Origin of the sequence: Azospira oryzae, from assembly GCF_004217225.1 — a bacterium.
GTDB lineage: Bacteria > Pseudomonadota > Gammaproteobacteria > Burkholderiales > Rhodocyclaceae > Azospira > Azospira oryzae.
The window spans coordinates 222,275-451,087 of record NZ_SHKM01000001.1; the positions used below are offsets into that span (position 1 = coordinate 222,275).

Genomic DNA, 228,813 nt, shown 5'->3' on the forward strand with positions numbered 1-228,813 from the left:
TTCTTCTTACGTTTTCAGTCGGGGTTGTTTTGATCGTAGGGAATGGGGTAGCTGACTCGTTCAAGCGCTTCCTTCTTCACGGCCAGAGTTGCTCCACCTGAATACAGCCCGTAGGTAATCCTGGGCTTTTCATGCCCAACGATGTCGGCGGCGAGGTTCTCGCTAATCCCAGCGTTCTCAAACAGGGTAATCAAGGTGGAGCGCAGGGAGTGGAAAGTGTAGGCGTCGGAAAATCCAAGAGATTCCTTCAGTCGCCCAAATCGTTTACCGATGGCGTTTGACCTATCACCGTACTTGTTGAAGGTCAGACCGGAGAGCAGGTAACCATCACTCGAATCTTTCACCAATCGCCGAACGACAGGCAGCAAGGCCGAATGGATGGGAACCTCTCGGTGCCCTGCCTCTGTCTTGGAATCGGTGATCCTGAACGAGTCTTCCGCAACTTCGGATACCTTCAACGAGCAGAGTTCTTCAATTCTCGCGCCAGTGTAAGCGCCCAGCATGATCAGGTCGGCTAATTGGGCATCGAATGGGGCGTTTTTGGCTCTGCCGACTTTCCGCTGTTTGGCTGCCTCCCAGAGTTTCACTACCTCTGCCGGGGAATAGGGAAGATTCGAGGCTTTTACCCTATTGTTTCCGTTCTTGCCCTTGCTGAGGGTGAGTACGCCGTGGAAGGGGTCAAGGTCGGAAGGTACGGCGTCATGTGACTGAAGGTGCTTCCAGTAGTTGCGGCAGAAACTGAGGATACGCTTTTGGGAGGCAATGCCCTTTCCTGACTTGGCGATGTCATCCATCCACTTTCTGATGCCAGACTTGGTGACTTCCTCCAAGGTTGCAAACCGCTTGGTCAATAGCTGGACATCCTTGATCGCCTGATCCTTGGATTTGGCCGCAAGGGTAAGCTGCGCTTGCCATTCGGGGAATAGCTCAGAAGTGAGACGGGCTTTGCCAGTGGCAATGCCGTAGAAACGGCTGGCTGCTTCCTCACCCACTTCGTTTTCAAGTGCGATTGCCCGCTCTCGTAGTTGATCGCGTAACACCTCAATGCCGGTCACGTACAAGCTTTCGCCGGATTGAGCCGACGTTTCCTGCATCGAAAGGTGGCGCTGCCAACGCTTCGCCTCTTCGGTCAGTGCGTCTTTCTCGCCCCTCGCTTCGGCAATCATGGCTTTCCACTTGGCAATTAGAGGGAGCTTTTCTTGGTCGGCCTTGCGTTTGTCGGGTGTGCCAAGAGATTGAACAAAGCGGATTTTTCCCAGTGCGTCACGAGCATCTTCTGGGATGGTCAGTACGGCGTACCAGAGGTTTCGGCGTCGTTCGAGGTAAGACATGGTTCATGTTGCTTCGTATGGATTTACCACACATTTTTACCACACGCCTACTTGCTTTTAAAGCCTATTTATAAGGAATTCATAGGGTTGAATTGATCGCGGCGGAATGTCCCCAACTCTCCGCCACGGATTACTGCAAAAAGGCCCTCGTTGATCGAGGGCCTTTTTCTTTTTCACCTTCCCCTTTTTGTCCCGCCCTCAGAGCGTGCATTCGGCCCGGTTCTGTTGTTCCAGCATGTCGCGCAGGGTCAGGGTGTCGGGGTGGGTGGGGAAGCTGCATTGGGGGCTGCTTTCCCGTTGGCCGCCGAGGAGGGGGCAGGTGCCGAAGAGGTCGGCGACCCAGTCCACGAAGGCGCGGACCTTGGGCGACAGGTGGCGGTTCTGCAGGTAGGCCACCGAGATGGGCATGGGGCTGGGGGTGAGGTGGGGCAGCACTTCCTTGAGGGCGCCGGATTCCAGGTGGGGCAGGGCCATCAGCAGGGGCAGCTGGATCAGGCCGAAGCCCTGCAGGGCGCAGTCCAGGTAGGCTTCGGCGTCATTGACCGAGACCTTGCCGGCCATTTTCACCGGGGTGAAGACCCCGTCCACGATGAAGTCCCAGTCGATGGTGCGGCCGGTGCGGGTGGAGAAGTAATGTACCGCCTGGTGCTGCTGCAGGTCGTCGATGCTGTGGGGCGTGCCGTAGCGTTCCAGGTAGTCGGGGGCGCCGCAGGTGATGGACTGGAAGGTACCGATGCGCCGCGCCACCAGGCTCGAATCCTGCAATTCACCGACCCGGATGACGCAATCCACCGCTTCCCGCACCAGGTCCACGGCCCGGTCCCCCATGCCGATCACCAGCTCCACGTCCGGATAGCGGCTGCTGAAGTCGCACAGGTGGGGAATGAGGATGAGGCGGCCGATGGGCGGCGGCACGTCGATGCGCAGGCGCCCCTTGGGGCCCCGGGCGGCGTCGCGGAAGGAGGCCTCGGTCTCCTCCACCTCCGCCAGGATGCGGGCGCAATGCTCGTAGTAGGCGGCCCCGTCCGGGGTCAGGCTGATGCGGCGGGTGGTGCGGTTGAGCAGGCGCACCTGCAGCAGGGCCTCCAGGTTCTGGATGATGGTGGTGACGGTGGCCCGGGGCAGGCCCAGGGTTTCCGCCGCCCGGGTGAAGCTGTTGGCGTCCACCACCCGGGTGAAGACCTGCATGGCTTGAAAGCGGTCCATGGTGCCGACTCCTCGATTGTTTGCCGATGATGAATAGTATTGTCGAAATATACATGTTTATCCGGTTGTAGATAACACAGAGAATCGCCCCATTGCCAATTCCGGCAGCCTTGGCTGCCCCCGTGCCATGGATGCGATACCCGGCGCTCCGGCGACCCTCGCCGAAGACTTCACCATTCCCGGTCCCCAAGGGGCCATTCCCGCGCGCCTGTACCGCCCCAGGACAGGCGGCCGGCCCCTGCCCGTCGTGCTCTATTTCCACGGCGGCGGCTTTGTCGGCGGCTGCCTGGACGATGCGGACGTGCCGGCCCGCTTCCTCGCCGCCCGGGTACCGGCCCTGGTGCTGGCGGTCGGTTATGCCCTGGCGCCCGCCCGGCCCTTCCCGGCGGCGCCGGAAGATGCCCATGCCGCGGCCCTGTGGCTGGCGCAGCAGGCCGCGGCCCTGGGCGGCGATGCCTCGCGCCTGGCGGTGGCGGGGGACGATGCGGGGGGCAATCTGGCTGCCTGCCTCACCCTCATGGCCCGGGACCGCAACGCTCCGGCCATTGCCGCCCAGGTGCTGGTGGGGCCCATGCTGGACCCGAGCATGACCCGCCTGGGGGATGGCCAGCGCCTCAATTCCGACCTCAGCGCCGCCGACTGCGCCGCCTGCTACCGCCAGTACCTGCCCCAGCCGCGTCAGCGGCTCCATCCCTATGCCTCGCCCCTGGCCTCGGTGCGCCAGGCCGGCCTGCCGCCGGCCCTGGTGCTGACCGCCGAGTGCGACGTGCTGCACCAGGAGGCGGAGCAGTACGCCGCCGCCCTGATCGAGGCCGGCGTACCTACCCAGGTGGCCCGTTTCCCCGGCGTCACCCATGCCGCCCTGGCCCGCCATCCGCCGGCCCTGGCCGAGATCGCCCACTTCCTCGGCCACCGCCTTGGTGCCGGGATGGCGGTCGCCCCCAACCAATAAAACCATCCCTTTTCGAGAGGAACTGTCATGCCCCAACTCAAGAAGCGTCTCATCATCGCCGCCGCCCTGGCCGGGCTGGCGGGCCTCGGCGGCACTGCCGCCGTCTTCTATGCCCATGCCGGTGGCGCCCCGGCCATGGCGGCCCCGGCCGCCGCCAGCGTCGAGGTGGCGGAGGTGGCCAGCCGCCCCGTCACCGACTGGCAGTCCTACTCGGGCCGCCTGGAGGCGGTGGAAAGGGTGGAACTGCGGCCCCAGGTGTCCGGCGTGCTGACAGCGGTGCATTTCAAGGACGGCAGCCTGGTGAAGAAGGGCGACCTGCTCTTCAGCATCGACCCCCGGCCCTTCGCTGCCGAGGTGGCCCGGGCCCAGGCCCAGCTGGCCGGTGCCGAGGCGCGGGCCGCCTACACCGGCGCCGACCTGGCCCGGGGCGAACGCCTCCTGGCCGAGAACGCCGTCTCCCGCCGCGACTTCGAGGAAAAGCAGAACGCCGCCCGGGAAGCCGCGGCGGCCCTCAAGGCGGCCCAGGCGGCCCTCAAGGTGGCCGAGCTGAACCTGGAATACACCCGCATCACCGCCCCCATCAGCGGTCGCATGTCCCGGGCCGAGGTGACGGTGGGCAACCTGGTGGCGCCGGGCAATGCGGCGCCCCTCACCACCCTGGTCTCCGCCGACAGCATCTACGCCGCCTTCGACGTGGACGAGCAGAGCTATCTGAAATACGTCAGCGGCAGCCAGGGCAAGGGCCTGCCCATCCGCATGGGCCTGGCCGACGAGAGCGGCCACGGCCGGGAAGGGCGCCTGAGTTCCGTGGACAACCGCCTCGACAGCACCTCCGGCACCATCCGCCTGCGGGCCGTCTTCGACAATCCGGACGGGCGCCTGGTGCCCGGCCTCTACGCCCGGGTGCGCCTGGGCAGCGAGGCGCCGCGGGAAGCGGTGCTGGTGGACGAGAAGGCCGTCGGCACCGACCAGGACAAGCGCTTCGTGCTGGTGGTGGACGGCAAGAACCGCACCGCCTATCGGGAAGTGCGCCTGGGAGCGGTGCAGGAAGGCCTGCGGGTGGTGGAGAGCGGCCTCAAGGCCGGCGAGCGCATCGTCGTGAATGGCTTGCAGCGGGTCCGTCCGGGCGACGAAGTGGCGCCCCAGATGGTCTCCATGGGCGGTCGCGAGACGGCCGGCGTGGCCCGGGCGGCGAGCCCGGCGGACAAGGGTTGAGGCGGCGCCATGAACATCTCCAAGTTTTTCATCGACCGCCCCATCTTCGCCGGGGTGCTGTCCATCCTCATTCTCCTGGCCGGGGTGCTGTCCGTCTTCCAGCTGCCCATTTCCGAATACCCGGAAGTGGTGCCTCCCTCGGTGGTGGTGCGGGCCCAGTATCCGGGCGCCAACCCCAAGGTGATCGCCGAGACGGTGGCGGCGCCCCTGGAGGAATCCATCAACGGCGTCGAGAACATGCTGTACATGCAGTCCCAGGCCAATAGCGACGGCAACCTGGCGGTGACGGTGTATTTCAAGCTCGGCATCGACCCGGACAAGGCCCAGCAGCTGGTGCAGAACCGGGTCTCCCAGGCCCTGCCGCGGCTGCCGGAGGACGTGCAGCGCCTGGGCGTGACCACGGTGAAGAGTTCTCCGACCCTGACCCTGGTGGTGCACCTGCTCTCCCCGGACGACCGCTACGACGCCACCTACCTGCGCAACTACGCCGTGCTCAACGTCAAGGACCGGCTGGCCCGGCTCAACGGCGTCGGCGAGGTTTCCATCTGGGGCGCCGGCAACTACGCCATGCGGGTCTGGCTCGATCCCCAGAAGGTGGCCCAGCGTGGCCTCACCGCCGGCGACGTGGTGCGCGCCATCCGCGAGCAGAACGTGCAGGTGGCGGCCGGCGTCATCGGCGCTTCGCCCAATGCGGGGAACGTGCCCCTGCAGTTTTCCGTGAACGCCCAGGGCCGCCTGCAGACGGAGGAGGAATTCCGCGACATCGTGCTCAAGAGCAGCGGCGAGGGCGGTGTCACCCGCCTCGGCGACGTGGCCAGGGTGCAGCTGGATGCGGCCGAATACGGTCTGCGCTCCCTGCTCGACAACAAGCCGGCCATCGGCATGGGCATCATGCAGTCCCCCGGCGCCAACGCCCTGGAAGTCTCCTCCCAGGTACGCGAGGCCATGGCCGAACTGGCCAAGGATTTCCCCGCCTCGGTGGAATACCGCATCGAATACGACCCCACCCAGTTCGTCCGCGCCAGCATCAAGGCCGTGGTGCATACCCTGGTGGAGGCCATCGCCCTGGTGGTGCTGGTGGTCATCGTCTTCCTGCAGACCTGGCGCGCCTCCATCATCCCGTTGCTGGCGGTGCCGGTGTCCATCGTCGGCACCTTCTCCCTGATGCTGGGCTTCGGCTATTCCATCAATGCCCTGTCCCTGTTCGGCATGGTGCTGGCCATCGGCATCGTGGTGGACGACGCCATCGTCGTGGTGGAGAACGTGGAGCGCAACATCGAGGCCGGGCTGACGCCGCGGGAGGCCACCTACCGAGCCATGCGCGAGGTCAGCGGCCCCATCATCGCCATCGCCCTGACCCTGGTGGCGGTGTTCGTGCCCCTGGCCTTCATGACCGGCCTCACCGGCCAGTTCTACAAGCAGTTCGCCATGACCATCGCCATCTCCACGGTGATCTCGGCCTTCAACTCCCTGACCCTGTCCCCGGCCCTGGCGGCCATGCTGCTCAAGGGCCACGGCAGCGAGCCGGACTGGCTGACGCGGCAGATGAACCGCTACCTGGGGGGCTTCTTCGCCGGCTTCAACCGCTTCTTCCGCCGCGCCTCGGACAACTACGGCCGCGGCGTCACCGGGGTGCTGGCGCGCAAGGCCTCGGCCATGGGCGTCTATGCGGTGCTGCTGGGCCTCACCGTGGGCCTCTCCTATCTGGTGCCCGGGGGCTTCGTGCCGGCCCAGGACAAGCAGTACCTGATCGGCTTCGCCCAGCTGCCCAACGGCGCCTCCCTCGACCGCACCGAGGCGGTGATCCGCCAGATGGGGGAGATCGCCCTGGCCCAGCCCGGGGTGCAGAGCGCCATCGCCTTCCCCGGCCTTTCCATCAACGGCTTCACCAACAGCTCCAGCGCCGGCATCGTCTTCGCCACCCTGAAGCCCTTCGACGAGCGGCGCGGCAAGGAGCTGTCGGCGGAAGCCATCGCCGGCGCCCTCAACCAGAAGTACGCCGCCATCCAGGAAGCCTTCATCGCCGTCTTCCCGCCGCCGCCGGTGATGGGCCTGGGCACCCTGGGCGGCTTCAAGCTGCAGATCGAGGACCGGGGCGCCCTCGGCTACGCCGAGCTGGACCGGGCGGCCAAGGCCTTCATGGCAGCCGCGTCCAAGGCGCCGGAGCTGGGCCCCATGTTCTCCAGCTACCAGATCAACGTGCCCCAGCTGGACGTGGACCTGGACCGCACCAAGGCCAAGCAGCAGGGCGTCTCCGTCACCGATGTCTTCGACACCATGCAGATCTACCTGGGCTCCCTCTACGTGAACGACTTCAACCGCTTCGGCCGCGTGTATCAGGTGCGGGCCCAGGCCGACGCGCCGTTCCGCTCCCGGCCGGAGGACATCCTGCAACTGAAGACGCGCAACAACCAGGGCGAGATGGTGCCCCTTTCCTCCCTGGTTAAAGTGAGCACCGGCTTCGGTCCGGAAATGGTGGTGCGCTACAACGGCTACACCGCGGCCGACATCAACGGCGGCCCGGCTCCCGGCTTCTCCTCGGCCCAGGCCGAGGCGGCGGTGGAGCGGGTGGCCGCCGAGACCCTGCCCCGGGGCGTCAAGTTCGAATGGACCGACCTCACCTACCAGAAGATCCTGGCGGGCAACGCCGGCATCTGGGTCTTCCCCATCAGCCTCCTGCTGGTGTTCCTGGTGCTGGCGGCCCAGTACGAAAGCCTGACCCTGCCCCTGGCGGTGATCCTGATTGTGCCCATGAGCATCCTGGCGGCTCTCACCGGCGTCTGGCTCACCGGCGGCGACAACAACATCTTTACCCAGATCGGCCTGATGGTGCTGGTGGGGCTGGCCTGCAAGAACGCCATCCTCATCGTCGAGTTCGCCCGGGAGCTGGAACTGCAGGGCAGCACGCCCCTGCGGGCGGCCATCGACGCCAGCCGGCTGCGGCTGCGGCCCATCCTCATGACCTCCATCGCCTTCGTCATGGGCGTGGTGCCCCTGGTGCTGTCCAGCGGCGCCGGTTCCGAGATGCGCCACGCCATGGGCATTGCCGTGTTCTTCGGCATGCTCGGCGTCACCTTCTTCGGCCTCTTCCTGACGCCGGCCTTCTACGTCCTGCTGCGCACCCTGGACAAGCGCCACAAGCTCCATTCCGCGGCCCACCACGAGGCCCCCATCACCGCCGTGCCGTCCCTGGAACAGCCCCGTTGAGACGGCAGGAGAGAACCATGACCCCAAACACAATGCGAATCCCCAGCTTCAAGCCGGCGTTGCCGCTCCTGCTGCTGGCCCTGGCCGGCTGCGCCGTGACGCCTCCCTATCAGCGTCCGGTGGTGGAAACGCCCGCCGCCTTCAAGGAAGCCCCGGCGGAGGGCCAGTGGAAAACCGCCGAGCCGGCGGAGGCCCAGCCCCGGGGCGAGTGGTGGAAGGTCTTCGCCGATCCGGTGCTGGACACCCTGGAAGCCCAGGCCGCCGTCGCCAACCAGGACCTCAAGGCTGGCCTGGCCCGCCTGGCCCAGGCCCGGGCCCTGCAGCAGAACGCCCGCTCGGCCCTCTTTCCCCAGGTCGGGATCGGCTTCGGCCCCACCCGCCAGCGTCCTTCGCCGGCTTCCCAGGGCCTGCCGGCGGAGGCCGAGACCAGCCCGGCCACCCTGTGGCGGGCCCAGGCCAGCGTCTCCTATGAGGCCGACCTGTTCGGCCGGGTCAGCAGCGGGGTGGCGGCGGCCGGCGCCGATGCGGCCCAGCGCCAGGCCCTGTTCCATTCCCTGCAACTGGCCATCCAGGCCGACGTGGCCCAGGCCTATTTCTCCCTGCGGGAGCTGGACGCCCTGGCGGCCCTCTACGCCGACACCGTGGCCCTGCGCCAGCAGACCCTGCAACTGTTCCAGCGCCGCTTCGACGCCGGCGACGTGGGCGAGCTGGAACTGGCCCGGGCCCGCACCGAGCTGGCAGGGGCCGAGGCCGAAGCGGTGGGCGTGGAACGCCAGCGGGCCGTGGCTGAACACGCCCTGGCGGTGCTGCTGGGCCAGGCCCCGGCCGCCTTCAGCCTGCCGCCGGCGCCCCTGGGGCGGATAACGGTGCGGGTGCCCGCCGGCCTGCCGTCGGCCCTGCTGGAACGGCGGCCCGACATCGCCGCCGCCGAGCAGGCCATGGTGGCGGCCAACGCCCGCATCGGCAGCGCCCGGGCCGCCTTCTTCCCGCGCCTCAGCCTGACCGGCGCCCTGGGCTACGAATCGTCGGAGCTGGGGGACCTCTTCAAGTGGTCCAGCCGCGCCTTTGTCCTCGGCCCCCTGGTAGGCACCATGCTGTCCCTGCCCATTTTCGACGGCGGCGCCCGCCAGGCCGGGGTGGACCAGGCCACCGCGGTGTTTGACGAGGAGGCGGCCAAGTACCGCCAGAGCGTGCTGCAGGCCTTCAAGGAGGTGGAGGACAACCTGGCCCACCTGCGCCTGCTGGACCGGCAGTCCGCCTCCCAGGACCAGGCGGTGCAGTCCGCCGCCCGGGCCGCCCGGCTGTCCCAGCTGCAATACCGGGAGGGGGCCCTGAGCTACCTCGGCGTTCTCGATGCGGACCGCAGCGTGCTGCAGCAGCGGCGGGCGGCGGTGCAGCTGGACGGCGACCGGGCCCGGGCCACGGTGGCCCTGATCCGGGCCATCGGCGGCAGTTGGGGCGAGGGCGGGAAAGACGGCGTAGAGGATGCCGGAAAGGGGGGCGAGGCCGCGCCGGCCCCGTCACTCCCGGCGCCGGCGGAGGCGCCCCTGGCCCGTGTGGAAGGGATGGCGCCGGCGCCTTGAGGCATGGCCGGGAGGCCCGCCGGTGGCGGGTCTCCGGATGCCCATGCCTGGGAGTCAGATGGGGTGCGGCTCCTGGCAGAGGGGCCGCGGTAATGCCCGCTCAGTCGCGCGTGGCGGGCAGGGCGGCGGCGTAGGCCCGTTTGGCCGCCGCCGTCAGGCGCTTGATGCGGTATTCGGCCTTGGAGGCCGTGGAGCGGTCCGGGTGGGCTTCCCAGCCCAGCAGCCGGGCCGGCGGATGGGCCCGGGTGTAGCGGGCGCCCTTGCCCCCGGCGTGGGCGGCGTAACGGGTCGCCACATCGGTAGTGATGCCGGTGTAGATGCTGCCGTCGGCGCATTCGATGAGATAGAGGAACCAGGGCCGGCCGGCGGCCGGTGCCTCTGCGGGTTCTTCCGGAAAAGCATCAGGCAACGTATCCGGCAACGTATCCGGCAACGTATCCGGCAACGCTGTCGGCGGCCGTTCCGCCCTTTCCTTTCCCGCTGCCTGCGTTGCCTTTTTACGCGGCTTTTCCACTGCTGCTGCCGTCGCTGCCTTGACCATTTCCACCACGGCTTTCCGGGCGGCGTTCACGGCTGAAGCATCGCCCGGGCCGCGGCGGCGGCGATGGCGTCGGCGATGACGGGGGCCAGGGCGGCGGGGAAGTCGTGGCCCATGCCCGGCACCAGGCGCAGTTCGGCGCCGGGGATGTGGGCCGCCACGTCTTCGCCGCAGGCCGGCGGAATGAGGGGGTCGGCGGCGCCGTGCAGCACCACCGTGGGCGCCCGGATGCCGGCCAGCAGGGGACGCCGGTCGCCGTGGGCGAGGATGGCGGCCATCTGCCGGGCCACGCCCCTGGGGTCGAAGCTGCGCTCGTATTCGGCGGCGAACATGGCCTGCAGCTGTTGCGGGTCTTCCGGGTAGGCCGGGCTGGCGATGGCCTGGTAGCGCTGCAGGGCGTCGGCGACGATGGCGTCCCGCTGCCGTTCCCGGGGCAGGGGGGCGAACAGGGCGGCGGCCGCGGCGGGCGTGGGCGGCGGCAGGGAAGGGTGGCCGCTGCTGGACATGATGCTGGTGAGGGACAGTACCCGCTGCGGGTAGCGGGCGGCGACGATCTGGGCGATGGCGCCGCCCATGGAGGCGCCGGCGATGTGGGCCCGGGGAATGGCCAGGGCGTCGAGCAGGCCGACGCAGTCGGCTGCCATGTCATCCAGCGTATACGCGGGTTCCAGGGGCATGCCCCGGAGCGCCGCGCCCAGATTGGGCACCGGGGCATGGTCCAGGTGGGTGGACAGCCCCGCATCCCGGTTGTCGAAACGGATCAGGCGGAAGCCCCGTTGCAGCAGGGCCTCGCACAGGGCCCGGGGCCAGCGGGTGAGGGGCACGCCCAGGCCCATGATGAGCAGCAGGGGCGGCGCCTCGGCCGGGCCTTCGAGCAGCACTTCCAGTTCGATTCCATTGACGGCGAGACGGGGCATGGCGGGCAGGGGCTGGGGATCGGGACGGGGCATACCTTAGCAGATATGCCCCGCCACGGTCCGCTCCAGGTGCGGCTTCTGGCGTGCTTGCCGGCGTGTTTCCCGGCGTGTTTCCCGGCGAGCATGCCGCGCCGGGTCAGGTGGCGGCCGGAGTCAGCCAGTCGGCGTGGGCCCCGTCTTCGCCCCGGACGCAGGCGAAGTAGCGCTGCTGCAGCAGGCGCGTCACCGGGCCGGGCTGGCCTGTGCCGATGCTGCGGCGGTCCACCTCCACCACCGGTGTCACCTCGGCGGCAGTGCCGGTGAGGAAGACCTCGTCGGCGCAATAGACCTCGTCCCGGGTGATGCGCTTGGCCCGCAGCGCGAGGCCTGCCTCCCGGGCCAGGACGTGGATGCTGCGGCGGGTGATGCCGTCCAGGGCCGAGGTGGTTTCCGGCTCCAGCAGCTCCCCGTCCCGCACCAGGAACAGGTTTTCCCCCGAGCCTTCGGCCACGTAGCCTTCCGTGTCCAGCAGCAGGGCCTCGTCGTAGCCGTCGCGGCGGGCTTCCCGTACCGCCAGGATGGAGTTGCTGTAGGTGGAGATGGCCTTGGCCCGGCACATCTGCACATTGGGGTGGTGCCGGGCGTAGGAGGAGATGCGCACCCGGATGCCCTGCTCCAGGGCGTCGCCGCCCAGGTAGGCACCCCAGGGCCAGGCCGCCACCATGACGTGGGTTTGGGCCCCGGCCGGGTCCACGCCCACCTTCTCCGGCCCGAGGAAGACCAGGGGGCGGATGTAGGCGCTGTCGAGGCCGTTGCGGCTGACCGCCTCGCGGCAGACCTGGGCCAGCTCTGCCCGCGACCAGGGCAGGTCGATGGCCAGGATGTGGGCCGAATCGGTAAGGCGGCGCAGGTGTTCTTCCAGGCGGAAGATGGCCGGCCCCCGGGGCGTGGCGTAGGCCCGGATGCCTTCGAAGCAGCCGTAACCGTAGTGCAGGGTGTGGCTGAGGACGTGCACTTTGGCGTCGCGCCAGGGCAGCCAGTGGCCGTCGAGCCAGATGAAACCGTCGCGGTTTTCCATGGACATGGGAGTTCCTCCAATACGTCGTGTGGGCAGAGCGTGGGCAAAAACAGCCCCTGCCGGCGGCAGGGGCGGCAAAGCCCGCCCGGGGGTGGGGGCGGCGCGGGTGTCCGGACGTGGATGGAACGGCGGGGCGCTGGCCCGCCGCTGCCCGGTGGGGCGGCGGTGGCACAGCGGATACAGCGGTAGGGCAAGGATGGGGGAGGGCCGGACCCGGCTCAAACGAAACGAGGCAGGTTGGGATGAATTTATTTCATCTGGATTGAGCGCCGGGGGCGGCGACTTCCGTGGGCCGGGTGAGGGCGGTGCGGGCGGCATGGCGCGGCACCACGGCCGACCGTGGCGCCGGCGCTGGCCTGGCAGCAGCGCTGGTCATGGCAATGGTGGGCACGAAAGGAGAGGCAGAAAGGGCGGCGCCCGTGGCTACGCCCTGGGCCTCAGGCTGCGCCGACCCGCTCCAGGAAGCCTTGGGGCACCCGGGTCACCTTGCGCGGGCCGTAGTCGAAGAAGACGATGCCGGTCTTGCCCCGGGCCACTTCCCGGCCGCTTTCCTTGTCGCTCATGCGCCACAGCAGGTCGCAGCCGTACTTGTTGAAATCCGCCGGCGCCATTTCCACCACCATGGTCTCGCCGTGGAAGGCTTCGGCCTTGTACTGCAGGGCCGCGTCCACCACCACGATGCCCACGCCTTCCACGTCCAGCTCGGTGTAGCCGAGGGACTTGAAGAAGCGCACCCGGGCTTCCGACACCAGGGTCAGCAGCAGGGCGTTGTCCAGGTGGCCGCCGTAATTGATGTGGCCGATGTAGAGGGGAATCTCGGTGGCAAAGGCAAAGCGTTCGGGCAGTTCGATCTGGATGCGGGCCATGGTCGGGGTCGGGAGTGAGTGGCTGACTGCCGGATGCTAACCCAAGGCGGCGGCGGGACAAATCGCCGCAGGTCCGGATGGCTGCCAAGCCCGCGCCATTTGTTTGCTACCATCCCGTACGTGATCATCTGCATGGCGTACGCATGTCAGCCAAACGGCCCAAGCTTTACCTCGTCTTCTTCATCCTGGCCGTCCTCGGCACGGTGGTGCCCGCCGCCTTCCTGCTCGGCTCGGCCTATTACAGCGAACACCGCCAGGCCGCCCAGGATGCGCGCAATGTCTCCGGCGTGCTGGAGGCCCGGCTCGAGGCCACCCTGCGCCGCATCGAATCCAACCTGGGGGAACTGGTGGCCGACCTGCCGCGCCAGGCCCTGCATCCCAAGGCCTTTTCCCGCTACGGCGAAGCCATGCAGCGGCAGTTGGCCATGCGGGCCAGCCATTTTCCGGAGATCGTCGGCCTGCGCATCATCGATGCGGAAGGCAATGTGCTCTATGCCTCGGATGTCACCCGGCCCCGGGTGAATGTGGCGGACCGCAGCTACTTCCAGGCCCTGCGCCGGGAGCCCCAGACCCGCCTGTTTTTCTCCGAAGTGGCGGTGGGGCGCATTTCCGGCCGTACCCAGCTGGTGGTGGCCATGCCCATCCGCCGGGCCGACGGCAGCTTCGCCGGGGTAGCGATGGCGCCCCTGGAAATGCGCTATTTCCAGCAACTCTTCGACGCCATCGACCTGGGGCCCCGGGGGGTGATCACCTTCCGCCGCTCCGACGACGGCCGTCTGGTGCTGCGCCGGCCTGAGCGGCCGGGCACGGTGAACCAGACCCTGAGCAACAATCCCATGCACCTGCGGGTGGAGGCCGGCGAGCGGGAGGGCGTCATCAGCTACCGGGCGGCCCTCGACCAGATGGAGCGGGTATACGCCTTCAAGCGCATCGGCGACTTTCCCTTCTACGTGGCGGTGGGCATCGCCGCCAAGGATTTCCTGGCGCCCTGGTACCTGACCCTGGGCATTACCAGTGGCGTCGAGCTGATTTTCCTCGCCGGCCTGGGGCTGCTACTGTGGCGCCTGGACCGGGCGGAGCGGCGCCGGGCCGCGGCCAGCCAGGCCCTGGCCAGCAGCGAGCGGCGTTTCCAGCAACTGCTCGATTCCGCCGGCGAGGGCATCTGCGGCCTGGACCGGCAAGGCCGGCTGACCTTCGCCAACCCAGCGGCCCGGCGCCTGCTGGGCTACGGGGAGGAACTGCCCCGGGGCGATTTCCTGCAGCAGGTGCACGCCGACGATGCGGGTGCCGCCCTGCGCACCTGCCTGGAGGAGGACCGCTCGGTGCACAGCGACGACGCGCTGTTCGCCCGGGCCGACGGCAGCCGTTTCCCGGTGCAGTACGACCTCTATCCCCTGGCCCAGGAAGCGGGCGTGGCCCAGGGCGCGGTGCTGCTCTTTGCCGACATCGCCGAGCGCAAGCGCCACGCCGACCAGATCGAATACCTGGCCCACCACGACGCCCTCACCGGTCTGCCCAACCGGCTCCTGGCCGAGGACCGCTTCAACCAGGCCCTCGCCGCCGCCAGCCGCCGCGGCGAACAGGTGGCCCTGCTTTTCCTCGACCTGGACGGCTTCAAGACCATCAACGACTCCCTCGGCCACGAGGTGGGGGACAAGGTGCTGCGGGCCGTGGCCGACCGCCTGCGCAGCCACCTGCGGGAGAGCGACACGGTGAGCCGCTTCGGCGGCGACGAGTTCCTGGTGATCATGCCCGGGCTGCAGCAGGTGGAAGTGATCTACCCGGTGATCGGCAAGCTGCTGGCCTGTCTGGAACAACCCCTGGCCCTGGAGCACTACCAGCTGTCCACTTCCGTTTCCATCGGTGTCGCCGTCTTCCCTCACGACGGACGGGACTTCACCACCCTGATGCAGAAGGCCGACACGGCCATGTACCACGCCAAGGACGCGGGCCGGAACACCTACCGCCTCTTCGACGAGGCCATGAACCTGCACGCCCAGGAGACCCTGCGCCTGCGCAACAACTTCCAGCGCGGCCTGGACGGCGATGAATTCGTGCTGCACCTGCAACCCCAGGTGGACCTGGCCAGCGGCCAGGTGGTGGGGGCCGAGGCCCTGGTGCGCTGGCAGGACGGCAGCCGGCTGATTGCCCCGGCCCATTTCATCCCGGTGGCCGAGAGCAGCGGCTTCATCGTGCCCCTGGGCCAGTGGGTGCTGCGGGAATCCTGTCGCCTGGCGGCCCGCTGGCAGCGGGAGCTGGGACGGGAGGTGACCATCGCCGTGAACATCTCCGCCATCCAGTTCAAGCGCGGCGACCTGGAGCGCACCGTGGCCGAGGCCCTGGCCGAGAGCGGCCTGCCGCCCCATCTGCTGGAGCTGGAGCTGACCGAGAGCACTCTGCTCAACCAGACCGAATCCGTGCTGTCCACCCTGCGCACCCTGCGGGACCAGGGGGTGCGCCTGTCCATCGACGACTTCGGCACCGGCTATTCCAGCCTGGCCTACCTGAAGCGCCTGGCGGTGAACAAGCTGAAGATCGACCAGTCCTTCGTGCGCAACCTGGACGGCGATGCGGAGGATGCGGCCATCGTCCGCGCCATCATCGAAATGGCCCACCGCCTCAACCTGCGCACCGTGGCCGAAGGGGTGGAAACGGTGGAGGTGCTGCAGAGCCTCCGCCGCTTCGCCTGCGACGAGGCCCAGGGCTACTACTTCGCCCGGCCCCTGCCGGTGGATGAGTTCGAGCGCTTCCTGGCCAGCTGGCCGGGGCTGCTGCCGGGGCGCATGGCCTACTGAGGCGGGCGGGAGTTTGCCGCCGGCGAGTCGGCCTTGCTGTTGGGGTACGGCGGACGGCCGCCCGCTGCCCTCCGGCGATCTGACCTAGGCGGCCTTGGCGGAGCGCACCAGCCAGCGGATGAAGTCCATGGCGCCCCGCTTCTCCTGCACTGCCGGCGGCGCCACCACGTAAAAGCTGCGGTCCGGGCAGTCTGCCGCGAAGGGGCGGCTGAGGCGGCCCTCGGCCAGGTAGGGGGCTGCCAGGGTCTCCGCCATGAGGGCCACGCCGTGGCCCGCCACTGCCGCTTCCAGCATCAGCAGGGCATCCTCGTAGAGTGGGCCCTCCGTGGGCTCGGCATGCTTGACCCCGGCGGCGGCAAACCAGCGCTGCCAGGAGAGCAGGGGGTGGCGTAGCAGGCGGACGTGGCCCAGGTCCAGGTCCGCCGGGGTGTGCAGCTGGGCCGCCAGGGCCGGGCTGCAGACGGGGAAGACCCGCTCCTCGAACAGCTTCCAGGCCAGCAGCCCGGGCCATTCCTCCTCGCCGTAGCGCAGGCCGATGTCCGCCTCGCCGGCCAGCAGGGGAGCCAGGCTGGTGGCGGTGCCCAGGCTGAATTCCGTTTCCGGGTGCTGCTGCTGCCAGGCCGCCACCCGGCTCACCAGCCACTTGCTGCCCAGGGCCGGGGCGGCGGAAATGCGCAGGCGGGTTTTCTCCGGCGCCCGCAGTTCGGCGCTGGCCTCGTCCAGGCGCAGCAGGGTGTCCCGCACCACGGCCAGGTAGCGGCGGCCGGCGGCGGTGAGGGCGATGGCCCGGTGCCGCCGCTCGAACAGACTCTGGCCCAGGTGTTCTTCCAGCAGGCGGATGCGGTGGCTCACCGCCGAGGGCGTCAGGTGCAGGGCTTCGGCGGCGGCGAGGAAACTGCCCAGGCGGGCGGCAGCCTCGAAGGCGGGCAGGGTGTGCAGGGGCGGCAGGTCGTGCATGGCGGCGGCGGGTCGGAATCCAGTCTGCATTGTGACCCGGCAGCCGGCGGTGAAGCCAGTTTGCCGGGATACATTGAGCAATTACGGTCAGGATTTGTTGCGCCCCTTCGTCCATAGTGCGTGCTGCGAACAGGAGGAAATGATGAACGACGACCGAATCAGCCGCTACGCGGCGCGCTTCGACAAGGTGCTGGCCTATATCGAGGCCCACCTGGACGAGCCGTTGACGGCGGAGCGCCTGAGCCGGGTCGCCCATTTCTCCCGTTTCCATTTCGATCGGCAATTCGCCGATTTTCTCGGCACCAGTGCGACCCGCTATCTCCTGCTGCTGCGGCTGCGACGGGCTTCCTTCAAGCTCGCCTTCCAGCCCCGGATCCGGATCATCGACATCGCCCTGGAGGCCGGCTTTGAAAACCCGGAATCTTTTTCCCGCGCTTTCCGCCACATCTTCGGCCAGTCGCCCAGCCAGTTCCGGCGGCAGCCCGACTGGCAAGGCTGGAGCGAGCGCTACCGGTTCCGGCTACCCGAAAGGAATGCCACCGTGCAGGTTGAAATTGTAGAATTTGAAAGCACCCTGATTGCCGCCCTGGAACACCTGGGCCCCGCCGAGAAGGTCAACGACTCGGTTGCCCGCTTCATCGACTGGCGCAAGTCCACCGGCCTCTCGCCCAAGGACAGCAGCCGCACCTTCGGCATCGCCTACGACAACCCGGACACCACCGAGCCGTCCCGCTTCCGCTTCGACATCGCCGGCGAAGTCTCGGCCCAGGTGCCGCCCAATGCCCAGGGCGTCGTCACCAAGGAAATCCCCGGCGGCCGCTGCGCCCGGGTGCGCCACCTGGGCTCCCACATGCGCATCGGCGAGAGCATCTATCCCCTCTACCGCAACTGGCTGCCGGGCAGCGGCGAGGAACTGCGGGACTTCCCCCTGTTCTTCCACTACCTCAACCTGTTGCCGGATACGCCGGAGAATGAACTGGTGACGGATATCTATCTGCCGCTGAAGTAAGTCGTCCGGTCTGACAGGAACGGGCGGTCAGTTGCCGGAAGGCGACTGACCGCCCGTTTCCGTACTGGCATTTCCGTCGCTGTTACCGAGTTCAATCAGCCACTCGGCAAAGGCCTCCACCTCCGGCCGCTTGGACGAGGGGCTGCGCAGCAGGTAGTAGGCGCGTCGGTTTGGGGTGGGTTGGGGCGGGGCCAGGGGGATCAGGCGGCCGGCTTCCAGGTGGTCCCGGATCAGGGGTAGACGGCCCAGGGCTGCGCCCTGGCCGGCCAGGGCGGCGTAGATGCACTGGTCGTAGTGGTTGAACTGCAACAGGGCCTTGGCGGCGGGCGGGGTCGGGGCCAGTTGGCTGAGCCAGCCTTCCCAGCGCAGCCAGGGATAGTCCCGGCCGTCCTCGAAAGAGAGCAGGGTGAGGTGGGCCAGGTTGGCGGCGGAAAGCCGGGGGCCGTCGGGCAGGGCCGCAGCCAGGGTCGGCGCCACGACGGGGGCCAGGGTTTCGTCGAAGAGCTTGAGACTGCCGGTGGGGGCCGCTTCCGGGGTGCCGTAGCGCAGGGCCACGTCCACTTCCTCCGCTTCCAGATCCACCGCCCGGTTGTCGGCGGAGACCCGGATGCCGATATCAGGATGGCGGGCCTGGAAGCCGGAAAGCCGGGGCACCAGCCACAGGGCGGCGACGCCGATGGAGGCGGAGATGGTGACCCGGGGTTGGCGTCGGGATGCGGTGATGTCCTCCACCGTGCTGCCCAGGCGGGCCAGCACTTCGCTGGCGGTGCGGAACAGGCGTTCGCCCTCCGGCGTCAGGTGCAGGGCCCGGGTGCTGCGCTGGAACAGGGCCACGCCCAGTTGTTCCTCCAGGGTCTGGACCTGGCGGCTGATGGCCGACTGGCTCAGGTGCAGCTCTTCCCCCGCCTTGGTGAAGGAGAGGTGGCGGGCGGCGGCGACGAAACCCTTGAGGGGGTCCAGGGGTGGCAGGCGGTGCAGGGGCAGGCTCATGGCGGGGTTGTTTATCTATGCGTTTATTGCATCAATTGAATGCAGATTTCCCGTTTGTGTGTTGTGCATTGGCTTTCCATACTTCATTCATGGCGTGGCTGTACTGATACGGCCATATCAAAAGCGCATGAATGGAGGATAGGAAAATGCAAGCGATCCGGCAAGGCCAGGCAGCGGGCCAGACAACGCAGTGGCTGCATCTGGAACTGGAACGGCGGGAAATGCTGGTGCTGGCCGATGCCCGGGGCCAGACCTTGGAGTGCCGCACGGGCGAGCTGTGGCTGACGGAGGATGGCGGGGGCGACCGGATTCTCCGGCCCGGCGAAGCCCACGTGGTGGCCGGCAACGGCTGTCTGGTGGTTTCGGCCTGCCAGGATGCCCGCTTTGTCCTCGGCGGTGGGGGGCACGATCCGGCCACAGTTTCCCTGCAGCCGGTACGGGGCTTTCTCGCCAGCCTGCTGCCCCACGAGCTGTCCGGCCTGGGCGGTCGCGGCCTGGCCTGAGGTCGGGAATCAATAGGCCCCGCCGCCGGTCCCATTCTGCAACCAGACCTTGCCGTCGAGTCTTCCCATGGATCGCTTTACCCCACCGGCCCCGACCGTCAGCGCCAGCCCCTTGAGTCTCACCGCCGCCGACGGCTATCTCCTGGCCGCCCACCACTGGCAGCCGGAGGGCGTGCCCCGGGCGGTGGTGGTAATCAACCCGGCCACCGCAGTGAAGGCCGCCTACTACCACCGCTACGCCCGCTTCCTGGCGGAAAACGGCTTTGCCGTGCTGACCTACGATTACAGGGGTATCGGCGCCTCCCGCCAGGGCAGCCTGCGCCGCTGGTGCCATGTCTCCAAGCTGGACTGGGGCCGTTACGACTGTGAAACGGCCCTGGCCTGGGCGCGGCAGACCTATCCCGATTTGCCCCTGCATCTGGTGGCCCACAGCATCGGCGGCCTGCTGCTGGGCCTGGCCCCCTCCGGAGCGGCGGTGCAGCGGGCCTTCACCGTGGGCAGTCAGTACGCCTACTGGCCCGACTACGGCCCGGGCAAGCCCCTCATGTGGCTGCGCTGGCATGTGCTGATGCCGCTGCTGACCGCCGTGCTCGGCTACTTCCCGGCCCGGCGCCTGGGCTGGCATGAGGACCTGCCCGCCGGAGCCGCCTACGAATGGGCCTTCCGCCCGGCCTCCCTGGAGAAGTCCTATCGACGCCATGTGCGGGGCGGGGCCGATCCCCTGGCCCATTTCGACGGCTTCCGCGGCGAGATGCTGGCGGTGAGCATTACGGACGACCCTTTCGGCACCCCGGCGGCCATCCGCCGCCTGCTGGTCTACTACCGGGGCGCCCGGCGCCATCATGTGCACCTGTCGCCGGCTGCGGCGGGGGTGGAAGCCATCGGCCACTTCGCCTGGTTCCACGAACGTTTCCGCCCCACCCTGTGGCAGGACTCCCTGGCCTGGTTGCAGGACGGCAGCCTGACCCGCGCGCCCCGGGAAACCCTGGTGCCCGAAACTGGTGCCGGGGCTTAGGGAATCAGCCGATCTTGGGGCGTTCCTTGGCCGAGTAGTTGCTGAAGTGGCCCTCCTTGGCCGCCTGGGCCCGGCCGGCGGCCACCAGGCCGGCTGTCTTGCCCTGGGGGGCGGGCAGGGAGACCAGTTTTTCCAGCTGCCCGCTGCCACATTTCGGGCAGGCCGGCACGGTACTGGCCCGCACAAGCAGTTCAAAGGTGTGCTGGCAGGCCTGGCACTGGTAGTCGTAGAGGGGCATGGGGCACTCCTGTCGCAATGACGACAATCGAAGGGGAATGCCCGAGAAATGCAAGAAGGGTGCCGGGGAAAATGCAATGGCCACAGAGGGCACAGAGATCACAGAGGGAGTCAGCCCCGCCGGTAACGGTCGGCAGTCTGCGATACAAGCAATTTCTTCCCGTGGGCGTTGCACCCCGGGGTTCTCAACTCTGTGCCCTCTGTGTCCTCTGTGGCTATGCAGCCTTTCAGGTCGTCGCCTTGGCCAACGCCTGGTCGATGTCCCAGAGGATGTCGTCCAGGGTCTCCAGGCCCACGGAGAGGCGGATCAGGTCCGGCGGCACGCCGGCGGCGGTCTGCTGTTCCGGGGTCATCTGGCGGTGGGTGGTGGAGGCCGGGTGGATCACCAGGGTCTTGGCGTCGCCGATGTTGGCCAGGTGGGAAAGGAATTCCACGCTGTCGATGAACTTCTGCCCGGCGGCCGCCCCGCCCTTGATGCCGAAAGTGAGCACGGCACCGGCGCCCTTGGGCAGGTATTTCTTGGCCAGATCGTGGTACTTGCTGGAGGGTAGGCCCGGGTAATTGACCCATTCCACCTGGGGATGGGCTTCCAGATGCCGGGCAATGGCCAGGGCGTTGCTGCAATGGCGATCCATGCGCAGGGACAGGGTCTCCACCCCTTGCAGCAGCAGGAAGGCATTGAAGGGGGAGAGGGCCGGGCCGAAGGTGCGCAGGCCTTCCATGCGGCACTTGGCGGTGAAGCCGAAGTTGCCGAAGGTCTCGTAGAACTTCACCCCGTGGTAGCCCGGGCTGGGCTCGGTCATGGTGGCGAACTTGCCGTTGTCCCAGGGGAACTTGCCCGATTCGACGATGATGCCGCCCAGGGTGGTGCCGTGGCCGCCGATGAACTTGGTGGCCGAGTGCACCACGATGGCGGCGCCCCATTCGAAGGGCCGGCACAGGTAGGGGCTGGCGAAGGTGTTGTCCACGAACAGGGGCAGGCCGGCGGCGTTGGCGATCTTGGCCACGGCCTCGATGTCCAGCACGTTGAGGCCCGGGTTGCCCATGGTCTCGGCGTAGACCACCTTGGTCTTGGGGGTGATGGCCTTGGCGAAATTCTCCGGATCGTCGCTGTCCACGAAAATGGTGTTGATGCCCAGCTTGCGGAAGTTCACGTCCAGCTGGGTGTGGGTGCCGCCGTAGAGGGTGCGGGCGGCGACGATCTCGTCCCCGGCCTCGCACAGGTTGAGCAGGGCCACCATCTGGGCGGCCATGCCGGAGGCCACGGCGACCGCGGCCTTGCCTCCTTCCAGGGCGGCGATGCGCTCTTCCAGCACGGCCACGGTGGGGTTGGAGAGGCGGGAATAGACGTTGCCGAAGGTCTGCAGGTTGAACAGGCTGGCGGCGTGTTCCGGCGAATCGAAGACGTAGGCGGCAGTCTGGTAGATGGGGGTGGCCCGGCTGCCGGTAGCGGCGTCGGGCACCTGCCCGGCGTGGAGGGAAAGGGTGTCGAACCCGAACTGGTGGTCGGCCATGGTGTGCTTTCGGGAAATCGGACGGATCAGAGGGGGCGGCGGGAAGAAACGATGCCCGTATTCACGCCCATGAAATTGAGGCCGCCGAAGAGGCGGGCGTATTCGATCTTGACGCAGCGGTCCTCGATCACGGTGAGGCCGGCGGCCTCGGCGATGTGGCGGGCTTCCTCATTGATTACGCCCAACTGCATCCAGAAGACCTTGGCGCCGATGGCCACCGCTTCCCGGGCAATGGGGGCACAGTCTTCCGGCTTGCGGAAGACGTCCACGATATCCACCTTCTCGGGAATGGATTTCAAGTCCGGGTAGCACTTCTCCCCCAGGATCTCCGGGTACTTGGGATTCACCGGGATGATGCGGTAGCCCCGTTCCTGCATGTACTTGGCGGCGAAGTAGCTGGGGCGGTTCCAGTCGGCGGAGAGGCCGACCACGGCGATGGCGCGGTTTTCTTTCAGGACCTGGCGCAGGGTGGCAAGTTCGCTCATGCAAGTGTTCCGTGTGAGGGGTGGGGCGGGCAGCCCCGGGTTCCCCTCGGGTCTGCCGCGTTAGCCGTGGCACCAGGTGGGGTGGCGCTTGTCGATGAAGGCATCGATGCCTTCCCGGGCGTCCCTGGCCTGGAGATTGTGCACCATCACCCCCTTGGCGTAGGCGTAGGCCTCATCCAGGGGCAGTTCGGCCTGGCGGTAGTAGGCGGCTTTGCCCACGGCCAGGGTGTGGCGCGACTTGCTGGCGATTTTAACCGCCAATGCTTCCACCGCGACATCCAGTTGTTCCCCGGACACGTGCTCGTTGATGAGGCCGAAACGCAGGGCCGTGGGGGCATCGATGAGGTCGCCGGTGAGCAGCATCTGCAGGGCGTGCTTGTGGGAGACGTTGCGCGACAGGGCCACCATGGGGGTGGAGCAGAAGAGGCCGATATTGACGCCGGGCGTGGCGAAGCGGGCGTCGTCCGTGGCGATGGCCAGGTCGGCGCTGGCCACCAGCTGGGCCCCGGCGGCGGTGGCGATGCCATGCACCCGGGCGATCACCGGCTGGGGCAGGCTGACGATGCGCTGCATGAGCCGGGCGCAGGCTTCGAAAAGGTCTTCGGCATAGCTTGCGCCGTAATCGGCGCTGCGCATTTCCTTCAGGTCGTGGCCGGCGCAGAAGGCCGGGCCGTTGCCGGCCAGGATCACCACGCCGATGCTCGGGTCGGCGGCGATGCGGTCGAACTCGGCCTGCAGGGCGGCGATCATGGGCCGGGAGAGGGCGTTGCGGGCGGCGGGGCGGTTGAGGGTGAGGCGGGCGATGCCGTCCTTGTCCTGCCGCAGTACCAGGGCTTCTTCGCTCATGTGCTGTTCTCCTTTTGTTATTACTTGAGGGCCTGTTCCAGGTCGGCCAGCAGGTCTTCCACGTCTTCCACGCCGACGGAAAGGCGTACCAGGCCGTCGTCGATGCCGATGCGGCGGCGCTGCTCAGGGGGGACCGAAGCATGCGTCATCAGGGCCGGCAGTTCGATCAGGCTTTCCACCCCGCCCAGGCTTTCGGCCAGGACGAAGATTTTGGTGTTTTCCAGCAGCTTCTTCGCCGCCGGCAGGCCGCCCTTGACCACGGCGGAGACCATGCCGCCGAAGCCGCGCATCTGGCGCTTGGCCAGTTCATGCTGGGGGTGGCTTGCGAGGCCGGGGTAATGGACCTTCTCGATGGCCGGGTGGTTGGCTAGCCAGCGGGCGATGGCCTCGGCGTTGGCGCAGTGGCGTTCCATGCGCAGGGCCAGGGTCTTCAAACCGCGCAGGGCGAGGAAGGCATCGAAAGGCCCCAGCACGGCGCCGGCGGCGTTCTGCAGGAAGGCCAGGCGCTCGGCCAGTTCCGGATTGGCGGTGACGGCCACGCCGGCGATCACGTCGGAATGGCCGTTCAAGTACTTGGTGGCCGAATGCACCACGATGTCGAAACCGTGTTCCAGGGGCCGCTGGATCCAGGGGCTGGCGAAGGTGTTGTCGGCCACGGTGAGGAGGCCCCGGTTCTTGCCGATGGCGGCCACCAGGTCCAGATCCACCAGCTTCAAGAGCGGATTGCTCGGGGTTTCCACCCATAGCAGCTTGGTTTCCGGGGTGATGGCGGCCTCGATGCTCTCTCTGGAGGAGAAGTCGGCATAGGTCACCTTGAGGTCGGCGGAATTGCTGCGCACCCGGTTGAAGAGGCGCACGGAGCCGCCGTAGAGGTCGTCGGAGGCCACCACATGGCTGCCGGCGGGCAGCAGTTCCAGCACCGTGGCGCTGGCGGCCAGGCCCGAGGCGAAGGCGAAGCCGTGGCTGGCCCCTTCCAGATCGGCGATGCAGCGCTCCAGGGCCAGACGGGTGGGGTTGGCGCTGCGGGCGTAGTCGAAGGTGGCCCCGGCGTACTGCTTCGGCTCGTTGAGGGCCGGCTGGACGTAGGTGGAGGTGGCGTAGATGGGGATGGAGACGGCGCCGGTGGTGGGGTCCGGCTCCTGGCCGGCATGGATGGCGCGGGTGGCAAAACCTTGTTTATGGGTCATGGGGGGCTCGAAAAAAATCCAAAAACGGAGCCACAGAGGACACAGAGAGCACAGAGGGGAAAACCATCGGCGCCAGAAATGCCGGGGGCGCTTTTCCTGCACCCCGGCAAGCTAACGGTCCTTTGGGTTTTACTCTGTGTTCTCTGTGCTCTCTGTGGCAAAAGATTCAGGTCTTAGCTCTTCAGCTTGCGCCGCAGGTGGTTGAGCAGGTCGATGCGGGTCACCAGGCCGAGGAAGCGGTCGCCGTCCACCACGATGGGCACCAGGCCCTGGTCGAAGAGGGGCAGCAGGTCGCTGATGGGGGCCGTGGGGGGCAGGGTGGTGAGGCGGCTGGTCATGAATTTCTTCACCGGCTGGCGGAAGTTGGCCTCGTCCTTGGTGATGGCCAGCAGCAGGTCCGATTCGTCGATGAGGCCGACGATCCGGCCTTCGTCGTTGGTCACCGGCAGCTGGGAGACGTCGTAGAGCTTGAAGCGGCCGTAGGCGGTGAGGACCGTATCCGTTGGCGCCACGGTGACCACGGCGCCCTCGTCGGCGCGGCGGCCGATGATGTCCCGCAGGTCGCCCCGCACGTCCTTGGGCAGGAAGCCCTGATCCGCCATCCAGAAGTCGTTGTACATCTTGGAGAGATAGCGGTTGCCGTGGTCGCAGACGAAGGTGACCACGTGTTCCGGCTTGGTGCGGGTGCGGCAGTAGCGCAGGGCCGCGGCCAGCAGAGTGCCGGTGGAGGAACCGCCCATGATGCCTTCCTTGCGTAGCAGTTCCCGGGCGGCGGCGAAGCTCTCGGCGTCGGGCACGGTGTAGGCCTCGCGCACCCCGGTGAGGTCGCAGATGGGGGGAATGAAATCCTCGCCGATGCCTTCCACTAGCCAGGAGCCGGCCTCCTTGATGTAGCCGTGGGCCACGTAGTCGGCCAGCACGGAGCCGGCCGGATCGGCCAGCACCATCTTCACCCGGGGCGATTTCTGGCGGAAGAAGCGGGTCAGGCCGGTGAGGGTGCCGCCGCTGCCGACGCCGCAGACCACGGCGTCGATGCGGCCCTTCAGCTGGGACCACAGTTCCGGCCCGGTGCCGGTCTCGTGGGCCTTGGGATTGTTGGGGTTGCCGAACTGGTTCACATACCAGGCGCCGGGAATCTCGCTGGCCAGGCGCTGGGCCATGTCCTGGTAGTACTCGGGATGGCCGACGCCCACGTCGGAGCGGGTCATCACCACCCGGGCCCCCAGGGCCTTCAGGGCAAATATCTTTTCCTGGCTCATCTTGTCCGGCACCACCAGCACCACCTTGTAGCCGCGCTGGGCACCCACCAGGGTGAGGGCCAGGCCGGTGTTGCCGGCGGTGGCCTCCACCAGGGTGGAGCCGGGCTTGATCAGGCCTTCCTTCTCGGCGGCGTCGATCATGGAACGGGCCACCCGGTCCTTGATGGAGCCGCCCGGATTCTGGCTTTCCAGCTTGAGGAAGAGACGGCAGGGGCCGGTGTCGAAGTGGGTCACTTCCACCAGGGGGGTGGCCCCGATCAGGTCCAGGCTGGAGCGGGGCAGGGTGGCGGAAGGAGCGAGGGTGGCGGCGGTATCGGTCATGGAATCTCGGTTCGGCTGGAAGACGAAGGGGGCCGGCGGGGACAGGTGGAGATGGGGGCCGGCCCGGGAAGGGGCGCCGTGGCCGGTTGCGGCAGTCATGGCGCTCCTGGGATGTCGCCCACTGTAATTCCAAGCCGATTTTTACAAAAAGAATAAAAGCGAATTATTTGATATCTGTTGGTTATAGCTATTTTGCCCCTGGCGGCATCATCGGCCCCTTTTCCGGCTCTCCCGGGGATGGCGCCAGGGCCAGCATTGACTGGGTTTTCGACCTTTCGGGAATAAGGGAATAAAAAAATGGAACTTCAGTGCATGAAGAGCCCTGGCTAGAGTGCAGCCATTCCCACGCCATGAGGTTGTCATGCCCCTGTATCTGGTCCAAGGCCATCCCGCCGCTGCGCGTTGCGCCGACCTGGGCGAGCGGCTGGCCCGCATCCACCGGGGCCGGCCCGGCGCCCTGCTCGATCTCCGGGCCGACATGGCCGTCCCCAGGCTGGAGGCGCTGATCGAGGCCCAGGACGGCATCGACGCCCGGGCCGTGCTGGCCCTGGGAAGTCTGGCCAGCTACGGCGTGCATGAACTGCCGTCCGGCCCGGGAAGCGGGCCCGGTGCCCAGGTCTTGCCGGGGCCGCCCGTCGGGGCGGCGAACACGGTATCGATGCAGGGAGGGAAAAATGGAGAGGAAAGCACCATGGAAGATGAACTGATCCTGGCCCGGGCCCATGCCCGGGGAGTGGCGGAACGGCTGGCCTACGCCGGCGCCCTGACGCCGGAAGAGGCCTGGCTGCTGCTCAAGCTGCGTTCCGATGCCTGCCTACTGGACGTGCGCAGCGAGGCCGAGCGGGAACTGGTGGGCGCCATTCCCGGGGCCCGGGAGGTGGAATTCATGCGCTATCCGGACTGGGAGGAGAACCCGGACTTCGTCGCTCAGGTGCGCCGGGAGGTGGCGACGCAGGCGCTGGTGCTGCTCATCTGCCGCTCCGGCCAGCGTTCCCACCGGGCGGCGGAACTGCTGCGGCAGGCGGGCTACCGGCAGGTGTACAACGTGCTGGAAGGCTTCGAAGGGGCGAAGGACGCCCAGGGGCGGCGCACCCTCAACGGCTGGCGGCAGCGGGGCCTGCCCTGGCAGCAATGAGTTTTGTTATTCCATAACGAAATAAAAACATCAACAATAAGTATTGGATGGTCTATTTGCGAAAAGGCAATCTGCTTTTGCCGCAACGGCATTCTTAATGCCCAGGGGCCTTCCTTCTCGAGGGCCGGCGGATCAGGATAGGAGATCGCAATGTCACTGCTCATCGTCGGCGCCGACAACGTGCGCACCATCGAAAACGAAGTGGCCCGCCTGGCGCCGGCCCTGCTCGATGCCCCCACCGAGCACTGGAGCGGCCGCAAGGCCGGCGATTCGCGCCGGGTCATTCCCTCCCGCACCCGGCTGGTGGTGGTGGTCTGCGCCCGGGTGAACCACGAACTGCTGCGCCACGTGCGCCGCCAGGCGGAGAAGAGCGACGTGCCCCTGATCTACTGCCGCCATTCGGCCCTGGAGGTACGGGAAAAATTGGCAGCCTTCGTCGGGTAGGGCAGCAACGCGGACTGAATCACTCCTCTTCAGAAGATGTTCTTCTGTCGATTGAAATGCCGCTTATTGAACGCTATCGGAGCCAAGCCGCCGACCTAGGCATGGCGGCGCTTTGGGTTGTTGAAGCGTTTGATGTAATCAGAGATGCCCCGACGGGCTTCTTCCCAGTCGCGATAGATTTTTCGATGAATCCGCTTTGGTTGTAGCGGTATTGAGCGCCAAGTATGTTCCCATGCGTGACTGTGTCGACCCACCGACGCATTGTCGCGAAAGAGGTTTGCATCGGCGAGCCGTACTGCTTAATCCAGGCGTAAAGGCTGTGCGAAGAATTACGATGAATTGGAAAGCAGGGTGTGCGAGGCACCATGATGAAAATGCAGAACCGCCCCGGCCGGGAAAAACTACTTCAGTAACCAGAAAACACAATATGCTGCCCGGTATTAAATAAAACAAACATATTGAATTGTAATATCAATGGGTGTAAGTTGTTATTTGTTTTAGGGGTGTGGAGGGTTGTAGTGCTTGAAAAAAAATATGATTCTGATGCTTGTTGTTTGTTTGATAAGCATTTTATTGTTAGGAGATTTTTTATCTCAGTTGGGGTTTTTTTATTTTGCATTGCTATTTTAGGGCATCTGTTCTCTAGTTTTTTGTTTATTTTTAGGGGTGGGAGTGCAGATGTCTTTGCGTTCCCGGTGATTGTTTTTTTTATCTCCTATCTATTTTTTTTCTTGTCATTTTTGCTCCTTGATTTGAATGTTTCTGTAGATGGCAGTGAATTCTTTTCCGAATTTGACCGGATTGTTTTTTGGCGCTTCGGGTTTGTTAGTCCATTTAAAGGATGGCTTACGAAACCGTTGGTTGGAGTTCGGGATAAAATTTCTTCAATTATATTGCGCCATTATTGTGGAGACGAGATTGTTGCTGTTTTTTTTGTTACGCTATATTTTGTTTTAAGCTTCTTCTTTGATTTTGATAAAATGGTTAAAAGATATTCGGCAGGGGGTGGAGTGTTTTTATGCTCTTTGTTGTTGATGATGGTTTATTGTGCAGCATCATCTGGTTTGGTTTTTTTGTTGCGACTTTATTGTAGGATTGTTGGTGTAAAGTCTAAACAGTAATTTCAAAACGGGATTGTAAAATAATGCAGCTCATTTTCTTAAAATTGAGATTGTTGTTGCGAACAATTCCGACTGTTTCTGCTGCATAGATCAAGTCGGCAAGTCATGCAAGCTTAGAACTGCGGCGCCACGTACGCCGCCAGGCGGAGACAAGCGAGGTGTCCCTGATCTACAGCCGCTATCGGCCCTAGAGGTATGGGAAAAGTTGAAATTATTTTGGCAGAGTCGGAAATTATTCGTGGTGATGGCGATTACATTACTGGCTCATTTGGGTGTCTGTGTCGATTCAATCTTAGGCTTCGTGGCTGAGAATGGAGTGATGCCGGGTTTTCTAAGGCGCTGATGACATGTTGTTTTTGAAGTTTGCCTTGCTTTTTATTGGTTTACATTTTCTATGTGTATTTGTTTTTTGTATTTATTCAAAAATCACTAACAAAAATCAGAAAGTAGTCGATATTTTGAACCTAGTCGACAATGATTGCCGGGCAGGGCGCGCGCGTGGGGTTCAACGTTTTTTATGGAGAGGCGTAGTTCTTTCGAAGTGGGCCTCCTTCGTCTCGTTGGTCTTGTATCTATTTGTTTTGATTTTGTTTTCATTACGAGCGTGAGTTGTTGAAGAAGCTTGGGGCTAAAGTTTATTTGTGCAGCAGCGCAAAAATAAAATTTTTCGATGACGGCAGTGTGCATCCTCATCTAGTCCGAGGCTTTCAGCCTCCCGGCGCCAGGCCCTCGTCGTAGATGCGGTAGCCGTTGCGACCGGCCTGCTTGGCGGCGTACATGGCTAGGTCCGCATGTTTCATCAGGGTCTGGCTGTCGCTGCCATGGGCGGGGAAGAGGGCGATGCCGACGCTAGCGGTGATGACGTCCACCCGGATGCGGGCCTGGCCCAGCTCATAGGGTGCCGCCAGGCTGGCGATGATGGTTTCGGCCGCCCGGATGACCCCTGCCGGCGCTCCCACCTCGGCCAGCACCACGATGAACTCGTCGCCCCCCTGGCGCGCCACGGTGTCGCCCTGGCGCACGCAGCGGGTGAGGCGCCGGGCGGCGGCGCTGAGCAGCTCGTCGCCCACTTCGTGGCCATGCACGTCATTTACCTGCTTGAAATGGTCTAGGTCGAGGAACAGCACGCCCACCTGCTGCTGGTGGCGCCGGGCCCGCAGCAGGGCCTGTTCCAGCCGGTCCTGCAGCAGGCGCCGGTTGGGCAGGCCGGTGAGGGCGTCGAAATAGGCCAGCTGGCGGATCTTCTCTTGGTCCCGGCGGCGTTCGCTGATGTCCTTCACCTGGACGTCGAAGCACTGGGCCACGCCCTGGGTGCTGCGCAGCACGGCGGCCGTCAGCTCCACCCACACCGGGCTGCCGTCGCTGCGCAGGTAGCGCTTCTCCGCCTGCCACACCGGCATTTCGCCCTGGCGCAGGCGGCGCCACATGGCCAGGTCGGCGGCCAGGTCCTCGTCCGGGGTCAGGTCCTCGAAACTGAGGCGCTCCAGGGCTTCCCGGGAGTAGCCGAGAATCTGGCAGAGGGCCTGGTTCACCTTGCCCAGGCGGCCGTCCAGATTGACGATGGCCATGCCCACCGGGGCGAATTCCATGAAATCCCGAAAGCGCTTTTCGCTTTCGAGGAGGGCGATTTCCCTTCCCTTGCGTTCGGTGATGTCGGCGCACAGGCCCACCACCTGGACCAGCCGCCGGTTGCCGTCGCACACCGGCGACAGGGTCAGGGCGGCGGGGAAGACCTGGCCGTCCCGGCGCTGCAGCCACAGTTCGCCGCGCCAGTGGCCGCCATCGGCCAGTTCCTGCATGAATTCCGGCGTCGGCCGTCCCGGCTGGGGCAGCAGCAGGCAGTGGTGGTCCTGGCCGACGATGTCGGCCTCGCTGTAGCCGGTGATGGCGCAGAAGGCGCCATTGACCGTTTCGAAGCGTCCCTCCCGGTCGAGGATGAAAATGCCTTCGCTGGTGTTCTCGAAAATCTGGGAAAACTGGGCGCCGCGGCGCACCAGGGCGTGATGGGCGAAGGCCTGGGCGGTGACCGCCCGCAGTTCCTCCCCGTCCCAGGGCTTGTTGAGGAACTTGTAGATGTTGCCCTGGTTGATGGCGGCGATGACGGCGCCGATGTCCGCATAGCCGGAAAGGACCATGCGCACGGCGTCGGGGCGCAGGGCCCGGGCCTGGGCCAGGAATTCGACGCCGCTCATGCCGGGCATGCGGTAGTCGGAGAGGATGACCTGGACGTCGCGGTCGGCCAGTACCGCCAGGGCCTCCTCGCCGCTGGTGGCGGTCAGCACCTCATAGGGGGCGCTGCGGAATTCCCGCTTGAGGGCGTTGAGCAGGGCCGGTTCGTCGTCCACCAGCAGCAGGGTGCGGAATCCGGGGGGAGGGGCGAGGGTCATACCGACAGGGCTCCGAAGGGATGCCAATGGATTGTACGTCGCCAGCCTCCCGGCGGCCCATGCTGGCGTGGCTTCATCCATGGGCTGCGGGTCCTGGGCCGGCACACGGCAGCAGATTAAATAGTATCGTCACGGCAGCGCCGTAACCTTGACCCACGTTCCTTGCCCATGACCGAACCCATGTCCGCCCCACCCGCAACAAGTCAGCCTGCCGAGGGCGCCGCTCCTCCTGCCGTCTCCCTGGGCCAGGCCTTCCGCTACTGGTTCAAACTGGGCTGCATTAGCTTCGGCGGGCCGGCGGGGCAGATCGCCATCATGCATAGCGATCTGGTGGAGAAGAAGCGCTGGATTTCCGAGCGGCGCTTTCTCCACGCCCTCAACTACTGCATGGTGCTGCCCGGCCCCGAGGCCCAGCAGCTGGCCACCTACATCGGCTGGATGATGCATCGCACCCTGGGCGGCCTCATGGCCGGCGGCCTGTTCGTGCTGCCTTCCCTGTTGCTGCTGATCGGCCTGGCCTGGGTGTACCTGGCCTTCGGCCAGGTGCCGGCGGTGGCCGGGGTGCTCTACGGCATCAAGCCGGCGGTGACGGCCATCGTCGCCCTGGCCGCCTGGCGCATCGGTTCCCGGGTGCTGCGTAACAGGGCTCTGGTGGCCATCGCCGCCGCCGCCTTCCTCGCCATCTTCGCCCTGGGGCTGCCGTTCCCCGCCATCGTTCTGGGGGCCGGTCTGCTCGGGGCTCTGGGCGGGCGTTGGCGGCCGGCCTGGTTTCAGGCCGGGGGCGGCCACGGAGTGGCGAAGCAGCATTTCGGCCCGGCCCTCATCGACGACGAGACGCCGCCGCCGGCCCATGCCCGTTTCACCTGGGGCCGCTTTGCCCGGGTGCTGCTGCTGGGCCTGGGCCTGTGGGCCGGGGCCATGGCTGGGCTGGTGGGGCTGTTCGGCTGGGATGGTGCCCTGAGCCAGATGGGCTGGTTCTTCACCAAGGCGGCCCTGCTCACCTTCGGCGGCGCCTATGCGGTGCTGCCCTATGTCTTCCAGGGGGCGGTGGAGCATTACCAGTGGCTGTCGCCGGCCCAGATGATCGACGCCCTGGCCCTGGGGGAAACCACGCCGGGGCCCCTGATCATGGTGGTGACCTTCGTCGGCTTCGTCGGCGGCTGGAACCAGGCCCTGTTCGGTGCCGACCATCTCTTCCTGGCCGGGGCGGCGGCGGCCCTGGCGGTGACCTTCTTCACCTTCCTGCCGTCTTTCGTCTTCATCCAGCTGGGCGGGCCCTTGGTGGAATCCACCCACGGCCAGTTGAAATTCACCGCCCCCCTCACCGGCATCACGGCGGCGGTGGTGGGGGTGATCCTCAACCTGGCGCTGTTCTTTTCCTGGCATGTGCTGTGGCCGGCGGGCTGGGGTGGGGCCTTCGAGTGGCCGGCCCTGGTGCTGGGCCTGGGGGCGGGGCTGGCTCTGTTCCGCTACCAGCTGGGGGTGATCCCGGTGATCCTGGGCTGCGGCGCCGCGGGCCTGCTGCTGGCCTGGATACCGCCGCTGCTGTAGCGGGGTGCTGAAACGAAAACGCCACCTTTGCGGTGGCGTTTTTTGTCTGGGACCGGGGTGCTCTTCAGGCGTCGACCTGGCGGCGGGAGGCGCTGGCCGCTTCCCGGGCGCGGCGGGCTTCGTCCAGCAGGTAGCGCTGGTAGTCGTCCAGGTCGCCGTCGTAGGGACCCACGGCGCCGTCGGCCACCAGCCAGAATTCGTCGCACACCGAGCGCAGCAGGGCCCGGTCGTGGCTGACCAGCATCACCGTGCCTTCGAATTCGTTCAGCGCCACGCTCAGGGCCTCCCGGGTGGAGAGGTCCAGGTGGTTGGTGGGTTCGTCCAGCAGCAAGAGGTTGGGGCGCTGCCAGACGATCATGCACAGCACCAGCCGGGCCTTTTCACCGCCGCTCATGGTGCCCACCGGTTGCTTGACCATGTCGCCGCTGAAATTGAAGGTGCCGAGGAAGTTGCGCAGGTCCTGTTCCTTGCCCGCCACGTAGCCGCTGCGGCCGGCGGCGATGACTTCCTTGGCCAGGCGGATCATGTGTTCCAGGGGCGTGTCCTCAGGCCGCAGCACGTCCAGCTCCTGCTGGGCGAAGTAGCCGATGTTGAGGCCCTTGCCCTCGGTCAGGTCGCCGGCGATGGGCGCCAGGTCCCGGGCGATGGTCTTGACCAGGGTGGACTTGCCCTGGCCGTTGGCCCCCAGGATGCCGATGCGCTGGCCCGCATGCACCGAGCGGTTGATGCCGCGCACGATGACCGTGGGCGGTGTGCCGGGCGCCGCATCCTCCGCCGGCGGGTAGCCGATGTCGGCGCCGAGCAGGGAGAGCATGGGGTTGGGCAGGTTGAGCGGCTCTTTGAATTCGAAGGTGAATTCGGCGTCGGCCAGCACCGGGGCGATCTTCTCCATGCGCTCCAGGGCCTTGACCCGGCTCTGGGCCTGCTTGGCCTTGCTGGCCTTGGCCTTGAAGCGGTCGATAAACTTCTGCAGGTGGGCGATCTTTTCCTGCTGCTTGGCCAGGGTGGCCTGTTGCAGCAGCATCTGCTCGGCCCGCATGTCCTCGAAGGTGCTGTAGTTGCCGCCGTAGCGCACCAGCTTGGCGTTGTCGATGTGCAGGGTGACGTTGGTGATGGCGTCGAGGAATTCCCGGTCGTGGCTGATCATCACCAGGGTGCCGGTGTAGCGCTTGAGCCAGGCTTCGAGCCAGACCAGGGCGTCCAGATCCAGGTGGTTGGTGGGCTCGTCCAGCAGCAGCAGGTCGGAAGGACACATCAGGGCCCGGGCCAGCTGCAGGCGCATGCGCCAGCCGCCGGAGAAGCTGTTCACCGGCTGGGTCAGTTCATCGACGTGGAAGCCGAGGCCCAGGATCAGGGCCTGGGCCCGGGCCGGGGCATCGTGGGCGCCGGCGTCGTAGAGGGCGGTGTAGGCATGGGCCATGCGCATGCCGTCGTCGCTGGCCTCGGCGGCGGCCACCTCCTGCTGGGCGGCCAGCAGCACGGTGTCGCCCTCGATGACGAAGTCGGTGGCGCTCTGCTCGGTCTCCGGCATGTCCTGGGCCACCTGGGCCATGCGCCACTGGCTGGGGATGGAAACGTCGCCGCCGTCTTCGTGCAGGTTGCCGTTGAGCAGGGCGAAGAGGGAGGACTTGCCGGCGCCGTTGCGCCCCACCAGGCCGACTTTTTCGCCGGGGTTGATGGTGACGGAAGCGCGGTCCAGCACCACCTTGGTACCGCGGCGCAGGACGATGTTCTTGAGGGTAATCATGGGGAAAGCCAGCCAGAGGGTCGGCCATGATAGCCACTTGGGCCGCCCGCACCAAGGAAAATCGGGGCGGCGGGGTGGAAGGCCATGGCTATTTTGTCGCCGGGAAAACTTGATATTTGAATGGCATCAAGTCAGGATTCGGGATGAGGCGCGCCAGGCTTCGCTGCGAGAGGATTGCCCCATCCCGCGATCGAGCGAAGTTTTTCCGCCTCATTCCAACAAAACGCAGTCTTTCAGGGAGTATCCAATGCGTCGTCCAGTTTTTGCCGTTCTGCTTGTTCTGTCCGCCATCATGCTCAGTGGCTGTTCCATGATGGCTCCCCAGTATTCCGCTTCCATCGAAAATGTGCAGATGCTCAAGGATGGCGGCGAACTGGGGGCCAAAGTGGGTAAGTTCCAATCCAAGCCTTCTGCGGAAAACGCCAATCCCATTTCCCTGCGCGGTTCTTCCCTGAACTCGCCCTATGAAAATTCCTACGCCGCCTACCTGGCCGAGGCGATCAAGCAGGAACTGTCGCTGGCCGGAAAACTGAAGGCCGGAACGGATGTGGAGATTTCCGGCGATCTGCTGAAAAACGATATCGACGCGACGGGCTTCAGCGTTGCTACGGGAGACGTGGGGGCGAGGTTCGTGGTGAAGAAGGGCGACCAGGTCCGTTACGACAAGGTGAAAACCATCCATCACCAGTGGGATTCCTCTTTCGTCGGTGCCATCGCCATTCCCCGTGCCCAGCAAGCCTACCCCGGTCTGGTGCAGCGCCTGTTGGCGGCTCTTTATGCCGATGCCGAATTCATTCAGGCCCTTAAGTGATCCGGGAAAGGCGACTCAAAATGCGTTTGCTCAAATGCCTGATGGCGCTTGCCGCAGTGGCAGTATTGGCCGGCTGTGCCCATCCCTTGACCATCGGTCCGGATTTGTCCAAGGTCGAGCGTGATGCAACGGAGCGTCCCATCCCGCGCAATGTGGGTTACTACATCCCGGCCGACGTTCTCGAGCGTGCGGTGACCACGGAAGGTGGTGGTGGCGATTCCGTCACCTACAAGCCATACAAGGACATGGAAATAGCCTTCTACAAGATGCTGGGCAATGTCTTCAAGAACGTTACCCGGCTTAAATCCGCGAACGACGCCGAGGTGCTGGCCAAGGGCGACATCGCCTATGTGATCACGCCGGAGATCAGCACCAATTCCTCCTCTCCCAGTCCCTTTACCTGGCCGCCGACCCGCTTTGCCGTCAATCTCTCCTGCCGTATTACCGATGCCTCCGGCAAGTTTGTCGGGCGGGCCGGGGTCACCGGCAACGGTCAGGCGGAATATGACGAGTTCAAGGCCGACTTTTCCCTTTCCGGACGTCGGGCGGCACTGGATGCCGTGCTGAAAATGCAGGCCGAATTGCTGAAGATGTCGGCTCTGCGGGCGGAATAGCACTTCTGCCTGTCAGGTTCTGCCAAAGCCCCCGGAAGACCTGTCGGCACCGGGGGCTTTTTATTGCCTGCAGTTCGCCTCACTGCATGAAGCGATAACTCTCGGCCCGGTGGCGTTGCCACTGGCCGTTGCCGGTGAGTTCCAGCACCTGGCGGTGGTATTTGAGGATGGTGGTGCGGTGGCCGACGCTGATCAGGGTGGTGTCGGTGGTGGCCAGGGTGCGGTAGAGGCTTTCCTCGTTGGCGATGTCCAGGGCGCTGGTGGCCTCGTCCAGCATGGCGTAGCGGGGCTTGCTCAGGAGCACCCGGGCGAAGGCCAGGCGCTGCTGTTCGCCGACGGAGAGGACCTTGCCCCAGTCCCGCTCCACATGCAGGCCGCCGACCCGGCCGGCCAGGTCGGGCAGGTTCACCCGCTCCAGCAGGTGCAGCAGTTCGGCGTCGCTGATGTGCTGTTCCCGCTTGGGGTAGAGCAGCTGGCTGCGCAGGGTGCCGAGCAGCATGTAGGGCTGCTGGGGCAGGAACAGGATGTCCTCGCTGGGCGGGCAGGTGATGCTGCCGCTGCCGACCGACCACAGGCCGGCGATGGCTCGTAGCAGGGAGCTCTTGCCGCTGCCGCTTTCGCCGACGATGAGCAGCCCTTCCCCCGGGGTGATCTGGAGGGACAGGTCCCGCACCAGCACCCGTCCGTCGTCCGGGGTCTGCAGGGTGACCCGCTCCAGGGACAGGCGCGGCTCCTCCAGCAGTTCGATGTGGCCGGCGCTGCGGTGCTGCTCCGGCAGCTGGCCGGACATGATGCGGGCGAAGGCGTCCAGCCGGTCCACCCCGGCGGCGAAGCGGCTCAGGCCCTCGAAGTTTTCCACGATCACGGAAATGGCCCCGAGCACGGCGGCAAAGGCGCCGGCGGCCTGGATGGCGCGGCCCACCTCCAGTTCCCCCGACAGCACCCGGGAGGAAATGATGGCGGCGGGCAGCACCATGGTGAGCAGGGTGTAGGCGTACTGGAAGAGGTTGAGGCTGAGTTGCTTGCGGATCAGCTTGTTGAAGTTGTTAAAGGCCTTGGCGAAGCGCTGCTTCACCTGGTGGGCTTCCTGGGCCTCGCCCCGGTAGAAGGCGATGGACTCGGCGTTCTCCCGTACCCGCACCAGGCTGAAGCGGAAATCCGCCTCCTTGCGCAGCTGGTGGAAATTGAGGCCGATGAGGGGCTTGCCGAAGACGAAGATGGTGATGAGGGTGCCGGCCAGCGCATAGACCACCAGGAAATACACCAGGTCCCGGGAGATGGACCACAGCACGTGGCTGAAGGCCGCCAGCTGCAGCACGGCGCCGATGAAGATGAGGAGGAAGAAGAGGGAGCGCTGGGTGAAGGTGTTGATGTCTTCGGCGATGCGCTGGTCCGGGTTGTCGATGGCCGTCTCGGCGTTGAGCTCGTAGAAGTGCCGGTGGCTGAAATAGTTGTCGAGGAAGCGGTGGGTCAGCCAGCGCCGCCAGTGCAGGCCCAGCTTGTCGCGCACGTAGTAGTAGAAGCCGTAGATGGGCACGGCCACCGCCAGCAGGACCAGGCAGAGCTGGATGGCGTCCCAGAAACGGGGCTCGTCCCGGGCCGCCAGGGCCGAGGTGAATTCCCCGGTCTGCTCGTTGAAGAGCACGGCGAAGCGGGTCTGACCCAGGAGCAGCACCACCAGCAGCACCAGCAGTCCCCAGGCCTTCCATTTCTCCTCGCTGCGCCAGTAGGGCGCGGCAATGCCGGTGAATCGTTGCCACAGGTGTCGGTCGACGGATTTCATGGTTGTTCTTGTCGTTGCGGGCGAAGCGCCCGGGGGCTGGCCCCGGGCAGGGGGGCGGCTCAGGGCGCCGGTTCGCTGTCGAGCAGGCGCTCACATTCGGCCATGAGGGTCTGGGCCATGTCGGAATGATAGTTCGGATCGAGGGACTCGAGCATTTCGTGGGCCGTGTACAGGCCCGCCTCCCGGGACAGGGAGGCGGCGATGTCCCGGGCCAGGCGGTCGCTGAGGCCGGCCAGATGGCGGCGCTCGGCCAGGGCCATGGTCTGCTTGGAGCGGGCCAGCCAGTCGGCGGCCAGGGTGGCGCCCTGGGCGTCGGTGAGCCACTGGCCGTGTTCGTAATAGAGGGACAGGCGTTCGGCCGCCAGGGCGAAGATGAGGGCGGCCCGCAGGCCGCGTTCCGAGGTGAAGGTCTGCGGGGTGTTCTCCCAGGCCATGGGCGGGGCTCCGTGTTGAGTGCAGGGCGGAACATAGCACTCCCGGGCCCGGCGGCCCAGCGCCCTGTGGAGAAGGCCGTCCCTGTTGGCTTCCGGGGCAGCTGCCAGGCCCGGCGGACGGCCCTTGCAGCGGCCTCGTCCCGGGCGCGGGGATGCAAGAATATCCGACTACTGTACATTTATACAGTAGTCGGATATTCTTGCATCCAAGGACGGCATTTCGAACCGTACCGAACCTTGCAATCCATCCGACATCGAGGAGCCAGTCGCCATGAACCGCCTTCAGAAATGGTTTGAACACATCGCCGGCGTCACCCAGGAAGAACGGGAGCGCCGGGCTTTCGCCCAGGCCCTGTTCGGCAGCAAGCCGGTGGATACGCTGGCCCTGCAGACGCCCGCCTGCTGGCGGCGCAAGGCCCGCCACAGCGGCATCCGCCGCTAGGCCCGGGGGGCGCTCTTGGCCAGGAAGTACTGGCACTCCAGGCCCGAAGCGTCCTGCACCTCCAGGATCGGCGGGCGCCGGCTCTTGAAGTCCAGGGCCCGGCAGCCGTAGGGAAAGCTCACGTCGTGGGTGATGTAGTAGTGGGCGCAGCGGGTGCACAGGGGCGCCTGGGGGCGTGCCGGTCGGGAATCCATGAAACGGGTGTCTGGCTGGTGAAGGAGGAGGGCCGGTCCCAGAGGCCGGCGGGATCAGGAAAGTCCTGGGGAAAAGCGGGGCGGCCGGGCCGGTGCGGACCTGGGCCCCGGCTGTCACTGTTGATGCCGCAGCGGGCCTAGTCCGAACCTTCGCCCTTGCCCAGCAGGGCCTTCAGGTTGGCGAAGGGCGAATGGCTGGCGCCGCCGCCAAAGCCGTTGGTGGCCCGGTTGCCCTGGTCGAACTCGATCTGCTTCTGGTGTTCGTTGTCGTGGCAGTAGAGGCACAGCAACTCCCAGTTGCTGCCGTCCACGGGATTATGGTCGTGGTTGTGGTCCCGGTGGTGCACCGTCAGTTCCCGCAGGTTGCTGTGGGTGAATTCCCGGCCACAGCGGCCGCAGATCCACGGATAAATCTTCAGGGCCCGTTCCCGGTAACCCTTTTCCCGTTCGTCCCGGGCCTGGCGGGCTGCCAGCACCACCTGGTCCAGGCGCTGGTGGTCGATGCTCTTCTTGCTCATGGCGCAGGCTCCGTTGCTTATTTGGTGAGGGCGGCGTTGCGGCCGGAGAACTGGTCGGAGAGGCGCAGGATGGCGTCGCCGAAATTCCCGGTAGGCTTTTCGCTGCAATAGCGATTGACGTAGTTCTCGATGGTGCCGCTGGAAATGGCGGAAACCTGCTGGCTCTGCCGGGCGTAGTTGTGGCCGCTGAGGACGCCGCGCATCCAGGCCAGATAGAGGGCCCGCTGCTCCGCCTCGTCCCGGGAGCGGACCCAGGCCTGGCAGCTCATGTCGTCGAAACCGAGCACCTTCAGCGGTGCCGCCGTAGCCGGCGCCACCGGGGCGGCCAGGCAGGCGGCGAGGGACAGCAGGACGAGGGCCAGACGGGCGGGGTGTTTCCGGGGCGGCATGCCAGACTCCAGGTGAAGGTCGCAGCCGCCATTCTAGGGCTTTCCCCCCGGCGGCCACCATGCCCCGACCATAACCGCTGATGCGGCCCCTGGGCAAATCCCTGACGTGGCTGCCGCGACCAGTATTGGCTTGTGCTCTGCCGGGAGGCTAATGGCGTCGGTCGCTTGCGTGTTGCACGTCGGTACAGGCGCCCCGGCGCCCCCCCGTATAATTCAACGAATGCTAAATATATGGAAACTGTGCGCCTTGGCCCTGCTGGCGGCAGGCGGGGCGCCGGCTCTGGCGACCGAGCACCTGTGCGGGGCGGAAGAGAAGGTTCTTTTCGCCTGCAACGAGGGGCCGCGCCTGGTCTCGGTGTGCGCCTCCGCCGACCTCTCGAAGACGGCGGGCTATGTGCAGCTGCGCTACGGTGTGCTCGGCAGTGGCGAGATCATCGCCGGGCTCGAGGCCAGCTACCCGCGCCGCCATGTGAGCAAGGGCAATGTGCTGTACCAGGGCCGCATCGGCATCTATTTCCGCTTCCAGATGGAGCGGACCGGCTTTGTCGTTTTCAACGTGCGCGACGTTGCCAGCGGCCTGGTCATTTCCCGGGGGGCGAAAATCCTGAAGAAGCGGCTATGCCAGCAGACCACGGTGGTGGACTGGGCCGAGGCGCCGGTGCCGGTGGCCGACGCTTACGCCGTCACCGGCATCGGGTCACGCTAGGGCTGAAATGCCCGGCGGCTAGAGGCGCTCGGCGATGAGGCTGGTGTAGCCGATGTGGCCGAAGAACTGATGGGCCTCCGCCCGGCGCCGGGCTTCGGCCTTGAGGGCCTCCGCCAGGGGGCGGCCGATGCGGCCTTCATCCGCCAGGGCGTCGGCGCCCCGGTCCACCACCGTGTAGAGATAGCTGGGGGCGCTGCTCTCGGTGTAGCCGTGGCTGTGGAAAGCATCCACCCGGAAGCCGGCCTGCCGCGCCAGCAGGGGCGTGCGGCGGGCGATCCAGCTGTCGTCGATGAAATGCTCGCGGAAAGCGTGGGCGCAGATTTCCAGGGGGTCCAGGTCGCCGGTGCCGAAGGTGGTGGAGGCGTAATCGCCGTCGAACACCGCCAGGCGGCCGCCGGGACGCAATACCCGGTGGGCTTCCTGCAGCGCGTCCAGGGGCTGGGAGAGGTGGCACAGGGTGGTGTGGAAGATGACCACGTCGAAGTGGCCGTCGGCAAAGGGCAGGCCGTGGGCGCCGCCTTCGCGGAAGGAAAGGTGGGGCAGGTGGGCGCCCAGTTCCCGGGCCTTGGCGAGGAAGATGGGGGAAGGGTCCAGGCCCACCACTTCCACCACCCCGGGCCAGGCGGCCAGACGGCGGGCGACGGCGCCGGTGCCGCAGCCCACTTCCAGGACCCGGGCATCGGCAGGGAAGGGAATCTCCGCCAGATAGGTTTCCAGCATGCGTCTCTGCTGGGGCTCGGCGGCACGGATTTCCAGCACCTCGGCGATGCGGGCGGTAACCTCGGCGGCGGCTTCGGTGATGGTGTTGTAGATGTCGGGCATGGTCGGCTCACGGTGATCGTTGTGCCGGCCACTGTAGGGCCCGCCCGGCCCCGGGCGGAAATAGCCGTTTTGTCTTTTCTTATGCGCCGGGCAGCGCATGCCCACGAATGCAGCCATTCCGGTGCATCGGGAGGCTGCTACCCAGTAAAATTCCACCTTGCCACTCAGTGACTCGAGGACAGCCCGCGGAGTCTTAGCCGGGTCATTGGTTGCCGTGGTGTACCCAATGAAAAATGGCCGGTTCTGCTTGCAGACCGGCCATTGCTTTACGGCGGCTTCCGATTCGAAGTGGCGGTTGCCAGTTAGGGAAAGTAGACGTTTAACCGTGAAAGTGAACGACTTGTAGGGCTTTTCCTGTAGGTCTGCTCTTCTGTCAGGTTAGCTTGAACGCTTCGACTTGAGCACAATAGCGTGCTCATAGATTTCCGCCATTTTCTCCATCCATTGGGCAGTTCCCATCATTCTCACGGCTACGAGGTATAGGAATGCAAATGCAGCAAATACCCAGTCGATGTCGCTAAACGGTTGCAAGCCATCCTTCTGGGTTTTGAGAAATGCAAAGTAGCCAGTAGTTGCAAGTGGGATCAAGCCCACTTTTTCCAGAGCACCCACCAGTATGCCAATGCGCTCTCGGAGTTGCTTTGCCATCAAAACAAAGTTGGCTTTCGCAAAGCTCAAATGGTGAATTTCGCACGTTTGGGATAGGTCGTGAATGAGATCAAGGTCGTTGTTGAACTCAGCTAAGAAGGGCGTTGCCACTTCTTTTTCGACGTTACGAAATTTCGCTAGTTCGGGAATGAGAGATGCAATCTGATACCCCATTGCAAAGAGTGAGGAGGCGAGTACGAAGAGCAAGGCCGTGAAAACGAGGTATTCGTTCTTCCAGAGGTGTGTGCTCAGCGCCAGCAGAAAGCCGATGCAAAGACTACCGATCGAGAAGCCAAGGAGCCATTTCTGTGCTGTAGTTTCGTATGGTTGAAACTTGGCCTCCTTTGTCTTCTTGCGCAGAACCATTTCTACAGCGTTCTTGGGTGTGATGAGTTCCATGGTGCGAAAGTTAGCGTTTGAATTCAACGGCCAGAGCGGTTTTTGACGTAGGTTCAGTGGAATGATGGTTGGGCATTTCATACAGCGCCAAATGCAGTTGGCTTAAGCATTGCCTCATGCGATTTGTGCAGCAGACGGACTTTCGGCAAGTTGTTGAGCAATGAAAACTCCTCAACAAGTGCAGTGAAGTTGCCGCCGTTCTTGGATATGCAGTTGTAAAACAACAAGAGCAACTCTTGATCTGATAGTTGCGCTCGAATTAGCCGAAGGTAGGGGCCACAAACGTAGTCTGCCTCCTTGACGAAGCGCACGATGTTGTAGAGGTAGCGGTAATAGTGACCGAGTTCAGTTTGGTGATCCTTCCAGAAGAGGTCATATGACAACCGGACAATAGCTTCTTCACTGTACTTACCACTGGCCTTAGTCTCGTTTTCCCTATAAATTTTATTGAAGCGGGTGTAGAAGGCGTTAAAGCAATCGCGCCCCCTAGTCACGGTTCCATCTTTCTCAAGGTCAATCGAATTAACTATCCCGTTGTGGATGGTCAGCATCTGAAAGAATGTTGATTCAAAATTCTGCTTCTTAAGGCTATCACTTTGCTCTCGGAGTGCGTCCGCCGAACGCTTTAGCTCAACGCGAGATTCGCGTAGTTCAGTTTGCTGAATAACGATCGTCACCAGCAAGCCCATGAACGTTAAAAAGGTCAGGAGCGGGTTGAGTACGCCACCAAAGAAGTCCCCCCATTCACCAAAGTTGCTTTTACCAATAGCGAATAGATTGACTAGGAATACCAACAAGACAGCGACGACAGCGGCTTGAAATAGGCGATAGAGGGACCGGACAGAAGTTTTGTTGCGCGGCGAGATTAGCCTCGCAAAGCGCCTGAAGAGTTTTTGATTTGCGTTCATGTGAAACAAAGGTGAGATGCCTCAACGTGAGGTGACTGGCAAAACTGCCGTATAAACTGGTGAAATACCGTACAAGCAAGAAAGCCCGGCAGCCTCGGATGTTCCCCAATAGGGGCTTTCGCTAGATTGGCGGCAATATTTGCGGGGATCGATGGCGGTCATGCGTGGCATGCGTGACTGGTTCAATGTGACGCTGATTTTGCCAGTCGGTCAGCCAAATGTCATGTCTTCGGTTTTTTGCGCACGGCTGCATCGGGACTATTCCCACCACATCCGTTCCTGGCGGAAAGCCGGTGCAACCCGAGCTTCGATAACCCCGGAGGAACAACATGGCCGCCTGCTACGCCGGCAGGTGGCAGTTTTGCGTTGCCCCTGGGCGGCAGCTTTGATGGGAAGGCTCTGGGGCCCGTCACCGCACAGATAGGGCCGCTGAAATGCAGAAGGGACGCCATTTCTGGCCCGGTGTGCCGGGAGAATGGCGTCCCTTCTTGTTTGTGGGGCAGTGGCCTGTCGGCCACTCCCGCTCGGGTGTGTCAGCCGCCCAGGTAGGCTTCTTCCACCTTGGGGTTGGCCAGCAGGTTGGCGCCGGAATCGGCCAGCACGATCTTGCCGGTCTCGATGACGTAGCCGTGCTTGGCGATCTTCAGGGCCTGGCGCACGTTCTGCTCCACCAGCAGGATGGTGAGGCCGCGGCGGTTGATTTCCACCAGGATGCGGAAGATTTCCTGCACCACGATGGGGGCCAGGCCCATGGAGGGCTCGTCCAGCAGCAGGAGTTTGGGCTTGGCCATGAGGGCCCGGCCGATGGCCAGCATCTGCTGCTCGCCGCCGGAGAGGTTGCCGGCGAACTGCTGGGAGCGTTCCTTGAGGCGGGGGAAGAGCTGGTACACCTCTTCCATGGAGGCGGGGATGCCCTCCTTGTCCTGCCGGGTGTAGGCGCCCAGCTGCAGGTTTTCCTCCACCGTCAGGGTGGTGAGGATGGCCCGGCCTTCGGCCACCTGCACCAGGCCCCGCTCGACGATCTGGTGGGCGGGCAGGCGGGAGATGTCTTCGCCCTGGAATTCGATCTTGCCCCGGGTGGGCTTGATGAGGCCGGAGAGGGCCAGCAGGGTGGTGCTCTTGCCGGCGCCGTTGGCCCCCACCAGGGCGGTGATCTCGCCCTCGTTGAGGTGGAAGTCCAGGCCCTTGACGGCCTCGATGTGGCCGTAGGCCACGGCCAGGTCGTGTACGCGCAGAAGTACGCTCATTACTCGTCCTCCTTGCCCAGGTAGGCCTCGATCACGTCCGGGTTGTTGCGCACTTCGTCCGGCGTGCCTTCGGCGATGATGCGGCCGAAGTTGAGCACGGCGATGCGGTCGCACAGGCCCATGACGAAGCGCATGTCGTGCTCGATCATGAAGACGCCGTAGCCCCGGTTGCGGATGTTGTTGATCTCTTCCATGAGGATGGTCTTTTCCGACGGGTTCATGCCGGCCACCGGCTCGTCCAGCAGCAGCAGCTTGGGTTCCGTCGCCAGGGCCCGGGCGAATTCCAGCTTGCGCTGGTCGCCGTAGGAAAGGTTGTCGGCCAGCATGTCGGCCTTGTGATCCAGACCCACCCAGGAGAGCAGCTCCAGGGCCCGTTCCCGGGCCTTCTTCTCGGCAGCGCGGCAGGCCGGGCTGTTGAGGAAGATGCCGAAGCCGCCGTAGTTGAGGTGGTCGTGCATGCCCACCATGACGTTTTCCAGCAGGTCCATTTCCTTGAAGATGCGGATGTTCTGGAAGGTGCGGGCGATGCCCTGGTGGGTGATGCGGTGGGGCTCCAGGCCGATCAGGGTCTGGCCCTGGAAGTCGATCTGGCCGGCGCTGGGGGTGAGCAGGCCGGTGATGAGGTTGAACACCGTGGTCTTGCCGGCGCCGTTGGGGCCGATGAGGCCGTAGATGCTGCCGGCGGGCACTTCGAAGCTGACGTCCTGCAGCACGTGCAGGCCGCCGAAATGCTTGCCGACGTTACGGATGGAGAGCAGATTGGGTTGCTGGGGGGCGTTCATGCCTGACCTCCCTTGAGACGCTTGAAGAAGGCACGGATGCGGCGGGATTCCCACAGGCCCTTGGGCAGGAACAGCACCACCAGCACCAGCACGGCGCCGTTCACCAGGGAACGGAAGTCCTGCAGGGAGCGCAGCAGTTCCGGCAGCAGGGTCAGGATGGAGGAGCCGAGCATGGGGCCGATGAGGCTGGAGGTACCGCCCAGTACCGCCATGGTGAGGATGTCCACGGCGTTCTCGAAGCCGTATTCCCGGGGGCTGATGAAGAAGGTGAAGTGGGCGTTGAGGGCCCCGGCCACGCCGGCGATGAAGGCGCCGAGGGAGAAGGCCAGCAGCTTGTAGCGGTCCACGTTGATGCCCATCAGGCGGGCGGCCACCTCGTCTTCCTTGATGGCCTCGAAGGCGCGGCCCACCTTGGAGCGGCGCAGCCGGGCCAGGCCATAGACGGTGACGGCCAGGATCAGGGCGATGTGCCAGCCTTCGGTGGCCAGGGGAATGCCGTTGAGGCCTTCGGGGCCGCCGGTGATCTCCAGGTTGAGCACGGTGATGCGCACCACCTCGCCGAAGGCCAGGGTGGCCATGGCCAGGTAGACGCCGGAGAGCCGCAGCACCGGGGCGCCGATGATCAGGGCCACCAGGGTCGGGGCAATGCCGCCGGCCAGCAGCACGCTGCCGAAGGACCACTCCAGGTGCAGGGTGAGCAGGGCCGAGACGTAGGCGCCGACGCCCATGAAGGCGGCGTTGGCCAGGGACAGGAGGCCGCAGGAAAGGGTCAGCCAGATGGAGAGGGCCAACAGGGCGTGGACGCCCACCGAGAACACCAGGGTGCTGTAGGTGGACCAGAAGTCATTGAACCATTCCATCACGCTTTCCTTTCCAGCTTGCGCCCGAACAGCCCGGAAGGCCGCACCAGCAGGATCAGGAAGAGCAGGCCGAAGGCCACCGCGTCGCCCATCTGGCTCGACAGGTAGGCCTTGCTGATGACCTCGGCGAAGCCCAGGAAGAGGCCGCCGATGAGGGCGCCGCGGATGTCGCCCATGCCGCCGAGGATGATCACGGCGATGCCCTTGTGCAGCATGGGCTGGCCCATGAAGGGGGTGATGGCGTTGAAGTTGAGGCCGATCAGCACCCCGGCGATGCCGCCCAGGGCGGCGGCGACGAAGGAGGTGATGTGGAACAGGCCTTCCACGTTGATGCCCAGCAGATAGGCGGCCTTGGGGGATTCGGCGATGGCCCGCAGGGCGCGGCCCAGCTGGGTTCGCTTCAAGATGGTGAACAGCACGGCCATGAGCAGGAAGGCGATGGCGACGATGGCGATTTCCAGGGCCCGCACATGCACGTCGCCAACCATGAATTCGCCGGCCGGCATGACGTCCTCGGGGAAGCGCAGCACCTCGGCACCGAACAGGCCCTGGGCGGCGCTGGTGAGCATGATGCCGACACCGATGGTGGCGATCATGGGAATCAGGTGGGGGGCGTTGCGGGCGCGCAGGGGTTTCAGCACCAGCACGTCCACCAGGAGGCCGATGGTACCGCTGACCACCATGGCGCCGAGCATGGCCACCCACAAGGGGGCGTTGAGGTGGCTGACCATGGCCAGGGCGGCGTAGCTGCCGACCATGAACACCGCTCCGTGGGAGAGGTTGATCACCGCCAGCACGCCGAACACCAGGGTGAAACCCAGGGCGAACAGCGCGTAGACGCTGCCGAGCGTCAGGGCGTTGAGGAGTTGTTGTTCAAGCATGGGGAAATTCCAGTTGCAAATGCAATGCGGGGCAGACTTTCATCGGCCCCGCATTGGTGGGTAAGACAGGCTTACGCGGACAGTCGCTTACTTGCCGTCGAAGGCGGTGAACTTGCCACCCTTGACCACGTAGATGAAGGGCTTCTGATCCGCATCCCAGCCGCCCGGCTTGCCGGACTTGGTGACAGCGGGACGGAACTTGAAGGGGCCGGTGGCGCCGTTGATGGTGGCCTTGGGCAGGGCGTTCTTCAGGGCTTCCCGGTCGGCGGCGATGTCGCCGGAGAGCTTCACTTCCTGCAGGGCGGCGGCGGCCACGTGCAGGGCGTCGAAGGCCTGGGCGGCGAACTGGTTGGGCTCGGCGTTGTACTTCTTCACGTAGGCGGCGACGAAGGCCTTGTTGGCGGGCGCCGGGTTGGTGTTGGACCAGGGGCTGCCGACGAAGGTGCCTTCACCGGCCAGCTTGGAGATCTCGAACAGCTTGGGGGAATTGAAGCCGTTGCCGCCGATGAAGGGCACCTTGATGCCCAGGCCCCGGGCCTGCAGCATGATGTTGGCGGCTTCTTCGGCCAGACAGGAACAGATCACCGCATCCGGGTTGGAGGCCTTGATCTTGGTCAGCTGGGCCTTGAAGTCCACGTCGCCCTTGACGTAGGTCTCGGTGGTGGTGACGGGCAGCTTCTGGTCTTCCAGCACCTTCTTGAAGACGTCGTAGCCGCTCTTGGTGAAGGCGTCGTCGTTACCGTAGATGACGGCAACCTGCTTCAGCTTGTAGTGCTTGGTGGCGGTGGCCACGGTCACCGGCAGCACGTCCGATTCCATGACGGAGTTGCGGAAGACATAGGGGCCGATGTCGGTGATGCCGTTGGCAGTGACGGAGGTGCCGAAGACCACGGTCTTGGCGCCGTTGGCCACGGGGCCGGCGGCGAACATGGAGTTGGACAGGGTGGGGCCGAAGACCATCAGCACCTTGTCCTGGAAAATCAGCTTCTTGAAGACGTTGATGCCTTCTTCCTTCTTGCCCTGCTCGTCCTCGACGACCAGCTGGATCTTGTTGCCGTTCACACCGCCCTTGGCGTTGATTTCATCGGCAGCCAGCTGGAAGCCGTTGCGGATGGCGACGCCGTACTGGGCGGCACCGCCGGTGAGGGCGGCGGCCACGCCGATCTTGATGTCGGCGGCCTGGGCCAGGCCGGCGGCGGCGAGGGCGCCAACCAGAACGAGGGATTTGGGCAGGAAGCGCATAGTTTCTCCAGTGAATTCTGTTTTTGATTCGTACCAATGCGTCGGGCCGGGCCGGTGGGCCCTGGCGGAACGCCTGTCGATATCGGCGCCGGTGCGGCAATGCCCGCCTTTTGGGCGCGGCGCTTGCCTGGCCGGCACAGGTTTCTCGTAACCTGCGCCCAGGCCCGGGCTGGGAAGCTTGTGGTTCCAGCCTGTCCTGGTTTGACCGGGTTCCCCGTTGGGCGGGCGGCGGCGGGACGAATCCCGGGCAGCCCATGCGAAATGGGGAGGAAACCGTCAATTATACCGGCTCCGGGCCCTCCGGCGTCAGTACGTGGAAACCCGCAGGGGCGAACGGTGCCGGAATCCGCAAGTGCCCGGCTCATGGCCGAGTGCTCCGGACTGGCGCCGCATGGCGGCTGGCGGCCTATAATCGAGCGCTGCATACCGTTTCCGGCCCCGCCCGAGTGCTGCTCGGCCGGCCCGGCATGCATTCGGTCTTTCGCTCAAACTGATGGAGAAATCATGCAACTGTGGCAAAAACTCATGCTGACCGCCGTGGCGGCCCTGGCTGCCGCCGGCGTCCAGGCGGGCGCCCCGGAAAAGACCCCTTCCGGCCTGGTCTATGAATCCCTCAAGGACGGCAGCGGCGAAAAAGCCGCCCCCGAGCTGACGGTGCAGGTGCACTACCGGGGCACCCTGGCCAACGGCAGCGAGTTCGACAGCTCCTACAAGCGGGGCCAGCCCGCCACCTTCCCCCTCAACCGGGTCATTCCCTGCTGGACCGAAGGCGTCTCCAAGATGCGCGAAGGCGGCAAGGCCCGCCTCACCTGCCCGCCGGAAATCGCCTATGGCTCCCGCGGCGCCGGCGGCGCCGTGCCGCCCAACGCCACCCTGACCTTCGAGGTGGAACTGCTCAAGGTGATCCGCTAATCCTTGGCGGATGTGGGACCCGGGCGCCACACAGCGCGCCCCGGCCCGGGGCGTCCGCCCCGTGCGGACTTTCCCTGTTTCCCCCTTTTTCCTACTCGCTGACCCGGCCCCGCTGCAGCTTCACCAGGCCCCGCTTGACCTTGCTGTCCACCCGCTTGCGCTGGGAGCTGCGACTGGGTTTGGTGGGACGGCGCTGGACGGGGACGAAGGCCGCGGCGGCGATCATTTCCCGCAGCCGCACCAGGGCGTCTTCCCGGTTGCGCTCCAGACTGCGGTGCTTCTGGGCCTTGATGACGATGATGCCGTCGCTGCTGAGGCGCTGGTCGCGCCGGGCCAGCAGCCTGGCCTTGATCTCTTCCGGCAGGGACGAGGCGCCCACGTCGAAGCGCAGGTGCACCGCGTTGGAGACCTTGTTCACATTCTGGCCGCCGGCGCCCTGGGCACGGATGGCGACGATTTCCACTTCGCTTTCGTTGAGGGTGATGCTCACGGCTGAATCCTTGGGGCGGGGGCAGGTCGGCATTTTCCCCCATTCTGCGCCAATCCGCCGCCAGCCCGTTGCCGGGCCGCCATGAAAAAGGGCCACCCCGGGGTGGCCCTTTGCTTTGGCGCGGGGCGCCGGTCTCACTGCAGGTAGGCGGGGCGGGCGTAGCCCTGGAAGTGCTTGTCCAGCACGGCCTTGTATTCGGGGGACTTGAAGGCGGCGACGATGTCCTGGGTCCAGGGCTTGTGCTGGTCTTCCGTCTTCACCGCCACCACGTTGAGATAGTGGTCCGGCGTCTTTTCCAGGGCGATGGCTTCGCTCAGCTTGAGGCCGGAGGCGATGGCGAAGTTGCCGTTGATGACGACGAAGGCGGCATCGTCCAGGGTGCGGGGCAGCTGGGCGGCCTCGATGGGGGTCAGCTGCAGCTTGTGGGGGTTCTCCGCCACGTCCTTCTCGGTGGCCTTGAGGGGATCGGTGCCCGGCTTCACCTTGAGCAGGCCGTTCTGTTCCAGGAACACCAGGGCCCGGGCCAGGTTGGAAGGATCGTTGGGCAGGGTGATGCGGTCGCCGTCCTTCAGTTCCTTGAGACTGGCGCGCTTCTTGGAATAGAGGCCGAGGGGGGCGATCGGGGCCTTGATCACGTCCACCAGGTTGAGGCCCTTGTCGGCGGCGAATTTCTTCAGGTAGATGACGTGCTGGAACAGGTTGGCATCCAGGGAGCCCTGGGCCAGGGCCAGGTTGGGCTGCACGTAGTCGTTGAATTCCACCAGCTTCACGCTGTAGCCCTTCTTTTCCAGGATGGGCTTGATGCCCAGCTTCAGCTGGTCGAAGTTGGGGCCGGCGGTGGCGCCGAGGGTCAGGTTTTTCTTCTCCTGGGCCAGGGCGCCCGGGGCGGCGGCGGCCAGGCCCAGGGAGAGGGCGGCGGCCAGCAGGGTGTGGATGATTTTCATGGCAATGGCTCCGGTGGGGATGGTTGGGGTTGTTTTCTACGTTGGCTCAGTGGCTGTCGGTGCCGGCCTGCAGCAGGCCCAGCAGGGCGGGGTCGGCCTGGCGCCCGGTGTAGTCGGCGACCCACTGCTTCTCCCGGGAAAAGAGGCGCAGGGCCTTGAGCCCAGGGTCGGGGCCGAGGGCGAACCAGTGTTCGGTGCCGGCGGGGACTTCCAGGTAATCGCCGGGGCCCGCTTCCAGCAGCACCTGGCTGCCATCCGCCCGGACTACGCCGAAGTAGCCGGTGCCGGCCAGGATGTAGCGCACCTCGTGGTCCGTATGGGTATGGACCTGGGCGAACTGTTGGCGCAGGCGGGGTAGCTCGGGCAGGTCGGCGTGAAAGGCCACCAGGTCCCGGCCGGCCCCGGCGGGGGCCTGCACGGCCTGGCCCAGGCTGGCGTCGAGGTGTTGCAGCAGCTGGGCCTGTTGCGCCGGGTCCAGTTCGGGCCGGGCCAGCAGGGCGGCGGTGTGCGGGTCCTGGGGCAGGGGCAGGTGGCGCAGGGTCAGGCCCAGGCTGCGGGCGAGGGCGTTGACGGTGGCCGGGTCGGCTTCGTACTTGCCATCGGGGGTGAACAGGCGTGCCATGCAGGGGCTCCAGTGGTTGCGGGCGGGGGCCGATCGCTGCGATCGGGCCCCACGCCGGAAGTGAGGATGAGAGCCACTTTAGGGAATCGCCGGCGCCGGCGGAAATACCGATTGGTGGGGTCGATATGCGGCGGCGGAATATGGGGCAGGGGACGCGCCCGGCCAGAGGGGCGGCGGATGGTGCCGGCCAAGAAAAAGGCCGCCCGGAGGCGGCCTGTGGCGGGGCGGTTAGGCCGGCTTGGGGCCGGCTGTCCGCTTACTGCCAGTAGTTGGGGCGGGCGTAGCCCTGGAAGTGCTTGTCCAGCACGGCCTTGAATTCGGCGGACTTGAAGGCGGCGACGATGTCCTGGGCCCAGGCCTTGTTCTGGTCTTCGGTCTTCACCGCCACCACGTTGAGGTAGTGGTCCGGGGTCTTTTCCAGGGAGATGGCTTCGCTCAGCTTGAGGCCGGAGGCGATGGCGAAGTTGCCGGGCACCACCACCAGGCCGGCGTCGTCCAGGGTGCGGGGCAGCTGGGCGGCTTCGATGGGGGTCAGCTGCAGCTTGCGCGGGTTCTCCGCCACGTCCTTCTCGGTGGCCTTGAGGGCGTCGATGCCGGCCTTGACCTTGATCAGGCCGTTCTGCTCCAGGAAGTGCAGGGCCCGGGCCAGGTTGGAGGGATCGTTGGGCAGGGTGACGCGGTCGCCGTCCTTGACGTCCTTGAGGCTCTTGGCCTTCTTGGAGTAGAGGCCCATGGGGGCCACCGGCACCTTGACCACGTCGGTCAGGTTGAGGCCCTTGTCGGCGGAAAACTTCTTCAGGTAGATGACGTGCTGGAAGACGTTGGCGTCCAGGGAACCCTGGGCCAGGGCCAGGTTGGGCTGCACGTAGTCGTTGAATTCCACCAGCTTCACGCTGTAGCCCTTCTTTTCCAGGATGGGCTTGATGCCCAGCTTGACCTGGTCGAAGTTGGGGCCGGCGGTGGCGCCGATGGTCAGGTTCTTCTTCTCCTGCGCGAAGGCGGGAGCCGCCGCCAGGCCCAGGGCCAGACCGGCAACGAGGAGGGAACGGATCAGTTTCATGTGTTTGGACTCCGTAGTTGGGGGTGAATCAAAAGCGTTGGCCACAGAGGGCACAGAGATCACAGAGGGGGTTCATTCTCCGTGGGGTAGGGCGAGGGGCCTGGAAGGGCCGGTGCCCTGGCAGCCAATAGAGACGGACTTCTCAGCCGTGCCATCGTGGAAAATGGCGTCCCTATTGCCTCCCGGGCCTATTGCCTTTCGCTTTTTTCTCTGTGCTCTCTGTGTCCTCTGTGGCTAAAAAGGTTTCCTACTCAGCTCAGCGCTTGTCCACACGCCGCGCCAGCCATTGGCCGAAGAACTGGATGCCCTGCACCAGCACCACCAGCAGGACGATGGTGATCAGCATCACATCGGTCTGGAAGCGGTAGTAGCCGTAGCGGATGGCCAGGTCGCCGATGCCGCCGCCGCCCACCACGCCGGCCACGGCGGAGTAGGAGAGGAAGCTGACGGCGGTGATGGTGACCGCCAGGATCAGGCCGGAACGGGCTTCCACCAGCAGCACCTGGGTGACGATCTGCAGGGGCGAGGCGCCCATGGCCTCGGCCGCCTCGATGACGCCCCGGGGCACGTCGCGCAGGGTCTGCTCGATGATGCGGGCGAAATAGAAGATGGCGGCCAGGGATAAAGGCACGCTGGCCGCCAGGGGGCCGATGGAGGTGCCGACGATGTGCCGGGTGAAGGGCGACACCGCCACCAGCAGGATGATGAAGGGGAAGGAGCGGAAGACGTTGATGAAGCCGTTGGCCACCAGGTTGAAGCGGCGGTAACGGCCCAGCACCTGGCCGGGGGAGGTGAGGAAGACCAGGATGCCGAGGGCGCCGCCGACGATGACGGCGGCGGTGAGGCAGATCAGCATCATCAGGCCGGTCTCGCCGGCGGCCTTGCCGATTTCCGGCAGCAGTTCGATGAAGGTGTCGAGGATGGTGGGCACGGGGGCCAGGGTTTCATCAGCCATGGGCGGCCTCGCTCAGCAGGTGTTGGGGGGCGGGCTCGGCGGCGGCTTCCTCGGCGTCGCCTTCGGCATCGCCGTATTCGCGCAGCCACTGGGCCAGCTGGGAATCCGGCGGGATGCGGCCGTTGGCGATGGTCAGGCGCTCGACGATGGAGCCTCCTTCCATCACCGAGACCCGGTGGCAGAGGCGACGGATGACGCCCATCTCGTGGCTCACCAGCAGGATGGTGACGCCCAGGCGGCGGTTCACGTCGGCCAGCACTTCCAGCAGGGACTGGGTGGTGCGGGGGTCCAGGGCCGAGGTGGGCTCGTCCGCCAGCAGCACGTGGGGCTCCGGGGCCAGGGCCCGGGCGATGGCGACGCGCTGCTTCTGGCCGCCGGAAAGCTGGGCCGGATAGACCCCGGCCTTTTCGGAGAGGCCGACGAATTCCAGGCAGGTCTTCACCCGCTCGTTGATGCGGGCCTCGTCGGCCCCGGCGATGCGCAGGGGGAAGGCCACGTTGTCGGCCACGGTGCGGTTATGCAGCAGGTTGAAGTGCTGGAAGATCATGCCGATGCGCTGGCGGGCGGTGCGCAGGTCGGCGGGGGAGAGGGTCATCAGGTCCTGGCCGTGCACCACCACCTGGCCGGCGTCGGGGCGTTCCAGCAGGTTGGCCAGGCGCAGCAGGGTGGACTTGCCGGCGCCGGAGAAACCGATGATGCCGTGGATTTCGCCCGGGGCCACGTCCAGGTCGGTGGGGTGCACGCCCACCTGCTGGCCGTCCGGGGTGCGGAAGCTTTTGCTGACTCCCCGTAGCGCCAGGGCGGGGGAATCGGTGTTTTGAGTTGTCATTATGGGAAAACGCTGTTCTGGATGGTTCGGGTCGTCGTCGGGCACCTTGGGACAGTCAGGCTCGCCGAAAGTGCCGCGGGCGCCGGCTGGCGGGGACTTGCGCCGGGCCGGGGGCCGGGCGGGAAGCGCGGCGCCAGGGAGGGGAAAACCGCAAAGGCGGAACTTTAGCCCTCGAACCGGGGGCTGACAAGCCGCTGAATGCTATGGATTTCCCGTAGCTGCCGTGTTTTTTCCCCTTTTCCGGTGCCGGGTTCCGGGGGGAAAGGCGCCATGCCCATCCCCGCCGGCCCCCACTTACCCCGCCTGGCGCAGCAGGTGCTTCTGGATCTTGCCGCTGGTGGTCTTGGGCAGGGCCTCGATGAAGTGGTAGCGCCGGGGCCGCTTGTAGTGGGCCAGCCGGTCTCCCTCCAGGAGGAAGTGGTCCAGGGCCTCCCGGGTCAGGGTGGCGCCGGGCTTGGCCACCACGTGGGCGGCCACCACCTGGCCCCAGGTGTCGTCCGGCTCGCCCACCACCGCCACTTCCAGCACCCCGGGGTGTTCCACCAGGGCGTCTTCCACTTCCCGCGGATACACGTTTTCCGCCCCGGAATTGATCATGTGGTCGATGCGGTCGCGGATCCACAGGTAGCCGTTGGCATCCAGGCTGCCCAGGTCGCCGGTGTGGTACCAGCCGAAGGCCAGGGCCCGGGCGTTGGCCTCCGGGCGGTTGAGGTAGCCGCCCATCATGCAGGGGCCCCGCACCAGGATTTCGCCCACCTCGTCCGGAGCCGCCAGGTCGGCGGGGTCCGAAGGACTGCCGTCGGCCTTGACCCGGGCCACCAGCAGATCGTGGTTGAGGGAGGGCAGGCCGGCGGAACCGGCGTGGGAGAGCTGTTCGTGGGGGTAGAGCACGGACATGCAGGGCCCCATTTCCGTGGTGCCGTAGATCTGCACCAGGCCGGCGCCCACCTTCTTGTCCCATTCCCGGATCAGGTGGGGCGCCATGGAGGCGCCGCCGTATTCCACCAGGCGCAGGCTGGAAAGGTCCCGGCTGGCCACGTCCGGGTGATGCAGGAGCAGGGTGACCATGGTGGGGGCGGCGAAGAAATGGGTCACCTTCTCCACCTCGGTCAGGCGCCAGGCCTCGCCGGCGTCGAAGCGGCGCAGCAGCACCTGGGTGGCCCCCAGCTGCAGGCGGGGCAGGAAGCTGGTGTGCAGCTCGGCGGTGTGGTTCAGGGGCGCCACCGCCAGGCCCACGTCCTCCCGGGAGAGGGTCATGGCCTGGTGCATCATGGCGTTGTGGGCCAGCTTGCTGCGGTGGGTGTGCAGCACGCCCTTGGGCCGGCCGGTGGTGCCGCTGGTGTACATGAGGATGCAGTTGTCGTTTTCCTCCACGATCACCGGCGGCAGGGTGGCGGGCTGGTGCCGCACCAGCTGGTCCAGCCTGGCGGTGGCGAAGGCGGGGGCTGCGTCAGAGTCGGCGTAGATCCAGTGGGCCGTGGGCACGCCATGCTCTCGCGCCTTTTCCACCACCTCGCTGCCTTCCTTCTCGAACAGCAGCACCTTGGCCTGGCCGTCCTCCAGGATGAAGGCCAGCTCCTGGGCCGCCAGGCGGTAGTTGATGGGATTGAAGACGGCCCCGACCCGGGCGGCGGCCAGCAGGGAAAAGACGAAGGCCGGGGTGTTGTAGAGGAAGGCGGCGACCACGTCGCCCTTCTGCACGCCCAGGGCGAGGAGGGCGTGGGCATGGCGGTTCACCTCGGCGTTGAGCTGGGCGTAGGTCCACACCCGGCGCTGGGTCGGCGTGTGGTGATCGCCGCCCTCCCAGGCAATGAGGGCGGGCTTGTCGGGGAAGTAGCGGGCGGGCCAGGAAAGGGTGTCGCCCAGGGTCAGGCCGCGGCTCATGGGCGGACTCCGGCGGGGCGGTGGGACTTGGTGTGCATGGCGATGGGGCCCGGGAGGGGCGCGGCGGCATTGAACAGGCTGCCACTGTAGGGCCCGGCCCGCAGGGCTGTGAAATACCGCTTGTGTCTTTCTATATTCCGCCGCGGCCCGGGATCGGGTTATCCGGCACGTCCAGGGTCAGTCGCAGCATGTCGATGAAGGCGGCGGTGCGGGTGGGCAGCAGGCGCCGCCCCGGGGTGACGCACCAGACGGTGACGCAGGGCAGCTCCCATGCGGGCAGCAGGCGCTGCAGCTGGCCACTTTCCACATAGGGGCGGGCGAAGCGGTGGGCCAGGCCGACGATACCCATGCCGTGGGCCGCCAAGGTGCGCTGCATGCCCACCGAGTTGGCCGTCAGGGGGCCCGTGGGCAGGCCCTCCCAGCGCTCGTTGCCGCAGGAGAGGCGCCAGGGCTGGGCCTCGCCGTTGCTGGTGATGAGGCGCAGGCAGATGTGCTGCATCAGCTCGGCCGGGGCCCGGGGGGCGCCGTGGCGCTCCACGTAGGCCGGGCTGGCGTAGAGGCCGGAATGGAACCGGGTCAGGGGCCGGGCCACCAGGCTGGTGTCGTCCGGCAGCTGGCTGGCGACCCGCACCGCCAGGTCGAAGCGTTCCGCCAGCAGGTCCACCCGGCGCGGCGAGAGGTCCAGTTCCAGGCGCACCGCCGGGTAGTGGGCGGCGAAGTCGATGAGGGCCGGGGCCAGGTCCAGCTCGCCGAAGTCCGGCGGCATGGAGACCCGCAGCACGCCCTGGGGTGTGGCCTGGCGGTGCAGGGCCAGGGCGGCGGTGGCTTCGGTTTCCTCCAGCAGGCGGCGGGCGTGGTCCAGGATGCCTTCGCCGAATTCGGTGATGGCCAGGCGCCGGGTGCTGCGGGTCAGCAGCCGTTCCCCCAGGGTGCTCTCCAGGGCGGTGATGCGGCGGGAGAGGGTGGACTTGGGCAGGCCCACCCGCTCGGCGGCCTTGGAAAAACTTCCCGCTTCCATGATGCGGGCGAAGAGCACCAGGTCGTTGGCGTCCAGCTTGAGGTCGGGGGTCATGGCGGGCTCCGGGCGTAAAGGGTCTGTCGTTGCATTGATGGAACAATGATATCCATTCGAATGGCTTCCGGTGCGTTATTGCGGGTAATAAAGTGCACTCAACGGTTCGCCGGAGCAGCATCCGCCAGCCCGGCCCCGCACCCCAACCCCACGGAGAAGCCATCATGAAAATCCTGCAGATCAACGCCAGCGCCCGTTCCGCCGGTGCCAATTCCACCCGCGTCGCCGATTCCATCACCGCCCGCCTGCAGGCCGCCCATCCCGGCGCCCTGGTGGAAGTGCGGGACCTGGCCGCCAATCCCCATCCGGTGCTGGACGAGCCGGCCCTCTCCGCCCTGTTCACCCCCGCCGAGCAGCGCAGCCCCGAGCAGGCCGCCCGGGTGGCCCTGGACGACGCCCTCATCGCCCAGGTGCAGTCCGCCGACGCCATCGTGCTGGGCGTGCCCATGTACAACTTCGGCGTGCCGGTGCAGCTGAAGGCCTGGATCGACGCCATCGCCCGTGCCGGCGTCACCTTCCGCTACACCGAGAACGGTCCCCAGGGCCTGATTACCGGCAAGAAGGTGTACGTGGCCCTGGCCCGGGGCGGCCTCTACCGCAACACCCCGGCCGATTCCCAGGTGCCCTACCTGAAGAGCGTGCTGGCCTTCCTCGGCATGACCGACGTGGAATTCATCTACGCCGAGGGCCTGGCCATGGGGCCGGATGCCGCCGCCAAGGGCTTCGCCGAAGCCCAGGCCCAGATCGACGCCATCGCCGCCTGAGCCTGACGCTGCCGGTCCGCTCCCCTGCCTGCGGGCATCGGGCCTGGGCCGGCGCTGTCCACCGTTTAACCTGGGAGGCCCGTCCTCCCCGCCGCCGTCCCGCCCGGGACGCGGCTTCATCAGGAGTCCATGCCATGACCACTCTCCACCGCACTGCGCCGCCGGCCGCACCGGCTGCCGCCAACGCTGCCAATGCCGCCTCCCGGGCCGTGGAACGCCTGGTGCGGGGCATGGCCACTTCCGACGGGGCCGGCGTGCGCCTGACCCGGGTGCTGACCCAGAACCTGCAGCGCCGCCTCGATCCCTTCCTCATGCTCGACGCCTTCCGCAACGAAAACGCGGAGGACTACATCGGCGGCTTTCCCGACCATCCCCACCGGGGCTTCGAGACCGTCACCTACATGATCGCCGGCCGCATGCGCCACCACGACAGCGTCGGCAACGAGGGCCTGCTGGGCCCCGGCGGCGCCCAGTGGATGACCGCCGGCAGCGGCCTCATCCACTCCGAACTGCCGGAGCAGGAGGAGGGCCTGATGGAAGGCTTCCAGCTGTGGCTCAACCTGCCGGCCAGGAACAAGATGGTGGCGCCCTACTACCGGGACATTCCGCCCGCCGCCATTCCCGAATACACCACCGCCGCGGGCGTGCGGGTGCGCATCATCGCCGGCGCCAGCCAGGGCGTGGCCGGGGCCGTGCAGCGCCCGGACACTGAGCCCCTCTACCTGGACATCCACCTGCCTGCCGGCAGCGCCCTGTTTCATGAGATTGCCGCCGGCCACAACGCCTTCACCTACACCTACCGGGGCAGCGTGGAGGTGGGCGGCAATGTGGTGCCCGACCGGCACATGGCCATCCTGGCCAACGACGGCGCCCCCGGCGTGCACCTGGCAGCGGCGGAGGATTCCCGCCTGCTGCTGGTGGCGGGCCGGCCCCTGGGCGAGCCCATCGCCCAGTACGGCCCCTTCGTCATGAACACGGCGGAGGAAATCCAGCAGGCCATGCGCGACTACAGCGCCGGCCATTTCGCCGCCGCCCCGGTGCGGGCCCTGTAGCTTTTCTCCTTCTCCCCTGGCAACGCCGCCGGCCTTTCGCCGGCGGCGTTTTTCTTTGGCACTGCCATCTCCGGCGGGGCATGAAAAAGGCGCCGAAGGGGCGCAAAATTAGGGGGTGCGGGGCCGCCCGGCCCCGGCGGAAGGGAGAACGACATGAAACGATGCGCCCTCTTGCTGCTGCCCCTGCTGCTGGCCGCCTGCGGCGGTCCCGGCAGCTATGCGGAACGGGAGGATTTCCAGTCCGACCCGCGCCATCGCCGGGATTTCCCCACGGCGGCGGCGCCCCTGTGCGATGCGGCCCGGCGGGTCCTGCTGGGGGACGGCTACGTGGTGCTGCCCGGGCGCGATGCCCTGACCTTCAGCGGCGCCAAGGAATTCCGGGTGGACGACAAGGGCCACGCCCAGCTGCGCCTGCACCTGGCCTGCAGCGAGGCGCGTGGCGGTGCCACCCTGTTCGTCACCGCCACGGAAGAGCATTTCGACGTCAAGACCACCCGCCAGAGCACCAGCGTCGGTGTGCCCCTGGTGGCCCCCATTTCCTTCAGCAGCAGCACCGAGGGCGACAACCAGGTCAAGACCCGGGGCGAGACCGTGGCCGCCCGGGATTTCTACGAGCGCTTCTACCGGGCGGTGCAGCGGGAACTGGGCGGCCGCGAGTAAAGACGGGCAGGGAAGGGGGAAGGAAAGGGGGAAGGAAAGGGGGAAGGAAAGGGGCAGGAGCGCCCGGTCCCATTCCCAGTGCGGGGCAGGGCAGGGGCGGAGGCCGCAGCGGGTGTCGCGGCCTGGAGCGGGGGCGCCAAAACAAAAGGCCGAATCTCCAGGAGATCCGGCCGTCCTCATGGTCGAGCAAGCGCCGGGCGAGGCCGGCGGGTCCCCCTATTTTTTATTATTTGATCGGCTTGCCCAGGCGGGTGACGGCGGCCACGGCGTGTTCCACCGTGGCGGCGACCTGCTGACCCATGTCGGTGACCTGCTGCTGCACCCGGGCCTTGTGTTCCTGCTGGCTCATGGTGACGATCTGCTGGGCGTTCTGCAGGTAGGCCAGGGTCTGGCCCAGGACCGGCTGGGTGGCCTTGGTCTGCAGTTCCAGCACTTCCTGGGCCGACTTGGCGCCCATGACGCAGCGGATGTGCTCGATGCCGTGTTCCAGCAGGGCGCGGGCGGTGTTGAGGTTGAGGTTGGCGAGACGCTCGATGCTGGCGAAGCTGCCGTGGGCCAGGTCCAGGGTGTTTTCCATATTGGTCCTGGTGACGGCCAGCAGATGGTTGTGCAGATTGATCATGTTATTACCCCTAGCGTTGTCTTATAAGTATCGGTGTCGATGTATCGAGCGGCGCCATCATAGCCACGGCAACCCTGCCTGGGACCCGGGTCGAGTCCCGGGAATGACCCTGGGGTCTCGCCTAGGTGAGAAGCCGGCGGGGATGTGTTAGCCCGGTGCCGCCCGTGCCTGCGGACGGTCCCGGCGCCGGTCGTCGCCCTCTGCGGCAGAGGGCGGGCGGGCCTGGCGGCGGAACCCTTTACCCCCGATGACAAAAGGGGTAAATGCATCTTACGCCCACTCTGGAAGCCAATGAATACGCCACTCTCCAGAGGTCATATGCCAAGAGTCCTACTGTAAGTGGCTTTCCGGGGAGGTGGTCTGTTAATGCCCATGGAATAAGCGCTGCCCGGCAGGTCCGATGAAATCAGGCATCTCCTTGGCGCTATTGATGCGCTGCGACATGGGAACGGTGGCAGAGGCAAGGTGGCAGATGAAAGGCGACGTGGGACGGGCGGCGCGCCGGCAGGCCGGGGCAGCCTCTTAACGCCCCGGCCGATGTACTGTATATTTATACAGCCATGAAGGATGAGCCCTGCCAACTCCCTGACGATTCCCGTGCCCCGGTCCCGCCCGCCGACCTGCCCGCTGCCGCGGCGGCGCCCGAACGGCGCATCGCCCACCTGGACATGGACGCCTTCTTCGCCTCGGTGGAACTGCTGCACTACCCGGAGCTGCGGGGCCGGCCGGTGGTGGTGGGCGGCCGTGCCGTGGACCGGCCCCGGCGCCAGGCCGACGGCAGCCTGCACTTCGCCCGCCTGCGGGACTACGTGGGGCGCGGCGTCATCACCACCTCCACCTACGAGGCCCGGGCCCTGGGCGTCTTTTCCGGCATGGGACTGATGAAGGCGGCCCAGCTGGCGCCCGACGCCATCCTGCTGCCGGCCAACTTCGACGCCTACCGGGACTATTCGCGCCGCTTCAAGGCCGCCGTGGCGGCCATCGCACCCTGTATCGAGGACCGGGGCATCGACGAAATCTACATCGACCTCAGCCACATCGAGGAGGCCACGCTGCCCCTGGCCCGGCGCCTGAAGGCGGCGGTGCTGGCGGCCACCGGCCTCACCTGCTCCATCGGTATCACGCCCAACAAGCTGCTGTCCAAGATATGCTCCGACCTGGACAAGCCGGACGGCATCACCGTGCTCGGCATGGAGGAGGTGCCGGCGCGCATCTGGCCCCTGGCGGCGAAGAAGATCAACGGCATCGGCCCCAAGGCCAACGAACGCCTGGGCCAGCTGGGCATCCACAGCATCGGCGACCTGGCGGCGGCGCCGCCGGAAATGCTGGTGCAGCACTTCGGCCGCAGCACCGGCGCCTGGCTGCACCGGGCCGCCCACGGCATCGACGAGCGGCCCTTGAGCACCTCCCGGGAGCCCAAGTCCATCAGCCGGGAAAGCACCTTCTCCCGGGACCTGCACGCCCGCCACGACCGGGCCGAGCTGTCGGAAATCTTCACCGGCATGTGCCTGCGGGTGGCCGACGACCTGGCGCGCCAGGGCTACGTGGCCCGCACCATCGGCATCAAGCTGCGCTATGCGGACTTCCAGTCGGTGACCCGGGACCTCACCCTGGCCGTGCCCACCGCCGACGGGGCGGCGATCCGCAAGGCTGCCGGCGAATGCCTGAAGCGGGTGCCCCTGCAGCAGCGCCTCCGTCTGCTCGGAGTGCGGGCCAGTTCCCTGCTGCCGGCGGCGGCAGCGGCGGCCCTGCCATCACCCCTGGTCCAGGCCGAACTGCCCCTCTAGGGCCGGGGCGGCGTCCCCGTTTTTCGGGGGGTGGCGATGGCCTTTTTTCGCGTCGCCGGGACCATGCCGGCGGGACAACCTTGACGCGCGTCAAGCCTGCACGGGGCGCGGAACCCAGCTGCCACCGTGACGCCCGATTCTATTGACCCTGATCAAAGTACGTTTTCTGCCGCTGAAGAAATTGGGGCCTCCTCACTCAATTTTTTCAGGAACAGGGAGCCATGAAAACGAAGCGTTTCAACCTACTCAGGCTGGCGGCCATTCCGGCCCTGGCCTTTGCCGTGCAGTTCGCCTTTGCCGGCACGCCGGAATCCCACGGCGACGCCACCATGCGCGATTACCAGGCCGGCGGCGGCTCGCCCCTGGCCAGCGTGCCCATGCACCAGGACATCAATCCCCTGGCGCCGAAGATGACCGAGGCCGAGTTCGAAAAGGCCAAGCGCATCTTCTTCGAGCGCTGCGCCGGCTGCCACGGCGTGCTGCGCAAGGGCGCCACCGGCAAGGCCCTGACGCCGGACCTGACCATCGCCAAGGGCCTGGAATACCTGAAGGTCTTCATCAAGTACGGCTCTGCCGGCGGCATGCCCAACTGGGGCACTTCCGGCGTTCTCAGTGACGACGAGGTGGACCTCATGGCCCGCTACATCCAGCAGACCCCGCCGGCCCCGCCCGAGTACGGCCTGAAGGAAATGGAAGCCAGCTGGAAGGTGATCGTGCCGGTGGAAAAGCGGCCGAAGAAGAAGCTCAACAACCTTAACCTGGACAACCTCTTCTCCGTCACCCTGCGCGATGCGGGCGAGATCGCCCTGATCGACGGCGACAGCAAGAAGATCGTCAGCATCCTCAACACCGGCTACGCGGTGCACATCTCCCGCATGTCCGCCTCCGGCCGCTACCTGTTCGTCATCGGCCGCGACGCCAAGATCAACCTCATCGACCTGTGGATGGAAAAGCCGGACACCGTGGCCGAGATCAAGGTGGGCATGGAAGCCCGCTCGGTGGAAAGCTCCAAGGCCAAGGGTTTCGAGGACAAGTACGCCATCGCCGGCACCTACTGGCCGCCCCAGTTCGTCATCATGGACGGCGACACCCTCAAGCCGCGCAAGATCGTCTCCACCCGGGGCATGACCGTGGGCACCCAGGACTACCATCCGGAACCCCGGGTGGCGGCCATCGTCTCCTCCCACTTCAATCCGGAATTTTTCGTGAACGTGAAGGAAACCGGGATGGTCTATTCCGTGGATTACCGTGATCTCAGCAACCTGAAGATCAAGATGATCGAGGCGGCCCCCTTCCTCCATGACGGCGGTTTCGAATCCACCCACCGCTACTTCATGGATGCGGCCAACGCCTCCAACAAGATCGCCGTCATCGACACCAAGGACGGCAAGCTGGCCAAGCTGGTGGACGTGGGCAAGACGCCCCACCCGGGCCGGGGCGCCAACTTCGTCGATCCCAAGTTCGGTCCCGTGTGGGCCACCGGCCACCTGGGCGACGATTCCATCTCCCTCATCGGCACCGACCCGGTGAAGCACGGCGACAACGCCTGGAAGGTGGTGCGCACCCTGAAGGGCCTGGGCGGCGGTTCCCTGTTCCTGAAGACCCATCCCAAGTCCAAGAACCTGTGGGTGGACACCACCCTCAATCCGGAAGCCAACATCAGCCAGTCCGTGGCGGTGTGGGACGTGAACAACCTGGACAAGGGTTACGAGCTGCTGCCCATCGGCGACTGGTCCGGCATCAAGGAAGGCCCCAAGCGCATCGTCCAGCCCGAGTACAACAAGGCCGGCGACGAAGTGTGGTTCTCCGTGTGGAACGGCAAGGACCAGGAATCGGCCATCGTCGTGGTGGACGACAAGACCCGCAAGCTGAAGGCCGTCATCAAGGACCCCAAGCTGGTGACGCCGACCGGCAAGTTCAACGTTTACAACACCCAGCACGATGTGTACTAATTGGGTCTAGCCTCTCCTGAAGCGGCATCCCAGCAAGACGAGAGAAGGTGCGCCTTCTCTCGTCTTTTCATTGGTCACCCCTAGCCGGAATCGCCCATGTTCAGTCCCAAGGAAAGCCGACGCTGCAGCCGGGAGCTGCTGTCGGACATCCCCCTCTTCAACGGCCTGGCCGACAGCGTGACGGACCAGCTGCTGGCCGCCAGCCGGGTCGTCTCCATTCCCGCCCACACCCAGATCTTCTCCGTGCAGAGCCCGGTCAAGGAAGCCTTCGTCCTGGTGCGCGGCACCCTGCGCCGCAGCACCCGCCTGGCCGGCGAGGTGGAGAAGACCCTGGAACTGATCCAGAGCCCCCAGCTCCTGGCCCCCGGCGAAGTGTTCGGCGCCGAGCGCTACACCTCCCAGTGCGAGAGCCTGGGCAGCAGCCTGATCCTGGTCATCGACGCCTGGCGCCTGCGCGCCATCGTGCAGCAGGACCTGCCCCTCAGCGACCGTCTCATCCAGCTCCTGGCCCTGCGCCTGCGCAGCACGGAATGCGACGTCACCAGTTACCACTACGGCCTCTCCGCCACCCAGCGGGTCCTCGACTACCTGCTGGCCCAGGGCGGCGAAGCCCTCAAGTCCGCTGGCGAAACGCCGGTGACCCTGCGCCCGAGCAAGAAAATGATCGCCGCCCGCCTGGGCATCACCCCCGAGTCCTTCTCCCGCTGCCTGCGGGAGCTGATCGACCTGGGCCTGATCGTGGTGGACGGGCGCGTCCTCTACATCCAGAACGCCGCCCTGCGGGATTACGAGAACGGCAACCCGGAGCGGCGCATGAGCTTTTCCCGGCGCGAGCGGGCCGAGATCATCCGTCCCCGCAAGAAGCTGTCCGCCGGCGCCCTGGTCAATCTCTGCGGCCGCCTGCGGGTCCTCTCCCAGCGCCTGGCCACCTCCTGGGCCATGATCGCCACCGGCCTGCCGCCGGCCAAGTACCAGGTGCGCCTGCGGGCCCTGGTGGGGGATTTCGAGCGGGTGGACAAGCGCCTCGACGGCCTGGCGCTGGCGCCCCAGGTGGGCGAGCGGCTGCAGGCGGTGCAGGCCATCTGGCCCGCCTACCGGGAAGCCCTGCTGGGCAGCGCCACCCCGGCCGAGGCCGCCGCCGTGCTGGGGCTCAGCGAAAAGATGCTGGAGGCCACCGACGCCATGACCAAGGCCGCCGAACTGTGCGGCGAAACCCCGGACGCCCACTACGTGAACACGGCCGGGCGCAACCGCATGATCTCCCAGCGGGTGTGCAAGCTCTTCCTCTTCTGGGACTGGCCCGGCTGCGAAGACCTGGGGGAGCCGGCCCTGACCGAATCGGTGCGGGAATTCGCGCGCAACCTGACCGAGCTGCAGCAGAACAGCCACGGCGTGGCCGAGCTGGCGCTGCAGCTGAAGGAGGTGGACGCCCAGTGGCAGGTCTTCATCGCCTCCCTGCTGCCCGACCTGTCCCGGGCCCGGCGCACCCACCACGCCCGGGTGGTGTTCACCGAAGGCGAGCGCCTGCTGCGCCTGATGGATACCACGGTGAAGCTCTACGAGCGGCTAGGCAAATGAGGCCCGCCCGCCGTTCTTGACCGGGATCAAGCCTGCACTTCGCCAACTGACTGGTAATAAAGGATTATTTCCAGGCCGCCGGCCGCAGCGCGAAAAACTTGCCCGGGTCGGCACAGTGCCGCTTTCCAACCACTACACCGAAGGAAGCGTGCCATGAAATCCGCCCACCTCTCCCTGCTGGCCCTCGGCGGCCTGCTCCTGCTGGGCAACGCCCAGGCCGACGAAGCCCTGGCCAAGGCCAAGAACTGCATGTCCTGCCACCAGGTGGCGGTGAAGGTGCTGGGCCCCGCCTACAAGGATGTGGCCGCCAAGTACAAGGGCGACGCCGGCGCCGTCGACAAGCTGGCCGCCAAGATCAAGGCCGGCGGCAAGGGCGTTTGGGGCGAAGTGCCCATGCCCCCCAACAATGTCACCCCCGACGAAGCCAAGAAGCTGGCGACCTGGGTCCTCTCCCTGAAGTAAGCCCTCGGCCTTGTCCGGCGGACCTCGGCGCCCTCCCGTCGCCCGGTCCGCCTTCCCGCCTGCCTGTCCGGCAGGTCTGGTCCAAGCCCGGCCCTGGACGCCCCTTCGGCGCCTGCCCCGGCTACAATCCGGGCCATGCCTGCCTGCCGCCGTACCCCTTTCTCCGCTTTTCTTCCCGCCTCCCTCGCGCCGGCCCTGGGCCGCTGCGGCGCGCTCCTGCTGCTGGGCCTGTGGGCCGCTGCCGCCGGCGCTGCGGACATCCGCCTCGGGGTGCTGGCCTGGCTCGGCTCGGAAGAGGCCGAGGTGCAGTGGAAGCCCCTGGTACAGGAACTGGAGCGGCGCCTGCCGGGCCACCGCATCCAGTTGCGCCAGTACGACCTGGATGAACTGTCCCAAGCCCTGCAGGGCGGGGAGGTGGAATTCGTCGTCACCAACCCGGGCCACTACGTCGCCCTGGAGGCGGAGCACGGCATCAGCCGCATCGCCACCCAGGTTTCCGCCCCCTCCCAGGACCCGGCCCACGTGGTCGGCTCCGCCGTGGTGGTGCTGGAGCGGCGGCGCGACCTGCGCCGCCTGGAAGACCTGCGCGGCGCCACCCTGGCGGCGGTGGCGGAGGATGCCTTCGGCGGCTACCAGCTGATCTGGGCCGAACTGCTCCGCCACGGCCTGGACCCGGAGCAGGGCCAGCCCCGACCCCTGTTCACCGGCTTCCCCATGCCCCGGGTGGTGGAGGCGGTGCTGCGCGGCGAGGCCGACGCCGGCGTGCTGCGGGCCTGCCTGCTGGAGCGCCTGGAGAGGGAAGGGACGGTGCCGCCCGGCCGCCTGCGGGTGCTCTCGCCCCGGGCCGACGTGGGCCATTGCGGCGTCACCTCCACCCTCTACCCGGGCTGGGCCTTCGCCGCCGCCCGGGGCACCGACCCGGCCCTGTCCCGGGCCGTGCTGCTGGCCCTGCTCTCCCTGCCGGCGGACGAGGGCGGCCAGACCTGGAGCGTGCCCGCCGACTACCATCCGGTGCACGAGCTGTTCCGCGAATTGAAAATCGGCCCCTACGCCTTCCTGCGGGAGACCGGCTGGGATGCCCTGTGGCACCGCTACTGGCCCTGGGCGGCGGGGCTGGCGCTGCTCCTGCTGGGCGGCGGCCTGTACACCCTGCGGGTGGAGCATCTGGTGCAGCGGCGCACCCGGGAACTGAGCTCGGCCCTGGCCGAGCGGCACCGGCTGGAGGCCACCCTGCGCTCCGGCCAGGAGCAGATGGACCATCTCTCCCGCCTCTCCATCCTGGGGGAACTGGCCGGCACCCTGGCCCATGAACTGAACCAGCCCCTGGCCGCCATCGGCAACTACGCCCGCAGCCTGCTGCGCCGCCAGCAGGCCGGCAACCTGACGCCCGAGGCCCTGCAGCAGGCGGCGGCGGAGATCGCCAGCGAATCGGAGCGGGCCGCCGGCATCCTGGGCGGCATCCGGGCCTTCGCCCGCAAGCGCAGCCGGGTGCGGCAGCCCTGCGACCTGGCCCAGCTGGTGCGGGAGAGCGCCGACCTGCTGCGGGGCATCCAGGCCAAGGCCCCGGCCATCGCCCTGGAAGACGCCCTGCCGCCCGGCGGACGCCAGGTGCTGGCGGACCCGCTGCAACTGCAGCAGGTGCTGCTCAACCTCTTCAAGAACGCCTGGGACGCCCAGGAGGCCGTCGGCAGCGACGCCCCCATCGCCGTCAGCCTCAGCGCCGGGGAAGGGCGCTGCCGCGTCGCCGTGCGGGACCACGGCGGCGGCCTCAGCCCCGAACTGCAGCAGCGCCTGTTCGAACCCTTCTTCACCACCAAGCCCGACGGCCTGGGCCTGGGGCTCTCCATCTGCAAGACCATCATCGAGGCCCACGGCGGCGAACTGGCGGCCGCCGCGCCTGCCGACGGCCCCGGCCTGGTTCTGCACTTTTCCCTGCCCCTGGCCGCTGACGGCGAAAGCACGCCCCCATGAACACCACTGCCACGCCCCCGGTCATCCACGTTGTGGATGACGAAGCCCCCTTCCGCCGCTCTCTCCTGTTCCTGCTCGAATCCGTGGGCTGGCAGGCGGTGGGCCACGAATCGGCGGAAGCCTTCCTCACCGCCGCCCCCGCCTTTCCCGCCGGCGGCGGCTGCCTGGTGCTGGACATCCGCATGCCCCGGGTCAGCGGCCTGGAGCTGCAGCGGCGCCTCAAGGCCGGCGATCCGGCCGCCAATCCCTTCCCCATCATTTTCATGACCGGCCACGGCGACGTGGAACTGGCGGTGCAGGCCATGAAGGAGGGGGCCGTGGATTTCCTGCAGAAGCCCTTCAAGGACCAGCAGTTCCTCGACACCGTGGAGCGGGCCGTGCAGCTGAGTCTGGAACGCCACGCCGCCAGCCGCCGCCACCAGGAGGCCCGGGAATGCCTGGAGCGCCTCTCGGCCCGGGAGCGGGAAGTGGCGCGGCTGCTGGCCCTGGGCCAGGCCAACAAGGAAGTGGCGCGGGCCCTGGGCATCAGCGAAAACACGGTGCACGTGCACCGTCAGCACGTCATGGAAAAGACCGGCACCGGCAGTGCCGCCGAACTGGCCCGGCTCATCCTGCGGGCCGACCCGGCCGGGCTGGACTGAGAGTCGTCAGACGCCGGCGACTGCCTGGCCCCTGTTGCCGGCCGCTGCCGCGTTGAAGGATTCCAGCACCGGCGCCATGGTGGCCACGCCGCGCCGGATCGCCGCCTCGTTGCAGGCAGAGAACCCCATCACCAGCCCCGGCGGCGCCGGCTGGCCCATGCCGTAGAAAGAGATGGGGCGGGCTTCCACGCCCCAGGCGCCGAGGGCCGCGGCCACCGCCCGGTCGTCGCTGCCCCGGGGCAGGAGCGCGGTGGCGTCCAGGCCGGTGGTGATGGGCAGCACCGTCAGCAGGCCGTCGAGCTGGGTGGCGCACTCGTGCTGGAAGCAGGCGGCCCGCTCGCCGTAGAGGCGGCGCATCTGGCGCAGGTGGCGGGCGAAATGGCCTTCGCCGATGAAGGCGGCCAGCACCGCCTGGGGCAGGATCGGGGCGTGGCGCACGGTGAGGGAAATGGCCGAGGCGAAGGGTTCCGCCAGCCATTCGGGCACCACCGCGTAGGCCAGGCGCAGGGCGGGAAAGAGCAGCTTGCTGAAGGTGCCCAGGTAGATCACCCGGTCGTGGCGATCCAGGCTTTTCAGGGCCGGCAGGGGCGCTCCGTCGAAGCGGTACTCGCCGTCGTAGTCGTCCTCGATGATGATCCGCCGGCCCGCTTCGGCCCAGGCCAGCAGGGCCAGGCGCCGCTCCAGGGGCAGGGTGCCGCCCAGGGGCGACTGGTGGGCGGCGGTGACGTAGGCCAGTCGGGCCTCCTCTGCCGTCGGCAGGGCGTCGGTGCACAGGCCCAGCCGATCCACCGGCACGCCCTGCACCCGGGCGCCGCCCAGCTCGAACAGGCGAGCCGCTCCGGGATAGCCCGGGTCTTCCACCAGGGCCGTATCGCCCGGGTCCAGCAGCAGGCGGGCGCACAGATCCAGGGCCTGCTGGGCGCTGGACAGGATCATCACCTGGCCCGCATGGCAGTCGATCCGCTGGGAATAGCGCAGGTGCTCGGCGATGGCGCGGCGCAGGGGCTGGTGGCCGGCACCGTCGCCGTAGCCCATGTCGTCGGGCCGCAGGCCGCGCCCCTGCTGGTGCGTGAGGCGCTGCCAGAGGGCGTGGGGAAAGGCCCCCAGGTCCGGCTGGTTGGGGCTGAAGGGCCGCCCCAGGACCATGCCCTCCCGGGAGAGGAAAGGGCTGTTCGCCAGCAGTTGTCCCTGGCGCGACAGCCGGGGGCGCTTAGTTGCAGCATCGTCCGTCCCTGCCGTGTCGGCGGCGGCAGCACGGGCAATGCCCGGGGCGGCGCTGGTCCGGGGCTGCGCCGTGCCGGCCGCGGCGATGGGCAGGGCCGCAGCCACGGTGGTGCCGCTGCCGGTGGCGCCGCTGAGATAGCCTTCGGCGATCAGTTGGTCGTAGACGGCCACCACGGTGCCCCGGGAGATGGCCTGCTGGCGGGCGAAATCCCGGGTGGAAGGCAGGCGGCACCCCGGCGCCAGGCGCCCGGCCAGGATCGCGGCCCGCAACTCCCCGCACAGCCAGCGTTGCAGGGTCACGCCCTCGGCCCGGGGAGCCAGGGCCAGCTCCAGTTCTGCGGCACGTTTCATGGAAAGTGGACCAATCGAATGGTCGATAAATGGACGTATGCATCGTACCACCGGCCCATTAGGATGGCCTCATCCTGCAGCGCGGGATTCCCCCAACTCTCCCAAGGATGGAAACCATGGAACAACGCTTCGATATCGGCAAACTGATCCCCGACGGCTACAAGGCCATGTTCGGCGTGCACACCTACGTCCAGGGCGCCGGCCTGGACCTGGGCCTGCTCGAACTGGTGCGCCTGCGCGTCTCCCAGATCAACGGCTGCGCCTTCTGCGTCGCCATGCACGTGCCCCTGGCCCGCAAGTACGGCCTCAGCGAAAACCAGATCAACCTGGCCGCCACCTGGAAGGAAGCCCCAGTCTTCGACCCCCGCCAGCGCGCCGCCCTGGCCTGGGCCGAAGCCGTCACCGCCCTCAGCGGCCAGGAAGTGCCGGACGCCATCTACGAAGAGGTCAAAGCCCACTTCAGCCCGGTGGAAATCGCCAACCTGACCCTGTGCGTAGTCGAAATCAACGGCTGGAACCGCCTCATGGTCGCTTCGCGTACGCCGCCGTTGCTGTAGGCCGGAGCCGGAAAGCAAAAAAGCCAACCCTGGGGTTGGCTTTTTTGTTGGGGCTGATTGCCGCTAGGCACTGGCGTGGTTTTAGGGCTGCTACTCTCAAACATAGAAGAGAGCATCGCATTCTCGGTATTCCCACGAGCAAGGCGATTCCATTCGCGGAGCGACTGAGCGTCATGTTAGAGCGCATTAAGCCGCCAGCTTTGAATGCGCAAGTCAAGGTGCGATCTTTCTTTTTAGGTTTGTGATTACCACTTGAACCGAATGGTTCTTGCGATCTACACGCGCTGAACTGATAACGATTGTATCTTTGGGATTGTCCGCTGCCACGTACAACTCAAAGATTCTGTCATCGCCATCGAAGACCGTTCCAAGTGTGAGATTGGCCTCCCATTCCTTGGGGGGCGACTCGTATTCCTCCAGCGCTTTGTGCGAGGCAACCCGGGCGAGCTCCTGAAGTTTGTCTAGCTCCTTCGGGACAGCGTCTGTACGATTGGCGGGCGGCATGGGTGTGCGCTTGACCGAAGGATTAGCTATTTTCTTTAACGTTAATCAAAGCAGATTGAACTAAGGCGGAACGCAATTCGGTTAGTTCTTCAGTGCCAAGAACTTGCCGCAAACCTCGAATGACCGTAGATATTGCGAGATCTGCTGATAATGGTTGTCCTTGCCATTCTGGTCCCATGTTTTCTTGCCCAAGAACATCTGCAAGGGTTTTGTACATTTCTTCGATTTTCTGTTGCCGATCTTCGGCACGTTCAGCGTTACGTAGATACCAATCGCTTGCGCCAATCTTCCGTAGAGCACCCTCAAATTTTTGAAGGTCTGAATCGAGATCATTGGTTAGCCAGACGGCGTGTTTATTTCGAATTTGAAATAGCGTTGAGGCGTGCGGCAAAACATTTTCTGTTGGTCCTTCGCGAAACAAGGTGCCAAGCGTAGCAAACACCTCTTGAACGTACTCTTCACAAAAGATCACATGTTTATCAAAGGCAACATCCGCCATGTGGGAGCTGGCCCCAATAGCAAACTGATGCTCGGAAGCTTGAAGAATCAATTGACGTTCGTGTGCAGCTTGATCCCGTAAAGTCTGAACCAATGCAGCAACGAGTGAGCCAACGAGAGGAACGGCGGCAAGCTGCTGGATAAGCTCCCCATGTGGCAGCAACACATAAGCCGCAGCCGATCCCAAGAATACGACAGTAAGTACAGCGTAGAGGGGCTTTGGGGCTAACGTTTGATGTGAGGGGTCGCCGCATCGGCGAAGCCGGGAAGGGAGGCCACAAGCGTAGCTTGCGGCCTCCCTTTTGACGGAATTGTTAGCGAATTTCACGGTAGATTAGAAAGAACAATTTTTTGAAGAGTCGCTAGTTTTTTTGACGGATCCTTGCCTGATAACGGTGAAATAGAGACGTTTGGCAAGGGTGAAAAATAAGACGATATTTCAGGAAGCTGGAGTCGAGCGTGCTCACACCATTTGTACTCAATAGGAATCACGATCACATTGTCTCTTGCGTACAAATTATTAATTATTTTCGCGGATAAGTTTTGTGGTTCTTTTGTGGGGCAAAAGGCAGAAAAAATATACTTTGGCTCGATTCCATTTTTACCCAGCTCTTCTATTCTCTTTTCATAGGCATCTTCATAGCCATCTTTTCCAAGGTCATCATTTGATTGTGGAAGAACAAGAAAGTCATGGTCTCCAAAAGAATATGTGCTGCCTTTGTGGAATCGACTTCTCGAAAACAACTGCTTAATCAAATAAGTTTTGCCCCAGTTTTGAAAACCCGTGAGTAAGAAAACTTTGCGCATGACTATCCTATTCGCTAACGTGAAGTGATGGCATAACTGCCATATAAGCCGGCGGAATGCCGTATAAGCAGAAAATAGTGGCAGCCTGGGAGGCTTTCATATGCAGAATTTCGTTAGATTGGCAGCAATGCCGCGAGGATAGATGGCAGCCATAAGTGGCACCTGTTCAACGTCGCGATGATTTTGCCAGTCGGTCAGCTAAATGTCATTTTTATGAGCTTTCCCAACGACTTCATGGGGACGCTTTTCCCCACGTCTCCTTCGGTTTCGTTCAATCCCATCTGTGGCCCGCCAACTCAGCCCCCATCCCCCAGCGGCTTCTCCTCCCGCTTCAACTCATGGGGCCTGGCTCCCAGGTCGTTCCACGGGGTGCCGTGGCTGCGGGCCTGGGTGAACCAGCGGAGTTTGGCGGCCAGGCGGAACAGCCAGGCGGGGAGGAGGGGGCGGGCCATGGAGGCACTGGCTTCGGGGGGGATGCCGCGGCCGGCGGCCAGGGCCGGGGCGGCTTGGCGGAGGGCGGCGATCTGCTTGCGGAACATGAAGCCCATGCTGGCCAGGGGCTTGCCGTGCAGCACTTCGCCGGCGCCCATGGCCAGGCCGCCGGCCCAGCCGAGTCCGGCGTTGTGGGCGAAGCGGCGCAGCTGGGCCATGGCGGAGCGGTTGTGGGCTGCTTCCGGGTAGCCGCTGTTGAGCAGGCCTGCGACCCGCTGCAGGCGGCCGGGCTGGGCGGCGATCTGTTCCAGGGCCTTGAGGACCAGGCCCGGCAGGCCGTCCACGTAGAGGGGGGCGGACACCACCAGCAGCTCGGCTTCGCCCAGGGCGGCCAGGGCGGCGTCGGCGCGGCGGCCGGGCTTGATGAAGTCGATGACGTGCACCAGGGTGACGGCGACGCCCTGCCGTTCCAGGTTTTCCGCCAGGCTCCGGGCCAGGGATTCGGAGGTGCTTTCGCCCTTGGGCCGGGCACTGCCCACCAGCAGGGCGGCGCGCTGCACCGGCGCCGGCGGCAGGGCCGGGTCCGGCGCGCAGGCCCGGGCCAGGGCGTCCGCCGGCGGGTGGTGGGGGAAGGGTTCGCCGTCGCTGCCGGCCAGGGCCTGGGCGAAGCGGGCGGCCAGGGCTTCCTCCCAGGGGGCGGTGGCGGGGGCCAGCACCAGGGTGTGGAAACGGGGGGCCATGAGGTTGATGGCGTTGCCGCCGGCGAAGGCGGCGAACAGTTCCCGGGCCGCCGCATCGGGCGCGGCTTCCAGGCCGACGAAGAGCATGGCCGGGTAGCGCTCGTAGCGGGGCTGGTGGCGGGTGACGCCGACCGATTCGTGGAAGAAGGGGTGGATCACGCCCAGCAGCCGGTCCAGGGCGCCCTTGAGGGAGGGCCGGTAGCCGCCGTGGAAGAGGGGCGTCACCATCACCGCCAGGTCGGCCTGCTGGAAGGCCTTGGCGATGGCGTTGGCGTCATCCTGGGTGCGGCACAGGCCGGGGGTCTTGGTCCAGCATTCGAAGTCGCCCAGGCAGGGGGCCAGGCGCACCTCTTCCAGGCGGAAGCGGCTGATCAGGGCGCCGCTGTCGGTGGCCAGGGCGGCCAGCCGGTCGGCCACCCGGCGGTCGGGGCCGTCGTCGTCGGGGGTGGCGTCGAGGATCAGGATGCGGCGGTCGGCGGCGGGTGTGGTGGGCGGCTGCATGGGCGGACGGGGGAATGGAATTGGCATGATGTTGCCATGATCCCGAGGCCGGGGAAATGGCGATGTGCAGCAGGGAGGGCAGGTCGGGGCGCCCAGGACAAGCGGTTTAGGCAGCCGCCGGCAATAGTGACTTTCGGTTATGGCCCTAACCGGATATCCGAATAGGCGCGGTGGGGCGCCCTCCCTAGACTTGACCCCAAACAAACCAAGTACAGGGAGTACAGCCATGACCCATGTCCCATCCGTGCCTGCAGGGGCGCCGGCCGGCGCCTTGACGCGCCTGTGGCGCAGCGCCGCAGCCACCTTCCTCCTCTCCGCCCTGGCCGCCGCCGGCCTGGGCCGGGCCGAAGCCGCCGATGCCGGCCAGATCGCCCGGGGCGAATACCTGGCCCGCCTGGGCGACTGCGTTGCCTGCCATACCGCCGAAGGCGGCAAGTCCATGGCCGGCGGCCGGGAACTGGCCACGCCCTTCGGCGTGCTCTTCTCTACCAACATCACGCCGGACAAGGAAACGGGCATCGGCAACTACACCTTCGCCCAGTTCGACCGGGCCATGCGCAAGGGCGTGGCGGCGGACGGCCACAACCTCTACCCGGCCATGCCCTATCCCTCCTACGCCAAGATGACCGGCGAGGACATGCAGGCCCTCTACGCCTACCTGATGCAGGGCCTGGCGCCGGTGAAGCAGGCCAACAAGCCCACCGCCATGCGCTGGCCCTTCAACCAGCGCTGGGGCCTTTCCCTGTGGAACTGGGCCTTCCTCGACGCCACGCCTTTCCAGCCCGACGCCGGCAAGGACGCCACCTGGAACCGGGGCGCCTACCTGGTCCAGGGTCTGGGCCACTGCGGCGCCTGTCACACGCCCCGGGGCATCGCCTTCCAGGAGAAGGCCATGAGCGACGCCGGCAGCAAGGGCAAGCACTTCCTCGCCGGGGAGACCGTGGAATCCTGGCGCGCCCTGAGCCTGCGCGGCCTGTGGACGGTGGAGGACACCGCCCTGTTCCTCAAGACCGGGCAGAACCGCTTCGCCACCGCCTCCGGCAACATGGCCGAGGTCATCCACCACAGCACCCAGCACGTGAAGGACGAGGACCTGGTGGCCATCGCCACCTATCTCAAGTCCCTGCCCCCGGGCGAGCATGAGCTGCCGGCCCCCAGCGTGCCCCGCAGCGAGGTGGCGGGCAAGGTGCCGGGCAATCTCTTCAACTCCCGCGGCGGCCTGGCCTACGTGCAGTTCTGCGGCGACTGCCACCGCCAGGACGGCAACGGCGTCAGCAAGATCTTCCCGCCCCTGGCCGGCAACCCGGCGGTGACGGCGAAGGACCCGGCCACCCTGCTGCACATCACCCTCACCGGCTGGAAGACCGCCTCTACGGCGGCCCATCCCCGGGTATTCACCATGCCCGGCTTTGCCCGCCTCAACGACCAGGAACTGGCCGAGCTGATCACCTTCGTCCGCAGCAGCTGGGGCAACGGCGGCGAAGCCGTGACCGCCTCCCAGGTGAAGAAGATGCGGGCCGAAGTGGTGAAGCAGGACCCCAAGGCCATCGACAACAGCAAGTTCGAGACGCCGCGTCTGGCCGACATGCTGGCCAAGCCCAACGCCGAACAGCTGGTGCGCGGCATGCGTCTGCACCTGGAAACCAAGGACCTGCTGCCCAACCATGTGGGTGACCAGCTCAACTGCACCAGCTGCCACCTCAATGCCGGCACCGTGGCCGACGGCTCGCCCTTCGTCGGCGTCTCCGCCTTCTTCCCCAGCTACGCGCCCCGGGCCGGCCGCATCATCACCCTGGAGGACCGCATCAATGGTTGTTTCAAGCGCTCCATGAACGGCAAGCCCCTGCCCGTGGAGTCGGCGGACATGAAGGCCATGGTCGCCTACTTCGACTGGATGAAGGGCGCCACCAAGCCGGAAGACAAGGTGCCGGGGCGCGGCATCGGCAAGATCGACCGTTCCCTGAAGCCCAACAGCGACAACGGCAAGAAGATCTACGCCGAGCAGTGCGCCGTGTGCCACGGCGAGAACGGCGAAGGCCTCAAGTCCGCCGACGGCAAGATGGTCTATCCGCCGCTGTGGGGCGACGAGTCCTTCAACATCGGCGCCGGCATGGCCCGCACCTATACCGCCGCCGCCTTCGTCAAACGCAACATGCCCATCGGCTTCCACGGCAAGTTCCCCCTGGGCCAGGGCGGCCTCTCCGACCAGGAGGCCCTGGACGTGGCCGAGTACTTCAGCCACCAGCCCCGCCCGGACTTCCCCGAAAAGGTGAAGGACTGGCCCAATGGCAAGAAGCCGGAGGACGCCCGCTACTGAGGCCCCCCCTTCATCCAGCTTTCCGACCCGCCTTGAGCCTGAGGCTGCCGCCCCCTCCCGGGGCGGCTTTTTTCCGGGGGGCGGATCGAGATTGACGTAGCCGAGGAGAAACCCGACTCCCAGCCATCTGCATATGCATTCAGAATAGAGAGCGCCCGACCGCTCCGTCACTCATTCCCGAACTTCGAGAGGAGATACCCCATGAGAAAACTGATTACCCCGCTGCTCTCCGGCCTCCTGTTGCTGCCGGCGCTGCTGCCCCTGTCGGCCCAGGCTGTCGACGGCAGCGACATCATGCAGAAGGGCGGCGCCAATCCGGCGGCCATGCCCTGCATCACCTGTCACGGCACCGACGGCAAGGGCATGGCCGCCGCCGGCTTTCCGCGCCTGGCGGGCCTGCCCGAGGCCTACATCGCCAAGCAGCTGGCCGATTTCAAGGCCGGCCGCCGGGAGAATGCGGTGATGCAGCCCATCGCCCAGTCCCTCACGCCTGAGGAAGTGGCGGCCGTGGCCAAGGCCTACGCCGAGCTGCCCAAGGTCAATATCAAGCCCGGCCCGGTGGAGCGGCCCCAGCCCGGCAGCGGCGCCTGGATCGCCCTGCGCGGCGCCTGGGAGCGCAACATCCCCGAATGCACCCTGTGTCATGGTCCCGCCGGCGTCGGCGTGGGCGACACCTTCCCGCCCCTGGCAGGCCAGTCCGCTCTCTACATCGAGAACCAGCTGAAAGCCTGGCGCGGCACCAAGGCCGTGGCCGCGACCCGCAAAACCAAGGCGGTGGCCGCCGTGCCGCCCAGCCGCCGCAACGACCCCAACGGGCTCATGGCTCACATCGCCGTGGATCTGAGCGAAGCCGAGATCAAGGCCGTGTCCGACTATTTCGCCGGCCTGGGGGAATCCAAGGAAGCCTTCGACGAAAGCCAGCATCGCCTGCGCTGAGACGAACGTTCCCCCTACATCGAAAGGATTCCCGCCATGAAAAACGCCAAGATTCTTGCCGCCCTGCTGGGCAGCATCTGCCTGTTCGCCGGTATCGCCCAGGCAGCCGACACCGCCAACACTCTCCGTAATTCCCGCCTGGACGACCAGACCCAGCTGCCCAAGGCCCCGGCCAAGCCGGTGAGCCAGCAGTACTTCCAGCCCCCGGCCGACACCGACATTCCCAACAACGCCTTCGGCGAGTTGGTGCGCCGGGGCCAGGACCTGTTCATGAACACCAAGGCCCTGGCGCCCGAATACGTGGGCAACGAGATGAACTGCGTGAACTGCCACATCGACCGGGGCCGCAAGGCCAACTCGGCGCCCCTGTGGGCGGCCTATCCCATGTATCCGGCCTACCGCAAGAAAAACAACAAGGTGAATACCTATGTGGAGCGCATGCAGGGCTGCTTCCAGTTCAGCATGAACGGCAAGCCGCCGGCGGCCGACAGCGAAATCCTCACCGCCCTCACCACCTACGCCTACTGGCTGTCCACCGGCGCCCCCACGGGCAAGGCCCTGCCGGGACGGGGCTTCGACGAGCCGCCGCCGCCCAAGGGCGGCTACGACATCGCCCGGGGCAAGGCGGTCTATGAGAAGCAGTGCCAGCTGTGCCACGGCGAAAACGGCGAGGGCAAGAAGGTGGGCGTCACCTCCGTCTTCCCCGCCCTGTGGGGCAAGGACTCCTACAACTGGGGCGCCGGCATGCACCGCATCAACACCGCCGCCGGCTTCATCCAGCACAACATGCCCCTGGGCCGGGGCGAGACCCTCTCGGACCAGGAGGCCTGGGACGTGGCCGCCTACATCAATTCCCACGAGCGGCCCCAGGACCCGCGCCTGGTGAACGGCAGCATCGACGAGACACGCAAGCGCTACCACGCCGACGACGGTGTCAATCTCTACGGCGTGGTGGTGAACGGCAAGAAGCTGGGGCAGGGCGTGCAGTAGGCCCGGCCGTTTCCCTTATCCCCAACCCCCGGAAAGGGGCCATGACAGCCCCCTTTCCTTTTCGCAGCCGTACCGCTCCAGGGACGGCTGTTTTTTTGGCTCAGAGGAACATGCCGCCGGAAGCCTCGATGCGCTGGGCGGTGATCCAGCCCGTCTCCTCCGACAGCAGGGCGGCCACGGCATGGCCGATGTCGTCCGGCTGGCCGACCCGGCCCAGGGCGGTCTGGGCGGCGATGAAGGCGTTGAGCTGGGCGTTGTCGCGCACGGCGCCGCCGCCGAAGTCGGTCTCGATGGCGCCGGGGGCCAGCACATTGACGGCGATGCCCCGGGGCCCGAGTTCCTTGGCCAGGTAGCGGGTCAACACCTCGATGCCGCCCTTCATGCTGGCGTAGGCGGCGTAGCCGGGCAGGGCGAAGCGGGCCAGGCCGGTGGAGACGTTGAGGATGCGCCCGCCGTCGTTGAGCAGGGGCAGCAGGGCCTGGGTGAGGAAGAAGGGCCCTTTCAGGTGGGTGTTCATGAGCAGGTCGAACTGGGCCTCCGTGGTCTCGGCGAAAGCGGCGTTGATGCCCATGCCGGCGTTGTTCACCAGGAAGTCGAAACGCTCCCGCCGCCAGGTCCCGGCCAGGGCCTGGCGCACCGCCTCGGCGAAGGCGGGGAAGCCGGCGGCTTCATCTACCGCCAGGGGCAGGGCCATGGCGCGGCGGCCCAGGGCCTCGATCTGGGCGACGACGGCAGCTGCCTCGTCGGCCCGGCTGCGGTAGGTGAGGATGATGTCCACGCCGCGGGCGGCGAGCTTGAGGGCGGCGTTGCGGCCCAGGCCCCGGCTGCCGCCGGTGATGAGTGCGATCTTGGTCATGTCTGGCTCCTTGAAGATGGGGGAGGGCCGGCCCTGGGGCCGACCGTGGAAGCCAGTCTATTGATCGAAAAGTTCCGGATAAATACGCTTGATTTGTTTAGACTGTTCGTCATTCATAGACAATGAGGGCGCCATGGACCAGCTCGACGCCATGCAAATCTTCCTGCGGGTGGCTGAACTGGCCAGCTTCACCCAGGCCGCCGACAGCCTGGGCCTGCCCAAGGCCAGCATTTCCGCCGCCGTGCAACGGCTGGAGAGCCAGCTCGGCGCCCGCCTCCTGCACCGCACCACCCGCCGGGTGCAGCTGACCCAGGACGGCCAGGCCTACTACGAGCGCAGCCGGGACCTGCTGGCGGACATGGAGGAACTGCAGACCATGTTCCGCCGCGACGAAGCCCAGCTCAGCGGCCGCCTGCGGGTGGACATGCCGGCCGGGACGGCGCGCCACGCGGTCATGCCCCGGCTGCCGGAGTTTCTCGAACGGCACCCGGGGCTGGAGGTGGAAGTGAGCAGCACCGACCGCCGCGTGGACCTGGTGCGGGAAGGCTTCGACTGCGTGCTGCGGGTCGGCGCCCTGGGGGATTCCTCCCTGGTGGCCCGACCCCTGGGCCAGCTGCGCCAGCTCAACCTGGCCAGCCCGGCCTACCTGGAACGGCACGGCACGCCCCATTACCTGGAAGACCTGGCCGCCCACCGGCTGATCCATTACGTCCCCATCCTGGGGGGCAAGTCCCCCGGCTTCGAATACGTGGACGGGGCCGGGGAGCTGCGCCGCATCCCCATGGCCGGGGCGGTGACGGTGAACAATTCGGACGCCTACACCGCCGCCTGCCTGGCCGGCCTGGGCCTCATCCAGGTGCCGCTGGCGGGCATGCAGGCCCTGCTGCAGGCTGGTCTGCTAGTGCCGGTGCTGCCCGGGTTCAACGCCCCGCCCATGCCGGTGCATCTCCTCTATGCCAACCGCCGCCACCTGCCGCGCCGGGTGCGGGTCTTTATGGACTGGCTGGTGGAGGTGATGGCGGACTATGCCGGCGGCGAGGCGGCGGGATGAGGGCGGTGCTGGGGCAGGAAGCGGTGATGCAGGAGGCGGTGATGCAGGAAGCGGTGATGCAGGAAGCGGTGATGCAGGAAGCGGTGATGCAGGAAGCGGTGATGCAGGAAGGAGCGGGCCACCTGAGCCGCCCCGGCCGCCTTCAGGGCCGGGCGAAGTCGATCCGTTCCACCGTGTAGCCCTTCTTCTGCATCAGGGCGGGCAGGCCGGTGGGGCCGAACAGGTGCAGGCTGCCGACGCCGGCGAAGACCCGGCTGCCCTGGCGGTGCAGCTGGTCGATGCGTTTGGCCATGTCCGGGTTGCGCTCGTTGAGCAGGCGCTGCATGGCCTTGCGTTCCACCGGCGTTTCCATGCACTCGCACCAGGCGGGATAGTCCGCCATGGTGGCGTAATCCCCTTCCTCCCAGGCCTTGGCCAGGCGCCTGAGGGCGCCCAGGGCCTTCTCCGACTCCAGGGAATTGAGGCTGGCCTCGACGAAGGCCTGGGTCTCCCGGGGCGTCTTCATGTGCAGGGCTTTCATCTGCAGTTCCGGCTCCTCCAGGGAAACCACCGGGCGCTTGGTGCCGTGGCCGAAGCCGGCCAGCATCACGTCCAGGGCGTAGGCCGGGTCCAGCCCTTCCTTCTTCGCCAGCATCACCGTCAGGGTCACCACCTGCAGTTCCGGCGACAGGGCGGCGATGGCGGCGTAGGGCAGGCAGGAGGCCTCTGCCTGGCGACGGATCCGCTCCTGCAGTCCGGCCGGCAGCTTGGGCCCCTTGCGGAACAGCATCAGCTGCTGGATGCGGGCGGCGATGGCCGGGTCGAGCACGTCCATCTCCAGGGCCACCGTGTCCGTCTCCGCCATGGCCCGGCGCATCAGGGGGCCCGGGTAGAGCCATTCCTGCTTGCCCACGTGGACCGTGCCGTAGAGGTAGGAGGCCCGCCCGTCCTTCTCGATGCGCCAGAGAAAGCCATGGTCCCGGGCGTTCTTCAGGTATTCCCGGGTCTCCTCCGCCGAGGGCGGCGCGTGCTGGGTGGCGGGGCAGTCCGGCGGCGTCTGGGCCAGGCCCTGGAAGGAGAGGAGCAGGGCGACGGCAAACAGCAGGGCCCGGCAGCGGGCGCGAGGCGACAGGCGTGAGGTATGAGACATGGCGGGAAACATGGCGGGCGTGGCGGTGTTGGCAGATTGCGGCAAAGGGGAATCGGCATTGTCCCCCGACCGGGGGCGTTGGCAAGTGCGGCTGGGGGGCTGGCAGCCGGCCTCAGGGCAGGGGCTTGCCGTTGCTCCTGGGGCCGAGGGGAAATTCCGGTGTCTGGCGCGGATCGGGCCAGCCCTGGCCGTGGCTGGCCTCGGGCACCAGCTTCAGGTTTTCCTGCCGCGGCCCCAGCAGGGCCGCCGGCCAGCGGCGGGCCAGTTCCGCCGGCATCACCGTGTCCCGCCCGCCGATCCAGTGGATCTGGGAGATGGCGGCAAGCCGCTGTGCCCGGTCGGCCGGGTTGAGGGAAGTATCGAGGGGCGTCAGCCGGTGGAAGGTGGTCCATGCCCGGTGGTCCAGATTGCCGGCGATGGTCACTAGGCGGATCACGTCGCTGCGGCGGGCCGCCAGCAGGGCGGCAACGGCGCCGCCACCCGAGTAGCCCACCAGCACCAGGGTGCGGGCCTCCTGGTGTGCCTTCAGCTGGTCTAGGGCCCGGTCCATGGCGTCGATCACCTCCGGCGCGAAGCGGCCGTCGGTCCAGTAGCGCTGCGCGCAGGGGGCAGCACCGGACTCGGCGTACTGGCAGGGCCGGGCCAGGTAGGCCGCCTTGCCTTCCCGCTGGGCCAGGGCCAGTTGCAGCAGCAGGGGCGAGACCGGGGTGGGGTCGGCCGAGGGCTGGCTGGGATTGAGCCAGGCCAGGCCGTCGCCCTCGATATACACCGCCAGGGTGTCCCCCTGGCGGGGCGTCACGGGTTCGTAGGTGCGCAGGGTGAAGGGCGCTGCCGTGAGCGTGCCTTTCTGCCATTGCCTGGCGGCCGCCAGGTTGTCGGCATGGTCCTGCCGTTCGCGGGGCGAGGGCAGGGCGGTGCAGGCGCCCAGGGCCAGGCTGAGGAGGACGAGCACGAATCGGTATTTCACGGACATGGGTATCGGTGCGGAGTGGTCAGGCGAAAGCCCGATGATGGCATGAAAATGTCATCGTGGCGGAGCCATCTGGCGTAATCGGGGCGCATAAGGCGCGTCTTTACAAAAAAATAACAGGAAATGACAGCTTCAAGCTTCTGACATTTGTTTACAATCGCGACGACATAACGCAATGGCATTGTCTGGCGGCGTGGGGATTCGCGCCGGGCCGCAGTCGGTAGCCGCCGCCGTTGCGCCAGGTCCCTCGTGTGCGCCGAGTTGCCGGCCCGCATTTTTCTTGCCCGTTCTCGTTTCAGGTCCATTGATGATGAATAAGTACCTTCCGGTGAAGCTGGCCCGGTGCGGCCCCCTGTGTGCCTTCGTTCCCGAGCGGCGCAAGACACTGGCTGCCGCCATCCAGGCCTGCTTCGGTGTCGACTCGCGGCGCTGGCTGGCGACCCTGTGCCTGTCCCTCGGCATGCCCGCGGCCCAGGCCGTCAACGGCAACTGGAACGGCAGCGTCAGTTCCGACTGGGCGACGGCGGGCAACTGGGCCTGGTCCGGCGCTGTACCCACCGCCGGTGACGACGCCCTGGTCAGCGTGGCTACCGGCAATACCCCGATCATCGGCTCCGCCACCGCCGCCCATGCCAACACCGTGGTGGTGGGCGGCGGCAGCAACGGCGTCCTGACCATCCTGGGGACCCTCAATTCCGCATCCGGCCTGCTCGGCAACAACCTGGGCACGCCCACCACCTCCGGCAGCGTCACCGTCTCCGGGAGCGGCGCCAACTGGAGCAACAGCGGCGATCTCCATATCGGCAACTACGGCGTCGGCGTGCTCAATGTGCAGGGCGGCGCCAGCCTTTCGGCGGGCAACTTTTACCTGGGTTCCACCAGCGGTACCAACGGCAGCCTGATCCTGAGCGGCAACGGTTCCACCGCCACCAGCGGCGGCTACGCCTTCATCGGCAACTCGGGAACGGGCACCCTCAACGTGGGCAGCGGCACCACCCTGACCAGCGCTTCCGGCGGCGTTCTCGGCCTGTATGGCGGCAGCAGCGGCACGGCCACCATCAACGGTACCTGGAACATGGGTAGCGGCAATCTGGTGGTGGGCAGCGGCGGCCAGGGCAACCTGACCATTTCGGCCGGCGGCGACGTCAGCAACGCGGTCGGCAGTATCGGCAGCGCCAGCAACGGCCTGACCAGCAGCGTCACCGTGATCGGCGCCGGCAGCTCCTGGACCAACAGCGACCGTCTTTTCGTCGGCGTCTACGGCAAGGGCCAACTCGACATTCTCTCCGGCGCCACAGTCAGTAGCGGCGATACGGCCCTGGCCCGCTACGCCGGCTCCACCGGCACCGTCAACGTCAGCGGCGCAGGTTCCTCCTGGGGGATCGGCGGTTCCCTGCGGGTGGGCGGCGACATCACCGATGCCGCCAATCCGGGCGGCACCGGCACCCTCAATATCTCGAGCGGCGGCCTGGTGACCAGCTCCGCCGGCAGCATCGGCGACAGCCAGAATGCCGTCGGTAGCGTCACCATCGACAACGCCGCCTGGAACATTTCCGGCCGCCTGGGCGTGGGCAACTTCGGCAAGGGCACCCTGACGGTGCAGAACGGCGGCACCCTGACCTCCACCGGCGGTCTGGTGGGCTGGCAGAGCAGCAGCACCAACAACTCGGTGCTGGTGACGGGCACCGGCTCCACCTGGACCATGAGCGGCCACCTCTACGTGGGCAACGAAGGCCAGGGCACCATGACCATCAGTGCCGGCGGCAAAGTGACTAATGTGGACGGCTTCATCGGCACTGTCGGCAACGGCGTCAGCGAAGTGACCGTCACCGGCAGCGGCTCCCAGTGGGAGAACCAGGGCGACCTCTTTGTGGGTCAGAGCAGTGGCGGCAAGGGCAAGCTCGCCATCGGCAATGGCGCTACGGTGACCTCGGTGCAGGCCATCCTGGGCGACCTGGCCGGCACCACCGGCACGGCGGTGATCACCGGCAGCGGCTCTTCCCTCACCGCCAGCGGCGACTTCAACGTGGGCCGTTTCGGCACCGGCTCCCTGACTCTCGGCAGCGGCGGCACCCTCAGCAGCGACCGGGGCTATGTGGCCAACGAGGCCGGCTCCACCGGCACCGTGCTCATCAGCGGCAGCGGTAGCGGCTGGACCACCACCGGCACCCTGCATGTCGGTTCCCGGGGTGATGGCAGCCTGGTGCTCAGCGACGGCGGCGACATCACCGCCGGCAGCCTGGTCATCGCCCACAGCGCCGGCAGCACCGGCACCCTCAGCATCGGCGCCGAGGAGGGCAGCGCCGCGGCGGCGGCCGGCACCATCCACAGCGGCAGCATCACCCTGGGCGCCGGCGACGGCACCCTGGTGCTCAACCATACCGACAGCAACTACCTGCTCTCCTCCGTCATCGCCGGCACCGGCGATATCAAGGTGCTGGGCGGCACCACCGTGCTGACGGCGGTTAACACCTTTACCGGCAGCACCAGCATCGCCTCCGGCGCCGGCCTCTCCCTGGCCGACAGCGCCGCCCTGGGCGGCAATGTGACGGTGGCCCACGGCGGCACCCTGACTGTCGGCCAGAGCAATGTGGGCGGCAACATCAGCAATTCCGGCACCCTCTCGGTGCCCGAACAAAGCGGCAGCTACAAAACTCTCAGCGTCGGCGGCAACTACACCCAGGCTGGCAACGGCACCCTGCGCCTGGGCGTCAATGGCACCGGCGCCGGCCAGTACAGCCAGCTTTCCGTCACCGGCAGCGCCAGCCTCAACGGCACCCTGGCGGTGGACGTGGCCAGCGGCAGCCCCCTTACCCTGGGGGACCGCCTCAACTCCGTGATCACCGCCACCGGCGGCGTTTCCGGCCAGTTCTCCAGCATCACCGACAACAGCACCCTGTTCAACCTGAGGGCGGTGTACGGCAGCAACGATGTGGACCTGCTTCTGGTGGCCGCCAGCAACAACGCCGTCAGCAGCGCCCTGCAGAGCACCGGCAACAGCCAGGGCGGCGGCGCCGGCGCCGTGCTCGATGCCCTCATCGCCCAGAACCCCACCAGCCAGCTGAGTCTGATGTTCGCGCCCCTGACCTCCGCCAGCGAAGTCTCCCGGGCCGTTTCCCAGAGCCTGCCCCTGCTCACCGGCAACAACGTGCTGGCCTCCCAGAGCGTCATCGCCAACGTGGGCCAGCTGATCAACAACCGGGTGGCCGCCGTCACCGGCATGGCCTCCGGCGACAGCCAGTTCGCCGACCGCCAGTTCTGGATCAAGCCCTTCGGCTCCCGCGCCACCCAGGCCGACAGCAACGGCTCCGCCGGCTACCACGCCAGCACCGCCGGCATGGTCTTCGGCCTGGACGGTCAGGTGTCCGACGCCGACCGCCTGGGCGTCGCCCTGGCCTATGCCGACGCCAGCGTGGACAGCCGCTCCGCCGTCGCCCCCCACAACGCCAGCGTCAAGCTCTACCAGCTGATCGGCTACGGCAGCCGCAACCTGGCGCCCGGCACCGAACTGAGCTGGCAGGTGGACGGGGGCTACAACAGCAACCGGGGCACCCGCGACATCCGCTTCGCCGGCGTCTCCGCCCATTCCAAGTTCGACACCTACACCGCCCACGCCGGCCTGCGCCTGACCCGCAACCTGACGCTCTCCGAGCGCACCGTGGTGGCGCCCTCCGTGGGCCTGGACTACGCCTGGATGCGCAACGCCAGCTACCAGGAAAGCGGTGCCGGCGCCCTCAACCTGCAGGTCAAGCGCCAGGACGTGGAGCAGATTCTCCTCTCCGCCGACGCCCGGCTCTCCCACCGCCTGGACAACGGCATCAACCTTCTCGCCAACCTGGGCGCCGCCTACGACCTGCGCAACCAGCAGGCCGCCGTCACCGCTGCCTATGCCGGCGCCCCGGGCTCCTACTTCATCACCAACGGCGTCGAGTCCGACCCCTGGATCGTCCGTGCCGGCCTGGGCCTCTCCAAGCTCACCGCCGGCGGCCTGGAGATCATCGGCCGGGTGGACGGCGAACACCGCCAGGGCTTCAACAACCGCAGCGCCTCCGTCAATCTGCGCTGGGCCTTCTAAGGCCGGCGCAGGGGATTGGCGCTTTTGCTTTCACCGTCAAAAGGCTGAGGGGCGGTATGGGATAATTCGCCCATGCAACCCGCACCCCATGCTGCCTTTCAGACTCCCGACGCGGTAGACAAGTACGCCGAAGGGCCCCGGCGCAACGTTCCCGGCTATCTCAGCCTGCTGCCGATGACCCGCCTCCTCATTGAGGAGCGGGTGGCCGGGCAGGGGCGGATTCTTGTGGTGGGTGCCGGCGGCGGGCTGGAACTGGAAGACTATGCCCGAGCCCATCCCGGCTGGCAGTTTGACGGGGTCGATCCCAGTGGGCCCATGCTGGAACTGGCGGCCCAACGGCTCAGCCCGTTTTCTTCCCGGATCGCGCTACACCAGGGCTATGTTCAGGATGCGCCGCAAGGCCCCTTCGATGCCGCCACCTGCCTGCTGACCTGCCACTTCGTACCCCGAGAGCAGCGCCTGCCGATGCTGCGGGAGATTCGCTGCCGCTTGAAACCCGGGGCCCCGTTTGTCGTTGCCCATCTCAGTGCCGAGGCCGAGCAGAAACGGCGGGATATCTGGATGTCCCGCTATGCTGCCTTTCTGACCGCATCTGGCAGCAGTCCGGAACAGGCCCAGGCCACCCGGGAAAAGGTGGAGCGCGAGCTGACCATTCTCAGTCCCGAGGAGGACGAAGGAATCCTGCGCGAGGCCGGTTTCCACGATGTGCAGCTGTTTTACGTCGGCTTTGCCTTCCGTGGCTGGGTGGCCTATGCCTGAACGCCAACACCGCCAGGGCCGCCACTACCGCAGCGCCGCCTTCAATCTGCGCTGGGCCTTCTAGGCAACGCCAGGACCAGGCCGGCCGGTGCCCCCAGGGTGCCGGCCGGCCTTTTTCTTTACCGACCCAGGGTGATTACTAGGTTGGTGCAAATAAGCGGCTTCGTCAGCTTGGCATCAGGTATGTCGGGAATTGAACGGACATAATGCACGCGAGTCATAGGGCTTATGACTTAGGTCATAAACCAAACTCCAATGCCAACCCGCTCTCCCGAAAGGAGCCGTCATGACGATCGCCAAGCGCCTCGCCATCCTTATTCTCATCGCCGTGGCCGGACTGGTCGTGGTCGGCGCCTTCGGCCTGCGCCAGATGGGCGCCATCAACGCCAACCTCGAGTTCGCCAACGAAAACTCCATCCCCAGCATCCGCATGGTGGCCAACATGGAGTCCTCCTTCTTCCGCCTGCGCACCTTCATGCTCACCTACATCATGAGCCCCGATGCCGAGCGGCCGTCCCTGGCCCAGCAGGTGATGAACAACCGGGAGCGGCTGCAGGGCTACGTCAAGGGCTATGAGCCCCTGGTCAGCGACGACAAGGACAAGGAATACCTGGAAAACTCCAAGCGCATGCTGGCCGAGTACTTTTCCCTGATCGACCGGCAGATGGCCTCCATCCGCGCCGGCCAGGTGGACAAGGCGAAGGAGGATGCGGTCCTGGCCGGGGCCCTGGGCCGCCGCATCGCCGACAACGTGGAAGCCCACATCAAGTACAACGAGGAACTGGCCACCCAGGAAGTGCGCAAGGCAGCCGAGGCCTACAGCAGCGGCAAGGTGGTCTCCATGATCGTCATGGTGCTGGCCACCCTGGGCGTGGCCGGCCTGGGCTTTCTGGTCTACCGCCATGTGGAGCAGTCCCTGGGCAATATGGTGACCATGTTCAAGCGCATCGAGCACGACCTGGATTTCACCGGCCGCCTCGAGGTGCGGGGCACCGACGAAGTGGCCCAGGCCTCCACCGCCTTCAACCGCCTGCTGGACCGCCTGCAGGCCAGCTTCCGGGAAATCAGCAGCCACACCGAGGCCGTCAATACTGCCGCCAACCGGGTGGCCAATGCCTCCCATGAAATGTCCATCGCCTCCGGCCATCAGAGCGAAGCCGCTTCCAGCATGGCCGCCACGGTGGAGGAGATGACCGTCAGCATCAACCACGTGGCCGACCGGGCCGGCGAAGCCAACCAGCTTTCCACCGCCTCCGGCGAGCTGGCCCACAAGGGCGAGGGCATCATCGGCGACACCGTGGCCGGCATCAACAGCATCGCCGAAACGGTGCGTCACGCCTCCGAGCAGATCAGCCGGCTGGAGCAGCAAAGCGAGCGCATCAACAACGTGGTCTCGGTGATCAAGGAAGTGGCGGACCAGACCAACCTGCTGGCCCTCAACGCTGCCATCGAGGCCGCCCGGGCCGGCGAACAGGGCCGGGGATTTGCCGTGGTGGCCGACGAAGTGCGCAAGCTGGCCGAGCGCACCACCCAGTCCACCCAGGAAATCGCCAGCACCATTCTGGAAATGCAGGCCGGCGCCCAGGCCGCTGTGCAGGGCATCCATGCCGTGGTGGAGCGGGTGGATACCGGCGTCTCCCGGGCCGAGCAGGCCAACCAGGCGATCCAGGAGATCGGCGACGGCTCCCGCCGCACCGTGGATATGGTGGGCGACATTTCCGACGCCATCCGGGAGCAGAGCGTCGCCAGCACCGCCATCGCCCAGCAGGTGGAAAAGATCGCCCAGATGTCCGAAGAGAACAGCGCCGCGGCCCAATCCACCTCCGACACCGCCGGCGAACTGGCCCACCTGGCCCAGGAGATGCAGCAGGTGGTGGCCCAGTACCGGGTGTGAGCGCCAAGGGGTGGGGCCCGAGCCTCACCGCGGCGTAACCAGCACCCGAAGCAGCAAGGAAAAAGGCGCCCATGGGCGCCTTTTTCTCGCAGCGGGGCCGGGCCGAATAGCCGGGACCAGCGCGGTTTCTTAAGCCCGCACCAGCCGCAGCACGGTGATTTCAGAGGGAGCGCCGAGGCGCTTGGGCGGGCCCCAGTAGCCGGTGCCGCGGCTGGTGTAGACCGTCAGCCGGCCCAGCCGGTGTAGGCCGGCGGTGAAGGGCTGTTGCAGGGGCACGAAGAAATTCCAGGGCCAGAACTGGCCGCCGTGGGTGTGGCCGGAAAGCTGCAGGTCGAAGCCGGCGGCAGCGGCAGCCGGCGCCGAGCGGGGCTGGTGGGCGAGCAGGATGCGGGTTAGCCCCGGCGGGCTGCCGGCCAGGGCTGCCGCCGGGTCGCTGGCCTGGGCCGTATCGAAGGCGCCGGCCGAATAGTCCGTCACCCCGGCCAGCACCAGGCGGGAGCCATGGTGGGCGATGACGGTGTGGCCGTTGTGCAAGCCCTTGAGGCCGATGCGCTCGAACTCCGCCATCCAGGCCCCAGCGCCCGAATAGTATTCATGGTTGCCGGTGACGAAATAGCTGCCGTGGCGGCTGCGCAGCTGGCCCAGGGGCGCGGTGTGTTCCCGTAGATGCTCCACGCTGCCATCTACCACGTCGCCGGTGATGGCCACCAGATCGGCCTCCAGCCCATTGACCCGGTCCACGATGGCCTGCACGTAGTCCCGCTTGATGGTGGGCCCCACGTGGATGTCGCTGAGCTGGACGATGGTGAAGCCCTCCAGTGCCGGCGGCAGGTCGGCCAGGGGCACCTCCACCCGGACGATGCGGGCCACCCGCCGCGCATTGACGTAGCCGAACAGGGTGAACAGGCCGGCAACAGCCACCACTGCCAGGGCCGTGGGCTGCGCCAGGGAAGGCGCGCCGGCCAGCAGCAGGCCCGCATCCCGCAGCAGGGTCAGCACCAGCACCGAAGAGAAGAGGCCCATGGCTAGGCTGCCCAGCCAGCTGAGCCGGTCCGCCAGGGTTTGGTTGTCGGTGACGAAGCGGCCCAGCAGGCCCAGGGGCACCAGGCAGGCGGAAAGGGCCAGCCCGGCAATGGCCAGGGCCAGGGCGGCGGGATGCAGATCCAGCGACGGCAGCAGGCGCCAGCCGATGTAGGTATGGAGGCCGCCCATGAGCGGCAGCACGCGCCACAGGGCCCGGCGCAGGCGGCCGGGCAGGGCGGGCTGGGCCGCAGCAGCGGGCGGTGTGGCCGGCGGCCCCGGGGCGGCACGAGGCGCGCCCGGGGCCCGGGGAGGTTTCAGACCATCAAGCCTGGTCGGCCGGTTTATCCGCGGCCTTGGCCTGGGGCTCGGCGCCTTCCGCCTGGGGCGTGCAGCAGCGGCTCCAGCGGCTGTGGAAGCGGCCCTTGAGCTGTTGCCGCTCTTCTTCCGTCAGGCTTTCCCACTGGGCCCGGCGCTCGCGCCAGTGGTGGAAGCCGCCGCCGCGCATGCCGCCGAAGAGGATGCGGCTCAGCACCAGCACGCCCAGGGCCTGCCAGTAGCTGATGGGGGAGACCCCGGCAAAGAGGTCCGGCAGCAGGCAGTTCCACAACTGCATCACCACCCAGGTAAGGGCGCCGATGCCGACCACGACCATCAGGCCGATCTTGAGGCAGCGCGAGGCGCAGCCGGATTTTCCAGTTCTGCATTTCATGGTTTGTTTCCTGTTCAGGGTTGGGGTTCGTAAAGGGGACGCAGCCGCTGGCGCAGGTGTAGCACCGCCTGCCGCTTCCAGCCGAGCAAGGTGTTCATGGGCACGCCGCTCTCCGCCGCCATCTCCTTGAAGCTGCGGCCGTCGATCTCGTGGGCGATGAAGGTTTCCCGCGGCCCCGGCGCCAGTTCCTCCAGGGCCGTGGCGATGGCATCGAGCCACAGGCGGCGCAGATAGGCCGCCTCCGGCCCGCCGTCATCTGCCGGCAGGGCGGCTTCCAGCCAATGCTCCTCGTCGCCGTCTTCTTGCACGGCCACGGGCAGGGGTTCCTCCCGGCGCTTGCGGAAGCGATCCACGATGCGGTGGCGGGCCACCCGGAACAGCCAGGCCCCCACCTGCTCGATGGGCTCCGGCAGGCGCCAGGCCTCCACCAGCTCGAAGAACACGTCCTGCAGAATGTCCTCCGCCTCGCCCGGGTCGGGCACGCGCCGGCGAATGAAACTCCCCAGCCGCCCGCTCTCCCGGGCAATGGCTTCAGTCAGGCGTCGGTTCTGCTCGGCCATCAGGCGGGTCTCGTCGCGGGGCAGGGAAAGGGAGAACGATGTGTCCATGCCTGGGTAGACGAACGAAGGGCATGGATATTGTGGGTAGGTGAAAAAATAGTTGGTGGTAACGGGCAGAGGTTGCCGGGCTTGGCCCGGGGAACTGCCGGAGGCATCGCCCCATTATCGGCCAGAGTGCCGCCGGTTTGTCGGCGGCTCAGCCGCAAGCCTCAAGGCTACGCCAGTTCCGGCCATGGCAAAAACAAAGCCGCCCGGTTTTCCTGGCGGCTTTCTTGAGCGGCGACGACTATGGTCAGGAGGGCAGGGCCAGGGGATGCAATCCCGGCCCGCTTCCATGCCTTCAGGCAGCAGGATCGGCGGGCACTGCCGGCGGCTTGGCCGCCAGGGGCTGGAAATGGCTGCAATGGCGCAACCGGTGCATGCTTTGCAGGCTCAGATGCACGGCGCAACTGGCCTCGTCGGCAAAGGTCAGGCTGGGCACGTGGTGGCGACAGTCGGCGCATTTCACTTCCTTGTCACCGGCCAGGGGGACGCCGTTGAGTACGGCCAGGGCTACCTCCCGCATCCGTTGCAGCGTCGCCATGGTATCCAGCGAAGCCACCTGGATCAGCCGCGCCCTTTCCCGCAGGGAAAGGCTGCAACCTTGGACGAAGCCGCCATCGCCCATGGCGTGCAGGCGGGATTGGGCTTGCAGGATCAGCCGGTTCAACTCCGCTTCGTGGGGTGTGATGGTGCGCTTATCCATTGCCTCAGTCCTCCGCTGCCCCGCTCGGATTAGCCGTGTCGTGGCTTTCATCCAGGCACAGGTGATTGAGCTTGGCCAGATTGATGAAGCGGTGCTTGCCGAAACAGATGGAGGGAATATGGTCCCGGTCGCACAGGCCCCGCAGCACGCCTTCCTCAATGCCCACCACTTCCGCGAATTTCTTCCAGTGCATGATCGGCACCAGCGCCGGCTGGTTGATTCTTTCTGCGACTGTCATAATCACTTTGCTCCACAATGAAGCACACATAATCACAATAAGAATTATATGTGCGAATAAGCAAAATATTTACTAGTGAATATATGACAGAGAGTTACGCGGGTCAAGGGGAAACGTCGGCGATCAGGGCTAGGGTGGCGGCTGTGGTGACAGCCAAGACCGAGCCTCACCGCAAGTTCAAGCACATGGAAGAGCTGACGGGCGTCAAGGCCGCGTCATGGAAGGCGGTGTGCGAAGGACGGCAGCGGGCGAATGAAGAGCACTTTGAGGCGATTGGAGTGGCTTGGCCCGAGTACTCGCTTTGGCTGCTGACGGGGAAGTCTCAGCCTGAGGCTGGGCAGACTAGTCCTGAACTGGAGCAGCTTAAAACCCTTCAGCAGAATCTGGCGAAGGGTTATTTGGACCAAAGCTAAAGTCCCGTGGTAGTAGCCGATATGGCTCCAGTCCATTGCCACCTCGGCAAAAACGTCCGTTGTTGAGACTCTGTCTATAGACTTGCAAGCCTACCGTGCCAGTTCGTACTAATTCTGTTTGCAGAGGGTGCGATGCGACTAAAGAACAACACAGGGAGTACCTAGAATGGCTGCCAAGGAAGCCAAGGCCCGTATCAAGATCAATAAGCTGTTAGAGGAGTCTGGTTGGCGCTTCTTCGATGATCTAGCGGGTAAGGCCAACATCGTTCTTGAACCAAAAGTCAAACTGACCAAGGATGCTGTAGATGCCCTTGGTGACAATTTCGAGCAATCAAGCAATGGATTCATTGACTTCCTCTTGCTCGACGATGCAGGTTTTCCTCTCCTTGTTCTTGAAGCCAAGTCGGAAGACAAGAATCCCCTGGTTGGCAAAGAACAAGCGCGCAAATACGCCAAGTCACAAAACTGCCGCTTCGTCATTCTCTCCAACGGCAACCTCCATTATTTCTGGGATCTGGAGCAGGGTAACCCCCACATCATTACCCGTTTCCCCTCACCTGATTCGATCAAGGGCTATCACCGCTTCCAGCCCAATCCGCAGCGCTTGATCACCGAGCCGGTTAGCAAGGACTACATCGCGCTGACGCAGATGCCAGGCTATGCCACCGAGGCGGGCTGGAACAATGCCGGTGAGCGCGATGCCTTCATCCAGAAGAATCGTCTGCGTTTCCTACGCGACTATCAGAAGCGCGCCGTGCAGGCGATTCAGGATGCCGTTGCCGAAGGTCACAGCCGCTTTTTGTTCGAGATGGCCACCGGCACTGGCAAGACGTTGACCGCCGCCTCCGTCATCAAGCTCTTCCTGCGTACCGGCAACGCACGCCGCGTGCTCTTCCTCGTTGACCGGCTGGAACTTGAAGACCAGGCCAACAAGGCGTTCGTCGCCTATCTGAAAAACGATTACACCTCGGTGATCTACAAAGAGCGCCGTGATGAATGGCGCAAGGCCGAGATTGTCGTCACTACCGTGCAATCCCTGCTTTTCAACGACAAATACCGCCGACTGTTCTCGCCCACTGATTTTGACTTGGTTATTTCTGACGAAGCGCATCGCTCAATCGGGGGCAACGCACGTGCCGTGTTCGAGTATTTCGTCGGTTACAAGTTGGGCCTGACTGCGACGCCGCGGGACTACCTGAAGAAATTCGACGCGTCCAAGCCCAGTACCCGTGACCCGCGGGAAGCCGAACGTCGGCTGCTACTCGATACTTACCGTACTTTCGGCTGCGAGTCCGGTCAGCCGACTTTCCGGTATTCCCTGCTAGACGGCGTGCGCGAAGGTTTCTTGATCAACCCCGTGGTTGTTGATGCGCGGACCGACATCACTACGCAATTGCTGTCGGATAAAGGTTATGCCGTCGCCAATGGGGGGGAGGGCGGGGAAGAAGGCAGTGAAGACAGCTTTTTCCAGAAGGACTTCGAGAAGAAATTTTTCTCCGAATCTACCAACCGCATTTTCTGCCAGACCGTTCTCAATAATGGCTTGCGCGATCCGATCAGCCACGAGTTTGGTAAGTCCATCGTTTTTGCGGTCAGCCAGAACCACGCGGCCAAGCTGACCCAACTCCTCAATGAGCTGGCCGATGTCATCTGGCCGGACAAGTACCAATCCGATTTTGCGGTGCAGGTCACCTCGTTGATCCCCGATGCCCAGCAGTACACCATCAACTTCACCAACAACAACCTGCTCGGCTCCGCCAACTTTCTAGAGGCCTACAAAACCAGCAAGGCCCGGGTTTGTGTCACCGTTGGCATGATGACCACCGGTTATGACTGCCCGGATATTCTCAATCTCGCCCTGATGCGGCCGGTGTTCTCCCCGTCTGATTTCGTTCAAATCAAGGGCCGCGGCACACGTAAGCATGGCTTCCTCGAGCAGTTATTCGACAAACAGCTCAAGGCGCAGATCGGCAGGCAGGAGAAAAGTCAGTTCAAGTTCTTCGATTTTTTTGCCAACTGCGAGTACTTCGAGGAGAAGTTTGATTACGACCAGGTGCTCAAGCTGCCGAGACTGGGCACTGGCGAAGGCAACGGTGAGGTTGGCGGCACGACCATTGGCCCGAACGGCGAATACATCCACGGCGGTCCCGACAATATCCATCAGGTCCGGGAGGAAGCCGTTGGCCCCCAGGGCATGAAGATCGACCGCATGTTCTTCGAAGGCTTCGAAAACGTGGTCAAGGCTGATCCGATCCTGCAGCGCCAGGTAGATAACGAACAGTGGGACCAGGCCATCGACTACGTCACCACCCACCTGCTCGACAAGCCGGCCGAGTACTACACCCTCGACAAACTGCGTCGCGCCGCCGGCGTGGATCGGCGGCTGACCCTGCGCGAGATTCTGGAAAAAATCTTCGGCCTCATCCCCTATTTCAAGGGCAAGGACGAACTCCTTGAGGACGAATTCCAGAAGTTCCTGCTCGACCAGCCCCCCGAAGCCCTGAGCCAACATGCCGAGGCCGTTGTTGCCATGAAGTATTTCTTCAAGGCCTACGCTACTGACGGGCACTTGCGGGACATTCTCGAAAAGAAGCGGCTGACCGACCTTAACGTCAACCCAGCCTTCAGCATGGCCGACTTCAAGGCCGTGCCCCAGGAATGGCGTGAGCGCATTCCCGAGTACGTGAAGGATTACGTCTCCCTCAACCAGTTCATGTGAATCGCCAAAACGAAGCAACATCGACTACAATCGAAGCTTTAATGACTACATTGGCATTCCCGTGCTGCTTGATCTTCTATTTGGCACCTACCGGCAGCGAGCGCTGGCCCAGTTGCTCTTGCATCCCGAGAGCAGCTACCACGTCCGCGAACTGGCCCGCCTGACCGGAACCACGCCGGGCACCCTGCACAAGGAATTGGCCCGGCTGGCCGAAGTCGGCCTGTTACAACGGGAAAAGCAGGGCAATCAGGTGCGCTACCAGGCCAACCGGGAGTGCCCGGTTTTCGCCGAACTGGCGGGCCTGTTCCGCAAGACCAGCGGCCTGGTCGGCGTGCTGGCCGAGGCCCTGAGGCAGCTCCAGCCCCCGCCGCAACTGGCCATGGTCTTCGGTTCCTTAGCCCGGGGCGATGAAAACGCCCGCAGCGACGTCGATCTGCTGCTGATCGCCGACTGCAGTTTTGGCGACGCCATCAAAGCCTTGCACCCCGCCCAGTCCATCCTGCAACGGGAGATCAACCCGGTGCTCTATACCGCCGCCGAGTTTGCCCAGCGCGTCGCAGCCAAGGATGGCTTCGTCTGGAACATTCTCGCCAACCCCAAACTCTTCGTGATCGGCACCGTCCATGACCTTGGAAAATTTGCTGGCGATTCATCGCCTGCAGGCGTTTGAAGCGACGCCGGACGGCGTCCTGCGCCTGCTGGCATCGGCCGAGCGCAACCTGGCCGATGCCCGCCTGAGCAAACTCAGCAACGACAACCGCTTCGACGCCGCCTACAAGACCATCATGCAATGCGCCATGGTCGGCCTGTGGGCCAATGGCTATCGCACCGCCACCAGCCAGCCCGGCCACCATCAGACCGCCCTGCAAGCCCTGCCCAAGACCCTGGGCACGGCTGCAGATACGGTCATCGTTCTCGATGCCCTGCGCAAGCAGCGCAACCTTAACGACTACGAAGGCGACCCCGTCACCGACGCCGCCGTCCGGGAATGCCTAGCCCAGGCCGAAGCACTGCTCACCCACACCCGGCAATGGCTGCAACGCCATCGCGCCGACCTGCTTAGCGAAAACGAATAAACCCCATGCTCGACAGCGACACCAAACGCCGTATCGATTCCTGCCGCGACATTCTCGTCGGCAAAGTGCCGGACCCCAAATCCCAGGTCGAACAGATCACCATCGCGTTGATCTACAAGTTCATGGACGACATGGACGCCGAGGCCGAAGAACTGGGCGGCAAGCGCAGCTTCTTTGCCGGCGAATACGCCAAGTACGGCTGGGCCCGACTGATGGCCCCCAATATGGGCGGTTTCGACGTGCTGGCCCTCTATTCCGAAGCCATCGGCAAGATGAACGAGAACCCCGGCATCCCGGCCCTGTTCCGTGACATCTTCAAGAACGCCTATCTGCCTTACCGGGACCCGGAAACCCTGCGCGCCTTCCTCAAGGAAATCGACGGTTTCACCTACGACCATTCCGAACGTCTGGGCGACGCCTTCGAATACCTGCTCTCCGTGCTTGGCAGCCAGGGCGATGCCGGCCAGTTCCGCACCCCGCGCCACATCATCGACTTCATGGTCGAGATCATCGACCCCAAGAAAAACGAAAGCGTCCTCGACCCCGCCTGCGGCACCGCCGGTTTCCTCATTTCGGCGTGGAAGCACATCCTCCGGCAGAACACCAAAACCCGTACCGGCGACCTGCTGACGCCGGAAGAGCGGGCCACCCTGGTGGCCAACATCCACGGCTACGACATCTCCCCCGACATGGTGCGCCTGTCCCTGGTCAATCTGTACCTGCACGGCTTCACCGACCCCCACATCGTCGAATACGACACCCTGACCAGCGAAGAACGCTGGAACGAGACGGCCGACATCATCCTGGCCAACCCGCCCTTCATGTCGCCCAAGGGCGGCATCAAGCCCCACAAGCGCTTTTCGGTGCAGGCCACCCGCTCGGAAGTGCTGTTCGTGGACTACATCGCCGAGCACCTCAGCCCCCAGGGCCGGGCCGCCATCGTCGTGCCCGAGGGCATCATTTTCCAGAGCGGCACCGCCTACAAGAAGCTGCGCGAAATGCTGGTCAAGACCTCCCTGGTGGCCGTGGTATCGCTGCCGGCGGGGGTCTTCAATCCCTATTCGGGGGTCAAGACCTCGATCCTGATCCTCGACAAGCGCCTGGCCAAAAACTGCGATTCGGTGCTGTTCGTCAAGGTGGAGAACGATGGCTTTAATCTCGGGGCGCAACGGCGGGCAATTACCGGGAGCGACCTGCCAGATGCTGTGAAGCAACTAAGGAAATTCTTTGCCGATGCTGCAGGATTCGATAGTGCTCAGATGGCACACAAGGTGGCGCGGGTGCAGATCGGTGCGAGCGGTGAATGGAACCTAAGTGCTGATCGCTATCGGAACAGTCCTGACATACAAGCCGCCTATGAAATCGTGCAAATTGGCGACGTTGTTAGCACGATTACGCCTCCCCTCAAACTACAAAAGGAATCGTATTCCGCTGCCGGTCGCTACCCGATAATTGACCAATCTCAACAAGAAATCGCAGGCTGGACTAACGACGAGTTCGCCGTTATCCGCCCGGCCAAACCCTTGGTCATTTTTGGTGATCACACTTGTGCGGTGAAACTGATAAAACAGCCCTTCGCACAAGGTGCTGACGGGATAAAAATCCTAGAGACAAATAACCAACTGCTTCCAGAGTTTCTGTATTACTCCTTGAAAGCAAATCCTCTCGCAACGGATGGTTACAAAAGGCACTTCACGGACCTAAAGAGAAAACTGCTTCCACTCCCGCCCCTCGCCATCCAGCAGGAAATCGTCGCGGAAATCGAGGGCTACCAGAAGATCATCGACGGCGCTCGGCAGGTGGTGGAGAACTACCGGCCCCGAATCAATGTGCAGCCGGATTGGCCGGTTGTAGCGCTAGGCGAGATCATTGAAGGTAAGCCGAAGAATGGCTATTCCGGAAAACCTGTTGATTACGAAACCTCAACTAAGGTTTTGTCATTGAGTGCGACTACAAGCGGAGTATTGGATATATCCCGGACCAAGTATCTGGACGAAGATATTCCCAATGATGCAGCGTGCAGGTGTCGCCAGGGTGATATCTATCTTCAGCGTGGAAATACCGCGGAGTTGGTTGGCACGGCGGCAATCTTTGACGTCAATGAAGTGAATTATATATACCCTGACCTCATGATCAGAGTGAGGGCGGACGAAACAAAAATTCTGAGCCATTACCTCCTGCACCAATTGCAGAGCCCAAGCGTACGCAACTATATAACTCGAAACGCTGTGGGTGCGGCAGGGAGTATGCCGAAGATAAATCAAGGGATCGTGGAAAGAATTCCCATCCCTCTTCCCGACCTCGAAACCCAACGCGCCATCGTTGCCGAAATCCAAGCCGAGCAAGCCCTGGTCAATGCCAACAAGGAACTGATTGGGTGCTTCGAAGCAAAGATCAAGGCCACTATCAACCGGGTCTGGGGCAGCAGCGAGTAGTCACTGATACGGCGCTGGGTGGACCTGTGCGCGACTGACTGCGCCGCAACTCGATTATTGGCCCATGCCGCCCCCGGGGTGTTTTGCCGGTTCCCCCATGAAAACGCCGCCCAGGGAATTGGGGCGGCGTTTTTGTTTGCAGCGGCGCTTGAGCTTCACCCCAACACCGTCGTACTCCTCCCTCCCTTTAGCCGCTTCAACGTCGCCACCAGGTGATCCACTTCCTGGCAGGTGTTGTAGAAGGCTAGCGACGGACGCACCGTGGCTTCCAGGCCGAAGCGGCGCAGGATGGGTTGGGCGCAGTGGTGTCCGGAGCGCACGGCGATGCCTTCCTGGTTGAGGGCCTTGCCCACTTCCTCGGTCTTGAAGCCTTCCAGCACGAAGGAGGCGACGCTGGCCTTGTCCCTTGCCGTGCCGATGATGCGCAGGCCGGGCACGGTGCGTAGCCCATGGGTGGCGTATTCCAGCAGGGCGTGCTCGTAGCGGGCGATGTTTTCCAGGCCGATGCGTTCCACGTAGTCCAGGGCGGCGCCCAGGCCTACGGCGTCGGCGATGTTGCCGGTGCCGGCTTCGAACTTGTTGGGTGCCGGTTGGTACAGGGTCCGCTCGAAGGTGACGTCGGCAATCATGTTGCCGCCGCCCTGCCAGGGCTGGGTGGCTTCCAGGATGGCGGCCTTGCCATAGACCGCGCCGATGCCCGTGGGGGCGAAGACCTTGTGGCCGGAAAAGACGAACCAGTCCGCATCCAGGGCCTGCACATTGACCCGCAGGTGGGAGACGGATTGGGCCCCGTCCACCAGCACCTTGGCGCCGGCCCGGTGGGCCAGGTCCACGATTTCCTTGACCGGGGTGATGGTGCCCAGGGCGTTGGAAACCTGGGTGATGGCCACCAGCTTGGTCTTCTCGTTGAGCAGTTTCTGGTACTCGTCGAGGCGGATCTGGCCGTCGTCGTCCACCGGAATGACGCGAATCTTGGCGCCCTTCTCGGCCGCCAGCTGCTGCCAGGGGACGATGTTGGCGTGGTGCTCGAGAATCGAGACCACGATTTCATCGCCGGCGCCGATGTTCTGGCGCCCCCAGCTCTGGGCCACCAGGTTGATGGCCTCGGTGGCGCCGCGCACGAAAATGATTTCGTTGGCAGAGCCGGCGCCGATGAAGCGCGCCACCTTGTTCCGCGCCGACTCGTAGGCATCCGTGGCCCTTGCCGCCAGTTCGTGGGCGGCGCGGTGGATGTTGGAGTTTTCGTGGGCGTAGAACCAGGCCAGCCGGTCGATCACCGCCTGGGGCTTGTGGGTGGTGGCGGCGTTGTCGAACCACACCAGGGGCTTGCCGTTCACCCGTTCCGCCAGGATCGGGAAGTCGCGGCGGATGGCGTTGACGTCCAGGGGCGGGTGGGCCAGGGGCTGCACCGGGGGCTCGGCCTGGGCCGCATCGGCCCCCACCGGGTCGAGGAAGTAGAAGGAGGAACTGCGGCTGGGCACGGCGGCGGGAATGCTGCCTTTACTTTCCCGGGGCGCCTTGTTGTCAGCCAGCAGGGCCTTCAGCTCTTCCGCGCCGGGCAGGCCGAAGGACTGGGCCGTGACGCGGTCGTCCCGCGGCACCACGATCTCGTTCTCCTTGGGCAGGTGGGCAGGGTAAGCGCTGCCTTCGCCCAGGAAGTAATAGGGCGTGGCGGGCGCGAATACCGGCGCTGCGGAGGAGGCGGACTGGGGCAGGGCGGGGGCATAGGCCTGGGGCACGCCCAGGGCGGCGCTCCCAGGCTTGCCTGCCCCGGGAATGGCTTCCACAGCCGAGTCTGGCGCACCGTTCTGGCTGCTTGCCGCCGGCGCCAGGGAAGGCGCCCGCTGGCCCAGGGCGATCACCGGCTCATGGGACTGGGGAGCCACGTTGCCGACCGGCGCCGGTGTTTCCACCGGCCCCGGATTGCCCGGCAGGGCGGCGAAGAACTCGCTCGCCAGCCGGGCCAGGGTGGCCTCGTTGGGCAAGCCCGCCGGCAGCAGCCCGGCCAGGCCTTCCGGCGGGTTACTTGTAGGTGTCGGGGTAGTCATGGTACTTGCCGATCTCCACGTCATCGAGCACGGCCAGGGCATCTTCGGTCAGCACGGCCAGGGAGCAATAGAGCGAAATCAGGTAGGAGGCGATGGCGTTGCGGTTGATGCCCATGAAGCGCACCGACAGCCCCGGGCTCTGTTCGCCGGCCAGGCCGGGCTGGAACAGGCCGACCACGCCCTGGCGCTTTTCGCCGGTGCGCAGCAGGATGATCTTGGTCTTGCCGTCCTCGATGGGCACCTTGTCGGAAGGGATCAGGGGAATGCCGCGCCAGGTGAGGAACTGGGAGCCGAAGAGGGAAACGGTGGGGGGCGGCACGCCGCGGCGGGTGCACTCGCGGCCGAAGGCGGCGATGGCCAGGGGGTGGGTGAGGAAGAAGGCGGGTTCCTTCCACACGCGGGTCAAGAGATCGTCCAGATCGTCCGGAGTGGGGGCGCCGGTGAGGGTGGAGATGCGCTGGGCGTCGTCCACATTGGCCAGCAGGCCGTAGTCCGGGTTGTTGATGAGTTCGGATTCCTGACGTTCCTTGATGGTCTCGATGGTCAGGCGCAGCTGTTCCTTGATCTGGTCGTGGGGGCTGCTGTAGAGGTCGGAAACCCGGGTGTGCACATCCAGGATGGTGGTGACGGCGTTGAGGAAGTATTCCCGGGGCTGGGCGTCGTAATCGACGAAGGTCTGGGGCAGTTCGGATTCATCCCGCTGGGAGCAGGCGACGCGCACGTCCCGGGGGTTGATGACCTTGTTGAGGCGGTAGATGCCGGCTTCCACAGGCAGCCACTGCAGCAGGTGCACCAGCCAGCGCGGGGTGATGGTGGATAGCTGGGGTACGGTCTTGGTGGCATTCGCCAGTTGCCGCGCGGCATTGTCGCCGAGGGCCTGGGCGCCTTCCGGATGGACGACTTCGGTCATGGATGACTCTCCTTGCTTGAGTTGTGATGGAGCGGTGGTTTGAAAAAAGGAATCAGGCTGCGGCGGCCTTGAGCGGGGTCGGCGGCGGCAGGGAGTGCTGCGAATGCTGGGAGTGTTGAGAGTCGGCCTGGGTCACGTGGCTGCCCGGGGGCACGCTGTGGGTGAGCCAGACGTTGCCGCCGATGCTGCTGCCCTTGCCGATGGTGATGCGGCCCAGGATGGTGGCGCCGGCGTAGATCACCACGTCGTCCTCGACGATGGGGTGGCGCGGCTGCCCCTTCTCCAGGTTGCCCGCCTCGTCCGTGGCGAAGCGCTTGGCGCCCAGGGTCACGGCCTGATACAGGCGCACCCGCTGGCCGATGACGGCGGTCTCGCCGATGACCACCCCGGTGCCGTGGTCGATGAAGAAGCCGGCGCCGATGGCGGCCCCCGGGTGGATGTCGATGCCCGTTTCGGCGTGGGCCAGCTCGGCGACGATGCGGGCCAGCAGGGGCACGCCCAGGCGATAGAGCTGGTGGGCCAGGCGGTGGTGGATCATGGCCACCACGCCCGGGTAGCAGAGCAGCACCTCATCGACGCTGCGGGCCGCCGGGTCGCCGCTGTAGGCCGCTTCCACGTCGGTGTCGAGCAGGGCGCGGACCTGGGGCAGGGCTTCGGCAAAGCTGCGCACGATATGCACGGCCCGCTCTTCCACGGCGCCGTCGGCGGCCGGCTGGTGGCGGGCGGCGTAGCACAGCTCCAGCCGCACCTGCCCGAGCAGGGCTTCCAGGGCCGCGTCCAGGGTGTAGCCGATGTAGTAGTCCTCGGTTTCCTGGTGCAGCTGGGCCGGGCCCAGGCGCATGGGGAAGAGGGCGCCCTGCAGCTGGGTGACGATCTCCTGCAGCACCTCCCGGGAGGGCAGCTCCCGGCCGCCCACGTCCTTGTGGCGCTGCTGGCGTTCGCGCCAGCGCTCCCGCTCGGCCCGCAGTTCGGCGACGATGCGGCCCAGGTCCCACTTGGCGCCCGGGCGCTGGCCCTGGGGGCCCTGGGACTGGCCGCAGCCGTAGGTGGGGGCGGCCATGTTCAGTCCTGCACCCAGGGCAGGGCGGCGTGGCGCCAGCCGCCCAGGGCGCCGCGCTGCTGCTGCTCGTCCAGGTCGCCCTCGAAGCCTTCGAGGATGTTGTAGACCTGGGTGAAGCCCGCCTTGGCGGCGGCCTCGGCGGCCAGGGCCGAGCGCTTGCCGCTGCGACAGAGCAGCAGCACCGGCTGGTCCTTTTTCACCTTGGCTTCCAGCTCCTTGACGAAGCGGGGGTTGCGGTTCAGCGCCGTGCCGGTGGCCCAGGCCACGTGCAGGGTATCGGGCACATGGCCGACGAACTTGCGCTCTTCGGCGGTGCGCACATCCACCAGGGCCGCGGCGCCGCTGGAGAACAGCTCCCAGGCTTCCTTGGGCGTGACGCCGCCGGCGTAGGGCGTACCCTGGGCCTGGGCGGTGGCCCGGGCCCGTTCGAGAATGGGGTGGCTGGTGGTGGCGCTGGGGGCGGGGGCGGATGACGCCTGGGCGCCGGCGTGACGGGATGGGGCGGCACCGTTGGCGAAGGCGGTGCTGAGGGCTTGAACTGGCATGGCGCTTTTCCTCCTGGGTGGATGTCCGGCAGACGGCGGGGCGTCGTTGCGGGCGATGGAGGCAAGCCTAGTGGGGGAGTGTTTATTATGAAAAATACTATTTTGAAATGCCTATATTGCTAATTTGAATATATGCAATTGTGCTGACCGGCGGGCGGGTGGCGGCCCCGGGGATGTGTCGCTGATGACAGGTAAAGCTCGGCGGGCGCCGCGCAAGGGCGCAGAAAGGGCTGCAGAAAGGGCCGCTCCAGCCCAGTGAGGCGGCTGGGCTGATTTCGCCTACTGTGCTGCCGCCGCCGCCCGGGCCAGTTCCTCCCGGCTCAGCACGAACTCCCGGCTGTTGGCCAGCCGTTCCACCGCCAGGTCGATGAAGCGCCGCACCCGGGCCGGCTGGGCCCGGCGGCTGCCGTAGTAGATGAACATCTGGTAGCTGTCGGTCATGTGTTCCGGCAGCAGGGGCACCAGGCGTCCGCTGCGGATCAGGGCGGCGCCGGTGGGCACGGCGATCTGGGCGATGATCTCGCCGGCCAGCACGGCGTGCAGTTCCAGTTGTTCGTCGTTGGTGCAGAAGGCCGGGCGCACCGGGTGGTCCTGCTCTCCATCGCCCACCTTGACCCGCCAGGGGATGATGCGGCCGTCTTCGGAGTGGCGGAAGACGCTGCAGCGGTGGGCCTCCAGATCGTTGAGGCTGCGCGGCACACCGTGCCGCTGCAGGTAGCTGGGGGCGGCGCAGATCACCATCTGCATGGGGAAGAGGGGCCGGGCGATGAGGCCTTCCTCCGGTGCCGCGCCCAGGCGAAAGCCCACGTCCACCCGTTCCTCCACCCAGTTGCTGCGCCGGTCGTCGAGCTGGATGTCCGGCTGCACCTCCGGGTAGAGGCGGCAGTATTCCTCGATCACCGGGCCGATGACCGACACGGAAACCGAGCGGGGGCCGACGATGCGCAGGGGCCCGGCCAGGTCTTCCCGGGTCTGCCGGGCGCCGCTCAGGGCCTGTTGCAGGCCCAGCAGGGAGGGCCGGGCCGCCTCGAAGAAGCGCTGCCCTTCTTCCGTCAGGGACATGCTGCGGGTGGTGCGGTGAAAGAGCCGCACCCCCAGGTGCTGCTCCAGCTGGCCCAGGGCCTTGCTGGCGGCCTGGGGGGATATCTGCTGGGCCGCCGCGGCCTTGCTCAGGCTGCCCAGTTCCACGGTGTGGATGAAGGTGGCGATGGAGCGCAGTTCGTTGACGGCCATGGGGCTTTCCGTGGTTATTTACATCGAATGGTTGTAAATAATACAAACTATTTGGCGGTAGTTGGATGTTTGTTGCCCCGCTACAGTTCGTCCATCGCGCTTTCTGACACTTTCTGGCGCTTCCCCCCCATTCCCTTCAGGAGGATTTGCAAATGGACAACTTCACTTTCTTCAATCCCACCCAAGTCGAATTCGGCAAGGACAAGGAACAGGCCATCGGTCGCCATCTGGCCGAGCACGGCATCAAGAAGGTGCTGCTCTGCTACGGCAGCGAGCGCATCAAGCGGGACGGCCTCTTCTCCGTGGTCAGCAAGAGCCTGGCGGAGCAGGGCATCGCCATCGTCGAATGCGGCGGCATCGTCAGCAACCCGGTGATTTCCAAGGTGCGGGAGGCCATCGCCCTGGCCCGCGACCATCAGGTGGAGGCCATCCTCAGCGTCGGCGGCGGTTCCGTGCTGGACAGCTCCAAGGCCATTGCCGCCGGCGTGCCCTACGCCGGCGACGTGTGGGATCTCTTCATCGGCAAGGGGCATATCGAATCCGCCCTGCCGGTGTTCGATATCCTCACCCTGGCCGCCACCGGCAGCGAGATGAACAACGGTGCCGTGGTCACCAACGAGGCCACCCAGGAAAAGTTCGCCATCACCTCCGTGCATACCTATCCCAAGGTCTCCATCGTCAATCCGGCCCTGATGAAGACCGTCTCCCGGGACTACCTGGTGTATTCGGCGGCGGACGTCATTGCCCACGCCATCGAGGGTTACTTCACCGCCAAGGACGAGCCCCGCTTCCAGTCCCGCCTGGTGGAGGCCATCATCAACACGGTGATCGAAACCACCGAAACCCTGCTGGCCGACCCGGAAAACTACGAAGCCCGAGCCGAGTTCGCCTGGGCCGCCACCCAGGCCCTGAACGGCCTGCTCTATGCAGGCATCTCCGGCTACAGCTACCCCAACCACATGATCGAGCACTCCCTCTCGGCCCTTTTCAACGTGCCCCACGGCGCCGGCCTCTCCGTGGTCATGCCGGCCTGGATGAAGTGGTACCACAGCCGCAACCCGGTCCAGTTCCAGCGCTTCGCCAAGTACGTGTTCGGCGTGGAAACCGTCGAGCAGGGCATCGCCGCCCTGGAAAAGTGGTTCGACAAGATCGGCACCCCCACCCGCCTTTCCCAGCTGGGCATCAGCGAGGCCGACCTGCCCAAGACCATCGACAACGTGCTGGGCAACGCGGTCCATTTCGGTGTGGCCGAGACCTATCCCCGGGACGTGGTTGCCACCATTCTCAAGAGCGCCCTGTAAGCCTGGGCAGCCCGCCGGGCCTGGTTAGGGGTTGCTGAGCCGGGGCCCTGAGTCCTGGCGCGGCAGTAATGAAAAGGCGCTGATTTCCGCGTGGAATCAGCGCCTTTTTTTGTTTCATGATGACTCCAGTACCGCAATTCTCTGGACTGCGCCAAGGCTCGATACATCATGTTTATCAATCAGTTAGGCGAGTTCAACATATGCCGGTGCTTTCCGAAACTTGGCCCGGCTTTCCCTCGCGTGGCTCCCATGCGGCTCTTGGAAACCGGGCTTTCCGAGGAGTCATCATGGCGAAAAGATCGACGTTCCCCCGTTTTCAGTAGCAGAGGGCTTTAGAGTCCGGGGGTAATTTACCCGATTTCTGGGTGAGTGATTTGGCATAAGCCGCAGGCGTCAAACCGCCCAGAGATTTTTTCGGTTGCTCCTCGTTGTATTCACGGCGCCAGCCTTCGATGACGGCCTGGGCATTGCGCAGGCTGGTGAACCAGTGCTCATGCAGACATTCATCCCGGAAACTGCCATTGAACGATTCGATATAGGCGTTCTGATTCGGTTTGCCAGGCTCGATGAGGAAGAGCTGAACGCCGCGAGCATGCGCCCAGGTCAGCGTGGCCCGACTACAGAACTCCTTGCCGTTATCCGTCCTGATTGCTTTGGGCAGGCCGCGTGTCTTGGCCAACTGATCAAGGGCCCGGGCGAGTTGCATGCCACCGATCGCGCGCTCCGAAACAATCGCGACCGCCTCGTGCGTCGCATCATCGACCACGGTCAGGCTTTTGATGACTCGTCCTTCCGCCGTCCGGTCAAACACGAAATCCATTGACCAGACCTGATTGGCGGCCGAAGGGCGCTCTAACGGGGGACGCTCCGACACCGGGATCTTTTTCCGCTTTCGCCTTCTCACTTGCAGGCCAGCCTCGGCGTAAAGCCGGTCCACCCGCTTGTGATTCACCACCATGCCGGCCTGCCGCAGCTTCAAGTAGATCATCCCGGCCCCATAGCGCCGATGGCGTTGGGCGAGCGTGACGATCTGCTCCTTCAAAGCCGCATTGTGATCCGTTGCCGGCCGGTAACGGAATGAACTCGGACTCGTACCAGTGAAGCGAAGTGACCTCCGCTCGCTAAGCCCCTTGTCGATCAGGTAGCGCACCAGATCACGTCGTGACGGTGCGCTCACCACTTTTTTCGCAGGGCTTCCTTGGCAATCTCGTTTTCCAGCATCGTTTCGGCCAGCAGCTTCTTCAAGCGCGTATTTTCCGTTTCGAGCTCCTTGAGCCGCTTGGCGTCCGACACACTCATGCCACCGAACTTGCTGCGCCAGAGGTGGTAACTCGCTTCCGAGAAGGCGTGCTTGCGGCACAACTCAGCTATCGGCATTCCGGCTTCCGCTTCCCGCTGGAAACCAATGATCTGTTCTTCGGTGAATCGCTTCTTCATGTCCAATCTCCTTATCGTGAATGATTGGACTCTAAAGTCAGGCGATACTCAATTCTGGGGGGGCGTCGGGGAATACAAAAAATCCATAAAGCGAGACAGATAAAAAAAGCGCGCCGTATTACTACGGCGCGCTAGCTAAAGGATATGGGAAACATCAATGGTGAGAAGCCCCTGTCAGAACTATCACGCAACGAGCCTGAGCCTGGGCCTCGCCCGGCGCTGACTTACAGCAGCTTCTGCATGCTCAAAAGCTTCGCGTGCAGCATTGCGTGCAATCCTATCAACGATTTCATCCATCCCTCCTGCTGCTGCAATACGGACACTCCGTGCAGCACCACCGCTAACGACTGTTCCAGTCTTTGCCCGAACAGGGCGACACCATGAGTCCATTTGGATCTCCATAAAAGTTAAAAAGGACGACGGAATCTATCGAGCCAAGCATTCAGAACCTTTGCACTCCAGCGAGGACTACGTCCCAACACGATAGTTGGTTCTGGAAATGGAGGAAGACCCGAAAACTCATCTGCTGACATCACACTGCGCCTAGACAACAAAGAATTGCTCGACTGGTGCCGTCGGAGGCGCTCCAGAGTAGACCTTGAAATGCACAACTTTTGGCACACCTCGTCTATGCCAAGCAAAACATCAGTAGATGCGAAATCGAAATCACCCATGAGAAGCCCAATAAAATCGTCAGGACGCATTATGACGCATCTTGACGCGTCAGTAAAGTGACGAGGGTCATGTTTCTGATAGGTATAGACGGCTCACGGTCTTCAGAGCAACAGCGGCAGCAACACTGTGTGGCGACCTGACCCTGCAAAGTTGCTGTAGGAGCGTCTCGTCCTATCGTTCAGTGACATAGCCAGCTTGGGAATTAGCTATGATTGCCGAGGTCACTAGGCCATCTTTCTTCGGCTGCCGTCCTAAGCTATAGCGCGCCGTGACTCGATTTCTCAAGGCTCTTATGTGGCTCCCAACCCACAGCGCTACATCCCCTAGAAGCGGGATGAAATAGAGCTAACCTATTGCTCCGTATATGGTTTCAGGCCTCGCGTGATCTGCGCTAAGGGCTTGACACCGGCCCATTTTTGTTTCCAGCCCCTTGCCTGCCGGGGGGCTTTGGTTTGCCGCTATGGGCCTACTTCTCCCGCCGCAGCATCCCCGTCACATCCACCCGCCGCAGCGCTTCGACCTCGGCCACGGTGGGCGGGGCGATCATGCGGGCGTGGCGGAAGACTTTCAGGTCCCAGCCGGTCTGGGCCCGCACTTCGTCCACGCTGGAGAAGGGGTAGTAGGCGTCGAGCCAGAATTCCTTGGTTTCCGGATGGGGCCGCAGGATGCCCAGGGTGGTGACGATGGCGGAGGGGCCGCCGCCGACGAAGCCGTAGCGGGCCCGGGCGTCGCCGCCTTCGAGATAGCCGGGGGAGGAGATGTAATCCACCTTGTCGACGAAGCGCTTGGCCTCGTGGGTGACCATGATGACCGTTCGCTTGGCGCCGCTGGCGATGTCGTTGGCGCCGCCGGCGCCGGTGAGGCGGGTCTTGGGCGGGGTGTAGGTGTCGCCGAGGCCGTTGCCCTTGCTGCGGTCCCAGATGCCCGTCGTATTGACGTTGCCGAACTTGTCCACCTGGGCGGCGCCGATGAGGCCCACGTCCACCCGGCCGGAGGCGACGAGGAAGCCCAGGGCGTCGAGGCCGCCGGTGAAGCTGGTGGCGTTGGCCGAGAGCCGGTTGCATTCGATGCCCCAGGGCAGGCCGCCGATGGGAGTGGCGCCGTAGATGCCGCCTTCGGTCATGGAGCGGATGTTGGGGCCGTGGTGTTCCTGGGCGAAGTAGCCGGCCAGTAGCGACAGGCCGACGCCGAAGATGGCCAGTTCGCCGTCCTTGATTTCCCGGCCGGCGGCGATGGCCATCATTTCCTGGCGGGAGTAGCGTAGGGGCCCCTTGCGTTCGGCGGTCTCCGGGGCGGAGTCGGTGCGGGTGGCGGTTGCGGTGCTCATCAGGCGGCCCTCTCAGTCAGGGGAGTGGTATGCAAAGGGAAGTGGCGTCGTGGGCTGGCCGCCCTCGCGTGGCTCGCAGCTACGCAGGCTCGGTGGCTCATGCGGCCCTCTTCAGAATGTGATTTTCAGCTTGCAGCTGTTCCACCTTGGCCCGGTCCAGGATCCACTGGCGGAACGGGTCCAGGAGGAAGCGGGTGGGGCTGTCTTCCAGCTTGGAGATGACGTCCTGGCCGATGAGGTTGAGGTAGGCATCCACGGTCTGGTAGGAAAAGATGTAGCGGTCAATGTAGCGGAAGGTGCCTTCTTCCGTGGCCAGCCATTCGTTCATCAGCTTCATGTGGGCTTCGTCCACGTCATGCACGCCGGGGGAGGCGGCGGGCCAGGCGGAGAAGGGCCACCACACCACGGCGTCCACGATCAGGCCGGGGATGCGCACCAGGTTGGGGTACTGGCGCATGCAGTCCGTGTCCACGATGTGGTCGGCCACCAGCACCAGGCGCTTGGCAGCCCGGGAGAGTTCGAAGCGGCTCCACTCGGAGCCGATCATGATGGCGTTGCCCTCCGGGTCGGCCAGGGTGACGTGGATCACCGCCAGGTCCGGCTTCAGGGGCGAGTAGGCGCCCAGGGTGCGGCCGGAGAAGGGGTCGGCGATCTCGGGAATCTTGCCCGTGGCCGGGTATTCCTCGGGGGCGAAGGCACTGCGCTGCTGGATGTCGGAGCCGATACAGGTGGTGGCGGGGACGAAGGGCCAGTTGAGGGCGCCGCCGAGAAAGCGCAGGGCCATGGCCAGGTTGGAGTAGTCCTCCAGGGCCAGCTTGCCTTCTTCGACGACACGGCGCAGGCCGTTGGCGAAGCCGAAGCCCTCCAGGCCGGAGAAGCCCACCTCGGCCTTGTCCACCGTGCCGGCGGCGGCCAGCAGGTTGAGCTGCTGGGTGTTGCAGTGGAACAGGGCGTGCAGGTTGCGCCGGCCCTGGCGCACCAGTTCGCGGCCGAAGGCAATTGCGTCGGCGCCCACCGGCAGGCCGGCGCCGCTGGCGTACTGGATGCCGTCGCCGGCGTAGCGCTGGGCGGCTTCGGCCAGGGGCAGGAGTTTGTTAATGGACATGGCGGGGATTCCCTTGCGTGAGGTGCTGATCGGTGGCGACCTGAATGGTTTTGTCGCTGTGCTTGGGCTCGGCGGCAAGCAGGCCCAGGTCGGCGGCGAGGGCGCCGACCGGCTGGCCGTAGGGCGAGAGGCCGCGCAGGACGCCGGCCTTGTCGAAGAGGAAGACGCCGGCGGTGTGGTCCAGGGTGTAGCCCATGCTCTCGGAGGGCTGGCGTTCGGCCACCAGCTGCAGTTCCCGGATCAGGTCGGCGGTGGCGCTGTCGCCGCCCCACAGGCCGAGGAAGGGGCGGCCGCCCTGGGGAGCGAAGGCGGCCACGTATTCCCGGAGCAGGGCGGCGTGGTCCCGCTCCGGGTCCAGGGTGACGAAGAGCACCTGCACCTGGCGGCGCCGGGCGGCGGGCAGGGCTTCCACCGCGGCCTTCAGTTCGGCCAGGGTGGTGGGGCAGACATCGGGGCACTGGCTGTAGCCCACCGCCAGGGCCACGGCCCGGCCGCGGAAATCGGCCAGGCGGCGCACCTTGCCGGCGGTGTCGGCGAGGCGGAATTCGGGGCGGCGGGGCAGGCCGGCAGCAGGCGCATCGGCCTGCAGCCGGGGCGCGTTGGCCGCCTGGGCGGCCCTGGCGCCGGCGAAGGGGTATTGCTCGTATTCGGCCTTGACCACGTACTGGCCGAGGCGGCTGAAATCGGCGGCGGCCAGGGTGCCGGTATGGCGGTAGAGGAATTCGCCCCGGCCGTCGAAGAAGGCGAAGGAAGGGGTGGCGAAAGCGCCGAGCTGCCGTGCGAAGTCGCCCGCCGAGCCGCGCCGGCCGGCGAGATCGAGGATGGGTTCGCTGCGGGCCAGGTCCACCTTGACGCTGCGGTAATGCCGGCTGAAGCGGGCCGTCACGCCTGGGTCCTGGAAGACCGTGCGTTCCATCTCCCGACAGCCGGGGCAGTCGGGCAGGGTGAAGGCGACGGCCAGCTTCCTGCCCTCGGCCCGGGCGGCCCGGGCCTCGGCCTGCAGGTCCGTGGCTTCCCGGGTGAAGAGTGGGGAGAAGCGGGCTTCCCCGGCGCCCGCCGCAGCGGAGGCCAGGGCAGCGAGGAGGGCCAGCAGGCCCAGGATGCGTGACGGTGACGGCATGGCGGACTTTCTCAGCGCACCCAGAAGAGGGCCTTGTGGCGCAGCTTGTCCAGGCCGGTCATGGCCAGCCAGGTGACGAGGCCGGTGTAGAGGATGCCGGCCACCATGCGCGGGTAGTCGGCGAAGTCGGCGTAGTACTGCACGAAGCGGCCCAGGCCGGCGTTGGCGCCGAACAGCTCGGCCACGGTGAGCAGGATGAAGGAGAAGCCCAGGCCCACGGCGGCGCCGGAGAAGATGTGGGGCAGGCTGGCGGGAAAGACCACCTTCACCAGGGTTTCCAGGCGGGAGAAGCCCAGCACCCGGGCGTTGTCCCGGTGCCGGCCTTCCACCGCCAGGGCGCCGGCGGCGGAGTTCTGGAAGACGGGCCAGAAGGCGCCGATGAAGACGACGAAGGTGGCGGAGAGGTGGAAGGTGGGCAGCACGGCGATGGCGTAGGGGATGTACACCGTGGGCGGGATGGGCGCCGCCACCTTGGCGAAGGGGAACAGGCCGCGGCCGACCCCCGGCACGATGCCGGCCACCAGGCCGAGGGCGATCCCGGCGGCGACGGCCAGCAGGTAGCCCGGCGCCAGGATGAAGAAGGAGGAAACGGTGCCCTTCCACAGTTCCGGCAGGGATTCCCACAGGGCCTCGGCGACGATGCGGGGGCCGGGCAACAGGGGGTTGGCGCTCTGGTCGATGAAATAGGTGGAACCCTGCCAGGCCAGGAACAGCACGGCCCACAGGGCCACGGCTTCCCAGGCGGGGAGGCGGGAGAGGAGGGCCGGGAAAAGGCCGGAGTGGGGGGCAGAGCGGCCCTGCCGGGGCGTCTTGTCCACCAGGGGCGAGGCCAGGGCCTCGCCTTCCAGGGCTAGGGATTCGGACATGGATTTCTCCTTCACATCAGTTCAGTACGTTGGCCTTACGCCGCCGCCAGGCCGGACAGCACGTCCGCGTCCAGGCGTTCGGCGATGTCCTCGCGCAGGGCGTGGAAGGCCGGGGAGGCGAAGAGGCGGGCCCGGTTGCGGGGACGCTCGAAGGGCACCTCGATCTGGGCCAGGACCCGGCCGGGGGAAGCCCCCAGCACCGCCACCCGGTCTCCCAGGTAGAGGGCCTCGTCCACGTCGTGGGTGACGAAGACGATGGTGCGGCGCGGGCTGGTGCTCTGCCACACTTCCAGCAGCAGGTCCTGCAGCTTGCCCCGGTTGATCGGGTCGAGGGCGCCGAAGGGTTCGTCCATCAGCAGCACCGGCGCTTCCAGGGCCAGGGCCCGGGCGATGGCGGCGCGCTGCTGCATGCCGCCGGAAAGCTGGAAGGGGTACTTGCCGGCGGCGTCCGCCAGGCCCACCCGGCCCAGATAGTCCCGGGCCTTCTCGCGGCGTTCGGCGCGGGAGAGCTTGGGATGGGCCTTGGCCACGGCCAGGGCCACGTTGTCTTCCACCTTCAGCCAGGGGAAGAGGGAGTAGTTCTGGAAGACCACGGCCCGGTCGATGCCGGGGCCGGTGATGGTGGCGCCCTGCCAGGCCAGACGCCCGTCGGTGGGGGCTTCCAGGCCGGCGATGAGGCGCAGCAGGGTGGATTTGCCGGAGCCGGAAGGCCCCAGCAGGGTGAGGAACTGCCCCTCGGGCACTTCCAGGGCGACCCGGCGGAGGATGGTGTCTCCCTCGCCGTAGGCGAAGGAGACGTTATCCACCGCCAGACCGGTGGCGCTGGTCTGGGCGGCGTTGCTCACAGGGTGTCCCTTTCCTTGAATTCCTTGAGGCGGGCCTGGTAGAAGGCGTCCTTGGGATTTTCCCTGGCCAGGGATTCCAGGGCCTTCTGGTAGATGGAGAGTTCGAAGATGGGGGCCAGGGGGCGCTTGCCCTCGATGAACTCGGAACCGATCATGGACAGCCAGAACTTCTCCACGCCCTTGACGTTGGGGTCGCTGCGCTGTTCCAGGTTGGGGGAGTAGTAGCCCTTCTCCAGGATGGCCCGATCCAGCTTGATGTACTTGGCGATGGCGTCGATGGTTTCCTTGCGGTGCTCGGCGGCGTACTTCTCGGCCTGCAGCACGGCGCGCAGGAAGCGTTCCAGGGTGGCGGCGTCCTTCAGCTTGTTGCCGGAGACGATGACGCGGCAGCAGGGATGGCCGGGGGAGAGGTCGCCGGAGCGCACCACCACCTTGAGGCCCTGCTGTTCGGCGCGCAGGTCATGGGGACCCCACACCAGGCCCGCATCCACCTGGCCGGACTTGACGGCCTCGATGACGGCGGGCGGGTTCTTCAATTCGAAGATCTGCAGGTCGCTTTTCCAGTTGATCTTGGCGTCCTTGAGGGCGCCGCGCAGCACGGCGTCGCCGGAGGCCAGGCGCACCGTGGCGACCTTCTTGCCCTTGAGGTCGGCGAGGCTGCGGATGGTGCCGGCCAGCTCGGGCTTGACCACCAGGGCCGCGTCCTGGCCCATGATGCCGCCGATGATCTTGATGTCAGAGCCCTTGGAGTAGAACAGCAGGGGCGCGGTGGTGCCGAAGGTGCCCACATCCAGCTTGCCGGCGATGACGGCGCTGATGCCGTCGGCGGAGTTCTGGAATTCCACCAGTTCCACCTCCAGGCCTTCCTTCTTGAAGAAGCCCTGTTCCTGGGCGACGAAGTACTTGGCATGGCCGGTGACGGGCAGGTGGCCCACCTTGAGGGTCTCGGCCTGGGCGCCGGCTGCAGCGGCAGCCACCGCCAGGGCCGCCAGCAGACGCTGGGGCAGGCGCTTGAGGAAGCGGGAGGTACGGGTGTTTTTCATGGAAGCTCCTGGCTCGATTCGTGAATGGACGGTGCCACTATAGGAAAGCTGGCTAATAACCGAAAAATAATGAATTAAGATTTAAATAGTTCGTTTGGCTATATATTGGACAAGCCGACACTCGAGGGGCAGCGTTCAGGCGGCCTGCCGCTGATGTTCCGGCAACGGGTCGAAGCCCGCGTGGGGGCCGGGAGCTGCAGGGGGGCTGCCAGCGGCGGCCGGGAAGGGCGTGGCGATGCCGGTGTCGAGCAGGGCATGGCGGGCGGGCAGGCATTCCCGGGCCGGGCGGGCCAGGTAGTAGCCCTGCAGCTGGTCGGCGCCGGCGTCGATGGCGATGGCCAGCTGGTCCGCCGTCTCGATGCCCTCGAAGACCACCCGGGCCTCCAGGTCGTGCACGATTTCCACCAGGCGGGGCAGCACGCGCCGGGCCTTGGGATTGGTGCCGGCCTCGACGATGAGGCTGCGGTCCAGCTTGACCACGTCCGGCTCCAGTTGCCACAGGCGGTCGAAGTTGGAATGGTGGCGGCCGAAGTCGTCGATGGCGATGCGGTAGCCCCGGGAACGGTAGTTGGCCACCGCCTCCTTGATGCGGCCGGAGTCGTCGATGGCGCTTTCCAGGATTTCCAGCACCACCCGCTCCGGGGTCAGGCCCAGGCGTTTGAGGATGGCTTCGAAGACCAGGCCGTGGTCGCCGGAAATGGCCAGCAGGTGCCGCGGATGGATGTTCAGGTAGAGGTCGCCGCCGCTGCTTTTGGTCTGCAGCAGGTAGTTGAGGGCGTGCACGGTGCGGGCCAGGCGGTCGAGGAAAACGATTTCCTCCCCGTCCGTGGGCAAAACGAAGACGGCTTCGGGGGCGAGGGGGCTGCCGTCGGCAGCGGTGGCGCGGAGCAGGGCTTCGTGGCCGGAAACCTGGCCGCTGCGGGCGTCGGTGATGGGCTGGAAGGCGCTGTCCAGGGTGAGGCCGGCAAAGCGGCCGGTGACCCGGTTGTGGGCGAGGCTGAGGGAGTCGCCGGGGCTCAGGTGGGGGCCGTACTGGCTGCGGTTACGGTCGTTCAGGTAATGGACGAGGTCGGTCAGGGGCATGGTGTTCTCCGGAATCTGGTGATGTGCTTGATGAGCTGCGCCATGGGCGGACGCTGGGTCTGGCGGATGGTGTCGGGCACATTCGACAAGGCGGGCAGGCGTTCCGGCGGGTCATGGTGTTCTCCTTGGTTGGGAGCGGATGGCCGAACTTTAGGCCATCTGCTTAAGCGTTAAAAAGACTTAATAGTCTTTTGTTTATTCTGTGTGGGAATAACAAGTGGACGGAGCAGTTTTTAGCCTGGATCAAATGCACGGGGGTATAACTGAGTAAAATGCTCAACTATTAAATCCCGACAAATTTTGTCGGATATTCTCAGGAGAGCATCATGTTGTGGGGCAGAAAGCAGCGGCGGCTGGCGCAATTGGAGCAGGAAGTGCGGCAGTGGGCGGCCCGGGACGAGCAGGCCCGGGCAGAAATCCAACGCCTTGAGGCCGAGGCCGGACAGTGGCGGCAGCAGGCGGAAAACCTGGAGCAGGAACGCCAGAGCCTGGGCCGGGTGTTCGGCAGCCTGGATGCCTTCGGCGCCTCCCTGGCCGGGGTCAGCCAGTCCTTCGTCGGCCTCGCCGGCCACCTCAACCAGGACAAGCTCTCCGCCGCCGAGGCCGCGGGCCAGGCCCTGCACAACCGGGAGTCCTTCGCCCGCATCGCCAGCAACCTGACTTCCCTGGTGGAGCACCTGGGCCACTCCTCCCGGCGGGTGGAAGACCTGGCCCGGCGGGCCGGGGAGATCGGCGGCATCGTCCAGCTGATCAAGGAAATTGCCGACCAGACCAATCTGCTGGCCCTCAACGCTGCCATCGAGGCGGCACGGGCTGGCGAGGCGGGCCGGGGCTTCGCCGTGGTGGCCGACGAGGTGCGCAAGCTGGCAGAGCGCACCACCCGGGCCACGGTGGATATCGGCACTCTGGTCACCACCATCCAGACGGAAACCGGCGCCGCCCACGACGCCATGCAGGCCGGTGCCGGCAATGCGGCCCGCTTCGCCGCCGACAGCGAGGCGGCCATGCGCAGCATGGAAGCCCTGCAGGGCCTTTCCGCCGCCATGGAGGCCAGCGTGGACGGGGCCGCCCTGCTGGCCAATGTGGAACTGGCCAATCTGGAGGAACTGAGCCTCAAGCTGGAGGTGTACAAGGTCTTTCTCGGCATCTCCGGCCTGCGCCCGGAGCAGGTGCCGGACGAGACCGAATGCCGCCTGGGGCGCTGGTATTACGATGCGGAGGTGAAGGCCCGTTTTGCCCGCCTGCCCGGCTACAGCGCCCTGGAATCGCCCCACCGGGCGGTGCACCAGCGGGCCCGCCAGGCCCTGGAGCTGCACTACGCCGGCCGCACCGAGGAATCCCTGCAGGCCCTGGCGGCCATGGAATTGGCCAACCAGACCGTGATGGCAGGCATGGGCCCCATGCTGGGCCACGCCCTCTCCGGCCGCTGAGCTGCCGTGCCGGCGCCTTAGCCGGGGGCCGCTGGGGGCGACGGGGCTGGCGGGGCCGGCTCGTTTTCCGGCAGGGGCAGGGTGAAGCAGAAGCTGGCGCCGTGGCCGGCTTCGCCCCGGGCCTCGATGCTGCCGCCGTGGCGATGCACCACCCGCTGCACCGTGGCCAGGCCGATGCCGATGCCGGGGAATTCGTCCTGCCGGTGCAGCCGCTGGAAAGGCTGGAACAGCTTGCCCACCTGGGCCATGTCGAAGCCGGCGCCGTTGTCCGCGATACAGAACTGGATCTGCTTTTCCTGGCGCCGGGCATGCACCCGGATCAGGGGCGCCGCAGTGCGGGCCGTGTACTTCCAGGCGTTGCCCAGCAGGTTGCGCAGTACCACCTCGATCATGCGGATGTCGCCCCGGGCGACCAGGCCGTCTTCCACCTGCCAGGCCACCCGGTGCCCGGGCTCGCTGCGCGCCAGTTCCTCCAGAATGCGCCGGGCCAGGGCGGAGAGGTCGATGTCGTCCCGCCGCAGTTCTTCCCGGCTGCTGCGGGAGAGGGTCAGCAGACCCTCGATCAGGGCGCCCATCTGCTGGCCCGAGGCGATGATGTGGTCGAGGAATTCCCGGGCCTCCGCCGGCAGGGCGGTGCCGTGGTCCTCGATGATGGCCCGGCTGAAGCCGGTGATGGCCCGCAGGGGCGCCCGCAGGTCGTGGGAAACGGCGTGGGCAAAGCTGTCCAGTTCCCGGTTGGCGGCCCGCAGCTCGGCGGTGCGCTCTTCCACCCGCCGCTCCAGGTCGGCGTTGAGACGGTGGATTTCCCCTTCCGCCTCCTTGCGCCGCTGGATGTCCTCCACGGCGGCGATGAAGTACTCCGGGCTGCCGTCCGCCGCCCGCACCAGGGAGACGGTAAGGTTGATCCACACCAGGTGGCCGTCCCGGTGACGGTAGCGCTTTTCCATGGCGTAGCTGTCGATCTCGCCGGCCAGCAGCCGATGCATCTGCTCCAGGTCGCTGTAGAGGTCGTCCGGGTGGGTGATTTCCTGGAAGGTGCGGCCCAGCAGTTCTTCCCGGGGGTAGCCGATAATGTCGCAGAGGCGCTGGTTTACCAGCAGCCAGCGCCCGTCCGGCGCCACATGGGCCATGCCCACGGCGGCCTGGGAAAAGGTGGCGCGGAAGCGCTTTTCGCTCTGCCGCAGCAGGTCCGCCGCCTGCAGCCGTTCGGCGAGGAGGCTGCCCACCCGGGCCAGCAGTTCCTCCACCGAGAAGGGCTTGTTGAGGAAGTCCTGCACGCTGTCCTGCAACAGGCGGATGCGCAGGTCCTCGTCGGCCTTGGCGGTCAGGATCACCACCGGCACCCCGGCCAGGGCCGGCTCCTGGCGCAGGGCCTGGACCATGCGGTCGCCGCTGAGGCGGGGCATCATGACGTCGCTGACGATCAGGTCCGGCGTCTGGCGACAGGCCATTTCCAGGCCTTCCTGGCCGTCCCGGGCGGAGGCGACGCGGTAGTGCCGGCCCAGGGCCTCGCAGATGAAGGCGTTCATGTCCGGGTTGTCTTCCACCACCAGCACCAGGGGCAGGGCCGCATCTGCCCGGCCCTGGCGGTGTTCCGGTAGTGCCGGGGGCGGCTGCAGTTCTTCCAGGGCCTGGCGGCTGAGGTCGCCGGGAAGGGCTTCGCCCTGGGCCTGCAACTGGGTGCCGGGAGGCGCCAGCAGGGGCAGTTCCAGGATGAACAGGGCGCCGCCGGAGGGGGCAGCATCGATTCGGACGCTGCCGCCATGGAGCTGGGCCAGTTCCCGCACGATGGCCAGGCCCAGGCCGGTGCCGCCGTGGTGGCGGCTGCTGCCGCCCTCCACCTGGCGGAAGGGCTCGAACACCTGCTCCCGCATGGCTTCGGGAATGCCCGGGCCGTTGTCCTCCACCTCGATCCGGGCCTGCCCGCCGGCCGCCGTCAGGCGCAGCTGGATGGCGCCGCCGTCGCCGGCGAACTTGAAGGCGTTGGAAAGAAGGTTGAGCAGGATGCGCTGGTACTTTTCCGCATCCACCTGGGCCGTCAGGGTCGGCGGCGTGGTCACGACGTAGCGGATGCAGCGGCCTTCGGCCAGGGAATCGAAGTGGGAGGCGATGACCCGGGTCAGGTGCGCCAGGTCGCCCTCCGTGTAGTGCATGACCATGCGCCCGGCTTCCAGCTTGGCCACGTCCAGCAGGTCGCTGACGTGCCGGTAGAGCATGCGGGCGTTGCGTTCCACCACCTCCAGGTCCCGCCGCAGGGCGGGCGCCAGGTCCGGGTCGGCCAGGTGCTTGCCGACGGGGCCCAGGATCAGGGTCAGGGGGGTGCGCAGTTCGTGGCTGATGTTGGCGAAGAACTGGGTCTTCAGTTCATCCAGTTCCCGGGTCTTCTCGTAGAGCCGGGCCAGCTCGGCGTTGGCCTGGTGCAGGCGCAGGTTGTTTTCGGCGATGGTCTTGGAGCGGGCGTAGATGTCCGCCTCCATCTTTTCCGCCTGCTGCCGGAGGGAGTCGGTGATGCGGCTCTGCTCCAGCTTCTGTTCCCGCAGCATGACGAACTCGGTGACGTCCTCGGCCTTGTGGATGATGTAGCGCAGCCGTCCCTCGGCATCGAGCACCGGGGTGTTGATGGGCGTCCAGTAACGCACCTCGAAGCCGCCGCCCTGTTCCGGCGGGCGCCGGATATCGTATTTCTGCACCGGCATCAGGTCGGGCTGCCCGGTCTGCAGCACCCGTTCCAGGGAGGCCCGCAGGTTGTGCACGCCGTCGGCGGCAGGATCGTCCGGGTTGTCCGGGAAGATGTCGAACATGTCCCGCCCCAGCATGTCCTCCCGCCGGGTCAAGGTGGCCTCGGTATAGGCGCTGCTGACGGCGATGACCCGCAGTTCCGGGTCCAGGGCCAGGCAGGGGGTGGGGATGCATTCGAAGAGGGCCTGGAAATCAGGGGGGGCAAAGGAGTGCTCCCGGGGCGTCCGGGATGTGGCGCTGCCTGCCTCGGTTGGACTGCTCATGCCGCTACCTCCAGGGGCCCGGTATGCGGGGCCGGGGGCGCCGCCGCACGCTACAGCTCGGGGAGTGATCCGCCGGTTCGGATGGCTTGCATCGCACCGGAGTTGATGGGTTTGACTTTCTCCTTTTCGAGGGGGCGGATCAAGGGCTAGTTCCCCGGGGCTATGACCAGGGTCATAGCCCCTTGGTGAGGGCCGGGCTCAACCCGGATTGCCCTGCAGGGCGGCGGCCACCGCCCCGTGCACGATGCGGCCGGCGTTGACGTTGAGGCCGGCGGCCAGGTGGGGATCGTCCGCCGTGGCCTGCCGCCAGCCCTTGTCGGCCAGGGCCAGGACGAAGGGACGGGTGGCGTTGTTGAGGGCCTGGGCCGAGGTGCGGGGCACGGCTCCGGGCATGTTGGCGACGCCGTAGTGGATGACCCCGTCCACGACGTAGGTGGGGTCCGCATGGGTGGTGGGGCGGGAAGTCTCGACGCAGCCGCCCTGGTCGATGGCCACGTCCACGATGACGCTGCCCGCCTTCATCTTGCCGACCAGGTCCCGGTCTACCAGACGCGGCGCGGCGGCGCCGGGCACCAGCACGGCGCCCACCAGGAGGTCGGCGCGGACGGCGTAGGCTTCGATGGTCTCCCGGGTGGCGGCGACGGTGCGCACCCGGCCCGGGTACTCCCGGTCCAGGGCCTCCAGCTTGGACAGGGACAGGTCGAGCACCGTCACTTCGGCCCCCAGGCCCACGGCGACGCGGGTGGCGTGGCTGCCGACGACGCCGGCACCGAGCACCACCACGTGGGCCGCCGGTACCCCGGGCACGCCGCCGAGCAGCACGCCGCGGCCGCCCTGGGCCTTTTCCAGCCAGTGGGCGCCGACCTGTACCGCCATGCGCCCGGCCACCGCCGACATGGGCGCCAGCAGGGGCAGGCCGCCGACGGCGTCGGTAACCGTCTCGTAGGCCAGGGCGGTGCAGCCGGAATCCACCAGGGCCTGGGCCTGGCGCGGGTCCGGGGCCAGGTGCAGGTAGGTGAAGAGGGTCAGTTCCGGGCGCAGGTAGGGGAATTCGGCCGGCTGGGGCTCCTTCACCTTGACCACCAGATCGGCACGCCAGGCAGAAGCCGCATCGGGCACGATGGTGGCACCGGCGGCGGCATAGGCGCCGTCGTCGTAGCCGACACCCTGGCCGGCCCCCTGTTCCACCAGCACCTGATGGCCCCGGGCGGTGAGTTCGCGGACGGTGGCCGGCACCAGGCCGACCCGGTATTCGTGGACCTTGATTTCCTTGGGTACGCCGACCTGCATGGAAGTCTCCTTGGGCAAAGGGCTGCCGTTCAGTGTGCCATAGCCGCCGTGACGACGGCATGACCGCCTAGAAGGAATTTTCCAGGGCCACCTGACCCGGCTGGCCCCGCTTGGAGAGGCGGCAGTCCTTGGCCTCCAGGGCCAGGCGGGTGTCCTCCACCATGGCCGGATTGCCGCACACCATGAGGCGGCTGTGGCCCGGGTCGATCTCCAGGCCGAGGGCCGCTTCCAGGCTGCCGTCGGCCAGCAGGGCCGGGATGCGCCGGCTCAGGGTGCCGGGCGGGGCAGCCCCATCCCGGGTCACCACCGGCTGGTAGCGCAGGCGGCCGGCCAGCTCTCCCACCAGGGGGTGGCCGGGCAGGGCGGCGAGCCAGTCCCGGTAGGTCAGTTCGGCGCCGTCGCGCACGCTGTGCACCAGGGCGATGTGCTGGTACTGCTGCCACACCGCCGGGTCGTTGAGGATGGAGAGGAAGGGCGCCAGGCCTGTGCCGGTGGCCAGCAGCCACAGGTCCCGGCCGTCCTGGAAGCGGTCCGTGGTCAGGTGGCCCCAGGCCTGGCGGTCCACCGCCACCCGGTCGCCGACCCCGAGGCGGGCCAGGCGGGAGGTGAATTCGCCGTCGGGCACGGCGATGGAATAGAACTCCAGATGCTCGTCGTAGGCGGCGGAAACCATGGAGTAGGGGCGCCAGGCCAGGGGTCTGTCGGGGGCCGTGGTGAGGGGCAGGCCGAGGCGCACGAACTGGCCGGGGACGAAACGGAAGGACGGCTGGCGGGTCAGACGGAAGGAGAAGAGCTTGTCCGTCCAGCGTTTGAACCAGGTGATGCGTTCCACCGAATACTTGTCGCCGGCGTCCATGGACGGCCTCCCTTGAGTAGGTTTATTTCCTAGTAAATTAGTCGGGAATTTGGCCGGGCAGTTCCCGGACGTGACCAAGGTCGTACCGGATTTCCCATTCGTCGTAATAAACTGGCGTCACACCATAAGAAAAGAGCATTGCCATGACTGCCTCCGCACCCCGACAGAACAACGATCTCTCCACCCGGCTCCAGGCCGGCCTGCAACACCTGCAACCCCGCCTGCAAGCCTTCGCCCGCCACCGGCGGGTGCGCCAGGGCGCCTGGGGCCTGGGCATCTTCCTGGTGCTGTTCGGCCTCCTCGGCTATTTCTGGCTGCCGGGCTTCGCCAAGGCCAAGCTGGAATCCCTGCTGGCCGAGGAATTCGAGCGGCCGGTGCGCATCGAGCGCATCCAGGTTTCCCCCTACACCCTGTCGGCCACCATCAGCGGCTTTGCCGTGGGGCAGCGCGGTGCCGATGCCGGCGTGCCGGCGGAACAGCGCCTGCTGGGCTTCGACAGCCTGCATGTGAATGTCTCCTCCATGAGCCTGGCCCGGGGCATCCCGGTGGTGAGCGAAGTCAAGCTGGTGGGGCCCTATGTGCATCTGGTGCGGGAGGAGGGCAACCGCTACAACATCTCGGACCTGATCGAGAAATGGACGGAAAAGCCCTCCGAGGGGCCGCCACCGAAATTCTCCGTGGCCAACATCGCCGTCGAGGGCGGCCGCATCGACTTCGACGACCGGCCGGTGAAGGTCAGCCACCACATCACCGACCTGGCCCTGGGCATTCCTTTCCTGGCCAACACGCCGGGCACCGTGGAATCCTTCGTCGAACCCCATTTCGCCGCCAAGCTCAACGGCGCACCCCTGTCCCTCGGCGGCAAGCTGCGTCCCTTCGCCCCGGGCAAGGATGCGGTGGTGGATGTGGAAATCCGGGACTTCGACCTGGCCGGGGTGGATGCCTACATTCCCGCCAACATTCCCCTGACCGTCACGGCCGCCAAGCTGGAAGGCGATCTGGCGGTGACCTTCAGCCAGGCCGAGGGCCAGGCCCCCAGCGTCGGCGTCAGCGGCGGCCTGGGCATCAAGGGCGTCGCCGCCAAGGGCAACAAGGTGGGGCTGCAGGTGGGAGCCATCCAGCTGGGCATCCAGCGGGCCACCCTGGACGATGCCAAGGGCGTGGACCTGAAGCTGGCAGTGCGGGATCTGGCCTTCTCCCGGGACGGCGAGAAGCAGCCCTTCCTCGGCTTTTCCGCCCTGACCCTGGATGGGGTGTCGGTCAATCTGGTCAGCCGTCAGGCCAAGGTGGCCGGCATCACCCTGGAAAATCCCCAGGCCGGGGTACGTCGCCTCAAGGGCGGCGAGGTGGATCTGCTGCAGTCCCTGGCCGCCCTGGCGCCCACGCCGGCGGCCCCGGCCAAGGCGGCTCCCGCCAAAGTCCCGGCCAAGACAGGTGGTACGGCCGGGGCCGCCAAGGTGCCGGCGCCCTGGGGCTGGCAGGTGGCCCAGCTGCGGGTCGGCGGCGGCAAGCTGCGCTACACGGACGACAATCTGGAGAAGGTGCCGCCCCTCAGCGTGGACGGCCTGGACCTCCATGTGGCCGGCCTTTCCTCCGCCGCCGGCAGTCGCAGCCAGATCGGCATCGAGGCCCGCATCAACGAACAGGGACGCTTCAAGGTGGAGGGGGCGGTCGCCCTCGCGCCCCTGGCCGCCGATCTGCAGCTGGATCTGGAACAGGTCAATCTGGTGGCCCTGCAGGGCCTGGCGGCAGAGCAGCTGAACGCCCTGCTGACCAAGGGCGACCTGACAGTGAAGGGCAAGCTTAAGGTGGCGGCTGGGGCCGCTGGAGCCGCTCCCGGCGTGGCCTTCGACGGCGACGTCAATCTCACCGACTTCAACGTGCTGGACAAGCTCAACGCCACCGACCTGTTGCGCTGGCGCAGCCTGCGCCTGACCGGGGTCGAGGCCGGCAGCGTGCCGCCCCGCTTTGCCGTGGGCGAGATCGCCATCACCAGCTTCTACGCCCGGGCCATCCTGTCGCCCGAAGGCCGCCTCAACCTGCAGGACATCGTGCGCCAGGACGAAGGCGCCAAGCCGGCCGCCGCTGCGCCTGCCGCTTCCGCCGCCGCCGTGCCGGCGACGCCGGCTGCAGCTCCTGCCCCCGTCGCTGCCCCGGCCAAGCCCGCCGGGCCGGCGCCCCAGATCCGCATCGGCAAGGTGGTGCTGGCCGGTGGCAACATCAACTTCACCGACCGTTTCATCAAGCCCAACTACAGCGCCAACCTGACCGACCTGTCGGGCCGCATCGGCACCCTGGCGGCGGGCAAGCCGGCGGAGCTGCTGATCCGGGGCAAGGTGGACCGCACCGCGCCCCTGGATATCTCCGGCAAGATCGATCCCCTGGGCTCGCCCATCGCCCTGGATGTGCAGGCCAAGGCCCGGGGCATCGAGATGTCCTCCTTCACGCCCTATTCGGGCCGTTACCTGGGCTACACCATCGAGAAGGGCAAGCTCTCGGTGGATGTGCAGTACAAGGTGGAGAAGGGCGAGCTGCAGGCCCAGAACAAGATCTTCATCGACCAGCTGACCTTCGGCGACAAGGTGGAAAGTCCCAACGCCCTGGGCATTCCCATCGGCCTGGTGGTGGCGCTGCTGAAAAACTCCCGGGGCGAGATCGACCTCAACCTGCCGGTGCAGGGCTCCCTCAACGATCCCCAGTTTTCCATCGGCGGCATCGTCGGCAAGATGATCCTCAACCTGCTGACCAAGGCGGTGACTTCGCCCTTCACTCTGCTGTCCTCCCTCTTCGGCGGCGGCGAGGAACTCTCTTACGTGGCTTTCGATGCTGGCCATGCCCGCATCACCCCGGAGGTGGAAAAGCGCCTGGAAACCATTGCCAAGGCCCTGCGCGAACGTCCGGCCCTGGAACTGGAAATCACCGGCACGGCCGATCCGGCGGCGGAGCAGGAAGGCCTCAAGCGCGCCATCCTGGAGCGCAAGGTGCGGGCCCAGAAGCTGGCCGAGCAGGCCAAGGGCGGCAAGGCCTCCGGCAGCATCGCCGCGGTCACGGTGAGCGCCGAGGAATATCCGCGCTACCTGGAAAAGGCCTACAAGGAGGAATCCTTCAAGAAGCCCCGCAATTTCATCGGCCTCACCAAGAGCCTGCCGGTGGCGGAGATGGAGGCCCTGATGATCGCCAATATCCCCGCCGAAGAGGAAGAGATGCGCCAGCTGGCCCAGCGCCGTGGTACGGCAGTGCAGACCTGGCTGGTGGAGAAGGGCGGCATTGCGGCCGAGCGCCTGTTCCTGCTCTCGCCCAAGGTGGGCGGCGAAGCACCCAAGGGGGCGCCGGTGGGCGGGCGCGTGGACTTCAGCCTGCAGTAGGGGCTGGCCAGGGGCCGTCGCTGCCGGCCCCGGCCAAACAAAAAGGCCGCCCTTGGGCGGCCTTTTCTTTCCGGAGAAGAAGGATTACTTCTTCTTGGGAGCGACGGCAGCCTTGAAGGCGGCGCCGGCGGAGAACTTGGGGCTGGTGGAAGCCGGGATCTGGATGGTGGCACCGGTCTTGGGGTTCTTGCCGGTACGGGCAGCGCGCTTGACGGCCTTGAAGGAACCGAAACCGACCAGGGTCACGCTGTCGCCGGTGGCGACGGCCTTGGTGATGGCTTCGATGGCTGCGTCCAGGGCACGGCCGGCAGCAGCTTTGCTCAGGTCGGCACCAGCCGCCATAGCGTCAATCAGATCGCTCTTGTTCATTCAGAAATCTCCTTGGTTTCGAAGGTGACGCGGGATTCCGCGCTCGGCAGGGATTCTGGCATAACGGGACGAAGCTGCCTAGCCTGATTTGCTGGAAATTCAGCAGGGATGGGGCTTTCCCCCGGATTGGGATGACTGCGGGATGGACTTTTCCTGCCCCGATCTGGTGCAAAAAAACGGGGGCGGAGGCACCGTGCCGGCGGCGGGAAGCGGACCCCGGCCCTTGCCGGCAGTCCAGAGGCTTCCCGCTTGACCAATACGATCAATGACTTAGGTCGATCGCCGGGCTGCGGGCCGCGTCAGAACTTGATCTCCAGCCGGGCCGAGAAGATGCGGTAGGTGCGGGTGCTGCTCTGCACCGACTGCTCCGTGCTGCCGCTCAGGTAGGTGGCGCCGGTGTCGTAATCCGCCTGCAGCAGGTTGGCGGCGGAAAAGCGGATGCGGGTGTCCGGCTGCACCTGCCACAGGGCATAGACGTCGTAAACCCGCTTCAGCTGCTGGGTGTAGGTCTGGGTGTTGCTCTGCTGCACGGTGTAGGCGGGGGTCCAGTTGAGGTTGCCGCCGATGGTGAGGGGCAGGCTGCGCAGGCGGTAGTCGGCCCCCAGGTTGGCACTGTAGGTGGGTTGCTGGTCGAGCCGGTTGTTGGGGCCGGCGATGCCCTCCACCTCGGACCAGAAGCGGCTGAGGTTGGCCCGGATGTCCACGGGCGGGGCCTCGGCCAGCAGTTCCGGCAGGCGGAACTTGGCTTCCAGCTCGATGCCCCGGGTGGTGGCGCTGCCGATGTTCTGGGGCGTGGTGACCCAGCGCTGCACCGGGGACCAGCTGACGCTCTGCAGGGAGGTGACGTTGCGGATGAGGTTGTCGATGTTGCGCTGGAACAGGCTGGCGCTGAGGATGCCGCCTTCCGCCAGGTAATGCTCGAAGGCCAGGTCCAGGCCCCAGGCCAGTTCCGGCTTGAGGTTGGGGTTGCCGGCGCTGTCCGCCTTGTCCACCGTGTTGGCGCCGCTGGTGGGATAGGTGCTGGAGAGGCTGGGCCGGGGCACCAGCTGGTTCAGGGTCGGCGCCTTGTAGCTGCGGGTCAGGCCCAGGCGGATCTGGTCCTTGCTCTCCTCGGTGAAGCGCCAGACGCTGTGGAAGAGGGGGCTGGCCACGCTGCTGTCGTTGCTGGCGGAGCTGGCGGCCCACTCGCTGCGGGTGCGGATGGTTTCCCAGCGCAGGCCGCCGTAGAGGGACCACAGGGGCGAGACTTCCCACTCGTCCTGGCCGAAGGCCGCTAGGCGGCTGGTGCTGGCCTGCAGGTCACTGCCAAACTGGGCCAGTTGCAGGGCGCCGTCCTGCACGGTGGTGGCGCTCTCCTTGCGCTGGCCCCGTTCCAGTTCCCAGCCGAAGGCCAGGTTGTGCTCCCGGTTGAGGGGATGGGAGAGCTTGCCGGCGGTGCTGAAGCTGCTGTCGCGGATGCTGGTGCTGTTCCAGTGGGTGTGGGCCACGGCGCCGCCGGCATCGTATTCGCGCCGGTCGGTGGTGCTGTCGCTGTTGGCCAGGCCGCCGTTGAAGCGGATGTCGAGCTTGCTGCCGCCGTCCAGGCGATGCTTCCAGTTGCCCATGAGGCGCAGCATGGTGCTCTCGTTCTCGGTGCGCCAGCTGGCATTGGCATAGGGGGCCGCACCGACGCTCTGGGTGAGTTGGGTGTTACCGGTGGTGGCGCTCTGGTTCTGGGCCAGGAAGGGATTGAGGCTCAGGCTGTCGCCGCCGTCCAGCTTCCAGTTGAGGCGGGAGGAGAGGTGCAGTCCGTCGGCCACGGTATGGCTGCGGCTTTCCTCCAGGCGCTGCAGGATGGGGATGCCGGTGGCCAGGTTGCGGGCGCTGGTGGTGGTGGCCACTTCGCTGTCCTGGTCCCGGTGCATCAGGTTGGCATTGATGTTGTAGCCGAAGTTGCCGATGGCGTCGCTGCGCTGCAGGGAGACGAAGGGCTGCAAGCGGCCGTTCTCCAGGTTGAGGCTGGGACGGAAGTCGTTCTGCTTGCGGGCGAAGTCCTCCCGCAGGACGATGTTGATGGTGCCGGCGATGGCCCGGGCGCTGTGCTCCGCCACCGGGGCCCGCATCACCTCGATGCGCTCCACCTGTTCGGGCGGGATGCTGTCCAGGGAAAAGCCCCGGGGCGCGGGCTCGCCGTTGAGCAGGATCATGGTGTAGCCGTTGCCCAGGCCCCGCATGCGGATGTCGCCGCCCCGGCCCGGGGTGCCGGACATGGTGACGCCCGGCAGACGCTTCAGGACGTCGCCCACGGACGAGTCGCCGTAGCGGTCCAGTTCCTCCCGGCCGAAAACCATCTTGGCGGCCGTGGCGAAACGGCGTTGCTCGGTGTCGTCGAGGCGGGTGGAGGAAACCACGATTTCCCCCAGGGTGCGGCCATCCTTCTGACTGCTGGCGGGTTTGGTTGTGGGGGCCTCTGCTTCCGCAGCTGCGGCGGCCAGAGGCAGGGCGGCGAGCAGGAGCGGCAGGAGGGGGCGCAGGCGGGGCAAGGGCAGGGCGTTAGGTGACAGCACCATGGCGGCAGGACTCTCGATGGGGAAAGTGAAGGCCGATGCATCGGCCGAGTCTTGTTATGGGCTGGGGGGCTGGGATGGCGGAAATCCTGGCTACCTGGCGGGCGAAGTATACGGAGCCTGGCGCCGCCCTGCAGGAGCACTTTGTAAGGAAATATTTCGCCTGACGACGGTGGTGCGGGAGGGCCTGTGATCGCCGCAGTCGGCGGCTTGGCTGCGGCAGCGGAGCCCGCTCCGCCGGGCAGGGCGGTGATTGCATCGCCGGTCATGCAGAAGTGGCGCCGGGGGCGCCCGGAAAAGCAAAAGGGCCCAGACGCGCTGACGTCTGAACCCTTGGCTTTCCTGCTTATCTGAATGGCGCGCCCGGAGCGATTCGAACGCCCGACCCCTTGGTTCGTAGCCAAGTACTCTATCCAGCTGAGCTACGGGCGCGCAACAGAAGGTGCGCATTATACGGATTCGGAACAAAAACGCCAGGGGTTCCGGGCGATTTTTTTCAGCTTCGGCGGGAAGGGGGGGAAGGGAAAAACGGGGTCTGAAAAAGCAAAAGGCCAATCCTAAGATTGGCCTGAATGCTTGATGGCGCGCCCGGAGCGATTCGAACGCCCGACCCCTTGGTTCGTAGCCAAGTACTCTATCCAGCTGAGCTACGGGCGCGCTGTCTTGCAACTTTTTACTACTTTCTTTGCTGCTTTCCGCAAAGAAGCGAGATTGTATAAAAACACGCTTCGTTTGCCAAGCCTTTTTTACTGCAGGAAAGGCTGGCGGAGACGGAGGGATTCGAACCCTCGATACGAGTTTTAGCCCGTATGCTCCCTTAGCAGGGGAGTGCCTTCGACCTCTCGGCCACGTCTCCGGAAGGCCGGCATATTAACGGGTTAGCCGGCCCGGGTCAAACTACTTTGCAGCCGGGGCTGCAAATAACTGGGCGGCGCCGTTTACGCCTGGTCCAGACCGAAGGTCTTGTGCAGGATGCGCACGGCCAGTTCCAGATACTTCTCGTCGATGACGACGGAAATCTTGATCTCGGAGGTGGAGATCATCTGGATGTTGATGCCTTCCTCGGCCAGGGTGCGGAACATCTGGCTGGCCACGCCCGGGTGGGAGCGCATGCCGACGCCGACGGCGGAAACCTTGCAGGTCTTGTTGTCGCCGACGATCTCGCGGGCGCCGACGTGCTGCTTGACCTGCTCCAGCACGGCCATGGCCTTGGTGTATTCGCTGCGATTGACGGTGAAGGAGAAGTCGGTGGTGCCGTCCACGCCGACGTTCTGGATGATCATGTCCACGTCGATGTTGGCGTCGGCGATGGGGCCGAGGATCTGGTAGGCGATGCCGGGACGGTCAGGCACGCCCAGCACGGTCAGCTTGGCTTCGTCGCGATTGAAGGCGATGCCGGAAATGATCGGTTGTTCCATGTTCTTGTCATCCTCAACAGTGATCAGCGTACCTTCCCCTTCATCCTGGAAGCTGGAGAGGACGCGCAGTTTTACCTTGTACTTGCCGGCGAACTCGACGGAGCGGATCTGCAGCACCTTGGAGCCGAGGCTGGCCATTTCCAGCATTTCCTCGAAGGTGATGGTGTCCAGCTTGCGGGCTTCCGGCACGACGCGGGGGTCGGTGGTGTACACGCCGTCCACGTCGGTATAGATCTGGCATTCGTCGGCCTTGAGGGCGGCGGCCAGGGCGACGGCGGAAGTATCGGAGCCGCCGCGGCCCAGGGTGGTGATGTTGCCGTTTTCATCGGCGCCCTGGAAACCGGCGACCACGACCACGTTGCCTTCGGCCAGATCCTTGCGCATGCGCTCGTCGTCGATCTGCAGGATGCGGGCCTTGGTGAAGGTGCTGTCGGTCAGCACGCGCACCTGGGAGCCGGTGTAGCTCTTGGCCTTGAGGCCTTCTTCCTGGATGGCCATGGCCAGCAGGCCGATGGTCACCTGTTCGCCGGTGGAGGCGATCACATCCAGTTCCCGGGGGGAGGGGGTGGCGGAGATTTCCTTGGCCAGGCCGATCAGGCGATTGGTTTCGCCGGACATGGCCGAGGGCACCACCACCACATCGTGGCCCATTGCCTTCCAGCGGGCCACGCGCTTGGCCACATTCTTGATGCGCTCCGTCGAGCCCACCGACGTGCCGCCGTACTTCTGAACTATCAGCGCCATTCGTTATCCAATTGAGCGGAGTAAGAAAACCCGTGATTCTATCTGAACCGCGTGCCTAACAGTAGGGTGTTCGGTTAGGCCAACTAAGTGAAATCCCTTAGTGATTTTTTGATTCATGCCACTTGCAAATATATGTGAATGGCCTATACTTACGTACTATGACTTTGGTGATATGTTTTGGGTGTCCCAGAACATGGCCTTCGGCAAGCGGTTTGGCGCCGAAACGGCTCTGCCAGAGCAGATTGACACCCCAATATTCGAGAGGAACACACCATGAGTAATGTCAAACTGGTTGAAAAGATCGACCCCCGCGAAATCCGCCGCAAGCTGGGCCTGAACCAGCAGCAATTCTGGTCCAAGATCGGCGTCACCCAGAGCGGCGGTTCCCGCTACGAGAGCGGCCGCAACATGCCCAAGCCCGTGCGCGAACTGCTGCGCCTGGTGCACGTGGAGCAGGTGGACATCCAGCGCATCAAGCGCGAGGACATCGAAGTGGTCGAGTACCTGAAGGCTTTCGAACCCGAAACCCTGAAGAACCTGAAGAAGGCCGCCAAGGCCAAGCAGAAGAAGGCCGCCTGATTCATATCGGTCCCCTGCTGTAAAAAAAGCCCCTGCTTGCAGGGGCTTTTTCTTTTGGGGTCTGCCGTGCTGCTTTTCAGGGACTGACCGTGACCGGCAGGCCCAGGGCGCGGATGCGCTCGGCCACCGCCTCCAGTTCCGCCGGGCTGAGGCGCTCGAGACGCTCGGCCCCGGGTTGCAGGGACGGGCGGGCCAGGCCGTAGAGATGGACCCCGCGTACCCGTTCCCCGGCCTGGGCCAGCAGCTCCAGGTAGGCCGTCAGTTCGGCCTCCGCTGGTGCGGCGCCGTCGCGGCGGAAGAGGCAGGTCTGGACCCAGGTGGGGGCCAGTTCGCCGCAGCGGCGCAGATTGGCCAGGACCTTGCCCGGATCGCCCCGGGTACCGTTGACCTCCTCCATGCCCGGCGCCGTGGCCCGGTCCACCTTGAACCAGACCTCGCCGCCGGCTTCGCCCAGGCGGCCGATGCCGGCCTGGACCTCGGGCCGGTGCAGCAGGCTGCCGTTGGTGATCAGGCGCAGGGCGATGCGGCCCTGTAGCTGGTGCCGTTCGACCTGGCGCCGCACTGCTTCCACCGCCGCCGGGAATTCGGGGGCGCTGGTGGGTTCGCCGTTGCCGGAAAAGGCGATGTCCATCAGCCGGCGCGCTTCCGGCGGCACGGCCCGCAGCATGAAATCGCCCTGCAGGAGGTCCGTCAGCATGGCGTCCAGTTCCCGCTCCAGTTGGGCCAGGTCGATGGGTGGCGGGCCGCCCCGGGTGAGATCCGGCACCTGGCAATAGACGCAGGCCCAGTTGCAGGCGTTGTTCGGATTGAGGTTGATGCCGACGGAAACGCCACCCGCCCGGCGCGATACCACCGGATAGACGTAGGTCAGACCGGCGCTGTCGCGGCGATGGTCGGTGACGCTGAGGGGCTGGGCAGGGGATTCCATGGGCGGTCGGACAGTGGCTGAAGAATGGCCGGAGCGGGGCTGGGGCCGGGCCGGAGAGGCGCCCGGCAGCGGCGGCGGGGCGGGCTGGTGGCCAATGATATAATCAGCGGCTTACAAAAACACCTCCCCAGCATGCTAATCACCCGCCGCCTGGAATTCGATGCCGGCCATCGCATTCCCGATCACCGCAGCCAGTGCCGCCATCTGCACGGGCACCGCTACGTCCTGGAAATCACCCTGGCCGGCGACATCATCAGCAAGGACGGCGATCCGGCCAACGGCATGGTGATGGACTTCTCCGACGTCAAGGCCCTGGCCAAGGCCCATGTGGTGGATGTGTGGGACCACGCCTTCCTGGTCTATGCCGGGGACAAGGCGGTGGTGGAATTCCTGCAGACCCTGCCGGACCACAAGACCGTGGTGCTGGACTGCATTCCCACGGCGGAAAACCTGTCGGAAACGGCTTTCCGCATTCTCGATGCGGTCTATCAGGACAGCTACGGCAACCATCTGCGCCTGCAGCAGGTGCGCCTCTACGAAACGCCCAACTGCTGGGCCGACGCGGTGCGCCGGGACTGACCCGGCGTCCCCGTTTTCTTTCCCGCCGTGTGCCCGTGAACGACGCCCCGATCCAGATCGATACCGGTTCCGCGCCGACCTTCGCCCTCATCTGGCTGCACGGCCTGGGTGCCGACGGCAGCGATTTTGTCCCCGTCATCCCCGAACTGGGGCTGCCGCCCGAGCTGCCCGGCCGCTTCATCTTTCCCCACGCGCCCTACATGCCCGTCACCTGCAACGGCGGTTACGAGATGCGGGCCTGGTACGACATCCTGTCCCTGGCCCCGGGCAGCCGGGAGGTGGATGAGGCCAGCCTCCAGCGCTCCCGGGAAACGGTGCGGCAGCTGATCGACGAACAGGTGGCGGCGGGCATTCCCAGCCGGCGCATTTTCCTTGCCGGCTTTTCCCAGGGCGGCGCCGTGGCCTACACCACGGCCCTGACCCAGGCCGAGCCCCTGGGCGGACTGATCGCCCTGTCCACCTACCTGCCGGCGCCGGAACTGGTGCGCCGGGAGCTGAGCCCGGCCAACCGGGAACTGCCGGTGTTCGCCGCCCACGGCAGCGACGACGGCGTGGTGGCGCCGGCCCTGGGCCTGCAAGCTCGAGACTGGCTGGAACAATGGGGTCTGGCGCCGGAATGGCGCCTCTATCCCATGGAACATTCCGTCTGCCTGGAAGAGGTGGCGGACATCGGCGCCTGGCTTGTCCGGCGCCTGGCGGCCTAGGGGCGCCGCCGGCAACTTGGTGGATCGAGGAAGGGCCGGGCCCCCGGCGGGCACCGCTTCCGGCAATCCGTTGGTACAACCCATCGCCGTAGTGAAGACGTATTTGTCGCGTACCAATTTCAACAGTTCACGGCTCGTGCGCCTGCTCGCCGATTTCAACGCCGGGGAGCGGGGCGATGCCAGGGCGGAGAGCCGTGGCAAGCCGTCCTTCGCCGAACGGCTGGGGCAGTGGCTGGACCTCAACCACGCCATCGCCCTTTCCGGCGCCCTCCATCCTTCCCTGCGCCAGGGACCGGGGGGGACGGCGGCGGGGGCGGCTGGGGCGGCGGACCAGGTGGCTGCCCTGGTGGCCCGGGTCCAGGCGGCCCTGCGCGATGCCATCACCCAGGAGGGCGGCGGCAAGGCCCGCATCAAGCTGCCCGTGCCGGAAGCCGGCGCCACCCTGGAAAGCGGCGGCAAGTACCTGCCTTACCGGCGTTACTACCTGGCCCAGCAACGGGAGATGGAGGCGGCCCTGGTGCAGCTGCGGGCCCAGGTGCGGGAGGCGCTCAAGGGCGGCTCCCCGTCCCTGCGCCAGCTGGCGGGCCTGGACGGGGTCCTGGAAAAGGCCCTGGCGGAACGGGAGCGCAACCTGTTCCTCAACGTGCCCCTGTTGCTGGAAAAACGCTTCGAACAACTGCGCGACGCCTACACCTCGGCCCTGGAGGCTTCCTCCCAGGCCGACGGGGTGGCGCGCTGGATGCAGCCGGGAGGCTGGCTGGCGGTGTTCTGCAAGGATCTGCAGAGCGTGCTGCTGGCGGAACTGGATCTTCGCCTGCAACCGGTCCTGGGACTGGTGGAGGCTTTTGGCAATGAGGTAAGCAAGTCGCAATGAACCGAAATTTCTGCTTGGCCGCCTTTGCGGTGGGACTGATCGCCGTCTGCTGGGTGGGGGTGGGCTATATGGCCTCCCATCCCCTGGCATTCAGCATGACCCTGATCATCGGCGTGGTGTACTGCGCCGGCGCCCTGGAACTGCTGCGCTTCCACCAGGCCACGGAGAGCCTGGCCCGGGCCCTGGAGCGCATTCCCGAAAACCTGGAACACCTGGCGGACTGGCTGGTGCAGGTCCATCCCTCCCTGCAGAGCGCCGTGCGCCTGCGCATCGAGGGTGAGCGGCCCGGCCTGCCCGGCCCCACGGTGACGCCCTATCTGGTTGGCCTCCTGGTCATGCTCGGCATGCTCGGCACCTTCCTCGGCATGGTGGTTACCCTCAACGGCGCCGTCCTGGCCCTGGAGAGCACCACCGACCTGCAGACCATCCGCGCCTCCCTGGCGGCGCCGGTGAAGGGCCTGGGCCTGGCCTTCGGCACCTCCGTCGCCGGCGTTGCCGCCTCCGCCATGCTGGGCCTCATCTCCTCCCTGTGCCGGCGCCAGCGCCTGCTCACCGCCCAGGGGCTGGACAGCCGCATCGCCACCAGCCTGCGCGGCTTTTCCCTGGTGCACCAGCGCCAGGAAACCTTCAAGGCCCTGCAGGCCCAGTCCCAGTCCCTGCCCGAGGTGGCCGACAAGCTGCAGGCCATGATGGCCCAGATGGAGCGCCACAGCCTGGAACTGCACCAGCGTCTGGCCGCCAGCCAGGAAGCCTTCCACCGGGACGTGCGGGAGGTCTATGGCAATCTGGCCCAGTCCGTCGATGCCTCCCTCAAAGCCAGCCTCAGCGACAGCGCCCGGGCCGCCGGCGCCGCCATCCAGCCGGTGGTGGGAGCCACCATGGCCGGCATCGCCCGGGAAACCACCTCCCTGCACGAGCGGGTGGCCGCCGGCGTCACCTCCCAGGTGGCCGCCCTGGCAGCTGCCTTCGAACAGGGAACGGCGACCCTGCTGTCCGGCGTCCATGCGGACAACGCCAGCCTGCAGGCCGATCTGGCGGCCCGGGAAGCCCAGCGCCAGGCGGCGCTGCAGCAGTCCCTGGAAGGCATGGCCGCCAGCCTGCAGCAGGAATGGCGTCAGGCGGGCGAACGCAGCCTGGAACAGCAGCAGCAGATCTGCCGGACCCTGGAGGCCAGCGCCCAAAGCCTCAACGCCAATGCGGAAGAACACGCCCGCCGCACCATCGACGAAGTGGCCCGGCTAATGCAGGCCGCGGCGGAGACGCCCCGGGTGGTGACCCAGGTGATCGGCGAACTGCGCAGTCTGCAGGCCGATCTGGCGGCCCAGGATGCCCAGCGGCAGCAGGCCCTGGCCCAGTCCCTGCAGGCCATGGCCGCCTCCCTCCAGGGCGAGTGGCAGCAAGCCGGGGCCCGGACCCTGGCCCAGCAGCAGCAGATCTGCGCCACCCTGGAGCAGACCGCCCGGCAGATCGGCGAAAACGCCCAGGCCCACGCCAGCGACACCATCAACGAAATCGCCCGGCTCATGCAGACCGCCGCCGAGGCGCCCCGGGTGGCCGCCGAGGTCATCGGCGAACTGCGCCAGCAACTCTCCGGCAGCATGGTGCGGGACAACGAACTGCTGGAAGAGCGCCGCCGTCTCATGGAAACCCTCAACGGCCTGCTCGACGCCATCAACCATGCCTCGGTGGAACAGCGCAGCGCCATCGACGCCCTGGTTTCCTCCTCCGCCGCCATGCTGGAGCGGGTCGGCGCCGAATTCACCGACAAGGTGGGGGGCGAGTCGGCCCGGATGATCGACGTGGCCTCCCAGATGACCACCAGCGCCGTGGAAGTGGCCAGCCTCGGCGAGGCCTTCGGCCATGCCGTGCAGTGCTTCGCCGAATCCAACGACAAGCTGGTGGCCAACCTGCAGCGCCTCGAAGGCTCCCTCGACAAGAGCATGGCCCGCAGCGACGAGCAGCTGGCCTACTACGTGGCTCAGGCCCGGGAAATCATCGACCTCAGCATCATGTCCCAGAAGCGCATCGTCGATGACCTGCAGGGCCTCTCCGCCCGGCCGGCCGCCGTCGCCGGCGAGGTGGGCTGATGGAGGAGGTGGACGCCAGCGTCGAACAGACGGCCCCCGTGTGGGCCGTTTTCGGCGATCTCATGGCCGGTCTGCTGGGCGCCTTCGTGCTGATCCTGGTGGGGGTGCTGGGCGTCCAGTTGGAACTGGTCAGCACCCTGGAGGCCGAGGTGAAAAAGCGCCAGGTCGAGGAACAGCGGCGCATGGCCCTGGAAAAGGCCCTGGCCATTCCCCTGGCCTCGGGCCGGGTGACCCTCAACAACGGGCGCATCGGCATCAGCGGCAGCGTGCTGTTCTCCCTCAACTCTGACCAGCTGCAGCCCGAGGGGCGGCAGGTGCTGAAAAGCCTGGCCGCGCCCCTGGCCGCCTACCTGGGGGCGAGGGAAGAGATGCTCATGGTCAGCGGCTTCACCGACGACATGCCGGTCAAGGGCAGCAACCGCCAGTTCGACGACAACTGGGAGCTGTCGGCCCAGCGCGCCCTGACCGTGACCCGGGCCCTGATCGACGAAGGCGTGCCCTCGTCCGCCGTTTTCGCCGCCGCCTTCGGCTCCGAGCAGCCGGTGGTGCCCAATGTGGACGCCAAGAACCGGGCCCGCAACCGGCGTGTCGAAATGGCGCCGGTGCCCAGGACCACCAATGGCGGCAGCAAGCCCCATGACTGAGGCTGCCCCGGGCGCGCCGGCCGGCACCGTGCCGTTGCCGCCCACGGCCGGCGACGCGGCCCTGGAAGACCTGCGGCAGCAGGGCGCCGCCGGCTTCGACCCGGTCGGCCTGCGCTACCTGGAAGCCCTGGCCCGCCGCAGCCGGACGTATCGGGGGGGCGTTGCCGAAGGGCTGGCCTCCCGGCTGCAGGCGGCCATGGACGCCTACGGCCGGCGCCTTGCCGCCGCCCGCCAGTCCGCCGCCGAGGCCCTGGCTCAGGCCGCGGCGCGGCATCCTCAGGCTGCCGACGAGTTGCAGGCCCTGTTCGTCGCCGGCGACCTGGCCGGCCTTACTCGCCACATCGCCGCCCTGGATGCCTGCACCGGGCCGGGCCCCCTGGCTGGCCTGCTGGCGTACATGGCCGGCCTGGGGGATGGGGCAGGGCAGGGAGGCGCGGCGGAACCGCCGCCTGCGGCTCCCGATGGGACGCCGGCAACTCCTGTCGCCGCACCGGCCGTGGCGACCGGCACTGGCGAGACCCCTTCCGGCACGGTCTCCCCGGCCCGGGAACTCAAGTCCCTGCGCTATTTCCGCAGCACCTGGTCCCGCCTCAGCGCCGAGCAGCAGCTGGCCCAGGCCCTGGCCCAGGCGCCGGAAAACGCCGGCCCCCTCAATTCCCACCTGCTGGTGCTGCGGGCCCTGCAACTGATGCAGGAGGTGTCACCGGACTATCTGCAGCGCTTCATGTCCTACGCGGACACCCTGCTCTGGCTGGAGCAGGTGGACGACCTCAGCGGCGCCGTCAAACGGCGCAACGAGACGGCCGCCCCCGCTGGCAGGAAGGGCGCCCGTTCCGGCAGCAGCGACTAGCCCGGACCCGCCGGGCCGTCGCCCTGTGGCCGGGAGCGGATACGCGGCGACGGTTTTTTCGCTGGGACTGGCGCGCTCCGCATTGCACCGCTTGCCCCGGCGCAGGCGCGTACGGAGCGGCCGCTGGTTCCGAGTTGGGGTGAACGGGTAATCTGGCAGGGGTAATCTGGCAGGGGTAATCTGGCAGGGGTAATCTGGCAGGGGTAATCTGGCAGGGGTAATCTGGCAGCGGTGCGGATTTCTCTTGGGAGATGGGCAGTGACAGGCAGCGTGGCGGGCCGGCTGGTGCCGGCAATGATGATTCTCCTGGCCTCCCCCGGGGCCCTGGCCGGCGCCTCGGCCTATGCGGTTGGCAGCGGCGAGGCCAGTGGCTGGGCCACCCGCGACAGCCAACTGGAAGCCAATCTGGCGGCCCTGGAGTTGTGCAACCGCCAGGCCCCCCGTCGCGATTGCGTGCTGGATACCACCAAGGCCGTGGTGCGGGCGGAGAACCAGGTGCAGGCTGCCTTCTCCCGCAGCAGCGCCGGCCTGCCGGACGCCCGCAGGCGGGCCCTGGCCAACTGCGGCGCCGCCAACTGCCAGGTGACGCTGGCCGTGACCCAGGCCGGCTTCTATGTCCTGGCCCGCTCCGAGCCGGATCACGCCGGCGACCGGCGTTCCTTCCTCACCTTCGGTTTCGCCGACCTCAACGAGGCCCAGCGCCAGGCGGTTCGCCATTGCGAAGAGGCGTCGGAGCGGCGCTGCAGCGTCGTCTGGAGCGGCGCCATCGCCGGCCTGCAGGCAGTCCGTTCCGCGCCCTGAGTCTGCTCGTTCCCGCCTTCACGGTGTGCGGGGTGGCAGGGAAAATTTGGGGCAGATTTGGGGCAGATTTGGGGCAGATTTGGGGCAGATTTGGGGTCGGCTTGGTCGGTAGAGCGTCTGGCGGGATGTTGCTGCTTGATTGATGCAATGACGTCGTCCGAGCCCTTTTTGCGCGGGCTGCTGGATCGTGACGGCAGGGGGAAGAAAAAGTGGCGGAGGCTGTGAGATTCGAACTCACGGATGGTTGCCCATCGGCAGTTTTCAAGACTGCTGGTTTAAACCACTCACCCAAGCCTCCGCAGTCGCCGGGAGCCTGCAGGACAGCGGGCCGGAGGGCGATGTGGGGCGCCATCATAGCACAGGCCGGCGGCCCTTTTGGCGGCGCCGGCGTGACCGCCCGGAATGCCTTTCTGTAACGGTGTGTAAGGGGGGCTCCCAGGTTTGCAACTTTGCCGGGGCCCGGTTAGTCTTAGCCGTTAACAAAAACCAACTCGTTCTTTTGGAGGACTCCATGCTTCCCCAGTATCAAATGACCGGTGCCGGCACCCAGGCCGGCCTTGCCACCCAGAACAAGGTGCTGCGCAACACTTACCTGTTGCTGGCCCTCTCCATGATCCCCACCGTCATCGGGGCCATGGTCGGCGTGCAGATAGGCTTCTCCTTCTTCGCCGGCAGCCCGATGATTTCCTTCCTGCTGTTCCTCGGCATCGCCTTCGGCTTCATGTGGGGCATCGAGCGCACCAAGAACAGCGGCATGGGCGTGGTCCTGCTACTGGGCTTCACCTTCTTCATGGGCCTGATGCTGTCCCGCATCCTGCAGGTGGCCCTGGGCTTCTCCAATGGCGGTTCCCTGATCGCCATGGCGGCCGGCGGCACCGGTGCCATCTTCTTCACCCTGGCCACCGTGGCCACCGTGACGAAGAAGGACTTTTCCTTCATGGGCAAGTTCCTCTTCATCGGCATGGTGGTGATCCTGCTGGCGGCCGTGGCCAACATCTTCTTCCAGATCCCGGCCCTGGCCCTGACCATCTCCGCTGCCGCGGTGATGCTCTTCTCCGCCTACATCCTCTACGACATCAGCCGCATCGTCACCGGCGGCGAGACCAACTACATCGTCGCCACCCTGTCGGTGTACCTGGACATCTACAACGTCTTCGTCAGCCTGCTGAACCTGCTGATGGCCTTCACCGGCGAGCGCGACTGAACGTTGCGCTAGCAGCATGCAAAAGGGGCGGCCCGTGGGCCGCCCCTTTTTTTATGGTCTGTCTCGAGTGTTATGGGTGTGTGGATCGGTGTGGCGGGGTGCTGCGGTGTTTCAGGCGGCCTGGCGCAGGCGCTGATCCCGGGCGGCCGCTTCGGCGGCTTCCTGGACCCGTTCCCGCAGTTCCTTGCCGGCCTTGAAGTGGGGCACGTGCTTGGCCGGGACTTCCACCTGTTCACCGGTCTTGGGATTGCGGCCCTGGCGGGCCGGGCGGTAGTTGAGGGAGAAACTGCCGAAACCGCGGATTTCCACCCGGTCGCCCCGGGTCAGCGCTTCGGCAATGGCGTCGAGCATCAGATTGACGGCAAAGTCCACATCCCGGGTGGTCAGATGGGGAAGCTTGCCCGTCAGATCGGCAACGAGTTCGGATTTGGTCATAGGGGGCGATTCTAACCCGACAGGCCCCCTCCTTTTCAAGGGGGCCGTTGAATTCAATGACTTATTGCAGGGGCTGCTCGCCGCCCAGGGCCTCCACGATGGCCGGCAGCAGGCGGGAGAATTCGCCGCTCATCAGGGCCAGGTCGGCCTCGAACTGCTCGGCGGCGTTCTCGGCCTGCTTTTCCGCCTCTTCCTTGACCACGTCGAGGAAGGCGACCCGCTTCACTTCCAGCTTCTCGGTGAGGATCAGGGAAATGCGGTCGTTCCAGGTCAGGGCCAGGCGGGTGGGCAGCTTGCCGGCGGCGATGTGCTGGCGCACGTCGTCCCCTTCCAGGGTGTGGCGCACGTAGCGCACGGCGGCCTTTTCCTCCACCGGAGATTTCAGTTCGCAGTCCCGGTCGATGGTGAAGGCGCCGGGGGCGTCGCCGCCGGCCAGCCAGTCGGTCATGGCCGCCACCGGGGACATGGCGGTGTTGAGGCGGGTGAGGGGGAATTCGTCGAGGGACTTGCCCAGCATCTCCAGCACTTCCTCGGCCTTGGAGGCGTTGCTGGCGTCCACCACCAGCCAGCCGCCGGCGGTGTCGATCCAGACGCTGGTGCGGCGGCGGCGGGTGAAGGCCCGGGGCATCAGTTCGTCGCGCACCCGTTCGCGCAGTTCCTTGAGCTGCTTGCGGCCCACCGGGTAGCCCTGCTGCACGGCCAGTTCCTCGGCCCGTTCCTGGGCGGTCTGGTTGACCACGGAGGAGGGCAGGAGCTTGTGTTCAACGGCCAGGGAGAGCAGCAGGTAGGGGCCCTGGGCGTGGGCCAGGGCGGGCTCGTCGGTGGGGGGCAGCCAGCCCTTGGTTTGCGGGTCCATGGGACCGCAGGGGTTGAAACGGTTGCGGCCCAGCTGGGTTTCCAGGGCTTCGGGGCTGGGTTTCCAGCCTGCGGGCAGACGGTAGATTTGCAGGTTCTTGAACCACATGGGCAATGGGATGGGTCTGAAAATGGACCCGCCATTCTACGCGCAATCCGCCCACAAACGCCCCGGCTTGGGGCTTTGATTTCGTCCATGGCGGGACGTCGCGGAAAGCGGTGCGCCACCAACGACCTGCCTGAAACCCAGCAGGGACGGTCGTTTCCGGCATGGGGTGGCGCCCAGGTCCGTCCTGCCTGCCTCCCGGGGCAGGTGCCGCTGCGGCGTCCTCAGTCGTTCGCGGGCGTGGCGCTGCGGTGGCGGCCCAGGAGGGCGGTGATCTCGTCCGCCGGCATGGGCCGGGCCCGGAGGAAACCCTGCATCTGGGCGCAGCCCCGCTCGGCGAGGAAGGACCATTGCTGTTCCGTCTCCACCCCTTCGGCCAGGGTTTCCAGGCCCAGGTCCCGGGCCATGCCGATGATGGCGGTGGTGATGGCGGCGTCCTCCGCATCCTGGGGCAGGTCGCGGATGAAGGAGCGGTCGATCTTCAGCTTGTCCAGGGAGAAGCGCTTCAGGTAGGCCAGGCTGGAATAGCCGGTGCCGAAGTCGTCCAGGGCCAGGCGGATGCCCATGGCCTTGAGCTGGGCCAGGGTCTGGGTGTGGCGCTCGCCGTCTTCCATGAGCATGGATTCGGTCAGCTCCAGTTCCAGCCAGCAGGGCGACAGGCCGCTGGCGGCCAGGGCTTCCTGCACCAGGGCGGCCAGGTTGGCCTGGCGGAACTGCACGGCGGAAATGTTCACCGCCACCACCAGGGGCGGCAGGCCCGCGTCCTGCCAGGCCTGGGCCTGGCGGCAGGCTTCCCGCAGCACCCACTGGCCGATGGGCAGGATCAGGCCCGTCTCCTCCGCCACCGGGATGAAGCGGTCCGGCGGGATCAGGCCCTGCTCCGGCTGCCGCCAGCGCAGCAGGGCCTCGCAGCCCACCAGGGTGCCGCTGTGCAGGTCGTACTGGGGCTGGTAGTGCAGGGCCAGTTCCTGGCGCGCCAGGGCCTGGCGCAGGTTGTTTTCCAGCAGCAGCCGCTGGGACACCCGGGCGTTCATGGCCGCGGTGAAGTACTGGTAGTTGTTGCGCCCGCTTTCCTTGGCCACGTACATGGCGGCGTCGGCGTTCTTCAGCAGGGTGTCGCCGTCCTCGCCATCCTCGGGGAAGACGGCGATGCCGATGCTGGGCGTCACCGCCAGCTCGTAGTCGTCGATGGCCAGGGGCGTGGCCAGGGTGTGCAGCAGCTTTTCCGCCACGCTGGCGGCCTGGGCCGGGCTTTCCAGCTGGGGCAGCAGCAGCACGAATTCGTCGCCGCCCAGGCGGCTCACCGTGTCGCTGGCCCGCACCGCCGTCAGCAGCCGCTCGCCCACCTGGCACAGCACCTGGTCGCCGACGGTGTGGCCGAGGGAGTCGTTGATGTTCTTGAAGCGGTCCAGGTCGAGGAAGAGCAGGGCCAGGCAGCTGCCGGCCCGCCGCGCGGCGGCGATGGCCTGGCCCAGGCGGTCCTGCAGCAGCACCCGGTTGGGCAGGTTGGTGAGGGCGTCGTACTCCGCCAGGTGGCGCACCTGGGCCTCGGCCGCCTTGCGCTCGGTGATGTCGGAGAAGGCGGCGATGTAGTGGCTGGCCTGGCCGCCCTCGTCCCGTACGCTGCTGATGTTGAGCCACTCCGGGTAGAGGGAGCCGTCCTTGCGCCGGTTCCAGATCTCGCCGGACCAGGCGCCGGTGTCCCGCAGCTGGTGCCACATCTGCCGGTAGAAGTCGGCGTCGTGGCGGCCGGAGGAGAAGATGGCCGGGTTCTGCCCCACCACCTCTTCCGGCCGGTAGCCGGTGATGCGGGTGAAGGCCTGGTTCACGGTGATGATGCGGTTGTCGCCGTCGGTAATGACCATGCCCTCGTTGCCGCTCTCGAACACCTGGGCCGCCAGCTTCAGTTCCCGGGCGTTCTCCAGCAATTGGGCGTTGCGGCTGTCCAGGTCCTCCCGGTACTGGCGGAAGAGGCGGGCCAGCCAGCCGGAGAAGAAGAAGGAGAAGAGCAGGGTGGCGCCGGCGGCGACGGCCAGCACCAGGGCCGTGGTGCTGATGTGCTGGCGCACCCCCGATTCCAGGGAGCTGCGGCGGCGCGCCAGGTCTTCCTGCAGGTCGTCCAGGTAGACCCCGGCGATCAGCACCCAGCCCCAGGATTCCACCGGCCGCACCACGGAGAGCTTGGGCGACAGTTTGCCGGTGGCCGGGTTGATCCAGTCGTAGCGGATGGGGCCGCCGCCCTGCCGCGCCAGGTCGAGAATGCGGGCGATGGTGCGCTGCTCGTCGCTGCCCCCCAGGCTGTCCAGGCGGCGCCCTTCGATGCCCGGGTTGGCGGGGGTGATGAGGATGTTGCCGTTCTCGTGCAGCACCGCCAGGTAGCCGTCGTGGGCGAAGCGCACCGAACGCAGGCGCTCCAGGGCCTCCCGCTGCAGGTCCGCCTCCATCTGGTAGAGGTAGTCGCCGGCGCCGATGAGCCAGCCGAAGGGCTCGAAGCGGCGCACGTAGGCGATCTTGTCGGCCATTTCCTTCTCGTTGCCGGGGGCGTACCAGCGGTAGCGGGAATAGCCGTCGCCCCGGGTGCCCGCCTCGATCAGGCCGCGCATGATGTAGTGGCCGCTGTCGTCCCGGTTGTCGAGCAGGGAGCTGCCTTCCCGGCCCGGGGCCGTGGGCAGCAGGACGCAGTTGCCGGCCAGGTCGTCGATGAAGAAATAGCCTCGGCCGTCGAAGAAACGCAAGGGGCGCAGGGCCTCCACCACCAGGCGGCGGATTTCCTTTTCCGGGCGCTTGCCCTTTTCCTGGGCATAGATGGCCTCGGCCAGGCGCAGGGCCTGGTCCACCTGGACCTTGAGGCTGGTCTTGAGCACCGATTCGGTACGGGAGCGGACGAACTCCAGGTAGTTGCGCTTGGAATCCACCTCGGCCTCCAGCAGAGACTGCTGCTGGGCCAGGGTTTCCGCCTCCAGGGCCGCCAGGCTGGCCTCGAAATCCCGCTCGTGCTGCAGGGTGAAGTGGATGCCCAGGCCCAGGGTGAATACCAGGACCAGGGTCAGCATGCCGATGAGCTGCAGGCGGGGGAGGGATTTTTCGTTGATGACCAGAGACACGGGGAACGGCGGCGGAATTTCGAGCGCGAATATTACTATAGTTATATGCGGCAGTCGTGGGGAAACCCGGACGGCGCCGGCCTCCGGCGCTCCGCCCGGCAGCCCGGGGAGCAAGGCCTGCGCCGGGTGCGGCCCTGCGGCCGGCGCAGGCGGCGGGCCGGCTTTCTGGTAGCATTGGCACCCTGTTTCGGTCCCGCCTCCATGCTCGCCTCTCCCCATCTCGTCGCTGATACCGCCGCCGTTTTCGAGCCGGGCGGCCCCCTGTCCGCCAACATCCCCGGCTACCGCACCCGCAGTCAGCAGGTGGAGATGGCCGAGAAGATCGCCGCCGCCATCGCCGACAACCGCATGCTGGTGGCCGAGGCCGGCACCGGCACCGGCAAGACCTACGCCTACCTGGTGCCGGCCCTGCTTTCCGGCGGCAAGGTGATCGTCTCCACCGGCACCAAGACCCTGCAGGACCAGCTCTTCAACAAGGACATCCCCACCGTCCGCGCCGCCCTCAAGGCCCCGGTGAAGGTGGCCCTGCTCAAGGGCCGGGCCAACTACGTCTGCCCCTACCACCTGGACCGCTCCCTGCTCGACGGCCGCTTCCAGAACCGGGAGGACGTGGCCTACATCCAGAAGATCGCCCGCTTCGCCAAGGAAACCCGTAGCGGCGACAAGGCCGAGTGCCTGGACGTGCCGGAAAACGCCACGGCCTGGATCATGGCCACCTCCACCCGGGAGAACTGCCTGGGCCAGGAGTGCCCCCACCACAAGGAATGCTTCGTCCTGCAGGCGCGCAAGGAAGCCCTTTCGGCGGACGTGGTGGTGGTGAACCACCACCTATTCTTCGCCGACGTCATGCTCAAGGACGAAGGCATGGCCGAACTGCTGCCGGCCTGCAACGCGGTGATCTTCGACGAGGCGCACCAGCTGCCGGAAACCGCCAGCCTCTTCTTCGGCGACAGCTTCTCCACCTCCCAGGTCCTGGACCTGGCCCGGGACGCCCGCAGCGAGGGCCTGGCCAGCGCCCGGGACTGCCTCGACCTGCAGGAGGCCACCCGCATCGTGGACAAGGCCGCCAAGGACCTGCGCCTCACCGTCGCCGTGGAGCCGGCCCGCTATGCCTGGGGCCAGCTCGAGGGCAACGCCCAGTTCCTCGACGGCCTTGCCAACCTGGAAAAGGAACTGGAGCTGCTCAACGCCATCCTGGAAAACCAGGCCGAGCGCAGCGAGGGCCTGGAGAACTGCTGGCGGCGCAACGGCGAACTGCTGCAGCGCCTCGTCCAGTGGCGCCAGGAGCAGCCCGGGGTGGTGCGCTGGGGCGAGGCCTTCAACCATTCCCTGCAGCTCAACGCCACGCCCCTGGATGTGGCCCGCCTCTTCCGCAAGCAGCTGGACGGCCATCCCCGGGCCTGGATCTTCACCTCCGCCACCCTGGCGGTGCAGGCCGACTTCTCCCACTACTGCAACGAGCTGGGCCTGTGGGACGCCGAATCGGCCCGCTGGGAAAGCCCCTTCGACTACGGCCAGCAGGCCGTGCTCTACGCCCCCCGGGACATTCCCGATCCCAACCTGCCCGGCTTCACCGAAGCCGTGGTGGAGGCCGCCTGGCCCGCCCTCAAGGCCTGCGGCGGCGGCGCCTTCTTCCTGTGCACCTCGCTCAGGGCCATGCGCCGCACCCACGAACTGCTGGCCGCCAAGCTGGAGGACGAGGGCCTGGAAATGCCCCTGCTGCTCCAGGGCGAAGGCAGCAAGACCGAGCTGCTGGAACGCTTCCGCCGCCTCGGCAACGCCGTCCTGGTGGGCAGCCAGAGCTTCTGGGAGGGCGTGGACGTGCGCGGCGAGGCCCTTTCCCTGGTGGTCATCGACAAGCTGCCCTTCGCCCCGCCGGACGACCCGGTGCTCAAAGCCCGGGTGGAACAGATGGAAAAGGAAGGCCGCAGCGCCTTCATGGAATACCAGCTGCCCCGGGCCGTGATCAACGTCAAGCAGGGCGCCGGCCGCCTCATCCGCGACGAGACGGACCGGGGCGTGCTGATGATCTGCGACCCCCGGCTCATCACCAAACCCTACGGCAAGCGCGTCTGGCGCAGCCTGCCGCCCATGAAGCGGACCCGGGATTTGATCGAAGTCCTGGATTTCTATGCCGCCCTCCAGCCCAATTGACCCCATGACGGCCGCCATCCTGCCTCCCGTTCCCCGCCTCGACGAGCTTTCCCCGGATTGCCGGGAGGCCGCCGCCCACCTCAACCGGGACTGCGCCTGCCTGGCCCTGGACCACGCCGCCCTGGAGGCCCAGCTGGAAGGGGAGGGGGGCAACGGCGATTTCTACCGGGCGCTGCGCGAGAGCCGGCCCCACCTCTTTTCCGACACCATGGTCTTCGTCGGCGAGGCCCACCTGGAAGCCATGGCCGAGCTGGCCGCGGCGGTGGACGAGGTGGCGCACCTGCCGGCCTACCAGGCAGCGGTGCTGGCCTGGGCACCCCAAAGCGCCCGCTTCGCCCCGCCCAACGCCGGCGTCTTCCTCGGCTACGACTTCCACCTCACCGTGGACGGTCCCCGCCTCATCGAGATCAACACCAACGCCGGCGGCGGCCTGCTCAACGCCAAGCTGGCCCGGGCCCAGCGCGCCTGCTGCGCCACCGTCAGCCACTTCCTGCCGGAGGCCGGCGGGGTGGAAGCCGCCTTCCTCGCCATGTTCCGCGAGGAATGGTGCCTGGCCCGGGGCGATGCGCCCCTGCGCCGCATCGCCATCGTCGATACGGCGCCGGCGGAGCAGTACCTGGCCCCCGAATTCGAACTGTTCCGCCGTCTCTTCGAAGCCGCCGGCATCGCCGCCGTGGTGGCCGACCCCGGCGAATTCACCTACCGGGACGGTGTGCTGTGGCACGGCGGCCAGCCGGTGGACCTGGTCTATAACCGCCTCACCGACTTCGCCCTGGAAGAGCCGGCCAGCGCGCCGTTGCAAGAGGCCTACCTGGCCGGTGCCGCCGTGGTCACGCCCCATCCCCGGGCCCACGCCCTCTTTGCCGACAAGCGCAATCTGGTGCTGCTCTCCGACCCGCAGCGGCTGGCCGAGTTGGGCGTGCCCGAGGCTTGCCGCCGCATCTTCGCCGCCACCATTCCTCCCACCCGCCTGGTGCGGGCGGCGGAGGGGGAACAGTGGTGGAGCCAGCGCAAGCAGTGGTTCTTCAAGCCCGCCGCCGGTTTTGGCAGCCGCGCCGCCTACCGGGGCGACAAGCTGACCAAGCGGGTGTTCGAGGAAATCCTCGCCGCCGGCCAGGACGACGGCACCGCCTACGTGGCCCAGGCCCTGGTGCCCCCCTCGGAGCGCCGCGTCTTCTCCGGCCCCGCCGCCGGCGACAGTCACGCCCACCTGAAGCTGGACATCCGCGCCTACGCCTACCAGGGCCAGGTGCAGCTGGCCGCGGCCCGCCTCTACCAGGGCCAGACCACCAATTTCCGCACTGCCGGCGGCGGTTTTGCCGCCGTCTTCGCCGTGCCCTGCCGGGAGGAAAAGTGATGGCGGAGGAAGTGCGTCCCCCTCGGGTTTTCGGCTTCACCGGCACCAGCGGCTCCGGCAAGACCACCCTGGTGGAGCAGGTCATTCCCCGGCTCATCGCCCGGGGCTGGAAAGTCTCCCTGATCAAGCATGCCCACCACGGTTTCGACCTGGACACCCCGGGCAAGGATTCCTACCGCCACCGGCAGGCCGGCTGCGGCGAAGTGATGGTCACCTGCGGCAGCCGCTGGGCCCTCATGCACGAACTGCGGGAAGAGGCGGAGCCGACCCTGGCCCAACACCTGGCCCGCTTCGCCCCCTGCGACCTGGTGCTGGTGGAAGGCTTCAAGCAGGAAGCGATACCGAAAATCGAGGTGTATCGGGCCGCCAACGGCAAGGCGCCCCTGTATCCTGAAAATCACCACATCGTCGCCGTGGCTACCGACAGCCCGGTGCACACCGCATTGCCGGTACTCGACGTGAACGATGCGGAAGCGGTGGCCGCTTTCGTCATGGACTATTTCAAGCACCCACAGCGATGATGTAAAGCCAAGACTCCAAGGATGACGCCCATGCTCAGTTTTGAAGACGCCCTGGCCCAGTTGCTGGCCGCTGCCAAGCCCGTCAGCGAAGTTCGCTGGCTGCCCACCCAGGCCGCCGCCGGCCGGGTGCTGGCCCAGGACCTGACCTCCACGGTCAATGTGCCGCCCCTGGATAACTCCGCCATGGACGGCTACGCCGTGCGCGCCGCCGACATTCCCGTGCCCGGCACCGTGCTGCCGGTCTCCCAACGCATTCCCGCCGGTTCCGTCGGCACCACCCTGGAACCGGGCACCGCCGCCCGCATCTTCACCGGCGCCCCGGTGCCTCCCGGCGCCGACGCCGTCATCATGCAGGAACGCTGCGAGCATGCCGGCGAAGGCCGGGTCAATTTCCAGCACGTGCCCAAGGCCGGGGAGAACATCCGCCGGGCCGGGGAAGACGTGGCCAAGGACGCCCGCATCCTCGCCGCCGGCACCCGCCTGGGGCCGGCCCAGCTGGCCTTCGCCGCCTCCGTCGGCCTGGCCGAAGTGCCCGTGTATCGCCGCCTGCGGGTGGCCACCTTCTTCACCGGCGACGAGCTGGTGATGCCGGGCCAGCCCCTGCCGGCAGGGGCCATCTACAACTCCAACCGCTACGCCATCGTCGCCCTGCTGGAACGCCTGGGTTGCGAAGTGAAAGACCTGGGCCAGGTGCCCGACAGCCTGGAAGCCACCCGGGCTGCCCTGCGCGAAGCCGCCGACGCCGCCGATCTGGTGGTGACCTGCGGCGGCGTCTCCGTGGGCGAGGAAGATCACGTCAAGCCCGCCGTGGAAGCCGAAGGCAGCCTCAACCTGTGGAGTATCGCCATCAAGCCGGGCAAGCCCCTGGCCTTCGGCGAAGTGCGCCGCAGCGAAGGCGAAAGCGCGGGGCAGGGCAGCGCCGCCTTCATCGGCCTGCCGGGCAATCCGGTCTCCGCCTTCGTCACTTTCCTCATGCTGGTGCGGCCCTTCATCCTGCGCAGCCAGGGCGCTACCGAGGTGGCCCCCCGGGCCTACTCCCTTCCGGCCGCTGGCGAGTGGAAGAAGGCCGACAAACGCCGCGAATTCCTCCGTGCCAGCCTCACCGCCGAAGGCTCCGTGGCCCTCTACCGCCATCAGGGCGCCGGGGTCATGGCCTCCCTGGTGGAAGCCACGGGCCTCATCGACAATCCTCCGGGGCAGGTGATCCAGGCCGGCGACACCGTGCGCTTCCTCTCCTTCTCCGAACTCCTGGGCTAAGGTTCCGTCATGATCAAGGTGCTCTATTTCGCCGGCCTGCGGGAAGCCCTGGGCACGGCCGCCGAGGAAGTCTCGCCGCCGCTCGACCTGCTCGACGTGGGCGCCCTGCGGGCCCACCTGGCGGCCCGGGGCGGCGACTGGGAAAAACTGCTGACCACCAAGAACCTGCGCTTCGCGGTGAACCAGGACATGGCCCGGGCCGACACCCCGGTGCACGACGGCGACGAAGTGGCCTTCTTCCCGCCGGTCACCGGCGGCTGATGCGGCTGATTCCCTGAAGGAGCGAACATGAGCGTCCGCGTGCAGCAAGAGGATTTCGACCTGTCCGCCGAAGTCGCGGCCCTGCGCGCCGGCCAGCCCGGCGTCGGCGCCGTGGCCGCCTTCGTCGGCCTGGTGCGGGACATGAACGAGGGCAGCGGCGTCTCCGAGATGGCCCTGGAGCACTATCCGGGCATGACGGAAAAGGCCCTGGAGGCCATCGTCGCCGAGGCCAGGGCACGCTGGGACATCCTCGGCGCCCGCATCATCCACCGGGTCGGCACCCTGCAGCCCTGCGACCAGATCGTCCTGGTGGCGGTGAGCAGCGCCCACCGGGGCGAGGCCTTCGCCGCCTGCGAGTTCATCATGGACTACCTGAAGACCCGGGCCCCGTTCTGGAAGCGGGAAGTGACCCCCGCCGGCGCCCGCTGGGTGGACGCCCGGGAAACGGACGACTCCGCCGCCGCCCGCTGGGAGAAGGGCGGCAAATAAGCCACTCCAGGAGATAGGCAGGACGCCGCTCTCCGGCATGCCATGCCCAGGATGCCCGTCCCGTCTTCCTTTCCAGGGAGTGACGAAATCTGCAGCGGCTTTTTTTTGTTCACGGCCACCAGCCCGGGTTTCGTTGTTGCCTGGGGTGGCGTCGCCGGGGTCCGGCAAGTCCGTTTGTTCCCGAATTGTGCAAATGTCATGAGTTGATATGATGCCCGGGTCCAATTGTTCTGCCGCCGCTTTCGCTGCCGCGGCCACCCCGCCATGAACCGCTTTTCTCTTACCGCTTCCTGTATCGCCTTCGCCGTTACCTTCAGCCAGCCTGCCGCTGCGGGCCTGTTCGGTCCCGCCAGCCAACCTCTGCAGGGTGACGCCCTGCTGGAAAAATTGCATTCAGCTCCGGTGGTATTCAAGGTCCAGGGAAATCTGCTCCATATCCGCTCCAAGGGAGCCGAGGTCGGCGGTTTTCTGCTCGGCTTGGTGGCCGGTAGTGCCATGGCCTCGGGCACAACCAACCCGGGTGCGAGTGCCCAGCAGATGCAGGCCAATATGCAGATAGCCACCACTTTCAGCCAGAACGTGAATAGTGCTGTCATCAGTGCCGCCGAGGCCCAGGCGGCCAAGCCTCGGGCTCAGGTGGCGAAGGAGGGGCCGGTCCTGGCTGTCAGCCAAGAACTCCTGGCCAGTTTGTCCCAGGTGCCGCAGTTGAATATCGCCACCGCCGGCGCTGAGCGCAGTGCTTCTGCCGCCGACCTGCAACTGACGGTTTCCCAGCCCCAGTGGCAACTCGACTATTCCATGCTGTCTAGCGACTACACCCTGCGCTACAACGTCAGCGTGCAGCTCTACCAGAAGGAAAGCGACACGATCTACTTCAAGGAGTCCTGCCAGGGCGAATACGGGGAGAAGATGCCCCAGGAAGAATGGGAACGGGATGAGTTCGGCGCCCTGCAGAATGCTTCCCGGGAGATCGCCAAGCGTTGTGCGGCCGAGTTGCAGGGCAAGCTGGGATTGGCAACCGGGGCGGTTGCAATGGCGGAGGAACCCACCGATACGGTACCAGCTGTGGTGTCGTCGGCCCCCTCCGAGGCCGGGGCACCTGCCGTTGCTGGAGAGCCTGCTGCAGATACTGGCCAATAACGCTCGGGCGGCTGATGGTCGTCACAGGGATTGATCAAGCCGCCGTCAGGCGGCTTTTTCATGGGGGATTGCCGGTCTCCGGCCGACGCCGGACGACCATGGCAGGTACGGGGTGCGGTGGTGCTTCAGTCATTGGGAGTCTTTGGCCTGCCCCATGAAAAAGGCCGCCCGCAGGCGGCCTTGGCGTGGTCGGCGGTGACGCCTCAGTGGGTCTTGAAGCGGCTCACCGAGCCGTGCAGTTCCAGGGACAGTTCCTGCAGGTGGCGCGCCGCCTCGGCCGTGTGGGCGATGGCGTTGGCGCTGTCCTCGGACATGCGGGCGATGCGCTCGATGCTCTGGGCCATGTCGCTGGAAGTGGTGCTCTGTTCCTTGATGGAATTGGTGATGTCGTTTACCACCTGGGTCACCCGCTGGGCGCCGTCCCGGATGTTGTTGATGGATTCGCCGGCCTCGTTGGCCAGTTCCACCCCCTTGTCCACCTGATTCACGCCCAGTTCCATGCTGGCCACGGCGTTGCGGGTGCCCGCCTGGATCTTGCTGATGGTGTCGGCGATTTCCTGGGTGGACAGGCTGGTGCGTTCGGCCAGCTTGCGCACCTCGTCGGCCACCACGGCAAAGCCCCGGCCCTGTTCCCCGGCCCGGGCCGCCTCGATGGCGGCGTTCAAGGCCAGCAGGTTGGTCTGGTCGGCGATTTCCTTGATGGTGTTGACGATGGAGGTGATCTGGTCGGACTGGCGGCCCAGCTCTTCGATGATGGAGGAGGAGGCCTGCACCGCTTCGGCGATCTGGCGCATTTCCTGGGCGGCGTTGTGGATGACCACGGTGCCCTGCTGGGAATAGTCGCCGGACTGGGTGCTGATGGCGTGGGCTTCCCGGGCGTTTTCCGCCACCTGGTCGATACTCACGGTCATCTCCTGCATGGCGGCGGCCATGGAGGCGGCGGATTCGCTCTGCTCCCGGGCCGAACCGGTAACTTCCTCGGAGGCCCGCATCAGCTGGGCGGCAGCGGTGGACAGCTGTTCGGCGCCGCCGACGATGCTGCCGATCATGCTGCGCAGGGTTTCCTGCATTTCCTTCATGCTGGCGATGAGACTGGTGGAATCGCCGGCCTCGGTGCGGATGTCCACCGTCAGGTCGCCGGCGGCGATGCGCTTGGTGATGACCGTGGCCTCGTGGGGTTCGCCGCCCAGGATGCGCAGCAGGCTGCGCCGCACCAGGAACAGGGAGACGCTGATGAGGCCGCCGATGGCCAGGCCCCAGATGAGGAACTTGATGGCTTCCTGCTTGAAGATGGCGTTCACGTCGTCGGTGTAGATGCCGCTGCCGATGACCCAGCCCCAGGGCTCATAGCCCTTGACGTAGGAGATCTTCGGCACCGGGTCCTCGAAGCCGGGCTTGGGCCACAGGTAGTCGACGAAGCCGGCGCCCTGTTTCTTCACCGTCTCGTTGAATTCGCGGAAGAGGTACTTGCCGGCCTTGTCCTTCAGCTGGTCCAGCTTCTTGCCGTCCATCTCCGGCTTGATGGGGTGCATCACCATCAGGTCGTTGAGGTCGTTGATCCAGAAATACTCGATCTTGTCGTAGCGCAGGTCCTTGATGGCGGCGATGGCGGCCTGCTGGGCTTCTTCCTTGCTCAGTTTGCCCGCCTGGACCTGCTTGTCGTAGTGGGCCACCAGGCCGTGGGCCACTTCCACCAGGTTGCGCACCTTTTCCTGGCGATCCTGCATGAGCAGGGATTTTTCCGTGGCCAGCACCACGGCGAACAGCACCACCAGGCTCAGGACCGTGATGCCGGTGAGCCAGAGGAACTTGGTACGAATGGAAACGGGTTTTCCGGTAGTCATGGTGTCTTCCTCCACAGGCGCCGGACGGCATGCCTGCTCGTTGTTTTTTTAAGGCAGAGCAAATCTGCTGCGGAGATTCTAGCCGAAACTGGGCCCGTCCCGACAAACGCCGCTGTCCGGAAACGACGATTAGGCGCCTGTCCTACGCCGATGTTCTAAAAACCGGATGCCGTGGGAATAGGGGCGCGAAAGCTGGGGATGTAGTGAAAAGCGCCATATACAATAACGATTTTCGCTACACACAAATGAATCGGCTCCTGATAGGTGGGCCAGGTCCGGCGCCCTAAAATGGTGAGTTTGGTCGGTAGGTCCAGGGCCGATGCTGCCTCGACGTTCTGCCTCAATCCGGTCCGGATGGGTTGCAGCGTACGGATGGAAGCTCCTGTGGTCCCCAGCAAGGCGTGGGGGAGGGGAACAGGACGTAGCGCAATACATCGTTTGTTCACAACAAGAATACACCGGCCTTTTTCTGGGCTCAGTTCCATTGCCGCCGAATCTCAGCCTATCTCCGGGAGGAGCGGTCGGGGCGGGCGGCAAGGGGGGCGCCATTAGCGACTAGGACATGCTGGAGGAAGGAATCATGGGAGGAATCTGGCCGGACTTCCTGACTGCGCTGATTCTGGTCGGCATCGGGTGGTCCTGCAGCCTGCTGCTGCTCGACCGGGAAACCATTCCCCGCCTGCTGTCCTCCCTCAACCTGGGGCGGCTGCTGCACCTCTCCCTCGAATCGTCGGACCTGGGCATCTGGTGCTACGAGCATCAGCAGGACCGCATCTTCCTCGACGGCCGCGCCAGCCTGCTGCTGGGCCTGCCGACCCGGGCGGCGCGTCTGGCCGAATTCCTCGAATGCGTGGTGCCGGAAGACCGGGAGCGCATCCGTCGCATCTGGCTGCATCCGCCGACGACGGCAGCGCCGGGGACGGTGGAATTCCGCGTTGGCGACTCGCACCGGGGCCTGCGCCATCTCTCCCTCTCCTCGGGTCTGCCCGGCCGTGGCGGCAAGCGCCGGCGCCGGAGCGGGGCCATGGCCATGGGCACCCTGCAGGATGTGACCGAGCGCAAGAAGGTGGAAATCGCCCTGCGCGAGAGCGAGGCCCGCTTCTCCACCATCTTCCGCACCTGCCCGGCGGGCATCGCCCTCTGCCGGGTGGCCGACGGCTCCCTGGTGGATGTGAATCCCGCCTTTCTCCATATCTACGGCCTGGAGCGGCAGGAGGTCATCGGCATGACGTCCTTCGCCCTGCATCTGTGGGGCTCGCCCCAGCAGCGGGAGGTGGCCCTGGCCTCCATTCTCATCGACGGACGGGGCTACCAGAGCGAGCGTTCCATCCGTCGCCCGGACGGCCAGGTGCGCCACCTGCTGATCTCGGTGGACCTGGTCTTTCTCGACAGCGAGCGCTACCTGCAGTGGACCCTGCTGGACGTGACGGAGAACCGGCGCAGCCAGGCCCTGGCCAGCCGCAACGAGATTCTCACCAACGCCATCATGAATTCCCTCGACGTGGCCGTGGCGGTGCTGGACCGGGAGGGCAACATCCTGCGCACCAATCGCAAATGGTCCGAGTTCGCTCTCGGCAACGGCGCCGGCGAGGAGCTGGCGGCAGGGGTGGGGCTCAACTATTTCGAGGTCTGCCGCCGCTCCTTTCCCGAGGCTTCGGCGACGGAAGCCCTGGCCGGCATGCAGGCGGTGCTGGAGGAAAGGCTGCCGGTGGCCAGCATCGAGTATCCCTGCCATGGTCCTGCCGGCGAGCGCTGGTATCTGTTGCAGGCGACGCCCCTGGGTTCGGGCCTGCAGGGCCTGGTCACCATCCACATGGACATCACCGCCCGGCGCCAGGCGGAAGAGGGCCTGCGGCAGCGCCTCATGCTGCAGGACAAGCTGGCCCGGGTGGCGGCTTCGGTGCCCGGGGTCATCTATTCGATCAAGCTGCGGCCCGACGGCACTTTCTGCATTCCCTACGCCATGCAGGGCTCGGTGGACATCTTCGGCCTGCGGCCGGAGGACCTGACGGAGGACCTGGGGCCGGTCCTCAGCCGCATCCACGGCGCCGACCAGGAACGGGTGCTGGCGGTGGTGCTGGAGTCGGCCCGGACCATGGCCCCCTGGCACTGCGAGTTCCGCGTGCATCATCCCCAGGGGGGCGTGCGCTGGGTGGAGAGCAAGGCGGTGCCGCGGCTGGAGGACGACGGTTGCGTCATCTGGCACGGCTATATCCACGACGTCAGCGCCCGCAAGCAGGCCGACGCCGAACTGATGCGCTCCCGGGACCAGCTGCGGGCCCTCAACGAAGGCCTGCAGCGGGTGCGGGAGGAGGAGCGTTCCCGCATCTCCCTGGAAATCCACGACCAGCTGGGGCAGAGCCTGACCGTGCTGAAGCTGGAGATGGCCTGGCTGCGGGCCCGCCTGCTGGGCGGACAGGCGGAGGAAAAGACCCGGCTGCAGGAGGTCGGCCGCCTCATCGACGACACCCTGCGCGCCGTGCGCACCATTTCCTGGGATTTGCGCCCCGGCATCCTCGACACCCTGGGCCTGGGGGCCGGCGTCGAGTGGCTGGTGGACGATTTCCGCCGCCGCCTGGGCATCCGCTGCAACGTGGTGGTGCCCCGGGAGCGCCTGGAGCTGCCGGATGTCCTGGCCACCCATCTGTTCCGCATCTGCCAGGAACTGCTGACCAATGTGGCGCGCCATGCCCAGGCCAACCGCATCGATGTGAGCCTGGGCCTGGCCGACGGCCGGGTCCTGCTGGAGGTGCGGGACAACGGCAGGGGGATGCCGATGCTGCCCGCCCACGGCCATTCCCTGGGCTTGCTGGGCATCAAGGAGCGGGCGGCCCAATGCGGCGGCGAGGTGCACATCGCCACCCGCCCGGAAATCGAGGGCACCCGGGTGCGGGTTCTCGTTCCACTTATAACAAGGGAGACGGATATTGGAAATATTGGTCATTGACGACCATCCCGTCGTCAGCCGGGGCATCAGCCAGATCCTCGACCAGGAACACGACATGCGAGTGGCGGCCCAGGCCGGCACCATCGACGAGGCCCTGCTGCTGCTGCGACAGCGCAGCTTCGACGTGCTGGTGCTGGATGTGAACCTGCCGGGCCGCAACGGCCTGGAGGCCCTGCCGGAAATCCACCGCATCGCGTCGGCCATGCCCATTCTCATTTTCAGCATCCACTCGGAGGAGCACCTGGCCATGCGCGCCCTGAAGAACGGTGCCAGCGGCTTTCTCAACAAGGAAAACGCACCGGAGGAACTGGTGCGGGCAGTGCGCAAGCTGGCCGCCGGCGGCACCTATGTCAGCGCCCGCCTGGCGGAGTGGCTGGCCCTGGAGGTGAGCGGCCGGCGCCAGTGCCTGCCCCACGAGAACCTCTCCGACCGGGAGTACCAGGTGATGTGCCTGCTGGCGGCCGGACGCTCCGTCTCCCAGATCGCCGAAACCCTGCACCGCAGCCCCAACACCATCAGCACCTACCGGGCCCGCATCCTGGCCAAGATGGGCATCCGCAACAATGCCGAACTGACCCTCTACGCCATCAACAACCGCCTCATCGCCAGCCCGCCGGCCCCCTTCTAGGGCCATTCCGTACGGCTCGAGCTTTCCCCGGCAGGCTGTAGTTGCAACGACGACAAACCTCCGGCAGGAAGGTGATAGGGGAATCAGGTCCCGGGTGATACCGGGGCGAATCAAAGCGTCATAAATTCGTCCTGGTTGGAATCGGTGGCGGCCGGCAGGGCTGCCGGCCATGTTTGTGGCAGCCGCAAACCACCCCATCCCGGCGCGCAACTCCAGGAACCATCACCACGACCGTGGATGCGGGACAACAACAGCTCCCTGGAGGAATCATTGGAAGCATCACGCCTCTTCAAGCGCGGCATCCTGGCCTTTTTGTCCATCGCCGCCGCCACGGGGGCCGCCGTTTATGGCGGCCATGAAGCCTTTCACCGCTTTGCCGAAAATTCCCTGGGCCTGTCGGACCGGGTGGTGGATACCCTGGGTTCGATGTGCATCGTGGTCGTTGCCTTCTGCGTCCATTACGCCATCTCCCGCCTGTTCTACCGGGACTTCCTGCTCGGCTCCCGGGTGGCGGCCGAGCATCTGCAGCAGCGCTCCCGGGAGCGCCTGGCCTGCGCCGCCGAACTGGCCGGCCGGGTGCGGGAAGTGGGGCGGGTCGGCGAGCTGACGCGGGAGCAGCTGGGCCAGCTGGTGCAGATCACCGAAGGGGCGGCGCGGGACATCATCGTCCAGTGCGAGAACCTGGACGCCACCATGGGCGACCTCAAGCAGATGGTGTCCCAGGCCGACGAGCTGAGCGCCCGCCTGACGGAAGACACGGAGGCCCGCATGGCCCACAACCGCACCGTCATCTCCCGTCTCGAACAGTACATCGAAGAGCGGGTCAGCGAATCGGCGGAGGACCAGCAGCGCACCAGCCGGGTCATCGGCGAAACCCGGGCCCTGGGCGGCCTGGTGGAGGTGATCCGGCACATTTCCGGCCAGACCAACCTGCTGGCCCTGAATGCCGCCATCGAGGCGGCCCGGGCCGGGGAGGCGGGGCGCGGCTTCGCTGTGGTGGCCACCGAGGTGCGCAAGCTGTCGGGCGAGGTGGACCAGGCCGCCACCCAGATCCATGCCGGCATCTCGGCCATGGCCCAGAGCATCCAGTCCCAGTTCGAACACAAGCTGGCCGGCACCCACGTGGACGCGGAACGTACTTCCCTGCAGGCCATCACCGCCCAGCTGGAAGGGCTGGCCGAGGGCATCCAGCAGGCCATCAGCGGCGAGGCCAATTCGGTGCGCCTCATCTGCGACGGCGCCGCCATGCTGGACCAGGCCATTCTCCAGGTGATGAGCAGCATCCAGTTCCAGGACATCACCCGGCAGCAGATCGAACGCATCCAGGAGGGCATGCTGCGCATGGAGGACTACGTTCAGTCCCTGGTACTCCAGCTCGAATCCCTGGAGTCCCTGGAGGCCTGCCACCCCCGGGAGGAACCCCTGGACCAGCTGGTGCAGGGCCTCTATGCCAGCATCACCGGCGGCAGCAAGGCGCCGGCCGGCGGCCTGGTGGAACTCTTTTGAGCCCGGCGCCGAAATCCTCGGCGCCGGCCTGCTGCGCCAATCCCCTGCTGCGCCCCGGGCACCGCCAGGCCTGGCCCCTGGTGCTGCTCTACCTGTGTGCCGGCGGCGCCTTGCTGGCCCTGCTGCAGGGCGCGGCCGGCCTCTCCGACGGCGGTGCCGCCGTGCTGGTGCTGGGGAGTAGCGCCGCCGTGCTCTACCTGCTGCTCTACCGCAGCGGCACTCCCCGGGGGCTGGCGGCCTGCCGGGATTACGTGCATCGCCTCAACCTGGCCTCCGCCGTCTTCTCCGCCGCCCGGGAGGGCATCGTGGTGACCGACCTGGAGGGCCGGGTGGAAGCGGTGAATCCGGCCTTCTGCCAGATCACCGGCTACGGCGAGGCGGAACTGCAGGGCTTCAACCTGCGCCTGCTCAAGTCGGGCCGCCAGGACGGCGCCTTCTATCGCCAGCTGTGGCGCGACCTGCTGGAGAGCGGCCACTGGCAGGGGGAAATCTGGAACCGGCGCAAAAACGGCGAAACCTATCCCCAATGGCTGACCATCAGCACGGTGCGCGACGAGGCGCACCAGCCGGTCAGCTATGTGGGCGTGTTTCTCGACCTGTCGCCGATCCGGCGCTCCGAGCAGAAGCTGCTGCACCTGGCCCACCACGATCCCCTGACCGACCTGCCCAACCGCACCCTGTTCCTGGCCCGCCTGGAGCATGCCCTCAGCCTCTCGGCCCGGGAAGGCGGCAGCGGTGCCGTGCTCTTCCTCGACCTGGACCGCTTCAAGGACGTCAATGACAGCCTCGGCCATCCGACCGGGGACCGCCTGCTCTGTGCCGTGGCCGAGCGCTTGCGGCCCTGCCTGCGGGAGAGCGACACCCTGGCCCGTCTGGGCGGCGACGAATTCCTGCTCCTGCTGGAAACCGCGGCCACCCCGGAACGGGCCGCCGTGGTGGCGGAAAAGCTCCTGGAGCAACTGGCGGCACCGTTCCGTCTCGACGACAGGAGCGAGGTCTACGTCGGCGCCAGCATCGGCATCTGCCTTTATCCGGCGGACGGGGACAACGCCACCACCCTGATCCAGCATGCCGATTCCGCCCTCTACCAGGCCAAGGCGGCGGGGCGCCACACCTTCCGTTTCTACAGCGAAGCCCAGACCCGGCAGGCGGATGCGCGCCTGGCCCTGGAGGCGGCCCTGCGCCGGGGCCTGGAGAAGGAGGAGTTCCTGCTTTACTACCAGCCCCAGGTGGATCTTCGCACCGCCAGCCTGGAGGGGGTGGAGGCCCTGGTGCGCTGGAGCCTTCCCGGTGGCGAACTGGTGCCGCCGGCCCGCTTCATTCCCCTGGCGGAAGAAACCGGCCTGATCCTGCCCCTGGGGGAATGGGTGCTGCGCCAGGCCTGCCGCCAGATGCAGCAGTGGGTGGCGCGGGGCCTGCCGATCCGCCGGGTGGCGGTGAATCTCTCTTCCCGCCAGTTCCGCCAGGCCGACCTGCTGCAGCGCATCAACGCCATCCTGGCGGAGACGGGCCTGGCGCCCCGCTACCTGGAGCTGGAAATCACCGAAAGCCTGCTCATGGACAATTCGGCCCAGGTGGACGCCAAGCTGGAAGCCCTGGAGGCCATGGGCATCCGGCTTGCCATCGACGATTTCGGCACCGGCTATTCCTCCCTTTCCTACCTCAAGCGCTTCCCCCTGCACACCCTGAAGCTGGACCGCAGCTTCATCCGGGACATTGCCGACGACCCGGTCAGTTCCAACATCGTTGCCTCCATCATCGAGCTGGGTCAGCACCTCGATATGGACATCCTGGCAGAAGGGGTGGAGACCGACCAGCAGCGTGGCATCCTGCTGCAAAACGGCTGCCGCACCTGCCAGGGCTATCTGTTTTCCCATCCCCTGCCGGCCGAGGAACTGGAGGCCCGCTGGCTGCGGGCTGCCGCCGGCCATGAAGCGCGGCCCTGCAATTAGGGCGGCCAGGTAGTTGAAATCAAAGGGAGTGCCCCCATCTTCCGGTCAATCCATCGGAAAGGAGCTCCCATGCGCTTCGACAAATTCACCACCAAATTCCAGCAGGCCCTGGCCGACGCCCAGAGCCTGGCCATCGGCGCCGACAACCAGTTCATCGACCCGGCCCACCTGCTGCTGGCCCTGCTCAACCAGGACGACGGCGGCACTGCCTCCCTGCTGGCCCGGGCCGGCGTCAACGTGCCGCCCCTGCGCACCGCCCTGGAACAGGCCATCGCCCGCCTGCCCAAGGTGGAAGGCCACGGCGGCGACGTCACCGTCGGCCGCGACCTGACCAACCTGCTCAACCTCACCGACAAGGAAGCCCAGAAGCGGGGCGACCAGTTCATCGCCTCCGAGATGTTCCTGGTGGCCCTGACCGGCGACAAGGGTGAAACCTCCCGCATCGCCAAGCAATACGGTCTGGAGAAGAAACCCCTGGAAGCCGCCATCGACGCCGTGCGCGGCGGCCAGGGCGTGGACAGCCAGGAGGCCGAAGGCCAGCGCGAATCCCTGAAGAAATACTGCGTGGACCTCACCGAGCGGGCCGCCCAGGGCAAGCTGGACCCGGTGATCGGCCGGGACGACGAAATCCGTCGCGCCATTCAAATTTTGCAGCGCCGTACCAAGAACAACCCGGTGCTGATCGGCGAGCCCGGCGTCGGCAAGACCGCCATCGTCGAGGGCCTGGCCCAGCGCATCGTCAATGACGAGGTGCCGGAAACCCTGAAGGGCAAGAAGGTGCTGGTGCTGGACATGGCCGGCCTGCTGGCCGGCGCCAAGTACCGGGGCGAGTTCGAGGAGCGCCTCAAGGCCGTGCTCAACGACATCGCCAAGGATGAAGGCCGCATCATTCTCTTCATCGACGAAATCCACACCATGGTCGGCGCCGGCAAGGCCGAGGGCGCCATCGACGCCGGCAACATGCTGAAACCCGCCCTGGCCCGGGGCGAGTTGCACTGCATCGGCGCCACCACCCTGGACGAATACCGCAAGTACATCGAGAAGGATGCCGCCCTGGAGCGCCGCTTCCAGAAGGTGCTGGTGGACGAGCCTTCCGTGGAGGCCACCATCGCCATCCTGCGCGGCCTGCAGGAGAAGTACGAGCTGCACCACGGCGTGGACATCACCGACCCGGCCATCGTTGCCGCGGCAGAACTCTCCCACCGCTACATCACCGACCGCTTCCTGCCGGACAAGGCCATCGACCTCATCGACGAGGCCGCCGCCCGCATCAAGATGGAAATCGACTCCAAGCCGGAAGTGATGGACAAGCTGGACCGCCGCATCATCCAGCTGAAGATCGAGCGGGAAGCGGTGAAGAAGGAGAAGGACGAAGCCTCGAAGAAGCGCTTCGGCCTGATTGAGGACGAAATCGCCAAGCTGCAGAAGGAATATTCCGACCTGGAGGAAGTGTGGAAGGCCGAGAAGGCCCAGGTCCACGGCGCCGCCCACGTCAAGGAAGAGATCGACAAGATCAAGGCCGAGATCGCCAAGCTGCAGCGCGAAGGCAAGCTGGAAAAGGTGGCCGAGCTGCAATACGGCAAACTGCCCCAGCTCGAAGCCCAGCTCAAGGTGGCCGAGAAGGCCAGCGAAGGCGGACAGCAGCAGAACAAGCTGCTGCGTACCCAGGTGGGCGCCGAGGAAATCGCCGAAGTGGTGAGCCGGGCCACCGGCATTCCCGTTTCCAAGATGATGCAGGGCGAGCGGGACAAGCTCTTGAAAATGGAAGACCGCCTGCACCAGCGGGTGGTGGGCCAGGACGAGGCCGTGCGCCTGGTGTCCGACGCCATCCGCCGCTCTCGCGCCGGCCTCTCCGATCCCAACCGGCCCTACGGCTCCTTCCTCTTCCTCGGCCCCACCGGCGTCGGCAAGACCGAGCTGTGCAAGGCCCTGGCCGAGTTCCTCTTCGATTCGGAAGAGCACCTGATCCGCATCGACATGAGCGAGTTCATGGAGAAGCATTCCGTGGCCCGCCTCATCGGCGCGCCTCCGGGCTACGTCGGCTACGAGGAAGGCGGCACCCTGACCGAAGCGGTGCGACGCAAGCCCTATAGCGTGATCCTGCTGGACGAGGTGGAAAAGGCCCACCCGGACGTCTTCAACGTGCTCCTGCAGGTGCTGGACGACGGCCGCATGACCGACGGCCAGGGCCGCACGGTGGACTTCAAGAACACCGTGATCGTCATGACCTCCAACCTGGGCAGCCAGATGATCCAGCAGATGGCCGGCGACGATTACCAGCTGATCAAGCTGGCGGTGATGGGCGAGGTGAAGAGCTACTTCCGCCCCGAGTTCATCAACCGCATCGACGAGGCCGTGGTCTTCCACAGCCTGGACGAGAAAAACATCCGCAACATCGCCCGCATCCAGCTCGGCTATCTGGAAAAGCGCGTGGCCCAGCTGGAAATGCGCCTGGAGGTGGCCGATTCCGCCCTGGACGAACTGGCCAAGGCCGGCTTCGACCCCATCTTCGGCGCCCGCCCGCTGAAGCGGGCCATCCAGCAGCACATCGAGAACCCGCTGGCCAAGCAGATTCTCGAAGGCAACTTCGGCCCCAAGGACACCATCCTGGTCAGTTGCGACGAGGGCGGGGTGATGCGCTTTGCCAAGGGCTGAGCTCCGGCATTGACCTTGGTTGCAAAGAAAAAGGCGGCACCGGGCAATCCGGTGCCGCCTTTTTTTCGGGGAAGGTTCAGTTGCTGCGGATCGCGAATTCCCGTCCTTCGTAGGCGCCCTGCATGTTGTGGATACGCCTGCCGGTGGTTCGCAGCACGGCCATGGATAACTCCTCGTACTGTGTTCCGGTCGGTTCGTAGGCGTGGTGGGTACCCAGGGACATGATGCGGGCATCGCCCGTGCCCTGAACAGTTGATGATTTGTAGCCGCTGAGCAGTACGGCAACGATCTTTACGCCGGCGTCCGCCTGTACCTGCCACGTCACCGATTCGTAGGAACTCAGCACCAGTACCAGGGGGCGTCCGGTGTTGTGCACCCGGACCGGGATGGCCGGCACTTCACCCGCTCTTTGCCGGGGGGAGCGGATGCCCTGGTAGACGCCAATGGCTTCGATTCTGGCGTTGCCCGGCAGACCGGCCAACACTGGCGCCGAGCCGGCGGATGGCGGAGCAGGAGGCTGGGGCCGGGAGAGAGACAAAGTGCCAGATTCAGGTGGGAGAGGATATTGCATGGAATCCATCTGGCGCTGTATCTGGGCCATGCGCCGGTCGGCAGCGAATTGGTCCACCCCAATGGGGTCGCCAGCCGCCACGGCTTCGTAGCGCGTGATCCGGTCGTTGTTGAATACCAACAGGGCCTTGAGTGCCGGCACGTAGGTCAGATCACCGCTGGCCGGGCTTTCCAGGGGGGTCAGGTTTCCAGCCGAGAGGGTGTAGAGATAGTCCCGGTAAGGGCTGGAGGTGGCGGAGGCGGGAGTGATGAGCCGCAGCATGACCTTGTCCGCGTCTTCAGTGGCGACAACCATCTGGACCGAACTTCCCGGTCCCAGGTCCACTGCTTTGGTGCTCATGCTTTCCGTATCCAGTACCGTCAGCCCGGCCTGCGCGGGAGCAACGAGGAATCTGCCGTCCGCGGTCTGGGCGGGGGACTCCCGGCCCCAGCTGTTGTATGCAGCCTTGCCCTCACTGACCAGGGTGGCCGTGGTGTTGCCGTCCCGGCTGACAATTTCCACCTTGGACATACCCTTGTCCGTGTAAAGAATGAACTGTCCGGGTGCGTCTGGCACGTTGTAGGCCGCCATGACCCTGGAGAAGGGCAGTTCCGTTTCCCGGCCGTCGCGGAAGTTCACCAGCAGGGCCCGCAGCCGGTTATTGACCTGGCGGGAATAGATGGCTTGTTCCCGGTCCAGCCAGATCAGGATGCCGTTGAGAACCCCCGACAACTGGCCGATCTCCTCGCCGCTTTCGGCGTTGCGGAAACGCATCTGCTGGCTGGCTTCGCTAGTTGTTACTACCCGGCCGTTGAAGGAGATCCGGACTTTGGCGTTATCGTTGATCTTGTCCTTGCGAATCAGCTGACCCGATCCCACATCCACCACCTGCAAGGCTCCGGCCGTCCCGGTCAGAGCCACCACGCCGGCCTCCCGGGCGAAGGCGCCACCGCTCAGCCTGTCTTCGCTGACGATGAAGCGGGGCGCTGCAGCGGGAACGGGACGCAGGGCCGGCTTTGCCAGTTCGAGGCCCACCCGCAGCAGAACCAGCCACTGGCCGATGGATTCATCCTGCTCGCGAAAGCAGGTCAGATCGTTGAGTTTGCTCCGTACCTCATCGAGGGAGGCATACCAGGCCGGTGCGTAATCCTTGCTGCAGGTCAGAGCCCGCAGGGTCAGACGTCGTTCCCATTCCTGCTCGAAGCGCTTCTTGGCACCGCTGCCCAGTTGCTCCTCCAGCACCCCTCGCGCTTTCAACACTTCACCCGGTAGGGTGAATGCCGCATTCACCTTGCCCTGGGCGTTGAAGGGATAGCGGCCGCAGCCGGGCAGGCAGGCCAGCAGGAGCAGGGCGGCGGCACCGATGCCGAAACGTTGCAGGAATTTCATGTCTTACCCCAAAGGATGTGGCGATGACCAGGCTGGAGCAGATTCGCTCTGGCTGTGGCAGGTATCTAATTTGGATATTGTAATGGCATACGAACGGGGGTGGGAGTGGGGCGGATACCGGCGACGATGCACCAATGCAGGTGGTGCCGCGCCTGACGTAGACATCGCCGTCTTGCTGCCTGCGGGCCGGCCCCGAGTGTCGTGATGTGGCGGATGTGTCGGGGGGCTTATCAAGGGCGCCGAGTTTTTTTAAACTGCCCGTCCCCGGCCCTCCTGTCCGGTTGCCAACCCACGGTGGGCAACGGAGGTGGTGCGGCGGGGGCCATTTCCATCCATCTTTTGCTTGTGCCGGCCCGGGCGGGCCGGGAGAACGACATGCCCCAGATCAGCATTCGCACCGAGGACGACCGGGTTTTCTACGACATGGCGGGGAACGACCATCCCTGCGTCGGCTGCGGCTGTTGCTGCAAGTTCTTTCGCGTTTCCTTCTACCACGGGGAGCTGGATACCCAGCCCGGCGGCTATGTGCCGGAAGCCCTGACGTCGTCCCTGACGCCCTTCCGCGCCTGCATGAAGGGCACGGAGTCGGGGGAGGGGCGCTGCATCGCCCTGCAGGCGGACAATCGCTGCGGTATCTACGACAACCGGCCTTCGGTGTGCCGGGAGTTTCCGGCCCTGCTGGAGGACGGCAGCCTCAATCCGGAATGCGTGCGCCTGAAGCGCCTCTTCAGCCTGCCCATTCCCGGGGAAGCGCCGGGTCCGTCCGGGGATGACACACAGCGGGCTGCCTAGCCCGCTTTTTTTTGCGCCGGATTTTCCCCCGGGGCATGCCCGGGGAGGCAGATGGGGCGGCCATTGTGGCCGACCCATGCCGGAGATGGGCGTGCTTGCTTGATCCTGGGGCAGGGTGCCGGGGGGCAACCGGCCCGGCGGTATTTCAGTGGGCCGGGTCCCGCAGCTCGGGCACGGCGCGGCGGGCCTCCCGCAGGCAGCGCAGGGCGGTGTCGAAGTCGATGCTGTCGATGGCCTCGTCGCAGGCCCGGGCGCCGGGGCCGAGGGCGGCGTGGAGCAGGGGGGTGTAGCGCTTCCACAGGGTCTGGGCCTGGAAGTTGTCGGCGGCCAGGAGGGCTTCCAGTTCGGCCAGCACGTGGCGTACCCGCTGCCAGTCGCCGGCGCCGAGAACCCCGGGGTTCTCGTCCACTGCCCCCAGGGGCAGGGTGAACCAGAAGGTGCTGCCGTCGCCCGGGGCGGAGGTGCAGCCGATCTCGCCCAGCATCAGGGCCACCAGGCGCTTGCACAGGGCCAGGCCGAGGCCGGCGCCGCCGTAGCGGCGGGTGCTGGAATTGTCGCCCTGGTTGAAGATCTGGAAGAGGTTGTCCCGCAGTTCGGGGGCGACGCCGATCCCCTGGTCGCTGACCTCGAAACGCACCCGCACGTTGCCGTCGTCGCTGGGCACCCGGTGGGCCCGCAGGATCACCGGCCCCTGTTCGGAGAACTTGATGGCGTTGTCGAGCAGGCCGTTGAGCACCTGGCGGATGCGCTCCGGGTCGCCGTGCAGGCGGGCCGGCAGGGCCGGGTCGCTCACCACCTGGACGCCGATGCCCTTGGCCGCCGCCGCTTCGGCCAGGCCCTGGCGGGCCTCCTCCAGCAGCTCGGCCAGGCCGAAGTCGCGCAGGGCCAGGGTGATCTTGCCGCTCTCGATGCTGGAGACGTCGAGGATGGAGTTGATCAGTTCCAGGAGGCGCTGGGAGGCCTGTTCCACCTTGTGCAGATGGTCCTGGCCCCGGGGGCCCTGGACTTCCCGCTGCAGGATGGTGGTGAAGCCCATGATGTGGTTGAGGGGGGTGCGCAGTTCGTGGCTCATCTTGGCCAGGAAGGTGCTCTTGGCCCGGTTCGCCGCCTCCGCCTCGTCGGCCCGCTCCGCCAGTTCCGTGGCCAGGCGGGTGCGTTCCTCCAGCAGGGTCTCCAGCTCGGTGCCGATGCGTTTGCGCACCGCCAGGTCGGCCCGCAGGCGCTCGGCGGAGCGGTACATGAGCCAGGCGGCCAGGCCGATGGCCAGCACGGCCAGGGCCGCCAGGCCGCCCAGGATCAGGCTGTGCTCCTGCCAGCCGCCCAGGTAGTCCCGGCTGGCCATGCCGACGATGACGTAGAAGGGGTAGGACTCCAGGCGGCGGTAGGCATTGTTGCGTTCGACGCCGTCCAGGCTGGTGCGGGCCAGGTACTGGCCGTCCGTCGGGTGCCGGCGCAGCATGTCCAGCAGTTCCTGGGAAACCTCCCGGCTGCCGACGGCGTTGCGGGTGCTCGGATAGCGGTGCACCAGAGCCAGGTCGGCGGTGCGGATGGAAGCCGCGCCCTGGGGGCCGAGGCTGACGGAGGCGAGGATGCGCTCGAAATGCACGGTGGGGATGGCGGCATAGACCACGCCGGCGAAGGTGCCGTCCGGGGCCTCGATGCGGCGGGAAAGGGTGACCACCCATTGCTTGGCAATGCGTCCCATGAGGGGACCGGCAATGATCAGTTCGCTGGCGCTGCCGTCCCGGGCCCGCAGGAAGTACTCCCGGTCCCCCAGGTTGACCGGGCCGCCGCCGGGAATGCCGGCACCGTAGCGCACCACGCCGTCCCGGTCGATGATGCGCAGGCTGATGATCTCGGGCACCAGGGCCTGCTGCCGTTCCAGATAGAGCTTCAGTTCCAGGGGCCGCACCTTGCCGCCGGCCAGCTGCTCCTGGTACTGGGCCACCGTCGATTGCAGCACCACGTCGATCTTGTCGAAGACGCTGCTCAGGTGCAGGTCCAGCATGTGGGAGACGTTCTGGGTCGCCACCTCGGCCCGCTCCCGATAGCGGATGCGCTCCTCCCAGATGGCCATGGCGGCCAGGGACACCACCAGGGTGGCGATGATCAGGGCCACCAGGGCATGGGGCAGCCAGCGCGGCATGTCGGCACCCGGGGCCTCGACGGCGGGAATCTTGGCTGGAGCATTCATGGCTGGTGGGGTCCCGGTGAGTGATGCGGTGGCTGATGACGTCGGTTTATTCTGGGGCCTGGATGCCTTCCGAACAAGAGGCGGGGAGGGGCGGTGCCAGGTGCCGCCGATGCCCCGGCCCCGATGGCGGCGGGAGTCGGCCCCCCGGGCGGCGCTTGCATCTTGCTACATATTTGAGAATAATTCGCATCTAGCCAGCAGTGAGTGCCTTACTCCGCGCCAGCCACGTTTTCCGTCCACCTGGCTTTCCCGCGGAGTTCCTGCATGCACGTCGCTTCTTCGACCGAGTCCCTCGACCATCTCTACCGGTCCCATCACGGCTGGCTGTTCGGCTGGCTGAGAAAGAAGACGGGCTGCCGCGACCACGCCGCCGACCTGGCCCAGGACACCTTCCTCAAGCTGCTGGCCCTGCCGGAAATGCCGGCCCTGCGGGAGCCCCGCGCCTACCTGCTGGTGACGGCCAACCGCCTGCTGATCAACCTGCACCAGCGCTCCCGGGTGGAGCGGGAAACCCTGCAGGCCCTGGTCCTGCTCCTGGAGCCGGACAGCGAGCCCAGCCCCGAACACATCGTCGCCATGCGCCAGCTGCTGCGCCAGGTGCTGCTCATGCTCTCCGAGGAACTGGAGGAAAAGCCGCGCCGCGCCTTCCTCCTGGCCCGGCTGGAAGGCCTTTCCTACGCCGATATCGCCGCCGAGCTGCAGGTCTCCGAAAGCAGCGTCAAGCAGTATCTGGCCAAGGCCCTGGCCCATTGCCACGGGAGGCTCTATGGCCACCTGTGAGCGGGAGGAACTGGCCGCCATCCGGGAGGCCGCGGCCGCCTGGGTGGTGCGCCTGGCCGACGAACTGGAGGAGACGGGGGAGGGCGATGCCGGCGGCGAGGCGCAGCGGGACTTCCAGGCCTGGCTGCGGGCCGACCCCCGCCACCAGGAGACGTTCCGCCAGATCCGCCTGATGTGGGACGCCCTGGAACAGCCCCTGCCCCGGGCCGCCCCGGCCCGCCGGCCGCTGCTGCTGGGGGCCGCCTCCCTGCTCGGCCTCTGTCTGCTGTTCCTGGGCCACGGCCAGCACTGGCTGGCAGACGAGCGCAGCGGCATCGGCGAGGTGCGGCAGCTGACCCTGACGGACGGCTCCCGCCTGACCCTGGACAGCGGTTCCGCCGTGGATCTGGATTTTTCCGGCACGGAGCGCCGGGTGCGCCTCCTGGCCGGTCGGGTCCTGGCCCAGGTAGCCCACGACCCGGCGGGCCGCCCCTTCCGGGTGGTGAGCGAGGAGGGCACGGCCCAGGCCCTGGGCACCCGCTATGTGGTGGATCGCAGCGGCGACGGCACCCTGGTCAGCGTCATCGAATCCTCCGTCGCCGTGCGGGCCGCCCGGGGCGGCGCCAGCGTCACCCTGGGACCGGGCCAGGCCCTGCGCCTGGGGCCGGGCGGCACGGCCGAGCCCCTGGCGGCGGCACCGGCGGCCGACAGCTGGGAGCGGCACCGCCTGATTTTCGACAACGCTCCCCTGGACGAGGTCCTGGCCCAGCTCAACCGCTATTTCCCCGGCCACCTGCATGCCGGCGGCGACGATCTGGCCCGCCTGCGCTTTACCGGCGCCCTGCCGGCGGACGATGTGGACAAGGCCCTGCGCCTGCTGGCCGAGGTGCTGCCCCTGCGGGTGGAGCGCCACTCCCGCTGGCTGATCCGGGTCCGTACCTGAAAATTTTTCAAAATATTTTGCCCGGGGACTGCCCGATTCCGTTTCTCGCCGGTCATGGAAAGTGAAAGCCACTTTTTTTCGACCGTCTTTTCAGGAGTCTGCATGTCCCAACCAGCCCAGCGTCCCGGCCGCCGACAGGCCCGGCCCGCCTTCCGTCTCACCGCCCTGGCCCTCGCCCTCTGCTGTGCCGGGCCCCTGTGGGCCGATCCGGCCGCCGGCAAGGCCGGCATCCACCTGCAACAGCCGGCCCAGCCCCTGGGCCAGGCCCTGTCCCAGCTGGCGGCCAAGACCGGCCTGCTGCTGGGGGTGGATGCCAGCCTGGTGGCCGGCAAGACCGCCCCGGCCCTGGACGGCTGGTTTGCCCCCGATGCGGCCCTGGTCAAACTCCTCGCCGGCAGCGGCCTGGAAGCCGTGCCCGGCAGCGACGGCACCTACACCCTGCGCCGCCTGCCGGCCCGCAGCGAGGCCGCCCTGCCGGAAGTGAAGGTCACCGCCAGCGGCGACTACCTTTCCCTGCCGACCCCCTACGCCGGTGGCCAGGTGGCCCGAGGCGCCCGCCTGGGCATGCTGGGCAACCGGGACGTGATGGACACGCCCTTCAACATCACCGCCTATACCGCCGACGTGGTGGAAAACCAGCAGGCCCGCACCGTGGCCGACGTGCTGGCTAACGAGCCCTCCGCCCGTTACACCGTTTCCGCCGGCCACCTCTACGAGAACTTCCGCCTGCGCGGCTTCGACGTTTTCGCCGGCGACCTGTCGGTGAACGGCCTCTTCGGCATGACGCCCCAGGGCCACGTGCCGGTGGAGTTCCTGGAGCGGGTGGAAGTGCTGAAGGGCCCCGGCGCCATGTTCACCGGCATGCCTCCCGGCGGCGGTGTCGGCGGCGTGGTGAACCTGGTGACCAAGCGGGCGGCGGACGATCCCCTGACCCGGGTGACCGTGGACTACACCTCCGATTCCCAGATCGGCACCCATCTGGACCTGGGCCGCCGCTTCGGCCCCGCCAAGCAGATCGGCCTGCGGGTCAATGCAGCCCACCGGGAAGGGGACACCACCACCGACGGCCAGCAAAAGAAGCGTGATTTCCTCTCCGTCGGCGCCGATTACCGGGGCGAGGCCCTGGTGTTGTCCGGCGACTTCTACTACAGCAAGGAGGAAATGAAGGGCGGCACGCCGGCCTCCGCCTACTGGTTCGCCGATTCCCTGCCGTCCCCCCTCAGCGCGCCCGATGCCAAGCAGAACCTGTTCCCCGGCGCCTACGGCACCCTGGAGAACATGGGCCTGATGCTGCGGGCCGACTACGAGATCAACGACAAGCTTTCCGTCTACGGCTCCCTGGGCACCCAGCATTACGACTACTGGGGCTTCATCAACGGCACCCATGCCCGCAACATCCAGGCCAACGGCAATTTCACCGGGGTGCTCACCGGCCAGTACGGCTTCAGCGATTCCGTCGCCTCCGAGATCGGCCTCAAGGGCCGCTTCAAGACCGGCGACGTGGGCCACGACGTGGTGGTGAGCACCTCCGGCCTGCTGCAGGAAAGCGGTTCCCTGACCAAGTCCGGCACCAGCTTCGCCTCCAACATCTACAACCCGGCGGCGGCCAACGTCGGCACCTTGCCCCGTAGCGCGCGCAAGACCGGCGAAACCACCCTGACCAGCCTGGCCATTGCCGACACCCTCTCCTTTCTCGACGAGAAGGTGCTGCTGACCCTGGGCCTGCGGGACCAGCGGGTGCGCACCCGCAACTTCAACGGCACCACCGGGGTGCAGACCTCCAGCTACGACAAGAGCGCCGTGACGCCCTCCGTCGGCCTGGTGGTGAAGCCCTGGGCGGCGCCGGTGTCCCTCTACGGCAACTACATCGAAGGCCTGAGCAAGGGCGACACGGTCACCGACGTCACCGCCACCAACTACGGCCATACCTTCGCTCCCTACAAGACCGAGCAGAAGGAAGTGGGGGTGAAGTGGGAAGCGGGCAAGTTCGCCAACACCGTCTCCCTTTTCGAGCTGACCAAGCCGGGCATGATGAAGGTGGGCAATGCCTACACCGACGGCCAGGAACGTCGCCACCGCGGCATCGAGTGGAACACCTTCGGCGAGGTGAGCCGCAATGTGCGCCTGCTGGGCGGAGCCACCTACACCAAGGCGGAGCTGACCCGCACCCAGAACGGCACCTATGACGGCAACACCGCCATCGGGGTGCCCGAGTGGCAGGCCACCCTGGGCTCCGAATGGGATACGCCCTGGGTGAACGGCCTGACCCTGACCGGCCGCCTGACCTACAACGGCAAGTTCTACCTGAACGCAGCCAACACCCACCAGCTGCCGGCCTGGACCATCCTGGACCTGGGCGCCCGCTACACGACCCGGGTGGCCGAGCAGAAGGTGGTGTTCCGCGCCAACGTGAACAACGTCTTCGACAAGAACTACTTCTCCGGCAGCTTCTCCGACAGCTATTCCATGGCCACCATCGGCGCGCCCCGCAGCGTCAGCCTGTCGGCCTCGGTGGACTTCTGAGTCCGTTCCTCCCGCCCCCGGGCCGTGGCAATGGCCGGGGGCTCTTTTTTTCGAGGCATCCATGCAATCTATGAGCTTGTTGTCCCTGCGCCTGGGCCGCGGTCTCCTCCTGGGCCTGCTGCTGGCGCCCCTGCTGCCCCTGGGCGGTAGCCCGGCCCTGGCTCGCGACGAGACCGCCTGGCGTCCGGTGGAACTGCCCCAGTCCCTGCAGCGGGACGTGACGTCCCGCCATACCGGCCGCACCTACCGGATTTTCGTCGCCAAGCCGGCCGGGGCCGCCCCTGCTGCCGGCTACCCGGTGCTCTACGCCCTGGACGGCAATACGGCCTTTCCCACCCTGTCGGTGGTGGCCCGGCGCATGGCCGAGCGTGCCGCCGTCACCGGCGTGCCGCCCACCCTGGTGGTGGCCATCGGCTATCCGGGTTCCGCCGACGAGGCGGTGACGGCCCGGGCCGACGACTACACGCCGCCCCTGCCGCCCGGCCGGCCCAAATCCGAGCGGGGCGGCGAGCGTCAGGGCGGCGCCGACCGCTTCCTGGCCTTCATCGAGGAGGAGCTGAAGCCCCTCATCGCCGCCGAGTTCCCGGTGGATCCGGCGCGCCAGGGCCTGTTCGGCCATTCCTACGGCGGCCTGTTCGCCCTGCACGTGCTGTTCACCCGGCCCCAGGCCTTCCACACCTACGTCGCCGCCAGTCCCTCGGTCTGGTACGGCGACCGCTACCTGCGCCTGGAGCGGGAGCAGCTGGCCGCCGGCGCCCGCCGCCAGGCCCAGGTGCTGATCACCGTCGGCGCCCGGGAGGACGATCCGCCCAGCGACAACCCGGATTCGCCCCGGGCCCGCCTCCTGGCCAGCCGCCCCATGGTCACCGACGCCCGGGAGATGGGCCTGTGGCTGGCCGGCGGCGCCCGCCTGGCCGGGCCGGTGCGCTACGAGGTGCTGGCCGGGGAGAACCACGGCTCGGTGATCCTGCCCTCCCTGACCCGGGCCCTGGCCTTCCTCGGCGATCCCGAGGCCATGGCGCCCTGAGGCCGCCCATTGCCGTGTTCGCCCTTTCCTTCGCCAACCGGGGCCCCTGGCCCCTTTTCGGATGCATTGCCATGCGTATCTACCAATCCTGGACCCAGGTCCTGAGCCGCGTTCTGGCGGCCGGCCTGGGGGGCTACGCGGCCGCCTGGGCCCTGGTCTTCGCCCTGGGGGTGTGGCTGCCCCTGGCCCGGGTCAGCCTGTGGTTCCTCATGGGCCAGATCCTGCCCGTCCCCCTGCTGCTGGCCCTGCTGTGGGCCTTTGCCGCCTCCAGCGCCGCCCGGGCCTGGGGCTGGCTGCTGGCCCTGGCGGCCCTGCTGGCCGGCCTCGGCTACCTGGGAAAGGTGCTGTCATGAAGGCCCCCACGTTCACCCAGTCCATGTCCTGGCTGCACACCTGGAGCGGTCTCCTCTTCGGCTGGCTGCTGGTGCCCATATTCTTCACCGGCACCCTGGCCGTGTTCGAGCCGGAGATCAGCCACTGGATGCGGCCGGAAATCCGCCATGCCCCGGCCGAGCCGGCCCGGGCCCTGGCGGTGGCCGAGGCCCGCCTGCGTCAGGTGGGTGAGGGGGCGCCCATCTGGCGCGTGCAGATGCCCTCGTCCCGCCAGCCGGCGGTGGGCATCGTCTGGGGCAACCGGGAGCAGACCCGGGAGGAAGTCCTGCATCCGGTAAGCGGCGAGGTGCTGCCGGTGCGGGCCACGGAAGGGGGGCATTTCTTCACCCACTTCCACGCCGAACTGGATGCGGGCAAGGTGGGGCGGGCCATCGTCTGCCTGGTGGGGCTGGTGATGCTGGCGGCCCTGATCAACGGCATCGTGGTGCACAAGAAGATATTCCAGGACTTCTTCACCTTCCGCCCCCAGTCCTCGGCCCAGCGCAGCTGGCTGGACGCCCACAACGTCCTCGGCGTCCTCGGCCTGCCCTTTCTCCTGCTCATCACCTATACCGGCGTGGTGATCCTGGTGGACAGCTACCTGCCCGCCGCCACCTACCATTTCTACGACGGCAAGGCCGGCGGCCCCCGGGGCGACGTGGTGCGCAGCTTCGAGCGCCGGCCGGCGGGTGTGGCGGCGCCCCTGCCGTCCCTGGCGCCCCTGCTGCAGGAGGCGGAGACGGTCCTGGGCGCCGGCCATGTGGGCTGGATCGGCATCCGCGCCCCCGGCGACCGGGAAGCCACGGTGCAGTTCATGCGCCATCTGGACGACCGCCTCGGCGCCGTCGCCGACCACATCACCTTCGCCGCGGTGAGCGGCTGGGAACTGGGGCGTCAGACCGAGTGGAACCCGGTGGCCTACGCCTTCCGCACCCAGGTCGGGCTGCACCTGGTCCATTTCGGCGGCTATCCGGCCCAGTGGCTGTATTTCCTTTCCGGCCTGGCCGGCACCGCCATGATGGCGGTGGGGCTGGTGCTGTTCACCATCAAGCGGCGCAAGCGTCCCGGCCATGAATTCGGGGCCGCCACGGCCCGGGTCTATGGCGCCATCGAAAGCCTCAACGTGGCCACCGTGGCCGGGGTGATGCTGGCCAGCGCCGCCTTCCTCTGGGCCAACCGGCTGCTGCCGGCGGACCTGGCGGAGCGGGCGGCCTGGGAGATCGGCGCCTTCTTCGCCGTGTGGGCCCTGACCCTGGTCCATGCCGGCCTGCGTGCCCCCGGCGCGGCCTGGCGCGGGCAGCTCTACGCCGCCGGCCTGGCCTGGGCCCTGCTGCCCCTGTGCGACGTGGCCGGCGCCCCGGGGCTGCTGGATGCCATGCGCCTGGGGGTGGATCTGACCGCCCTCGTCGGCGGCCTGGCCCTGGTCTATCTGGGATGGCGGGTGAGCCGCCGTTTTGCCGCCGCAGCGGCCAAGGAGGCAGCATGAACATTTCCTGGTTGCACGCCGCCGCCAGTCTCGGCCTGGCCTATCTGGGCATGCTGGGCCTGTGCCTGGGCATGGCCCGCCACTACCGGCAGCGCTACCACCATCCCCTGACACCGGGACGGGGCCGGGTCCTGCGCCTGGCCGGCTGGAGCGGCTGCCTGCTGGCCCTGGCGCCCTGCCTTGCGGGCTGGGGCGCGGCCCAGGGCGTGGTGCTGTGGATCGGCCTGCTCTCCGCTGCGGCCACCGGCCTGGTGTTCCTGCTGGCTTGGCGGCCGCCCTGGTGCACCCGGGGCGGCGCCCTGGCCGCGCTGGCGGTGCTGGCCTGGCTGGGGAGTCTGGCGTCCGGAGGCTAATAAAAGTGCTTGCAATTAAATAGCGCGCTATTTAATATAGGCGCCATGGATGACAAGCCCAACAACACCACCCCGCCAAGCCCGGCCTCCCTGCTGCTGCAGAACCAGTTCTGCTTCAGCCTGTATGCCACCACCCTGGCCATGCAGAAGGTCTATCGCAAGGTGCTGGGCCCCCTGGGTCTGACCTATCCCCAGTACCTGGTGATGCTGGTGCTGTGGGAGCGGGACGGCCTCACCGTGTCCGAGATCGGTGAGCCCCTGGGCCTGGATTCGGCCACTCTGACGCCCCTCTTGAAGCGCCTGGAGACGGCGGGCCTGCTCAGCCGCAGCCGGGCCGCCAGCGACGAGCGCCAGGTGGTGGTGAGCCTGAGCCAGGCGGGGCGGGATCTGCGTCGCCAGGCCGAGGCCGTGCCCGCCGCCATGCTCTGCGCCGCCGCCTGTTCCACCGACGAGCTGGGCCGGCTCAAGGGCGAACTGGACGACCTGCGCCGGCGGCTGCAGGCCTACGGCTGAGGGCTGGAGATGGCGTGAAGCGCCGCTGCAAGAGGGCCTCCCGGCCCTTTTCTTCCGGCAAATATATAGCGCGCGATTAAATAGCGATGCTTGATGATTTTCATGGGCGGCGATGCGCCCGGACCGTTCCGAAGTCGTCGCAGGCAGTTCCCACTTTTCTAGGAGAAAGACCATGTCGATCGAAAAAGTGCTGTACCGGGCCCAGGCCCAAGTCACCGGCGGCCGTGACGGCCGTGCTGTCGGCGCCGACGGCCATCTGGAGTTGTCCCTGAGCACGCCCAAGGAACTGGGCGGGGCCGGCGGTGCCGGCACCAATCCGGAGCAGCTTTTCGCCGCCGGCTATTCGGCCTGCTTCATGGGCGCCATGAAATTCGTCGCCGCCCGGGACAAGATCGCCTTCCCGGCCCAGGCCAGCATCGAGGGCCTGGTGGGCATCGGCGTCATCCCCGCCGGTTTCGGCATCGAGGTGGAACTGCGCATCGCCCTGCCGGGCCTGGAGCGGCAGGCGGCCGAGGAACTAGTGGCCAAGGCCCATCAGGTGTGCCCCTATTCCAACGCCACCCGGGGCAATATCGACGTCACCCTGACCCTGGTCTGAGGGTCTCGCGGGGCGGCGTTGCCGCCGCAGCAAAGCAGCCGCCGCGGCCTGGCCGTCGGCGGCTTTTTCATGGCCGCTTGGATGGGGTGGCCGGAGAGGCGCGCGGATAGGCGATCTCCGGCATGGCATGGCTGGGAAGTCCGCCGGATGAGGCTTCCAGGGGATGGGGTGCCGCCATGTTGCGGGCGGCTGGAAAGGCGTCAGAACTGCAGGGCGCCGGTGAGGGAGCCCACTTCTTCCGCCGCTTCGGCCAGGATGCCGCTCAGGGTTTCCTCCCCCAGCACCATGTCCAGATTGCCGCTGCCGCCCATGTCGGCGCCGCCCGGGGCTGCGCCGCGGCTGTTGAAGCGGTGCAGGGGCGAGGGCACGGGGCACAGTTCCTCGGCCAGCAGCAGGGTGTCGCCGAGGGAGTGGGGCGGGATGGCGAGGAAGCCGTCCCAATAGGCCTCGATGGCTTCTTGCACCGGCGCCGGCACTTCCAGCACCTGCAGCACGGCCCGGCCCAGGATCATTTCGCCGCCTTCCATCCAGGCGTCGAAATCCCCGTCCAGCAGGCCGGGCTGGCGCTTGGCCTGGGACAGCAGGTAGAAGCCGCCGACCTCGTGCACGATGCCGGCGAACATGGCCGTTTCCCCATCCACCTTGGTCACCCGGCGGGCGATGACGTGGGCCAGGGCGGCCACATGGGCCGTGTGTTGCCACAGTTGGGCGGCCATGGTCTGCAAGGCCGGATCGCTGGGGCTGCCGGACAGCTGGCGGGTGATGAGGGCCATGGCCAGGGCGCGCACGGTGCGAAAGCCCAGGCGGGCGACGGCGGTGCGCACGTCGGTGACGGGATTGCCGGCACGGTTGTAGGTGACCGAGTTGGCCATGGCCACCACCCGGGCCGCCAGCAGGGGCTCGGCCTGCACCAGATGGGCGGCGGCTTCGATGTGGCACTCCGGATCGTCCAGGGCCTGCCGCACCTTGATGGCCACCTGGGCGCTGGTGGGAAAGGCGAGTTCGCCGTGGCCGACCCCGGCCGCCAGGGTGTTGAAGACTTCGAGCTTGTCCATGGCCCAGCATCATACCCCTGTGCCACGGGGCGTCCAGCCGCTGCGTCAAGAAGGGCCAATGCAAAACGGCGGCCCTGGGGCCGCCGTTTCCTTGTTGCGCCGATGCCGTGGGATCAGCGGATTTGCAGCAGGCTCTCGTCCCACTTGGCGTGCTTTTCGTAGCCCAGCAGGTTGGCCACGGTGGCGGCGATGTTGGAGAGGCCGGCGCTTTCCGTCTGCTTCAGGCCCAGCTTGCCGCCGCTGACGTTGTCGTAAAGGATCAGCGGCACCGGGTTGAGGGTGTGGGCGGTCTTGGCCTTGAAGGAGCCGTCCGCATTGAGCTGGGGCTGCTTGGTCTTCTTGTCCAGCTCGAACATCTCGTCGGCGTTGCCGTGGTCGGCGGTGATCAGGGCCACCCCGCCCATGGCGTCGATCACCGGCAGGATGCGCTCCAGGGCCAGGTCCACCGCCTCGACGGAGAGGGTGGCGGCGCGGAAGTTGCCGGTGTGGCCCACCATGTCGCCGTTGGCGAAGTTGCAGCGCAGGGTCTTGTACTGGCCGCTCTTCAGGGCGGCGATCATGGCGTCGGCGATCTCGGCGGACTTCATCCAGGGCCGCTGCTCGAAGGGCACCACGTCGCTGGGCACTTCCTGGTAGGTCTCGCCCTCGAACTTGCCGGAGCGGTTGCCGTTCCAGAAGTAGGTGACGTGGCCGAATTTCTGGGTTTCGGAGCAGGCGAACTGGGTCACGCCGCTCTTGGCGAACCACTCGCCCATGGTGTCCTTGATGGCCGGCGGGGCCACCAGGAAGCGCTTGGGCAGCTGCAGGTCGCCGTCGTACTGCAGCATGCCGGCGTAGATGACCTTGGGCATGCGGATGCGGTCGAACTTGTCGAAATCCGCTTCCTCGAAGGCCCGGGTGATTTCGATGGCCCGGTCGCCGCGGAAGTTGTAGAAGACCACGGCGTCGCCGTCCTCGATGGTGCCGACGGGTTGGCCATTGGCGCCGATGACGAAAGGCGGCAGGTCCTGGTCGATGGTGCCGGGATGGCGCTGGCGCAGGGCCTTGACCGCTTCCGCGGTGCTGGCGAACTGCTCGCCCTGGCCCAGCACGTGGGTCTTCCAGCCGGCTTCCACCAGGGCCCAGTTGGCCTCGTAGCGGTCCATGGTGATGACCTGGCGGCCGCCGCCGGAGGCGATGCGGGCGTCGAAGGATGGGTCGGAAATCTCCGCCAGGAAAGCCTCGAAGGGCTCCACGTATTCCAGGGCGCTGGTCTCGGGTACGTCGCGGCCGTCCAGCAGGGCGTGGATGCGCACCGTCTTGACGCCTTCGGCCTTGGCCTGGACCACCATGGCCTTGAGGTGGTCGATGTGGCTGTGCACGTTGCCGTCGGAGAAGAGGCCGATGAAGTGCAGCACACCACGACCGGCCTTGGCCCCGGCGACGATCTCCTGCCAGGCCTGGCCCTGCCAGATGCTGCCGTCGGCGATGGCGCCCGCCACCAGGGCGGCGCCCTGGGCGTACACCTGGCCGGCGCCGATGGCGTTGTGGCCCACTTCGGAATTGCCCATGTCGTCGTCCGACGGCATGCCGACGGCGGTGCCGTGGGCCTTCAGGCGGATGTTCGGGCAAGTGGCGAAGAGCTTGTCCAGGGTGGGCTTCCTGGCGGCGGCGATGGCGCTGCCGACGTCGGTCTTGGGCAGGCCGTAGCCGTCCATGACGATGATGACCACGGGACCGGGCACGCCGGGGAAGGAGGAGAGCTTTTGCAGCATGGGGAAATCCTGGCAGAGCGATTCGGGAAAGGTCGGCAAGGCTGCGGCCCCGCCGAGGGCGCCCGTCAAAAAGCGGCAAGATGCGCCGCCGCGGCGCCGGGCGAAGTATCCTAGCCGGGAACCCATCAGTCAATCCGAGGAGCAGACATGGCAGTTCAGCAGACGGCAGCAGGCAGCACGGGTTTGGCCCTCAATCTGGCGCTCCAGGGCGGCGGCGCCCACGGCGCCTACAGCTGGGGTGTGCTCGACTGCCTGCTGGCGGACGGGCGCTACGGCTTCGACGGCATCAGCGGCACCAGCGCCGGCGCCATGAACGCCCTGGTGCTGGCCGACGGCCTGATGAAGGGCGGTCCCCAGTGGGCCCGCCTGGCCCTGGAAGAGTTCTGGCAGGCCATCGCCGACAGTGTGCCCCTGGATCTCTCCATGCCGGTGCAGGGCGGCGAAGGCCTGGCCCTGATGCCGGCCACCCGCATGATGCTCAACTGGACCCAGTATCTTTCGCCCTACCAGTTGAATCCCCTCAACTTCAATCCCCTGCGCCAGCTGCTCAAGGAGCGGGTGGATTTCGAGGGCCTGCGCCGGCACAGCCCGGTGCGCCTGTTCCTCGCCGCCACCAACGCCAACACCGGCAAGCTGCGCCTCTTCCGCAACGCCGAACTGAGCGTGGAGGCGGCCCTGGCCTCGGCCTGCCTGCCCATGATCCACCACGCCGTGGAGATCGACGGCGAGCCCTACTGGGACGGCGGCTATTCTGCCAACCCGGCGGTGTTCCCCCTGTTCTACGAATGCGACAGCCCGGAAATCCTGCTGGTGCTGCTGGCGCCGCCCACCTACGGCGAGGTGCCGACCACGGTGGAGGAAATCCGCGCCCGGGCCATGGAGCTGGCCTTCAACACCAGCGTGCTGCGGGAAATGCTGCTCTTCGCCAACGTCATCGACTTCTCCGCGCGACTGGGCCTGGAGGCGGGGGGGCTGGAAAAACGCATCCTGCAGACCCATTTCCATCTCATCGAGGCGGCCGACCTGCTGCACCAGTTCGGCTCCGAAACCAAGGTGGCGGCCGACTGGCCCTTCCTGCTAAAGCTCCACGACCTGGGCTACGCCGCCGCCGAAGACTGGCTCCGGGCCCACAGCGGCGACATCGGGGTACGCAACTCCTTCGATTTGGCCCGGCGCTTCCGCCTCTAGGCTTGCCTATGCCGGTGCCGGGGCGGCAAGGCTAGAATAGGGGCCGTCAGCCGTTCATGTCCCCATCCTTTCCGCGAGACGCCATGTTCAAAAAAGATATCGACCTGATCCGCACCCTTCACGCACGCTACGGCCTGCAAGGCCCACTGCTGGATGCCGGGGGGCTGATCGCTCCCAGCATCGCCGACTACGATATCTCCATGGCCAAGGCCCTGGCCCTGGATCTGGACCTGGACGGCCACAAGTGGTCCATCAAGGTGCCCCACCCGGTGCAGAACGACCGCTATGTGCGGATCGAGCGTCCCTGGACCTTCATCGATCCGGCCTACGTCATCGCCAACCCGGAGTACGGGGACCCCTACATCGAGCAACTGCCGGAAAAATATGCGGACACCTTCAACACCGTGATCATGGTGTCGGTGTTCGAGCATGTGGAGAATCCCTACAAGGTTTCCGACGCCCTCTACAAGATCGTCAAGAAGGGCGGCTACCTGATCAATTCGGCGCCCTTCCTCTTTCCCTACCATCCCAGTCCGGAAGACAACTTCCGCTATTCGCCCGCCGCCCTGCGCCGCATTCATGAATCCAGCGGCTTCACCTGGGTGGAGGGGGATTTCCATATCAACCTCTCCGCCAAGGAAGGTATCGGCGATACCAATCCCCAGAACTACGGCGCCCCCCAGGGCATCATGGCCTGCTACGCGGTGTGCCGGAAGGATTGACCCACCTTGTGCCCAAGGGCCCGATGCTTCCCGGCATCGGGCCGTTTTTCTTTGAGGAGCCTGCCCCATGACAGCTGATCGCACCGATGCTTCCCCGGCGGCCCGGCACCAGCGCTGGTGCCAGCGCCGCCTGGCCGAACTGGATGCGCCGCAAGGCTGGCCCGGCCTGATCGGCCTCATCTGGCTGGAACCCGGCGACAACGCCGTGGGTGCGGGCGCCGACTGCCTGGTGCGCTTGCCCGACGGTCCGGAGCGCCTGGGCTTGTTGCGCTGGCAGGGCACCAGCATCACCTGGGAGCCCGCCGGCGGCGGGGTCCAGGCCCTGCAGACCGACGCCCAGGGGGAGCCGACGCCGGTGCGCAGCGGCGCCTACCAGTTTTTCATCATCGAGCGGGAAGGCCGTCTGGCGGTGCGCCTGCGGGATCTGGAGTGGCAGGCGAAGCGGCCCTTCGCCGGGCTGGAGTGCCTGCCCTATGCGCCGGCCTGGTCCATCGAGGCCGCCTGGGAAACCCTGGGCGAGCCCGTGACCATGGAAGTGCCGACGGTGACCGGCGAACTGAAGGCGGTGACGGTGCGGCACCGGGCGGTGTTCGACCACGCCGGGCAGACGGTGGCCCTGCTGCCCATGGAAACGGGGGAGGAGGGCGTCTTCTTCGTCTTCCGCGATGCCGGCAGCGGCCGCCTGACCTACGGCGCCGGCCGTTTCCTGCGCTGCCCGCCGCCTCAGAACGGCAAGGTGCTGCTGGACTTCAACCGGGCCTACAACCCGCCCTGCGCCTTCACCCCCTTCGCCACCTGCCCCCTGCCGCCGCCGGAGAACTGGCTGGGCTTTGCCGTCGAGGCCGGCGAACTGAAATACCGGGGCGGCCACTGAGGCTCCCGTACCCATCCTGCTTGGAGAGAAAAAGATGCGTGTCGCCGTTCCCCTGTCTCAGGCCTACAAGCTGCTCAACCACGGCCCCGTGACCCTGGTCAGCAGCGCCCACCAGGGGCGCCGCAACGTCATGGCGGCCTCCTGGGCCATGCCCCTGGATTTTTCGCCGCCCAAGGTGGCAGTGGTGATCGACAAGGGCGCCCATACCCGGGGCCTGGTGGAAGGCTCCGGCGAATTCGTGCTGGGCATTCCCGGCAAGGCTCTGGCCGGGGCGGTGGTGGCCGTGGGTTCTTGCAGCGGCCGCGACGGGGACAAGTTCGCCCGCCTGGGGCTGGCCACGGCGCCGGCGGAAAAGGTGGGGGCGCCCCTGGTGGAGGGCTGTGCCGCCTGGCTGGAATGCCGGGTGCTGCCGGAAGAGCACAACCAGCACAACCAGCAGGCCTACGACCTGTTCCTGGCCGAGGTGGTGGCGGCCTGGGCCGATGACCGGGCCTTCCGGGACGGCCGCTGGCTGTTCGCGGCGGAAGAACTGCGCACCCTGCATTACGTGGCGGGCGGGCAGTTCTTCCTCACCGGCGACAGCCTGGAGGTGCCGGCCTAAGGCCCGGCGCGGCCCCTGGGCGGGGCCGGGAGAAGGGAAGCGAAGGGGCGAAGAGCCGCCGCCGGGGGCGGCTCCAGCTCAGTGCTGGTGGGGGATGCCGGCGACTTCGAAGGCGTAGCTGCCTTCGGGCGGGGCGCAGTGGAAGCAGGGGGCGTGGGCGGTGTTGCCCAGGCCCAGGACCTGTTGGGCCAGGAGGCGGGCCACCTCGGGCTGGCCGGCGCAGGCCTCGCGGATGACGGATTCGATTTCCACCTCGGTTTGCTGCGACTGCACATGACTCAGTCGCTGCAGGAGGGAGGTCAGTTGTTGGCGTTCAATGGCGTTCATGGCTGGCTCCTCAGGCGATACGGCTTCGGGATGAGGTCGATTCTGCGCCTGTTGAATGTTGCAATGCAACAAGTTTAGGCCAGGCATTTGATCCAGGTTGATACAGTGTGTAACAGGCCCCGCAGCTACTGGCGGAAAAACTGCCGCGGCGACTGGCCGAAAGCCCGCTTGAACATGGCGGAGAAGGCGCTGGGGCTGGCGTAGCCCAGTTCCGCCGCCACCGCCCCCAGGCTGCGGCCCTGGGCCACCAGGGCGGCGGCCCGGGACAGGCGCAGCTGCTGGCGCCAGGCGCCGAAGGGCATGGCCAGCTCCTTCTGGAAGAGGCGGGCCAGGGTGCGGCTGCTGGCGCCGACCCGGGCGGCCCAGGCCTCCAGGCTGAGGTCCGCCGCGGGCTGGTCGAGCAGGGCCTGGCAGAGGGCCATCAGGCGCCGGTCCCGGGGCAGGGGCAGGCCCAGGGAGAGGGGCTTGGCCTGGCGCATCTCCTCCACCAGCAGGGCCGTCATCAGGCCGCGCCGGGGGTCGGCGGGGGCCGGGCTGGCGGCCAGGGCCTCGCTCAGGGCCCGCATGACGTCGGAGATCTCCACCACCCGGCAGGAATCCAGTGGCAGGGGGGCCGCCGCCGTATCCACGTAAAGGGTGCGCAGCTCCACCTGGCCCAGCATGACCACGGTGTGGGCCACCTGGGGCGGAATCCAGATGGCCCGCAGGGGCGGCACGATCCAGGCCATGTCGGCGGTGGCCAGGCGGATGGTGCCGGCAATGGGGTAGGCCAGCTGGGCCCAGTCGTGGCTGTGCCAGGGGATTTCCACGTCGGCCGGTGCCTTGCGCAGGTTCACCGTGACCGGCTCGGCGGCGCTGGGGGGCCGGCGGGGCCAGGGATCGTAGGGCAGGCGCGGCTGGGCGGCAGGCATGGGCGTCTTCCGGAGGGAGCGGGTTGGGGGCGGCATCCGCCGGCTGGAATCGGGGCGGAGCGGGTTGGCGCTGGGGCCGGGCCAGCGCCGGTCCGGGGCGGTACGGTCAGCGGTACGGTCAGCGGTACGGTCAGCGGTACGGTCAGCGGTACGGTCAGCGGTACGGTCAGCGGTACGGTCAGCGGTACGGTCAGCGGTACGGTACGGCTGGCATGATTGCGACAATTATTGTCCGTCTGCCGTATTTCTGCCAGGGGCCGGGAGGGTTAGGATGCCAGCCTGTTTTCCATCATCAGGAGCCGGGCCCATGGGTACCGACAGCAATGCCGCCGTGGCATCCCCCGAACCTGTGGCGCTCGCTGCCGCCGTCACCGATACGACTGCCGCCTCTGCCGGTGCTGAAGCAGGCGAGGCCGCCGGGCTGCAGCGCCGGCGCGAATACGCCACCATCAGCGTGGTGGGCTTCGCTCACGGCGTCTCCCATTTCTTCCATCTCCTGCTGGCGCCCCTCTTTCCCTGGCTGATGCAGGAGTTCGGCCTCAGCTTCACCCAGGTGGGGGCCACCATGACCCTCTTCTTCGTCGTTTCCGGCATCGGCCAGGCCCTGGCCGGCTTCGCCGTGGACCGGCTGGGGGCGCGGCGGGTGCTGTTCTTCGGCGTCTCCTGCCTGGCGGCCGCCGGCGTGGCTTTGGCCCTGGCCCACAGCTATGCCGGCCTGTTCCTGGCCGCCGGCCTGGCGGGGCTGGGCAATGCGGTGTTCCATCCGGCGGACTTCACCCTGCTCAACCGCCATGTTTCCGCGGCCCGCCTGGGCCATGCCTTCTCCATCCACGGCCTCTCCGGCAACCTGGGCTGGGCGGCGGCGCCGGCCTTCCTCACCGGCATCGCGGCCCTGGCCGGCTGGCGCGGCGCCGCCCTGGGCGCCGGCGCGGTGGCCCTGCTGGCCCTCGGCCTGCTGGTCTGCTTCCGCCATCTGCTGGCCGATCCGCCCCATGGGGCAAGCCGGCACGACGGGGCTCCCGGCTCCCCCTTCGCCTTCCTTGGCTGCGGCCCGGTATGGCTGTGCTTTGGCTTCTTCCTGTTCACCACCACCGCCTTCGGCGCCTTCCAGAATTTCGGCTCGCCGGTGCTGCAGCAGGTCTATGGCCTTTCCGTGGGCCTGGCGGCCAGCGCCATCACCGCCTTTCTCCTGGGCGGGGCCGGCGGCATGGCCCTGGGCGGCTTTCTCGCCGGCAAGGCCATGGCCCACGACCGGCGTATCGCCCTGATCCTGTCCACGGCGGCCCTGCTGGCCCTGCTGTTGGCCAGCGGTGCCGTGCCTGGTGCCCTGGTGCCGCTGCTGATGGCCTGCATCGGCTTCTGCAACGGCCTGGCCGGTCCTTCCCGGGACCTGCTGGTGCGCCGGGCGGCGGCGGCCCGTTTCGGCCAGCAGGCTTTCGGCCGGGTCTACGGTTTCGTCTATTCGGGGCTGGATACGGGGCTGGCCCTGTCGCCCCTGCTGTTCGGGCCCATGCTCGATGCCGGCCATTTTGCCAGCGTGCTGGTGGGCGTGGCCATCCTCCAGTCCATCGCCGTGCTGACGGCCCTGGGGGTGGGGCGGCGCCAGGTTTGAAAAGGCCGAAAATCCGGGCCACAGAGAGCACAGAGACCAGCGGGAGGTGGCGGGAGGTGGCGGGAGGTGGCGGGAGGTGGCGGGAGGTGGCGGGAGGTGCGGGCTGCCGGGTGACTGGCCAGGCCCGGTTCAGGGACCTGGCCGGAAAGGCAGGAGGGACGGCCATCTTGGCCTGATGCAGGTGGAGAGGCCCGTGGATATTGCCTCTCCGCCCTGCCTGTTTTTCGGGATCAGGCGTCCAGGGTCACCAGGGTCTGGCGGCCCCACCAGGAGGCGCCGGGGGCCACCACCACCGGCTCGCCCACGGCCACGGCCTCGACGCACAGCATGTGGCGGAAACCGTTGGCCGGCATGTCCTTGAGGCTGGCGCAGCGGTGTTCCCAGGGGTTCCACACTACCACGTCGGGAAAGCCCTCGCTGGCGATGGCCAGGGCCTGGCGTCCGTCCTTCAGCAGCAGGGGGCGGGGCACGTCCAGATAAACCTGGTCCACCTCGTCATCCACCATCAGTTCCGGGCCGGTCTCGACCTTGGTCTCCTGGCTGCCGGGAAGCTGGCGGCGGCTGCCGTGGAGGCCGGTGAGGGTGACGTTCTCCACTTCCTTGACGCGCAGGTAGGTGTGCAGGCCGCCGGTGAATTCCAGGGGTTCGCTGCCCGGATTCTCCACTTCCAGTTCGATGTCCAGGCGGTCGCGGGTCAGTGCCACGGTCAGCTCGGCGCGGAAGTCGTGGGGCCACAGGGCCCGGCTGGCGTCGTCGGCCGTGAGGCTGTAGACGGCGCAGGCGAAGCCGCCTTCTTCCGCTTCCGGCTGTTCGCGCCACTCTTCCAGGGTCCAGGTGGCGGTGCGGGCGAAGCCGTGCTTGGGCAGGGGGCCGCGCTCGCTGAACTGGGGAAAGATGACCGGCACGCCGCCACGGATGGGGACGCTGCCGCCGAAGTTGGCCTGGGGGCTGAGATAGAGGCGCTCGCCGCCGCCGGCGGGGACCCAGGACAGGGCCTGGGCGCCGAAGGCGCTGATGACGGCGGTGCTGCCGTCGGGCAGGGTGAGGCGGACGGCGTCGAGGCCGTGGAAGGTGGTGTTGCCGAGTTTCTGGGATGCCGACATGGGGAGCGCTGGGAGAAAGGGCGGGGCGCTATTGTAGCCGGGCGGCGGCGGCTCCGCCCGGTGCGGTGTTTCAGGCGCCCTTGCGGCGGGCGGCGCTGCGGGGCTTGCTGCCGTTGTCTTCGTTCGCGGCACTTTCCTCGGCCAGGCCGGCCTCGATTTGGGTGGCCGCCTCGGCGGCGGTGTGGGAGGCGTTGGCGGCCAGGTGGCCCAGGGTGTGGTCCAGCTGGGTGACGCTCTGCTGGAACAGGTTCACCGCCGGCAGGATTTCCGCCGGCAGGCCCTTGCCGGCCTTTTCGATGCTGTGGGCGACGAAGGCGCTGAGGCCGTGGCTGTGGCCTTCGAAAAAGCGGATGGCCTCTTCCTGCAGGGCCATCAGGGCGCCCAGGCCTTCCTGGGTCAGGGCCAGGGAGTGGCGGTGCAGGGTGTCGCCGGTCTTGCCGGCGTCCAGGCGGGGCAGGGCGCCATCGTCCGCCTGCAAGGATTCGAGCAGGTCCTGGCGGGCGGCGCTGCAGATGTCCAGGGTGCGGTGGCCGGAATCGAGCAGCAGGCCGGCGATGCTGGAGAAGGCGTTGAGGGAGCCCTGGTGCAGGGCGGCGGTGGCGGGTTGCAGGTCGTACATGGCGGCTGTCTCCTGGGTGGGGGGCTTCCTTTTTTAGCACCCCCACATGACAGCGGCGTGACCGCCGGGCCTAGGTCGTGGCCGCCACTTCGGCGTGGCGGAAACAGTCGGTGGTGTGGTCGTTCACCATGCCCGTGGCCTGCATGAAGGCGTAGCAGATAGTGGAGCCGACGAACTTGAAACCGCGCTTGGCCAGGGCCTTGCTCATGGCGTCCGATTCGGCGGTGCGGGTCGGCGCCTCGGCGATGCTGGCCCAGCGGTTCTGCCGCGGCGCGCCGCCGACGAACTGCCACAGGTAGGCGGCGGCATCGCCTTCTTCCTCGCACAGCTGCAGCCAGGCCCGGGCGTTCTGGATGAAGGCGGCCACCTTGAGCCGGTTGCGCACGATGCCCGGGTTCGCCAGCAGGCTGGCCACCTTGGCCTCGTCGTAGGCCGCCATGCGGTGGGGATCGAACTGGTCGAAGGCGAGGCGGTAGGTTTCCCGCTTTTTCAGGACGGTGATCCAGGAGAGACCGGCCTGGGCCCCTTCCAGTAGGAGGAATTCGAAGAGCCGGGCCGGGTCCCGCAGGGGCACGCCCCACTCGGTGTCGTGGTAATGCTGGTAGAGCGGGTCATCGCTGACCCAGGCGCAGCGGCAGGGCATGGTCGGCTCCTCGGAATGAGCCGGCAGTGTAACGCCCCGACCTGGGGAAAACACCGGGGCGGGGCACTTTTTCGCCCCGGGAAGGTTCATACTCTTGAAAACGGCGGGTGGCACTCCCATGTGGGAGATGAAGACGCGGAAAGGATGAATGGCCGCCCTTCGTTTTAACACGAGAGGACCCGATCATGGACACGTTCTACAGCAGCGACGAGTATTCGGTTCTGGCCTACCCGGCCCAGTACGGTTTCGAGTTGGTAGACAAGACCGGGAACCGCTCCCTGTTCATTCAGGGCGTGCGGGCGGAGCAGTTCCACCGGGCCATCCGGGAAGTGGTGGGCGAAGGGACGGACACGGAAACCGTGGACGACTTTCTCGCCGACTATTGTGCCGGTGCCGCCCAGCCCATCGTGTTCCAGTAGACCGGAACAGTCCTGAATGAAAAACGGCGGCCCCGCGGGTCCGCCGTTTTTTTTTGCCCTAGCCCGGAGGCTCAGCCCTTCAGGTCGGGGAAGTCTTCCTCGAAGAATTCCCACTCGCCCTTTTCGTTGGCATTGCGGCGCTTGGCCTCGTTGGCCCGCAGCTCGACGCGCCGGATCTTGCCGGAGATGGTCTTGGGCAGGTCGGAGAACTCCAGGCGGCGGATGCGCTTGTAGGGAGCCAGATTGGCGCGCAGGAAGGCGAAGATGTCCTTGGCCAGTTCCTTGGACGGCTTCTCGCCGTTGCGCAGGATGACGTAGGCCTTGGGCACGGCCAGGCGCACCGGATCGGGGGAGGGCACCACCGCCGCCTCGGCCACGGCCGGGTGCTCGATCAGCACGGATTCCAGTTCGAAGGGGGAGATGCGGTAGTCGGAGGCCTTGAACACGTCGTCCGCCCGGCCCACGTAGGTGATGTAGCCGTCCTCGTCCTTGGTGGCCACGTCGCCGGTGTGATAGACGCCGTCGCGCATCACTTCGGCGGTCTTCTCGGCGTCGCCGGAGTAGCCCACCATCAGGCCCAGGGGGCGCGGGTTGAGCTTGAGGGAAATCTCGCCCTCGGCGGCCTCGTTGCCTTCGCTATCCACCAGCACCACCTGGTAGCCCGGCAGGGGGCGGCCCATGGAACCGGGCTTGAGGGGCTGGCCCGGGGTGTTGCCGATCTCGGCGGTGGTTTCGGTCTGACCGAAGCCGTCGCGGATGGTGATGTTCCAGGCGTTCTGCAGCTGTTCGATGATTTCCGGGTTGAGGGGTTCGCCGGCACCGATCAGTTCGCGGATCTTCAGGCGGCCCTTATAGGCGGCCAGGTCTTCCTGGATCATCATGCGCCACACGGTGGGGGGCGCGCACATGGTGGTGACCTGGTACTTCTCCAGCACATTGAGCATGGACTTGGCGGAGAAGCGGCTGTAGTTGTAGAGGAAGATGCAGGCGCCGGCATTCCAGGGGGCGAAGAAGCAGCTCCAGGCGTGCTTGGCCCAGCCCGGCGAGGAAATGTTGAGGTGGATGTCGCCGGGCTGCAGGCCGATCCAGTACATGGTGGACAGGTGGCCCACCGGGTAGCTCTGGTGGGTGTGCAGCACCAGCTTGGGCTTGGAGGTGGTGCCGGAGGTGAAATACAGCAGCAGGGGGTCGGAAACCTTGGTGGCGGCATCCGGGGTGTACTCGGCGGAGGTGGTGTGGCTGTCCTTGAAGGACTTCCAGCCGGCGGGTTCGCCGCCGACGCAGATGCGGGTGTAGTCGCCGGCCAGGTCGGTGAATTTGTCGGTGTGGGCCGCACCGATGATGACGTGCTTGACCTGGCCCCGGTCCAGGCGGTCGCGCAGGTCTTCGGGGGTGAGCAGGGTGGTGGCGGGAATCAGCACGGCGCCCAGCTTGATACAGCCGAGCATGGTTTCCCACAGGGGCACTTCGTTGCCCAGCATCATCAGGATGCGGTCGCCCCGCTTGACGCCCTGGGCCTTGAGCCAGTTGGCCACCTGGTTGGAACGGGCGGACATCTGGGCGAAGGAAATCTTGTGTTCGGTGCCGTCTTCCTCGACGATCCACAGGGCGGGCTTGTCGTTGCCCTTGGCCATGACGTCGAAGTGGTCCAGGGCCCAGTTGAACTCGGTCAGCTGGGGCCACTGGAAGCCGTTGTAGGCGGTGGTGTAGTCGGTGCGGTGGGCCAGCAGGAAGTCGCGGGCCTTGAGAAAGGCTTCAGTAGCAGACAACTTGTTCTCCTCTGTTTTGTCGTTCAGTGTGAAAAGGCAACGCCGGATTGCTCCGGTACAACCCGCGACAGAACAGGGAGAACGGACCGGCCTGTGTGGTCAGGTGGTCCTGAGATCGAGAAGCGGCCGACGACGGCCCGACTCCCCCCTGCCCGGATCGCGTAACGCGTTTTATATTGTTTATTGACGTTGACGTTAACGTAATGAAATCGCCAGTGTCAAGGCGGGGCGGGCCCACGGGGGCGGCAGCAGAATTTCCGGGGAGTTGGGCTATAATCCGGGCCTTGCGTTCAACCCTCCAATCATTGGGAGTCCCTGGCATGGCCCTGTACGAATCCGATCACACCAAATTCATGCGCGAAATGCTGGCTAAGAACCCGGAGTGGGTGGAAGACCAGCGCAAGGGCCGGGCCATCTGGTGGGACAAGGAACTGCCCAAGGAAGAGCAGGAAGGTTTCAAGGCTGCCAAGGTGGCCCAGAAGTCCTACCCCTACGATGTGAACAGCAAGTAAGCCGGTTACGGCAACCATACCAAGCAAAAGGGCCAGGCATGATGCCTGGCCCTTTTGCTTTGTTGGCGAGGGCAGGGATTTCCGGGGCCGTCCCTGGTGGCGGTCCGGCCCGGACCCCGCCCCCTTTTGAGGGGCGCCGCGCGGATCAGTCGGTGAGGGGCTTGATGACGCGCTTCACGGCCGGATCTTCGGGGTGGGGGTGGATGGTGAAGCCCAGGCTGGTCATCAGCTTGAACATCTTGGAGTTGAGGGCCAGCACGTCGCCCACCACGGCCCGGTAGCCCTTGGCCCGGGCGCACTCGATGATGGCGCTCATCAGCTTGCGGCCGACGCCGCGCTTCTGCCAGCCGTCGGCCACGGCCAGGGCGAATTCCACCGTCTCGCCGTCCGGGTTGGAGACGAAGCGGGAGACGCCCACCTGGACTTCCTTGCCGTCCTCCTCGGTGACGGCGACAAAGGCCATTTCCCGGTCGTAGTCGATCTGGGTGAAACGCACCAGCATGGACTGGGTCAGCTCCCGCAGGGTGTCCATGAAACGGAAGTACTTGGATTCGTCGGACAGGTGGGCGACGAATTCCTTCTCCATTTCCGCATCTTCCGGACGGATGGGGCGGATCACCACCACCTGGCCGTCGGGCAGGACCCAGTCCTCCACCAGGTGGGCCGGGTAGGGGTGGATGGCCATGTGGGAATAGCGGTCACCGGATGAGGGGGCGAAGTCGATGACGATGCGGGCATCGGCGGCGATGGCGCCGTTTTCATCGACGATCAGGGGGTTGAGGTCCAGCTCCTGCAGCCAGGGCAGTTCGCACACCATCTGGGAGATGCGCAGCAGCACGTCCTCCAGGGCCTCCATGTTGGCGGCGGGCATGTTGCGGTAGTCGCCCAGGATCTTGGCGGCCCGGGTGGAACGGATCAGGTCCTCCACCAGGTAGCTGTTCATGGGCGGCAGGGCCACGGCGGTGTCGTTGAAGACCTCGCACTCGGCACCGCCGACACCGAAGGTGATGACGGGGCCGAAGACCCGGTCCCGGATCACGCCCACCTTCAGTTCCCGGCCGTTGGGACGGGCCACGAAGGGCTCGATGGAAACGCCGTTGATGCGGGCGCTGGGGGCGTTGCGGCCCACGGTGTCGAGAATGTCGTGGTAGGCATTGCGCACGGCAGCGGCGGAGATGATGTTGAGACGCACGCCGCCCACTTCGGACTTGCGCGGCAGGTCGGGGGAATCCACCTTCATCACCACCGGGAAGCCGATCTGCTCGGCCAGCAGCAGGGCCTCGGTGGGAGTGCGGGCCACCATGGTCTGGGCCACCGGAATCTTGAAGGCCCGCAGCACGGACTTGGATTCCATTTCGGAGAGCACCTTGCGCCGTTCCGACAGCACCGCCTCGATCAGCATCTTGGCGCCTTCGGTGGCGGTCTTGGCCTGGCGGGAGATGGGCTCCGGCGTCTGCAGCAGCAGCTTCTGGTTGCGGTAGTAGGTGGACAGGTGGGAGAACAGGTCCACCGCCGTTTCCGGCATGCGGAAGGCGGGGATTCCGGCCTCGGTCAGCATCTTGCGCGCCGGGTAGGTCTGCTGTTCGCCCATCCAGCAGCCGACGATGGGCTTGGTACAGGTCTCGCTGGCGGTGATCACGGCCTTGGCCACTTCCTCGGGCTGGGTCATGGCCTGGGGCGTCAGCATCACCAGGATGCCGTCCACCTCCGGGTCCTGGGTGCCGGCCAGGATGGCGTCCCGGTAGCGTTCCGGGGTGGCATCGCCGACGATGTCGATGGGGTTGGCGTGGGACCAGGTGGGCGGCAACACCGCATTGAGGGAGGCGATGGTGGACTGGGACAGGTCGGCCAGGGGAATGCCCAGCTCGGCGGCCCGGTCGGCGGCCATGGCGCCGGGGCCGCCACCGTTGGTGATGATCAGCAGCTTGTTGCCGTCGGGGCGGAACTTGGAGGCCAGGCCCTTGGCGGCGTAGAACAGCTGGCCGATGTTGCGCACCCGCACCACGCCGGCCCGCTTCAGGGCGGCGTCGAACACCGCGTCGGAGCCCAGGGCCATGCCCGAGTGCACCTGGGCGGCGACGGAACCGGATTCGTAACGGCCGGCCTTGAGCAGCAGGATGGGCTTGATGCGGGCGGCCGAACGCATTGCGCTCATGAAGCGGCGGGCGTTGCGGATGCCTTCCACGTACATGAGGATGTAGTGGGTGCGGTTGTCGTAAACCAGATAGTCGAGAATCTCGCCGAAATCGATGTCGGCGGAGCCGCCGGTGGAAATGACGGAGGAGAAGCCCACGTCATTGACCTTGGCCCAGTCGAGAATGGCGGTGCACAGGGCGCCGGACTGGGAGACCAGGGCCAGGTTGCCCGGGTTGGCGGAGATGTTGGCGAAGGTGGCGTTGAGGCCCTGCACCGGGCGGATCAGGCCGAGACAATTGGGGCCCAGGATGCGCACGCCGTAGCTGCGGGCGATTTCCACCATCTTGCGTTCGAGGGCGGCACCGGAGTGGCCGGCCTCGGCGAAGCCGGCGGTGATGACCACCACGTTCTTGACGCCGCTGCGGCCGCATTGCTCGATGATGGCCGGCACGGTGCGGGCCTGGGTGGCAATCACGGCCAGGTCCACGCGGGCGCCGATCTCCTCGATGGACTTGTAGGCCTGCACGCCCTGCACGGTGTCGTGCTTGGGGTTGATCGGGTAGAGGCGGCCCTTGTAGCCGGCGGCCACGATGTTGCGGTAGATGATGTTGCCGACGGAGTTTTCCCGGTCCGAGGCACCGATGACGGCGACGGACTTGGGTTCGAACAGGCTGGTAAGGTAGTGTTCTTCTTCGTGCATGACTTGTCCCCGAGCTTTGGACCAGCCCGGCTTGGCCGGTGCTGATTCGAGTTCCAGTTTGATATTGTGCGACGCAAAAATCTAGCACAAAAGTCAGAAGGTGTCTCATGGGGAAAACCGCAGCCCCCGGTTGCCGTTTGATCCAGGTCAGGAAAGTGACAATTAAACCTATAGTCTGCCTGTCGGGCCGATTCCCGGCCGCTTGCAAGGGTTGATTCGGCCGCGCCCCGTTTCACCCGTACGCCATGTTGCATTGCACCATATTTGGCCGGAGCCCTTGCTCCCGGCTTTCGTCCAGCCTTCGTCCGGAGCTCCCATGTCCGCCCCTGTTTCCGTCCTGCCGCCATCCTCCTGGATCACCCGCTTTGCCCACCTCCTGCCCGACGGTGGCAGCGTGCTGGACCTGGCCTGCGGCAGTGGCCGCCATGCCCGCTGGCTGGCGGCCCGGGGCCTGGCGGTGACGGCCGTGGATCGGGATGCCGAAGCCATTGCTGCCCTGACGGGGCTGCCGGGCATCGAAGCCCTGGCTGCGGACCTGGAAGGTGGTCCCTGGCCCCTGGCCGGACGCCGCTTTGACGGCATCGTCGTCACCAACTATCTGCACCGGCCCCTGTGGCCCCTGCTGGCGGCAGCCCTGGCGCCCCGGGGGGTGCTGCTCTACGAGACCTTCATGGCGGGCAACGAGCGTTTCGGCAAGCCGAGCCGGCCGGATTTCCTGCTGCAGCCGGGGGAGTTGCTGGAGGTCTGCCGGCAGCAGGGGCTGCAGGTGGTTGCCTACGAGGCGGGAGAGGTGGAGGCGCCGAAAGCGGCCATGGTGCAGCGCCTGTGTGCGGTGCGGGGCGATTTGCCCCGGCTTCCCGGCCGGCCCTGAGGCGGGGCGCTTAAGCCAGGTTGGCGGCGATCAGGCGGGCGGCCGTATGGCCGCTGCGCACGGCCCCTTCCAGGGTGGCCGGATAGTCGCCGGCGGTGTAGTCGCCGGCCAGCCACAGGCCGGGCAGGGGCGTGGCGTTGGCGGGGCGCTCCAGATCGGGCCGGCAGGCGAAGGTGGCCCGGGCCTCCCGGATGGTGCGCTGCCAGCGGGGTGGCGCCAGGGGGCGGCCGAGGGCGCTTTCCAGCTCCCGGTGCAGGGACTGGGCCAGGGCCTCGGGGGCCAGCGCTTCCCAGGGACCGTGGGCGCTGAGGACGCAGGCCAGCAGGCCCCGGTGGCCGTCGAGAGGGCCCCGGTCGAAGACCCATTGGCCGATGGGCCCGGCCAGGCCCAGCAGGGGGAAGGGCAGGGTTACGTCTGCGTCGTACTGCAGATACACCGTAGCGATGGGCTCGTAGGCGAAGGCGGCCAGTTGCCGGCGCAGGGCGTCCAGGGCCGGTGCCGGCGGCAGCAGGGCGGCGCCGTGCTGGGGGGCGGTGGCCAGCACCACCTGGCTGAATTCGGCGCTGCCCGTCTGTCCTTCGTTTTCCCACTCCAGTCGCCAACCCGCGCCGCTGGCCGAAATGCGGCGTACCCGGCTGGAGAGGCGCACCGGCTGGCCATTTTCAGCCAGCCAGGCCGTAGCGGGTTCAGGGACGAGGCCCCCCAGGTGGGTGGTCGGCAAAAGCATGTCCGTCGCGCCTCCCGGGCCACCCAGGCTATCGCGCAGGACGTTGGCGAAGACCTGGGCTGAGGCGGTGGCGGCCGGGGTGTTGAGGGCGGCCAGGCACAGGGGTTCCCACAGGAAACGGGTCAGCCGGGGGCCCTGGCGGTGCCGTTGCAGCAGTTCGCTGACGCTGCAGTCGGCGGGGAGTCGGTAGGCGCTGGCCTTGAGGGCTTGCATGAAGCGGGCGGCAGCGACCTTCTCGCCCAGGCCGGCGCCTTTGGCCGTGAGCAGGCCCCAGACCAGGTGCAGGGGGGCGGGCAGGCGCGGCAGGCGCAGACTGAAGTGGGGCGGCGTCAGCAGGGCCAGGGGCGCCCGGCGCAGGTGCCCGGCGCTGCCGATCTGGTCCATCAGTTCCAGGGTGGCGCCGTAGGCGCCGATGAGCAGGTGGGGGCCGTTGTCCAGGGCCAGGCCTTCGACCTGGACCAGGCGGGCGCGACCGCCCGGCTGGCGCGCCGATTCGAAGACGCTGACGGGGATGCCCTGGCGGACCAGGGCCACGGCGCAGGCTAGGCCGGCCCAGCCGGCGCCGACAATGGCGACCCGGGGCGGCGCCCCGGCGCCGGGCGGCGTCAGCCCTTGATCCACGCCTTGAGAGCCAGCCAGGCCTTGCGTCCGGGCGGGATGGATATGCGGTGGGTGAGGACCAGCCCGGGCTCGGCGGCGATTTCTTCCAGCAGGCTGCGGTAGATGGCGGCCATCACCAGCCCCGGCTTCTGCTGGCGGCGGTCCACCGCCGGCAGGGCGGCGAAGGCCTGCTCGTAGAAGCCGCGGGCCCGTTCGATCTGGAACTGCATGAGGGCGGCGAAGGCTTCCGTCGGGCGGCTGTTGAGGATGTCCGCCGCCGGCACGTTGAAGCGCTGCAGTTCGTCCATGGGCAGGTAGATGCGGCCGCGGCGGGCATCCTCGCCCACGTCGCGGATGATGTTGGTGAGCTGGAAGGCCATGCCCAGGTCGTGGGCGTACTTGCGCGTGGCCCTTTGCGTCATGCCGAAGATTTCGGCGGAGAGCAGGCCCACCACGCTGGCGACGCGGTAGCAGTAGAGCTGCAGGGATTTGAAGTCGGCGTAGCGGGCCTGGGTCAGGTCCATTTCCATGCCGTCGATGATTTCCAGCAGCAGTTCCTTGTCCAGGGGAATGGTCTTGATCACCTCGGCCAGGGCCTGGGCCACCGGGTGCTGGGGCGTGCCGTCGTAGAGCCGTTCCACCTCCTGGCGCCACCAGGCCAGCTTGATGGCCGCCACCTGGGGGTCCTCGACTTCGTCCACCACGTCGTCCACCTCCCGGCAGAAAGCGTAGAGGGCGGTCATGGCCTGCTTCTTCTCCCGGGGCAGGAGGGTGAAGCTGATGGTGAAGGAGGAGCCGCTGGCGGCTGCCTTCTGCTGGCAGTAGTCGTGGGGATTCATGGGCGGGATTCTAGCGGCATCCGTGGCGGAAGAGGGCGGCACGGCAGGCCAGGAGCAACCAGTCGCCGCCGCCGAGACGGGGGCGCCGGCGGAAAACGTCGCCCCCTACCTGCCCGATTTTTTCCAGGATGCGTAGGCCCCCTTCCACCGTCAGGCGGATTTCCCAGCCGAAACGGCCGGGCAGGTCCAGGGCCAGGGGGGCGCCGTCCAGCATCAGCTGGCGGGCCCGCTGCACCTGGAAATCCATGAGGGCGCACCAGGCCTCGTCGACCTGTCCGGCGGCGATGGCTTTTTCGTCGAGGCCGAAGCGCAGCAGGTCCTCCTGGGGCAGGTAGACCCGCTGCTTCTCCCAGTCCACGGCCACGTCCTGCCAGAAATTGATCAGCTGCAGGGCGGTGCAGATGGCGTCCGAGCGGGCCAGGTTTTCCGGCGTGGCGGCTTCGAACAGGTGCAGCATGATGCGTCCCACCGGGTTGGCGGAGCGGCGGCAGTAGTCGAGCAGGGCGGGGTAATCGGCGTAGCGCTTGACCGTGACGTCCTGGGCGAAGGCCGAGAGCAGGTCGTGGAACGGCTGCAGGGGCAGGTCGTGGGCCACCAGGATGGGGGCCAGGTCCTGGAATAGGGGCGTTTCCGGGGTGATGCCGGCCTCGATGCGCTCCAGCTCGGCGTCGTAGGTTGCCAGGGCCTGCAGGCGCTCGGCATCGCCGGCTTCGCCCTCGTCGGCGATGTCGTCGGCGCTGCGGGCGAAACGGTAGATGACTTCCACCGGGCGGCGCAGGTGCCGGGGCAGGAGGATGGAGGCGACAGGGAAATTTTCGTAGTGATCGACGGGCATGGGCATGCGGTCGTGGCGGACGCTTGCCGGGCCAGGCCGGCGTCGTCTCTGGCGGTTGCGGCCCCCGCGGATTCGCGGCGTGGGGCAAGGCTTACAGTATAGAGGCAACTCGGGTAAAATAGCTCGTTTGCGCGAGAGTGGCGGAATTGGTAGACGCACTGGATTTAGGTTCCAGCGCCGCAAGGCGTGGGGGTTCGAGTCCCTTCTCTCGCACCACGGATCGGGCGGCCTAGGCTGCCCTTGTTGTCACTAAGGAAAACGCATGCAAGAGAATTCCCAAGTCTCCAGCGCCCTGGAACGTCGCCTGGATATCGCCGTTGCCATCGCCGATCTGGATAAGGACGTGGACGAGCGTCTGAAGCGCATGGGCAAGAGCGTCAAGCTGCCCGGCTTCCGTCCCGGCAAGGTGCCGTTCAACATGGTCAAGCAGCAGTACGGTGCCCAGGCCCGCCACGAAGCCCTGGCCGACGCTGTGGACAAGGCCTTCGGCGAAGCCGTGACCGCCCAGAAGCTGCGTGTGGCCGGCTATCCCCGCATCGAGGCCAAGAAGACCGAGAGCGACACCCAGCTGGAATTCTCCGCCATTTTCGAGGTTTATCCCGAAATCACCCTGGGCGACGTTTCCACCACCGACGTGGAGCGCCTGTCCTTCGAAGTCGGCGCTGCCGAAGTGGACAAGACCCTGGACATCCTGCGCAAGCAGCGCGTCACCTTCGATAAGGCCGATCGCGCCGCCGCCAAGGGCGACCGCGTGGTCATCGATTTCCTGGGTAAGAAGGACGGCGTTGCCTTCCAAGGCGGCCAGGCCACCGATTACCCCTTCGTCCTGGGCGAAGGCATGATGCTGGCCGATTTCGAGAACAACGTGGAAGGCCTCAAGGCTGGCGAGTCCAAGACCTTCGACATGACCTTCCCCGCTGACTACTTCTCCAAGGACCTGGCCGGCCAGTCCGTGCAGTTCGAGATCACCGTCAAGGAAGTCCAGGGCGCCAAGCTGCCCGAGGTCGATGCCGAATTCGCCAAGCTGATGGGCATTGCCGACGGCGACGTGGAAAAGATGCGCGCCGAGATCCAGACCAATCTGGGTCGCGAAGTGAAGAAGCGCATCCAGGCCCAGACCAAGGACCAGGTCATGGAAGCCCTGCTCAAGGCCAACCCCATCGACGTGCCCAATGCCCTCATCGAAGGCGAAGTGGAGCGTCTGATGCAGGCCGCCAAGGCTGACATGGAAGCCCGCGGCTTCAAGGGCAAGGACCTGCCGGTCAAGCCCGAGTGGTTCGGCGAGCAGGCCAAGCGCCGCGTCACCCTGGGTCTGGTGCTGGCCGAGCTGGTGAAGGTGGAAAACCTGTACGCCAAGCCCGAGCAGATCAAGGCCATGGTGGAAGAGGCTGCCCAGTCCTACGAGAACCCGGACGAAGTGGTGAAGTGGTACTACGCCCAGCCCCAGCGTCTGGCCGAGGTCGAGGCCGTCGTGGTCGAAGATAACGTGGTAAGCTGGGTCCTGGAACGGGCCAAGGTTACCGACAAGACCGCCGACTTCGACGAACTGATGGGTCGCCGCGCCTAAGACGCGCTTTGCATCCGCAGAAGAAGTAACGTAGGGGCTGCAAGTTTTTGCGGCCCCTGCGTCATAATAAGTCACCGCAACGTCCCAAACCTTCGACTCCCCCAACCAAAAAACAGAGGATGCGCATGAAGATCGATAACGGCAGCCAGTGGGATCCCCAAGCCCTGGGGCTGGTCCCCATGGTGGTTGAGCAAAGCGGCCGCGGTGAACGGGCTTTTGACATTTATTCCCGCCTGCTCAAGGAACGCATCGTGTTCCTGGTCGGGCCGGTGAACGACGCCTCCGCCAACCTGGTGGTGGCCCAGTTGCTGTTCCTGGAAGCAGATAATCCCGACAAGGACATCTTCTTCTACATCAATTCCCCGGGTGGTTCCGTGACCGCTGGCCTGTCCATCTACGACACCATGCAGTTCATCAAGCCCGACGTCTCCACCCTGTGCATGGGCCAGGCTGCGTCCATGGGCGCTTTCCTGCTCAACGCCGGGGCCAAGGGCAAGCGTTTTGCGCTGCCCAATTCCCGTGTCATGATTCACCAGCCCATGGGCGGTTTCCAGGGCCAGGCCTCCGACATCGAAATCCACGCCAAGGAAATTCTCTCCCTGCGTGCCAAGTTGAACGAGATCATGGCCAAGCACAGCGGCCAGCCCGTGGATCGTATCGAGAAGGATACGGATCGCGACAACTTCCTTTCTGCAGCCGAAGCCATGGAATACGGCCTGATCGACAAGGTTCTGAGCAGCCGTGCCGATGCCCAGGAAGCAAAATAAGGCAGGGGACGACATATGACGGAAAAGAAAAGCGGCAGCGCCGAAAAGCTGCTTTATTGCTCCTTCTGCGGCAAGAGCCAGCATGAGGTGAAGAAGCTCATCGCCGGACCGTCCGTGTTCATTTGCGACGAGTGCATCGAGCTGTGCAACGACATCATCCGCGACGAGATCGCCGGTGACGTCGGCGGCAAGGGCGGCAAGGACGACCTGCCGACGCCGAAGGAAATCTGCAGCATCCTGGACCAGTACGTGATCGGCCAGGAAGTGGCGAAGAAGATCCTCTCCGTGGCCGTGTACAACCACTACAAGCGCCTGCGCCATCAGGGCAAGAGCGCCGATGACGTGGAACTGGCCAAGAGTAACATCCTGCTGATCGGCCCCACCGGCTCCGGCAAGACCCTGCTGGCCCAGACCCTGGCCCGCCTGCTCAACGTGCCCTTCGTCATGGCCGATGCCACCACCCTGACCGAGGCCGGCTACGTCGGCGAGGACGTGGAAAACATCATCCAGAAGCTGCTGCAGAAGTGCGACTACGAAGTCGAGAAGGCCCAGCAGGGCATCGTCTATATCGACGAAATCGACAAGATTTCCCGCAAGTCCGACAACCCCTCCATCACCCGGGACGTTTCCGGCGAGGGCGTGCAGCAGGCCCTGCTCAAGCTGATCGAAGGTACCGTGGCCAGCGTGCCGCCCCAGGGCGGGCGCAAGCATCCCAACCAGGACTTCGTCCAGGTGGATACGGCCAACATCCTCTTCATCTGCGGCGGCGCTTTCGATGGCCTGGAAAAGGTCATCCGCAACCGCTCCACCCGTGGCGGCATCGGTTTCGGCGCCGAAGTGAAGAGCAAGGAAGACAAGAAGGCCGTCGGCGAAGTGCTGCGCACCGTGGAGCCCGAGGACCTGATCAAGTTCGGCCTGATTCCCGAGTTCGTCGGCCGCCTGCCGGTGATCGCCACCCTGGACGAACTGTCCGAAGCTGCCCTGGTGGAAATCCTGATCGAGCCGAAGAACGCCCTGATCAAGCAGTACCAGAAGCTCTTCGCCATGGAAGGTGCCGAACTGGAAGTGCGTCCCGCGGCCCTCACCGCCATCGCCCGCCGCGCGCTGGAACGCAAGACCGGCGCCCGGGGCCTGCGTTCCATCCTGGAAGGCGTGCTCCTGGAAACCATGTATGAACTTCCGGGCATGGACAATGTCTCCAAGGTGGTGATCGACGAAGGCATGATCTCCGGCGAAGCCAAGCCCATCCTCATCTACGCCGAGCAGCCCAAGGTTTCCGGCTCCAACTGATCCCGCGCATTGCCTGCAAGCCGGGGAGTCGCCAAATTTGGTGACTCCCCGGGCTTGAAGAATCCTTCCATCGCCCCTATCTTCAAGGGTGATTGCTTTTCATAAGGACTCACCATGTCCAGCATTACCCTATTACCTTCCGAGCCCGTGGATCTGCCCTTGCTGCCCCTGCGGGACGTGGTGGTCTTCCCCCACATGGTCATTCCCCTGTTCGTGGGGCGCCCGAAGTCCATCAAGGCCCTGGAAACCGCCATGGAGGCCGGCAAGAGCATCCTGCTGGTGGCCCAGAAGTCCGCTGCCAAGGATGATCCCGCTCCCGAGGACCTCTACGAGATCGGTTGCGTTGCCAACATCCTGCAGATGCTGAAGCTGCCCGACGGCACCGTGAAGGTGCTGGTGGAAGGCACCCAGCGCGCCCGCATCACTGCGGTGGACAACCAGCAGACCATGTTCTTCGCCACCGCCACGCCCATCGCCGGCGAAGACGGCCCCAACCATGAAGTGGAGGCCATGCGTCGGGCCGTGATTGCCCAGTTCGACCAGTACGTCAAACTGAACAAGAAGATTCCGCCGGAAATCCTCACCTCCATTGCCGGCATCGAAGAAGCCGGCCGACTGGCCGACACCATCGCTGCCCATCTGCCGCTCAAGCTCGAACAGAAGCAGGAAATCCTCGAGCTGTTCGACATCAAGGGGCGCATCGAGCGTCTGCTGACCCAGCTCGAGTCCGAGATCGACATCCTGCAGGTGGAGAAGCGCATCCGCGGCCGCGTCAAGCGCCAGATGGAAAAGAGCCAGCGCGAGTACTACCTGAACGAACAGGTCAAGGCCATCCAGAAGGAACTGGGCGAAGGCGAAGAGTGGGCCGACCTGGAAGAGATGGAAAAGAAGGTCAAGGCTGCCGGCATGACCAAGGAAGCCGTCGCCAAGGCCCAGTCCGAGCTGAAGAAGCTCAAGCTGATGTCGCCCATGTCGGCCGAAGCCACCGTGGTGCGCAACTACATCGAGACCCTGGTGGGGCTGCCCTGGAAGAAGAAGACCCGGGTCTCCAAGGATCTGGCCGAAGCCCAGAAGATCCTGGACAAGGACCACTGGGGCCTGGAGAAGGTCAAGGAACGCATTCTCGAGTATCTCGCCGTGCAGCAGCGGGTGGACAAGCTCAAGGCGCCGATCCTGTGCCTGGTCGGACCTCCCGGGGTGGGCAAGACCTCCCTCGGCCAGTCCATCGCCCAGGCCACCAACCGCAAGTTCGTGCGCATGAGTCTTGGCGGCGTGCGGGACGAGGCTGAGATTCGCGGCCACCGCCGTACCTACATCGGTTCCATGCCGGGCAAGATCCTGCAGAACATGACCAAGGTGGCGGTGAAGAACCCCCTGTTCCTCCTCGACGAGGTGGACAAGATGGGCATGGACTTCCGCGGCGATCCTTCCTCCGCCCTGCTGGAGGTGCTGGATCCGGAGCAGAACTCCACCTTCGTGGATCACTATGTCGAAGTGGAATATGACCTGTCCGAAGTCATGTTCGTGGCGACGGCCAACACCCTAAACATCCCCGGCCCGCTGCTGGACCGGATGGAGCTGATCCGCCTCTCCGGCTACACGGAAGACGAGAAGGTCAGCATCGCCCTGCGCTACCTGTTGCCCAAGCAGATGAAGAACAACGGTCTGAAGAAGACCGAGATCGCCGTGGCCGAAAGCGCCCTGCGCGACATCATCCGCTACTACACCCGGGAAGCCGGCGTGCGCAGCCTGGAGCGTGAAATCTCCAAGATCTGCCGCAAGGTGGTGAAGACCCTGCTGCTGAAGAAGAGCCAGACCAAGGTGGCCGTCACGGCACGCAATCTGGACAAGTTCCTCGGCGTGCGCCGTTACACCTTTGGCATGGCGGAAAAGGAAAACCAGGTGGGTCAGGTGACCGGTCTGGCCTGGACCGAAGTGGGCGGCGAACTGCTCACCATCGAAACCGCCGCCCTGCCGGGCAAGGGCAATACCATCAAGACCGGCAAGCTGGGCGAGGTGATGCAGGAGTCCATCCAGGCGGCCGTTTCCGTGGTGCGCCAGCGGGCCCAGTCCCTCGGCATCAAGGACGACTTCTACCAGAAGACCGACATCCACATCCACCTGCCCGAAGGCGCCATTCCCAAGGACGGCCCTTCCGCCGGTATCGGCATTTGCACGGCGATGGTGTCCGTGCTGACCGGCATTCCGGTGCGTTGCGACGTGGCCATGACCGGTGAAATCACCCTGCGGGGCGAGGTGCTGGCCATCGGCGGTCTCAAGGAAAAGCTGCTGGCCGCAGTGCGTGGCGGTCTGCAGAAGGCCCTGATCCCGGAAGAGAACGTCAAGGACCTGACCGAGATTCCCGACAGCATCAAGGGCAAGATCGAGATCGTTCCCGTGCGCTGGATCGACCAGGTGCTGCAGCACGCCCTGGAGCGCATGCCCGAGCCCCTGCCGGCTGTAGATCAAGCAGCGGCGCCGGTCGCCGCCCAGGCGGATGATTCCGCCAATTCCGGCGTCATCACCCACTGATGCCATTTTTGCCATGCCGGATGCAATTCTTCCGGCATGGCAACACCCCCTCAGAATATCCCCCGAATCGGCTAGAAACCGCTTGACACAAGGTTTTCCGGCTTGTTATAAAAGTGCGTGCAGGACTTTCCTGTTAACAACCTTTATGTAAGGGGGCTTACGTGAACAAATCTGAACTGATCGATCAAATCGCCAAGTCTGCGGATATCTCCAAGGCTGCAGCCGGCCGTGCGCTTGATGCCACCATCGGTGCCGTCAAGACTTCCCTGAAGAAGGGCGGCATGGTGACCCTGGTGGGTTTTGGCACCTTCTATGTTGGCAAGCGTGCTGCCCGTTCCGGCCGCAACCCGCGCACCGGCGCCACCATCAAGATCAAGGCAGCCAAGGTGCCGAAGTTCCGCGCTGGTAAAGCGCTCAAGGATGCGGTAAACTAACGGTCTTTCGCGCTTAGCCAAACGGCACGGGTGCTTAGCTCAGTTGGTAGAGCGCTAGCCTTACAAGCTGGATGTCGGCGGTTCGATCCCGTCAGCACCCACCAGAAAAAGAGCGTACAGAGTTAGTCAGGAGTGGTAGTTCAGTCGGTTAGAATACCGGCCTGTCACGCCGGGGGTCGCGGGTTCGAGTCCCGTCCACTCCGCCAGTAAGCAAAAAGGCGAACGAAAGTTCGCCTTTTTTTATTTCAGTGAGCCAAACAACGGAAGCCTTCTTATGTTTGACGCCGTCCGCAACAACAAACGCATCGTTCAGGTATTTCTCGGATTGATCACCCTGCCGTTCGCTTTCTGGGGGGTTGAATCCTACATCCGCAATGCGGGCGACAGTCGCGATGTGGCGACTGTCGGTGGCACGCCCATCACCCTGCAGCAGTATCAGCAGGCCTGGCGCAACCAGCAGGAGCGGCTCCGGGGCGCCCTGGGACCCAACTACAATCCGGCTCTGATGGAGTCTCCCGAGGCTCGCCTGGCGGTGGTCAATTCCCTGGTGGATCAGCGGGTGCTGCTGCTGGAGGCGAACAAGCGCCGCCTCATGGCCAGCGACGACCTGCTGCGCGATGTGATCAGCAAGATTCCCGCCCTGCAGGAAGACGGCAAGTTTTCCGCCGCACGTTACGAAACCGCCCTCAAGGCCCAGGGGCTGACCCAGACGGGTTTCGAAGCCCAGTTGCGTCAGGATCTGACGCTGCAGCAGCTGGTCGGCTCCGTCAGCGATACGGGCATGGTGGCGGCTGCAGCCGCGGAAGCCATGCTGCGCATTCAGGCGGAAGAACGGCAAGTGGCAGAGCTGCGTATCGTGCCCGAGCAGTTTGCGGCTCAGGCCAAGCCCAGTGCCGAGGCCATGCAGAAGTTCTATGAGGAAAACCGGGCCAGCTTCGAAATTCCGGAGCAGGTGCGGGCCGAGTTCGTGCAGCTGTCGGTCGATGCCCTGCTGGCCCAGCTGGTCGTGACGCCGGAAGAGATCAAGTCCTGGTACGAAGGCCACAAGGATCGCTACCAGCAGTCCGAAGAGCGCCGCGCCAGCCACATCCTTATCCCCAGCGGCAGCGACGTGGCCCAGGCCAAGAGCAAGGCCGAAGCCGTGCTCAAGGAAGTGCAGCAGAATCCTGCCAAGTTCGCCGATATCGCCAAGCGCGAATCCAAGGATCCCGGTTCTGCCAGCAAGGGCGGCGATCTGGGCTTCTTCGGCAAGGGCAGCATGGTCAAGCCTTTCGAGGATGCGGTCTTCAGCCAGAAGGAAGGCGAGCTGTCCGGCCTGGTTCAATCCGATTTCGGTTTCCACATCATCAAGGTCACCGGCATCAAGGGCGGCAAGCTGAAGACCCTGGACGAGGTGAAGCCGGAGATCGAAGCGGAACTGAAGCGTCAGGCAGCCTCCCGCAAGTTTGCCGAAGCGGCTGAGGCCTTCAGCAACACGGTTTATGAACAGTCCGACAGCCTCAAGCCGGCGGCGGACCGTTTCAAGCTGCCGCTGCAGCAGACCGGTTGGTTCTCCCGTCGCGGCGGTCAGAATGCCGGAGTCCTGGGCAACGAGAAGGCGTTGGCCGCCCTCTTCGGCGAAGATGTGCTGAAGAACAAGCGCAATACCGAAGCCGTTGAAATCGCCCCCAACACCCTGGTGGCTGCCCGTATCGTCGAGCACAAGCCGGCCAGCCTGAAACCGTTCGATACGGTCAAGGGCCAGATCGAGGAGATTCTCAAGATTCAGGAGAGCAACGCCCTGGCCAAGAAGGCCGGCGAGGAGAAGCTGGCCCAGTTGAAGGCCGGCGAGGACAAGCTGGGCTGGGCCCTGGTGAAGAATGTGTCGCGCATGGAAGGCAGCCGCCAGGTGCCGCCCGCCGCCCTGCAGGCCATCTTCAAGGCCGACGCCGGCAAGTTGCCTGCCTATACCGGGGTGGAGTTCCCCAACAACGGGGGCTATGTGCTGTACAAGATCATGAAGGTCAGCCAGCCCTCGTCCCTCGATGAAGGCAAGCGCAAGGTGCTGCAGAAAGAATACACCTCCCTGGTGGCCCAGGAAGATTTCGCCGCCTACCTGGCTGGCCTGCGTGCCCGCTACAAGGTCGAAGTGAACAAGGCCGCCCTGGAGGACAACAAGGATCGTTGATCCGCATTATCCGAGGCACAAAAAAGCCGACCGTGAAAACGGTCGGCTTTTTTATTGCGGCGGCTGACGGACCTCCGGAGAAGGGCTTTCTCGTCAGGCGCCCATCGGTTCGGCGTTGCCCAGGGCGGTGGTGTTGAAACCGCCGTCCACGTACAGCACTTCGCCGGTGATGCCGCTGGCCAGGTCGGACAGCAGGAAAGCGGCAGCGTTACCCACTTCCTCGATGGTCACGTTGCGGCGCAGGGGGGCGTGGTGGGAGTTGTAGGAGAGCAGCTTGCCGAAGCTGCCGATGCCGGAGGCGGCCAGGGTCTTGATCGGGCCGGCAGAGATGATGTTGGCGCGCATGCCTTCGGGGCCCAGGCTGGTGGCCATGTAGCGCACGGCCGCTTCCAGGCTGGCCTTGGCCAGGCCCATCACGTTGTAGTTGGGCATGGTGCGCTCGGCACCCAGGTAGGAGAGGGCCAGCACGGAGCCGTTGGCCTTCTTCAGCATGGGGCGGGCGGCCTTGGTCAGGGCCGGGAAGCTGTAGGAGGAAATGTCATGGGCGATGCGGAAGGCATCGCGGGAAATGGCATCGAGAAAGTCGCCTTCCAGGGATTCGGACGGCGCGTAGGCAACGGAGTGGACCAGGCCGTCGAGGCTGTCCCAGTGCTTGCCCAGTTCGACGAACAGGTTGGTGATTTCCTCGTCGTTGGCGACGTCGCAGGGCAGCACCAGGGTGCTGTCGAACTCGGCGGCAAATTTGGCGACCCGCTCCTGGAAGCGTTCGTTCTGGTAGGTGAAAGCCAGCTGGGCGCCTTCACGATGGCAAGCCTTGGCGATGCCATAGGCGATGGAATGCTTGGAGAGCAGCCCGGTGATCAGGATGCGTTTTTCGGCAAGAAAGCCCATACATGCCCCTAAGTTGAAAGTCCGCGGGATTATAGCGGAAACGGGGCGCATTTTACCGCAGTGCGTCACGGGAGGTTAAGGGCCGGGGGCGCCTTAATGACGCTCGCAGGCGCTTCCGCTAAACTCCGGGCCATGCGCAAAGGCTCTCTTTCCGGGATCGTCTCCCTCGTTGTTTCCCTGCTCCCCCTGCTTCTGACCGGATGCGGTGAAGGCCCCTGGAACGACCCCTATCCTGTGGCGGAGGCCGGTCGCAACGTGCTCTATTCGGCCTTCACCGAGCGCCCCAAACACCTGGACCCGGTCCAGTCCTACGCCGAGGACGAAAGCGTCTTTACCGGCCAGATTTACGAGCCACCGCTCCAGTACCACTATCTGAAGCGTCCCTACACCCTCATTCCCGCCACGGCTGAGAGCGTGCCGGTGCCCCGCTATTACGATGCCGCCGGCCGTCAATTGCCGGCCACTGCCGACGAGAGTCTGATCGCCAGCAGCGTGTACGAAATCCGCATCAAACCCGGCATCCGCTACCAGCCCCATCCGGCCTTTGCCCTGAAGGCCGACGGCACCCCCGTTTATGGCGATCTCGATCCCCTCAAGCTGCAGGACGTGCGGCGCCTGGCCGACTTTGCCGAGACCGGTAGCCGCGAGCTGACGGCCGATGATTACATCTACCAGATGAAGCGCCTGGCCCATCCCCGCCTCCATTCCCCCATCTTCGGCATGATGGCCGAACGCATCGAAGGCTTGGCCGCGCTGGGCAAGATCCTGCAGGCCGAAGCGGCCAAGGCGCCGGCAGGCCGCTGGCTGGACCTGGATCGCTATCCCCTTGCCGGGGTGGAGAAGGTGGATCGCTATACCTGGCGGGTTCGCCTCAAGGGCAAGTATCCCCAGTTCCTCTACTGGCTGGCCATGCCCTTCTTCGCCCCGGTGCCGAGGGAGGCGGACCGCTTTTACAGCCAGCCCGGCATGGCGGAAAAGAACCTGAGCCTGGACTGGTACCCGGTCGGCACCGGTCCCTACATGCTGACGGAGAACAATCCCAACAGCCGCATGGTGCTGGAGCGCAATCCCAATTTCCACGGGGAAACCTATCCTTGTGAAGGCGATCCGGGTGACCGGGAGAAGGGCCTGCTGGCGGATTGCGGCAAGGCGCTGCCTTTCATCGACAAGGTGGTGTTCACCCGGGAGAAGGAAAGCATTCCCTACTGGAACAAGTTCCTCCAGGGCTATTACGACGCTTCGGGGATTTCCTCCGACAGTTTCGACCAGGCGGTGCGCCTCAATGTGGGGGGCGATGTGCAGCTCACCGAGGAAATGCAGGAAAAGGGCATCCGCCTCCTCACCAGCGTCCGGGCTTCCATTTTCTACATGGGCTTCAACATGCAGGACAGCCTAGTCGGCGGCCTGGGCGATGGGGGGCGCAAGCTGCGCCAAGCCATTTCCATCGGCATCGACCAGGAAGAGTTCATTTCCATTTTCATGAATGGCCGCGGCATTCCCGCCATGAGCCCCCTGGCGCCCGGAATCTTCGGCTTCGAGGAAGGGCAGGGGGGTATCAATCCGGTGGTCTACGACTGGCGGGACGGCGCTCCCAGGCGCAAGTCCATCGAGAGCGCCCGCCGCCTCATGGCCGAGGCCGGCTGGCCCAACGGGCGCAACGCCCGCACCGGTGAGCCCCTGGTGCTGAATCTGGACACCACCGGCGGCGGCATGGGCGACAAGTCGCGGCTGGACTGGCTGACCCGCCAGTTCGCCAAGCTGGATATCCAGCTGGTGGTCCGTTCCACCGACTGGAACCGTTTTCAGGAGAAGCTGCGCAAGGGCGCGGTGCAGATGTTCTATCTGGGCTGGAATGCGGACTATCCGGACCCGGAGAACTTTTTCTTCCTGCTGCACGGCAGCGAAACCCGGGTCAAGCACGGGGGGGAGAACTCCGCCAATTACATGAATCCGGAGTTCGACCGCCTCTTCGAGCGCATGAAGAACATGGAGAACGGGCCTGAGCGGCAAAAGATCATCCGCCAGATGGTGCATCTGGTGCAGCAGGATGCCCCCTGGGTCTTCGGCTTCCACCCCAAGAACTACACCCTCGGCCACCGCTGGCTCTACAACCGCAAGCCCACGGATGTGGGCAACAACACCCTCAAGTACCAGCGCGTCGATGGCGCCGACCGGGCGGCCCGGCAGCGGGAATGGAACCAGCCCGTGCGCTGGCCCCTGGCCCTCCTGCTCCTGGCGCTGGCAGGCCTGCTGGTGCCGGCGGTGCGGGCCCATCGTCGCCGGGAGCGGCAGTCCGCCCGCTGATCGGCGCCCCTGTTCCTTTGTCCCGTATTGCGCTATTTTTTTGCGTTCTGGCGTCGCACAAATCCGCTGTGATGTCTGATATCATATATAAGACTTAAGGAGCTTCCGGCGGCTGCGAATGTAGTTGCGTATTTCGGGCAGCTCCCCTGTCCCCAGATCACTGAATTCCACCTGTCGAGAGGAACCAGCCGTGCTTGAAGCCTACCGCCAACACGTCGCCGAGCGTGCCGCACTCGGTATCCCCCCCCTGCCTCTGTCCGCCGCCCAGACCAAGGACCTGGTCGCCCTGCTGCAAAACCCGCCCAAGGGCGAGGAGCAGGCCCTGGTGGAGCTGATTACCTACCGTGTTCCCGCCGGTGTTGATGATGCCGCCAAGGTCAAGGCCGAGTTCCTGGCCAAGGTGGCCAAGGGCGAGCTTTCCTGTGTCCTGATTTCCCGCGCCAAGGCCACCGAGCTGCTGGGCACCATGCTCGGCGGCTACAACGTCAAGCCCATGATCGACCTGCTGGGCGACGCCGAAGTCGGCGCCGTGGCCGCCGAAGGCCTGAAGAAGACCCTGCTGGTGTTCGACTTCTTCCACGACGTCGCCGAGCTGGCCAAGGGCGGCAACGCCAACGCCAAGGCCGTGATGCAGTCCTGGGCCGATGCGGAGTGGTTCACCTCCCGTCCCGAAGTCCCCGCTTCCCAGAAGCTGACCGTGTTCAAGGTCACCGGCGAAACCAACACCGACGACCTGTCTCCCGCTCCGGATGCCTGGTCCCGTCCTGACATCCCCCTGCATGCCCTGGCCATGCTGAAGAACCCCCGTCCGGGTATCGAAGCCGACAAGGCTGGCGAGCGCGGCCCCGTCAAGCAACTGGAAGCCCTGGCCAAGAAGGGCAACCTGATCGCCTACGTGGGCGACGTGGTGGGTACCGGTTCTTCCCGCAAGTCCGCCACCAACTCCGTGCTGTGGTTCACCGGCGAAGACATCCCCTTCGTGCCGAACAAGCGCTTCGGCGGCGTCTGCCTGGGCTCCAAGATTGCTCCCATCTTCTTCAACACCATGGAAGATGCCGGCGCTCTGCCCATCGAGCTGGACGTTGGCCAGATGGACATGGGCGACGAGATCGAGCTGAAGATCGACCAGGCCACCGCCAAGGTCACCGCCCTGAAGAACGGTGCCGTCATCGCTGAAGCCCAGCTGAAGACCCCCGTGATCCTGGACGAAGTGCGCGCCGGCGGCCGCATTCCCCTGATCATCGGCCGCGGCCTGACCACAAAGGCCCGCGAAGCCCTGGGTCTGGCTCCTTCCACCCTGTTCCGCCTGCCCCAGCAGCCCAACGATCCGGGCAAGGGCTACTCCCTGGCCCAGAAGATGGTGGGCCGTGCCTGCGGTCTGCCGGAAGGCAAGGGCATCCTGCCCGGCACCTACTGCGAACCGAAGATGACCACCGTGGGTTCCCAGGACACCACCGGCCCCATGACCCGCGACGAGCTGAAGGACCTGGCTTGCCTGGGCTTCTCCGCCGATCTGGTGATGCAGTCCTTCTGCCACACCGCCGCTTACCCCAAGCTGGTGGACGTGCGCATGCACCGCGAGCTGCCTTCCTTCATCAGCACCCGTGGCGGCGTTGCCCTGCGTCCTGGTGACGGCGTCATCCACTCCTGGCTGAACCGTCTGCTGCTGCCCGATACCGTGGGTACCGGCGGTGACTCCCACACCCGTTTCCCCATCGGCATCTCCTTCCCGGCCGGTTCCGGTCTGGTGGCCTTCGCTGCCGCCACCGGCGTGATGCCCCTGGACATGCCCGAATCCGTGCTGGTGCGCTTCAAGGGCAAGATGCAGCCCGGCATCACCCTGCGCGATCTGGTCAACGCCATCCCCCTGTACGCCATCAAGCAGGGCCTGCTGACCGTGGAGAAGAAGGGCAAGAAGAACGTCTTCTCCGGCCGCATCCTGGAAATCGAAGGCCTGCCCGATCTGAAGGTGGAACAAGCCTTTGAGCTCTCCGACGCCGCTGCCGAGCGTTCCGCCGCTGCTTGCGCCATCGCCCTGAACAAGGAGCCGATCGTCGAGTACCTGCGCTCCAACATCACCCTGATGAAGTGGATGATCGCCGAAGGCTACCAAGACGCCCGTACCCTGAAGCGCCGCATCAAGGCCATGGAAGAGTGGATCGCCAACGGCACCCTGCTCAAGGCCGACGCCGATGCCCAGTACGCCGCCGTGATCGAGATCGATCTGGCCGACGTCAAGGAACCCATCGTCGCCTGCCCCAACGACCCGGATGACGTGAAGGTCCTCTCCGAAGTCGCCGGCGACAAGATCGACGAAGTGTTCATTGGCTCCTGCATGACCAACATCGGTCACTTCCGCGCTGCCGGCAAGGTGCTTGATGGCAAGTCCGACATCCCGACCCGCCTGTGGATCGCTCCGCCCACCAAGATGGACGCCCTGATCCTGACCGAAGAAGGCTATTACAGCGTTCTCGGCAAGGCTGGTGCCCGTATGGAAATGCCGGGCTGCTCCCTGTGCATGGGCAACCAGGCCCAGATCCGCAAGGGTTCCACCGCCATGTCCACTTCCACCCGGAACTTCCCCAACCGTCTGGGCATCGACACCCGGGTATACCTGGGCTCCGCCGAACTGGCCGCCATGTGCTCCCTGCTGGGCAAGATCCCGACTGTGGCCGAGTACATGGAATACATCCAGGTGGTGAATGCCAAGGCTGCCGACATCTACCGCTACATGAACTTCGACCAGATCCCCGAGTTCGTGGAAGTGGCGGAAACCGTTACCGTCTGAGCGGTACGGCGCAAGACAAAACCAAAGGAAGCAACACGAGGAGATGCGGCCCCGCTTCGGCGGGGCCGTTTTTTTTGCAGCGACGCCTTTCCTTTGGCGTGCCGGTCCCGCTGTTGGCAGCCCCGGTGGTACGGTGGCACGGCTGGCTGCTATGGAATGCCGGCCGGGATCGGTTATGCTCCGGCCCGGGCAACGGCGCCATGAGCGGTCGCCGGCTTTGCTGCGTTAAGGGAAACAATGGAAATCATCACCAAGAAGCAGGCCATCAAAACCTGCAGTGGCTATTCCTGCATCGGCCTGTACAACCCCAAAAGCCCGGGCAACGTGGGCTCGATCATGCGTGCCGCCGGCTGCTATGGCGTCAATACGGTTTTTTACACCGGCAAGCGCTATGACACGGCCAAGGAATTCTGCACGGACACCAAGCAGGTGCATCAGCAGCTGCCCCTGATCGGCGTGGACGATCTGCAGCAGGTGATCCCCCTGGGCTGTGTGCCGGTGGCCATCGAACTGGTGCCGGAGGCCAAGCCCCTGACCGAGTACCGCCACCCGGAGCGGGCCTTCTACATCTTCGGCCCGGAGGATGGCAGCCTGAGGAAGAACGTCACCTCCTGGTGCCAGGATATCGTCTACATCCCGACCCACGGCTGCATGAACCTGGCGGCGACGGTCAATGTGGTGCTGTACGACCGGATGCTGAAGGCCGGCGGCTACCGCGGCTAGTGGGTGTCCCGGGAGGGCGCCACGACGCCCTCTCCGGCTAGTGCTCCTTGCCGTCCACCCGGGGAGCGAGCAGGAAGGGGATCAGGCGCCAGCCGAGCAGGCCGAAACAGCCCAGCCAGCAGGTGGCAGCCAGATAGATCCACTGCACATAGGCTGCCGGGAAAAACTGGGGGATGACGATGCGCAGGACAAAACCCAGCAGCATCAGCCTCAGGGCCAGCTTGTCCAGGGTCTCGAAGACCACCTTGCGGCCGGTATGGCCCTTGGCGATGCGGATCAGCATGGCCGGAATCACCAGGCCCATGGCGCCGAAGGTGAATACGTGGAGCGACAGGGAACCGATCCAGGGCACCGGGCTGAAGTAATGCAGGCTCTCCAGCAGCAGTTGGGCGGTAATGGCCAGATAGCCCAGGTACATGACGCCGATGTCGATGCGGCTGAGACCCAACAGGGGCTTCCAGAATGCCAGGCGCAGCAGGAGCAGGGCGGCCAGCAGCAGGGCCAGGACGGCGCCGGCCAGCGGCAGCAGCAGGGGTTGCAGCACCAGCAGCAGCCCCAGCCCCTTGATGGCGCCATCCAGGAGCGGATGGCGGAGGATGGCGACCTGAAACACGCCTTTCATGAACTGGGTCAGGGTCCGTTCGAACATCACCAGGAAGGCCATGCGGAACAGGCCCAGGGTGATGCCGACGCCGATGGCGAAGGTCTCCGGCTGCAGCAGCAATTGCTTGGCCACGAGAAAGGCCGGCAGCACCAGCAGGAAATAGTAGTTGTCCCGATAGCTGTCCTGGGCCCGGTAGCGGATCAGCGTATGCAGCAGCATGACGATGATGCTGCCGATGAAGAGGTTGCTGCCCAGGTGGAACAGCCAGCCGGGCCATGACCCGGCGGTGGCCATGACGACCCGTTCCAGCAGCCAGGCGGCAACCAGGTAGGCCAGGGAAGCGCCGTGATGGCCTCGCACCGAGACCCAGTTTTTCGTGGCCGTGAGCAGGAAGCCGCCGAGGACGGCCCAGCCGAAGCCGAAGAACATTTCGTGGGCGTGCCATTGCAGCGGGGTAATGGAGGCGGCGGGCAGGGCGAGGGCGCCGGAAAAGACGGCGGCCCACAGCAGGGGCAGGCTCAGGCCGGCCAGGCAGGCGAGGGCGAAGAAGGGGCGAAAGCCCACCAGCCACAGCGGGTGTTCGGCAAATTTCACGATGGTGTGTCCGCTTGGGCCGGGCGGCGGCAATTGGCCGGCCCGACATGAAAAGGGGCTCCAGAATAGGAGCCCCGATGGTCGATGCGCTTTGATGCCTGTCAGCTTTGGCTGAAAAACCGCCGGGCGGCGCCGGCGGGGATGTTCATGCCCGTGGCCTGGGCCCGCTGCAGCAGTTCCCAGTAGTAGCGGTAGGAAGCCCGGTCGTGCAGTCGGCCGGCATGCTGGATGGGGCCCCAGTCCTTGTCCTGGGCAGCTTCCAGAATTTCCGTGGCTTCCTGCACTTCGGAAAAGTCGGGGCGCATGGCTTCGACGATGGGCATGATCTGGTTGGGGTGAATGCTCCACATGCGCAGATAGCCGAACTCCCGGCGGGCCCGGCGGGCGTCGTCGGCCGCCACGGTCGTGTCCTTGATTTCGGTGGTGACATTGTGGGAAGGCACCACGCCGTTGGCCAGGGCGGCGGCGGCGATGTCGGCCTTGGCCCGGGCCACCAGGGGGTGGTCGAACTGGCCGGGGCTCTTCATGGCGCTGCCGGGAATGGCGCCGTGGTGGCCGGAGACGAAGTCCATGAGGCCGAAGTCCAGGCTTTCGACGCCGGGCAGGGCGGCGATTTCCCAGGCATCCCGGAGGGCGCCGTGGGTTTCGATCAGCACGTGGACCGGAATGGGGCGGCTGATCCGGCACTGGGCCTCGATGCTGCGCAGGGCATCGATCTGGGTCCGCGCATCGTCGACGGAGCGAACCTTGGGAATGGTCAGGAAAGCGAGGCGCTGGCCGGCGTGGTAGACCAGGATTTCCAGATCCTGGCGCCAGTGGGGGTGGGTGATGTCGTGGATGCGCGCACCGACCCGGCCGAAGCGGTTGTCGCTGCCGCTGATGAGGCCGGCGGCCATTTCCGCATGTTCGGCTTCGGCACCGGCGTGGGCACCGTCTTCGCAGTCGCAGGTGATGTCGAAAACGGGCTGGTTGTTATGGGCCAGTTCCTGCTGCAGCTGCAGGGCCTTCTTCATGAGCTTTTCCGATCCGGCGTAGTGGTCCACCACAGGCAGGACGGGGAAGGGCTTTTCACCGGCGAAGAGAACGTCGTTGGGATGACGCAGGGTCATGGGCAAAGCTCCAAAGAAAAAGGCCGCGGCATTTTACCGCGGCCTTTGCAGCAAGTGGCTTGCTGTTGCTTACAGCATGGAAGCCACGGCGGCGCGCTCTTCTTCCAGCTCGGCCAGGGTGGCGTTCATCTTGCCGCGGCTGTACTCGTCGATCTCCAGGCCCTGGATGATCTTGTAGTCGCCGTTCTTGCACTCGCAGGGGAAGCCGTACACGACGCCTTCGGGGATGCCGTAGGAGCCGTCGGAAGGCACGCCCATGGTGACCCATTCGGAAGAGCCCAGGACCCAGTCACGCACGTGGTCGATGGCGGCATTGGCAGCGGAAGCGGCGGAGGACAGGCCCCGGGCTTCGATGATGGCGGCGCCGCGCTTGCCCACGGTGGGCAGGAAGACGTCGTTGTTCCACACGGCATCGTTCACCAGGCCCTTGACGTTGTCGCCGTTGGAGGTGGCGAAACGGTAGTCGGCGTACATGGTGGGGGAGTGGTTGCCCCACACGACCATCTGCTTGAAGGAGGAAACGGCGCGGCCGGTCTTGGCAGCCAGTTGGGACAGGGCGCGGTTGTGGTCCAGGCGCAGCATGCCGTGGTAGTTGCGGGGGTTGGTGCGGCCAACCTTCTTGGCGGCGGAAGCGGCGATGTAGGCGTTGGTGTTGCAGGGGTTGCCCACCACCAGGACCTTCACGTCTTCCTTGGCGTTTTCAGCGATGGCCTTGCCCTGAACGGTGAAGATGGCACCGTTGGCGGTCAGCAGGTCGGCACGCTCCATGCCCTTGCTGCGGGGACGGGCGCCCACCAGCAGACAGACGTCGGCATCCTTGAAGGCGACGTTGGGGTCGTCGGTGGCAACCATGCCGGCCAGCAGCGGGAAAGCACAGTCTTCCAGTTCCATCATCACGCCCTTGACGGCCTGCTGGGCTTGCGGCAGATCGAGCAGCTGCAGAATGACGGGCTGGTCTTTGCCGAGCATTTCGCCGGAGGCGATGCGGAAGAGCAGGCTGTAGCCGATCTGGCCGGCGGCGCCGGTAACGGCTACGCGCATGGGGGCTTTGGACATGGTGCGACTCCTGTGAGTACAGTCGTTGAACAAAATTCGTGAATTCGTCGCCGGCGCAGGCTCTCCGCGCCAAGCTTTGAAATAGTATGCCCTCGTTTCCGGGGTGTCAATGTTGCAACTTATGTCTTATATAAGATGTAAGTATTAGAATAGACTATTGACGTTTTTTGTGCTGAAATAACCAGATTATGACCCGCCAAGTTACGTCACTGTCGCCCACCTTCAGCCCTTTGTATCGTCAGATCAAGGAGTTGATGATGAGTAGCCTGGAAGCGGGGGAATGGGGTCCCGGCGATGCCATTCCCAGCGAATCCGAGCTGGCGTTGCGCTTTGGTGTGAGTCAGGGAACGGTGCGCAAGGCCATCGACGAGATGGCTGCCGAAAATCTCCTGGTGCGCCGTCAGGGCAAGGGCACTTTCGTCGCCACCCACAACGACCCCCGTTCCTTCTTCCGTTTTTTGCGCCTCGTTCCCAACGAAGGCGGTCTGCAGCAATCCCACAGCGAACCCATCGAATGCTGGCGTGCCAAGGCCGGTCAGGATGTGGCGCGGGTTCTCGGTCTCGAAGTCGGCAAGCCCATCACTATCGTGCGCCGGTTGTTGAGCTTTGATGCCGAGCCGGTGGTGCTGGACGAAATCTACGTGCCCAGCGATCTCTTTCCCGATCTCTCCCTGGAAATCCTCAAGGGCAGCGATCAATCCCTCTACAGCATGTACGAGTCCCGTTACGGCGTGCGCATGATCCGTGCCGAAGAGCGCATTCGTGCCGTGGCTGCGGACAAGAGCAATGCGGATTTGCTGCGGGTGCCGGAAGGCAGTCCCCTGCTGCTGGTGGAGCGGGTGGCATTTACCTACGGCAACAAGCCGGTCGAGTGGCGCCGCGGCTTTTACTCGACCCAGAAACACCATTATCTGAATGAACTAGGCTGAGGCAAGGAGGTCGGCGGCAACGGAAATTCGGAAACAAAGGGAAGTCGAAAAACACTATAATTTATAACTTTCATAAGGGTGCGGTGGCAGTTCAGTCGCCGTTTCGCAACAAGCAAGAGGGATGACGTTCATGGCAGAACTCAGTATCAAAAAGAAGCGTCCGAAAAATCTGGACCTGACAACGATCCGCCTGCCCCTACCGGGTATTCTTTCCATTCTCCACCGCGTCAGCGGCGCCGGCCTGTTCCTGTGTCTGCCCCTGCTGCTGTGGCTGTTCCAAAGCAGCCTGGCGACGCCCGAGTCGTTTGCCACCTTCAAGGCCGTCGCAGCCCATCCCCTGGTCAAGATCATCCTGCTGGGCCTGCTGTGGGCCTTCTGTCACCACTTCTGTGCCGGTATCCGCTACCTGTTCCTGGATGTGCACATGGGCGTTGATCTCGAATCCGCCCGTCTGACCAGCAAGATCGTCTTCGCCGTCAGCATCGCGCTGACCGTCATCCTGGGAGTTGCCCTGCTATGGTAAATCGCATTGTTGTTGGCGCCCATTACGGCCTGAAGGACTGGATTGCCCAGCGCGCCACGGCCGTCATCATGGCCGTCTATTCCGTCATCCTGTTGGCCGCCGTCGGTGCTATCGGCCCCAACACCTACGAAGCCTGGCGCGGTCTGTTCGCCAACGGCTTCATGAAGTTCATTACCTTCCTGTTTTTCATCTCCCTGTTCTACCACGCCTGGATCGGCGTGCGTGACATCTGGATGGACTACGTCAAGCCCACCGGCATCCGCCTGGTGCTGCATGTCCTGACCATTTTCGCCCTGCTCGGCTACGCCGGCTGGGCCACTCAGATTCTGTGGAGACTGTAAGTAATGACTATCCCCGTGCATAAGTATGATGTGGTGATCGTGGGTGCCGGCGGTGCCGGTCTGCGCGCCGCACTGCAAGTTTCCGAAGCCGGTCTCAAGACCGCCGTGCTGTCCAAGGTGTTCCCCACCCGTTCTCATACGGTTGCCGCCCAGGGCGGCGTGGCCGCCTCCCTCGGCAATGTGACCGAGGACAACTGGCACTGGCACATGTACGACACCGTCAAGGGTTCCGACTGGCTCGGTGACCAGGACGCCATCGAATTCATGGTGAAGAAGGCCAACGAAGTGGTCGTGGAACTGGAACACTTCGGCATGCCCTTCGACCGTCTGGACAGCGGCAAAATCTACCAGCGCCCCTTCGGCGGCCACTCCCAGAACTATGGCGAGAAGCCGGTGAACCGCTCCTGTGCCGCTGCCGACCGTACCGGTCATGCCATGCTGCACGCCATGTACCAGCGCAACGTCAAGGCCAACACCCAGTTCTTCGTGGAATGGATGGCCCTGGACCTGATCCGTGACGAAGACGGCGACGTGCTGGGCGTGACCGCCATGGAAATGGAAACCGGCGAAGTCCACATCTTCCACGCCAAGGCCACCATTTTCGCCACCGGCGGTGCCGGTCGCATCTACTACTCTTCCACCAATGCCTTCATCAACACCGGTGACGGCGTCGGTATGGCTGCCCGTGCCGGCATCCCCCTGGAAGACATGGAATTCTGGCAGTTCCACCCCACCGGCGTGGCCGGTGCCGGTGTGCTGATCACCGAAGGCGTGCGCGGCGAAGGCGGCATTCTGCGCAACGCTTCCGGCGAGCGCTTCATGGAACGCTATGCCCCCAACCTGAAGGATCTGGCCTCCCGCGACGTGGTGTCCCGTTCCATGGTGACCGAGATCAACGAAGGCCGCGGCTGCGGTCCCGACAAGGATCACGTGCTGCTGGACATTACCCACCTGTCCCCTGAGACCATCATGAAGCGCCTGCCCGGCATTCGTGAAATCTCCATCCAGTTTGCCGGTGTGGATCCCATCAAGGCCCCGATCCCCGTGGTGCCGACCTGCCACTACCAGATGGGCGGTATTCCGACCAACTACAAGGGCCAGGTCATTGTGCCGAAGGGCGACGAGAAGTCCGTTCCCGTGGGCGGTTTCTACGCCGCCGGCGAATGTGCCTGCGCTTCCGTGCATGGCGCCAACCGCCTGGGCACCAACTCCCTGCTGGACCTGCTGGTCTTCGGCAAGTCCTCCGGCGAGTCCGTGGTGGAAGACCTGAAGGGCAATCCCCGCGCCCACAAGCCCCTGCCGGCCAACGCCGCCGACGTTTCCCTGGCCCGTATCGCCCGTCTGGACAACCAGAAGAACGGCGAGAGCGTGCATGAAGTCCGTCTGGCCATGCAGCGCACCATGCAAAAGCATGCCGGCGTGTTCCGCTTCAACGACCTGCTCAAGGCTGGCGTCGAGGAAATCAAGAAGGTCGCCGAACGGGCCAAGACCACCGAGATCAAGGACAAGTCCAAGGTCTGGAACACCGCCCGTACCGAAGCCCTTGAACTGGACAACCTGATCGAAGTGGCCAAGGCCACCATGATCTCCGCCGAAGCCCGCAAGGAATCCCGCGGCGCCCACGTGCGCGACGATGCCCTGGATACCGCCGAGACCCCGGCCGGCCGCGACGACAAGAACTGGCTCAAGCACACCCTGTGGTACTCCGAAGGCAACCGCCTCGACTACAAGCCGGTGAACCTGCAGCCGATGTCTGCCGACGTCGAGTCCATCGCTCTCGCCAAGCGGACCTACTAAGGCCAGGAAGGAATTACGCAAATGAGCGCCAATACCAAACGTACCGTTCAATTCAAGATCTATCGCTACGATCCGGATAAGGACAACGCACCTTACATGCAGGACATCACCGTCGAACTGGAACAGTCCGACAAGAAGCTGCTGGATGCCCTGGTGCGCCTGAAGGTCAAGGACGATTCCCTGGCTTTCCGCCGCTCCTGCCGCGAAGGCGTGTGCGGTTCCGACGCCATGAACGTCAATGGCAAGAACCGTCTGGCCTGCCTCACCGACGTGGACGAGCTGCCCCAGCCCATCGTGCTGCGGCCCCTGCCCGGTCTGCCCGTGGTGCGCGACCTGATCGTGGACATGACCCAGTTCTTCAAGCAGTACCACTCCATCAAGCCGTACCTGATCAACAACGATCCTCCTCCCGAGCGCGAGCGTCTGCAGTCTCCGGAAGAGCGTGAAGAGCTGAACGGCCTGTACGAGTGCATCCTCTGCGCCTGCTGCTCCACCTCCTGCCCGTCCTTCTGGTGGAACCCCGACAAGTTCGTCGGTCCGGCCGGCCTGCTGGCTGCTTACCGCTTCATCGCCGATACCCGCGACCAGGCCACCAACGAACGTCTGGACAACCTGGAAGACCCGTATCGCCTGTTCCGTTGCCACACCATCATGAATTGCGTTGATGTCTGTCCGAAGGGCCTGAACCCCACCAAGGCCATCGGCAAGATCAAGGAAATGATGGTTCGGCGTGCTGTTTAATGGATCGTGCTGAATACGAGCGCCTTCGCTGGCGCTGCATCCGCCGCGGCCTCCTGGAGCTGGACCTGACGCTGACCAAATTCCTCGACCAGGAATTCGACAAGCTGACGGAACCGGAGGTCGAAGCCTTCAAAAAGCTGGCGGAATTAGAAGATTGGGATTTCCTTGGCCTGATTGTTGGGGGCAAGGAACTTTCCGACCCGCATGAGGCTGCCGTACTGGCCAAATTGCGTAAGTGCTGAGTAAGGAAGGGGCGCCACCATGGCGCCTCGTCCTTCGCTAAAAAAGTAGTGATGACAACCACCACCACAGGGGCTGCAAAATGAGCGAACGCAAGGCTACTCTCAATATCGAAGGCCAAGGGCCGGTCGATTTCCCGATCATGTCTCCCACCCACGGCAACGACTGTATCGACATTCGTACCCTGGGCGGCAAAACCGGTCTCTTCACCTACGATTCCGGCTTCCTGTCCACTGCCAGCTGCAAATCCAAGATTACCTTCATCGATGGCGACAAGGGCGAGCTGCTGTACCGTGGCTATCCCATCGAGCAACTGGCCGAAAACTGCAACTTCCTGGAAGTTGCCTACCTGCTGAAGAACGGCGAACTGCCGAACGCTTCCCAGAAGACCGCTTTCGAAGACACCATCAAGAACCACACCATGGTGCACGAACAGCTGGCCAAGTTCTTCAGCGGCTTCCGCCGCGACGCCCACCCCATGGCCGTGATGGTCGGTGTGGTCGGTGCCCTGTCCGCCTTCTACCATGAAGCCATGGACTTCTCCGATGCCGAGCATCGCAGCATCAGCTTCAACCGCATCATCGCCAAGATGCCCACCATCGTTGCCATGGCCTACAAGTACACGACCGGTCAGCCGTTCATGTACCCGCGCAACGACCTGGACTACACCGCCAACTTCATGCACATGATGTTCGGCACCCCCTGCGAGACCTACAAGCCGAACCCCGTGCTGGTCCGTGCCCTGGACATCATCTTCACCCTGCACGCCGACCACGAGCAGAACGCCTCCACCTCCACCGTGCGTCTGGCCGGCTCCTCCGGTGCCAACCCCTTTGCCTGCATCTCCGCCGGTATCGCCTGCCTGTGGGGCCCTGCCCACGGCGGCGCCAATGAAGCCTGCCTGCAGATGCTGGAAGAGATCGGCGACGTCTCCCGCGTCGGCGAATACATCGCCCGCGCCAAGGACAAGAACGACTCCTTCAAGCTGATGGGCTTCGGTCACCGCGTCTACAAGAACTTCGACCCCCGCGCCAAGCTGATGCGCCAGGTGTGCAACGACGTTCTGAAGGAACTGGGCCTGGAAAACGATCGCCTGTTCAAGCTGGCCATGGAACTGGAAAAGATCGCCCTGGAAGATCCGTACTTCGTCGAGAAGAAGCTCTACCCGAACGTGGACTTCTACTCCGGCATCGTGCAGAAGGCCCTCGGTATCCCCACTTCCATGTTCACCTGCATCTTCGCCCTGGCTCGTACCGTGGGCTGGATGACCCAGTGGGAAGAGATGATCACCGATCCGGAATACAAGATCGGTCGTCCGCGTCAGCTGTACATCGGCGCCGCCAAGCGCGACGTCGCGCCGCTGGCCAGCCGTAAGTAAGACGAGAAAAGGGGCGGCGTGGCCGCCCTTTTTTTCAATGGTCGGCGGAAAATTCGCCGATTGCAGTGAGAGACAGACGTTCCAACAATAAAACCACACCACAGGTGATTGCCATGATGATGCAAAACTTCGGCACCTCCTACCTCTTCGGCGGCAATGCCCCGTTCGTGGAGGAGCTGTACGAGAACTACCTCGACAATCCCGCGTCCGTTCCCGACGAATGGCGCGAATACTTCGACAAGCTGGCCCAGCAGCCGGGTGCCGCTGCCCGCGATGTTCCCCACTTCCCCGTGATCGCCGCCTTTGCCGAACAGGGCAAGCGGGGTCCGGTGCGTACCGTGGTGGCCGCCGGTGACGACAAGAAGCAGGTTGCCGTCCTGCAGTTGATCAATGCCTACCGCTTCCTGGGCAACCGCTGGGCCAATCTGGACCCGCTCAAGCGCCAGGAACGCCCCGAAATCCAGGAACTGGAGCCGTCCTTCTACGGCTTCACGCCCGCCGACCTGAACGAGCCCTTCAATACCGGCTCCTTCCAGTTCGGCGCCGATCGCGCTCCCCTGGGCCAGATCATCGAGGCGCTGAAGGAAACCTACTGCGGTTCCATCGGCGTCGAATACATGTATATGAGCGACATTGCCCAGAAGCGCTGGCTGCAGGAGCGCCTGGAACCCAGCCGCGGCAATGGCAACTACACGCCCGAGCGCAAGAAGCGCCTGCTCGACCGCCTGACCGTGGCCGAGACCCTGGAACGCTACCTGCACACCCGCTACGTGGGTCAGAAGCGCTTCTCCCTGGAAGGCGGCGAGTCCCTCATCGTCGCCATGGACGAAGTGATCCGCACCGGCGCCGCCACCGGCGTCCAGGAAATCGTCATCGGCATGGCCCACCGCGGCCGCCTCAACGTGCTGGTGAACACCCTGGGCAAGGCGCCCAAGATGCTGTTCGACGAGTTCGAAGGCAAGAAGGCCCAGGATCTGTCCTCCGGCGACGTGAAGTACCACATGGGCTTCTCCTCCGACGTGTCCACCGACCATGGTCCGGTGCACCTGACCCTGGCCTTCAACCCCTCCCACCTGGAAATCGTGAACCCGGTGGTGGAAGGTTCCGTCTATGCCCGCCAGCGTCGTCGCGGCGGTGACGATGCGGCCAAGGCCCAGATCCTGCCCGTCCTGATCCACGGCGATGCCGCCGTTGCCGGCCAGGGTGTGAACCAGGAAATGCTGAACTTCTCCCAGACCCGCGGCTACGGCACCGGCGGCACGGTGCACGTCGTGGTGAACAACCAGATCGGCTTCACCACCTCCGATCCCCGGGACTACCGTTCCTCCCTGTACTGCTCCGACATCTTCAAGATGGTCGAAGCCCCGATCTTCCACGTCAATGGCGACGATCCGGAAGCCGTGGCCCTGGTCACCCAGCTGGCCCTGGAATTCCGTCAGACCTTCAAGAAGGACGTGGTCATCGACATCATCTGTTTCCGCAAGCTCGGCCACAACGAGCAGGACGAGCCGATGGTGACCCAGCCCCTGATGTACAAGAAGATCCAGGCCCACCCCGGCACCCGCAAGCTGTATGCGGACAAGCTGGTGGCCCAGGGCGTGCTCTCTGCCGACGGTCCCGACCAGATCATCAAGGACTTCCGCGCCGCCCTGGACCAGGGCAAGCTGCTGTCCGACCCCGTGCTGTCCAACTACAAGCGTCAGCACGCCAACGACTGGGCGCCCTACACCAACAAGAAGTACACCGAGCTCGGCAACACCAAGGTGCCGAAGAAGGAACTGCAGCGTCTGGCCAAGCGCCTGACTGCCATTCCCGAAAACTTCACCATGCACTCCCGCGTCAAGAAGATCATCGAAGACCGGGCCCAGATGGGTGAGGGCAAGCTGCCGGTGGACTGGGGCATGGCCGAGAACCTGGCCTACGCCACCCTGCTGGCCCAGGGCTACGGCGTGCGCATCTCCGGCGAGGACGTGGGTCGCGGCACCTTCTTCCACCGTCACGGTGTGCTGCACGACCAGAACCGGGAAAAGTGGGACGCCGGTTCCTACATCCCCCTGGCCAACCTGCAGGAAGACCAGGGCAATTTCCAGAGCTTCGACTCCGTGCTGTCCGAAGAGGCCGTGCTGGCCTTCGAATACGGCTACGCCACCGCCGAGCCCAATGAGCTGGTGGTGTGGGAAGGCCAGTTCGGCGACTTCGCCAACGGCGCCCAGGTGGTGATCGACCAGTTCCTCTGCTCCGGCGAGGCCAAGTGGGGTCGTGCCTGCGGTCTGACCCTGCTGCTGCCCCACGGCTACGAAGGCCAGGGTCCGGAGCACTCCTCCGCCCGCCTGGAACGCTACATGCAGCTCTCCGCCGAGTTCAACTGGGAAGTCTGCTACCCCTCCAACGCCGCCCAGATCTTCCACCTGCTGCGTCGCCAGATGGTGCGCAAGCAGCGCAAGCCCCTGGTGGTGATGACGCCCAAGTCCCTGCTGCGCAACCCCAGCGCTTCCTGCTCCCTGGACGAGCTGGCCAACGGCACCTTCCAGACCATCATCGGCGAAACCGAGAAGCTGGAAGCGAAGAAGGTCACCCGTGTCATCGCCTGCGCCGGCAAGGTCTATTACGACCTGGTGGCCGCCCGCAAGGAACGCAAGCTGGAGAACATCGCCATCCTGCGCGTCGAGCAGCTGTATCCGTTCGACGACAAGCGCTTCGATGAGGAACTGTCCAAGTTCCCCAACGCCAAGGAACTGGTGTGGTGCCAGGAAGAGCCCCTGAACCAGGGTGCCTGGTACGCCAAGGCTCACCGCCTGCAAGTCGCCCTGAAGAAGGGTCAGACCCTGCACGTGGTGGCCCGTCCTGCTGCTGCTGCGCCGGCCGTGGGTTACCTGGCCAAGCACGTGGAGCAACAAAAAGCCCTGCTGGAAGAAGCACTGGGCAAACTGAACTAAAACCGAGAGACAAAGGAAACGTAGATCATGATTATCGACGTCAAAGTCCCGCAACTGTCCGAATCCGTTGCCGAAGCCACCCTGGTGTCCTGGCACAAGAAGGCAGGCGAAGCTGTCAGCCGCGATGAGAACCTCATCGATATCGAAACCGACAAGGTGGTCCTGGAACTGCCCGCTCCCGATGCCGGCGTGATCGTCAAGATCATCAAGGGCGACGGCGACACCGTGGTTTCCGGTGAAGTCATCGCCCAGATCGACACCGAAGCCAAGGCTGCCGCCGGCGCCGCTCCGGCTGCCGCCGCTGCTCCCGCCGCTGCCGCTCCGGCCCCGGTGGCAGCTGCCGCTGCTCCGGCTGCTGCTGCCGGCACCGCCAGCCCCGCCGCCCGCAAGATCCTGGACGAGAAGGGCATCGCTGCCGCCGACGTCTCCGGCACCGGCCGTGGTGGCCGTGTCACCAAGGAAGACGCCGTGGGCGCCCAAGCCAAGGCCGCCGCGCCCGCCGTGGCTGCCCCTGCCGTGTCCATCCCCCTGGGTGACCGTCCCGAGCAGCGCGTTCCCATGACCCGCCTGCGCGCCCGCATCGCCGAGCGCCTGCTGCAGTCCAAGAACGAAAACGCCATCCTCACCACCTTCAACGAAGTGAACATGGCCCCGGTCATGGCCCTGCGCAAGCAGTACGGCGACAAGTTCGAGAAGGAACATGGCGTGCGTCTGGGCTTCATGGGCTTCTTCGTCAAGGCCGCCGTGGCTGCCCTGAAGAAGTACCCGATCCTGAACGCCTCCGTCGATGGCAACGACATCGTCTATCACGGCTACATCGACATCGGTATCGCCGTGGGCTCCCCCCGCGGTCTGGTGGTGCCCATCCTGCGTGATGCCGACCAGATGTCCATCGCCGACATCGAGAAGAAGATTGCCGAATACGGCCAGAAGGCCAAGGACGGCAAGATCTCCATCGAAGAACTGACCGGTGGCACCTTCTCCATCTCCAACGGCGGCGTGTTCGGCTCCATGCTCTCCACCCCCATCATCAACCCGCCCCAGTCCGCGATCCTCGGCATCCATGCCACCAAGGACCGCGCCGTGGTCGAGAACGGTCAAGTGGTGGTGCGCCCCATCAACTACCTGGCCATGTCCTACGACCACCGCATCATCGACGGCCGCGAAGCCGTGCTGGGTCTGGTGACCATGAAGGAAGCCCTGGAAGATCCCGCCCGCCTGCTGCTCGGCGTTTAATGCGCATTGACTGACTGATCCAAGGAACGCAGAGCCGCGGGGCCACCAGCCTTCGCCCTCTGCGTTCTTTTCATGAACGAAAGGTTCTGACCATGTCCAAACAATTCGACGTTCTCGTCATCGGCGGCGGCCCCGGCGGCTATGTGGCTGCCATCCGCGCCGCCCAGCTGGGCTTCTCCGTCGCCTGCTGCGAATCCAATCCCTACGCCGATCCCAAGGGTGAGCCCCGCCTCGGCGGCACCTGCCTGAACGTGGGTTGCATCCCCTCCAAGGCCCTGCTGCACACCTCCCACCTGTTCGAGGAAGCCGGCCACGCCTTCGCCGCCCAGGGCATCCAGGTGAGCGCGCCCAAGATCGACGTGCCCACCATGATCGGCCGCAAGACCGCCGTGGTGACCCAGCTTACCTCCGGCATCAAGGGCCTGTTCAAGAAGAACAAGGTCACCCAGCTCAATGGCCACGGTTCCTTCGTCGGTCAGGGCGGCGCAGGTTGGCAGGTCAAGGTCGGCGACGAAGTCGTCGAGGCCAAGCAGGTCATCGTCGCCACCGGCTCCAAGGCCCGTCATCTGCCCGGCATCGCCGTGGACCAGAAGATCGTGCTGGATAACGAAGGCGCCCTGGAACAACAGTCCGTGCCCAAGAAGCTGGCCATCATCGGCGCCGGCGTCATCGGCCTGGAAATGGGTTCCGTGTGGCGTCGTCTGGGTTCCGAAGTGACCATCCTGGAAGCCTCTCCCGACTTCCTCGCCGCCGCCGACCAGGACGTGGCCAAGGAAGCCCTCAAGCTGTTCACCAAGCAGGGCCTCAACATCCAGATGGGCGTCAAGCTGGGCGAGACCAAGGTCAGCAAGAAGGGCGTCTCCATCGCCTACACCGACAAGGACGGCAAGGAACAGAAGCTGGATGCGGAGCGCCTGATCGTCTCCGTCGGCCGTGTGCCCAACACCGACGGCCTCAACGCCGAAAAGATCGGCCTCAAGCTCAACGAGCGCGGCCAGATCGAAGTGGACGGCCACTGCCGCACCAACCTGCCCGGCGTCTGGGCTGTGGGCGACGTGGTGTCCGGCCCCATGCTGGCCCACAAGGCCATGGAAGAGGCCGTCATGGTTGCCGAACTGATGGCCGGCCAGGCCGGTCACTGCAACTTCGACACCATCCCCTGGGTCATCTACACCAGCCCCGAGATTGCCTGGGTCGGCAAGACCGAACAGCAGCTCAAGGCTGACGGCGTGGCCTACAAGGCCGGCAAGATCCCCTTCCTGGCCAACGGCCGGGCCCTGGGCATGGGTGACCCCACCGGCTTCGTCAAGATGCTGGCCTGCGCCAAGACCGACCGCATCCTGGGCGTGCACATCATCGGCCCCAATGCCTCCGAACTGATCGCTGAAGCCGTGGTGACCATGGAGTTCGGCGGCGCCTCCGAAGACCTGGCCCGCATCTGCCACGCCCACCCGACCCTGTCGGAAGCGGTGCACGAAGCCGCCCTGGCCTGCGACAAGCGCCCGCTGCACTTCTAAGCGGAAGCTATCCGGCCTGCAAGCCCGGTGCAGACAAAAAAGGCGAGGATTATTCCTCGCCTTTTTCTTTTTCCGGGGACTGCTAACGACCCGTTGTAGACATGAATGGCGCAGCGTAAAGCTGCCATTCATAGCCTGCCGCTGGCTAGTCGTACCCGTGCCCTAATTTTCGAGGAGGAAGGTGTATGCACCAACAAAGCTCCCACATCAGTCCTGTCTTCATTCACTGTCGGGATGGGGGGCGCGCAAATCAGCAGGGAAGTGGGCGATGCGACCGTCCTGTATCTGTTCGGGGTAATAGGAGCGACGGTCCCACCGACCGATTGACCCGACCTCGGCAATGAATCTCTTGAAAGGACCTCGCGTACCGGATGCGAAAGGTACATAGACGTGTGGGGCTTGGAAGTACTCGTCACCGAGGTCGTCGATGTCCAAGACATCTTCGAACGGCACCACGCCGACAACTTCGAACCATGCTTGGTTCATCTCCGGGATCTTGCTCCAGAACTCGTAAATGGCTTGTCGCTTCTCATCATGCCGGTCGCTGCCCAACCAAGGGTCTTCGTGTATTTGGCTTCTGGCGTCGTTCACAGCCATCGCCGCATCCCACGATTTTCCGTCATCAGAGAGGTACGCGAAATAGCGTTGCACACAGAACTTAAGCCCATCGTGCGACATCCCCCGGTATGGCCTCACTACCCATAGGGGGCTCTTCCTGAATTCGGCGAGGTTGCCCGCGTTCGGGTAGTCACTGGCGTCAGGCGAGCGAAGCAGTAGCGACTCACGGGACTGGTCTTTAAGAATGCGGCTGGCCTTCCTCTTCATCACCAACCGGGCTCGTAGCTCAGCCCGCTGAGAACGTCGGCGGATGGTCAGCGAAACACCGAAATAGGCGAATAAAAGATGGTCGTTTTCGGGGCGGAAAAGGCGGTCTTCGAGCTCAGCCTTACCCCAGAGGTGCCACTCCGCCAATTCCATCTCTCGGCACCTTCGGGCGAAATCGTCGCGTGCCTTCTTGGAAAAATCGCAGGCCGCCGTGAACACAAGTCCGTAAAGCTTCTCCTCAGGCCCCAGAACTGTGTCGTCTAGGTACTTGACTAGGGCTTTTGGCCCAATGCTCCTTTCACGCTTGC

Annotated in this window: 195 protein-coding genes and 7 tRNA genes (1 of these 202 running past the window's edge); 104 read left to right on the top strand and 98 right to left on the bottom strand. The window is 66.0% G+C overall.

The features are described 5' to 3' along the window. Positions 1-14: 14 nt before the first annotated feature. Positions 15-1,331: a tyrosine-type recombinase/integrase gene (locus EV678_RS01055; RefSeq protein ID WP_130458189.1), complete on the bottom strand. Its 1,317-nt coding sequence runs from the start codon at positions 1,329-1,331 to the stop codon at positions 15-17. A gap of 198 nt (positions 1,332-1,529) precedes the next feature. Next, complete coding sequence (locus tag EV678_RS01060; protein WP_014237090.1) at positions 1,530-2,537, bottom strand: LysR family transcriptional regulator; 1,008 nt, start codon at positions 2,535-2,537, stop codon at positions 1,530-1,532. Between the two features lie 127 nt (positions 2,538-2,664). On the opposite strand from EV678_RS01060, the gene EV678_RS01065 reads away from it, so the two are divergent. Genes EV678_RS01065 through EV678_RS01080 form a run of 4 tightly spaced genes read left to right on the top strand, consistent with a single transcriptional unit; the run spans position 2,665 to position 9,494 of the window. Continuing rightward, positions 2,665-3,489, top strand: coding sequence for an alpha/beta hydrolase fold domain-containing protein (locus EV678_RS01065; RefSeq protein WP_130458190.1), 825 nt, complete (start codon positions 2,665-2,667; stop codon positions 3,487-3,489). Positions 3,490-3,516: 27 nt separating this feature from the next. Further along, on the top strand, positions 3,517-4,704 hold the full coding sequence (locus tag EV678_RS01070; RefSeq protein WP_130458191.1) for an efflux RND transporter periplasmic adaptor subunit: 1,188 nt from the start codon (positions 3,517-3,519) through the stop codon (positions 4,702-4,704). A gap of 9 nt (positions 4,705-4,713) precedes the next feature. Further along, positions 4,714-7,911: an efflux RND transporter permease subunit gene (locus EV678_RS01075; RefSeq protein ID WP_130458192.1), complete on the top strand. Its 3,198-nt coding sequence runs from the start codon at positions 4,714-4,716 to the stop codon at positions 7,909-7,911. 17 nt (positions 7,912-7,928) lie between these two features. Then, on the top strand, positions 7,929-9,494 hold the full coding sequence (locus EV678_RS01080; RefSeq protein ID WP_130458193.1) for an efflux transporter outer membrane subunit: 1,566 nt from the start codon (positions 7,929-7,931) through the stop codon (positions 9,492-9,494). A gap of 100 nt (positions 9,495-9,594) precedes the next feature. Here the strand turns inward: EV678_RS01080 and EV678_RS01085 are convergent, their stop codons facing one another. The 4 genes from EV678_RS01085 to EV678_RS01100 all read right to left on the bottom strand — a co-directional run bounded on the left by EV678_RS01085 (position 9,595) and on the right by EV678_RS01100 (position 12,872). Beyond that, positions 9,595-9,903 carry a GIY-YIG nuclease family protein gene (locus EV678_RS01085; protein ID WP_130458194.1) on the bottom strand — a complete coding sequence of 103 codons (309 nt, stop codon included), beginning with the start codon at positions 9,901-9,903 and terminating at the stop codon, positions 9,595-9,597. A gap of 158 nt (positions 9,904-10,061) precedes the next feature. After that, positions 10,062-10,982 (bottom strand): alpha/beta fold hydrolase, encoded by a 921-nt coding sequence (locus EV678_RS01090; RefSeq protein ID WP_130458195.1) that lies wholly within the window; start codon positions 10,980-10,982, stop codon positions 10,062-10,064. 103 nt (positions 10,983-11,085) lie between these two features. Then, positions 11,086-12,012: a branched-chain amino acid transaminase gene (locus tag EV678_RS01095; RefSeq protein WP_130458196.1), complete on the bottom strand. Its 927-nt coding sequence runs from the start codon at positions 12,010-12,012 to the stop codon at positions 11,086-11,088. Positions 12,013-12,443: 431 nt separating this feature from the next. Continuing rightward, positions 12,444-12,872: an acyl-CoA thioesterase gene (locus tag EV678_RS01100; RefSeq protein WP_014237098.1), complete on the bottom strand. Its 429-nt coding sequence runs from the start codon at positions 12,870-12,872 to the stop codon at positions 12,444-12,446. A 143-nt stretch (positions 12,873-13,015) separates the two neighbouring features. On the opposite strand from EV678_RS01100, the gene EV678_RS01105 reads away from it, so the two are divergent. Beyond that, positions 13,016-15,667, top strand: coding sequence for a bifunctional diguanylate cyclase/phosphodiesterase (locus EV678_RS01105; RefSeq protein WP_165397426.1), 2,652 nt, complete (start codon positions 13,016-13,018; stop codon positions 15,665-15,667). 84 nt (positions 15,668-15,751) lie between these two features. Here the strand turns inward: EV678_RS01105 and EV678_RS01110 are convergent, their stop codons facing one another. Continuing rightward, positions 15,752-16,654 (bottom strand): LysR substrate-binding domain-containing protein, encoded by a 903-nt coding sequence (locus EV678_RS01110; protein ID WP_235832384.1) that lies wholly within the window; start codon positions 16,652-16,654, stop codon positions 15,752-15,754. A gap of 112 nt (positions 16,655-16,766) precedes the next feature. Here EV678_RS01110 and EV678_RS01115 point away from each other — a divergent pair, with 112 nt between their 5' ends. After that, positions 16,767-17,633 (top strand): AraC family transcriptional regulator, encoded by an 867-nt coding sequence (locus EV678_RS01115; protein WP_130458198.1) that lies wholly within the window; start codon positions 16,767-16,769, stop codon positions 17,631-17,633. A gap of 27 nt (positions 17,634-17,660) precedes the next feature. Here the strand turns inward: EV678_RS01115 and EV678_RS01120 are convergent, their stop codons facing one another. Continuing rightward, entirely contained in the window at positions 17,661-18,623 is a 963-nt protein-coding gene (locus tag EV678_RS01120) for a LysR substrate-binding domain-containing protein (RefSeq protein ID WP_130458199.1), read from the bottom strand. 146 nt (positions 18,624-18,769) lie between these two features. On the opposite strand from EV678_RS01120, the gene EV678_RS01125 reads away from it, so the two are divergent. Further along, entirely contained in the window at positions 18,770-19,126 is a 357-nt protein-coding gene (locus EV678_RS01125) for a DUF2917 domain-containing protein (protein ID WP_165397427.1), read from the top strand. 67 nt (positions 19,127-19,193) lie between these two features. Then, on the top strand, positions 19,194-20,141 hold the full coding sequence (locus tag EV678_RS01130; protein ID WP_130458201.1) for an alpha/beta hydrolase family protein: 948 nt from the start codon (positions 19,194-19,196) through the stop codon (positions 20,139-20,141). A gap of 4 nt (positions 20,142-20,145) precedes the next feature. Here the strand turns inward: EV678_RS01130 and EV678_RS01135 are convergent, their stop codons facing one another. From EV678_RS01135 to EV678_RS01160, 6 genes are all read right to left on the bottom strand, one after another. After that, positions 20,146-20,379, bottom strand: a complete 234-nt coding sequence (locus tag EV678_RS01135; protein WP_014237105.1) for an FmdB family zinc ribbon protein — start codon at positions 20,377-20,379, stop codon at positions 20,146-20,148. 226 nt (positions 20,380-20,605) lie between these two features. After that, the gene (locus EV678_RS01140; protein WP_130458202.1) at positions 20,606-21,892 is read right to left on the bottom strand and encodes an O-acetylhomoserine aminocarboxypropyltransferase/cysteine synthase family protein; all 1,287 of its coding nucleotides are present in this window, start codon (positions 21,890-21,892) and stop codon (positions 20,606-20,608) included. 26 nt (positions 21,893-21,918) lie between these two features. After that, a complete protein-coding gene (locus tag EV678_RS01145) occupies positions 21,919-22,377 on the bottom strand; it encodes a CoA-binding protein (RefSeq protein WP_130458203.1) in 459 nt (152 codons plus the stop codon). A gap of 60 nt (positions 22,378-22,437) precedes the next feature. Next, positions 22,438-23,223, bottom strand: a complete 786-nt coding sequence (locus EV678_RS01150) for an enoyl-CoA hydratase (protein ID WP_130458204.1) — start codon at positions 23,221-23,223, stop codon at positions 22,438-22,440. A gap of 20 nt (positions 23,224-23,243) precedes the next feature. After that, complete coding sequence (locus tag EV678_RS01155) at positions 23,244-24,410, bottom strand: cystathionine gamma-synthase (RefSeq protein WP_130458205.1); 1,167 nt, start codon at positions 24,408-24,410, stop codon at positions 23,244-23,246. Between the two features lie 173 nt (positions 24,411-24,583). Beyond that, entirely contained in the window at positions 24,584-26,089 is a 1,506-nt protein-coding gene (locus EV678_RS01160; protein WP_205231306.1) for a pyridoxal-phosphate dependent enzyme, read from the bottom strand. Between the two features lie 262 nt (positions 26,090-26,351). Between EV678_RS01160 and EV678_RS16205 the strand changes: the two genes are divergently transcribed. The 3 genes from EV678_RS16205 to EV678_RS01175 all read left to right on the top strand — a co-directional run bounded on the left by EV678_RS16205 (position 26,352) and on the right by EV678_RS01175 (position 28,690). Further along, the gene (locus EV678_RS16205; protein ID WP_235832385.1) at positions 26,352-27,125 is read left to right on the top strand and encodes a rhodanese-like domain-containing protein; all 774 of its coding nucleotides are present in this window, start codon (positions 26,352-26,354) and stop codon (positions 27,123-27,125) included. A gap of 150 nt (positions 27,126-27,275) precedes the next feature. Further along, a complete protein-coding gene (locus EV678_RS01170) occupies positions 27,276-27,569 on the top strand; it encodes a DUF2325 domain-containing protein (protein ID WP_130458206.1) in 294 nt (97 codons plus the stop codon). 518 nt (positions 27,570-28,087) lie between these two features. Then, positions 28,088-28,690 carry a hypothetical protein gene (locus EV678_RS01175; protein ID WP_130458207.1) on the top strand — a complete coding sequence of 201 codons (603 nt, stop codon included), beginning with the start codon at positions 28,088-28,090 and terminating at the stop codon, positions 28,688-28,690. A 707-nt stretch (positions 28,691-29,397) separates the two neighbouring features. On the opposite strand, the gene EV678_RS01180 is transcribed toward EV678_RS01175, so the two are convergent. Next, positions 29,398-31,077 carry a two-component system response regulator gene (locus EV678_RS01180; protein WP_165397428.1) on the bottom strand — a complete coding sequence of 560 codons (1,680 nt, stop codon included), beginning with the start codon at positions 31,075-31,077 and terminating at the stop codon, positions 29,398-29,400. A 180-nt stretch (positions 31,078-31,257) separates the two neighbouring features. Here EV678_RS01180 and chrA point away from each other — a divergent pair, with 180 nt between their 5' ends. Next, complete coding sequence (gene chrA / locus EV678_RS01185; protein ID WP_235832386.1) at positions 31,258-32,628, top strand: chromate efflux transporter; 1,371 nt, start codon at positions 31,258-31,260, stop codon at positions 32,626-32,628. Between the two features lie 64 nt (positions 32,629-32,692). On the opposite strand, the gene EV678_RS01190 is transcribed toward chrA, so the two are convergent. Further along, positions 32,693-34,375 carry an ABC-F family ATP-binding cassette domain-containing protein gene (locus EV678_RS01190; RefSeq protein ID WP_130458209.1) on the bottom strand — a complete coding sequence of 561 codons (1,683 nt, stop codon included), beginning with the start codon at positions 34,373-34,375 and terminating at the stop codon, positions 32,693-32,695. A 247-nt stretch (positions 34,376-34,622) separates the two neighbouring features. Between EV678_RS01190 and EV678_RS01195 the strand changes: the two genes are divergently transcribed. Both EV678_RS01195 and EV678_RS01200 read left to right on the top strand, forming a co-directional pair. After that, positions 34,623-35,186 (top strand): hypothetical protein, encoded by a 564-nt coding sequence (locus tag EV678_RS01195; protein WP_130458210.1) that lies wholly within the window; start codon positions 34,623-34,625, stop codon positions 35,184-35,186. 20 nt (positions 35,187-35,206) lie between these two features. Further along, on the top strand, positions 35,207-35,800 hold the full coding sequence (locus EV678_RS01200) for a hypothetical protein (RefSeq protein WP_130458211.1): 594 nt from the start codon (positions 35,207-35,209) through the stop codon (positions 35,798-35,800). A 79-nt stretch (positions 35,801-35,879) separates the two neighbouring features. Here EV678_RS01200 and EV678_RS01205 read toward each other — a convergent pair whose 3' ends face one another. Continuing rightward, entirely contained in the window at positions 35,880-37,583 is a 1,704-nt protein-coding gene (locus EV678_RS01205) for an ABC transporter ATP-binding protein/permease (RefSeq protein ID WP_130458212.1), read from the bottom strand. Positions 37,584-37,642: 59 nt separating this feature from the next. Then, complete coding sequence (locus EV678_RS01210; RefSeq protein WP_130458213.1) at positions 37,643-38,017, bottom strand: hypothetical protein; 375 nt, start codon at positions 38,015-38,017, stop codon at positions 37,643-37,645. Positions 38,018-38,288: 271 nt separating this feature from the next. On the opposite strand from EV678_RS01210, the gene EV678_RS16010 reads away from it, so the two are divergent. Beyond that, complete coding sequence (locus EV678_RS16010) at positions 38,289-38,459, top strand: hypothetical protein (RefSeq protein WP_014237118.1); 171 nt, start codon at positions 38,289-38,291, stop codon at positions 38,457-38,459. Here the strand turns inward: EV678_RS16010 and EV678_RS01215 are convergent. The 3 genes from EV678_RS01215 to EV678_RS01225 all read right to left on the bottom strand — a co-directional run bounded on the left by EV678_RS01215 (position 38,456) and on the right by EV678_RS01225 (position 39,560). Continuing rightward, positions 38,456-38,653: a hypothetical protein gene (locus tag EV678_RS01215; RefSeq protein WP_130458214.1), complete on the bottom strand. Its 198-nt coding sequence runs from the start codon at positions 38,651-38,653 to the stop codon at positions 38,456-38,458. The genes EV678_RS16010 and EV678_RS01215 overlap by 4 nt on opposite strands. 137 nt (positions 38,654-38,790) lie before the next feature. Next, positions 38,791-39,171, bottom strand: a complete 381-nt coding sequence (locus tag EV678_RS01220; RefSeq protein ID WP_130458215.1) for a YajD family HNH nuclease — start codon at positions 39,169-39,171, stop codon at positions 38,791-38,793. 17 nt (positions 39,172-39,188) lie between these two features. After that, positions 39,189-39,560, bottom strand: coding sequence for an HdeA/HdeB family chaperone (locus EV678_RS01225; protein WP_130458216.1), 372 nt, complete (start codon positions 39,558-39,560; stop codon positions 39,189-39,191). A gap of 220 nt (positions 39,561-39,780) precedes the next feature. On the opposite strand from EV678_RS01225, the gene EV678_RS01230 reads away from it, so the two are divergent. After that, a complete protein-coding gene (locus EV678_RS01230; RefSeq protein ID WP_130458217.1) occupies positions 39,781-40,266 on the top strand; it encodes a hypothetical protein in 486 nt (161 codons plus the stop codon). Between the two features lie 18 nt (positions 40,267-40,284). Here EV678_RS01230 and EV678_RS01235 read toward each other — a convergent pair whose 3' ends face one another. From EV678_RS01235 to EV678_RS01270, 8 genes are all read right to left on the bottom strand, one after another. Next, on the bottom strand, positions 40,285-41,088 hold the full coding sequence (locus tag EV678_RS01235; protein WP_165397429.1) for a methyltransferase domain-containing protein: 804 nt from the start codon (positions 41,086-41,088) through the stop codon (positions 40,285-40,287). A gap of 378 nt (positions 41,089-41,466) precedes the next feature. After that, a complete protein-coding gene (locus EV678_RS01240) occupies positions 41,467-42,135 on the bottom strand; it encodes a hypothetical protein (RefSeq protein WP_130458219.1) in 669 nt (222 codons plus the stop codon). 77 nt (positions 42,136-42,212) lie between these two features. Beyond that, on the bottom strand, positions 42,213-43,043 hold the full coding sequence (locus EV678_RS01245) for a putative phage abortive infection protein (RefSeq protein ID WP_130458220.1): 831 nt from the start codon (positions 43,041-43,043) through the stop codon (positions 42,213-42,215). Between the two features lie 533 nt (positions 43,044-43,576). Further along, a complete protein-coding gene (locus tag EV678_RS01250; RefSeq protein ID WP_014237124.1) occupies positions 43,577-44,290 on the bottom strand; it encodes an ABC transporter ATP-binding protein in 714 nt (237 codons plus the stop codon). Beyond that, entirely contained in the window at positions 44,290-45,072 is a 783-nt protein-coding gene (locus EV678_RS01255) for an ABC transporter ATP-binding protein (protein WP_014237125.1), read from the bottom strand. Before EV678_RS01255 ends, EV678_RS01250 begins: the two co-directional genes overlap by 1 nt. Then, positions 45,069-45,932, bottom strand: a complete 864-nt coding sequence (locus EV678_RS01260) for a branched-chain amino acid ABC transporter permease (protein WP_130458221.1) — start codon at positions 45,930-45,932, stop codon at positions 45,069-45,071. Before EV678_RS01260 ends, EV678_RS01255 begins: the two co-directional genes overlap by 4 nt. After that, entirely contained in the window at positions 45,932-46,813 is an 882-nt protein-coding gene (locus EV678_RS01265) for a branched-chain amino acid ABC transporter permease (RefSeq protein ID WP_014237127.1), read from the bottom strand. Before EV678_RS01265 ends, EV678_RS01260 begins: the two co-directional genes overlap by 1 nt. A gap of 87 nt (positions 46,814-46,900) precedes the next feature. Beyond that, complete coding sequence (locus EV678_RS01270; RefSeq protein WP_014237128.1) at positions 46,901-48,055, bottom strand: ABC transporter substrate-binding protein; 1,155 nt, start codon at positions 48,053-48,055, stop codon at positions 46,901-46,903. Between the two features lie 504 nt (positions 48,056-48,559). Between EV678_RS01270 and EV678_RS01275 the strand changes: the two genes are divergently transcribed. Further along, entirely contained in the window at positions 48,560-48,967 is a 408-nt protein-coding gene (locus tag EV678_RS01275; protein WP_130458222.1) for an FKBP-type peptidyl-prolyl cis-trans isomerase, read from the top strand. A 91-nt stretch (positions 48,968-49,058) separates the two neighbouring features. On the opposite strand, the gene arfB is transcribed toward EV678_RS01275, so the two are convergent. The 8 genes from arfB to EV678_RS01315 form a co-directional block, all read right to left on the bottom strand. Further along, complete coding sequence (gene arfB, locus EV678_RS01280; protein WP_235832387.1) at positions 49,059-49,457, bottom strand: alternative ribosome rescue aminoacyl-tRNA hydrolase ArfB; 399 nt, start codon at positions 49,455-49,457, stop codon at positions 49,059-49,061. Between the two features lie 134 nt (positions 49,458-49,591). Further along, positions 49,592-50,401 carry a MetQ/NlpA family ABC transporter substrate-binding protein gene (locus tag EV678_RS01285; RefSeq protein WP_130458224.1) on the bottom strand — a complete coding sequence of 270 codons (810 nt, stop codon included), beginning with the start codon at positions 50,399-50,401 and terminating at the stop codon, positions 49,592-49,594. A 46-nt stretch (positions 50,402-50,447) separates the two neighbouring features. Then, positions 50,448-51,023 carry a cupin domain-containing protein gene (locus EV678_RS01290; protein ID WP_130458225.1) on the bottom strand — a complete coding sequence of 192 codons (576 nt, stop codon included), beginning with the start codon at positions 51,021-51,023 and terminating at the stop codon, positions 50,448-50,450. A 256-nt stretch (positions 51,024-51,279) separates the two neighbouring features. Then, the gene (locus EV678_RS01295; protein ID WP_014237133.1) at positions 51,280-52,083 is read right to left on the bottom strand and encodes a MetQ/NlpA family ABC transporter substrate-binding protein; all 804 of its coding nucleotides are present in this window, start codon (positions 52,081-52,083) and stop codon (positions 51,280-51,282) included. Positions 52,084-52,339: 256 nt separating this feature from the next. Beyond that, on the bottom strand, positions 52,340-53,038 hold the full coding sequence (locus tag EV678_RS01300) for a methionine ABC transporter permease (RefSeq protein ID WP_014237134.1): 699 nt from the start codon (positions 53,036-53,038) through the stop codon (positions 52,340-52,342). Then, positions 53,031-53,867 carry a methionine ABC transporter ATP-binding protein gene (locus EV678_RS01305; protein WP_130458226.1) on the bottom strand — a complete coding sequence of 279 codons (837 nt, stop codon included), beginning with the start codon at positions 53,865-53,867 and terminating at the stop codon, positions 53,031-53,033. The genes EV678_RS01300 and EV678_RS01305 overlap by 8 nt, the downstream gene beginning before the upstream one ends. 294 nt (positions 53,868-54,161) lie before the next feature. Further along, complete coding sequence (locus tag EV678_RS01310) at positions 54,162-55,751, bottom strand: fatty acid--CoA ligase (RefSeq protein ID WP_130458227.1); 1,590 nt, start codon at positions 55,749-55,751, stop codon at positions 54,162-54,164. A gap of 130 nt (positions 55,752-55,881) precedes the next feature. After that, the gene (locus tag EV678_RS01315; RefSeq protein ID WP_130458228.1) at positions 55,882-56,823 is read right to left on the bottom strand and encodes a LysR family transcriptional regulator; all 942 of its coding nucleotides are present in this window, start codon (positions 56,821-56,823) and stop codon (positions 55,882-55,884) included. A 164-nt stretch (positions 56,824-56,987) separates the two neighbouring features. Between EV678_RS01315 and EV678_RS01320 the strand changes: the two genes are divergently transcribed. The 3 genes from EV678_RS01320 to EV678_RS01330 all read left to right on the top strand — a co-directional run bounded on the left by EV678_RS01320 (position 56,988) and on the right by EV678_RS01330 (position 59,299). Beyond that, positions 56,988-57,587, top strand: a complete 600-nt coding sequence (locus tag EV678_RS01320) for an FMN-dependent NADH-azoreductase (protein ID WP_130458229.1) — start codon at positions 56,988-56,990, stop codon at positions 57,585-57,587. A gap of 134 nt (positions 57,588-57,721) precedes the next feature. After that, positions 57,722-58,639: a pirin family protein gene (locus tag EV678_RS01325; protein WP_130458230.1), complete on the top strand. Its 918-nt coding sequence runs from the start codon at positions 57,722-57,724 to the stop codon at positions 58,637-58,639. 153 nt (positions 58,640-58,792) lie between these two features. Continuing rightward, positions 58,793-59,299: a DUF2242 domain-containing protein gene (locus tag EV678_RS01330; protein WP_130458231.1), complete on the top strand. Its 507-nt coding sequence runs from the start codon at positions 58,793-58,795 to the stop codon at positions 59,297-59,299. 226 nt (positions 59,300-59,525) lie between these two features. Here the strand turns inward: EV678_RS01330 and EV678_RS01335 are convergent, their stop codons facing one another. Continuing rightward, entirely contained in the window at positions 59,526-59,921 is a 396-nt protein-coding gene (locus tag EV678_RS01335; RefSeq protein WP_130458232.1) for a phasin family protein, read from the bottom strand. A 560-nt stretch (positions 59,922-60,481) separates the two neighbouring features. Here EV678_RS01335 and dinB point away from each other — a divergent pair. The 6 genes from dinB to EV678_RS01365 all read left to right on the top strand — a co-directional run bounded on the left by dinB (position 60,482) and on the right by EV678_RS01365 (position 68,312). Next, positions 60,482-61,708: a DNA polymerase IV gene (dinB, locus tag EV678_RS01340; protein ID WP_235832388.1), complete on the top strand. Its 1,227-nt coding sequence runs from the start codon at positions 60,482-60,484 to the stop codon at positions 61,706-61,708. A 221-nt stretch (positions 61,709-61,929) separates the two neighbouring features. Further along, entirely contained in the window at positions 61,930-63,660 is a 1,731-nt protein-coding gene (locus tag EV678_RS01345) for a nitrite reductase (RefSeq protein WP_130458233.1), read from the top strand. 96 nt (positions 63,661-63,756) lie between these two features. Then, positions 63,757-65,238, top strand: a complete 1,482-nt coding sequence (locus tag EV678_RS01350) for a type IV pili methyl-accepting chemotaxis transducer N-terminal domain-containing protein (protein ID WP_130458234.1) — start codon at positions 63,757-63,759, stop codon at positions 65,236-65,238. A gap of 153 nt (positions 65,239-65,391) precedes the next feature. Beyond that, positions 65,392-65,700 carry a c-type cytochrome gene (locus EV678_RS01355; protein WP_130458235.1) on the top strand — a complete coding sequence of 103 codons (309 nt, stop codon included), beginning with the start codon at positions 65,392-65,394 and terminating at the stop codon, positions 65,698-65,700. A gap of 135 nt (positions 65,701-65,835) precedes the next feature. Beyond that, positions 65,836-67,671 (top strand): sensor histidine kinase, encoded by a 1,836-nt coding sequence (locus EV678_RS01360; RefSeq protein WP_130458236.1) that lies wholly within the window; start codon positions 65,836-65,838, stop codon positions 67,669-67,671. Continuing rightward, a complete protein-coding gene (locus EV678_RS01365) occupies positions 67,668-68,312 on the top strand; it encodes a response regulator transcription factor (RefSeq protein WP_130458237.1) in 645 nt (214 codons plus the stop codon). Before EV678_RS01360 ends, EV678_RS01365 begins: the two co-directional genes overlap by 4 nt. A gap of 6 nt (positions 68,313-68,318) precedes the next feature. Here EV678_RS01365 and pdxR read toward each other — a convergent pair whose 3' ends face one another. Next, positions 68,319-69,887, bottom strand: coding sequence for a MocR-like pyridoxine biosynthesis transcription factor PdxR (pdxR, locus tag EV678_RS01370; protein ID WP_130458238.1), 1,569 nt, complete (start codon positions 69,885-69,887; stop codon positions 68,319-68,321). A 116-nt stretch (positions 69,888-70,003) separates the two neighbouring features. On the opposite strand from pdxR, the gene EV678_RS01375 reads away from it, so the two are divergent. Then, a complete protein-coding gene (locus tag EV678_RS01375) occupies positions 70,004-70,444 on the top strand; it encodes a carboxymuconolactone decarboxylase family protein (protein ID WP_130458239.1) in 441 nt (146 codons plus the stop codon). A gap of 213 nt (positions 70,445-70,657) precedes the next feature. On the opposite strand, the gene EV678_RS01380 is transcribed toward EV678_RS01375, so the two are convergent. From EV678_RS01380 to EV678_RS01395, 4 genes are all read right to left on the bottom strand, one after another. Beyond that, positions 70,658-70,948 (bottom strand): hypothetical protein, encoded by a 291-nt coding sequence (locus EV678_RS01380; protein ID WP_014237150.1) that lies wholly within the window; start codon positions 70,946-70,948, stop codon positions 70,658-70,660. 22 nt (positions 70,949-70,970) lie between these two features. Beyond that, complete coding sequence (locus EV678_RS01385) at positions 70,971-71,612, bottom strand: hypothetical protein (RefSeq protein ID WP_130458240.1); 642 nt, start codon at positions 71,610-71,612, stop codon at positions 70,971-70,973. Between the two features lie 158 nt (positions 71,613-71,770). Continuing rightward, positions 71,771-72,253 carry a hypothetical protein gene (locus EV678_RS01390; protein ID WP_130458241.1) on the bottom strand — a complete coding sequence of 161 codons (483 nt, stop codon included), beginning with the start codon at positions 72,251-72,253 and terminating at the stop codon, positions 71,771-71,773. Positions 72,254-72,549: 296 nt separating this feature from the next. Then, positions 72,550-73,953: an NAD(P)H-dependent oxidoreductase gene (locus tag EV678_RS01395; protein WP_165397431.1), complete on the bottom strand. Its 1,404-nt coding sequence runs from the start codon at positions 73,951-73,953 to the stop codon at positions 72,550-72,552. Positions 73,954-74,152: 199 nt separating this feature from the next. Here EV678_RS01395 and EV678_RS01400 point away from each other — a divergent pair, with 199 nt between their 5' ends. The 3 genes from EV678_RS01400 to EV678_RS01410 all read left to right on the top strand — a co-directional run bounded on the left by EV678_RS01400 (position 74,153) and on the right by EV678_RS01410 (position 78,169). After that, a complete protein-coding gene (locus EV678_RS01400; RefSeq protein ID WP_130458243.1) occupies positions 74,153-76,243 on the top strand; it encodes a c-type cytochrome in 2,091 nt (696 codons plus the stop codon). A gap of 201 nt (positions 76,244-76,444) precedes the next feature. Continuing rightward, positions 76,445-77,179, top strand: coding sequence for a c-type cytochrome (locus tag EV678_RS01405; RefSeq protein ID WP_130458244.1), 735 nt, complete (start codon positions 76,445-76,447; stop codon positions 77,177-77,179). A 36-nt stretch (positions 77,180-77,215) separates the two neighbouring features. Continuing rightward, positions 77,216-78,169 (top strand): c-type cytochrome, encoded by a 954-nt coding sequence (locus tag EV678_RS01410; RefSeq protein ID WP_130458245.1) that lies wholly within the window; start codon positions 77,216-77,218, stop codon positions 78,167-78,169. Between the two features lie 100 nt (positions 78,170-78,269). Here EV678_RS01410 and EV678_RS01415 read toward each other — a convergent pair whose 3' ends face one another. After that, positions 78,270-79,025 (bottom strand): SDR family NAD(P)-dependent oxidoreductase, encoded by a 756-nt coding sequence (locus EV678_RS01415; RefSeq protein ID WP_130458246.1) that lies wholly within the window; start codon positions 79,023-79,025, stop codon positions 78,270-78,272. 133 nt (positions 79,026-79,158) lie between these two features. On the opposite strand from EV678_RS01415, the gene EV678_RS01420 reads away from it, so the two are divergent. Then, the gene (locus EV678_RS01420; protein ID WP_207222132.1) at positions 79,159-80,076 is read left to right on the top strand and encodes a LysR family transcriptional regulator; all 918 of its coding nucleotides are present in this window, start codon (positions 79,159-79,161) and stop codon (positions 80,074-80,076) included. Next, positions 80,073-80,255 (top strand): hypothetical protein, encoded by a 183-nt coding sequence (locus EV678_RS01425; protein WP_130458248.1) that lies wholly within the window; start codon positions 80,073-80,075, stop codon positions 80,253-80,255. Before EV678_RS01420 ends, EV678_RS01425 begins: the two co-directional genes overlap by 4 nt. Here EV678_RS01425 and EV678_RS01430 read toward each other — a convergent pair. Continuing rightward, on the bottom strand, positions 80,219-81,205 hold the full coding sequence (locus EV678_RS01430; protein ID WP_165397432.1) for a TraB/GumN family protein: 987 nt from the start codon (positions 81,203-81,205) through the stop codon (positions 80,219-80,221). The genes EV678_RS01425 and EV678_RS01430 overlap by 37 nt on opposite strands. Before the next feature lie 112 nt (positions 81,206-81,317). Next, positions 81,318-82,172: an alpha/beta hydrolase gene (locus tag EV678_RS01435; RefSeq protein WP_130458250.1), complete on the bottom strand. Its 855-nt coding sequence runs from the start codon at positions 82,170-82,172 to the stop codon at positions 81,318-81,320. A gap of 313 nt (positions 82,173-82,485) precedes the next feature. Between EV678_RS01435 and EV678_RS01440 the strand changes: the two genes are divergently transcribed. From EV678_RS01440 to EV678_RS01450, 3 genes are all read left to right on the top strand, one after another. Next, positions 82,486-86,250, top strand: coding sequence for an autotransporter outer membrane beta-barrel domain-containing protein (locus EV678_RS01440; RefSeq protein ID WP_165397433.1), 3,765 nt, complete (start codon positions 82,486-82,488; stop codon positions 86,248-86,250). Positions 86,251-86,322: 72 nt separating this feature from the next. Next, on the top strand, positions 86,323-87,009 hold the full coding sequence (locus EV678_RS01445; protein WP_130458252.1) for a class I SAM-dependent methyltransferase: 687 nt from the start codon (positions 86,323-86,325) through the stop codon (positions 87,007-87,009). Positions 87,010-87,295: 286 nt separating this feature from the next. Beyond that, positions 87,296-88,903: a methyl-accepting chemotaxis protein gene (locus EV678_RS01450; RefSeq protein ID WP_130458253.1), complete on the top strand. Its 1,608-nt coding sequence runs from the start codon at positions 87,296-87,298 to the stop codon at positions 88,901-88,903. A gap of 129 nt (positions 88,904-89,032) precedes the next feature. On the opposite strand, the gene EV678_RS01455 is transcribed toward EV678_RS01450, so the two are convergent. From EV678_RS01455 to EV678_RS01475, 5 genes are all read right to left on the bottom strand, one after another. After that, positions 89,033-90,115: a metallophosphoesterase gene (locus tag EV678_RS01455; protein WP_165397434.1), complete on the bottom strand. Its 1,083-nt coding sequence runs from the start codon at positions 90,113-90,115 to the stop codon at positions 89,033-89,035. 133 nt (positions 90,116-90,248) lie between these two features. Beyond that, the gene (locus EV678_RS01460) at positions 90,249-90,635 is read right to left on the bottom strand and encodes a hypothetical protein (protein WP_207222134.1); all 387 of its coding nucleotides are present in this window, start codon (positions 90,633-90,635) and stop codon (positions 90,249-90,251) included. Between the two features lie 14 nt (positions 90,636-90,649). Then, the gene (locus tag EV678_RS01465; RefSeq protein ID WP_130458255.1) at positions 90,650-91,243 is read right to left on the bottom strand and encodes an RNA polymerase sigma factor; all 594 of its coding nucleotides are present in this window, start codon (positions 91,241-91,243) and stop codon (positions 90,650-90,652) included. Between the two features lie 292 nt (positions 91,244-91,535). Next, positions 91,536-91,940, bottom strand: a complete 405-nt coding sequence (locus tag EV678_RS01470) for a hypothetical protein (RefSeq protein ID WP_130458256.1) — start codon at positions 91,938-91,940, stop codon at positions 91,536-91,538. 4 nt (positions 91,941-91,944) lie between these two features. Then, positions 91,945-92,178 (bottom strand): hypothetical protein, encoded by a 234-nt coding sequence (locus EV678_RS01475; RefSeq protein ID WP_130458257.1) that lies wholly within the window; start codon positions 92,176-92,178, stop codon positions 91,945-91,947. Between the two features lie 146 nt (positions 92,179-92,324). Here EV678_RS01475 and EV678_RS01480 point away from each other — a divergent pair, with 146 nt between their 5' ends. The 5 genes from EV678_RS01480 (at position 92,325) to EV678_RS01500 (ending at position 98,821) form a co-directional block, all read left to right on the top strand. After that, positions 92,325-92,591, top strand: a complete 267-nt coding sequence (locus EV678_RS01480; RefSeq protein WP_197739064.1) for a hypothetical protein — start codon at positions 92,325-92,327, stop codon at positions 92,589-92,591. 649 nt (positions 92,592-93,240) lie between these two features. Then, positions 93,241-95,310: a DEAD/DEAH box helicase family protein gene (locus EV678_RS01485; RefSeq protein ID WP_412784074.1), complete on the top strand. Its 2,070-nt coding sequence runs from the start codon at positions 93,241-93,243 to the stop codon at positions 95,308-95,310. A 61-nt stretch (positions 95,311-95,371) separates the two neighbouring features. Continuing rightward, positions 95,372-95,980 carry a nucleotidyltransferase domain-containing protein gene (locus EV678_RS01490; protein WP_207222136.1) on the top strand — a complete coding sequence of 203 codons (609 nt, stop codon included), beginning with the start codon at positions 95,372-95,374 and terminating at the stop codon, positions 95,978-95,980. Further along, complete coding sequence (locus EV678_RS01495; protein WP_130458260.1) at positions 95,934-96,386, top strand: DNA-binding protein; 453 nt, start codon at positions 95,934-95,936, stop codon at positions 96,384-96,386. The genes EV678_RS01490 and EV678_RS01495 overlap by 47 nt, the downstream gene beginning before the upstream one ends. 5 nt (positions 96,387-96,391) lie before the next feature. Then, a complete protein-coding gene (locus EV678_RS01500) occupies positions 96,392-98,821 on the top strand; it encodes an N-6 DNA methylase (RefSeq protein WP_130458261.1) in 2,430 nt (809 codons plus the stop codon). A 155-nt stretch (positions 98,822-98,976) separates the two neighbouring features. Here the strand turns inward: EV678_RS01500 and EV678_RS01505 are convergent, their stop codons facing one another. From EV678_RS01505 to EV678_RS01525, 5 genes are all read right to left on the bottom strand, one after another. Beyond that, positions 98,977-100,869 carry a family 2A encapsulin nanocompartment cargo protein cysteine desulfurase gene (locus tag EV678_RS01505; RefSeq protein ID WP_130458262.1) on the bottom strand — a complete coding sequence of 631 codons (1,893 nt, stop codon included), beginning with the start codon at positions 100,867-100,869 and terminating at the stop codon, positions 98,977-98,979. Continuing rightward, complete coding sequence (locus EV678_RS01510) at positions 100,844-101,779, bottom strand: family 2A encapsulin nanocompartment shell protein (RefSeq protein ID WP_130458263.1); 936 nt, start codon at positions 101,777-101,779, stop codon at positions 100,844-100,846. The genes EV678_RS01505 and EV678_RS01510 overlap by 26 nt, the downstream gene beginning before the upstream one ends. 52 nt (positions 101,780-101,831) lie before the next feature. After that, positions 101,832-102,839 carry a serine O-acetyltransferase EpsC gene (epsC, locus tag EV678_RS01515; RefSeq protein WP_207222138.1) on the bottom strand — a complete coding sequence of 336 codons (1,008 nt, stop codon included), beginning with the start codon at positions 102,837-102,839 and terminating at the stop codon, positions 101,832-101,834. Positions 102,840-102,841: 2 nt separating this feature from the next. Then, positions 102,842-103,384, bottom strand: a complete 543-nt coding sequence (locus EV678_RS01520) for a rhodanese-like domain-containing protein (protein ID WP_130458264.1) — start codon at positions 103,382-103,384, stop codon at positions 102,842-102,844. Positions 103,385-103,663: 279 nt separating this feature from the next. Then, positions 103,664-104,617, bottom strand: a complete 954-nt coding sequence (locus EV678_RS01525) for a LysR family transcriptional regulator (RefSeq protein ID WP_207222140.1) — start codon at positions 104,615-104,617, stop codon at positions 103,664-103,666. A 152-nt stretch (positions 104,618-104,769) separates the two neighbouring features. On the opposite strand from EV678_RS01525, the gene EV678_RS01530 reads away from it, so the two are divergent. Further along, positions 104,770-105,918, top strand: a complete 1,149-nt coding sequence (locus EV678_RS01530) for an iron-containing alcohol dehydrogenase (RefSeq protein ID WP_130458265.1) — start codon at positions 104,770-104,772, stop codon at positions 105,916-105,918. A 316-nt stretch (positions 105,919-106,234) separates the two neighbouring features. Here EV678_RS01530 and EV678_RS01535 read toward each other — a convergent pair. The 8 genes from EV678_RS01535 to EV678_RS01570 form a co-directional block, all read right to left on the bottom strand. Next, positions 106,235-107,355, bottom strand: a protein-coding gene (locus EV678_RS01535; RefSeq protein WP_130458266.1) for an IS3 family transposase whose coding sequence is annotated in 2 segments (ribosomal slippage) — positions 106,235-107,103 and positions 107,103-107,355 — 1,122 coding nt in all. Because the reading frame shifts where the segments join, the coding sequence is not laid out codon by codon here. Between the two features lie 1,141 nt (positions 107,356-108,496). Then, entirely contained in the window at positions 108,497-109,357 is an 861-nt protein-coding gene (locus EV678_RS01540) for a CoA-transferase subunit beta (protein ID WP_207222142.1), read from the bottom strand. Positions 109,358-109,454: 97 nt separating this feature from the next. Beyond that, the gene (locus tag EV678_RS01545; RefSeq protein ID WP_130458267.1) at positions 109,455-110,462 is read right to left on the bottom strand and encodes a CoA transferase subunit A; all 1,008 of its coding nucleotides are present in this window, start codon (positions 110,460-110,462) and stop codon (positions 109,455-109,457) included. Beyond that, positions 110,452-111,582, bottom strand: a complete 1,131-nt coding sequence (locus EV678_RS01550; protein ID WP_130458268.1) for an SCO family protein — start codon at positions 111,580-111,582, stop codon at positions 110,452-110,454. Before EV678_RS01550 ends, EV678_RS01545 begins: the two co-directional genes overlap by 11 nt. A gap of 11 nt (positions 111,583-111,593) precedes the next feature. Then, positions 111,594-112,448 (bottom strand): ABC transporter permease, encoded by an 855-nt coding sequence (locus tag EV678_RS01555; RefSeq protein ID WP_130458269.1) that lies wholly within the window; start codon positions 112,446-112,448, stop codon positions 111,594-111,596. A gap of 35 nt (positions 112,449-112,483) precedes the next feature. Further along, positions 112,484-113,293, bottom strand: a complete 810-nt coding sequence (locus tag EV678_RS01560) for an ABC transporter ATP-binding protein (protein WP_014237185.1) — start codon at positions 113,291-113,293, stop codon at positions 112,484-112,486. Then, a complete protein-coding gene (locus EV678_RS01565; protein WP_130458270.1) occupies positions 113,290-114,336 on the bottom strand; it encodes an ABC transporter substrate-binding protein in 1,047 nt (348 codons plus the stop codon). The genes EV678_RS01560 and EV678_RS01565 overlap by 4 nt, the downstream gene beginning before the upstream one ends. Positions 114,337-114,471: 135 nt before the next feature. Continuing rightward, entirely contained in the window at positions 114,472-115,419 is a 948-nt protein-coding gene (locus tag EV678_RS01570; RefSeq protein WP_014237187.1) for an EAL domain-containing protein, read from the bottom strand. A gap of 326 nt (positions 115,420-115,745) precedes the next feature. Here EV678_RS01570 and EV678_RS16535 point away from each other — a divergent pair, with 326 nt between their 5' ends. Beyond that, positions 115,746-116,849 carry a methyl-accepting chemotaxis protein gene (locus EV678_RS16535; protein WP_130458271.1) on the top strand — a complete coding sequence of 368 codons (1,104 nt, stop codon included), beginning with the start codon at positions 115,746-115,748 and terminating at the stop codon, positions 116,847-116,849. A gap of 17 nt (positions 116,850-116,866) precedes the next feature. On the opposite strand, the gene EV678_RS01580 is transcribed toward EV678_RS16535, so the two are convergent. From EV678_RS01580 to EV678_RS01590, 3 genes are all read right to left on the bottom strand, one after another. Beyond that, positions 116,867-119,851, bottom strand: a complete 2,985-nt coding sequence (locus tag EV678_RS01580) for an ATP-binding protein (protein WP_130458272.1) — start codon at positions 119,849-119,851, stop codon at positions 116,867-116,869. Between the two features lie 198 nt (positions 119,852-120,049). Continuing rightward, on the bottom strand, positions 120,050-121,141 hold the full coding sequence (gene ald / locus EV678_RS01585) for an alanine dehydrogenase (RefSeq protein WP_014237190.1): 1,092 nt from the start codon (positions 121,139-121,141) through the stop codon (positions 120,050-120,052). A 67-nt stretch (positions 121,142-121,208) separates the two neighbouring features. Continuing rightward, on the bottom strand, positions 121,209-121,997 hold the full coding sequence (locus tag EV678_RS01590) for a ferredoxin--NADP reductase (protein ID WP_130458273.1): 789 nt from the start codon (positions 121,995-121,997) through the stop codon (positions 121,209-121,211). A gap of 143 nt (positions 121,998-122,140) precedes the next feature. Between EV678_RS01590 and EV678_RS01595 the strand changes: the two genes are divergently transcribed. Continuing rightward, positions 122,141-125,362 (top strand): DUF748 domain-containing protein, encoded by a 3,222-nt coding sequence (locus EV678_RS01595; protein ID WP_130458274.1) that lies wholly within the window; start codon positions 122,141-122,143, stop codon positions 125,360-125,362. Between the two features lie 84 nt (positions 125,363-125,446). Here the strand turns inward: EV678_RS01595 and EV678_RS01600 are convergent, their stop codons facing one another. The 6 genes from EV678_RS01600 to EV678_RS01625 form a co-directional block, all read right to left on the bottom strand. Beyond that, on the bottom strand, positions 125,447-125,731 hold the full coding sequence (locus EV678_RS01600; RefSeq protein ID WP_014237193.1) for an HU family DNA-binding protein: 285 nt from the start codon (positions 125,729-125,731) through the stop codon (positions 125,447-125,449). Between the two features lie 299 nt (positions 125,732-126,030). Beyond that, complete coding sequence (locus EV678_RS01605; RefSeq protein WP_130458275.1) at positions 126,031-128,280, bottom strand: TonB-dependent receptor plug domain-containing protein; 2,250 nt, start codon at positions 128,278-128,280, stop codon at positions 126,031-126,033. A gap of 352 nt (positions 128,281-128,632) precedes the next feature. Continuing rightward, positions 128,633-128,709 (bottom strand) — tRNA-Arg (locus EV678_RS01610). A 148-nt stretch (positions 128,710-128,857) separates the two neighbouring features. Continuing rightward, a tRNA-Arg gene (locus tag EV678_RS01615) sits at positions 128,858-128,934 on the bottom strand. A gap of 105 nt (positions 128,935-129,039) precedes the next feature. Beyond that, positions 129,040-129,133: transfer RNA gene (locus tag EV678_RS01620), tRNA-Ser, on the bottom strand. 82 nt (positions 129,134-129,215) lie between these two features. Then, a complete protein-coding gene (locus tag EV678_RS01625) occupies positions 129,216-130,439 on the bottom strand; it encodes an aspartate kinase (RefSeq protein WP_014237195.1) in 1,224 nt (407 codons plus the stop codon). A 273-nt stretch (positions 130,440-130,712) separates the two neighbouring features. On the opposite strand from EV678_RS01625, the gene EV678_RS01630 reads away from it, so the two are divergent. Next, complete coding sequence (locus tag EV678_RS01630) at positions 130,713-131,018, top strand: helix-turn-helix domain-containing protein (protein WP_014237196.1); 306 nt, start codon at positions 130,713-130,715, stop codon at positions 131,016-131,018. Positions 131,019-131,094: 76 nt separating this feature from the next. On the opposite strand, the gene EV678_RS01635 is transcribed toward EV678_RS01630, so the two are convergent. Continuing rightward, positions 131,095-131,946, bottom strand: coding sequence for a radical SAM protein (locus EV678_RS01635; RefSeq protein ID WP_130458276.1), 852 nt, complete (start codon positions 131,944-131,946; stop codon positions 131,095-131,097). 132 nt (positions 131,947-132,078) lie between these two features. On the opposite strand from EV678_RS01635, the gene queD reads away from it, so the two are divergent. The 7 genes from queD to EV678_RS01670 all read left to right on the top strand — a co-directional run bounded on the left by queD (position 132,079) and on the right by EV678_RS01670 (position 138,485). Further along, complete coding sequence (gene queD, locus EV678_RS01640) at positions 132,079-132,525, top strand: 6-carboxytetrahydropterin synthase QueD (protein ID WP_014237198.1); 447 nt, start codon at positions 132,079-132,081, stop codon at positions 132,523-132,525. Positions 132,526-132,560: 35 nt separating this feature from the next. Next, the gene (locus EV678_RS01645; protein ID WP_130458277.1) at positions 132,561-133,229 is read left to right on the top strand and encodes an alpha/beta hydrolase; all 669 of its coding nucleotides are present in this window, start codon (positions 132,561-132,563) and stop codon (positions 133,227-133,229) included. A 91-nt stretch (positions 133,230-133,320) separates the two neighbouring features. Continuing rightward, entirely contained in the window at positions 133,321-134,103 is a 783-nt protein-coding gene (locus EV678_RS01650) for a DUF3348 domain-containing protein (RefSeq protein WP_130458278.1), read from the top strand. Next, positions 134,100-136,190, top strand: a complete 2,091-nt coding sequence (locus tag EV678_RS01655; protein ID WP_130458279.1) for a hypothetical protein — start codon at positions 134,100-134,102, stop codon at positions 136,188-136,190. Before EV678_RS01650 ends, EV678_RS01655 begins: the two co-directional genes overlap by 4 nt. Further along, positions 136,190-136,834 (top strand): OmpA family protein, encoded by a 645-nt coding sequence (locus EV678_RS01660; RefSeq protein WP_130458280.1) that lies wholly within the window; start codon positions 136,190-136,192, stop codon positions 136,832-136,834. The genes EV678_RS01655 and EV678_RS01660 overlap by 1 nt, the downstream gene beginning before the upstream one ends. Then, positions 136,827-137,684, top strand: coding sequence for a DUF2894 domain-containing protein (locus tag EV678_RS01665; protein WP_165397435.1), 858 nt, complete (start codon positions 136,827-136,829; stop codon positions 137,682-137,684). Before EV678_RS01660 ends, EV678_RS01665 begins: the two co-directional genes overlap by 8 nt. 294 nt (positions 137,685-137,978) lie before the next feature. Further along, positions 137,979-138,485, top strand: a complete 507-nt coding sequence (locus EV678_RS01670) for a DUF4189 domain-containing protein (RefSeq protein ID WP_130458282.1) — start codon at positions 137,979-137,981, stop codon at positions 138,483-138,485. A 210-nt stretch (positions 138,486-138,695) separates the two neighbouring features. On the opposite strand, the gene EV678_RS01675 is transcribed toward EV678_RS01670, so the two are convergent. Then, positions 138,696-138,783, bottom strand: a tRNA-Ser gene (locus tag EV678_RS01675). 213 nt (positions 138,784-138,996) lie between these two features. Between EV678_RS01675 and EV678_RS01680 the strand changes: the two genes are divergently transcribed. Further along, positions 138,997-139,689 (top strand): Bax inhibitor-1/YccA family protein, encoded by a 693-nt coding sequence (locus tag EV678_RS01680; protein ID WP_130458283.1) that lies wholly within the window; start codon positions 138,997-138,999, stop codon positions 139,687-139,689. Positions 139,690-139,800: 111 nt separating this feature from the next. Here the strand turns inward: EV678_RS01680 and EV678_RS01685 are convergent, their stop codons facing one another. The 3 genes from EV678_RS01685 to EV678_RS01695 form a co-directional block, all read right to left on the bottom strand. After that, on the bottom strand, positions 139,801-140,124 hold the full coding sequence (locus EV678_RS01685; protein ID WP_014237206.1) for an integration host factor subunit beta: 324 nt from the start codon (positions 140,122-140,124) through the stop codon (positions 139,801-139,803). A 61-nt stretch (positions 140,125-140,185) separates the two neighbouring features. Continuing rightward, on the bottom strand, positions 140,186-141,088 hold the full coding sequence (locus EV678_RS01690; RefSeq protein ID WP_014237207.1) for a recombination-associated protein RdgC: 903 nt from the start codon (positions 141,086-141,088) through the stop codon (positions 140,186-140,188). Between the two features lie 221 nt (positions 141,089-141,309). Then, a complete protein-coding gene (locus EV678_RS01695; protein WP_207222144.1) occupies positions 141,310-144,189 on the bottom strand; it encodes a bifunctional diguanylate cyclase/phosphodiesterase in 2,880 nt (959 codons plus the stop codon). Positions 144,190-144,390: 201 nt separating this feature from the next. Between EV678_RS01695 and EV678_RS01700 the strand changes: the two genes are divergently transcribed. From EV678_RS01700 to EV678_RS01730, 7 genes are all read left to right on the top strand, one after another. Next, entirely contained in the window at positions 144,391-146,343 is a 1,953-nt protein-coding gene (locus EV678_RS01700; RefSeq protein ID WP_130458284.1) for an ATP-dependent DNA helicase, read from the top strand. A 4-nt stretch (positions 146,344-146,347) separates the two neighbouring features. Beyond that, the gene (locus EV678_RS01705) at positions 146,348-147,700 is read left to right on the top strand and encodes a hypothetical protein (RefSeq protein WP_130458285.1); all 1,353 of its coding nucleotides are present in this window, start codon (positions 146,348-146,350) and stop codon (positions 147,698-147,700) included. Then, entirely contained in the window at positions 147,700-148,221 is a 522-nt protein-coding gene (gene mobB, locus EV678_RS01710; protein ID WP_130458286.1) for a molybdopterin-guanine dinucleotide biosynthesis protein B, read from the top strand. Before EV678_RS01705 ends, mobB begins: the two co-directional genes overlap by 1 nt. Before the next feature lie 30 nt (positions 148,222-148,251). Next, on the top strand, positions 148,252-149,478 hold the full coding sequence (locus EV678_RS01715; RefSeq protein ID WP_172974702.1) for a molybdopterin molybdotransferase MoeA: 1,227 nt from the start codon (positions 148,252-148,254) through the stop codon (positions 149,476-149,478). Between the two features lie 9 nt (positions 149,479-149,487). Then, positions 149,488-149,739 carry a molybdopterin converting factor subunit 1 gene (moaD, locus tag EV678_RS01720; protein WP_014237213.1) on the top strand — a complete coding sequence of 84 codons (252 nt, stop codon included), beginning with the start codon at positions 149,488-149,490 and terminating at the stop codon, positions 149,737-149,739. 27 nt (positions 149,740-149,766) lie between these two features. Then, positions 149,767-150,228: a molybdopterin synthase catalytic subunit MoaE gene (gene moaE / locus EV678_RS01725; protein WP_014237214.1), complete on the top strand. Its 462-nt coding sequence runs from the start codon at positions 149,767-149,769 to the stop codon at positions 150,226-150,228. Between the two features lie 264 nt (positions 150,229-150,492). Then, on the top strand, positions 150,493-151,368 hold the full coding sequence (locus EV678_RS01730; RefSeq protein ID WP_130458288.1) for a hypothetical protein: 876 nt from the start codon (positions 150,493-150,495) through the stop codon (positions 151,366-151,368). Positions 151,369-151,571: 203 nt separating this feature from the next. Here EV678_RS01730 and EV678_RS01735 read toward each other — a convergent pair whose 3' ends face one another. After that, positions 151,572-153,212: a methyl-accepting chemotaxis protein gene (locus EV678_RS01735; RefSeq protein WP_014237216.1), complete on the bottom strand. Its 1,641-nt coding sequence runs from the start codon at positions 153,210-153,212 to the stop codon at positions 151,572-151,574. Positions 153,213-153,792: 580 nt separating this feature from the next. Between EV678_RS01735 and EV678_RS01740 the strand changes: the two genes are divergently transcribed. The 5 genes from EV678_RS01740 to clpB all read left to right on the top strand — a co-directional run bounded on the left by EV678_RS01740 (position 153,793) and on the right by clpB (position 162,900). Further along, on the top strand, positions 153,793-156,159 hold the full coding sequence (locus tag EV678_RS01740; RefSeq protein WP_165397436.1) for a PAS domain-containing sensor histidine kinase: 2,367 nt from the start codon (positions 153,793-153,795) through the stop codon (positions 156,157-156,159). Beyond that, positions 156,140-156,787: a response regulator gene (locus EV678_RS01745; protein WP_130458290.1), complete on the top strand. Its 648-nt coding sequence runs from the start codon at positions 156,140-156,142 to the stop codon at positions 156,785-156,787. Before EV678_RS01740 ends, EV678_RS01745 begins: the two co-directional genes overlap by 20 nt. 270 nt (positions 156,788-157,057) lie before the next feature. Continuing rightward, positions 157,058-158,293: a methyl-accepting chemotaxis protein gene (locus EV678_RS16540; RefSeq protein ID WP_328590239.1), complete on the top strand. Its 1,236-nt coding sequence runs from the start codon at positions 157,058-157,060 to the stop codon at positions 158,291-158,293. Next, positions 158,290-160,245 carry a putative bifunctional diguanylate cyclase/phosphodiesterase gene (locus EV678_RS01755; protein ID WP_130458292.1) on the top strand — a complete coding sequence of 652 codons (1,956 nt, stop codon included), beginning with the start codon at positions 158,290-158,292 and terminating at the stop codon, positions 160,243-160,245. Before EV678_RS16540 ends, EV678_RS01755 begins: the two co-directional genes overlap by 4 nt. Before the next feature lie 69 nt (positions 160,246-160,314). Then, positions 160,315-162,900 (top strand): ATP-dependent chaperone ClpB, encoded by a 2,586-nt coding sequence (gene clpB / locus EV678_RS01760; RefSeq protein WP_130458293.1) that lies wholly within the window; start codon positions 160,315-160,317, stop codon positions 162,898-162,900. A 76-nt stretch (positions 162,901-162,976) separates the two neighbouring features. Here clpB and EV678_RS01765 read toward each other — a convergent pair whose 3' ends face one another. After that, positions 162,977-164,839 (bottom strand): hypothetical protein, encoded by a 1,863-nt coding sequence (locus EV678_RS01765; RefSeq protein WP_130458294.1) that lies wholly within the window; start codon positions 164,837-164,839, stop codon positions 162,977-162,979. 375 nt (positions 164,840-165,214) lie between these two features. Between EV678_RS01765 and EV678_RS01770 the strand changes: the two genes are divergently transcribed. After that, entirely contained in the window at positions 165,215-165,631 is a 417-nt protein-coding gene (locus EV678_RS01770) for a YkgJ family cysteine cluster protein (protein ID WP_130458295.1), read from the top strand. A gap of 145 nt (positions 165,632-165,776) precedes the next feature. Here EV678_RS01770 and EV678_RS01775 read toward each other — a convergent pair whose 3' ends face one another. Next, positions 165,777-167,825, bottom strand: coding sequence for a sensor histidine kinase (locus EV678_RS01775; RefSeq protein WP_130458296.1), 2,049 nt, complete (start codon positions 167,823-167,825; stop codon positions 165,777-165,779). Between the two features lie 264 nt (positions 167,826-168,089). Here EV678_RS01775 and EV678_RS01780 point away from each other — a divergent pair, with 264 nt between their 5' ends. The 9 genes from EV678_RS01780 to EV678_RS01815 all read left to right on the top strand — a co-directional run bounded on the left by EV678_RS01780 (position 168,090) and on the right by EV678_RS01815 (position 176,399). Beyond that, positions 168,090-168,605, top strand: a complete 516-nt coding sequence (locus EV678_RS01780; protein WP_130458297.1) for a sigma-70 family RNA polymerase sigma factor — start codon at positions 168,090-168,092, stop codon at positions 168,603-168,605. Then, positions 168,592-169,527 carry a FecR family protein gene (locus EV678_RS01785; RefSeq protein WP_130458298.1) on the top strand — a complete coding sequence of 312 codons (936 nt, stop codon included), beginning with the start codon at positions 168,592-168,594 and terminating at the stop codon, positions 169,525-169,527. Before EV678_RS01780 ends, EV678_RS01785 begins: the two co-directional genes overlap by 14 nt. A 102-nt stretch (positions 169,528-169,629) precedes the next feature. Then, positions 169,630-172,050, top strand: a complete 2,421-nt coding sequence (locus EV678_RS01790) for a TonB-dependent receptor (protein WP_130458299.1) — start codon at positions 169,630-169,632, stop codon at positions 172,048-172,050. A gap of 61 nt (positions 172,051-172,111) precedes the next feature. Beyond that, positions 172,112-173,077: an alpha/beta hydrolase gene (locus EV678_RS01795; protein ID WP_130458300.1), complete on the top strand. Its 966-nt coding sequence runs from the start codon at positions 172,112-172,114 to the stop codon at positions 173,075-173,077. A 71-nt stretch (positions 173,078-173,148) separates the two neighbouring features. Further along, complete coding sequence (locus EV678_RS16015) at positions 173,149-173,430, top strand: iron transporter (protein ID WP_165397437.1); 282 nt, start codon at positions 173,149-173,151, stop codon at positions 173,428-173,430. Further along, the gene (locus EV678_RS01800) at positions 173,427-174,935 is read left to right on the top strand and encodes a PepSY-associated TM helix domain-containing protein (protein WP_014237230.1); all 1,509 of its coding nucleotides are present in this window, start codon (positions 173,427-173,429) and stop codon (positions 174,933-174,935) included. The genes EV678_RS16015 and EV678_RS01800 overlap by 4 nt, the downstream gene beginning before the upstream one ends. After that, on the top strand, positions 174,932-175,288 hold the full coding sequence (locus EV678_RS01805) for a DUF3325 domain-containing protein (RefSeq protein WP_165397438.1): 357 nt from the start codon (positions 174,932-174,934) through the stop codon (positions 175,286-175,288). The genes EV678_RS01800 and EV678_RS01805 overlap by 4 nt, the downstream gene beginning before the upstream one ends. A gap of 45 nt (positions 175,289-175,333) precedes the next feature. Next, positions 175,334-175,801, top strand: a complete 468-nt coding sequence (locus tag EV678_RS01810; RefSeq protein ID WP_130458303.1) for a MarR family winged helix-turn-helix transcriptional regulator — start codon at positions 175,334-175,336, stop codon at positions 175,799-175,801. A gap of 172 nt (positions 175,802-175,973) precedes the next feature. Continuing rightward, positions 175,974-176,399 carry an organic hydroperoxide resistance protein gene (locus tag EV678_RS01815; protein ID WP_130458304.1) on the top strand — a complete coding sequence of 142 codons (426 nt, stop codon included), beginning with the start codon at positions 175,974-175,976 and terminating at the stop codon, positions 176,397-176,399. A gap of 200 nt (positions 176,400-176,599) precedes the next feature. Here EV678_RS01815 and EV678_RS01820 read toward each other — a convergent pair whose 3' ends face one another. After that, entirely contained in the window at positions 176,600-177,454 is an 855-nt protein-coding gene (locus EV678_RS01820) for an HDOD domain-containing protein (protein ID WP_130458305.1), read from the bottom strand. A gap of 113 nt (positions 177,455-177,567) precedes the next feature. Then, positions 177,568-179,208 carry a 2,3-bisphosphoglycerate-independent phosphoglycerate mutase gene (gene gpmI / locus EV678_RS01825; protein WP_130458306.1) on the bottom strand — a complete coding sequence of 547 codons (1,641 nt, stop codon included), beginning with the start codon at positions 179,206-179,208 and terminating at the stop codon, positions 177,568-177,570. Between the two features lie 147 nt (positions 179,209-179,355). Between gpmI and EV678_RS01830 the strand changes: the two genes are divergently transcribed. From EV678_RS01830 to EV678_RS01845, 4 genes are all read left to right on the top strand, one after another. Beyond that, a complete protein-coding gene (locus EV678_RS01830) occupies positions 179,356-180,396 on the top strand; it encodes a patatin-like phospholipase family protein (RefSeq protein WP_130458307.1) in 1,041 nt (346 codons plus the stop codon). Positions 180,397-180,479: 83 nt separating this feature from the next. After that, positions 180,480-181,118, top strand: a complete 639-nt coding sequence (locus tag EV678_RS01835) for a methyltransferase domain-containing protein (RefSeq protein WP_014237237.1) — start codon at positions 180,480-180,482, stop codon at positions 181,116-181,118. A gap of 67 nt (positions 181,119-181,185) precedes the next feature. Further along, the gene (locus tag EV678_RS01840) at positions 181,186-181,992 is read left to right on the top strand and encodes a DUF1684 domain-containing protein (protein WP_130458309.1); all 807 of its coding nucleotides are present in this window, start codon (positions 181,186-181,188) and stop codon (positions 181,990-181,992) included. Positions 181,993-182,026: 34 nt separating this feature from the next. Further along, positions 182,027-182,593 (top strand): flavin reductase family protein, encoded by a 567-nt coding sequence (locus tag EV678_RS01845; RefSeq protein WP_130458310.1) that lies wholly within the window; start codon positions 182,027-182,029, stop codon positions 182,591-182,593. A gap of 78 nt (positions 182,594-182,671) precedes the next feature. Here EV678_RS01845 and EV678_RS01850 read toward each other — a convergent pair whose 3' ends face one another. Both EV678_RS01850 and EV678_RS16435 read right to left on the bottom strand, forming a co-directional pair. After that, entirely contained in the window at positions 182,672-182,920 is a 249-nt protein-coding gene (locus tag EV678_RS01850; protein ID WP_130458311.1) for a DUF2076 domain-containing protein, read from the bottom strand. A 125-nt stretch (positions 182,921-183,045) separates the two neighbouring features. Beyond that, positions 183,046-183,831 (bottom strand): AraC family transcriptional regulator, encoded by a 786-nt coding sequence (locus EV678_RS16435; protein WP_130458312.1) that lies wholly within the window; start codon positions 183,829-183,831, stop codon positions 183,046-183,048. A gap of 307 nt (positions 183,832-184,138) precedes the next feature. Between EV678_RS16435 and EV678_RS01860 the strand changes: the two genes are divergently transcribed. Next, positions 184,139-185,443, top strand: a complete 1,305-nt coding sequence (locus tag EV678_RS01860; protein ID WP_130458313.1) for an MFS transporter — start codon at positions 184,139-184,141, stop codon at positions 185,441-185,443. Between the two features lie 230 nt (positions 185,444-185,673). Here the strand turns inward: EV678_RS01860 and EV678_RS01865 are convergent, their stop codons facing one another. The 3 genes from EV678_RS01865 to EV678_RS01875 form a co-directional block, all read right to left on the bottom strand. Beyond that, positions 185,674-186,546 carry a D-hexose-6-phosphate mutarotase gene (locus tag EV678_RS01865; RefSeq protein ID WP_130458314.1) on the bottom strand — a complete coding sequence of 291 codons (873 nt, stop codon included), beginning with the start codon at positions 186,544-186,546 and terminating at the stop codon, positions 185,674-185,676. A 70-nt stretch (positions 186,547-186,616) separates the two neighbouring features. Next, entirely contained in the window at positions 186,617-187,165 is a 549-nt protein-coding gene (locus EV678_RS01870) for a hypothetical protein (RefSeq protein WP_130458315.1), read from the bottom strand. A 70-nt stretch (positions 187,166-187,235) separates the two neighbouring features. Next, on the bottom strand, positions 187,236-187,808 hold the full coding sequence (locus EV678_RS01875; RefSeq protein ID WP_130458316.1) for a DNA-3-methyladenine glycosylase I: 573 nt from the start codon (positions 187,806-187,808) through the stop codon (positions 187,236-187,238). A gap of 185 nt (positions 187,809-187,993) precedes the next feature. On the opposite strand from EV678_RS01875, the gene EV678_RS01880 reads away from it, so the two are divergent. Further along, complete coding sequence (locus EV678_RS01880; protein ID WP_014237246.1) at positions 187,994-188,227, top strand: DUF3567 family protein; 234 nt, start codon at positions 187,994-187,996, stop codon at positions 188,225-188,227. Positions 188,228-188,298: 71 nt separating this feature from the next. Here EV678_RS01880 and EV678_RS01885 read toward each other — a convergent pair whose 3' ends face one another. Next, positions 188,299-189,996 (bottom strand): AMP-binding protein, encoded by a 1,698-nt coding sequence (locus EV678_RS01885; RefSeq protein WP_130458317.1) that lies wholly within the window; start codon positions 189,994-189,996, stop codon positions 188,299-188,301. A 320-nt stretch (positions 189,997-190,316) separates the two neighbouring features. On the opposite strand from EV678_RS01885, the gene EV678_RS01890 reads away from it, so the two are divergent. Then, positions 190,317-190,508: a DUF3460 family protein gene (locus EV678_RS01890; protein ID WP_130458318.1), complete on the top strand. Its 192-nt coding sequence runs from the start codon at positions 190,317-190,319 to the stop codon at positions 190,506-190,508. A gap of 145 nt (positions 190,509-190,653) precedes the next feature. On the opposite strand, the gene EV678_RS01895 is transcribed toward EV678_RS01890, so the two are convergent. Further along, complete coding sequence (locus EV678_RS01895; RefSeq protein WP_014237249.1) at positions 190,654-193,344, bottom strand: bifunctional acetate--CoA ligase family protein/GNAT family N-acetyltransferase; 2,691 nt, start codon at positions 193,342-193,344, stop codon at positions 190,654-190,656. Between the two features lie 316 nt (positions 193,345-193,660). Between EV678_RS01895 and EV678_RS01900 the strand changes: the two genes are divergently transcribed. Continuing rightward, positions 193,661-194,215, top strand: a complete 555-nt coding sequence (locus EV678_RS01900) for a class I SAM-dependent methyltransferase (protein ID WP_130458319.1) — start codon at positions 193,661-193,663, stop codon at positions 194,213-194,215. 10 nt (positions 194,216-194,225) lie between these two features. Here the strand turns inward: EV678_RS01900 and hpnE are convergent, their stop codons facing one another. The 3 genes from hpnE to hpnC are packed head-to-tail and all read right to left on the bottom strand — an operon-like array spanning position 194,226 to position 197,216. Beyond that, the gene (gene hpnE / locus EV678_RS01905) at positions 194,226-195,563 is read right to left on the bottom strand and encodes a hydroxysqualene dehydroxylase HpnE (protein ID WP_235832390.1); all 1,338 of its coding nucleotides are present in this window, start codon (positions 195,561-195,563) and stop codon (positions 194,226-194,228) included. Further along, positions 195,548-196,381, bottom strand: a complete 834-nt coding sequence (hpnD, locus tag EV678_RS01910) for a presqualene diphosphate synthase HpnD (RefSeq protein WP_130458320.1) — start codon at positions 196,379-196,381, stop codon at positions 195,548-195,550. Before hpnD ends, hpnE begins: the two co-directional genes overlap by 16 nt. 10 nt (positions 196,382-196,391) lie before the next feature. Next, positions 196,392-197,216 carry a squalene synthase HpnC gene (hpnC, locus tag EV678_RS01915; protein ID WP_130458321.1) on the bottom strand — a complete coding sequence of 275 codons (825 nt, stop codon included), beginning with the start codon at positions 197,214-197,216 and terminating at the stop codon, positions 196,392-196,394. Positions 197,217-197,347: 131 nt separating this feature from the next. On the opposite strand from hpnC, the gene EV678_RS01920 reads away from it, so the two are divergent. The 9 genes from EV678_RS01920 (at position 197,348) to EV678_RS01960 (ending at position 205,973) form a co-directional block, all read left to right on the top strand. After that, positions 197,348-197,432 (top strand) — tRNA-Leu (locus EV678_RS01920). Between the two features lie 46 nt (positions 197,433-197,478). Further along, positions 197,479-198,783, top strand: a complete 1,305-nt coding sequence (gene tig, locus EV678_RS01925) for a trigger factor (RefSeq protein ID WP_014237254.1) — start codon at positions 197,479-197,481, stop codon at positions 198,781-198,783. A gap of 125 nt (positions 198,784-198,908) precedes the next feature. Continuing rightward, a complete protein-coding gene (gene clpP / locus EV678_RS01930) occupies positions 198,909-199,550 on the top strand; it encodes an ATP-dependent Clp endopeptidase proteolytic subunit ClpP (RefSeq protein WP_014237255.1) in 642 nt (213 codons plus the stop codon). A gap of 15 nt (positions 199,551-199,565) precedes the next feature. Beyond that, a complete protein-coding gene (clpX, locus tag EV678_RS01935) occupies positions 199,566-200,840 on the top strand; it encodes an ATP-dependent Clp protease ATP-binding subunit ClpX (RefSeq protein WP_014237256.1) in 1,275 nt (424 codons plus the stop codon). Between the two features lie 114 nt (positions 200,841-200,954). Continuing rightward, complete coding sequence (gene lon, locus EV678_RS01940; protein ID WP_130458322.1) at positions 200,955-203,372, top strand: endopeptidase La; 2,418 nt, start codon at positions 200,955-200,957, stop codon at positions 203,370-203,372. 161 nt (positions 203,373-203,533) lie between these two features. After that, on the top strand, positions 203,534-203,806 hold the full coding sequence (locus tag EV678_RS01945) for an HU family DNA-binding protein (RefSeq protein ID WP_014237258.1): 273 nt from the start codon (positions 203,534-203,536) through the stop codon (positions 203,804-203,806). A gap of 28 nt (positions 203,807-203,834) precedes the next feature. Further along, positions 203,835-203,910: transfer RNA gene (locus EV678_RS01950), tRNA-Val, on the top strand. A 25-nt stretch (positions 203,911-203,935) separates the two neighbouring features. Continuing rightward, a tRNA-Asp gene (locus EV678_RS01955) sits at positions 203,936-204,012 on the top strand. 68 nt (positions 204,013-204,080) lie between these two features. After that, positions 204,081-205,973, top strand: a complete 1,893-nt coding sequence (locus tag EV678_RS01960) for a SurA N-terminal domain-containing protein (protein ID WP_130458323.1) — start codon at positions 204,081-204,083, stop codon at positions 205,971-205,973. A 93-nt stretch (positions 205,974-206,066) separates the two neighbouring features. On the opposite strand, the gene fabI is transcribed toward EV678_RS01960, so the two are convergent. Continuing rightward, positions 206,067-206,864 carry an enoyl-ACP reductase FabI gene (gene fabI / locus EV678_RS01965; protein WP_130458324.1) on the bottom strand — a complete coding sequence of 266 codons (798 nt, stop codon included), beginning with the start codon at positions 206,862-206,864 and terminating at the stop codon, positions 206,067-206,069. 132 nt (positions 206,865-206,996) lie between these two features. Here fabI and EV678_RS01970 point away from each other — a divergent pair, with 132 nt between their 5' ends. The 3 genes from EV678_RS01970 (at position 206,997) to EV678_RS01980 (ending at position 212,679) form a co-directional block, all read left to right on the top strand. Continuing rightward, on the top strand, positions 206,997-209,168 hold the full coding sequence (locus EV678_RS01970) for an ABC transporter substrate-binding protein (protein WP_130458325.1): 2,172 nt from the start codon (positions 206,997-206,999) through the stop codon (positions 209,166-209,168). A gap of 190 nt (positions 209,169-209,358) precedes the next feature. Further along, positions 209,359-211,956, top strand: a complete 2,598-nt coding sequence (gene acnB, locus EV678_RS01975; RefSeq protein WP_130458326.1) for a bifunctional aconitate hydratase 2/2-methylisocitrate dehydratase — start codon at positions 209,359-209,361, stop codon at positions 211,954-211,956. Positions 211,957-212,193: 237 nt separating this feature from the next. Next, positions 212,194-212,679 (top strand): RNA methyltransferase, encoded by a 486-nt coding sequence (locus EV678_RS01980; RefSeq protein ID WP_050804298.1) that lies wholly within the window; start codon positions 212,194-212,196, stop codon positions 212,677-212,679. A gap of 37 nt (positions 212,680-212,716) precedes the next feature. Here EV678_RS01980 and EV678_RS01985 read toward each other — a convergent pair whose 3' ends face one another. From EV678_RS01985 to EV678_RS01995, 3 genes are all read right to left on the bottom strand, one after another. Beyond that, positions 212,717-213,877, bottom strand: a complete 1,161-nt coding sequence (locus tag EV678_RS01985) for an NnrS family protein (RefSeq protein WP_130458327.1) — start codon at positions 213,875-213,877, stop codon at positions 212,717-212,719. A gap of 101 nt (positions 213,878-213,978) precedes the next feature. Next, positions 213,979-214,986, bottom strand: a complete 1,008-nt coding sequence (locus EV678_RS01990) for an HpcH/HpaI aldolase/citrate lyase family protein (RefSeq protein ID WP_130458328.1) — start codon at positions 214,984-214,986, stop codon at positions 213,979-213,981. A gap of 69 nt (positions 214,987-215,055) precedes the next feature. Continuing rightward, positions 215,056-216,042, bottom strand: coding sequence for a malate dehydrogenase (locus tag EV678_RS01995; protein ID WP_130458329.1), 987 nt, complete (start codon positions 216,040-216,042; stop codon positions 215,056-215,058). Positions 216,043-216,230: 188 nt separating this feature from the next. Between EV678_RS01995 and EV678_RS02000 the strand changes: the two genes are divergently transcribed. The 10 genes from EV678_RS02000 (at position 216,231) to lpdA (ending at position 227,680) form a co-directional block, all read left to right on the top strand. Then, positions 216,231-216,971: a GntR family transcriptional regulator gene (locus EV678_RS02000; protein WP_014237267.1), complete on the top strand. Its 741-nt coding sequence runs from the start codon at positions 216,231-216,233 to the stop codon at positions 216,969-216,971. 130 nt (positions 216,972-217,101) lie between these two features. Next, positions 217,102-217,494, top strand: a complete 393-nt coding sequence (gene sdhC / locus EV678_RS02005; protein WP_014237268.1) for a succinate dehydrogenase, cytochrome b556 subunit — start codon at positions 217,102-217,104, stop codon at positions 217,492-217,494. Further along, positions 217,488-217,835: a succinate dehydrogenase, hydrophobic membrane anchor protein gene (sdhD, locus tag EV678_RS02010; RefSeq protein WP_130458330.1), complete on the top strand. Its 348-nt coding sequence runs from the start codon at positions 217,488-217,490 to the stop codon at positions 217,833-217,835. The genes sdhC and sdhD overlap by 7 nt, the downstream gene beginning before the upstream one ends. Before the next feature lie 3 nt (positions 217,836-217,838). Beyond that, positions 217,839-219,632: a succinate dehydrogenase flavoprotein subunit gene (gene sdhA / locus EV678_RS02015; protein ID WP_014237270.1), complete on the top strand. Its 1,794-nt coding sequence runs from the start codon at positions 217,839-217,841 to the stop codon at positions 219,630-219,632. A 21-nt stretch (positions 219,633-219,653) separates the two neighbouring features. After that, entirely contained in the window at positions 219,654-220,373 is a 720-nt protein-coding gene (locus tag EV678_RS02020) for a succinate dehydrogenase iron-sulfur subunit (protein ID WP_014237271.1), read from the top strand. Continuing rightward, positions 220,373-220,615, top strand: a complete 243-nt coding sequence (locus EV678_RS02025) for an FAD assembly factor SdhE (RefSeq protein ID WP_014237272.1) — start codon at positions 220,373-220,375, stop codon at positions 220,613-220,615. Before EV678_RS02020 ends, EV678_RS02025 begins: the two co-directional genes overlap by 1 nt. A gap of 80 nt (positions 220,616-220,695) precedes the next feature. Next, positions 220,696-221,991 (top strand): citrate synthase, encoded by a 1,296-nt coding sequence (gltA, locus tag EV678_RS02030; protein WP_014237273.1) that lies wholly within the window; start codon positions 220,696-220,698, stop codon positions 221,989-221,991. A 113-nt stretch (positions 221,992-222,104) separates the two neighbouring features. Next, complete coding sequence (locus EV678_RS02035) at positions 222,105-224,927, top strand: 2-oxoglutarate dehydrogenase E1 component (protein ID WP_014237274.1); 2,823 nt, start codon at positions 222,105-222,107, stop codon at positions 224,925-224,927. 27 nt (positions 224,928-224,954) lie between these two features. Continuing rightward, positions 224,955-226,163, top strand: coding sequence for a 2-oxoglutarate dehydrogenase complex dihydrolipoyllysine-residue succinyltransferase (gene odhB, locus EV678_RS02040; RefSeq protein ID WP_014237275.1), 1,209 nt, complete (start codon positions 224,955-224,957; stop codon positions 226,161-226,163). A 92-nt stretch (positions 226,164-226,255) separates the two neighbouring features. Beyond that, the gene (gene lpdA / locus EV678_RS02045; protein ID WP_014237276.1) at positions 226,256-227,680 is read left to right on the top strand and encodes a dihydrolipoyl dehydrogenase; all 1,425 of its coding nucleotides are present in this window, start codon (positions 226,256-226,258) and stop codon (positions 227,678-227,680) included. Between the two features lie 219 nt (positions 227,681-227,899). On the opposite strand, the gene EV678_RS02050 is transcribed toward lpdA, so the two are convergent. Continuing rightward, a protein-coding gene (locus EV678_RS02050) for a PDDEXK family nuclease (protein ID WP_130458331.1) crosses the window boundary here: on the bottom strand, positions 227,900-228,813 show its 3' portion. It continues 274 nt past the right edge of the window; 914 of the gene's 1,188 nt are visible here — the last part of the coding sequence; its start codon lies off the right edge, out of view; it ends in the stop codon at positions 227,900-227,902.

Coding starts and splice junctions, on each gene's coding strand:
- EV678_RS01055 (WP_130458189.1), bottom strand. CDS start 1,331: ATGTCTTACCTCGAACGACGCCGAAACCTCTGGTACGCCGTACTGACC.
- EV678_RS01060 (WP_014237090.1), bottom strand. CDS start 2,537: ATGGACCGCTTTCAAGCCATGCAGGTCTTCACCCGGGTGGTGGACGCC.
- EV678_RS01065 (WP_130458190.1), top strand. CDS start 2,665: ATGGATGCGATACCCGGCGCTCCGGCGACCCTCGCCGAAGACTTCACC.
- EV678_RS01070 (WP_130458191.1), top strand. CDS start 3,517: ATGCCCCAACTCAAGAAGCGTCTCATCATCGCCGCCGCCCTGGCCGGG.
- EV678_RS01075 (WP_130458192.1), top strand. CDS start 4,714: ATGAACATCTCCAAGTTTTTCATCGACCGCCCCATCTTCGCCGGGGTG.
- EV678_RS01080 (WP_130458193.1), top strand. CDS start 7,929: ATGACCCCAAACACAATGCGAATCCCCAGCTTCAAGCCGGCGTTGCCG.
- EV678_RS01090 (WP_130458195.1), bottom strand. CDS start 10,982: ATGCCCCGTCCCGATCCCCAGCCCCTGCCCGCCATGCCCCGTCTCGCC.
- EV678_RS01095 (WP_130458196.1), bottom strand. CDS start 12,012: ATGTCCATGGAAAACCGCGACGGTTTCATCTGGCTCGACGGCCACTGG.
- EV678_RS01100 (WP_014237098.1), bottom strand. CDS start 12,872: ATGGCCCGCATCCAGATCGAACTGCCCGAACGCTTTGCCTTTGCCACC.
- EV678_RS01105 (WP_165397426.1), top strand. CDS start 13,016: ATGTCAGCCAAACGGCCCAAGCTTTACCTCGTCTTCTTCATCCTGGCC.
- EV678_RS01110 (WP_235832384.1), bottom strand. CDS start 16,654: ATGCAGACTGGATTCCGACCCGCCGCCGCCATGCACGACCTGCCGCCC.
- EV678_RS01115 (WP_130458198.1), top strand. CDS start 16,767: ATGAACGACGACCGAATCAGCCGCTACGCGGCGCGCTTCGACAAGGTG.
- EV678_RS01120 (WP_130458199.1), bottom strand. CDS start 18,623: ATGAGCCTGCCCCTGCACCGCCTGCCACCCCTGGACCCCCTCAAGGGT.
- EV678_RS01125 (WP_165397427.1), top strand. CDS start 18,770: ATGCAAGCGATCCGGCAAGGCCAGGCAGCGGGCCAGACAACGCAGTGG.
- EV678_RS01130 (WP_130458201.1), top strand. CDS start 19,194: ATGGATCGCTTTACCCCACCGGCCCCGACCGTCAGCGCCAGCCCCTTG.
- EV678_RS01135 (WP_014237105.1), bottom strand. CDS start 20,379: ATGCCCCTCTACGACTACCAGTGCCAGGCCTGCCAGCACACCTTTGAA.
- EV678_RS01140 (WP_130458202.1), bottom strand. CDS start 21,892: ATGGCCGACCACCAGTTCGGGTTCGACACCCTTTCCCTCCACGCCGGG.
- EV678_RS01145 (WP_130458203.1), bottom strand. CDS start 22,377: ATGAGCGAACTTGCCACCCTGCGCCAGGTCCTGAAAGAAAACCGCGCC.
- EV678_RS01150 (WP_130458204.1), bottom strand. CDS start 23,223: ATGAGCGAAGAAGCCCTGGTACTGCGGCAGGACAAGGACGGCATCGCC.
- EV678_RS01155 (WP_130458205.1), bottom strand. CDS start 24,410: ATGACCCATAAACAAGGTTTTGCCACCCGCGCCATCCATGCCGGCCAG.
- EV678_RS01160 (WP_205231306.1), bottom strand. CDS start 26,089: ATGACTGCCGCAACCGGCCACGGCGCCCCTTCCCGGGCCGGCCCCCAT.
- EV678_RS16205 (WP_235832385.1), top strand. CDS start 26,352: ATGCCCCTGTATCTGGTCCAAGGCCATCCCGCCGCTGCGCGTTGCGCC.
- EV678_RS01170 (WP_130458206.1), top strand. CDS start 27,276: ATGTCACTGCTCATCGTCGGCGCCGACAACGTGCGCACCATCGAAAAC.
- EV678_RS01180 (WP_165397428.1), bottom strand. CDS start 31,077: ATGACCCTCGCCCCTCCCCCCGGATTCCGCACCCTGCTGCTGGTGGAC.
- chrA (WP_235832386.1), top strand. CDS start 31,258: ATGTCCGCCCCACCCGCAACAAGTCAGCCTGCCGAGGGCGCCGCTCCT.
- EV678_RS01190 (WP_130458209.1), bottom strand. CDS start 34,375: ATGATTACCCTCAAGAACATCGTCCTGCGCCGCGGTACCAAGGTGGTG.
- EV678_RS01195 (WP_130458210.1), top strand. CDS start 34,623: ATGCGTCGTCCAGTTTTTGCCGTTCTGCTTGTTCTGTCCGCCATCATG.
- EV678_RS01200 (WP_130458211.1), top strand. CDS start 35,207: ATGCGTTTGCTCAAATGCCTGATGGCGCTTGCCGCAGTGGCAGTATTG.
- EV678_RS01205 (WP_130458212.1), bottom strand. CDS start 37,583: ATGAAATCCGTCGACCGACACCTGTGGCAACGATTCACCGGCATTGCC.
- EV678_RS01210 (WP_130458213.1), bottom strand. CDS start 38,017: ATGGCCTGGGAGAACACCCCGCAGACCTTCACCTCGGAACGCGGCCTG.
- EV678_RS16010 (WP_014237118.1), top strand. CDS start 38,289: ATGAACCGCCTTCAGAAATGGTTTGAACACATCGCCGGCGTCACCCAG.
- EV678_RS01215 (WP_130458214.1), bottom strand. CDS start 38,653: ATGGATTCCCGACCGGCACGCCCCCAGGCGCCCCTGTGCACCCGCTGC.
- EV678_RS01220 (WP_130458215.1), bottom strand. CDS start 39,171: ATGAGCAAGAAGAGCATCGACCACCAGCGCCTGGACCAGGTGGTGCTG.
- EV678_RS01225 (WP_130458216.1), bottom strand. CDS start 39,560: ATGCCGCCCCGGAAACACCCCGCCCGTCTGGCCCTCGTCCTGCTGTCC.
- EV678_RS01230 (WP_130458217.1), top strand. CDS start 39,781: ATGCTAAATATATGGAAACTGTGCGCCTTGGCCCTGCTGGCGGCAGGC.
- EV678_RS01235 (WP_165397429.1), bottom strand. CDS start 41,088: ATGCCCGACATCTACAACACCATCACCGAAGCCGCCGCCGAGGTTACC.
- EV678_RS01240 (WP_130458219.1), bottom strand. CDS start 42,135: ATGGAACTCATCACACCCAAGAACGCTGTAGAAATGGTTCTGCGCAAG.
- EV678_RS01245 (WP_130458220.1), bottom strand. CDS start 43,043: ATGAACGCAAATCAAAAACTCTTCAGGCGCTTTGCGAGGCTAATCTCG.
- EV678_RS01250 (WP_014237124.1), bottom strand. CDS start 44,290: ATGAGCGTACTTCTGCGCGTACACGACCTGGCCGTGGCCTACGGCCAC.
- EV678_RS01255 (WP_014237125.1), bottom strand. CDS start 45,072: ATGAACGCCCCCCAGCAACCCAATCTGCTCTCCATCCGTAACGTCGGC.
- EV678_RS01260 (WP_130458221.1), bottom strand. CDS start 45,932: ATGGAATGGTTCAATGACTTCTGGTCCACCTACAGCACCCTGGTGTTC.
- EV678_RS01265 (WP_014237127.1), bottom strand. CDS start 46,813: ATGCTTGAACAACAACTCCTCAACGCCCTGACGCTCGGCAGCGTCTAC.
- EV678_RS01270 (WP_014237128.1), bottom strand. CDS start 48,055: ATGCGCTTCCTGCCCAAATCCCTCGTTCTGGTTGGCGCCCTCGCCGCC.
- EV678_RS01275 (WP_130458222.1), top strand. CDS start 48,560: ATGCAACTGTGGCAAAAACTCATGCTGACCGCCGTGGCGGCCCTGGCT.
- EV678_RS01285 (WP_130458224.1), bottom strand. CDS start 50,401: ATGAAAATCATCCACACCCTGCTGGCCGCCGCCCTCTCCCTGGGCCTG.
- EV678_RS01290 (WP_130458225.1), bottom strand. CDS start 51,023: ATGGCACGCCTGTTCACCCCCGATGGCAAGTACGAAGCCGACCCGGCC.
- EV678_RS01295 (WP_014237133.1), bottom strand. CDS start 52,083: ATGAAACTGATCCGTTCCCTCCTCGTTGCCGGTCTGGCCCTGGGCCTG.
- EV678_RS01300 (WP_014237134.1), bottom strand. CDS start 53,038: ATGGCTGATGAAACCCTGGCCCCCGTGCCCACCATCCTCGACACCTTC.
- EV678_RS01305 (WP_130458226.1), bottom strand. CDS start 53,867: ATGACAACTCAAAACACCGATTCCCCCGCCCTGGCGCTACGGGGAGTC.
- EV678_RS01310 (WP_130458227.1), bottom strand. CDS start 55,751: ATGAGCCGCGGCCTGACCCTGGGCGACACCCTTTCCTGGCCCGCCCGC.
- EV678_RS01315 (WP_130458228.1), bottom strand. CDS start 56,823: ATGACCCCCGACCTCAAGCTGGACGCCAACGACCTGGTGCTCTTCGCC.
- EV678_RS01320 (WP_130458229.1), top strand. CDS start 56,988: ATGAAAATCCTGCAGATCAACGCCAGCGCCCGTTCCGCCGGTGCCAAT.
- EV678_RS01325 (WP_130458230.1), top strand. CDS start 57,722: ATGACCACTCTCCACCGCACTGCGCCGCCGGCCGCACCGGCTGCCGCC.
- EV678_RS01330 (WP_130458231.1), top strand. CDS start 58,793: ATGAAACGATGCGCCCTCTTGCTGCTGCCCCTGCTGCTGGCCGCCTGC.
- EV678_RS01335 (WP_130458232.1), bottom strand. CDS start 59,921: ATGATCAATCTGCACAACCATCTGCTGGCCGTCACCAGGACCAATATG.
- dinB (WP_235832388.1), top strand. CDS start 60,482: ATGAAGGATGAGCCCTGCCAACTCCCTGACGATTCCCGTGCCCCGGTC.
- EV678_RS01345 (WP_130458233.1), top strand. CDS start 61,930: ATGAAAACGAAGCGTTTCAACCTACTCAGGCTGGCGGCCATTCCGGCC.
- EV678_RS01350 (WP_130458234.1), top strand. CDS start 63,757: ATGTTCAGTCCCAAGGAAAGCCGACGCTGCAGCCGGGAGCTGCTGTCG.
- EV678_RS01355 (WP_130458235.1), top strand. CDS start 65,392: ATGAAATCCGCCCACCTCTCCCTGCTGGCCCTCGGCGGCCTGCTCCTG.
- EV678_RS01360 (WP_130458236.1), top strand. CDS start 65,836: ATGCCTGCCTGCCGCCGTACCCCTTTCTCCGCTTTTCTTCCCGCCTCC.
- EV678_RS01365 (WP_130458237.1), top strand. CDS start 67,668: ATGAACACCACTGCCACGCCCCCGGTCATCCACGTTGTGGATGACGAA.
- pdxR (WP_130458238.1), bottom strand. CDS start 69,887: ATGAAACGTGCCGCAGAACTGGAGCTGGCCCTGGCTCCCCGGGCCGAG.
- EV678_RS01375 (WP_130458239.1), top strand. CDS start 70,004: ATGGAACAACGCTTCGATATCGGCAAACTGATCCCCGACGGCTACAAG.
- EV678_RS01380 (WP_014237150.1), bottom strand. CDS start 70,948: ATGCCGCCCGCCAATCGTACAGACGCTGTCCCGAAGGAGCTAGACAAA.
- EV678_RS01390 (WP_130458241.1), bottom strand. CDS start 72,253: ATGCGCAAAGTTTTCTTACTCACGGGTTTTCAAAACTGGGGCAAAACT.
- EV678_RS01395 (WP_165397431.1), bottom strand. CDS start 73,953: ATGCCAATTCCATTCCCCCGTCCGCCCATGCAGCCGCCCACCACACCC.
- EV678_RS01400 (WP_130458243.1), top strand. CDS start 74,153: ATGACCCATGTCCCATCCGTGCCTGCAGGGGCGCCGGCCGGCGCCTTG.
- EV678_RS01405 (WP_130458244.1), top strand. CDS start 76,445: ATGAGAAAACTGATTACCCCGCTGCTCTCCGGCCTCCTGTTGCTGCCG.
- EV678_RS01410 (WP_130458245.1), top strand. CDS start 77,216: ATGAAAAACGCCAAGATTCTTGCCGCCCTGCTGGGCAGCATCTGCCTG.
- EV678_RS01415 (WP_130458246.1), bottom strand. CDS start 79,025: ATGACCAAGATCGCACTCATCACCGGCGGCAGCCGGGGCCTGGGCCGC.
- EV678_RS01420 (WP_207222132.1), top strand. CDS start 79,159: ATGGACCAGCTCGACGCCATGCAAATCTTCCTGCGGGTGGCTGAACTG.
- EV678_RS01425 (WP_130458248.1), top strand. CDS start 80,073: ATGAGGGCGGTGCTGGGGCAGGAAGCGGTGATGCAGGAGGCGGTGATG.
- EV678_RS01430 (WP_165397432.1), bottom strand. CDS start 81,205: ATGTCTCATACCTCACGCCTGTCGCCTCGCGCCCGCTGCCGGGCCCTG.
- EV678_RS01440 (WP_165397433.1), top strand. CDS start 82,486: ATGAATAAGTACCTTCCGGTGAAGCTGGCCCGGTGCGGCCCCCTGTGT.
- EV678_RS01445 (WP_130458252.1), top strand. CDS start 86,323: ATGCAACCCGCACCCCATGCTGCCTTTCAGACTCCCGACGCGGTAGAC.
- EV678_RS01450 (WP_130458253.1), top strand. CDS start 87,296: ATGACGATCGCCAAGCGCCTCGCCATCCTTATTCTCATCGCCGTGGCC.
- EV678_RS01455 (WP_165397434.1), bottom strand. CDS start 90,115: ATGGGCGGCCTCCATACCTACATCGGCTGGCGCCTGCTGCCGTCGCTG.
- EV678_RS01460 (WP_207222134.1), bottom strand. CDS start 90,635: ATGAAATGCAGAACTGGAAAATCCGGCTGCGCCTCGCGCTGCCTCAAG.
- EV678_RS01465 (WP_130458255.1), bottom strand. CDS start 91,243: ATGGACACATCGTTCTCCCTTTCCCTGCCCCGCGACGAGACCCGCCTG.
- EV678_RS01470 (WP_130458256.1), bottom strand. CDS start 91,940: ATGGATAAGCGCACCATCACACCCCACGAAGCGGAGTTGAACCGGCTG.
- EV678_RS01475 (WP_130458257.1), bottom strand. CDS start 92,178: ATGACAGTCGCAGAAAGAATCAACCAGCCGGCGCTGGTGCCGATCATG.
- EV678_RS01485 (WP_412784074.1), top strand. CDS start 93,241: ATGCCAGGCTATGCCACCGAGGCGGGCTGGAACAATGCCGGTGAGCGC.
- EV678_RS01495 (WP_130458260.1), top strand. CDS start 95,934: ATGACCTTGGAAAATTTGCTGGCGATTCATCGCCTGCAGGCGTTTGAA.
- EV678_RS01500 (WP_130458261.1), top strand. CDS start 96,392: ATGCTCGACAGCGACACCAAACGCCGTATCGATTCCTGCCGCGACATT.
- EV678_RS01505 (WP_130458262.1), bottom strand. CDS start 100,869: ATGACTACCCCGACACCTACAAGTAACCCGCCGGAAGGCCTGGCCGGG.
- EV678_RS01510 (WP_130458263.1), bottom strand. CDS start 101,779: ATGACCGAAGTCGTCCATCCGGAAGGCGCCCAGGCCCTCGGCGACAAT.
- epsC (WP_207222138.1), bottom strand. CDS start 102,839: ATGGCCGCCCCCACCTACGGCTGCGGCCAGTCCCAGGGCCCCCAGGGC.
- EV678_RS01520 (WP_130458264.1), bottom strand. CDS start 103,384: ATGCCAGTTCAAGCCCTCAGCACCGCCTTCGCCAACGGTGCCGCCCCA.
- EV678_RS01525 (WP_207222140.1), bottom strand. CDS start 104,617: ATGGCCGTCAACGAACTGCGCTCCATCGCCACCTTCATCCACACCGTG.
- EV678_RS01530 (WP_130458265.1), top strand. CDS start 104,770: ATGGACAACTTCACTTTCTTCAATCCCACCCAAGTCGAATTCGGCAAG.
- EV678_RS01540 (WP_207222142.1), bottom strand. CDS start 109,357: ATGAGCACCGCAACCGCCACCCGCACCGACTCCGCCCCGGAGACCGCC.
- EV678_RS01545 (WP_130458267.1), bottom strand. CDS start 110,462: ATGTCCATTAACAAACTCCTGCCCCTGGCCGAAGCCGCCCAGCGCTAC.
- EV678_RS01550 (WP_130458268.1), bottom strand. CDS start 111,582: ATGCCGTCACCGTCACGCATCCTGGGCCTGCTGGCCCTCCTCGCTGCC.
- EV678_RS01555 (WP_130458269.1), bottom strand. CDS start 112,448: ATGTCCGAATCCCTAGCCCTGGAAGGCGAGGCCCTGGCCTCGCCCCTG.
- EV678_RS01565 (WP_130458270.1), bottom strand. CDS start 114,336: ATGAAAAACACCCGTACCTCCCGCTTCCTCAAGCGCCTGCCCCAGCGT.
- EV678_RS01570 (WP_014237187.1), bottom strand. CDS start 115,419: ATGCCCCTGACCGACCTCGTCCATTACCTGAACGACCGTAACCGCAGC.
- EV678_RS16535 (WP_130458271.1), top strand. CDS start 115,746: ATGTTGTGGGGCAGAAAGCAGCGGCGGCTGGCGCAATTGGAGCAGGAA.
- EV678_RS01580 (WP_130458272.1), bottom strand. CDS start 119,851: ATGAGCAGTCCAACCGAGGCAGGCAGCGCCACATCCCGGACGCCCCGG.
- ald (WP_014237190.1), bottom strand. CDS start 121,141: ATGCAGGTCGGCGTACCCAAGGAAATCAAGGTCCACGAATACCGGGTC.
- EV678_RS01590 (WP_130458273.1), bottom strand. CDS start 121,997: ATGGACGCCGGCGACAAGTATTCGGTGGAACGCATCACCTGGTTCAAA.
- EV678_RS01595 (WP_130458274.1), top strand. CDS start 122,141: ATGACTGCCTCCGCACCCCGACAGAACAACGATCTCTCCACCCGGCTC.
- EV678_RS01600 (WP_014237193.1), bottom strand. CDS start 125,731: ATGAACAAGAGCGATCTGATTGACGCTATGGCGGCTGGTGCCGACCTG.
- EV678_RS01605 (WP_130458275.1), bottom strand. CDS start 128,280: ATGGTGCTGTCACCTAACGCCCTGCCCTTGCCCCGCCTGCGCCCCCTC.
- EV678_RS01625 (WP_014237195.1), bottom strand. CDS start 130,439: ATGGCGCTGATAGTTCAGAAGTACGGCGGCACGTCGGTGGGCTCGACG.
- EV678_RS01630 (WP_014237196.1), top strand. CDS start 130,713: ATGAGTAATGTCAAACTGGTTGAAAAGATCGACCCCCGCGAAATCCGC.
- EV678_RS01635 (WP_130458276.1), bottom strand. CDS start 131,946: ATGGAATCCCCTGCCCAGCCCCTCAGCGTCACCGACCATCGCCGCGAC.
- queD (WP_014237198.1), top strand. CDS start 132,079: ATGCTAATCACCCGCCGCCTGGAATTCGATGCCGGCCATCGCATTCCC.
- EV678_RS01655 (WP_130458279.1), top strand. CDS start 134,100: ATGAACCGAAATTTCTGCTTGGCCGCCTTTGCGGTGGGACTGATCGCC.
- EV678_RS01660 (WP_130458280.1), top strand. CDS start 136,190: ATGGAGGAGGTGGACGCCAGCGTCGAACAGACGGCCCCCGTGTGGGCC.
- EV678_RS01665 (WP_165397435.1), top strand. CDS start 136,827: ATGACTGAGGCTGCCCCGGGCGCGCCGGCCGGCACCGTGCCGTTGCCG.
- EV678_RS01670 (WP_130458282.1), top strand. CDS start 137,979: ATGATGATTCTCCTGGCCTCCCCCGGGGCCCTGGCCGGCGCCTCGGCC.
- EV678_RS01680 (WP_130458283.1), top strand. CDS start 138,997: ATGCTTCCCCAGTATCAAATGACCGGTGCCGGCACCCAGGCCGGCCTT.
- EV678_RS01685 (WP_014237206.1), bottom strand. CDS start 140,124: ATGACCAAATCCGAACTCGTTGCCGATCTGACGGGCAAGCTTCCCCAT.
- EV678_RS01690 (WP_014237207.1), bottom strand. CDS start 141,088: ATGTGGTTCAAGAACCTGCAAATCTACCGTCTGCCCGCAGGCTGGAAA.
- EV678_RS01700 (WP_130458284.1), top strand. CDS start 144,391: ATGCTCGCCTCTCCCCATCTCGTCGCTGATACCGCCGCCGTTTTCGAG.
- EV678_RS01705 (WP_130458285.1), top strand. CDS start 146,348: ATGACGGCCGCCATCCTGCCTCCCGTTCCCCGCCTCGACGAGCTTTCC.
- mobB (WP_130458286.1), top strand. CDS start 147,700: ATGGCGGAGGAAGTGCGTCCCCCTCGGGTTTTCGGCTTCACCGGCACC.
- EV678_RS01715 (WP_172974702.1), top strand. CDS start 148,252: ATGCTCAGTTTTGAAGACGCCCTGGCCCAGTTGCTGGCCGCTGCCAAG.
- moaD (WP_014237213.1), top strand. CDS start 149,488: ATGATCAAGGTGCTCTATTTCGCCGGCCTGCGGGAAGCCCTGGGCACG.
- moaE (WP_014237214.1), top strand. CDS start 149,767: ATGAGCGTCCGCGTGCAGCAAGAGGATTTCGACCTGTCCGCCGAAGTC.
- EV678_RS01730 (WP_130458288.1), top strand. CDS start 150,493: ATGAACCGCTTTTCTCTTACCGCTTCCTGTATCGCCTTCGCCGTTACC.
- EV678_RS01735 (WP_014237216.1), bottom strand. CDS start 153,212: ATGACTACCGGAAAACCCGTTTCCATTCGTACCAAGTTCCTCTGGCTC.
- EV678_RS01740 (WP_165397436.1), top strand. CDS start 153,793: ATGGGAGGAATCTGGCCGGACTTCCTGACTGCGCTGATTCTGGTCGGC.
- clpB (WP_130458293.1), top strand. CDS start 160,315: ATGCGCTTCGACAAATTCACCACCAAATTCCAGCAGGCCCTGGCCGAC.
- EV678_RS01765 (WP_130458294.1), bottom strand. CDS start 164,839: ATGAAATTCCTGCAACGTTTCGGCATCGGTGCCGCCGCCCTGCTCCTG.
- EV678_RS01770 (WP_130458295.1), top strand. CDS start 165,215: ATGCCCCAGATCAGCATTCGCACCGAGGACGACCGGGTTTTCTACGAC.
- EV678_RS01775 (WP_130458296.1), bottom strand. CDS start 167,825: ATGAATGCTCCAGCCAAGATTCCCGCCGTCGAGGCCCCGGGTGCCGAC.
- EV678_RS01780 (WP_130458297.1), top strand. CDS start 168,090: ATGCACGTCGCTTCTTCGACCGAGTCCCTCGACCATCTCTACCGGTCC.
- EV678_RS01785 (WP_130458298.1), top strand. CDS start 168,592: ATGGCCACCTGTGAGCGGGAGGAACTGGCCGCCATCCGGGAGGCCGCG.
- EV678_RS01790 (WP_130458299.1), top strand. CDS start 169,630: ATGTCCCAACCAGCCCAGCGTCCCGGCCGCCGACAGGCCCGGCCCGCC.
- EV678_RS01795 (WP_130458300.1), top strand. CDS start 172,112: ATGCAATCTATGAGCTTGTTGTCCCTGCGCCTGGGCCGCGGTCTCCTC.
- EV678_RS16015 (WP_165397437.1), top strand. CDS start 173,149: ATGCGTATCTACCAATCCTGGACCCAGGTCCTGAGCCGCGTTCTGGCG.
- EV678_RS01800 (WP_014237230.1), top strand. CDS start 173,427: ATGAAGGCCCCCACGTTCACCCAGTCCATGTCCTGGCTGCACACCTGG.
- EV678_RS01805 (WP_165397438.1), top strand. CDS start 174,932: ATGAACATTTCCTGGTTGCACGCCGCCGCCAGTCTCGGCCTGGCCTAT.
- EV678_RS01810 (WP_130458303.1), top strand. CDS start 175,334: ATGGATGACAAGCCCAACAACACCACCCCGCCAAGCCCGGCCTCCCTG.
- EV678_RS01815 (WP_130458304.1), top strand. CDS start 175,974: ATGTCGATCGAAAAAGTGCTGTACCGGGCCCAGGCCCAAGTCACCGGC.
- EV678_RS01820 (WP_130458305.1), bottom strand. CDS start 177,454: ATGGACAAGCTCGAAGTCTTCAACACCCTGGCGGCCGGGGTCGGCCAC.
- gpmI (WP_130458306.1), bottom strand. CDS start 179,208: ATGCTGCAAAAGCTCTCCTCCTTCCCCGGCGTGCCCGGTCCCGTGGTC.
- EV678_RS01830 (WP_130458307.1), top strand. CDS start 179,356: ATGGCAGTTCAGCAGACGGCAGCAGGCAGCACGGGTTTGGCCCTCAAT.
- EV678_RS01835 (WP_014237237.1), top strand. CDS start 180,480: ATGTTCAAAAAAGATATCGACCTGATCCGCACCCTTCACGCACGCTAC.
- EV678_RS01840 (WP_130458309.1), top strand. CDS start 181,186: ATGACAGCTGATCGCACCGATGCTTCCCCGGCGGCCCGGCACCAGCGC.
- EV678_RS01845 (WP_130458310.1), top strand. CDS start 182,027: ATGCGTGTCGCCGTTCCCCTGTCTCAGGCCTACAAGCTGCTCAACCAC.
- EV678_RS01850 (WP_130458311.1), bottom strand. CDS start 182,920: ATGAACGCCATTGAACGCCAACAACTGACCTCCCTCCTGCAGCGACTG.
- EV678_RS16435 (WP_130458312.1), bottom strand. CDS start 183,831: ATGCCTGCCGCCCAGCCGCGCCTGCCCTACGATCCCTGGCCCCGCCGG.
- EV678_RS01860 (WP_130458313.1), top strand. CDS start 184,139: ATGGGTACCGACAGCAATGCCGCCGTGGCATCCCCCGAACCTGTGGCG.
- EV678_RS01865 (WP_130458314.1), bottom strand. CDS start 186,546: ATGTCGGCATCCCAGAAACTCGGCAACACCACCTTCCACGGCCTCGAC.
- EV678_RS01870 (WP_130458315.1), bottom strand. CDS start 187,165: ATGTACGACCTGCAACCCGCCACCGCCGCCCTGCACCAGGGCTCCCTC.
- EV678_RS01875 (WP_130458316.1), bottom strand. CDS start 187,808: ATGCCCTGCCGCTGCGCCTGGGTCAGCGATGACCCGCTCTACCAGCAT.
- EV678_RS01880 (WP_014237246.1), top strand. CDS start 187,994: ATGGACACGTTCTACAGCAGCGACGAGTATTCGGTTCTGGCCTACCCG.
- EV678_RS01890 (WP_130458318.1), top strand. CDS start 190,317: ATGGCCCTGTACGAATCCGATCACACCAAATTCATGCGCGAAATGCTG.
- EV678_RS01895 (WP_014237249.1), bottom strand. CDS start 193,344: ATGCACGAAGAAGAACACTACCTTACCAGCCTGTTCGAACCCAAGTCC.
- EV678_RS01900 (WP_130458319.1), top strand. CDS start 193,661: ATGTCCGCCCCTGTTTCCGTCCTGCCGCCATCCTCCTGGATCACCCGC.
- hpnD (WP_130458320.1), bottom strand. CDS start 196,381: ATGAATCCCCACGACTACTGCCAGCAGAAGGCAGCCGCCAGCGGCTCC.
- hpnC (WP_130458321.1), bottom strand. CDS start 197,216: ATGCCCGTCGATCACTACGAAAATTTCCCTGTCGCCTCCATCCTCCTG.
- tig (WP_014237254.1), top strand. CDS start 197,479: ATGCAAGAGAATTCCCAAGTCTCCAGCGCCCTGGAACGTCGCCTGGAT.
- clpP (WP_014237255.1), top strand. CDS start 198,909: ATGAAGATCGATAACGGCAGCCAGTGGGATCCCCAAGCCCTGGGGCTG.
- clpX (WP_014237256.1), top strand. CDS start 199,566: ATGACGGAAAAGAAAAGCGGCAGCGCCGAAAAGCTGCTTTATTGCTCC.
- lon (WP_130458322.1), top strand. CDS start 200,955: ATGTCCAGCATTACCCTATTACCTTCCGAGCCCGTGGATCTGCCCTTG.
- EV678_RS01960 (WP_130458323.1), top strand. CDS start 204,081: ATGTTTGACGCCGTCCGCAACAACAAACGCATCGTTCAGGTATTTCTC.
- fabI (WP_130458324.1), bottom strand. CDS start 206,864: ATGGGCTTTCTTGCCGAAAAACGCATCCTGATCACCGGGCTGCTCTCC.
- EV678_RS01970 (WP_130458325.1), top strand. CDS start 206,997: ATGCGCAAAGGCTCTCTTTCCGGGATCGTCTCCCTCGTTGTTTCCCTG.
- EV678_RS01980 (WP_050804298.1), top strand. CDS start 212,194: ATGGAAATCATCACCAAGAAGCAGGCCATCAAAACCTGCAGTGGCTAT.
- EV678_RS01990 (WP_130458328.1), bottom strand. CDS start 214,986: ATGACCCTGCGTCATCCCAACGACGTTCTCTTCGCCGGTGAAAAGCCC.
- EV678_RS01995 (WP_130458329.1), bottom strand. CDS start 216,042: ATGTCCAAAGCCCCCATGCGCGTAGCCGTTACCGGCGCCGCCGGCCAG.
- EV678_RS02000 (WP_014237267.1), top strand. CDS start 216,231: ATGACCCGCCAAGTTACGTCACTGTCGCCCACCTTCAGCCCTTTGTAT.
- sdhC (WP_014237268.1), top strand. CDS start 217,102: ATGGCAGAACTCAGTATCAAAAAGAAGCGTCCGAAAAATCTGGACCTG.
- sdhD (WP_130458330.1), top strand. CDS start 217,488: ATGGTAAATCGCATTGTTGTTGGCGCCCATTACGGCCTGAAGGACTGG.
- sdhA (WP_014237270.1), top strand. CDS start 217,839: ATGACTATCCCCGTGCATAAGTATGATGTGGTGATCGTGGGTGCCGGC.
- EV678_RS02020 (WP_014237271.1), top strand. CDS start 219,654: ATGAGCGCCAATACCAAACGTACCGTTCAATTCAAGATCTATCGCTAC.
- EV678_RS02025 (WP_014237272.1), top strand. CDS start 220,373: ATGGATCGTGCTGAATACGAGCGCCTTCGCTGGCGCTGCATCCGCCGC.
- gltA (WP_014237273.1), top strand. CDS start 220,696: ATGAGCGAACGCAAGGCTACTCTCAATATCGAAGGCCAAGGGCCGGTC.
- EV678_RS02035 (WP_014237274.1), top strand. CDS start 222,105: ATGATGATGCAAAACTTCGGCACCTCCTACCTCTTCGGCGGCAATGCC.
- odhB (WP_014237275.1), top strand. CDS start 224,955: ATGATTATCGACGTCAAAGTCCCGCAACTGTCCGAATCCGTTGCCGAA.
- lpdA (WP_014237276.1), top strand. CDS start 226,256: ATGTCCAAACAATTCGACGTTCTCGTCATCGGCGGCGGCCCCGGCGGC.